177 protein-coding genes, 3 pseudogenes and 1 riboswitch (2 of these 181 cut by a window edge) are annotated in these 230,686 nt (G+C 73.5%); of the genes and pseudogenes, 111 read left to right on the forward strand and 69 right to left on the reverse strand.

Translation table 11 applies throughout. The features are described 5' to 3' along the window. The 5 genes from C9F11_RS35675 to C9F11_RS35695 form a co-directional block, all read left to right on the forward strand. Positions 1 to 3,211 carry the 3' portion of an amino acid adenylation domain-containing protein gene (locus tag C9F11_RS35675; protein ID WP_249402021.1) on the forward strand. Its footprint begins 1,004 nt before the window's first position, so the window shows 3,211 of its 4,215 coding nt (coding positions 1,005-4,215); its start codon lies beyond the left edge, outside the window; it ends in the stop codon at positions 3,209 to 3,211. An 83-nt stretch (positions 3,212 to 3,294) separates the two neighbouring features. After that, complete coding sequence (locus C9F11_RS35680; RefSeq protein ID WP_138963514.1) at positions 3,295 to 4,551, forward strand: aminotransferase class III-fold pyridoxal phosphate-dependent enzyme; 1,257 nt, start codon at positions 3,295 to 3,297, stop codon at positions 4,549 to 4,551. 57 nt (positions 4,552 to 4,608) lie between these two features. After that, on the forward strand, positions 4,609 to 5,448 hold the full coding sequence (locus C9F11_RS35685; protein WP_138963516.1) for a TauD/TfdA family dioxygenase: 840 nt from the start codon (positions 4,609 to 4,611) through the stop codon (positions 5,446 to 5,448). Next, the gene (locus C9F11_RS35690; protein ID WP_138963518.1) at positions 5,445 to 6,200 is read left to right on the forward strand and encodes an SDR family oxidoreductase; all 756 of its coding nucleotides are present in this window, start codon (positions 5,445 to 5,447) and stop codon (positions 6,198 to 6,200) included. Before C9F11_RS35685 ends, C9F11_RS35690 begins: the two co-directional genes overlap by 4 nt. Positions 6,201 to 6,204: 4 nt before the next feature. Next, positions 6,205 to 6,975 carry a methyltransferase domain-containing protein gene (locus tag C9F11_RS35695; protein ID WP_138963520.1) on the forward strand — a complete coding sequence of 257 codons (771 nt, stop codon included), beginning with the start codon at positions 6,205 to 6,207 and terminating at the stop codon, positions 6,973 to 6,975. Between the two features lie 120 nt (positions 6,976 to 7,095). On the opposite strand, the gene C9F11_RS35700 is transcribed toward C9F11_RS35695, so the two are convergent. Next, a complete protein-coding gene (locus C9F11_RS35700) occupies positions 7,096 to 7,692 on the reverse strand; it encodes a hypothetical protein (protein ID WP_138963522.1) in 597 nt (198 codons plus the stop codon). A gap of 555 nt (positions 7,693 to 8,247) precedes the next feature. Here C9F11_RS35700 and C9F11_RS35705 point away from each other — a divergent pair. Next, a pseudogene (locus tag C9F11_RS35705) lies at positions 8,248 to 9,078 on the forward strand (chitinase); the annotation flags it as partial. Positions 9,079 to 9,143: 65 nt separating this feature from the next. Here C9F11_RS35705 and C9F11_RS35710 read toward each other — a convergent pair. Further along, positions 9,144 to 12,035, reverse strand: coding sequence for a LuxR family transcriptional regulator (locus C9F11_RS35710; protein WP_138963524.1), 2,892 nt, complete (start codon positions 12,033 to 12,035; stop codon positions 9,144 to 9,146). A gap of 490 nt (positions 12,036 to 12,525) precedes the next feature. On the opposite strand from C9F11_RS35710, the gene C9F11_RS35715 reads away from it, so the two are divergent. Beyond that, on the forward strand, positions 12,526 to 13,848 hold the full coding sequence (locus C9F11_RS35715; protein WP_138963526.1) for an MFS transporter: 1,323 nt from the start codon (positions 12,526 to 12,528) through the stop codon (positions 13,846 to 13,848). A 130-nt stretch (positions 13,849 to 13,978) separates the two neighbouring features. Here C9F11_RS35715 and C9F11_RS35720 read toward each other — a convergent pair whose 3' ends face one another. Then, the gene (locus tag C9F11_RS35720; RefSeq protein ID WP_138963528.1) at positions 13,979 to 14,410 is read right to left on the reverse strand and encodes a PPOX class F420-dependent oxidoreductase; all 432 of its coding nucleotides are present in this window, start codon (positions 14,408 to 14,410) and stop codon (positions 13,979 to 13,981) included. 198 nt (positions 14,411 to 14,608) lie between these two features. On the opposite strand from C9F11_RS35720, the gene C9F11_RS35725 reads away from it, so the two are divergent. Then, positions 14,609 to 15,988, forward strand: a complete 1,380-nt coding sequence (locus C9F11_RS35725; protein WP_138963530.1) for an FAD-dependent monooxygenase — start codon at positions 14,609 to 14,611, stop codon at positions 15,986 to 15,988. Here C9F11_RS35725 and C9F11_RS47655 read toward each other — a convergent pair. From C9F11_RS47655 to C9F11_RS35770, 10 genes are all read right to left on the reverse strand, one after another. Beyond that, positions 15,985 to 16,152, reverse strand: a complete 168-nt coding sequence (locus tag C9F11_RS47655; protein WP_171075942.1) for a hypothetical protein — start codon at positions 16,150 to 16,152, stop codon at positions 15,985 to 15,987. The two genes, C9F11_RS35725 and C9F11_RS47655, sit on opposite strands and share 4 nt — an antisense overlap. Further along, positions 16,152 to 17,261: a hypothetical protein gene (locus C9F11_RS47660; RefSeq protein WP_171075943.1), complete on the reverse strand. Its 1,110-nt coding sequence runs from the start codon at positions 17,259 to 17,261 to the stop codon at positions 16,152 to 16,154. The genes C9F11_RS47655 and C9F11_RS47660 overlap by 1 nt, the downstream gene beginning before the upstream one ends. Positions 17,262 to 17,266: 5 nt before the next feature. Then, a complete protein-coding gene (locus tag C9F11_RS35735) occupies positions 17,267 to 18,301 on the reverse strand; it encodes a hypothetical protein (protein ID WP_138963532.1) in 1,035 nt (344 codons plus the stop codon). A gap of 49 nt (positions 18,302 to 18,350) precedes the next feature. Continuing rightward, positions 18,351 to 19,325, reverse strand: coding sequence for a phage tail domain-containing protein (locus tag C9F11_RS35740; RefSeq protein WP_138963534.1), 975 nt, complete (start codon positions 19,323 to 19,325; stop codon positions 18,351 to 18,353). A 9-nt stretch (positions 19,326 to 19,334) separates the two neighbouring features. Further along, positions 19,335 to 20,510: a hypothetical protein gene (locus tag C9F11_RS35745; protein ID WP_138963536.1), complete on the reverse strand. Its 1,176-nt coding sequence runs from the start codon at positions 20,508 to 20,510 to the stop codon at positions 19,335 to 19,337. 33 nt (positions 20,511 to 20,543) lie between these two features. Then, positions 20,544 to 21,035 (reverse strand): hypothetical protein, encoded by a 492-nt coding sequence (locus C9F11_RS35750; protein ID WP_138963538.1) that lies wholly within the window; start codon positions 21,033 to 21,035, stop codon positions 20,544 to 20,546. A 30-nt stretch (positions 21,036 to 21,065) separates the two neighbouring features. Then, positions 21,066 to 21,392, reverse strand: a complete 327-nt coding sequence (locus C9F11_RS35755) for a hypothetical protein (RefSeq protein WP_138967422.1) — start codon at positions 21,390 to 21,392, stop codon at positions 21,066 to 21,068. 65 nt (positions 21,393 to 21,457) lie between these two features. Beyond that, positions 21,458 to 21,745 carry a hypothetical protein gene (locus C9F11_RS35760; RefSeq protein WP_138963540.1) on the reverse strand — a complete coding sequence of 96 codons (288 nt, stop codon included), beginning with the start codon at positions 21,743 to 21,745 and terminating at the stop codon, positions 21,458 to 21,460. A 45-nt stretch (positions 21,746 to 21,790) separates the two neighbouring features. Then, positions 21,791 to 22,363 (reverse strand): phage tail protein, encoded by a 573-nt coding sequence (locus tag C9F11_RS35765; RefSeq protein WP_138963542.1) that lies wholly within the window; start codon positions 22,361 to 22,363, stop codon positions 21,791 to 21,793. 51 nt (positions 22,364 to 22,414) lie between these two features. Continuing rightward, complete coding sequence (locus C9F11_RS35770; protein WP_138963544.1) at positions 22,415 to 22,822, reverse strand: hypothetical protein; 408 nt, start codon at positions 22,820 to 22,822, stop codon at positions 22,415 to 22,417. Between the two features lie 327 nt (positions 22,823 to 23,149). Between C9F11_RS35770 and C9F11_RS35775 the strand changes: the two genes are divergently transcribed. Beyond that, the gene (locus C9F11_RS35775) at positions 23,150 to 26,458 is read left to right on the forward strand and encodes a CHAT domain-containing protein (RefSeq protein WP_249402022.1); all 3,309 of its coding nucleotides are present in this window, start codon (positions 23,150 to 23,152) and stop codon (positions 26,456 to 26,458) included. Between the two features lie 157 nt (positions 26,459 to 26,615). On the opposite strand, the gene katG is transcribed toward C9F11_RS35775, so the two are convergent. Then, positions 26,616 to 28,838, reverse strand: coding sequence for a catalase/peroxidase HPI (gene katG, locus C9F11_RS35780; protein ID WP_138963548.1), 2,223 nt, complete (start codon positions 28,836 to 28,838; stop codon positions 26,616 to 26,618). 294 nt (positions 28,839 to 29,132) lie between these two features. Here katG and C9F11_RS35785 point away from each other — a divergent pair, with 294 nt between their 5' ends. Then, on the forward strand, positions 29,133 to 29,546 hold the full coding sequence (locus C9F11_RS35785) for a transcriptional repressor (RefSeq protein ID WP_138963550.1): 414 nt from the start codon (positions 29,133 to 29,135) through the stop codon (positions 29,544 to 29,546). On the opposite strand, the gene C9F11_RS35790 is transcribed toward C9F11_RS35785, so the two are convergent. Both C9F11_RS35790 and C9F11_RS35795 read right to left on the reverse strand, forming a co-directional pair. Further along, complete coding sequence (locus tag C9F11_RS35790) at positions 29,547 to 30,518, reverse strand: NADP-dependent oxidoreductase (protein ID WP_138963552.1); 972 nt, start codon at positions 30,516 to 30,518, stop codon at positions 29,547 to 29,549. It lies immediately after the preceding gene. Between the two features lie 172 nt (positions 30,519 to 30,690). After that, on the reverse strand, positions 30,691 to 31,590 hold the full coding sequence (locus tag C9F11_RS35795) for a LysR substrate-binding domain-containing protein (protein ID WP_138963554.1): 900 nt from the start codon (positions 31,588 to 31,590) through the stop codon (positions 30,691 to 30,693). A 102-nt stretch (positions 31,591 to 31,692) separates the two neighbouring features. On the opposite strand from C9F11_RS35795, the gene C9F11_RS35800 reads away from it, so the two are divergent. Next, the gene (locus tag C9F11_RS35800) at positions 31,693 to 32,682 is read left to right on the forward strand and encodes an EamA family transporter (RefSeq protein ID WP_138963556.1); all 990 of its coding nucleotides are present in this window, start codon (positions 31,693 to 31,695) and stop codon (positions 32,680 to 32,682) included. A 98-nt stretch (positions 32,683 to 32,780) separates the two neighbouring features. Further along, the gene (locus tag C9F11_RS35805) at positions 32,781 to 33,176 is read left to right on the forward strand and encodes a VOC family protein (protein WP_138963558.1); all 396 of its coding nucleotides are present in this window, start codon (positions 32,781 to 32,783) and stop codon (positions 33,174 to 33,176) included. Between the two features lie 54 nt (positions 33,177 to 33,230). Here C9F11_RS35805 and C9F11_RS35810 read toward each other — a convergent pair whose 3' ends face one another. Further along, positions 33,231 to 35,111 (reverse strand): reprolysin-like metallopeptidase, encoded by a 1,881-nt coding sequence (locus tag C9F11_RS35810; RefSeq protein WP_138963560.1) that lies wholly within the window; start codon positions 35,109 to 35,111, stop codon positions 33,231 to 33,233. 304 nt (positions 35,112 to 35,415) lie between these two features. Here C9F11_RS35810 and C9F11_RS35815 point away from each other — a divergent pair, with 304 nt between their 5' ends. The 6 genes from C9F11_RS35815 (at position 35,416) to C9F11_RS35840 (ending at position 42,732) form a co-directional block, all read left to right on the forward strand. After that, positions 35,416 to 36,123, forward strand: a complete 708-nt coding sequence (locus C9F11_RS35815) for a Crp/Fnr family transcriptional regulator (protein ID WP_138963562.1) — start codon at positions 35,416 to 35,418, stop codon at positions 36,121 to 36,123. Positions 36,124 to 36,191: 68 nt separating this feature from the next. Continuing rightward, positions 36,192 to 36,995, forward strand: a complete 804-nt coding sequence (locus tag C9F11_RS35820) for a hypothetical protein (RefSeq protein ID WP_138963564.1) — start codon at positions 36,192 to 36,194, stop codon at positions 36,993 to 36,995. Beyond that, positions 36,992 to 39,394, forward strand: coding sequence for a hypothetical protein (locus tag C9F11_RS35825; protein ID WP_138963566.1), 2,403 nt, complete (start codon positions 36,992 to 36,994; stop codon positions 39,392 to 39,394). Before C9F11_RS35820 ends, C9F11_RS35825 begins: the two co-directional genes overlap by 4 nt. Before the next feature lies 1 nt (position 39,395). After that, complete coding sequence (locus C9F11_RS35830; protein WP_138963568.1) at positions 39,396 to 40,544, forward strand: hypothetical protein; 1,149 nt, start codon at positions 39,396 to 39,398, stop codon at positions 40,542 to 40,544. Next, positions 40,541 to 41,119: a Pycsar system effector family protein gene (locus C9F11_RS35835; protein WP_249402023.1), complete on the forward strand. Its 579-nt coding sequence runs from the start codon at positions 40,541 to 40,543 to the stop codon at positions 41,117 to 41,119. Before C9F11_RS35830 ends, C9F11_RS35835 begins: the two co-directional genes overlap by 4 nt. Before the next feature lie 167 nt (positions 41,120 to 41,286). Beyond that, the gene (locus C9F11_RS35840; protein WP_138963570.1) at positions 41,287 to 42,732 is read left to right on the forward strand and encodes a glyceraldehyde-3-phosphate dehydrogenase; all 1,446 of its coding nucleotides are present in this window, start codon (positions 41,287 to 41,289) and stop codon (positions 42,730 to 42,732) included. Positions 42,733 to 42,858: 126 nt separating this feature from the next. Here the strand turns inward: C9F11_RS35840 and C9F11_RS35845 are convergent, their stop codons facing one another. Further along, a complete protein-coding gene (locus C9F11_RS35845; RefSeq protein ID WP_138963572.1) occupies positions 42,859 to 43,449 on the reverse strand; it encodes an NUDIX domain-containing protein in 591 nt (196 codons plus the stop codon). A gap of 255 nt (positions 43,450 to 43,704) precedes the next feature. Here C9F11_RS35845 and C9F11_RS35850 point away from each other — a divergent pair, with 255 nt between their 5' ends. Then, positions 43,705 to 44,247, forward strand: coding sequence for a flagellar hook-length control protein (locus C9F11_RS35850; protein WP_138963574.1), 543 nt, complete (start codon positions 43,705 to 43,707; stop codon positions 44,245 to 44,247). Positions 44,248 to 44,321: 74 nt separating this feature from the next. On the opposite strand, the gene C9F11_RS35855 is transcribed toward C9F11_RS35850, so the two are convergent. From C9F11_RS35855 to C9F11_RS35890, 8 genes are all read right to left on the reverse strand, one after another. Continuing rightward, positions 44,322 to 47,099 carry a hypothetical protein gene (locus C9F11_RS35855; RefSeq protein ID WP_249402024.1) on the reverse strand — a complete coding sequence of 926 codons (2,778 nt, stop codon included), beginning with the start codon at positions 47,097 to 47,099 and terminating at the stop codon, positions 44,322 to 44,324. 194 nt (positions 47,100 to 47,293) lie between these two features. Beyond that, positions 47,294 to 48,487: an MFS transporter gene (locus C9F11_RS35860; RefSeq protein ID WP_138963578.1), complete on the reverse strand. Its 1,194-nt coding sequence runs from the start codon at positions 48,485 to 48,487 to the stop codon at positions 47,294 to 47,296. 5 nt (positions 48,488 to 48,492) lie between these two features. Beyond that, on the reverse strand, positions 48,493 to 49,059 hold the full coding sequence (locus tag C9F11_RS35865; protein ID WP_138963580.1) for a GNAT family N-acetyltransferase: 567 nt from the start codon (positions 49,057 to 49,059) through the stop codon (positions 48,493 to 48,495). Then, positions 49,060 to 50,277: a type III PLP-dependent enzyme gene (locus tag C9F11_RS35870; RefSeq protein WP_249402025.1), complete on the reverse strand. Its 1,218-nt coding sequence runs from the start codon at positions 50,275 to 50,277 to the stop codon at positions 49,060 to 49,062. It lies immediately after the preceding gene. A gap of 19 nt (positions 50,278 to 50,296) precedes the next feature. Then, a complete protein-coding gene (locus tag C9F11_RS35875) occupies positions 50,297 to 51,628 on the reverse strand; it encodes a DUF6271 family protein (RefSeq protein ID WP_138963582.1) in 1,332 nt (443 codons plus the stop codon). Between the two features lie 14 nt (positions 51,629 to 51,642). Then, the gene (locus tag C9F11_RS35880) at positions 51,643 to 52,674 is read right to left on the reverse strand and encodes a phytanoyl-CoA dioxygenase family protein (protein WP_138963584.1); all 1,032 of its coding nucleotides are present in this window, start codon (positions 52,672 to 52,674) and stop codon (positions 51,643 to 51,645) included. 500 nt (positions 52,675 to 53,174) lie between these two features. Next, on the reverse strand, positions 53,175 to 54,683 hold the full coding sequence (locus C9F11_RS35885; RefSeq protein WP_138963586.1) for a glycoside hydrolase family 3 protein: 1,509 nt from the start codon (positions 54,681 to 54,683) through the stop codon (positions 53,175 to 53,177). Between the two features lie 261 nt (positions 54,684 to 54,944). Continuing rightward, complete coding sequence (locus tag C9F11_RS35890; RefSeq protein ID WP_138963588.1) at positions 54,945 to 55,961, reverse strand: peptidyl-alpha-hydroxyglycine alpha-amidating lyase family protein; 1,017 nt, start codon at positions 55,959 to 55,961, stop codon at positions 54,945 to 54,947. Between the two features lie 123 nt (positions 55,962 to 56,084). Here C9F11_RS35890 and C9F11_RS35895 point away from each other — a divergent pair, with 123 nt between their 5' ends. The 4 genes and pseudogenes from C9F11_RS35895 to C9F11_RS48995 all read left to right on the forward strand — a co-directional run. Beyond that, complete coding sequence (locus tag C9F11_RS35895) at positions 56,085 to 56,762, forward strand: ABC transporter permease (RefSeq protein WP_138963590.1); 678 nt, start codon at positions 56,085 to 56,087, stop codon at positions 56,760 to 56,762. Then, positions 56,759 to 57,445 carry an ABC transporter permease gene (locus tag C9F11_RS35900; RefSeq protein ID WP_138963592.1) on the forward strand — a complete coding sequence of 229 codons (687 nt, stop codon included), beginning with the start codon at positions 56,759 to 56,761 and terminating at the stop codon, positions 57,443 to 57,445. Before C9F11_RS35895 ends, C9F11_RS35900 begins: the two co-directional genes overlap by 4 nt. A gap of 80 nt (positions 57,446 to 57,525) precedes the next feature. Continuing rightward, positions 57,526 to 58,446, forward strand: a complete 921-nt coding sequence (locus C9F11_RS35905) for an ABC transporter substrate-binding protein (RefSeq protein WP_138967428.1) — start codon at positions 57,526 to 57,528, stop codon at positions 58,444 to 58,446. A 33-nt stretch (positions 58,447 to 58,479) separates the two neighbouring features. Continuing rightward, positions 58,480 to 58,656 (forward strand): annotated as a pseudogene (locus C9F11_RS48995) (class I SAM-dependent methyltransferase); the annotation flags it as partial. A 278-nt stretch (positions 58,657 to 58,934) separates the two neighbouring features. On the opposite strand, the gene C9F11_RS35915 reads toward C9F11_RS48995, so the two are convergent. The 4 genes from C9F11_RS35915 to C9F11_RS35930 are packed head-to-tail and all read right to left on the reverse strand — an operon-like array spanning position 58,935 to position 63,004. Further along, positions 58,935 to 60,098: a betaine/proline/choline family ABC transporter ATP-binding protein gene (locus C9F11_RS35915; RefSeq protein ID WP_138963593.1), complete on the reverse strand. Its 1,164-nt coding sequence runs from the start codon at positions 60,096 to 60,098 to the stop codon at positions 58,935 to 58,937. 22 nt (positions 60,099 to 60,120) lie between these two features. Further along, positions 60,121 to 60,780: an LUD domain-containing protein gene (locus tag C9F11_RS35920; RefSeq protein WP_138963595.1), complete on the reverse strand. Its 660-nt coding sequence runs from the start codon at positions 60,778 to 60,780 to the stop codon at positions 60,121 to 60,123. After that, positions 60,777 to 62,252 carry a lactate utilization protein B gene (locus C9F11_RS35925; protein WP_138963597.1) on the reverse strand — a complete coding sequence of 492 codons (1,476 nt, stop codon included), beginning with the start codon at positions 62,250 to 62,252 and terminating at the stop codon, positions 60,777 to 60,779. Before C9F11_RS35925 ends, C9F11_RS35920 begins: the two co-directional genes overlap by 4 nt. After that, on the reverse strand, positions 62,249 to 63,004 hold the full coding sequence (locus tag C9F11_RS35930; RefSeq protein WP_138963599.1) for a (Fe-S)-binding protein: 756 nt from the start codon (positions 63,002 to 63,004) through the stop codon (positions 62,249 to 62,251). The genes C9F11_RS35925 and C9F11_RS35930 overlap by 4 nt, the downstream gene beginning before the upstream one ends. Positions 63,005 to 63,131: 127 nt before the next feature. On the opposite strand from C9F11_RS35930, the gene C9F11_RS35935 reads away from it, so the two are divergent. The 11 genes from C9F11_RS35935 (at position 63,132) to C9F11_RS35985 (ending at position 74,578) form a co-directional block, all read left to right on the forward strand. Next, positions 63,132 to 64,433, forward strand: a complete 1,302-nt coding sequence (locus tag C9F11_RS35935; RefSeq protein WP_138963601.1) for an alpha/beta fold hydrolase — start codon at positions 63,132 to 63,134, stop codon at positions 64,431 to 64,433. Between the two features lie 63 nt (positions 64,434 to 64,496). Then, positions 64,497 to 65,258: a PIG-L deacetylase family protein gene (locus C9F11_RS35940; protein WP_138963603.1), complete on the forward strand. Its 762-nt coding sequence runs from the start codon at positions 64,497 to 64,499 to the stop codon at positions 65,256 to 65,258. Positions 65,259 to 65,334: 76 nt separating this feature from the next. After that, positions 65,335 to 65,961, forward strand: a complete 627-nt coding sequence (locus tag C9F11_RS35945) for an XRE family transcriptional regulator (RefSeq protein ID WP_138963605.1) — start codon at positions 65,335 to 65,337, stop codon at positions 65,959 to 65,961. A gap of 75 nt (positions 65,962 to 66,036) precedes the next feature. After that, positions 66,037 to 67,014: an NADPH:quinone oxidoreductase family protein gene (locus C9F11_RS35950; protein WP_138963607.1), complete on the forward strand. Its 978-nt coding sequence runs from the start codon at positions 66,037 to 66,039 to the stop codon at positions 67,012 to 67,014. Positions 67,015 to 67,028: 14 nt separating this feature from the next. Then, on the forward strand, positions 67,029 to 68,210 hold the full coding sequence (locus C9F11_RS35955; RefSeq protein ID WP_138967430.1) for an acyl-CoA dehydrogenase family protein: 1,182 nt from the start codon (positions 67,029 to 67,031) through the stop codon (positions 68,208 to 68,210). Beyond that, positions 68,207 to 69,304 (forward strand): acyl-CoA dehydrogenase family protein, encoded by a 1,098-nt coding sequence (locus C9F11_RS35960; RefSeq protein ID WP_138963609.1) that lies wholly within the window; start codon positions 68,207 to 68,209, stop codon positions 69,302 to 69,304. Before C9F11_RS35955 ends, C9F11_RS35960 begins: the two co-directional genes overlap by 4 nt. A gap of 111 nt (positions 69,305 to 69,415) precedes the next feature. After that, positions 69,416 to 71,011: an ABC transporter substrate-binding protein gene (locus C9F11_RS35965; RefSeq protein WP_138963611.1), complete on the forward strand. Its 1,596-nt coding sequence runs from the start codon at positions 69,416 to 69,418 to the stop codon at positions 71,009 to 71,011. Positions 71,012 to 71,073: 62 nt separating this feature from the next. Beyond that, complete coding sequence (locus C9F11_RS35970) at positions 71,074 to 72,039, forward strand: ABC transporter permease (protein WP_138963613.1); 966 nt, start codon at positions 71,074 to 71,076, stop codon at positions 72,037 to 72,039. Next, positions 72,032 to 72,913, forward strand: coding sequence for an ABC transporter permease (locus C9F11_RS35975; protein WP_138963615.1), 882 nt, complete (start codon positions 72,032 to 72,034; stop codon positions 72,911 to 72,913). Before C9F11_RS35970 ends, C9F11_RS35975 begins: the two co-directional genes overlap by 8 nt. Positions 72,914 to 73,002: 89 nt before the next feature. Further along, positions 73,003 to 73,914, forward strand: a complete 912-nt coding sequence (locus C9F11_RS35980) for an ABC transporter ATP-binding protein (RefSeq protein ID WP_138967432.1) — start codon at positions 73,003 to 73,005, stop codon at positions 73,912 to 73,914. Next, the gene (locus C9F11_RS35985; protein ID WP_138963617.1) at positions 73,907 to 74,578 is read left to right on the forward strand and encodes an ATP-binding cassette domain-containing protein; all 672 of its coding nucleotides are present in this window, start codon (positions 73,907 to 73,909) and stop codon (positions 74,576 to 74,578) included. The genes C9F11_RS35980 and C9F11_RS35985 overlap by 8 nt, the downstream gene beginning before the upstream one ends. A 46-nt stretch (positions 74,579 to 74,624) precedes the next feature. Here the strand turns inward: C9F11_RS35985 and C9F11_RS35990 are convergent, their stop codons facing one another. The 3 genes from C9F11_RS35990 to C9F11_RS36000 form a co-directional block, all read right to left on the reverse strand. Then, on the reverse strand, positions 74,625 to 76,571 hold the full coding sequence (locus tag C9F11_RS35990; protein WP_138963619.1) for an ABC transporter permease: 1,947 nt from the start codon (positions 76,569 to 76,571) through the stop codon (positions 74,625 to 74,627). A 28-nt stretch (positions 76,572 to 76,599) separates the two neighbouring features. Beyond that, positions 76,600 to 77,400, reverse strand: coding sequence for a molybdate ABC transporter substrate-binding protein (modA, locus tag C9F11_RS35995; RefSeq protein WP_138963621.1), 801 nt, complete (start codon positions 77,398 to 77,400; stop codon positions 76,600 to 76,602). Between the two features lie 97 nt (positions 77,401 to 77,497). Further along, on the reverse strand, positions 77,498 to 77,740 hold the full coding sequence (locus C9F11_RS36000) for a helix-turn-helix domain-containing protein (RefSeq protein ID WP_138963623.1): 243 nt from the start codon (positions 77,738 to 77,740) through the stop codon (positions 77,498 to 77,500). 296 nt (positions 77,741 to 78,036) lie between these two features. Here C9F11_RS36000 and C9F11_RS36005 point away from each other — a divergent pair, with 296 nt between their 5' ends. From C9F11_RS36005 to C9F11_RS36015, 3 genes are all read left to right on the forward strand, one after another. Next, positions 78,037 to 78,927: a phosphatidylinositol-specific phospholipase C/glycerophosphodiester phosphodiesterase family protein gene (locus tag C9F11_RS36005; RefSeq protein ID WP_138963625.1), complete on the forward strand. Its 891-nt coding sequence runs from the start codon at positions 78,037 to 78,039 to the stop codon at positions 78,925 to 78,927. 128 nt (positions 78,928 to 79,055) lie between these two features. Then, positions 79,056 to 79,250 carry a hypothetical protein gene (locus tag C9F11_RS36010; protein WP_138963627.1) on the forward strand — a complete coding sequence of 65 codons (195 nt, stop codon included), beginning with the start codon at positions 79,056 to 79,058 and terminating at the stop codon, positions 79,248 to 79,250. 97 nt (positions 79,251 to 79,347) lie between these two features. Further along, positions 79,348 to 80,943 (forward strand): hypothetical protein, encoded by a 1,596-nt coding sequence (locus C9F11_RS36015; RefSeq protein ID WP_138963629.1) that lies wholly within the window; start codon positions 79,348 to 79,350, stop codon positions 80,941 to 80,943. Positions 80,944 to 80,967: 24 nt separating this feature from the next. Here the strand turns inward: C9F11_RS36015 and C9F11_RS36020 are convergent, their stop codons facing one another. The 4 genes from C9F11_RS36020 to C9F11_RS36035 form a co-directional block, all read right to left on the reverse strand. Further along, on the reverse strand, positions 80,968 to 82,227 hold the full coding sequence (locus C9F11_RS36020) for a phosphodiester glycosidase family protein (protein WP_138963631.1): 1,260 nt from the start codon (positions 82,225 to 82,227) through the stop codon (positions 80,968 to 80,970). Between the two features lie 81 nt (positions 82,228 to 82,308). After that, the gene (locus C9F11_RS36025) at positions 82,309 to 82,665 is read right to left on the reverse strand and encodes a DUF779 domain-containing protein (RefSeq protein ID WP_138963633.1); all 357 of its coding nucleotides are present in this window, start codon (positions 82,663 to 82,665) and stop codon (positions 82,309 to 82,311) included. Between the two features lie 153 nt (positions 82,666 to 82,818). Then, entirely contained in the window at positions 82,819 to 83,214 is a 396-nt protein-coding gene (locus C9F11_RS36030; RefSeq protein WP_171075945.1) for a DUF6479 family protein, read from the reverse strand. 42 nt (positions 83,215 to 83,256) lie between these two features. Further along, positions 83,257 to 83,631 carry a VOC family protein gene (locus C9F11_RS36035; protein WP_138963635.1) on the reverse strand — a complete coding sequence of 125 codons (375 nt, stop codon included), beginning with the start codon at positions 83,629 to 83,631 and terminating at the stop codon, positions 83,257 to 83,259. Positions 83,632 to 84,031: 400 nt separating this feature from the next. Between C9F11_RS36035 and C9F11_RS36040 the strand changes: the two genes are divergently transcribed. From C9F11_RS36040 to crcB, 3 genes are all read left to right on the forward strand, one after another. After that, complete coding sequence (locus tag C9F11_RS36040) at positions 84,032 to 84,295, forward strand: GlsB/YeaQ/YmgE family stress response membrane protein (protein WP_138963637.1); 264 nt, start codon at positions 84,032 to 84,034, stop codon at positions 84,293 to 84,295. A gap of 212 nt (positions 84,296 to 84,507) precedes the next feature. Further along, positions 84,508 to 84,996 (forward strand): CrcB family protein, encoded by a 489-nt coding sequence (locus tag C9F11_RS36045; RefSeq protein WP_138963639.1) that lies wholly within the window; start codon positions 84,508 to 84,510, stop codon positions 84,994 to 84,996. Then, positions 84,993 to 85,367 (forward strand): fluoride efflux transporter CrcB, encoded by a 375-nt coding sequence (gene crcB / locus C9F11_RS36050; RefSeq protein WP_138963641.1) that lies wholly within the window; start codon positions 84,993 to 84,995, stop codon positions 85,365 to 85,367. Before C9F11_RS36045 ends, crcB begins: the two co-directional genes overlap by 4 nt. 55 nt (positions 85,368 to 85,422) lie before the next feature. Here the strand turns inward: crcB and C9F11_RS36055 are convergent, their stop codons facing one another. Then, the gene (locus C9F11_RS36055; protein WP_138963643.1) at positions 85,423 to 85,713 is read right to left on the reverse strand and encodes a DUF6355 family natural product biosynthesis protein; all 291 of its coding nucleotides are present in this window, start codon (positions 85,711 to 85,713) and stop codon (positions 85,423 to 85,425) included. Positions 85,714 to 86,011: 298 nt separating this feature from the next. Then, positions 86,012 to 86,156: riboswitch (cobalamin riboswitch) on the forward strand. Between the two features lie 161 nt (positions 86,157 to 86,317). Between C9F11_RS36055 and C9F11_RS36060 the strand changes: the two genes are divergently transcribed. The 6 genes from C9F11_RS36060 to C9F11_RS36085 are packed head-to-tail and all read left to right on the forward strand — an operon-like array spanning position 86,318 to position 93,099. After that, positions 86,318 to 87,388, forward strand: a complete 1,071-nt coding sequence (locus C9F11_RS36060; RefSeq protein ID WP_212767859.1) for a hypothetical protein — start codon at positions 86,318 to 86,320, stop codon at positions 87,386 to 87,388. Continuing rightward, entirely contained in the window at positions 87,385 to 88,497 is a 1,113-nt protein-coding gene (locus tag C9F11_RS36065) for a CbiQ family ECF transporter T component (protein WP_138963645.1), read from the forward strand. Before C9F11_RS36060 ends, C9F11_RS36065 begins: the two co-directional genes overlap by 4 nt. Then, positions 88,494 to 90,098 (forward strand): ABC transporter ATP-binding protein, encoded by a 1,605-nt coding sequence (locus tag C9F11_RS36070; protein ID WP_138963647.1) that lies wholly within the window; start codon positions 88,494 to 88,496, stop codon positions 90,096 to 90,098. Before C9F11_RS36065 ends, C9F11_RS36070 begins: the two co-directional genes overlap by 4 nt. Before the next feature lie 32 nt (positions 90,099 to 90,130). After that, positions 90,131 to 91,135, forward strand: a complete 1,005-nt coding sequence (locus tag C9F11_RS36075) for an ECF transporter S component (RefSeq protein ID WP_212767927.1) — start codon at positions 90,131 to 90,133, stop codon at positions 91,133 to 91,135. Beyond that, positions 91,047 to 92,531 (forward strand): prenyltransferase/squalene oxidase repeat-containing protein, encoded by a 1,485-nt coding sequence (locus tag C9F11_RS49730; protein WP_138963649.1) that lies wholly within the window; start codon positions 91,047 to 91,049, stop codon positions 92,529 to 92,531. The genes C9F11_RS36075 and C9F11_RS49730 overlap by 89 nt, the downstream gene beginning before the upstream one ends. 55 nt (positions 92,532 to 92,586) lie before the next feature. Further along, positions 92,587 to 93,099, forward strand: a complete 513-nt coding sequence (locus C9F11_RS36085) for a DUF4430 domain-containing protein (RefSeq protein WP_138963651.1) — start codon at positions 92,587 to 92,589, stop codon at positions 93,097 to 93,099. A gap of 101 nt (positions 93,100 to 93,200) precedes the next feature. On the opposite strand, the gene rfbA is transcribed toward C9F11_RS36085, so the two are convergent. Continuing rightward, on the reverse strand, positions 93,201 to 94,076 hold the full coding sequence (gene rfbA, locus C9F11_RS36090; protein WP_138963653.1) for a glucose-1-phosphate thymidylyltransferase RfbA: 876 nt from the start codon (positions 94,074 to 94,076) through the stop codon (positions 93,201 to 93,203). A gap of 99 nt (positions 94,077 to 94,175) precedes the next feature. On the opposite strand from rfbA, the gene rfbB reads away from it, so the two are divergent. Continuing rightward, on the forward strand, positions 94,176 to 95,168 hold the full coding sequence (gene rfbB, locus C9F11_RS36095; RefSeq protein WP_138963655.1) for a dTDP-glucose 4,6-dehydratase: 993 nt from the start codon (positions 94,176 to 94,178) through the stop codon (positions 95,166 to 95,168). A gap of 29 nt (positions 95,169 to 95,197) precedes the next feature. Here the strand turns inward: rfbB and C9F11_RS36100 are convergent, their stop codons facing one another. Then, positions 95,198 to 96,127 carry an NAD-dependent epimerase/dehydratase family protein gene (locus tag C9F11_RS36100; RefSeq protein WP_171075946.1) on the reverse strand — a complete coding sequence of 310 codons (930 nt, stop codon included), beginning with the start codon at positions 96,125 to 96,127 and terminating at the stop codon, positions 95,198 to 95,200. Positions 96,128 to 96,348: 221 nt separating this feature from the next. On the opposite strand from C9F11_RS36100, the gene C9F11_RS36105 reads away from it, so the two are divergent. Next, a complete protein-coding gene (locus C9F11_RS36105; RefSeq protein ID WP_138963659.1) occupies positions 96,349 to 97,389 on the forward strand; it encodes a Gfo/Idh/MocA family oxidoreductase in 1,041 nt (346 codons plus the stop codon). 63 nt (positions 97,390 to 97,452) lie between these two features. Here the strand turns inward: C9F11_RS36105 and C9F11_RS36110 are convergent, their stop codons facing one another. The 8 genes from C9F11_RS36110 to C9F11_RS36145 all read right to left on the reverse strand — a co-directional run bounded on the left by C9F11_RS36110 (position 97,453) and on the right by C9F11_RS36145 (position 106,068). After that, positions 97,453 to 98,256 (reverse strand): site-specific DNA-methyltransferase, encoded by an 804-nt coding sequence (locus C9F11_RS36110; RefSeq protein WP_171075947.1) that lies wholly within the window; start codon positions 98,254 to 98,256, stop codon positions 97,453 to 97,455. A gap of 56 nt (positions 98,257 to 98,312) precedes the next feature. Continuing rightward, a complete protein-coding gene (locus C9F11_RS36115) occupies positions 98,313 to 99,152 on the reverse strand; it encodes a glycosyltransferase family 2 protein (RefSeq protein WP_171075948.1) in 840 nt (279 codons plus the stop codon). 1 nt (position 99,153) lies between these two features. Next, positions 99,154 to 100,062: a radical SAM protein gene (locus C9F11_RS36120; RefSeq protein ID WP_138963665.1), complete on the reverse strand. Its 909-nt coding sequence runs from the start codon at positions 100,060 to 100,062 to the stop codon at positions 99,154 to 99,156. Then, positions 100,059 to 101,378: a DegT/DnrJ/EryC1/StrS family aminotransferase gene (locus tag C9F11_RS36125; protein ID WP_138963667.1), complete on the reverse strand. Its 1,320-nt coding sequence runs from the start codon at positions 101,376 to 101,378 to the stop codon at positions 100,059 to 100,061. Before C9F11_RS36125 ends, C9F11_RS36120 begins: the two co-directional genes overlap by 4 nt. Before the next feature lie 67 nt (positions 101,379 to 101,445). After that, positions 101,446 to 102,636, reverse strand: a complete 1,191-nt coding sequence (locus C9F11_RS36130; protein WP_138963669.1) for an extracellular solute-binding protein — start codon at positions 102,634 to 102,636, stop codon at positions 101,446 to 101,448. Positions 102,637 to 102,645: 9 nt separating this feature from the next. After that, on the reverse strand, positions 102,646 to 103,440 hold the full coding sequence (locus C9F11_RS36135; RefSeq protein WP_138963671.1) for a TIM barrel protein: 795 nt from the start codon (positions 103,438 to 103,440) through the stop codon (positions 102,646 to 102,648). A gap of 66 nt (positions 103,441 to 103,506) precedes the next feature. After that, entirely contained in the window at positions 103,507 to 104,838 is a 1,332-nt protein-coding gene (locus tag C9F11_RS36140) for an aspartate aminotransferase family protein (RefSeq protein WP_171075949.1), read from the reverse strand. A gap of 105 nt (positions 104,839 to 104,943) precedes the next feature. Then, the gene (locus tag C9F11_RS36145; protein ID WP_138963675.1) at positions 104,944 to 106,068 is read right to left on the reverse strand and encodes a Gfo/Idh/MocA family oxidoreductase; all 1,125 of its coding nucleotides are present in this window, start codon (positions 106,066 to 106,068) and stop codon (positions 104,944 to 104,946) included. A gap of 375 nt (positions 106,069 to 106,443) precedes the next feature. On the opposite strand from C9F11_RS36145, the gene C9F11_RS36150 reads away from it, so the two are divergent. The 4 genes from C9F11_RS36150 (at position 106,444) to C9F11_RS36165 (ending at position 110,499) form a co-directional block, all read left to right on the forward strand. Further along, positions 106,444 to 107,241: an inositol monophosphatase family protein gene (locus C9F11_RS36150; RefSeq protein WP_138963677.1), complete on the forward strand. Its 798-nt coding sequence runs from the start codon at positions 106,444 to 106,446 to the stop codon at positions 107,239 to 107,241. After that, entirely contained in the window at positions 107,234 to 108,532 is a 1,299-nt protein-coding gene (locus C9F11_RS36155) for an MFS transporter (RefSeq protein WP_138963679.1), read from the forward strand. The genes C9F11_RS36150 and C9F11_RS36155 overlap by 8 nt, the downstream gene beginning before the upstream one ends. Positions 108,533 to 108,661: 129 nt before the next feature. Further along, on the forward strand, positions 108,662 to 109,534 hold the full coding sequence (locus C9F11_RS36160; RefSeq protein ID WP_249402026.1) for a phosphotransferase: 873 nt from the start codon (positions 108,662 to 108,664) through the stop codon (positions 109,532 to 109,534). A gap of 128 nt (positions 109,535 to 109,662) precedes the next feature. Then, positions 109,663 to 110,499: a SpcZ gene (locus tag C9F11_RS36165; protein ID WP_138963683.1), complete on the forward strand. Its 837-nt coding sequence runs from the start codon at positions 109,663 to 109,665 to the stop codon at positions 110,497 to 110,499. A gap of 128 nt (positions 110,500 to 110,627) precedes the next feature. Here the strand turns inward: C9F11_RS36165 and C9F11_RS36170 are convergent, their stop codons facing one another. From C9F11_RS36170 to C9F11_RS36195, 6 genes are all read right to left on the reverse strand, one after another. Then, entirely contained in the window at positions 110,628 to 111,500 is an 873-nt protein-coding gene (locus C9F11_RS36170; protein WP_138963685.1) for a TauD/TfdA family dioxygenase, read from the reverse strand. A gap of 74 nt (positions 111,501 to 111,574) precedes the next feature. Beyond that, on the reverse strand, positions 111,575 to 112,279 hold the full coding sequence (locus C9F11_RS36175) for a hypothetical protein (RefSeq protein ID WP_171075950.1): 705 nt from the start codon (positions 112,277 to 112,279) through the stop codon (positions 111,575 to 111,577). Beyond that, the gene (locus tag C9F11_RS36180) at positions 112,245 to 113,303 is read right to left on the reverse strand and encodes a GSCFA domain-containing protein (RefSeq protein WP_138963687.1); all 1,059 of its coding nucleotides are present in this window, start codon (positions 113,301 to 113,303) and stop codon (positions 112,245 to 112,247) included. Before C9F11_RS36180 ends, C9F11_RS36175 begins: the two co-directional genes overlap by 35 nt. Before the next feature lie 30 nt (positions 113,304 to 113,333). Further along, the gene (locus C9F11_RS36185) at positions 113,334 to 122,495 is read right to left on the reverse strand and encodes a non-ribosomal peptide synthetase (RefSeq protein ID WP_138963689.1); all 9,162 of its coding nucleotides are present in this window, start codon (positions 122,493 to 122,495) and stop codon (positions 113,334 to 113,336) included. Continuing rightward, positions 122,492 to 126,451, reverse strand: a complete 3,960-nt coding sequence (locus C9F11_RS36190; RefSeq protein ID WP_346347415.1) for an amino acid adenylation domain-containing protein — start codon at positions 126,449 to 126,451, stop codon at positions 122,492 to 122,494. Before C9F11_RS36190 ends, C9F11_RS36185 begins: the two co-directional genes overlap by 4 nt. 476 nt (positions 126,452 to 126,927) lie before the next feature. Further along, entirely contained in the window at positions 126,928 to 127,863 is a 936-nt protein-coding gene (locus C9F11_RS36195) for a LysR family transcriptional regulator (RefSeq protein ID WP_138963691.1), read from the reverse strand. Between the two features lie 84 nt (positions 127,864 to 127,947). On the opposite strand from C9F11_RS36195, the gene C9F11_RS36200 reads away from it, so the two are divergent. After that, positions 127,948 to 128,715: a sulfite exporter TauE/SafE family protein gene (locus C9F11_RS36200; RefSeq protein ID WP_138963693.1), complete on the forward strand. Its 768-nt coding sequence runs from the start codon at positions 127,948 to 127,950 to the stop codon at positions 128,713 to 128,715. Positions 128,716 to 128,720: 5 nt separating this feature from the next. After that, positions 128,721 to 129,254, forward strand: coding sequence for a hypothetical protein (locus C9F11_RS36205; RefSeq protein WP_249402027.1), 534 nt, complete (start codon positions 128,721 to 128,723; stop codon positions 129,252 to 129,254). Here the strand turns inward: C9F11_RS36205 and C9F11_RS36210 are convergent. The 4 genes and pseudogenes from C9F11_RS36210 to C9F11_RS36225 all read right to left on the reverse strand — a co-directional run bounded on the left by C9F11_RS36210 (position 129,251) and on the right by C9F11_RS36225 (position 132,338). Further along, positions 129,251 to 129,703 (reverse strand): SRPBCC family protein, encoded by a 453-nt coding sequence (locus C9F11_RS36210; protein WP_138963695.1) that lies wholly within the window; start codon positions 129,701 to 129,703, stop codon positions 129,251 to 129,253. The two genes, C9F11_RS36205 and C9F11_RS36210, sit on opposite strands and share 4 nt — an antisense overlap. Then, positions 129,700 to 130,455 (reverse strand): ABC transporter permease, encoded by a 756-nt coding sequence (locus C9F11_RS36215; protein WP_249402028.1) that lies wholly within the window; start codon positions 130,453 to 130,455, stop codon positions 129,700 to 129,702. Before C9F11_RS36215 ends, C9F11_RS36210 begins: the two co-directional genes overlap by 4 nt. Before the next feature lie 97 nt (positions 130,456 to 130,552). Continuing rightward, a pseudogene (locus tag C9F11_RS36220) lies at positions 130,553 to 131,146 on the reverse strand (ABC transporter ATP-binding protein); the annotation flags it as partial. 124 nt (positions 131,147 to 131,270) lie between these two features. Beyond that, complete coding sequence (locus C9F11_RS36225; RefSeq protein ID WP_138963701.1) at positions 131,271 to 132,338, reverse strand: polyprenyl synthetase family protein; 1,068 nt, start codon at positions 132,336 to 132,338, stop codon at positions 131,271 to 131,273. A gap of 587 nt (positions 132,339 to 132,925) precedes the next feature. On the opposite strand from C9F11_RS36225, the gene C9F11_RS36230 reads away from it, so the two are divergent. The 5 genes from C9F11_RS36230 to C9F11_RS36250 all read left to right on the forward strand — a co-directional run bounded on the left by C9F11_RS36230 (position 132,926) and on the right by C9F11_RS36250 (position 138,479). Then, positions 132,926 to 133,159, forward strand: coding sequence for a hypothetical protein (locus tag C9F11_RS36230; protein ID WP_138963703.1), 234 nt, complete (start codon positions 132,926 to 132,928; stop codon positions 133,157 to 133,159). 64 nt (positions 133,160 to 133,223) lie between these two features. Beyond that, positions 133,224 to 135,467 (forward strand): hypothetical protein, encoded by a 2,244-nt coding sequence (locus tag C9F11_RS36235; RefSeq protein WP_138963705.1) that lies wholly within the window; start codon positions 133,224 to 133,226, stop codon positions 135,465 to 135,467. Next, positions 135,464 to 136,522, forward strand: a complete 1,059-nt coding sequence (locus tag C9F11_RS36240; protein WP_138963707.1) for a hypothetical protein — start codon at positions 135,464 to 135,466, stop codon at positions 136,520 to 136,522. The genes C9F11_RS36235 and C9F11_RS36240 overlap by 4 nt, the downstream gene beginning before the upstream one ends. Positions 136,523 to 136,554: 32 nt before the next feature. Next, complete coding sequence (locus C9F11_RS36245; RefSeq protein ID WP_138963709.1) at positions 136,555 to 137,688, forward strand: ferritin-like domain-containing protein; 1,134 nt, start codon at positions 136,555 to 136,557, stop codon at positions 137,686 to 137,688. Positions 137,689 to 137,948: 260 nt separating this feature from the next. Continuing rightward, on the forward strand, positions 137,949 to 138,479 hold the full coding sequence (locus tag C9F11_RS36250) for a hypothetical protein (protein WP_138963711.1): 531 nt from the start codon (positions 137,949 to 137,951) through the stop codon (positions 138,477 to 138,479). A 67-nt stretch (positions 138,480 to 138,546) separates the two neighbouring features. On the opposite strand, the gene C9F11_RS36255 is transcribed toward C9F11_RS36250, so the two are convergent. Continuing rightward, the gene (locus tag C9F11_RS36255; RefSeq protein ID WP_138963713.1) at positions 138,547 to 140,049 is read right to left on the reverse strand and encodes a carotenoid oxygenase family protein; all 1,503 of its coding nucleotides are present in this window, start codon (positions 140,047 to 140,049) and stop codon (positions 138,547 to 138,549) included. A gap of 294 nt (positions 140,050 to 140,343) precedes the next feature. Here C9F11_RS36255 and C9F11_RS36260 point away from each other — a divergent pair, with 294 nt between their 5' ends. The 27 genes from C9F11_RS36260 to C9F11_RS36390 all read left to right on the forward strand — a co-directional run bounded on the left by C9F11_RS36260 (position 140,344) and on the right by C9F11_RS36390 (position 171,208). Continuing rightward, entirely contained in the window at positions 140,344 to 140,961 is a 618-nt protein-coding gene (locus C9F11_RS36260; RefSeq protein WP_138963715.1) for a TOPRIM nucleotidyl transferase/hydrolase domain-containing protein, read from the forward strand. A 191-nt stretch (positions 140,962 to 141,152) separates the two neighbouring features. After that, entirely contained in the window at positions 141,153 to 142,454 is a 1,302-nt protein-coding gene (locus C9F11_RS36265) for a hypothetical protein (RefSeq protein ID WP_138963717.1), read from the forward strand. Positions 142,455 to 142,978: 524 nt separating this feature from the next. Next, a complete protein-coding gene (locus C9F11_RS36270; RefSeq protein ID WP_249402029.1) occupies positions 142,979 to 144,310 on the forward strand; it encodes a TrpB-like pyridoxal phosphate-dependent enzyme in 1,332 nt (443 codons plus the stop codon). A 78-nt stretch (positions 144,311 to 144,388) separates the two neighbouring features. Next, positions 144,389 to 145,426 carry a BtrH N-terminal domain-containing protein gene (locus tag C9F11_RS36275; RefSeq protein ID WP_138963721.1) on the forward strand — a complete coding sequence of 346 codons (1,038 nt, stop codon included), beginning with the start codon at positions 144,389 to 144,391 and terminating at the stop codon, positions 145,424 to 145,426. Beyond that, the gene (locus tag C9F11_RS36280) at positions 145,423 to 147,543 is read left to right on the forward strand and encodes a molybdopterin-dependent oxidoreductase (RefSeq protein WP_249402030.1); all 2,121 of its coding nucleotides are present in this window, start codon (positions 145,423 to 145,425) and stop codon (positions 147,541 to 147,543) included. The genes C9F11_RS36275 and C9F11_RS36280 overlap by 4 nt, the downstream gene beginning before the upstream one ends. Beyond that, positions 147,536 to 148,222: a class I SAM-dependent methyltransferase gene (locus C9F11_RS36285; RefSeq protein WP_138963723.1), complete on the forward strand. Its 687-nt coding sequence runs from the start codon at positions 147,536 to 147,538 to the stop codon at positions 148,220 to 148,222. Before C9F11_RS36280 ends, C9F11_RS36285 begins: the two co-directional genes overlap by 8 nt. Continuing rightward, complete coding sequence (locus tag C9F11_RS36290; RefSeq protein WP_138963725.1) at positions 148,222 to 148,899, forward strand: hypothetical protein; 678 nt, start codon at positions 148,222 to 148,224, stop codon at positions 148,897 to 148,899. The genes C9F11_RS36285 and C9F11_RS36290 overlap by 1 nt, the downstream gene beginning before the upstream one ends. After that, the gene (locus C9F11_RS36295) at positions 148,886 to 149,872 is read left to right on the forward strand and encodes a BtrH N-terminal domain-containing protein (protein WP_138963727.1); all 987 of its coding nucleotides are present in this window, start codon (positions 148,886 to 148,888) and stop codon (positions 149,870 to 149,872) included. Before C9F11_RS36290 ends, C9F11_RS36295 begins: the two co-directional genes overlap by 14 nt. Next, positions 149,869 to 151,236, forward strand: coding sequence for an AMP-binding protein (locus C9F11_RS36300; protein WP_138963729.1), 1,368 nt, complete (start codon positions 149,869 to 149,871; stop codon positions 151,234 to 151,236). The genes C9F11_RS36295 and C9F11_RS36300 overlap by 4 nt, the downstream gene beginning before the upstream one ends. 3 nt (positions 151,237 to 151,239) lie before the next feature. Continuing rightward, a complete protein-coding gene (locus tag C9F11_RS36305) occupies positions 151,240 to 151,488 on the forward strand; it encodes a ferredoxin (protein WP_138963731.1) in 249 nt (82 codons plus the stop codon). A 7-nt stretch (positions 151,489 to 151,495) separates the two neighbouring features. Continuing rightward, a complete protein-coding gene (locus tag C9F11_RS36310; RefSeq protein WP_138963733.1) occupies positions 151,496 to 152,977 on the forward strand; it encodes a hypothetical protein in 1,482 nt (493 codons plus the stop codon). A gap of 11 nt (positions 152,978 to 152,988) precedes the next feature. Next, positions 152,989 to 154,497, forward strand: coding sequence for a 4-hydroxyphenylacetate 3-hydroxylase N-terminal domain-containing protein (locus tag C9F11_RS36315; RefSeq protein ID WP_249402031.1), 1,509 nt, complete (start codon positions 152,989 to 152,991; stop codon positions 154,495 to 154,497). Then, positions 154,487 to 157,540 (forward strand): flavin reductase, encoded by a 3,054-nt coding sequence (locus C9F11_RS36320; protein WP_138963735.1) that lies wholly within the window; start codon positions 154,487 to 154,489, stop codon positions 157,538 to 157,540. Before C9F11_RS36315 ends, C9F11_RS36320 begins: the two co-directional genes overlap by 11 nt. A gap of 2 nt (positions 157,541 to 157,542) precedes the next feature. Beyond that, complete coding sequence (locus tag C9F11_RS36325) at positions 157,543 to 158,664, forward strand: hypothetical protein (RefSeq protein ID WP_249402032.1); 1,122 nt, start codon at positions 157,543 to 157,545, stop codon at positions 158,662 to 158,664. 70 nt (positions 158,665 to 158,734) lie between these two features. After that, positions 158,735 to 159,697 carry a carbon-nitrogen hydrolase family protein gene (locus tag C9F11_RS36330; RefSeq protein WP_138963739.1) on the forward strand — a complete coding sequence of 321 codons (963 nt, stop codon included), beginning with the start codon at positions 158,735 to 158,737 and terminating at the stop codon, positions 159,695 to 159,697. After that, entirely contained in the window at positions 159,694 to 160,515 is an 822-nt protein-coding gene (locus C9F11_RS36335) for a carbon-nitrogen hydrolase family protein (RefSeq protein ID WP_138963741.1), read from the forward strand. Before C9F11_RS36330 ends, C9F11_RS36335 begins: the two co-directional genes overlap by 4 nt. Before the next feature lies 1 nt (position 160,516). Further along, positions 160,517 to 161,698: a tyrosine decarboxylase MfnA gene (gene mfnA, locus C9F11_RS36340; protein WP_138963743.1), complete on the forward strand. Its 1,182-nt coding sequence runs from the start codon at positions 160,517 to 160,519 to the stop codon at positions 161,696 to 161,698. 43 nt (positions 161,699 to 161,741) lie between these two features. Next, positions 161,742 to 162,590, forward strand: a complete 849-nt coding sequence (locus C9F11_RS36345) for a carbon-nitrogen hydrolase family protein (protein ID WP_138963745.1) — start codon at positions 161,742 to 161,744, stop codon at positions 162,588 to 162,590. An 18-nt stretch (positions 162,591 to 162,608) separates the two neighbouring features. Beyond that, positions 162,609 to 163,391: an ABC transporter permease gene (locus C9F11_RS36350; protein ID WP_138963747.1), complete on the forward strand. Its 783-nt coding sequence runs from the start codon at positions 162,609 to 162,611 to the stop codon at positions 163,389 to 163,391. Next, entirely contained in the window at positions 163,384 to 164,361 is a 978-nt protein-coding gene (locus C9F11_RS36355; protein ID WP_138963749.1) for an ABC transporter ATP-binding protein, read from the forward strand. Before C9F11_RS36350 ends, C9F11_RS36355 begins: the two co-directional genes overlap by 8 nt. Next, positions 164,358 to 165,731, forward strand: coding sequence for a coproporphyrinogen-III oxidase family protein (locus tag C9F11_RS36360; protein WP_138963751.1), 1,374 nt, complete (start codon positions 164,358 to 164,360; stop codon positions 165,729 to 165,731). The genes C9F11_RS36355 and C9F11_RS36360 overlap by 4 nt, the downstream gene beginning before the upstream one ends. Then, complete coding sequence (locus tag C9F11_RS36365) at positions 165,721 to 166,425, forward strand: class I SAM-dependent methyltransferase (protein ID WP_138963753.1); 705 nt, start codon at positions 165,721 to 165,723, stop codon at positions 166,423 to 166,425. Before C9F11_RS36360 ends, C9F11_RS36365 begins: the two co-directional genes overlap by 11 nt. Further along, positions 166,425 to 167,297 (forward strand): carbon-nitrogen hydrolase family protein, encoded by an 873-nt coding sequence (locus C9F11_RS36370; RefSeq protein ID WP_138963755.1) that lies wholly within the window; start codon positions 166,425 to 166,427, stop codon positions 167,295 to 167,297. Before C9F11_RS36365 ends, C9F11_RS36370 begins: the two co-directional genes overlap by 1 nt. A 7-nt stretch (positions 167,298 to 167,304) precedes the next feature. Next, on the forward strand, positions 167,305 to 168,804 hold the full coding sequence (locus tag C9F11_RS36375; RefSeq protein WP_138963757.1) for a radical SAM protein: 1,500 nt from the start codon (positions 167,305 to 167,307) through the stop codon (positions 168,802 to 168,804). A gap of 13 nt (positions 168,805 to 168,817) precedes the next feature. Then, the gene (locus C9F11_RS36380) at positions 168,818 to 169,855 is read left to right on the forward strand and encodes a BtrH N-terminal domain-containing protein (RefSeq protein WP_138963759.1); all 1,038 of its coding nucleotides are present in this window, start codon (positions 168,818 to 168,820) and stop codon (positions 169,853 to 169,855) included. 15 nt (positions 169,856 to 169,870) lie between these two features. Further along, positions 169,871 to 170,266, forward strand: a complete 396-nt coding sequence (locus tag C9F11_RS36385) for a pentapeptide repeat-containing protein (protein ID WP_138963761.1) — start codon at positions 169,871 to 169,873, stop codon at positions 170,264 to 170,266. A gap of 48 nt (positions 170,267 to 170,314) precedes the next feature. Beyond that, positions 170,315 to 171,208, forward strand: coding sequence for an arylamine N-acetyltransferase (locus C9F11_RS36390; protein ID WP_138963763.1), 894 nt, complete (start codon positions 170,315 to 170,317; stop codon positions 171,206 to 171,208). Positions 171,209 to 171,222: 14 nt separating this feature from the next. On the opposite strand, the gene C9F11_RS36395 is transcribed toward C9F11_RS36390, so the two are convergent. The 6 genes from C9F11_RS36395 to abc-f form a co-directional block, all read right to left on the reverse strand. Continuing rightward, complete coding sequence (locus C9F11_RS36395; RefSeq protein WP_138963765.1) at positions 171,223 to 172,881, reverse strand: alpha/beta hydrolase; 1,659 nt, start codon at positions 172,879 to 172,881, stop codon at positions 171,223 to 171,225. A 51-nt stretch (positions 172,882 to 172,932) separates the two neighbouring features. Next, a complete protein-coding gene (locus C9F11_RS36400) occupies positions 172,933 to 173,532 on the reverse strand; it encodes a phosphatase PAP2 family protein (RefSeq protein ID WP_138963767.1) in 600 nt (199 codons plus the stop codon). Next, a complete protein-coding gene (locus C9F11_RS36405; RefSeq protein ID WP_138963769.1) occupies positions 173,525 to 174,868 on the reverse strand; it encodes a diacylglycerol kinase family protein in 1,344 nt (447 codons plus the stop codon). Before C9F11_RS36405 ends, C9F11_RS36400 begins: the two co-directional genes overlap by 8 nt. Positions 174,869 to 175,023: 155 nt before the next feature. After that, positions 175,024 to 175,584, reverse strand: a complete 561-nt coding sequence (locus C9F11_RS36410) for an ABATE domain-containing protein (RefSeq protein ID WP_138963771.1) — start codon at positions 175,582 to 175,584, stop codon at positions 175,024 to 175,026. An 84-nt stretch (positions 175,585 to 175,668) separates the two neighbouring features. Next, positions 175,669 to 177,285 (reverse strand): ABC-F family ATP-binding cassette domain-containing protein, encoded by a 1,617-nt coding sequence (locus tag C9F11_RS36415; RefSeq protein WP_249402267.1) that lies wholly within the window; start codon positions 177,283 to 177,285, stop codon positions 175,669 to 175,671. A gap of 160 nt (positions 177,286 to 177,445) precedes the next feature. Beyond that, a complete protein-coding gene (gene abc-f / locus C9F11_RS36420; protein ID WP_138963775.1) occupies positions 177,446 to 179,080 on the reverse strand; it encodes a ribosomal protection-like ABC-F family protein in 1,635 nt (544 codons plus the stop codon). Between the two features lie 411 nt (positions 179,081 to 179,491). On the opposite strand from abc-f, the gene C9F11_RS36425 reads away from it, so the two are divergent. Both C9F11_RS36425 and C9F11_RS36430 read left to right on the forward strand, forming a co-directional pair. Further along, on the forward strand, positions 179,492 to 181,102 hold the full coding sequence (locus tag C9F11_RS36425; RefSeq protein WP_138963777.1) for a tannase/feruloyl esterase family alpha/beta hydrolase: 1,611 nt from the start codon (positions 179,492 to 179,494) through the stop codon (positions 181,100 to 181,102). Between the two features lie 58 nt (positions 181,103 to 181,160). Then, complete coding sequence (locus C9F11_RS36430) at positions 181,161 to 181,622, forward strand: cupin domain-containing protein (RefSeq protein WP_138963779.1); 462 nt, start codon at positions 181,161 to 181,163, stop codon at positions 181,620 to 181,622. A gap of 49 nt (positions 181,623 to 181,671) precedes the next feature. Here C9F11_RS36430 and C9F11_RS36435 read toward each other — a convergent pair whose 3' ends face one another. Continuing rightward, positions 181,672 to 182,160, reverse strand: coding sequence for a TetR/AcrR family transcriptional regulator (locus C9F11_RS36435; RefSeq protein ID WP_138967448.1), 489 nt, complete (start codon positions 182,158 to 182,160; stop codon positions 181,672 to 181,674). 197 nt (positions 182,161 to 182,357) lie between these two features. Then, positions 182,358 to 183,422 carry an alpha/beta hydrolase gene (locus C9F11_RS36440; RefSeq protein ID WP_138963781.1) on the reverse strand — a complete coding sequence of 355 codons (1,065 nt, stop codon included), beginning with the start codon at positions 183,420 to 183,422 and terminating at the stop codon, positions 182,358 to 182,360. A 228-nt stretch (positions 183,423 to 183,650) separates the two neighbouring features. Here C9F11_RS36440 and C9F11_RS36445 point away from each other — a divergent pair, with 228 nt between their 5' ends. The 13 genes from C9F11_RS36445 to C9F11_RS36505 all read left to right on the forward strand — a co-directional run bounded on the left by C9F11_RS36445 (position 183,651) and on the right by C9F11_RS36505 (position 214,298). Further along, positions 183,651 to 185,093: an aldehyde dehydrogenase gene (locus C9F11_RS36445; protein ID WP_138963783.1), complete on the forward strand. Its 1,443-nt coding sequence runs from the start codon at positions 183,651 to 183,653 to the stop codon at positions 185,091 to 185,093. Positions 185,094 to 185,288: 195 nt separating this feature from the next. Continuing rightward, positions 185,289 to 186,260: an alpha/beta hydrolase gene (locus C9F11_RS36450; RefSeq protein WP_138963785.1), complete on the forward strand. Its 972-nt coding sequence runs from the start codon at positions 185,289 to 185,291 to the stop codon at positions 186,258 to 186,260. Between the two features lie 95 nt (positions 186,261 to 186,355). Next, on the forward strand, positions 186,356 to 187,414 hold the full coding sequence (locus C9F11_RS47665; RefSeq protein WP_249402033.1) for a hypothetical protein: 1,059 nt from the start codon (positions 186,356 to 186,358) through the stop codon (positions 187,412 to 187,414). A 393-nt stretch (positions 187,415 to 187,807) separates the two neighbouring features. Then, positions 187,808 to 190,828: a BTAD domain-containing putative transcriptional regulator gene (locus C9F11_RS36460; protein WP_138963787.1), complete on the forward strand. Its 3,021-nt coding sequence runs from the start codon at positions 187,808 to 187,810 to the stop codon at positions 190,826 to 190,828. 184 nt (positions 190,829 to 191,012) lie between these two features. Continuing rightward, the gene (locus C9F11_RS36465) at positions 191,013 to 193,970 is read left to right on the forward strand and encodes an AfsR/SARP family transcriptional regulator (RefSeq protein WP_171075952.1); all 2,958 of its coding nucleotides are present in this window, start codon (positions 191,013 to 191,015) and stop codon (positions 193,968 to 193,970) included. Between the two features lie 186 nt (positions 193,971 to 194,156). Beyond that, positions 194,157 to 195,359 carry a serine hydrolase domain-containing protein gene (locus tag C9F11_RS36470; RefSeq protein WP_138963791.1) on the forward strand — a complete coding sequence of 401 codons (1,203 nt, stop codon included), beginning with the start codon at positions 194,157 to 194,159 and terminating at the stop codon, positions 195,357 to 195,359. 295 nt (positions 195,360 to 195,654) lie between these two features. Next, positions 195,655 to 197,463: a non-ribosomal peptide synthetase gene (locus C9F11_RS36475; protein ID WP_138963793.1), complete on the forward strand. Its 1,809-nt coding sequence runs from the start codon at positions 195,655 to 195,657 to the stop codon at positions 197,461 to 197,463. Positions 197,464 to 197,540: 77 nt separating this feature from the next. Further along, the gene (locus tag C9F11_RS36480; protein WP_138963795.1) at positions 197,541 to 199,292 is read left to right on the forward strand and encodes an asparagine synthetase B; all 1,752 of its coding nucleotides are present in this window, start codon (positions 197,541 to 197,543) and stop codon (positions 199,290 to 199,292) included. 68 nt (positions 199,293 to 199,360) lie between these two features. Further along, positions 199,361 to 202,708, forward strand: coding sequence for an amino acid adenylation domain-containing protein (locus C9F11_RS36485; RefSeq protein WP_171075953.1), 3,348 nt, complete (start codon positions 199,361 to 199,363; stop codon positions 202,706 to 202,708). Next, on the forward strand, positions 202,705 to 209,364 hold the full coding sequence (locus C9F11_RS36490) for a non-ribosomal peptide synthetase (protein ID WP_138963800.1): 6,660 nt from the start codon (positions 202,705 to 202,707) through the stop codon (positions 209,362 to 209,364). The genes C9F11_RS36485 and C9F11_RS36490 overlap by 4 nt, the downstream gene beginning before the upstream one ends. Next, a complete protein-coding gene (locus tag C9F11_RS36495; protein WP_212767860.1) occupies positions 209,361 to 210,587 on the forward strand; it encodes an MFS transporter in 1,227 nt (408 codons plus the stop codon). The genes C9F11_RS36490 and C9F11_RS36495 overlap by 4 nt, the downstream gene beginning before the upstream one ends. Position 210,588: 1 nt before the next feature. Then, positions 210,589 to 213,534 carry a type I polyketide synthase gene (locus C9F11_RS36500; RefSeq protein WP_138963802.1) on the forward strand — a complete coding sequence of 982 codons (2,946 nt, stop codon included), beginning with the start codon at positions 210,589 to 210,591 and terminating at the stop codon, positions 213,532 to 213,534. Further along, positions 213,531 to 214,298, forward strand: a complete 768-nt coding sequence (locus C9F11_RS36505) for an alpha/beta fold hydrolase (protein ID WP_138963804.1) — start codon at positions 213,531 to 213,533, stop codon at positions 214,296 to 214,298. Before C9F11_RS36500 ends, C9F11_RS36505 begins: the two co-directional genes overlap by 4 nt. Positions 214,299 to 214,495: 197 nt before the next feature. Here C9F11_RS36505 and C9F11_RS36510 read toward each other — a convergent pair whose 3' ends face one another. Beyond that, positions 214,496 to 215,197 carry an SDR family NAD(P)-dependent oxidoreductase gene (locus C9F11_RS36510; protein ID WP_138963806.1) on the reverse strand — a complete coding sequence of 234 codons (702 nt, stop codon included), beginning with the start codon at positions 215,195 to 215,197 and terminating at the stop codon, positions 214,496 to 214,498. Between the two features lie 433 nt (positions 215,198 to 215,630). Between C9F11_RS36510 and C9F11_RS36515 the strand changes: the two genes are divergently transcribed. The 9 genes from C9F11_RS36515 to C9F11_RS36555 are packed head-to-tail and all read left to right on the forward strand — an operon-like array spanning position 215,631 to position 229,781. Continuing rightward, entirely contained in the window at positions 215,631 to 216,923 is a 1,293-nt protein-coding gene (locus tag C9F11_RS36515; protein WP_138963808.1) for an MFS transporter, read from the forward strand. Positions 216,924 to 216,970: 47 nt separating this feature from the next. Continuing rightward, positions 216,971 to 218,794: a non-ribosomal peptide synthetase gene (locus C9F11_RS36520; protein ID WP_138963810.1), complete on the forward strand. Its 1,824-nt coding sequence runs from the start codon at positions 216,971 to 216,973 to the stop codon at positions 218,792 to 218,794. Continuing rightward, complete coding sequence (locus C9F11_RS36525) at positions 218,787 to 219,548, forward strand: hypothetical protein (protein ID WP_138963812.1); 762 nt, start codon at positions 218,787 to 218,789, stop codon at positions 219,546 to 219,548. Before C9F11_RS36520 ends, C9F11_RS36525 begins: the two co-directional genes overlap by 8 nt. Beyond that, positions 219,545 to 221,368, forward strand: coding sequence for a non-ribosomal peptide synthetase (locus C9F11_RS36530; protein ID WP_138963814.1), 1,824 nt, complete (start codon positions 219,545 to 219,547; stop codon positions 221,366 to 221,368). The genes C9F11_RS36525 and C9F11_RS36530 overlap by 4 nt, the downstream gene beginning before the upstream one ends. Next, positions 221,365 to 222,657 (forward strand): cytochrome P450, encoded by a 1,293-nt coding sequence (locus C9F11_RS36535; RefSeq protein ID WP_138963816.1) that lies wholly within the window; start codon positions 221,365 to 221,367, stop codon positions 222,655 to 222,657. The genes C9F11_RS36530 and C9F11_RS36535 overlap by 4 nt, the downstream gene beginning before the upstream one ends. Beyond that, positions 222,654 to 223,463 (forward strand): thioesterase domain-containing protein, encoded by an 810-nt coding sequence (locus C9F11_RS36540; RefSeq protein ID WP_138963818.1) that lies wholly within the window; start codon positions 222,654 to 222,656, stop codon positions 223,461 to 223,463. The genes C9F11_RS36535 and C9F11_RS36540 overlap by 4 nt, the downstream gene beginning before the upstream one ends. A 29-nt stretch (positions 223,464 to 223,492) precedes the next feature. Continuing rightward, positions 223,493 to 224,707, forward strand: a complete 1,215-nt coding sequence (locus C9F11_RS36545; RefSeq protein WP_138963820.1) for a cytochrome P450 — start codon at positions 223,493 to 223,495, stop codon at positions 224,705 to 224,707. Positions 224,708 to 224,754: 47 nt separating this feature from the next. Continuing rightward, positions 224,755 to 226,563 (forward strand): non-ribosomal peptide synthetase, encoded by a 1,809-nt coding sequence (locus C9F11_RS36550; RefSeq protein WP_138963822.1) that lies wholly within the window; start codon positions 224,755 to 224,757, stop codon positions 226,561 to 226,563. Then, a complete protein-coding gene (locus C9F11_RS36555) occupies positions 226,560 to 229,781 on the forward strand; it encodes a non-ribosomal peptide synthetase (RefSeq protein ID WP_138963824.1) in 3,222 nt (1,073 codons plus the stop codon). Before C9F11_RS36550 ends, C9F11_RS36555 begins: the two co-directional genes overlap by 4 nt. 88 nt (positions 229,782 to 229,869) lie before the next feature. On the opposite strand, the gene C9F11_RS36560 is transcribed toward C9F11_RS36555, so the two are convergent. Then, positions 229,870 to 230,073, reverse strand: coding sequence for an MbtH family protein (locus tag C9F11_RS36560; protein WP_138963826.1), 204 nt, complete (start codon positions 230,071 to 230,073; stop codon positions 229,870 to 229,872). A 157-nt stretch (positions 230,074 to 230,230) separates the two neighbouring features. Between C9F11_RS36560 and C9F11_RS36565 the strand changes: the two genes are divergently transcribed. Further along, positions 230,231 to 230,686 carry the beginning of a condensation domain-containing protein gene (locus tag C9F11_RS36565; protein WP_171075955.1) on the forward strand. Its footprint extends 1,029 nt past the window's final position, so only the first 456 of its 1,485 coding nucleotides appear in the window; the start codon lies at positions 230,231 to 230,233; its stop codon lies beyond the right edge, outside the window.

Raw genomic sequence — 230,686 nt, forward strand, 5'->3', positions numbered from 1 at the left:
CGAACTGCGGCTCGTGCCCGACACCCGCGCGCCCGAGACGCCGGAGCCCACCGGAGCGGAGGGCGAGCTGTACATCGGGGGGCGCGGCGTGAGCGCCGGATACTTCGGACGCCCCTACGAGACGGCACGCCGCTTCATCGCCCACGAGGGCCTGCGCATGTACCGGACGGGCGACGTCTGCCGCCGCAGGCCGGACGGCAACCTCGTCTTCGTCGGCCGCTCGGACCGCCAGGTCAAGGTCCGCGGCTTCCGCGTCGACCCCGCCGAGATCGAGCGGGCCATGGAGGAGTTCCCCGGCGTCGGCCAGGGCGCGGTGATCGTGCGCGCCACCCCGGCGGGCAACCAACTCCTGGCCGCCGTACGCCTCACCGCCGGGCGCGACGAGGCCGAGACCCTCGCCGCGCTCCGCTCCCACCTGCACGACCGGCTGCCCGGCTACTCCGTGCCGCAGCCGATCCTCGCCCTCGCGGAGTTCCCCTTCGGCGCCAACGGCAAGCTCGACCGCGCCCGCCTCGGCGACACCGTGTCCGGCCTCATCGAGTCCCGGGCCCGGACCGCGCGGCCCGAGCCGACCGCCGCCGGGCGGCCCGCCGACCGCTCCGCCGCCTCGCTCGCGCACGCCCTGTGCGAGCTGTGGGCGGACGCGCTCGGCCTGCCCGTGGTCGACCCGCACGCGGACGTGCTCGGCCTGGGCGGCGACTCGATCCTCGCCATGCGCACCATCGCCTTCCTGCGCCGCCGCGGCCACCGCGTCGCGTTCGAGGACTTCTACGACCACCCGACGCCCACCCGGCTCGCGGCGGTCGCCGCCTCCTCCCGGCCGCGCCCCCAGCCGCGCGCCGAGAGTCTGGCCGCCGAGCCGCGCCAGCTGGCCCCCGCCCAGCGGTGGCTGTTCCGCCAGCCCGTCGACGAGCCCCGGCACTGGAACCAGTCCGTGCTGCTGCGCTGCCGGGAGCGCGTGGACCCCGCGGCCCTGGCGGGGGCCGTCGAGGCCGTGCTGCACCGGCACTCGGCGCTGCGCAGGCCGGTCGGCCCCGGCGGCCTCGGCCCGCTGCGCCCCGCGGGCGACCTGGACGCGGTGAGCCACTCACGGCTGCGGCCCGGGGACCCGCTGTCCGAGACGGTCGGCGCGCTCTGTACCGAGCTGCACCGCAGCCTCGACCCGGAGGCCGGACGCTTACTGAGGGTGCATCTGTTCTCCGGCGGCCAGGGCGTCGACGACCGGCTCGCGCTGATCGCGCACCACCTCGTCGTCGACGGGCTCTCCTGGCGCATCCTGCTCGACGACCTCGCCGCCGCCTACCGGGCCGCCCGGTCCGGGCAGCCGGCCGAGCTGTCGCCGACGGCCGACTTCTACGCCTGGGCCGCCACCACGCCCCGCACCGCGCCCGCGCACCCGGCGGTCGCGCCCCGGCTCCCGGTGGACGACGCCACGTCCAGCACCGAACCCGCGACCCTCGTGTGGAGCCTCGACGAGGAGGCGACCGGCCGGCTCCTGGAGCGCCACGGGGGCGCCCAGCGCCTGGAGGCGGTGCTGCTCGCGGCGTTCGCCGACGCCACGCTGGCGTGGAGCGGGCAGCGGAGCCTCGGTGTGGAGGTGGAGACCCACGGCCGGGGGACCGACGGCGACGACGGCCAGTACCTGGACACCGTGGGCTGGTTCACCGCCGTCAAGTGGCTGGCCGTCAAGGCCGCGGAGGGGGCGGAGGGGGCCGCGCGCACGGCAGAGGTCGAGGACCTCGTGCGCGGCGCGCCCCAGCTGCCGATGGACGTCGAAGGAGCGCGCCCCGAGGCCGCGTTCAACTTCCTCGGCACCTTCCGGCTGCCCGACGAGCCGTCCCTGGACTGGACGGTGGCGGAGGAGCAGGCCGGGGCGGCCCGCTGCGCCACCGGGGACTCCCTGTACCGGCTGCGGCTCACCGCCCGGATCGTCGAGGGACGCCTGGTGACCGACCTGGTCTACGCCTGGCCGCGGCTGTCGCACGAGAGCGCGGAGCGGATCGTCGCCTCGTTCTCGTCCGCGGTGGCCGCCGCCGCGGACGCCGCCCCGCCCGCGTACGTGAAGACAGCGGTCTCCACGTCCGGCCAGCTGGTGCACACCGCCCTCGCGCCCGCGCGCGGGCACTGGACGGTGGTGCGCGAGCCGGTGCCCGTGCTCCTCACCGGGGCGACCGGCTATCTCGGCGGGCACGTGCTCACCGAACTGGCCGCCCGCGGCGCCCGCGTGACCTGCCTGGTACGCGGCGACAACGATGCCGAGGCGGCCCGGCGGCTCGGCGGCGCGGACGCGATCGCCGGTGACATCACCGCGGACGGCCTCGGTCTGACCCCGGCCGGACTCGCCCGCGCCCGCGCGGCCCGGGTCGTCGTCCACGCGGCGGCGGACGTCCGTCTGGTCGCCTCGCCCGCCGACCTTGAGCGGACCAACCACACCGCGGTGCGGCGGCTGCTCCACTGGATCGACGCCCACACCCCCGGGGCCCGCTTCCACCACGTCTCCACGCTGGCCGTCTCGGGCGAGGTGGAGGGGCCCGCACGCCGCTTCAGCGAGGCCGACCTGCGCATCGGGCAGACCTTCCGCACCCCGTACGAGAAGGTGAAGTTCCACGCCGAGGAGACCGTGCGCGCCTGGGCGGCCACCGGCCGCCAGGCCTACGTCCACCGCAGCGGCCACATCGCGGCGCACAGCAGGACGGGGGCGTTCCAGCGCAACGTCGCGGACAACCGCATCTACCAGACCGTGCGCGGCTACGTCCTGGCCGGGGCGGCGCCGCGCAGGCCCTCGACGACGTTCGAGTTCTCCCACGTGGACACGGTGGCGGCGGGCATCGCGGCGCTCGCGGTCCATCCGCACGCGGCACCGGGCGTCTACCACGAGGAGTCGCCGCACACCGTCGCCCACGACACGCTCGTGGCGTGGATGGTCCGGCACGGCTATCCGATCCGGCTCACGGACGACGCCACGTTCGCCGCGGCGCTCGCCCGCGCCGAGCAGCACCATCCGACCATGGCCCGGCTCGCCTCGACCTGGTCCCAGCTGGGCGACCGCAACGTCGTCGTGGACAGCGCGTGGACCCAGTCCGTGCTCGACCGGCTCGGCGTGCGGTTCGCCGAGCCGACCGCGCAGTGGTGGTCGGCCGCGCTGTCCTGGGCGGCCGACGTCGGCTTCCTGCCGCACCGCTCGCCGGTCCCGGCCGACCCGGGCCGCTGACCCCCACCCCATGCGGCCCACCCGGCCGAGCTCCCCTGGTCCCGCCCGCCGGGCGGGCCACCGAACCCCTAGGAAGTGACGCGATGCCCCAGCTCTCCCCGGTGCTCCAGCAGGCCACGCCCGTGGTCGCCACCCGCGGCGAGGGGATGTACCTGTACGACGCCGACGACCGTCGCTACCTCGACTTCACCGCCGGCGTCGGCGTGACCAACACCGGCCACTGCCACCCCCGGGTGGTCGAGGCCGTGCGCGAGCAGGCGGGCCGGCTCATCCACGGCCAGTACACGACCGTGCTGCACGACCAGCTGCTCACCCTGACCGAGCGCCTGGGCGACGTCCTGCCCGAAGGCCTGGACGCGCTGTTCTACCTGAACTCCGGCAGCGAGGCCGTGGAGGCCGCGCTGCGGCTCGCCCGGCAGGCCACCGGGCGGCAGAACGTGATCGTGTTCGACGGCTCCTTCCACGGACGCACCATGGGCGCCGCGGCGATGAGCACCGCGGGCACCCGGTTCCGCGCCGCGAGCGGCCCGCTGATGCCCGGCGTCGCGGTGGCGCCCTTCCCGCACGCCTTCCGGCTCGGCCTGAGCGAGGAGGAGGCCGTCGCGCAGGCGCTGCGCGGCCTCGACCACGTCCTGGCCACCGTGAGCGCGCCCGAGGAGACCGCCGCGATCTTCGTCGAACCCGTCCTGGGCGAGGGCGGTTACGTGCCCGCGCCCGCGGCCTTCCTCGCGGGCCTGCGGGAACGCGCGGACCGGCACGGCATCCTGCTGGTCCTCGACGAGATCCAGACCGGCTTCGGCCGCACCGGGCGGTTCTGGGCCCACCAGCACGCCGCCGGTGTCGCACCGGACGTGCTGATCACCGCCAAGGGCCTGGCCAGCGGCTTCCCGCTGTCGGCCATCGCCGCGTCCGTGGAGCTGATGGGCAAGGCCCGGCCGGGCTCGCAGGGCGGCACCTACGGCGGCAACGCCGTGGCCTGCGCCGCCGCGCTCGCCACCCTCGACGTCATCCGCGACGAGGGCCTGGTCGCCAACGCCGCCGTGCAGGGCCGCCGCCTCGCGGACGGGCTGCGCAAGGTGGCCGCCCAGGTCCCCGCGATCGCCGACGTGCGCGGCACGGGCCTGATGCTGGCCAGTGAGTTCCAGGGCCCCGACGGATCCCCCGACACGGCCCTGGCCCGCCGTGTGCAGCAGGCCGCCGCCGAGCGGGGCCTGCTGCTGCTGACCTGCGGGGTGCACGGCAACGTCGTACGGATGATCCCGGCGCTCGTCGTCACCGCCGAGCAGATCGACGAGGCGCTGACGCTGTGGTCCGACGCCGTCGCCGCGGCCGTGCGGTGACCGCCCGCCGCCGCACCGGCACCCCGCCCGTACGCCTTCGAAAGGACTGATGACGCCATGACCGGAACCACCATCGACGACATCGGCTGGACCAGCGACTATCTGGAGTCGGCGCGCGACGTGTGGTCGCTGTCGGTCTCCGACGAGGACCGGCGGCTGCTGTGGCCGGACGCCCTCACCGGGCGCTGGGGCGCGGGCGAGGCCGCGTACACCGCCGTGCGCTCCTTCATCGGCAGCAGCCTGGACGCCGTCGGCTTCGTGAACGTGCGCAACGTGATGTCCCCGGACGCGTCCGACGCCGACCTCATCACCGGTCTGTCCCGCGTCCTCGACGAGATCGGCGGGGCCATTCCGCAGAACGCCCAGGGCGACCTGTGGACCATCCTGCGCGACCGCGACGGCGACGGCGCCACCGAGCTCGGCTTCCACTGCGACACCTGCGACCTGCTCGTGCTGCTCTGTCTGCAGCCCGCGGCGGACGGCGGCGGCACCACCAAACTGGCCAGCGCCCGCCACGTGTACGACATCATCGAGCGCGAACGCCCCGACGTGCTGGCCCTGTTGCAGCAGGAGTGGCGCTTCGACCGCAGCGGCCGCGCGGGCCAGCAGATCGTCGTCACGCCGATCCTGTTCACCCAGGACGACGGGACGATCGGCTGCTACTACCAGACCCGTACGGTCCGGGCGTCCGCGGAGCTCGACGCGCGGCGCCTGGAGGCCCTCGACTACCTGGACGAGGTGCTGTACCGCCCGGAGATCGCCTTCGGCCTCCAGCTCGGCGCGGGCGACCTGCTGATGATCCGCAACAGCCGGGTGCTGCACGGCCGTTCCCCGTACGTGGACGCCCCGGGCCCGCAGGCCCGCCGGATCCTGCGCGCCTGGATGAACGAGCGATGAGCGGACACGGCAGGATCGGTGTCGTCACCGGCGGCGGCAGCGGCCTCGGCCGCGCCGCCGCGCTCGCCCTGCTCGACCAGGGCTGGTCCCTCGCGCTCGCGGGGCGGCGCAAGGAGACCCTGGAGGAGACCGCGGCCCTGTCGGGCGCCGGTGCGGACCGGGTGCTCGCGGTGCCCGCCGACATCAGCGACCCGGGCCAGGTCACGGCGCTGTTCCGCACGGTCGTCGACCACTTCGGCCGCCTGGACCTGCTGTTCAACAACGCGGGCGCGGTGGTGCCGCGCAAGCCGGTCGGGGAGGTGACCGTCGACGACTGGAACACGATCATGGCCACCACGGTCACCGGCACCTTCCTCTGCTCCCAGGAGGCGTTCCGCGTGATGCGCGACCAGTCCCCGCAGGGCGGCCGCATCATCAACAACGGCGCGCCGTCCGCCTACGCGCCGCGCCCCCACGCCATCGCCTACACCACGGCCAAGCACGCGGTGCTCGGCATCACCCGGGGCCTGTCCCTGGACGGCCGTCCCTACCGCATCGCCTGCGGGCAGATCGACGTGGGCAACGTGACGCCGGTGGACGGCAGGCCCCAGCCGCCCTCCATGCAGGGCGACGGCACGATGGCCGTCGAGGCGACGATCCCGGTGGAGCGCTTCACCGAGGCCCTGGTGCTGATGGCGTCGATGCCGCTGGACACCAACGTGCAGTCCCTGACGGTGCTGCCCACGACGATGCCCTACATCGGCAGGGGGTGACGCGATGCTGGTCAGTGCCCGCTCCCTGGACGAGTACCGGGCGATGTTCGCGCTCACGGACGACGACCTCGGCCTGCGGATCCTCGACTGCCCCGGCGGCGCCGCGAGTTTCGTGGCCGAGGCCGGGGCCCGGGGCACCGACGCGGTCGCCGTCGATCCGCAGTACGGCCAGGGCCGCGATCTCCTCGGCACGCTCGCGCTGCGCGAGATCGAGCACAAGCACACGGACGTGGCCGCGCACGCGGAGCGTTACGTGTGGGACTGGTTCGGCGGCCCCGAGCGCTACACCCGCCTCAGGGCGGAGTCGGCGCGTGCCTTCGGCGCCGATCTGGCGGCCCGCCCGGACCGCTACGTCGCGGGCTCGCTGCCGCACCTGCCCTTCGAGGACCGCTCCTTCGACCTCGTGCTCAGCTCGCACCTGCTGTTCTCCTACGGGGCGCAGCTGAGCGAGGAGTTCCATCTGAGCGCGCTGATCGAGCTGGTGCGGGTGGCGCGCCGCGAAGTGCGGCTCTTCCCGGTGGTCCTGCACACCAGCGACCGCCGGTACGAGGCCCTGGAACGGCTGCGCGCCGCCCTGGACGCCCTGGGCGTGCCGTCCCGCCTCGACCGGGTCGACTACGCGTTCCAGCCGGGCGGCGACGAGGCCCTCGTGCTCGACGCCAGGTCCCACGGTCCGCTGCCCACCGACAGGCCCGGCGCGGACGACCACGACCCGGTGCGCTGGCGGCACTTGGGGACGGAGGACCCCGTCGTCCTGGGGTCGGTCCGGGCGTGAGCGGTCCGGGGGCCGCGCCCGCGCGTTGACGGGGCCGGTGGCGATGTGCCGCCACCGGCCCCGTCAAGGGGAAGGCACCACAGGGGCTCTCGTGCGCACGCCCTGGAGGGGAGGGCGTGCTCAGTCGGTGCGGACCGGGTTCTTCGTGCCGGGCCCGAAGCCGCACATCGAGGGTGCCATCACGTGCTGCGGGCTGGTCCAGCCCGCGCACTGGTATCCGGAGTGGTTGTACCAGTCGTGCCCGAACTCGTGCGCGGCCAGCAGCGTCTGGTCCCGGACGCCGCCCATGTAGAGGGCGATGCGCTGCCCGCGGCCCCAGTTGCAGCCGACGATCCTGCCGCCTCCTCCGCAGTCGGTGATGTAGCTGTTGCGGCACTCCACCGGGGTGTCGCGGTTCGTGGTCTCGTCCAGGTTCGCCCACGCGGCCGCGCCCTGCCGGATGGTCGCGGCGTACTGCTGGCAGGAGGGTGTGAGGCGGTAGCTGCGGTCGGAGGGGACCGGCCAGCCGCCCGGCGGGGGCTGGAGCGTTCCCGGGCCCGCCGTCGCCGGCGCCGTCAGCTCGTCGGCGGTGATGCCGTGGCCCTTCGCCGGGGTGTCCGTCGCCGCGGCGGGCCGCCCTTGGGGGGAGGGCGCGGCCTGGGCCCCGGAGCCCAGCAGGCCGATGGCCGCCGTGACCACGACCGCGACGACGGATCTCAGGAGCAGGGTCCTTCGCATGGTTCTCCTCCTGCTGTGGGGGGCGTGCGTTGTGGAGGGAGTTCCGTGGGGGGAGGCTTTCCGTGTGGGGGGAGGGTGTGGGGGGTGGCGCCTGGGGGGGCGGGGGTGTCTTGTCGGTGCGGGGGAGCGCCGACGAGGGTTCGCCGACCGGTACGCCGTTTGGTCTGGGCCAACGGCGGTGTGCAGTCCCAGAGTTGGCGGAAGTCCTGGTGAGAACAATCCGGGTATCGATAGGTAGGGGTACGCAGAAAACCGGGGCGCGTCGCGTGGTCCAGACCTCTTGACCGGATTGGTACATGCCAATAGCCTCCGAGCGAGCCACTGCGGTGCCGCGGCCAACGGGCTCATGAGCGACGGGCGGCAGTGTCCGGACGCGCCGTCCGAACCACCCATCCGGAACCGACACTCGAGGGAGACCCCTTGAGATCCCCCACACGCAGACGCTTTCCCCGACGGGTCACCACGGCGCTCGTCAGCCTGGTCGTCCCGTTCGCCGCCCTGGCCGCTCCGGCGCGGGCGGCCGACGCCCCCGCCGCGGACGCGGGGCGCGCGCCCTTCGTCCAGGCCGCGCCCTACCTCTACCTGGGCTGGGGCAACCCGCCCAGCGCCACCGACGTCATGCGGGCCACCGGCATCAAGTGGTACACCATGGCCTTCATCCTCGCCCGGGGCGGCTGCAACCCCGCCTGGGACAGTCAGCGCCCCCTCACCGGCGGCGTGGACGAGACCACCATCAAGTCGATCCGCGCGGCCGGCGGGGACGTCGTCCCCTCCATCGGCGGCTGGAGCGGCAACAAGCTCGGCCCCAACTGCTCCACCCCGCAGGCCCTGGCGGGCGCGTACCAGAAGGTCATCGACGCCTACCGGCTCAAGGCGGTCGACGTCGACATCGAGAACACCGACGAATTCGAGAGCCCGGCGGTCCAGGACCGGATCCTGGGCGCCCTGAAGATCGTCAAGCAGAACAACCCGGGCCTCAGGACGATCCTCACCTTCCCGACGCTCAACACCGGGCCCAACTCCTGGGGCAACCGCCTCATCGAGCGGTCCAAGGCCCTGCAGGCGGACATCGACAACTTCACGATCATGCCGTTCAACTTCGGCGGCCAGGCCGACATGTACGGCAACACCGTCAAGGCCACCGAAGGTCTCAAGACCAAGCTCAAGGCCGTGTACGGCTGGTCCGACGCGGAGGCCTACGCCCACATCGGCATCTCGGGCATGAACGGCAGCAGCGACACGGGCGAGGTCACCACGCCCCAGATCTGGACCCAGATCCGCGACTGGTCCAACGCCCACCACATCGGCCGGTTCGCCTTCTGGGCGGTCAACCGCGACCGACCCTCGTGGCAGTTCACCTCCATCACCGCGGGCTTCACCGGCTGACCACCGGCCCCGCCCCGACGGCGCGTCGGTTCTCCCGGACCGGTCCGGGAGAACCGACGCGCCCGTCAGGGCGCGAGCGCGCGCCCCTGCCGGTGGACCTCGGCCCGTGAGCTGACACCCAGCTTGCGCAGCACCTTCGCGACGTGCTGCTCGACGGTGCGCGGGGAGAGGAACAGCACGTCGGCGATCTCCCGGTTGGTGTGCCCGAGCGCGACGAGCCGGGCGACCTCCCGCTCCCGGGGCGAGAGCTCGTCGCCGTAGCCCCGGCGGCCGCGCCGGGACGGCAGCGGCACGTTGTGGCCGCGCAGCACCCGGCGGCAGCGGGCCGCGTCCCGGGTGGCACCGAGGCCGGTGAACCGCTCGGCCATCGCCGCCAGTTGGTCCGCGGCCTCCCGGTCGCCCGCGGCCAGACGGCAGCGCGCCGCCGCCTCGCCCGCGCGGGCCGCCGCATAGGGCAGGGGCAGGACGGCGTACGCGGTCCGGGCCCGGTCGAAGGCCGCCGCGGCCTCGTCGAGGCGGCCCCGGCCGAGAGCCAGGGTGCCGCGACAGGCAAGCAGCGCGGCGGCGGCCAGGGGCGCGTCCCGGTCCGCGATGCCGTCGGCCAGCTCGGCGGTGACCCGCTCCGCGTCCGCGAGGCGGCCGCCGCGCACCAGCGCCGCCACGGCCATCGGCGCCAGGTCGCCCGCCCAGGACCAGATGCCCTTGCGGCGGATCCTGGCGATCCCGCGCTCGGCCTCGATCCGCGCCTCCGCGCCGTCGCCACGGGCCTGGAGCAGCCGGGCCATCGCGCCGGACGCGGTGGCGAGGACCGGCCCCGGGGCGTTGTGCGGGGCGCCGAGCCCGGCGGCCCCCAGCTCCGCCGCGGCCTCGTCCCACTCGCCGCGCGCGGAGGCCAGCAGGCCGAGGACGAGGTGGGCGTCGGCCGCGATGCCCGACACGCCCGGCATCACGTCCAGGACGTGCCGGGCCCGTTCGGCGAGGCCCTGCCAGCGGCCCTCGTACCAGTCGAGGCGCAGCGCGGTGCCCTCCACGATGCCCGAAAGGAACGCGGCACCGCACTCGGCGGCCAGGCGCCGCCCCAGCCTGCGGAAGCGGTGGGCCGCGCGGAAGTGGCCCAGACAGGTCGCGGCGTCCGCGAAGTTGCCGCAGGCGCGGGCGACCTGGCGGCGGTCGCCCCCGGGCCCCGCCGCGTCGATGAGGCGCTCCGCGTGCTCCCAGACCGCCGGGTCGCCCACGTACATGGCGAGGGCGAGCCGGTTGGCCCGCACGGCGGTGGACGCCGCGGGGCCCGGCTCCCGGGCCGCGAGGTGCTCGGCCTGCTCGATCCAGCGCTCGTAGACGTGGTACGGGTGGTCGCCCCAGGCCGGCATGGCCAGGGCGGCCATGCCGCGCGCCGCGAGGGCGGGACGGCGGCGCAGCTCCCTGATCGCCCACTCGGTGTTGATCCGGCCCTCCTCGTGCCGCCCCGCCTGGTTGTAGAGCAACAGGCCCAGATGGAGCCGGATCTCGCCGCGCAGACTCTCGGGCAGGTGCTGGTCGCGCACGATGCGGCACAGCAGCGCCGTCGCCCTGCGGTGGGTGAGCCCGACCACCGCGTCCCGGCTGAGGTCCACCGCGATGCGGGCGCACGCCATCCGGCCCAGGCGGCCGTCGGACAGCAGCTCCTCCAGGAGCTCCACGGCCAGGGCCAGGTCGCCCATCTCGCGCGCCGAGGCCGCCGCGGCCTCGCCGTAGTGCTGCCAGTGCGCGAGCTCCCCGGCCCTGCGGGCGTGGTACGCGAGCTGGACCAGGGGCTGCGGGTCCTGCGCCGCCAGGGCGCGCACCGCCTGCCGGTGCAGCCGGTGCCGGTCGGGCCCCGGCAGGCTCGCGTAGACGGCCTGCTGGGCGAGGGCGTGCCGCAGCCCGTACTGGTCGTCGCCCCACTCGTGGAGCACCCCGGCGAGCAGCGCCTCCCGTACGCCCGCCGCGTCCTCGGCCGAGGCGGGCAGCCCGGCCGTGCCGCGCACGACGTTCGCGATCAGCGCCTCGCCCGCGGGGACGCGCAGCACACAGGCGGCGTGCACGGCGGCACTCGCCCCGGGGGAGAGCACGCTCATCCGGTCGGCGATGGCCTCTTGCAGCGGCGTGGGCACCGTCAGCCCGTCCAGCGCCTCACGCCCCGCGCGCGGCGCGTGCCGCACGGTCTCCGGCAGTGCGCGCACGACCTCCTCCACCACGAACGGGATGCCCGCGGTCCGCCGGTGCAGTTCGGCGGCCAGGGCCGCGGAGGCGTCCTCGGTGCCGGTGAGGGCCGCGCACATGGCGCGCACGGCGGCCACGTCCAGGGGCCGCAGCGGCACGACGACCGCCGTGGTGCCCGGCGGGTGGCGATAGGCGCGCCCCAACGGCAGCCGCGCGCCCGGCAGTTCCTCGCGGCGGTAGCTGAGGACCACCGACAGGGCGTCCGGCGGGTCGTCCACCAGGAACCGCAGCAGCTCCCGGGTGCCGTCGTCGGCCCAGTGCAGGTCCTCCACGACCAGGACGGCAGGGCCGAGCGCGGCCAGCAGCGCCCGCACGGCCCTGAAGAGCCGGTGCCGGTGGGCCCGCGGCTCGGGCAGCGGCTCGGGGGCGGGCGGCAGCCGCCCGGCGAGTTCCGGCAGGTACGGGCGGAGCGCGCCGCAGACCGGGTCGAGCGCGGCGGGCAGCCCGCCGTCGGCCAGCGGCCGCAGCAGGTCGAAGACCGGCCCGTACGGGAAGGGCTCGCGCAGCGGGCGGCAACTGCCCGTCAGGACGCGGCGCCCGCGCCCGTCGCGCCGGCGCAGGGCCTCGCGGATCAGCCGGGTCTTGCCGATCCCGGCCTCCCCCTCGACCAGGGCCACCGACGGCGCGCGCGCCATCGCACCCGTCAGCGCGCGCAGCTCCGCCGCCCGGCCGACCAGAACGGGCGCTTCCGGGGTGCGCAGGAGGGAGGCGGTCATGGGGCGGCTCCGGCCTGTGGGGACCGTGGCGCACACGAGGGCGACGGGCGCGACACCACGGTGACAGCGTGAAGTTATGCCGGGAGGCGTGCGCCTAGCAAGAGCGCGCTCACGAGCGGAGGCAGGTCCGTGACGTGTGGTGCCGGGGCGGCGTGGTGAGCCGGGTACCCCAGGAGGCGGCGCTGCGGCACGCGGCGGAGGCCATCGAGGGAGCGGCCCGGTGCGCCGAGGAACTGATCACTGCCCGCGCCCACCGGGCGATGGGCGAGGCCCTTGCGGTGAGCGGCTCCTTTCACCGGGCCCGCGCACCCCTCACTCTCGTGGCCACCGGCTACCGCCACCCGGGGCTGTGGCCGTTCGTCGCGCACAGGTCGGGCGGCGGGCCGTGTCCGGCGGCTCGCGACCGGCTCCGCGACGCGGTGCGACGTGAGGGGCCGGAGGTAGAGCCGGTACGGATTCGGGGTAGACCCGGCGCGTTCAGCCTGTGGGCATGACTGAGACCGCCTCGCGTCCCCTGCACCTGCCCGACACCGGTGGCACCGCCTCGCGTCCGGCACACCTGCCCGGCCCCGGTGACACCGCGGACGCGGAACGAGCCGACGACCGCGCGCAGCGGACCGTCATCACCGCCGCGATGACCGGCAACGCCGGGTACGGCCTGTTGTCCACCATCACCGTCCTGTACTTCAGTACGTTCCTCCACCTTTCGGCCTCCCGGATCGGACTTGCGCTCACCGTCGCCGGTGTGGGGGCGATGCTCATCGGGGCCCCGATCGGGCGCCTGGCCGACACCGTGATCCCGCCGCACATCGGAGCAGCGGTCTCCTACCTGCTGCTCGCGGCCACCGAGGCGGGCCTGCTCCTGGCCCGCTCGTTCGCCACCCTGCTTCCCGTCCTGCTCGTCGCCTCGGCCTTCCAGCTGTCGGCCGCCACCATGCGCCAGACGATCGTGGCGCGCATCGGAGGGCCCCGCCCCGCCACGTTCCGGGCCAAGGTCTCCGCCCGCTCCAATCTGGCCATGGTCCTGGGCATGGGAGCCAGCAGCCTGGTCATCGCCACCGAGTCCCGGCAGGTCTACTTCGCCGCGATCCTCGCGTGCTGTGTGCTCACCGCCGTCCAGGGCCTGTTGATGTTCACCATCCCGCTGCCCGGGCCGGTCCCCGCCACCGCCCCGGACCCCGGCGGCGCCCAGCAGGCGGCCGGGCCCGAGGGGACCCGCTGGGAGGCCCTGCGCGACCTGCCCTACCTCACCATCTGCGCCCTGTACGGAGTCCTGACCGTCTTCGAGGCCGTCGTCACCGTCGCTCTGCCGCTGTGGATCGGTCAGCACACCACCGCACCGCTCTGGCTGATCGCTGTCTTCGGCATCGCCAACGCCCTGTCGATCGCGTTCCTGCTCACCGGGGTCGGCGGCCGCGTCAACACCCCGCGCAAGGCCGGCCGGGCCCTGGTGTTCGGCGGGGCGTTCAGCGGGGTGTTCTGCGTCCTGGTCGTGCTGGCCTCCGGCCTGCCCACCGCCGTCGCCGTCACCGTCCTGACCGCGGGCGTCATCGCGTCCATCGCCGCCGAACTGCTCACGGCGGCCGCGGAGATGGAGCTGACGATGACCCTCGCGCCGGAGCACGCCAAGGGCCAGTACCTCGGCCTGTCGCAGAGCACCCTCACCGCGGGCCTCGCCGTCGGCCCTTCGGTGGCGACCCTCGCGTGCGTCACCTGGGGGCAGGCCGGCTGGCTGCTGCTCGCCGCCCTGTTCACCGCGGCCGGGGCAGCGGGCCCGGCCATCACGGGCTGGGCCCGACGCACCAGGTCGTGAACGCGAAGCGGCCCCGGGGAGAACCCCGGGGCCGCTGTGACCTCACCCGTCACGTCAGCGCGCCACGTGACGGGAGACGGCCCCGGCGCCCGCCATCACGGCCCCGGCACCCGCCGCCACGGCCGCCGCGTCAGCCGAGCTTCTCGCCGTACACGTGGCTGACCGGCATCGTCATCAGGACCCTGCGGTCGGCGACCATCACCGCGCGGTACTCGTCCCAGTCCGGGTGCTCGCCCGCCGCGGCCCGGTAGTAGCGGACCAGGGCCTCGACCTCGGGCCCGTACGGGTCGGTGCCGGGCCCGGTGAGGGTCACGGTGCCCTCGGCGGTGGCCCAGGACCGGCCGTCGGGGCTGGTGACCTCAAGGGCGGCGCGCGGATCCCGGCGCAGGTTGGCCGTCTTGGCCCGCCCCTCGGTCATCGACACGTGGACGACGTCGGCCTCCTGGTCGTAGTAGGGCATGACGGGGGAGAGCTGGGGGCGGCCGTCCGACTTGATCGTGGCGAGGACGCCGAGCCGGCTCTCCGCGAGCAGCGCGCGCGGGGCGAAGGGGGTGTCAGTCATGTCTGAAGCCAAGGCGCGGAGCGGGTTCCCTATTCCTGCCGGGTGAGGTCCTTGCGCCGGGCGGCGGGGCACCACGGTCCTCCGGAGCGCCACGCGCGTGACGCCGTGTGCTTCCGTGCGCTCCCCGCCCGGTCTTGATCGCCCCGGTCGCACGGGATGGAGTGTCAGCGCAGCCGCCCCGAGAGGAACGGACCCGCCATGGCCGAGAGCAAGAGCAGCCCGTCGTCCGACACCAGCTGGGGCCGGGCCGTCGTCGTCGGCGGCGGGCACGCGGGGCTCGTCGCCGCGCGGGTCCTGGCCGACCACTTCGACGAGGTGCTCGTCCTGGAGCGCGACGCGCTGCGGCCGGACAGCGGGGTGCACCCCGGCGTCCCGCAGGGCTACCACGCGCACGCGCTCCTCGCCCGGGGCGGCGACGTCCTGGAGGACCTCTTCCCCGGTCTGCGGGCGGAACTCGCCGGCCTGGGCGCGCCCGTCTTCGACTACGGCGAGCGGATCAGCTTCCTGCTGCCGACCGGCTACGCGCCGCCCGACCCGGTCGGCGTGTCCATCCAGACCTTCACCCGTGACGAGCTGGAGCGGCGGCTGCGCCAGCGCGTTGCGGGGCTCCCCGCCGTGCGGCTGCTCGCCGCGACGTCCTGCGAGACGGTGACGGGCAGCGCCCCGGACCGCCTCGACCGGGTCCGCTACCGCGCCCGCGGCGCCGACGCGTCCACCGAGGTCGCCGCCGACCTGGTCGTGGACGCCTCAGGCCGTTCCACGTCGGTCGACCGCTGGCTCACCGAGGCGGGCCTCCCGGTGTCCGGCAGGACCGTGGTCAAGGCGAAGATCACCTACACGTCCGCGTGCTACGCCCGCCCGCCGGGGGACGAGCAGGACTTCGACGTCGCGTACCAGATGGCCTTCGCGCCCGGCGTGCCGCGCGGCGGCGTGGTGCTCGCCGTGGAGCACGACCGCTGGATGTGCTCGCTGTTCGGCGTCGACGGGCACGTGCCGCCCACCGACGACGAGGGCTACCTCGACTTCGCCCGCTCGCTGGGCAATCCGCGCCTGGCCGAGCAGATCAAGCGCGGCACCAGGGAGGGCGAGATCCACCGCTACACCAACCCCGGCAACGAGTGGCGCCTGCACCACAAGAACCCCCGCTGGCCCGAGCGCCTCATCGCCGTCGGGGACGCGGTCTGCGTGTTCAACCCCGTGTACGGGCAGGGCCTCACGGTCGCCGCGCTCGAAGCGGATCTCCTCGGCCGTCTGCTGCGCCACCGCCGCGCGCACGCCTCCGGGCTCGACGGACTCAGCCGCGCCTACCAGCGCGCGGCGGCCCGGGTCATCCAGGTCCCCTGGACCATGGCCAGCAGCTCCGACCTCATGTGGGCCCCCGGCACACAGCCGCTGCCCGCGCGCTTCGCCCACTGGTACAACCAGCGCGTCTTCGCCCTCGCCGTCCACGACCGGGGCGTGTGGGCCCGGTTCGTGCGCGTGCTGAACATGACGGCGCCGCCCTCCCTGCTGTTCCACCCCGCGGTCCTGGCCAAGGTGGCACGCCACGCCCTCACCCGGCGGGGGCGCGCGGGCTAGCCCTCCGGCTCGGGCCCGGCCGGGCGTGCCTCGCCCTCCTCGGCCGCCGGGGCCGGGGCCCTCGCCGGGGCCGCCGCCCGCGTGTTGACGTAGGCGGTGAGCTGGCGCACCTGCCGTTCCAGGTTCTTGATGCGGTCCACGATGTCCTCGGGGAGATTCGGCATCAGTCGCCCTCCGTAGCTGTCGGACCGAGCGGGCTTTCCAGGAAGAGCTCCGCGGTCTCGGCGCGGCCCCGCTCGGGCGCGGTGACCTTGACGCCGATGACGCGGTAGGTCGCGTCGAGGCCCTCGTCGAACCACACGTCGCGGATCCGCAGCCGCACGGTCGTGCCGAGCGGCGCGGGCGTGGTGTCCGCGTCGAGGCGGACCCGGACGGCCGGGATCACCACCGGGCCGCCGAGCGCGCCGAGCTCGGCGCGCGCCAGGGCGTTCAGGGCGGCCTTGTCGGTGACGTTGCTGTGGTCGGAGGTGGTGTCGACGCGGGGGAACCCGGCGTCGATGAGGCCCTGCGCCACGTACTCGTCCGACAGGACCGGGCGCTGGGCGCCCTCGGGGGTGCCGCCGCGGGCGCGCGCGGTCGTGCCGCCCCGGGTGGCGTCCCGGGGAAAGGAGTACGTGAGCACGTCGCCGGGCAGATCGAGGACCGTGGTGCCCTCGCCGAGGTGGATGCGCGGGGAGCCGAAGAGCAGCCGCCGGGCGCGCCGCCCGGTCGCCGGATCGCGGTAGACGCTCACCAGGTACTCGAACCCTGGCTCCATGGCGGCGAGTTGGGAGATCGCGTCGTCCACCGGCGTCTCGTCGCCGTCCTGGTAGGCCACCGTGCGCCGGGTGCCGGGCGGCGCGGGCGCGTAGCCGACGCCGATGTCGCCGCCGGGCGCCGCCTGGATGTGCTCCCACAGGCGGCGCACGACGGTGAGGTCGTCGGTGTCGGTGAACGTCAGGTTCTGCCGGATGCGGCGGCGGGCCGCGTACGAGTCGAAGGTGGCGGCCTGGAGCGCGACGCTGACCTGGCCCTGCTCGTCCATGGCCGGGGTGAGCGTCCAGACGATGCCGCCCCAGCAGATCTGGTCGCCGCGTTCGAGGTAGACGGCGGTGCGCCCCTCCACGATCTGCTGGACCCGCCGCGCCACGCGGCGGTTGGGCACCGGCAGGGTGGCGCTCAGCGAGCCCGGCCTGCCGATGTAGTCGTCGAACTCCAGGCCCTGGAGCGGCAGTACGTCCAGGGGCGTGTCGGTGCGCAGATCGGCGAAGAACGCGAGGTAGGGGCTGTCCACGGCGGTCAGGCGACCGGGTCGACGCGGATGAAGCGGCTGTCGAAGTACGCCTTGGTGCTGCCCGTCCGGTACGCGGCCGTGGCCGTGTACTCCACGCCCGGGGTGAGGCGGCCGAGCGCGAAGCTGGTGTACACGGAGGCGGAGCCCGCGCCGGTGTAGACGGCGGCCCGGTCGTCGGACGCCGTGCTGAGGTCGGCACCGCCCGCCTTGGGCCGGACGTTCACCGAGAGGTACGCGCCGCCGCCGTTGTCGCTCGCGGCGCGGGCCCCGATCGCGATGTGCACCCAGGTCGACGACGGGGCGACGAACGTGGCGACGAGGGGAGCGGCACCGGCCAGCGCCTCGGTGTACGTCTGCGACGCGGTGTTCCCCAGGGTCGGGCTGCGGATGAGCATGGCGTCGGGGATGTACTTCTGCCACTGGCCGCCGTCCCAGCGCTCCAGGCGGCCGCCCGCGTCCCGGTACTGGCCGACGTGGGTGCCCTGGGCGCCGTAGCCGCCCCCGGCGGGCAGGATGCCGCCGAGCGCGGCGGCGTAGCGGCGCCGGTCGGCGACCGCCGCGGCCCAGGTGATGCCCCGCGCCGCCGAGGCGCCCGCGGGCACTGACACCTCGTACAGGAGCTCGGCGCTCTTGGGCAGGGCGGGCGGCACCGGGGCGCCCGCGGGGGTGCCCTGGACGATCTCCAGGACGACCTCGTAGCGGCCCGAGGCGTCGTAGTCCGCGTCGTACACGCGCACCACGAGCGCGTCGACACGCGGCAGCGTGGCGTGGCCGTCGGCGAAGGTGAGCAGCGTGTCGGCGTCCACGGTGACCGGGTAGCCGCCCTGGGCGGCGGCGGAGGTGCCGGGCACCCACAGGCGGCCGGGGGACAGGCGGGCCTGCATGCTGGCGGCCGCCGTGCCGGACAGCTGGAGCCCGCCGACGGCGCAGCCGCCGCGTGCGGTGAGCGGCCCGGACGAGGCCATGCCGAGACTCGCGGCGAGCCGCGTGTCCTCCCGGGTCTGCCCGGTGGGCAGATGCCATGCGGAACGTATCGTCATCGAGCACTCCAAGGGTGGCGGGCGGGGGGTCGGGCGCCGACGGCGGGCCTCACCATTCGGCCGAGCGCCAGGTGACGGTCGCCGACGCCAGGTCCGCGTCGCCCGACTCGGCCCGGAAGGACAGCCGGGTCGCGCCGGGGGCGAGGGTGAACAGCTCCTCGGGGGCGCTGCCCACGGTCGCGGTGTGGCGGCGGGACGCGGTGCCGTTGAGCAGCACCGTCCCGTCGGCCGTGTCGATCTCCAGGACGTCGCCGGGGGACAGGGTGAGCCCGTACTCCAGCCAGGTGCCGTCGTCGTGCTTGGCCAGGCGCGGGACGGCGCACGGACCGGCGACGGAGATCAGCGGATGGGCGGGGGCGCTGCCCGCGTTCTCCACCGTCACCTCGCCGACGGCGCCCGGGGTGCCCCAGTTCAGGGGCCAGGTCAGCGGCCAGGTCAGGCCCGGCTCGCGGCGCGGCAGGCCCACCGTGGCGCGGCGCGCGACGCTCGCGTAGCGCCGGGGGTCCATGGCCTTCCACTGGAGCGTCGCCCTGGCCAGGCGGGTGGCGAGGAACTGTCGGTCGGTGGGCACCACGCGCTGGACGACGCGCGCCCTGACGGCCAGCGTCTCGCCGTGGATCCGCACCGCGAGCCACTGCTCGTCGTCGCGCACGGCGGTGGCGCGGCGCAGCGCAAGGAGCGCGGCGAGGGCCGCTTCGGGGCCGCCGTCCGGGTCCGGCGCCAGCCACACCTGCGCGGTGACCGTGCGCGGCTGCGCCCACTGCGTGCCGGGCCAACCGCCGTGCCCCGCCGGGCGGTTGGCGTCGGACGACTCCAGGCCGGGCAGCTCCTCCCAGCCGGTGAGGCCCTCGGCGGCGATCCAGAAGTCGGTGCCGGGGCCGAGCAGGAGCCGCCCCCACTGCACCTGTCCGTCCGTGGTGATCAGCGCCCCGGGTTCGCCGTCGGCCACCTCTGTGCCGTCGGCCCTCTGTGTGCCGTCGGCGGCGCCCCGGCTGTACCGGCCGTACGTCGGTCGCGCACTCATCCGCTCACCTCACCCCCTGGCCTTCATCAGGAACATCAGCTCCTCGGCGGTCTGCCGGGCGCTGCCGCCGCGGGCCTCGTGGTAGTGCTCGATCACGACGGGGCCGCCGGCGCCCCGGGGCCGGGGTGCGAGCGCGCCCGGCGCCCCCGTGCCCGGCCGCAGGCCCCGGGCGAGCAGCGCGTCCAGCCTGCTCAGCGGCAGCACGGCCTCGGCCTGCCCCGCCTCGCCGAGCACGGCGAGCGTGCCGCCCGCGCGGGGCAGCACGATGCCGCCCCGCGCCAGCGTCGGGATCGTCGGCAGGTTGACGCCGAAGGTCCTGCCGCCGACGCCCGGCACCCAGCCCGGGATGGACACCTTGACCTGGTTGAGTGCCCGGATCGCGTTGTTGACCAGGCCGATCACCGCGTTGATGGGGCCCTTCACGGCCCCGAGCACGCTGGTGAAGACGCCTCTGGTGAACCCGGCGAGGCCGTTCCACGCCCGGTGCAGCCCGTCGCGCACCGCGCGGAACGCGGCCGGGACGCGCTCCCGGAGGAAGTCGAGGGCGGGCCTGATCACGGCGAGGACGGCCCGGATGACGGTCGTGATGATGGTCTTGTAGATCGTGAAGTACGTCTTCACGACGGTCCAGATCACCCTCAGGACCACCTGGAAGGCGACCTTGATGGCGTTCCACGTCGTCTGTACGACCTGTCGGGCCACGCGCATGGTCGTGCCGATGGCCTGGCCGATGACCCGGAACGCCGTCCGCACGATCCGCTGCACGGTCTTGGACTGCATCGCCATGTCGATGAGCTTGGTGATCAGCGGCATGAGGAGCGCCATGACCGCCCCGAAGACGTTCGCCTTCATGGCGGTGTTCAGGCCGCGCTGCGCGCCGGTGACGCCCTGGAGGCCGGACTTCATCCGCCCCATCAGGCCGCCGCCGCGCGTGGCCGACTTCCCCGCGCCGTCCATGGCCCGGTCGGCCCGGCCCGCGCTGCGGGCCGCGGCGTCCGCCTGCGCCTTGACCCCGCGGAAGGACCGGGCGGTGCGGTCGAGGCCGCCCTTGATCCTGCCGACGGCCCGGTCCGCCTGCTCGACGGTGGCCCGCAGCCTGCCGACGCCGGACTCGGCCTGCCCCGCGCCGGTGCGCAGACCGCGGAAGCCGGACGCGGACCGGTTGAGTGCTTGGACGAGGGACATGGGTGCCTGCCTCCTGAGGGGACGTCGGGCGCGTCAGCCGAGGGCGCGGACGAGGCTGTCGATGCGCGCCTCCAACCGGTTGATCTGGGCGGCCGCTTCGGTGAAGCTCCCGGTGTTGGCCAGGGTGGCCCGTTGGGACGGAGGGGTGCCGGTCGTGGCCCTGCGCCCCAGGGCGTCCAGGCGCCGGAGCGCCCTGCCGGCGTCACGGCCCGCCGCGTGAGCGGCGTCGAAGGCACGGCCGACGGCCTTCCGGGTGTCCGTGAGGGACGCCTTGAGGTCCTCGGGGCGCAGTCCGGCGGCGCGGTCCCGCTGCTCCTGGAGGTTCTTCTGGAGGTGCTCGAGGAGGTTGAAGTCGAAGCTGGCCAGCTTGACGCTGCCGGTCACGGCCGCGAACTCCTTCTTCATCGCGGTGACTTCGGTGACCGTGGCGACCGCGTCGACCTTCGCCAGGCCGCGCTCCAGCTTCCAGACGAACGACTGGTGTTCCTTCTCCAGCTTGTTCAGGCGGTCGTCGACGCTCGGCATGGGGTTCTCCGTGGTTCGGTCGGTGGTCTGTCACCCGAAGAAGCGGGCCAGGTCGGCGGGCCCGGGGGTGTCGGCCGCGGGTGCCCCGTCGGGTACGGCCTCGTCCACGCCCGGCCGCGGCACCGGCCGCGGCGGCTCCGGTGGGGCCTCGTCCTCGTCCCGGTTGACGGACGCGAACATCCAGTTCGCGACGGCCAGGTGGTCGACCACGGCGGCGAGCAGCTGGTCGCCCAGGGACCACCCGGCCGCCTCGCCCTCGTGCGCCAGGCGGAACGCGCTGTCCCGCGGCAGGTGCCGCACGAGCACCGCGAGCCGCCGCGACGACAGCTCGCCGCGGTACCAGCCGAGCAGATCCACGCCGTAGTGGCGCAGCAGATCCGCCTCCAGGGCCTCGGCGTGCTCCTCCACGAGCGCGCCGAGGCTCAGCCTTCCCCCACGCTCAGACCGGTCTCCTCCCCGTACGCGTTGAGGACGGCGGCCACGTCCTGCACGCTCAGGTCGTGGTCGGCGAGCCGCTTGTACTGCTCGTCGCCGAGCAGCAGCGCGAGCAGCCCGTCCAGGTCGTCGTCGGCGAGGGAGGCGAGGGCCTGGGCGGCCCGGCGCGGGATCTCCGTGGGCAGCGAGAACGTCTCGCCGTCCACCTCGAACTCCCACTTCAGGCCCAGTGATTCGAGCCGCTGGGCGCGGGCGGCGTTGACGTTGAAGGACATGCGGCTCCTCGGTCTGCTGGGGCGGTGGCGGGCCGGCCGCCGCGGCTACTTCGCGAAGGCGGGGTCGTTCATGACCCAGGTGGCGAGGGCGGCGGTGTTGTCGACGGCCAGGGCCGTGAAGGTGATGCCGAGCTTGACCGACGCGGTGCGGGTGAGCTGGAGCTCCTCGGTCTCGGTGACCTGGCCGCGGGCGATGGTGAAGCGGTACTTGATGACGTCGCCGTCGGAGAACTCCACGCCGAGCATCCGCTCGTCCTTCCTGGGCTCGGCGGCCACCTTGTACGTGTAGAGCTTGGAGCCCTCGGCGGTCTCGGTGACGCCGTCGCCGCCGAAGAAGAACGGCAGGGTGTCCTCGTTCAGCTGGAGCAGCGCGAACTTCACGGTGAGGTCGCGGTCGGAGTACACGAAGCGGGCCGGGCTGACGGACTGCCAGGTGTCCACCGGGTCGATCTTGTCCTTCTTGTTGAAGCGGATGCCGTCGGTGCTGGTGTAGCCCAGGTCCCGCCAGCCCGCCGCCCAGTTGGCGGTCACGTCGGCGGGGATCGCGGTGCCGAGCGGTGCGGTGAGGATGCGTCCCGTACCGGCGACACGGATCTCGTTCGGGTTCATTCCGGGCATGCTGACTCCTTCGGGCTCCTGTGAGCTCCTTCGGGCGGTGGCGCGGGAACGTCAGGCCGGGCGGATCGAGAGCCGGGCGGTGGACAGATAGCGGCTCGCGGCCTGCCGGTGGTAGTCGGGCAGCCAGCGCGGCCCGTCCGCCTCGACCGCGTCGGTGACGTGGGCGCTGCCGTACGTGGTGCCGCGCACGGTGAGCAGCGCCGTACGGGTCGCGGTGGCCACCGCGTGGGCCGTGGGCTTGTCGGGGCCGTAGACCTCCAGGTCGATCAGGGGCTGGTCGAGGTGGAGGTCGTCGACCCAGGCGCCGCCCGCCCGGGAGACGAGCACGGCCTTCTGGGTGCCGTCGAAACCAGGAGGGGTGCGGTTGTCGACGATGACTCCGGTCAGCTCGGGACGACTCTTGAGATGGTCGACGACAAGGCGCTCGACGTCCGGGAACACGATGGGCGGATCACTCACACGCACACTCCTTGCGTGGTCCGGAACGGTCATTGTGACGGGGGAGCGCAGTGGGTGCAATGTGCTGGCACGCGAAGGACGGTGACTGTGCATCGGAATGTGATGCTCCGTCAACTCATGTGTGATGAGAGGTAGTTCGCAAAAGAAGGGGAGAGGTGGGTGTCACTTCCGGGGTGCTCGGGCCGGCGTCCGGATACCAGGCTCCCTCCCCGCCCGCCGGGCTTTCGCGCGAACCCTCCCGGCCGGTCGGCGGCGCGCGCCAGAATGTCCGTACGGCGAGGCGGACAAGAGGTGGACAAGGGGTGGGGGCGGGGTGTGACGGTCTCGGTGAGAGCGCCCTACGCATGGCGCTGCGAGACGTGCGACCGGGAGTGCGACGCCCCCGTGTGGCGCGTGGTCGACGCCCGCGAGCGCGCCGACGTCCTTCAGGGGCCCGGTCCGGGCGTGGCCTGGGTGGACTGTCCGGGCTGCGGGGCGAGGGCGCCCGTCGACGCGCCGCTCCTCGTCCTGCGCCCCGGCGCGACGGCGCCGCTGCTGTACGCGACCTCCCTGACGGAGCTCGGGGGCGGGCCGCCGGAGTTCGCCCTTGTGCTCCTCGAGGAGGCCGCGCGGGCCGGGGCGTTCCGTGACGACGCCTTCGCCGCGCAGGCGCTCCCCGTGCCGCGCGGGCTGCTCCCCCTCGTCCTGACCCGCGACGTCGAGCGGGACCTGCGCGACCCCGAGGCGGCCTGCCGCGACCTGGAGCCGCAGGGCCCGCCGACGGTCGCCCACTACGAGGTCTTCCTGCGCCTGCTCGCCGAGGAACGGGACGAGGCCCGGGTGGCGGAGCTGCTGCGCGCGGTCCTGACGAGCCCGCCGGACGCCCTGGCCGAACTCCTGCGCGCCCACCCGGAGCTGACCGGGGACACGAGGGTGCGGGACGCCGCCCGCGAGGAGCTGCGCGCGGCGGCCGGAACGCCGCTGGAGTCGGTGCTCCAGCGGCGGCAGGACCTGCTCGACGGCCTGTGCGACGACCGCACGCCCACGCACGTGGCGGTCGAGCGCTACTTCGCGTCCCTGAGCCGCTTCGGCGGCGATCTGCGCACCCGGCTGCACGGCCTGTACGACGAGGCCCGCGACACCCCGGGCCCCGAGAGCATCCCCCTGGTCCGCGAGGCCCTGGCGCTCGCGACCGACCTCGGCGAACGCGAGACGGAGGCCGCGCTCGCCACCCTGCTCGGCGAACGCCTGATGGGCGCCGTCCACGCCGGACTCGACGCCGAGCTCTCCGAGGCGTACGAAGCCCTCGAACACGCCCTCGGCATGCTGCCCGAGGGCAGCCTCGCCTGGGTACGGGTCGCGAACAACCTCGCCAGCGCGCACTACGCGCGCGACGACGGCGACCGCCACGAGGTCTGGGAGACCGCCCGCGCCCTGCTGGAGCGCGCGAGCGCACTCGACCGCGCCGAGCACCCCGAGTTCTGGGCGCGGATCCGGACCAACTACGGTCTGCTGCTCGCGGAACGGCCGGGCGGCACCGCCGCCGACCTCACGCTCGGCATCGAGCACATCCGGGCCGGGCTCACCGAGCGGTCCCCCCGGCGCTCCGCGGTGAACTGGGCCTACTCCATGATCAACCTCGGTCTGCTGCTGTCCCGCCGCACCGAGCCGGACGACCTGCCCGAGGCGGAGCGCTGCTACCGCGACGCCCTGCGCCACCTGAGCCCCGACGACGACCCCGTGCTGTGGTCGCAGCTGCAGTGCAACCTCGCCCATCTGCTGCTGACCCGCGACCCCGCCGACGCCGCGGGCGCCCGGGCGGCGGCGACCGCGGCACGCGACCTCTCCGTGACGCGCCCCGGCCTGCTCAACACCAGCCGCATCGACTGGCTCCTCGCCCAGGCCGGGGACCTGCTCGACGGGCCCGGCAGCGCCGCGAACACCCGCCTTCGCCAGGAGGCCCTCGCGGCCGCGCCGCCCACGGTCGCGCCCTCCCTGCACCTCAACATCGCCAGGGAGCTCCTGACCACCCACGCCTCCGCCCAGCGCTGGACCGAGGCCGCCGACGTCGCCTCGGACATGCTGACCGCCGTGAGCGCGCTCTACGACGCCCAGGTCACGGTCGCCAGCCGCCGCGGCGTCCTCGTCCAAGTGGACCGGCTCGCCCGTTGGACGGCCTTCCTGCTGGCGCGGGCGGGCCGCCCCGAGCAGGCCGTGACAGCGCTCGAACGCGGCCTCGCCTGCGAGCTGTCCGTGGTGGCCGGACGCGGAGCCGCCGACCTGGAGGAACTGGAGCGCGTCGACCCCGTCCTGGCCCGCCGCTACCGGCGGGCCCGCGCCCGCTACCGGTCCACGGTCGCGGCGCCCTCACCGATGACCCCCGACGGGGCGGCGCCCGCGAGCCGGGAACAGGCCGCGGCCGAACGCGACCTGCGCGCGGTCGTCCGGGACGTCCAGGCGATCCCGGGCTTCGAGGACTTCCTGCGCACCACCGAACTGCGGGACGTCGTCCGGGCCGCGGGCGGCAGACCCCTGGCGTATCTGGTGAACTCGCCCTGGGGCAGCTACGTCCTCGCGGTCGTCGGCACGCGCCCGACCGTGCGCGCCGTACTCGTGCCGGAGGTCACCAGCATCACCCTGGCCCGTCTCCTGCTCCTGGACCTGGACGACCCGGACGCCGACACCGTGGGCCTGTGGCTGGTGCAGCAGTCCCCCACCTCGACGTACCGGCGGCTGCTCCCGGCGGCCCTGGACCGCCTGACCGCGCTCGAACCGCTCGTACGGCCCCTCGCCGCGCTCCTGACGGAGGACGCCCGGCACGAGGCGGTCCTGGTGCCGACGGGCCTGCTGGGCCTGGTGCCCCTGCACGCCCTGCCGGTGGCGCCGGGGGCGGACGACGTGCTCGACGACGTCGGCACCCTGATCCTGTCGCCGTCCGCCGCCGTCCACGAGGCCTCGCGCTCCCGGGCCGCCCGGCCGCCGCAGTCGCCGCCGCGCCTGGTGGCCATCGCCGACCCCGACGGTTCGCTGCCCGGCAGCCGCAGCGAACTCGCCGGGATCCTCGACCTGTTCGCGGGCCGGTGCGAAGCGGCCCACGCGGTGGGGTCCGAGGCCACCGTGGCCTGGGTGCTCGACCGGCTCGCCACGGCGTCGTATCTGCACCTCAGCTGTCACGGCAGCGCCGGGTTCGACAGCCGGGGCGGATCGCTGGCGCTCGCCGACGGCCACGTGGACATGGACGCCCTCGTGCACCACCAACTGCCCGTGTGCCGCTTGACCGTGGCCAGCGCCTGCCAGTCGGGGCACTACGGCATCATCGAGGCCCCCGACGAGTTCCTCGGCCTCCCGGCCGCCTTCCTCCAGGCGGGCGCGGCCTGCGCGGTCAGCAGCCTGTGGCTGGTGGACGACATGGCCACGGCCGTCCTCATGACGCGCTTCTACGAACTGCTCTCCCAGACCCACGACCCCGTACCGGCCCTGCGCCGCTCGCGCCGGTGGCTGCGCCGACTCACCTGGGACGAGCTCGCGCGGTACACGCAGACGCACCGCCACCTGGCCGCCCTCAGCGACGGGTACGCCACCCGCGCGCGGGCCAGGAGGAAGCGCCCCTTCGACTCTCCCGTCCACTGGGGCGCGTTCACGGCGTGGGGCGTGTGAGCAGGACCCCACCGGGCGCGAAGCAGCGGGTTGCCCCGCGGCGGAACCGTCGGGCGCCCGCCGTCGCTCGGTACGCGGTCACGGAGAAGTCCGGTCCGGGCCCGCGCGGGCCCGGACCGGACTTCGGGTCGCCGAACGACCGGGAGGCTACGGGGGACTAGACGAGGTCGAACCGGTCCAGGTCCGTGACCTTGGCCCACGCCGCGACGAAGTCCTTCACGAACTTCTCCTTGGCGTCGTCGCTCGCGTACACCTCAGCGACCGCGCGCAGCTCGGAGTTCGAGCCGAACACCAGGTCGGCGCGGGTGCCGGTCCACTTGAGGGCGCCGCTCGCGTCACGGGCCTCGAAGGTGTCCTGCGCCTCGGACGTCGACTTCCACGTCGTGTCCAGGTCGAGCAGGTTGACGAAGAAGTCGTTGGTGAGGGTGCCGGGGCGGTCGGTGAGGACGCCGTGCTTCGACCCGCCGTGGTTCGCGCCGAGGACGCGCAGACCGCCGACGAGGACCGTCAGCTCGGGCGCGCTGAGGGTCAGCAGGTTCGCCCTGTCGATGAGCAGGTACTCGGCGGGCAGACGGTTGCCCTTGCCCACGTAGTTGCGGAAGCCGTCGGCCGCGGGCTCGAGCGCCGCGAACGACTCGACGTCCGTCTGCTCCTGCGTCGCGTCCACCCGGCCGGGCGAGAAGGGCACCTCGATCTCGACGCCCGCGTCCTTGGCGGCCTGCTCGACCGCCGCGTTGCCCGCGAGGACGATCAGGTCGGCGAGGGAGACCTGCTTGCCGCCGGACTGGGCGGAGTTGAAGGACTCCTGGATGCCCTCGAGCGTGCGCAGCACCTGCGCCAGGCTGTCCGGGTTGTTGACCTCCCAGTTGCGCTGCGGCTCCAGGCGGACGCGGGCGCCGTTGGCACCGCCGCGCTTGTCGCTGCCGCGGAAGGAGGCCGCCGACGCCCACGCGGCGGAGACGAGCTGCGCGACGGTGAGGTCGGTGCCGAGGACCTGCGCCTTGAGGGCGGCGGCGTCCGCGGCGTCGATGCTCTCGCCGGTGCGCTCCGGCAGCGGGTCCTGCCACAGCAGCACCTCGGAGGGGACCTCCGGGCCGAGGTAGCGGACGACCGGGCCCATGTCACGGTGCGTCAGCTTGTACCAGGCGCGGGCGAAGGCGTCCGCGAACTGGTCCGGGTTCTCGTAGAAGCGGCGCGAGATCGGCTCGTAGACCGGGTCGAAGCGCAGCGACAGGTCGGTGGTGAGCATCGTCGGGCGGTGCTTCTTCGTGGCGTCGAAGGCGTCCGGGATGATCTCCGGGGCGTCCTTCGCCACCCATTGGTGGGCGCCGGCCGGGCTCTTCGAGAGCTCGTACTCGTACTCGAAGAGGTTCTTGAAGAACAGGTTGCTCCACCGCGTGGGCGTCTCGGTCCAGGTGACCTCGAGGCCCGAGGTGATGGCGTCCTTGCCCACGCCCGTGTTGTACGTGCTCTTCCAGCCGAGGCCCAGCTGCTCCATGGGGGCGGCCTCGGGGTCGTTGCCGACGTGGTCCGCGGGGCCCGCGCCGTGGGTCTTGCCGAAGGTGTGGCCACCGGCGATGAGGGCGACGGTCTCCTCGTCGTTCATCGCCATGCGGCGGAACGTCTCGCGGATGTCGCGGGCCGCGGCGACCGGGTCCGGGTTGCCGTTGGGGCCCTCGGGGTTGACGTAGATGAGGCCCATCTGGACCGCGCCGAGCGGGTTCTCCAGCTCGCGGTCGCCGGTGTAGCGCTCGTCGTCGAGCCAGGTGGTCTCGGGGCCCCAGTAGACGTCCTCCTCCGGCTCCCACACGTCCTCGCGGCCGCCCGCGAAGCCGAAGGTCTCGAAGCCCATCGTCTCCAGGGCCACGTTGCCGGTGAGGACCATCAGGTCGGCCCAGGAGATGTTCTTGCCGTACTTCTTCTTGACCGGCCACAGGAGGCGGCGGGCCTTGTCGAGGCTGGCGTTGTCCGGCCAGCTGTTGAGGGGGGCGAACCGCTGCTGGCCGGCGCCCGCGCCGCCGCGGCCGTCGCTGATGCGGTACGTGCCCGCGCTGTGCCAGGCCATGCGGATCATCAGCGGGCCGTAGTTGCCGAAGTCGGCGGGCCACCAGTCCTGCGAGGTGGTCAGGACCTCGGCGATGTCCCGCTTCACGGCGGGCAGGTCGAGGGAGCCGAACGCGGCGGCGTAGTCGAAGTCCTCGCCCATCGGGTTCGCCACGGCCGGGTTCTTGGCGAGGATCTTCAGGTTCAGCCGGTCGGGCCACCACTGGCGGTTCCCGCCGCCCTGCGTCGGGTGCGGGGCGCGCCCGTGCGCGACCGGGCAGCCGCCTGTCTCCTCCGTCTTCGGGTCGGTGACGATTGCGTCGGGGTTCTCAGCCATGGGAATCCTTCCGGATCGGTCTGGGCGAAACGTGGAGCTCGAAGAACAGCAGGCGGTGGAAGGGGCCGCACCGACCGCGTGATCGGCGTCAGGAACGACTCCGTACGACTTGTGGTGGTTGTCCCTGACGCGTCCCTGGGACAGGGGCGAGGCTGCCCTTGGCCATCGTCGGGAACCGATCCTACGATGGACGGGATCCAGGTCAAGAAGCTCACCTGATCCATATTCATTCGGAGCAAGTAGCGCTGCCGTAAACTCCGGGTACTCCACCGAACCGAGTAGGTGAACCGACATATGAGCGACCTGCTGGAGCGACTGCGCGGGCGTGGCTGGCGGGTGACCTCCCAGCGACGTGTCGTCGCCGAGGTCCTCGACGGCGACCACGTGCACCTCACGGCCGACGAGGTGCACGCGCGCGCGGCCGAGAGACTGCCAGAGATCTCCCGCGCGACCGTCTACAACACGCTGGGCGAGATGGTCTCCCTCGGTGAGGTCATGGAGGTCTCCACCGACGGCCGCGCCAAGCGTTACGACCCCAACGCGCACCACCCGCACCAGCACTTGGTCTGCTCCCGCTGCGGCACCATCCGCGACGTCCACCCGACGGGCGACCCGCTGTCCGCCCTGCCGCAGGAGGAGCGGTTCGGGTTCGCGGTCTCCGGCGCCGAGGTCACCTACCGGGGGCTGTGCCCGGCCTGCGCCGTCTGATCACGTCCCGGCGACGGAGAGCACGATCTTGCCGGTCGTCCGGCCCCGCTCGCCCAACGCGTGCGCCCGGGCGGCCTCTTCGAGCGGCAGGACCGCGTCGACGAGCACGCGCAGCAGGCCCTCCTCGACCAGCGAGGCGATCGCGCGCAGGCCGCCGTGGTCGGGCTCGACGAGCATGAACACCGCCCGTACCCCGGCCGCCTCGGCCTCCCGAGCGGGGAAGGCGTCGTCCGGCGGCAGGAGCGAGACCAGCGTGCCGCCGGGCCGCAGCGTGCGCAGGGACCGGGCCCAGTGCGGGCCGCCGATGCCGTCCACGACGACGTCGACGTCCCGGAGCAGCGCGGCGAAGTCCTGGGTGCGGTGGTCGATCAGCTCGTCGGCGCCGAGCGAGCGCAGCAGCGCGTGCTTGGCGGCACTGGCCGTGCCGATGACGTGCGCGCCGCGGGCCTTGGCGATCTGCACGGCCAGATGGCCGACTCCGCCCGCGGCGGCGTGGATCAGGACGCGCTGCCCCGGACGGACGCCCGCGGTGTCCACCAGCGCCTGCCACGCGGTCAGCGCGGCCAGCGGCAGGGCGCCCGCCTGGACGTGGGTCAGGCCCTCGGGACGCGGCGCGAAGTGCCGGGCCGGGGCGGTGACGTACTCGGCGTAGGCGCCCGCCGGGTGCGGGAAGCGCGGCATGCCGAACACCGCGTCGCCCGGCCGGAACAGCGCCACGCCGTCGCCGACCGCCTCCACCACGCCGGAGACGTCGAAGCCGAGGGTGAAGGGCGGCGCCGTACCGTCGGCGAACACGCCCCGCGCGCGGGTCTTCCAGTCGGCGGGGTTCACGCCCGCCGCGTGCACCCGGACCAGGATCTCGCCCCGGCCGGGATCCGGTCGCCGCACGGTGACGACCTTGAGGACGTCCGGCGCTCCGGCGGCGTCCTGGGAGACGGCGCGCATGGTGGTGGGGGTGGTGGTGCGGTGCATGGTGTCGTGCCCTCTTCGGCGGTCGTTCCTGCGGATGGTCCGGTGGCGCGCGCCGGGTGCTGCCCGGGGCGCGCCCTCAGCGTGCCGGGGCGAAGAGGGCTCCAGTAGGGGCCTGATGGCCAGGGAGCGACAGGATCGGGTCACGCGCTACGAGGGGCAGCGCGGACCCGGGTCACGTCGTCCCGGCTGCCTTGACTGCCCCTGCCGTCCCGGTCGCTCCGGTCGCGAGGATCTCGTGGACGAGCGTCACCAGGTCCGGGACGGCCGGGTGGCCGAGGCCCTCGCGCCAGGCGAGGACGAGCGGGACGGGCGGGGCGTCCGCGAGGGGGCGGTAGACCAGCGCGGGGTGCGCGTAGTTGCTCGGCGTGGCCGAGGTGGTGACGCCCACGGCACGGCCCGCGGCGATGGCGATGAGCCACTCGTCGGTGTTCGTCACCTCCAGGGTCGCGGCGGGCCGGGCGGCCGAGGGCCACAGCTCGGCCGTGGTGGTGCCCGAGACGGTGTTGAGCGCGATCGGATGGTCCGTCAGATCCGCCAGGGTGAGCCGGGGGAGGGCCGCCAGGGGGCTGTCCTCGGGCATGACCACCACCCGCTCCTCCATCCGCAGGAGTTCGGTGCGCAGTCCGGGCGCGGTGACCGCGCCGCGCAGCAGGGCCGCGTCGACCGTGCCCCGGGTGAGGCCCGCGGTGCGGTCGTCGACGCGCAGCAGCTCCAGGGGGACGCCGGGGCGCGTCTCGTCCCAGCGGCGCAGCAGCGCGACGGTGTGGTCCCCGAGCGCCGCCCAGGTGTGCCCCAGGCGCAGCGGCCGGCTCGTGAGCCCCGCCGGGTCGAGGGCGGTCTCGACGGCGGCGAGCGCGGCGGTGGCCTTGTCGCGGAACGTACGGCCCTCGGCGGTCAGCTCCAGGTGATGCGTGGAGCGGTCGGCGAGGCGGGCGCCGAGGTGGTCCTCCAGCTGGCGCAGGGTGCGGGAGAGCGCGGGCTGGCCCACGTGGAGGCGGGCGGCGGCGCGGGTGACGTTGCCCTCCTCGGCGATGACGAGGAAGGCGCGCAGATGCCGCAGCTCAATGGTCATGCTTCCAGAGCATAACCACAGGGGAACAGGCATTTCACACGGCGCGTACGGCTCCCTAGCGTGAAGCGCATGACACCTACGACAGCGACGACGCCTACGCCTATGCCAGCGACGACGCCTGCGCCAGCGACGACGCCCGCGCCTGTGCCCGCGACTGCGGCGACGACCGCGGCGCACACCTCGCCCCCGGCCGCGGCGACCGTGACGGCCCCGTCCGCCGGGACCGCCGCGCCCGCCGTCCTCCGGCGGGCCGCCGGGCGCGGCACCCTCGGCGGTGTCGGCCTGGTGCTCGCCGGGGCGGTGACGGTGCAGTTCGGGTCGGCCGTCGCGGCGCTCCTCTTCCCCCGCGCGGGGGCGCTCGGCACGGTCGCGCTGCGGGTGACGTTCGCCGCGGTGCTGCTGCTGGTCGTCACGCGGCCCCGGCTGCGCGGTCACACGCGTACCGACTGGGCGGTGGCGGGCGCCTACGGCCTCGCGCTCGGCGGCATGAACGTCCTCTTCTACCAGGCGATCGACCGGATCCCGCTGGGCGCGGCGGTCACCCTCGAAGTGCTCGGGCCGCTGCTGCTCTCGGTCGTCGCCGCGCGCCGCGCCGCCAGCCTGCTGTGGGCGGGGCTCGCGCTGACCGGGGTGTTCCTGCTGGGCCAGGGCGGGTTCGGCCGCCTCGACGCCGTGGGCGTGGCGTTCGCGCTGGGGGCCGGGGCGATGTGGGCGGCGTACATCGTCTTCAGCGCCCGCGCGGGGGCCCGCTTCCCGCGCCTGGACGCGCTGGCGCTCGCGATGACCGTCGCGATGCTGGTCAGCCTGCCGCTCGGCATCGGAGCCGCGGGCGCGACGCTGCTCGAACCGGGCGTGCTCGCGCTCGGCCTGGTGATCGCGGTGATGTCCTCGGGCATCCCGTACGCCCTGGAGCTGCTGGCCCTGCGCCGGCTGCCCGCGGCGACCTTCGCGGTCCTGACGAGCCTGTCACCCGCCCTGGCCGCGCTCGCCGGATACCTGGTCCTCGGCCAGGGCCTCTCGCCGCTCCAGTGCGCGGCGATCGCGCTGGTGGTGGCGGCGAGCGTGGGCGCGGTCCGCACGGGCGGGCGCTGAGTCCGGGCGGACTCTCGTCGACGCCCGGGCCGACCCCGCTCGAAGGTGGTCAGTTTTCGAGAAGCGACGCCCGCCGACGGGTGCCTACCGTGGTCGTCATGGACATCAAATTGCAGGTGAACGCCATCATGCTGGGCGTCGAGGACATCGCACGCGCCAAGAAGTTCTACGTCGAGGGGCTCGGCTGCGAGGTCGAGCAGGACCACCCCGGGTTCGTCAGGTGCGGCCTGGGGGAGGGCTCCTCGGCCCTCGTGCTCTACCCGCGGGAGGCGGCGGCGCGGGACGCCGGGGTCCCGGCCGAGGGGGCCGGGTTCCGCGGCTGCTCGTTCCACTTCGTCACCGGCTCGCGCGAGGAGGTGGACGAGGTGATGCGCGCCGCGGTGGCCGCGGGCGGCACCGCGGTCAAGGAGGCGACCGCGGCCGAGTGGGGCGGGTACGACGGCTACTTCAGCGACCCCGACGGCCATCTGTGGAAGGTCGCCACGGCGGCCTGACCACCTCACGGCGCGGAGGCCCGGGGATCCCCGGGCCTCCGCGCCGTCACGTGATCAGTCGGTGTACGTGAAGCCGATGGACGCGGTCAGGGAGTTGCCGCGGGCCGTGGCGAACTGGACGGCGCCCGCCTGGGGGTAGGCGGGCGCCGTGAAGGTGACCTTGGTGTCGTCGACGACGCGCACGTTCGTGGCCGCGACCCCGCGGAAGCCGCCCGCCGTCGGCGTGCCCGCGAGGACCTGGGTGGTGCCGGTGAGCCCGCCGCCGGTGAGGGTGACGGTGAAGCCGCCCTTGACGGATCCCGTGGCGGGGCTGACGGCGGTGAGCGCGGCCGGGATCGGGCTGAGCGGCGCGGTGGCCTTGACGAACTTCACGGTCACGAAGTGGTCGCTGTCCATGGTGACGCTCAGGGAGGCCGCGCGGGTCGGCTGGACCTTCCCGTCGACGGTCCAGCGGTCGACCTTGTAGCCGGTGTCCGGGGCCGCGGTGACCGTGACCTGGTCACCGGTGGCGAACAGGCCCGTGGAGGGCGTGCTGACCGTGCCGCCCGTGCCGTCCTGGGGCACCGCGGTGAGGGCCTGGCGCTTCGCCTCCGTGCTGTCGGCGGGCGTGCGGTAGTTGGCGAGCACCGGGCCGGTGAGGTTCATGACGCGGGTGGAGTCGGCGGGTTCCTTCGACCCGAGCGCCACGCCGCGCGGCGTGCCGTCGTACTCCTGACGGGGGTTGGAGAACCACATCTTGTTCTCGCACTTGTCCTCGTCGGCGCAGCTCATGTTGTAGCCCATGATGTCGACCCAGGTGCGGTCCTTGGGCAGGAAGCCGTGGTTGTCCGGGTAGTAGGGGTTGAAGTTCCCCGGCCGGTAGTTGTCCGCGTCCGGGTCGACGGGGTCGGTGACGTAGTCGTGGTTGAGGCCGAAGTTGTGGCCGATCTCGTGGGCGAGGTGGTGGGTGCCGAAGGTGTCGGCCTGCTGCGCGCCGAACCCGGTGTCGTCAGTGCTGTACTTGGCGTTGTCGCCCGGCATGAGGCGCGGCAGCGAGGGGGTCATCCCGGTCCCCGCCGTGTAGAGGCCCTCGGGGGGCGTGAACTTCGACAGGACGTGGACGAGGTCGGCGCCCTCGGCGTCCCGGGTGGCGCGGACGCCGGTGGCCCAGTCGTCGGAGTAGCGCGGGTCCTCCGGGTTGGCGAGGGCGTTCGTCATGCCGTCCATGTCGCTGGCCGCGCCGCTCCAGGCCGGGGTCTCGAAGGTGCCGAGCAGCCGGAGGCGCGTCTTGACCTGGCTGTCGGCGTACGCCTGGTTGGTGCCCTCGACGGCGGCCTTGGCCTGGAGCGCGAGCGCGTCCGCGCCGCCCTCGGTGTCCGTGGCCGTCTCCGGGGTGTAGCCGATCAGCACGTCGATGACCGGGTCCTTGGGCTCGGCGCGGCGGCTGGGTGGCGCGGCGGGCCGTGCGGGTCCGGTCAGGCGCAGCGCGTCGCGCACGAGCGGGGTCTGGCGCACGGTGTCGAACGAGCGGACGCGCGACATCCCGGGCCGTACGGCGTCCAGGGCGTGGCGCACCCGCCCCTCGTGGATCTCCCCGGCGACCCGGGGCCTGCCCTTGCCGCAGGCGCCGTCGACCGCGAGGGTCACCGGCCGGTCCGGGTGCCCGGCCAGGTGCCCGCTCCACAGCAGGGTGCCCTCGCGGTCGCGCGAGACCTTCAGCGCGTGGGCGGTGACGGACCTGCCCCCGGGCAGCGGCAGGACGCGCCGGTCGGGCGCCGTGACGGGCCCGCGCCGGCACAGGGCGCGGAAGGTGCCCCCGGGCCACTCGACCTCGCCCGTGCGCAGCAGGCCGGGGAGGCCGGGGGCGGGCGGCGCGGCGGCGGGGCTCGGGGCCGCGGGCAGGCCGGTGGCGAGGGCGGCGACGGCTCCGACGAGGGCGAACCTGACGGGGATCATGGGGCTCCTTCGGGTACGTGGACGAACGGTTCGGACACGAGAACGATCACTCGGGGCGTGGACGGGCGCGGCGGGAGCGCGGCCGAATGGCCGCCTCGGAGGGGTGAGCGCGGAGCGCGGCAGGCGCGAGGGGAGCGGCGCGCGGGGCCGCGGGCGGGGAAGGCGGACCGCGTCGATCTCATTGACGTGCGCTTGTCAGCTGCCTAGCGTGCTGTCGATTCCAGGGCGATCCGGGCCGGGCCCGGTCGATGAGGGGTCGATCGCAGGTCGATTCCGCGTAGGCGCCGGTCCAGGGGCGGTCAGCTTGAGTCTCATCGAACAGGAACAGCCCCTGCTCGACGCGTTGCGGCCGCGGGACCGGGCGGCCCTGCTCGCCCTGGGGACCCCGCGCGGCTACGCGTCCGGCGAGGTGCTCGTGCCCGAGCGCGCCACCACCTCGTACGTCGTCGCGATCCTCGGCGGCTGGGCGGTGGTCTCCGTGGCGACCGAGCGCGGTCAGCGGCTCATCCTCGCGCTGCGCGGCGCCGGGGAACTGGTCGGCGAACTCGCGGCCGTGGACCGGCGGCCGCGCAGCGCCACGGTGACGGCGCTCGGCCGCGTCGACGCCGTCGTGATCCCCGGGGACCGGTTCCGCGGCTTCCTCGGCTCCAGCCCCGCGGTCAGCGTCCTCGTGCTCCGCCAGCTCAGCTCCCGGCTGCGCAGCTCCGACGGCGAACGCCGCTCGCTGGCCTCGGAGAACGTGCTCCAGCGGCTCGCGGCGCGCCTGGTCGAGCTGGCCCACCGCGCCGGGCGCCACCACCCCGACGGCAGCGTCACCATCGACCTGCCGCTGCCGCAGCACGACCTCGCCGCCTCGGTGGGCTCCACCCGGGAGGCCGTCGCCAAGGCCCTGCGGCTGCTGCGCGAGCAGGGCGTCGTCCGCACCGGCACCAGGCGCCTGACCGTCACCGACGTCGAACTGCTGCGGCTGCTCGCGGGCGAGGGACCGTCAGGAGCGGGGCCGGTTGTGTAAACGGCTACATACACCGCGGCCGACCGCGCCCATCCTGGTGGGGCCGCACCGTCGTCGAGGGGGATGCAGTGAGCAGTCACGAGGCCGTCCACCGGCTGGTGGTGAGCGCGGACGTCAAGGGGGCCGGGCGCCTCGGCCACCAGGCCAAACTCCGGTCGCGCCGGGCGATGTACGAGGTCTTCGAAGCCGCCTTCGCCGCCGTGGGCGTGGGCGGTCAGGTCCATGTGGAGGACCGGGGCGACGGCGTGCTCGCCGCCCTCGCCCCGCAGGTCCCGCCCGCGGCCATGGTGGGGCTGTGGCTCGAAGAGGTCCACCAGGGGCTGCGCGAGCACAACCGAGGCGTGCGCGAACCGCTGCGGCTGCGGATCGCGATGCACGGCGGCCCCGTCAGCCACGACGGCCGGGGCCTGGTGGGCCGGGCGGTCGACCTCACGTGCCGGCTGTGCGACAGCGAACCGGCCAGGGCGATCCTGGCCGCGGACGACGGCGTCGACGTGGTCTTCGTCGTCTCCGACGTCCTCTACCGCTCGGTGGTCGCCGAGGGCGGCAGATTCGTGGAGCCCGAGCACTACCGCCCGCTGCCGGTACGGGCCAAGGAGACCGACGAGGTCGCGTGGTTCCACGTGCCCCGCAGGACCCGGCCGCCCCTGCCCGCGCCCGTGGCACCACCCGCCCCCGAGACCGGGCCGACGCAGGCCGACCGGGCCGGAGCCGACGAGGCGCGGTGGCCGACGAAGTACTGGATCAACGTCAACGGACACAACCAGATCGTGGACGGCGCGGAGGTCCACGGCGACATCGTCGGCGTGCGCGTCACGCCGCAGGACGACAGCACGGAAGATGACAGCACGGAAGGAGCCGGGCCGACGTGAGCGACGACGGGGGAGGCGCCGGGGGAGGCGCCGGGCCGCAAGGCGGCGGAGGCAAGGCGGGCGGCGGCGGACCGGCGCCCGGCGGCGGTGGGGACGAGGCGGGCGGCGGCGGGCCGGGGCGCGGGGCCGGTACCGGAGCGACGGGAGCCGACGAAGGGCGCAGGCACGGCGCGGCCCGCTCCGGTCTCCTCGGGGACCTGCCCGCGGCGGGCGCGGGCGACGCCGTGCGTCAGGCGCGCGCCAACTTCGTCGACGTCAACGGGCGCAGCGCGATCCTCGACGGCACCCAGGGCGATGTGCACCTGGGCGACCACCACCACTACCACGACGCCCGGGCCGGTGCGCCCCGCCTGGTGTCCGGCCCCGTGCCCCGCGACGAACTGCGGCGCCTGCGCCGCGTCTTCGAGGAGCCGCCCGGCTACGCGGACCTGGGCGGACTCCTGAAGCGGCAGCGGCTGATCGCCCTGTGCGGCGACCCGGGCAGCGGGCGCGGCTACACGGCCCTCTCCCTGCTCGACGAGGTCACGCACGGGCGCGTCGCGCGCCTCGACCCGCGTACGGAACTGGACCGGATCGGCGAGGCGGACCTGGAGGAGGGCTGCGGCTACGTCGTGGAGATCACCGGGGAGGAGGCGGTCACCACCCCGCGGCGCCCCGTCCGCGACGAGCGGGACGCACCCGAGCGGCGGCGCCGGCGGGAGCCCGAACTCCCCGCCGAACTGCACCTGGACCGGCTCAGCACCCTCCTCGACCGGCGCGGGGCGTACGCCGTCCTCGTCGTCGGGGCGGGCGGCTTCGCCGACGAGCTGCTGCGCGGCCGCTACGGGCGGCTGTTCCGGCCTCCGGCGGCCGACGGCATGCTGCGCAAGCACCTCGTGGCCCTTCTCGGCCACACCGAGAACGACCGCGTCGAGCAGGCACTCGCCCTCGCGCGCGAGCCCCGCGTGGTGCGGGCCGTGGGGCTCGACCCGCTGCGCCCCCACGAGGTGGAGTCCCTCGCCCGGCTCCTGGTCGGGCGGCTCAAGGAGGAGACCGACGAGGACGGACTCCTCGGCGAGCTGCGGGCCTTCGCCCACCGGCAGGCCGGGGCGTGGTTCGCCGCGACCGGCCGGGCCGCGCCGCGCCACCGGGGCGCGGTGTCGGCGGCGCTGCGGCAGGCGGCCTTCCGCACGGCGGTGGCCGTCTACAACGGCTCGCCCCACAGCGTGGCCGCCGAGGCGGCGGAGCAACTGGCCTGGGAGTGGGCGCAGTCCATGGACCCCGAGGGGGAGCCGGGCCGGGCCCTGTTCGGCGACCACCGCCCGGCCCGGCTCGCGGCCGCGCGGGCCGAACTCTTCACCGGCGACGTCACGTACGACGGCCGGAGCCTGGAGACCCGCAGGGTGCGGCTCCAGGGCAGCGCGCTCGCGAGGGCGGTCCTGGCCCACGTGTGGGAGGACCACCACAACGCGCGCAGGCCGCTGTGCCTGTGGCTGCGCACCCAGTGCGACGACGCCAGACCGGCCGTGTGGGTACCCGCGGCCATCACCGCGGGGGCGCTGTGCGCGCTGGAGTACTTCTACGCGCTGGAGGAGATCGTCTTCCCGATGGCCTCCAGCGACTCCGTCCAGCAGCGCCTCGCGGCCGCCACCGCGCTCGCCCAGGCCGCGGCCCTCAGCGAGGCGGTGCGCCCGGTCGTACGGGACACCGTGCGCGGGTGGGCGCGCGCCGACGACGCGGCGCGGCTCAGCACGGCGGCCCTGGTGCACGGCTTCGGCACCGTGGAGCGGTCCGTCCCGGCCGCCCTGGACGAACTGGGCCGCCTGGCGAGCCGGGAGGACTGGGACCTGCTGGTGCACGCCTCCTTCAGCGTGGGCCGGCTGCTCGCCGGGGCGGAACCGGAGACGGTCCTTCGGCGGCTGGGCGCCTGGATGGGCGACCGGCGCACCAACCGCAGGGACCTGGCGCTGCTCACCGTGGACCGCCTCATCTGGCAGCGCGCCGCGCACCTGTGGGGCCTGGAGGAGACGCCGGTGCTCAGGGAGCACACGAACTGGCCGCTCGCCGCGGCCCTCCTGACCGCCCACCCCCGCTACGCCGGGATGCTGGCGGACCTGGTCTGGTCGGGCCTTGACACCGCCCGCTGGCGGCCCGACGTGCAGTGGTCCCTGTGCGAGTGGATACGGCGCGGCGAGGAGGACCCCCCGCTCCTCGACGTCCTGTGCGACTTCCTGCCCGCCCTCGTGAGCGGCGAGGCCGACGCCGAGCGGCTGCGGAACCTGGTCCGGGGCCTGGAGCGGGACCCCGACGAATCCGTGGCAGCCACCACCGTACGCAGGCTGCGCGCCGCCATCGACGGACAGCCGCACGTGGTCGTGCAGATGGCCGCGCCCAGCCCGCAAGCCGAGGAGACGGAGTGAGATGAACACCCAGAACCCGCCGCACGCCCTTCCGCCCGCCCCCCTGGCGCGGCCCCTCGCGCCGCCGCGCGTCGGTGGCGCCCCGCCACCGGTGACGGCGACGCCCCTGCCGCGGTCCCCGGACCCGGGCACGTGGCGCTCGCCCGTCGAACGCCCGGCGGCCACCCAGGAGTTGGCCGGTCCCTTCCTGCGCGAGTACCGCCCGGACTGGCCCTACCGGCACCGCAGCGCACAGGTCGCGGTCGTGCTCTACTACCGCGGGCGGCCGCCCCGGGCGGTGGGGCCCGAGGGCGAGGAGGGGTTCCTGCTGCGCTGGTTCGCCCGCCCCTACACCGCGTTCGAGCTGCAACTGGGCTGGCACACGGTCTCGTTCAAGGTCGAGCTGCCCGCGGCGGAGCACGGCAGGTCCTTCCCCGCCGAGGTGCGCGTGCGCTGGCGGGTGGGCGACCCCTGCCTCGTGGCCAGGAGCCAGGTCACCGACGTCGCCGCGCTGCTGGTCCCGGAGCTGGAGCAGCGGCTGCGCGACGTGTCCCGCGGCCACTCCATCAACCGGGCGGAGGAGGTCCGCGACGCGGTGCACGAGGCGCTGGCCGGGCAGCGCCTCGGCGGCCAGTTCGGCCTGGAGACGGACGTCTTCGTGACCATCTCCTGGGACACGCTCATCCAGGACCACGGCAGGAGCCTGGGCCGGGTGCTGCACCAGACCGACCTGGAGCGGCTCAACCAGGAGCTGCGCCAGCTCAGGGACGACAACAAGCGGGAACTCATCCGGCAGTGGGCCGCCGACTTCCAGCGCGCCATCGAGCGCGGCGACCACGCCGTGATGGCGCAGATGATGGCGCGCAACCCCCAGGACCTGAGTGAGATCCGGCAGCTGTTCCGCAAGGAACAGCGCGAGGAGCGCCAGGACGGCATGGAGCTGATGTCCCGCCTGATCGAGGGCGGCCTCCTGGAGCGCTGGGAACTCGGCGACCAGGCCATGGTGGTCGTGGAGTTCCTGCGGTCGAGCGCGCGCCACGTCCTGACCGACCAGGCGGCGGGCGCCGGCGAGGCCCGGCGCACCCCCTTCTGGAAGCGGACGGACGACACCCGGGACGACGACTCCGCGGACGCGCGCGGCGACGCCTCCGACGGGCGGACACCCCGGTGACCGAGGGAGCGCGCACGCCGCCGGGCACCGGCACCCGCCCCGGCACCACGCCCCGGCGCGCCGCCGCCGTGCGCGGCACCCCGGTGTCGCCGTTGTCCGAGCCGGGCTGCCGGTACGTCGCGGAGCGGCTGCTCACCACCGTGCGCGAGGAGGTCACGCGGGCCGACACCAAGGCCTCGATCCTGCTCTCGGGCGCGGTGGCCCTGCCCGCGCTCGCCGTGTCGGCCGACCGCGGCGGGCTCGGCCCGGACCCGCTGGGCCGGGCGGGCGCCGTGCTGTGGCTGGCCGGGATCGTGATGCTGACCCTGGTGATCCTGCCGCGGACCGGGCCGGACGGCAGGTCCGCGGCGGCCGCCGCGGGGCGGGGCCCTTCGGTGGTCTCGCTCCGCCGGGGGGTCGACCCGGGCGAGGTGGCGGCGGAGGTGCTCACCGCGGGCCGCGACCCCGGCCACTGGCTCCTGGAGCAGTCGTGCGCGCTGGGGGCCATCCTGACGGTCAAGTACCGGTGGCTGCGGTGGGCCGTGGGCTGTCTGGTGGCGGGGGGAGCGGCCGTGGCGGCGGCCGCGCTCGGCTGAGCGGCCGCCCCCGCCCGAGTTCTCGCCAACCTTTCCGGCCGCCCTGGCGTAAGACCAGGTCAGAGGCAGTTCAGTGAATCCGGGGCGTGGTGTGGGCAACACCCCCTGGAGGCTCGAATGAACGTGGGGTTAGCATATGAGCGCCGCCTAGCTCGAAAGATACTCCTGTGACTGTCAATGACGACTCGTTCACCAACTGGAAGCACCGCGAGGAAACCGCGGAGTCGATGATCCCGCTCATCGGGAAGCTGCACCGCGAGCAGGACGTCACGGTCCTGCTGCACAGCCGCTCCCTGGTGAACAAGTCGGTGGTCAGCATCCTCAAGACCCACCGATTCGCCCGCCAGATAGCCGGTGACGAGCTCTCGGTCACCGAGACGCTGCCGTTCCTGCGGGCCCTCACCACGCTCGACCTCGGCCCCTCCCAGATCGACATCGGCATGCTCGCCGCGACGTACAAGACCGACGAGCGCGGTCTGTCGGTGGAGGAGTTCACCGCCGAGGCCGTCGCCGGTGCCACGGGCGCCAACAAGATCGAGTGCCGCCAGGGGCGCGACGTCGTCCTGTACGGCTTCGGCCGCATCGGCCGCCTCGTGGCCCGGCTCCTCATCGAGAAGGCGGGGTCCGGCAACGGCCTGCGGCTGCGCGCCATCGTCGTCCGCCGCGGCGGCGAGCAGGACATCGTCAAGCGCGCCTCGCTGCTGCGGCGCGACTCCATCCACGGCCAGTTCCAGGGCACGATCACCGTCGACGAGGCGAACAGCACGATCATCGCCAACGGCAACGAGATCAAGGTGATCTACGCGGGCGACCCGTCGGAGGTCGACTACACGGCGTACGGCATCAAGGACGCCATCCTCATCGACAACACCGGCAAGTGGCGCGACCGCGAGGGCCTGTCGCAGCACCTGCGTCCGGGCATCGACAAGGTCGTCCTGACGGCGCCCGGCAAGGGCGACGTGCCGAACATCGTGCACGGCGTCAACCACGACACGATCAAGCCGGACGAGCGGGTCCTGTCCTGCGCCTCCTGCACCACCAACGCGATCGTGCCGCCGCTGAAGGCGATGGCCGACGAGTACGGCGTGCTGCGCGGCCACGTGGAGACCGTCCACTCGTTCACCAACGACCAGAACCTCCTGGACAACTACCACAAGGCCGACCGCCGCGGCCGCTCCGCGCCGCTCAACATGGTCATCACCGAGACCGGTGCCGCCTCGGCCGTCGCCAAGGCGCTGCCCGACCTCAAGGCGCCCATCACCGGCAGCTCGATCCGCGTCCCGGTGCCGGACGTCTCGATCGCGATCCTCAGCCTGCGGCTCGGCCGCGAGACCACCCGCGAGGAGGTCCTCGACCACCTCCGCGAGGTGTCGCTGACCTCGCCGCTGCGCCGCCAGATCGACTTCACGAGCGCCCCCGACGCGGTCTCCAACGACTTCATCGGCTCCCGGCACGCCTCGATCGTCGACGCCGGCGCCACCAAGGTCGACGGCGACAACGCGATCCTCTACCTCTGGTACGACAACGAGTTCGGCTACTCCTGCCAGGTCATCCGCGTCGTCCAGCACGTCTCCGGGGTGGAGTACCCGACCTACCCGGCTCCGGCGGTCTGACCCGGCGGAGCGCGAGAAGGCCCCGCCGCGACGGGGGAGCGCGGCGGGGCCCACACGTCTGGTACCCGGTGATGACGGGGCCATGCAAACGGATGTCGCTCTTCCTGGAACGGGTTCCACTCCGCCTCATCCGGAGTGTTCTGCTCTGCCCGCCGCCGCGCGGGATCCGGCCGCCCCCGGCCCGCCCGGGTGCCGTGCCACGGCATGCCGGTGCACCGGGGGCAGGCCGGGCAGGAGGCCCGGCCACACCGTGTCCAGGACGTGCGCGCTCGGGGTGAACAGGGCCGCGCCGAGCCTCGGCAGCGCGGTCACCTCGTGCCACTCCCAGCGGTGCATGAGCTGGGGCTCGGTCACGGTGGGCACGCCGGTGGCGCGGGTGACGTGGACGGCCGCCGTCAGGCGCGGCATGCCGTGGGCGGCGTCCATGAGGACCGCGAGCACCCGCGCGTCGGACGGTTCCGCCCTCAGGCCCGTCTCCTCCAGGAGTTCGCGGACCGCGGCCTCCTCGAACGACTCTCCCGCGTCGGGCTTGCCGCCGGGCAGTTCCCAGGCGCCGCGGCGCGAGTGGCCGAGCAGCACCCGGCCCCGGTCGTCGGTGACGGCGACGCCCGCGCCGATGAGCGCGTGCGGGGTGGGGCGGCGGTTGTCGGCGAAGGTGAGCGGCGGATGCCCGGGGGCCTGCTCCTCGCCCGGCTCGTGCGGCTGTGTGTGTCCCACCCGTGTTCCTTCCGGTTTCCCTGTGCTCGGCCGGTCGCTCGAGCCGGTTCCGTGAGCGCGTTCCGTGTGCCGGTTCCTGAGCCGGTTCCCTTGAGTCGATCATCCCGGCCGGGGCCGCCGTGACCAAGGGGCCGTGGATGTCCGGTTATGGCTCTAGGAGAAGCTGTGAAGGAAGTGAAGAATCCTCGATCGACCGGCATCTCAAGGGTCCTGCTCCCCAGGAGCCGTGCTCCACACCAGCCATGAGGAGAAGCCTTGCGTTCGATCAAGACGTCCGTACGCTCCCTCTGCCTCGCCGCGGCCGCCGTCGCGATCGCGGCGGGCACCGTGACCCCGGCGGCCGCCGCGCCGTCCGACACCCGCAACACCAAGGCCATGACCTGGACCTTCCTCGGCGACGGGCCTGACGGCACCGTGCGCGTGGGCGGCGGTCCGCTGAGCAACCCGTACCAGGGCGACACCGCCACCGGCACGGCGCTGCCCGTGCTCTGTATCAAGGTCGACGGCAGCTCCGTGCCCGCGGGGATCACCCCCGACTTCTACGCGGGCTGGGCCAAGGGCACCGTCGCGGCCAGCAACCCCATCCGCGGCACCCGGCTGACCAGCCTCGCGGTGGCCGACGGCCTGTGCGCCAACACCTTCGGCGCGGGCTGGCGCATGGCCGAGTTCCACGACGGCAAGTACGGCCCGAACCTCGACAGTTCGGGCGGCTGGAGCTTCTGGGCGTACGGCGACGTCCCCATCGGCACCCGCTTCTGGACGTACATCAACGACCAGCCCGCCAACCCCTGGAGCTGAGCGGTCCCGCGCACGACGGAGCGGGCGGCCCCCCACCGGGGAGCCGCCCGCCCTGACCGTCGCGGTGCGTGTGCCTAGCCCGCGTTGCGCACCCGGCCGGTGAACACCGGACCCCGGTGCTCGTTCCAGTTCTCGTCGTACGTGTAGAGCCGCAGCCGCACCGACTCCTGGCCCTCGCGGACCCGGTCCTTCACGGTGGGGATGCTCAGATCGGCGCTGCGCTTGCCCGCCTTGACCGAGACCGAGAGATACGGGTCCCGCGTCACCTTGGACAGGGCGCGGGCCGGGTTCGGCTTGGCGTCGAACTCCCGCTTCAGCCACGCCTTGCCGACGTCCTTGGTGGACAGCTCCTTGCCGCCGCTGACGCGCTCGATGCGGAACGAGACGTAGGTGTCGACCCCGGCGGCCGCGGACAGCGAGACGCGCCACTTGAGCGGCTTGCCCTCGGTGACCTTGGCCGCGACCGGCTTCACGCTGACCTTGGGCATCGGGTCGTCCTCACGGACGAAGACCCCGCCGTGGAACGAGCCGACGACCGCGCCGCTGATCGCCTTGGCGAACACGTCCTGGGAGGTCGGACCGCCGTAGACCTTGTCGCCCTTGACCTTGAACGGCACGCCGATGGACGTGTCGCCGGGGTGCACCGTGACCGTCTTGGTGACGAACTTGTCCGTGTTCGGGCCCGGCACGAACAGCCGCACCTTGCCGGTGCCGTCACCGGTCACGCGGACCGGGGCGCGGTACGTACGGACGCCGGAGTCGCCCTCGTCGACCTGGAGCCGTCCGACGTCGACGCGCGCGAGCTTCGACGGGCGCACCTCGGCGGTGCCGGGGCGCCAGCCCCAGGCGTCCATCAGCCACGCCTGCCCGGAGGCGGTGCGCGAGGTCAGCTCCAGGGACTGGATCTTCTTCAGGTCGAGTCCGGCGCGCCCGGCGGCCGCGAGCGGAACCCGCAGCTCCTGGCCCCAGTACGAGGCCATGTACGCGCTGCCCGGCAGCCCGTCGGCACGGACCTGGCCGAGCTTCGCCCGGTGGCCCGAGGCGTCCACGGCCGTCACGTCCAGCTTGGTGCCCTTGGTGTTCGGCGGCACGATCACCCGCAGGGCGAGCGACTCGGAGCCCTCCAGGGAGACCGGGCGGGCGTTCTTGACGGACATCGTGGAGCCCGTGCGGGACCAGCCCATCGCGAGGGCGTACCGGCCGGGGTCGGGGGACACCTCGAAGCTCGCGAAGTGCGGGGACTGGCCCTTGGTGCCGCGCTTGAAGCAGGCCTTCGCCCCGCTGGACGCGGTCTGGTCGCACAGCTTGCCGCCGGTCACCGCGAGCGAGCGGCCCGGGACGACGGCGGGCGTGCGCTGTCCGCCGACGGCGTGGGTGAGCACGCGGGCCGGGTTCGCCGAGGGCGCGCCCTTGCCGGAGCCGTCGAGGAGCGGACGCACCTCGTCGTCACCGTCGACGAAGAGCCGGGCGGCGGCCGCGATGTAGGTGGAGCCCGCCTTCTGCTGCTGCTTGGCCTTCAGCCGGGGGCCGTGGCCCGGCGAGCACACCGGGTCGGGGCGCGGCCCGGAGGAGAAGTCGTCGTCGGCGGGCGCCTGCGCCTGGCCCGGCGTCCACTCCGTGTTGAAGAAGTTGTGGTTGGCGCCGACCATGTACACCGAGCTGTGCAGCGCGGAACCGTTGCCCACGCCCCGGGTGTTGTCCAGGTAGAGCTGGCCCTGGAGGTCGGAGACGTCGCCGTCGCAGCCCGGCAGGATCGTCATCGAGGGCACGTCCGGGTCCGGGTTGTGCCCGAAGATCGTGGGGCCGATGAGGACGGTGCCGCGGATCTGCCAGCGCGCCTTCTGGGGAGAGCCGTCCTCGTCGGCGGGCGGCTGGTAACGGCTGTCGAAGGCCGCGCGGTTGACGCCCTCGCCGCCGCGCGAGTGCCCCACGAGCATGACGCGGGACAGGTCGACCGGCGCGGTCCCGCGGACGGCGTCGGGCGCCTTCGTCGGGTCGGCGGCCCAGTCGGCGAAGCGGCCCAGGTGCTGGCGCACCAGCGACGAGCGGGCCTGCGCGCCGCCGTCGGGGGCGCGGTCGTCCTGGCCGTTGATGCCGTTGGCGGAGATCGAGACCGTCACATAGCCCTGGGAGGCCAGGAGCTTCTGGTCGTGCAGATAGCCCTGGTAGCTCGGGATCGGCTTCCAGCCGGCCTTGCAGGGCCAGCTGCCGTCGGACTCCCGGCCCTTGTAGCAGGTGCCGTGGCGGCCGTGCAGGAACAGGGCCAGGGGCCGCTTGCCCGGCGCGTCGACGGGGCCCACCACCGTGGCCCGCATCTCCACCTTCTCGGGGAAGTCGGGCAGCTTGACCGACTTCAGGTCGTACTCGCCCTTGACGGTGCGGTACTTGCCCGGCTTGCCGGGGTCGACCTCGCCCGCGGGCAGCTGGGCCGGGGCGGGCGCCGGGGCGCCGTGCGGCGCGGCCGGCTCGGGCTTGTCGAGACGACGGCCGCCCGCGAGCGCCTGGAGGTCGCCCAGGGCGTCCTTCGCGCCGACGCCGTTGTCGTCGAGCTTCAGCCGGAACGTCCGCTGGTCGTCGGTGGCCGTGGGGCGGCCGAGCAGCCGGTCGCCCGCGTAGAACTCGACGCGGGCGTTCCCCATGGGCACCGGCTTCGGCGCGCGCCACACCAGATGCTGGTCGGCGCCGTCGCCGGTGAGCTCCCAGCCCGGCGGGAGCCGGTCCCCGGACCGGTCCGCCTGGCCGGGCGATATGAGGTCGTCGGAGCGCTGCGCACGCGGCTGGTCCGGCGACGCGTGCGCGAGCTCCGGCAAGCCCACCGCCAGCGCGAGTGCCGTGACTGCGGCAGTCGCCAAGCGCGGGACACGGATCAAGACAGTCCTCCTCGTCACTTACTCCCCCGAGAGCCCTCACGTCACAGGGCTCCTCCGGACCTGGAGAGTGCTGCGGAGGCCGTCGGGTTGCTTCGTCCGTGCCGCGATTCGCTTGGAATTCCCTCAACGCGGAGTGGATTGCGGGTGGATATCGGTCAGAGGGGGGACAAAGATGGTCAAGTTGTGGAACCAGTCGGCTCGTCCACCAGCCGCGGCTCCTCCGTCGGAGTCCAGTCGATCCGCAGCGCGCAGCCCGACACCAGCAGGGCCGAGGCCGCGACGGCCGCCATGCCCCAGACCAGGCTGCTGCCGCTGGCGACGAAGCCGATGAGCGGGGGACCGGCGAGCAGCCCCGTCGTGCCCATCGCGGCGACCAGGGCGAGGGCCCGCGCACCCTGCCGGGCGGCGGCGACGTACACGCACGGGGTGACGGCAGCGAGCCCGAGTCCCATGCAGGCGAAGCCGATCAGGGCCGGGACGACGCCGCCCAGGAGCAGGGCGGCGGCGAGTCCGGCGGCGGCGAGGACGCTGCCCCCGCGCACGACGCGGCCGTCGCCCCAGCGGGTGCGCCAGCCGTCGGCGAAGAGGCGGGCCAGCACCATCATCACGGACACCACGGCGATGCCGAGCGGCGCCACCCGGGACGAGGCGTCGGCGACGTCCTTGAGATAGAGCGCCGACCAGTCGTTCATCGCGCCTTCCGCCACGGTGCCGAAGACCATGGCGAACCCCAGCCAGAGCGTGAGGGCGGCGGGCAGGGCGAAGCCGCGGCGGAGCTTCTCCGCGGGCGCGGCGGCGGGCTGATCGTCCGTCAGGAGCGCCGGGTCGGCGTACATCGCGAGCAGGATGACGAGGAGCGCGGCCACCCCGAAGTGCGCGGCCACGGACGACGTCAGCGCGCTCATGCCGGACGCGAGCAGGGCCGCGCCGAGGGAACCGGCGCTGAACGCGGCGTGCAGCTTGGCCATGGCGGTGCGCCGGTAGCGGGATTCGAGCGCGGCGCCCTGCGCGTTCATGGCGACGTTGAGACAGCCGACGCCCACGCCGTCGGCGCACATGATCAGCAGGGCCACCGGATAGTTCGGCGCCACGGCGAGCGCGAGCAGGAGCAGGCCGAGGAAGACGGCGGAGACGAACGCCAGGCGCCGCGACCCCCACCGCCGGGTGAGTGCGGCGACCAGCGGGAAGGACGCCGCGGCGCCGACCCCGCAGGCCATCAGGAGCAGGCCGAGCTCCGCCTCGCTCAGATCCAGGCGGGACCTGAGCGCGGGCAGCCGCGCGGCCCACGTGGCGTACTGGAAGCCGAGGGCGCAGAACAGCGCCGCGATGGCGATCTGTGTCCGGCGAAAACCATCGCGAACACGCAACATGTGCATCAGCCTCTTCGTCTTTCCGATGGAGCCTGTGGAGCGGTGACCGGCAGGGCCGTCGACATGTAGAGGGCGCCGTCGCCGTAGCCGTCCGGGAGCGGGACCTCCGGGTGGGCGGCGAAGCCCCGCGCCGACCAGAAGGTGTCACTGCCGCCGACGGCGACCAGGGAGATCCGCTCGTACGTCAGCGACCGCGCGGTCGCCGAGAGGTGGCGCAGCAGCCGTCGCGCGAGCCCCCGGCCGCGGAACGCCTCGGCGACGACCAGGTCGTGCAGGTGCAGATTGCCGGAGGGGAACGCGGTGTCCTCCCCGTGGGAGAGGTCGGGACACTGGAACAGCGGGTAGGGCAGGGCCAGCACGTAGCCCACCGCGACCCGCCCCCCGTCCAGGACGAAGCAGGTGTCGGGCGAGGCCCGCGCCCGCGACTCCAGGGCGGCCCGGCCCTCGCTGAGGCCGAGGCGGGTGTACGCCTCGGCCTCCAGGGCCGCGACGGCGTCCCAGTCGCCCCGGACGAGGGGGCGGATCCGGATGCCGGGGGGTGCCCCGGCCGCCACAGCGGTGACGTCGGTCATCTAGCGCGTCCCTCCCGGAGCGGCGCCCGCGAGGGCGTCGCGCTCGCCGCGGATCCAGGTGTGCGGCAGCGGCCGGAACCCGTTGAAGCCCTGCGTCGTGTAACTGGTGGCGTACGCGCCGGTGGAGAGCACCCAGACGGGGTCGCCCGACGCGGCCCCGCGCGGCACCTGGACCAGGCCCCGCTCGTGGCCGTATGCGTCGTCGCTGTCGCAGGTGGGCCCCGCGATCACGGCGGGCACGCGGTCCGCGCCCCGGTGCGTGGGGAAGACGAGGGCGTACTGGAGCGCGTCCATCTCGTACAGGCCGTTGAACTTGCCGCAGCTCAGATACAGCCAGTGCCGGCGTTCGCCCGTGGCCTGCTGCCGGGTGGAGAGCCGGGACACGTGGGCCCGTACCGCGCCGTGGTCGGCGACCAGATGGCGGCCCGGCTCGATGACGAAGTCCAGGGGCGCGGGCGACACGGCCCGCAGCCGCCGCATGCCCTCCCGGATCACGGCGAAGATCGTGTCGAGGGGCGGTCGGAGGGGCGTGCCGTGCCGGTCGCGGTAGCCGAGCGCGGGCAGGCCGCCGCCCAGGTTGACGTGGTCCAGATGGATGCCCCGCGGCCGCAGGGCCGCGATCACGCCGGCCATCCGCTCCAGGGCGTCGCGCCAGGCCCCGGCCGTCATCTGCTGGGAGCCGACGTGCACGGACAGGCCCGCCGGGGTCAGGCCCGCGTCCCGTGCCGTCTCCAGGACGCGCAGCGCGTCGGCGGGCGAGCAGCCGAACTTGTGGCTCAGGCCCCACAGCGCGCCCCCGCCGTCGGTGGCCAGGCGGCAGAAGACGCGGGCGCCGGGGGCGAGCGCCGCGATCGCGAGGACGTCCTCGACGCTGTCGGTGGCGAAGTCCCTGATGCCCAGGCGGTGGGCCTCGGCGATGTTCCGGTCGGACTTGACGGTGTTGCCGTAGTGGACCCGGTCGGCGGGCACGCCGGTCGCGAGGGCCTGCGCGATCTCGTGCGGGCTGGCCGCGTCGAAGCCCGCGCCCCGCCGGGCCAGGCCGGTGAGGACCTCGTCCAGCGGGCAGGCCTTCATCGCGAACCGGACGGCCACGCCCGGGAGTTCGCGCAGCAGCGCGTCGTAGCGCTCCTCGATGCCCGGCAGGTCGAAGACGAGCCGGTCCTCGGTCGCGGCCTCCAGGGCGGCGCGCAGCCGTGGGGTGACGTACATGGCGTTCATGTGGATGCTCAGTCCCTCGCTAGCGGTCCAGCTCGGGGGCGTGCCCGTCGAGGCGGGGGACGCCCGTCGACGCGCTCGCCCGCACCAGGGCGGCCCAGTTCTCGATGAGCAGCGCGAAGTCCTCCATGTCCTGGCGCGCCTCGTCGATCAGACGCGCGCGGCGCGGGGGCAGCGTGGCGGCGAACGCGGCGTACCGGCCGCCGAGCCCGCGGTACGCGCGCTCGATGACGTCGAGGCGGGCCTCGTTCTCCGCCGGGTCCAGGAGGGTGCTGGCCCGCACGAGTTCGGCGACGCGCCGGGCCCGGACGCCGTGGCGGCGGTCGAGGAGCGCGGCCCCTTCCCGGGCAAGCCCCGCGTAGACGTGGTGGAGGTGGAGCATGGACAGGAAGAACTTCGTGAACCGCGTCTGGTACGCGGCGAAGCCGCTGTCGGTGCGCCGCTCGCCGGTGTGGAAGTTCACGATGTTGCGGTTGTGCAGGACGCCGGGCAGCGTGCCGTTGTACACGACGTGTAGGAGGAAGTAGTCGCTGCCGATGGTGTTGGTGGCGGGCGGCAGCGGCACGCGCTCGTGCACCTGGTGGAAGCTGACGTTGCACATGTCGACGCGCATGGGGTCGACGAGGGCGAGGACCGCGTGGTCCTCGGTGAACGGCGCGGTGCCCGCGCCCGTGAAGGACTCCTCGACGAGAGCGCGCTTGTCGTCCTGGGACCAGTCGGCGGGGGCCCAGAGACTGACGACGTCGTGGTAGACGCCGGGGTCGAGGTCGCGGATCTCACTGATGTCGACGGACAGTTCGCCGATGAAGGAGCTGCCCACGAGGACCACCGGCTTGTCCGCGTGCGCCGGGTCGAGGGTCGTCTCCGTGACGCTGGACGCGGCGTCCCCCGCGCGCTTGCCGAGCGAGGTGAGTTCCTGGTGGACGGGGAACACGGTCGTGCCGTCGCGCACTTGGTAGCGGCTGTCGGAGTCCCTGCGGTGCACGGACGTGCAGCCGAGGGCGCTCGCGATCAGGAAGGCCCGGTTGGTGCAGGCCCCGTAGGACGGCTCGGCGGGCAGCATGAGGTCGAGCAGCAGCTCGGGCTTCGGCAGGCCGGAGCGCTGGATCACCTGCCGCAGGAACACGCGCTGGGCGGCCTCGCCGAGGTGGTGGACGACGACGCGGGGCGTGCCGATGGCGGCGCGCGCGGCCCGGGCGTGCTCCGCGAAGGCGGTCGGTTCGGCGGAGTCGAGGATCAACAGGTGCACCTCGACGTCGAAGTGCGCGGCGGCGTGGGCGGCTTCTCGGCCGAGCGCCGTCACCATGGGCACGCAGGCCCGGTCGGTGGGCAGGGCGAGGCAGATCTTGCGCATGTCGGCTCCCCGCCTCACCGGTGGGCGGCGGCGGAGTGCCAGGGCGTGAGCCCCAGGAGCCTCTCGCCCAGGCCGGTGAGGGTCGCGGTGCCGTAGCGCTCGGACTCGGGCAGCCGGGCGTCGCCGAGCAGCGTCGCGTTCCAGTCCGGGGTGCTCAGGTGCCGCCAGGACGCGACCCGGGACGTGCGCAGGGCGTGGTGCTTCTCCAGGGCGGGCATCATCGACAGGTACTGCACCGCCCGGACCCCGTCGGCGGAGGTGTTGGGCGCCACGCCGTGGGCCAGCATGCCGTTCCAGATCAGCAGGTCGCCCGCCTTGAGCTCGGGCCGGACCACGGGGAAGCGGGCGCGGTCGGCGTTCGGCCGGACCGGGTCGCGGTCCGCGGGCTGGTCGAGCCGCCAGCGGTCGAAGTGGCGGAACAGCTCGGGCGAGCACTGGAAGCCGCCGAGCCCGGCCTCGGTGTCGTGGAGCGCGATGATGCCCTGGACGCGCTGCGGCAGCACGCTCAGCGTGGAGTCGACGTCCCAGTGCAGCTCGATGTCGAAGCCCTCGTCCGTGGGCGCGATCAGCGAGCGGGAGCGGTTCTTGACGTTGGGCGGATTGAGGTTCAGCCGGTCGAGGGTCACCCAGAGCTCCTCGCAGTCCCACACGTCGACGAACGCGTCGTAGACGCGCCGGGTCTGGCGGCTGTCCCAGAGCAGCTGGTGGTGGTAGGCCTCGACGAAGCCGTAGACGTACAGGTCCCGGTCGAGGTCGGTGCGGAACTCCCGCTCCTCGTACCAGGTGTCGGGCCGGTCCGGGTCGAGGCCCTGGAACTCCCAGGTGAAGTCGAGGAGCCGGCGCGCCGCCCGTGCGGGTATCGCCTCCTCGACCACGACGTAGCCGTACGTCTGCCAGAAGGTGTACTCCTCCTCGGTCAGGACGCGCAGCGGGCGGGTCTTGCGGATGTCCTTCAGGGGCGTCTGCGCGAGGTAGGTCTCGCCGTCGGCGCTGAAGTACGGGGTCGGGGACGCGGCTCGGTGCAGAGGGGCGGCGGGTGCGGGCATGCACGTACTCCTGGCGTGGTGAGGGGTGTCGAGCGGGCAGGAGCGACCGCGGCTTCGTGGTTCCGGGCGTGGGGGAGCCTCGGGCGAGGCGGACGGAAGCGGTGGAAGCGCTGTCGCCGACGCGGCCGGGGGGAACAGCGGTGTTCCCCCCGGCCGGGAGATGAGGGGCCGGACGCGGCGCGCCCCGGCGGGTCGGTTCGAGCGACGGTGGTGGCGGGTGCGGGACGGTGGCCCGACGGGGCCGCAAAGGACTAGACCAGCTCTTGGGTGCTCCAAAGATGGACTAGGCCATCGGCGGAGTCAACCCCCGTCCTGACGAGCTGTATTGGTGTGTCCGGCTCCTCACCTGACGCCCCCATTGGCTGCGTCTGTACTGGTCAGCGGCGTGCGGGAGAGGCCCCGCACGCCGCTGTCGAGCTCCGCGGGCGCCGCTGCGCGGACGCCGTTGAGTGGGTCGTATCGCCAGGGGTGAGTACGCCGCCGGAGCGGCGGAACTACGCTCACGCGGCTCCGGCGAGCACCTCCGCGACGGCGATCCCGGACACGCGCGTGGCGCCGTACGTGGTCAGGTGGACGGCGCCGACCCGGTCGCCCGCGGGCACGCCCATCTCGACGACGAGGGCGTCGGGGCGGCTGTTCACCAGGCCCGTGAGCGCCTTCGACATCCAGGGGTGGCGGGCCGCGTCCCGGACCACCACGACCAGCTCGCGGCCGCTGGCGGGGGCGAGGGCGACGCGGTCGAGGAGGTCGGCGTCGCGGGTGAGTTCGGCCTCGCCGACGCGCACGGACGTGGTGCCGGGGCGCAGCGCGCGCAGCGGCTCGGCGACGCCCCAGGGGGTCGCGCCGTCGACGGCGAGGCTCATCGTCGGGGACAGCTCGACGACGTGCGGATCGGCGGTCAGCGGGAGCTTGGCGCCGGATTCACCGTGCACGCGGACCGCGCGCCGCGCGGCGACCAGGCCGATGTCGGAGGCGTCCGCCGCCGGGGCGGCCTGGCGGCCCAGGCCGGCCGACCAGGCGGCGAACTCCCCGACCCGGCCCGCCGCCTCGGTCAGGCGCTCCTCGGGCAGCGTGCCGTCGAGCACCGCCCGCACCAGGGCGTCGCGCAGCTCGTCCGCGGTGGACTGCTCGGCGCTCTCGCCGCCGACGCACACCGCGTCCACGCCCGCGGCGACCGCGCGGACGGTGGCACCGGCGATGCCGTACGGCCCGGACACGGCGCTCATCTCGATGCCGTCGGTGACGACGAGGCCGGTGAAGCCCAACTGGCCGCGGAGCACGTCACCGAGGATCGCGGGGCTGAGCGTCGCGGGCAGCTCGGCGTCGTACGCGGGCACGAGCATGTGCGCGGTCATGACGGCGCGTACGCCCGACTCCATCGCCGCGGTGAACGGCGGCAGCGCCGTGCGGGCGATCTCCTCGGCGTCGGCGGTGAACCGCGGCAGGCCGTGGTGGGAGTCGACGGCGGTGTCGCCGTGGCCGGGGAAGTGCTTGGCGCAGGCGGCGACCCCGGCGGACTGCAGGCCCCGGATCCAGGCGGCGGTGTGCCGTGAGACGACGTCGGTGCGGGCGCCGAAGGAACGCACGCCGATGACGGGGTTCATCGGGTTGGAGTTGACGTCGGCGCTCGGCGCGAAGTCGAGGGACACGCCGATCTCGCGGAGCTGGCGGCCGATGTCCCGTGCGACGCGCTCGGTGAGGTCGGGGTCGTCGATGGCGCCGAGGGCGAGGTTGCCGGGCCAGGAGGCGCCGGTGCGCGCGGCGATGCGGGTGACGTCGCCCGCCTCCTCGTCGATGGCCACGATCAGGTCGGGGTTCTCGGCGCGCAGCTCGGCGGTGAGCGCGGCGACCTGCTCCGGGCTCTCGATGTTGCGCCCGAACAGCACCACGGACGCGAGCCCGTCGGCGATCCTGCGCCGCACCCAGTCCGGCGCGGTCGTGCCCACGAACCCCGGCTGGAGGACGGAGTTGGCAAGGCGGGTGAGGTGCGGGTGGCTGGTGCTTGCCATGGGAGACCTCCACAGGGGCGCGCGACGGGCAGTGCGGTCGGAATCGGTTGACCGCGGCGAAGCGGGCGACCGAGCCGGATGTTGGCCTATACCAATCCGGGGTGTCAAGGAGTCCCGTTGCGGCGGTACAGCCTTAAATGTCCTGGGTGCAGGGCGAGTTCGTGCCACCTGGCGCGGTTCTCCCCGTCGGGTGGGGATTCGCAAAGGCGTACGCGGGGGACCGGGCACGGGCCACGGCGGCCCGCGCCGCCCCGCGCGCCCTCACCCCCGTGCGCGCCGCCACTTGCGCAGGCTCACCAGCTCGCGCGGCGGCGTGAGCCCGCTGCCGACCTCGACGTAGGACACCTCCGCCACGTACACGCTGCCCTCGGAGTCCACGGCCACGCTGTGCGGCCAGTTGAACTGCTCCGGCGCCTCCCCGGGCAGGTCGGCGCCGAACGAGGTGACGCGGCGGCCGTCCCGGTCGTACACCCGCACCTTGTGCCCGAGCCCGGGCACGCCGTACTGGACCGGCGGCGGCCCCTGCTCGGCGACGTACACATGGGTGTCCGCGCCTTTGCCCGCGCAGACGGCGACCGCCTTGTGGGCGTGCCAGGAGGCGCGGAAACCGCCGTCCAGGGAGAACACCTGCACGCGGTGGTTCTCGCGGTCGCACACGATCACCGCGTCGTCGCCGAGGAGGGCGATGTTGTGCGGCAGGCTGAACTGCCCGTCGTCGCTTCCGGGCGCGCCCCAGGACAGCAGATGGCGGCCGCGCGCGTCGAAGCGGTGCACGCGGGAGTTGCCGTACCCGTCCGTCACGAAGACGTCGCCCGTCAGCGGGGATATCGCCACGTCGGTCGGGCGGTTGAAGGGCTCGCCGCTCTGGAAGCCGCTCGGGCTTCCGGTGCCGAGCACGAGCAGGGTGTTTCCCGCGCGGTCCGTCTTGGTGATCTTGTTCCCGATGTCGTCGACGAGCCAGAGGTGGTCCTCGTGGTCGACGGTGACGGCGTGCGGATGCAGGAAGCGGCAGCCCTTCCAGCGCGGGGTCAGCGCGCCGTACGGGTTCTCGATCAGCTCCGTGCCGGTGAACGGCGTGTCGTTGCCCCACATGTCGACGACGTCGCCCTCCCGGTCGAGGACCAGGACCGGCATGTTGCCGCGGTTGAAGACGTAGACCCGGTCGTCCGAGTCGACGGCGACGGACGTGGCCTCCTGGAGCCAGATCCCGTGCGGGATCCTGGCCCAATAGGGCACCGGTTCGTAGACGGTCTCGCTGGTCGCGGGTCCGACAGTCAACAGTCCTCCCTGGACGCACCGGCCCGGAAGCATAGGGCCCACGGCCGCCCCGCCGACAGGGGGCGGCCCCCGTACGGTCCAGCAAGACGCGCCGCGGCGCGTCGCCGCCGGTGGAATGGACGGGTGACGCCCCCGGACGACTGCCTGGCCCGCAACGAGTGGATCTGCGGCGAGTATCTGAGCACCCGCCGCCGGATCCTCCTCGACGCCGTCCTCCAGCACCTGGAGCTGACCGCGGTCTCCGTCCTCATCGGGCTCGCCGTCGCGCTGCCCCTGGCCGTGCTCGCCCGCCGCTGGGCCCTCGCGGCGGGACCCGTCCTCGCCGTCACCACCGTGCTGTACACGATCCCGTCGCTCGCGATGTTCTCGCTGCTGCTGCCCCTGTACGGCCTGTCCGCGTCGCTCGTCGTGGCCGGGCTCGTCCTGTACTCGCTGACGCTCCTTGTCCGGAACATCCTCGCCGGGCTGCGCGCCGTGCCCGAGGACACCCGGCAGGCCGCCCGCGGCATGGGCTACGGGCCGATCCGGCTGCTGCTGACCGTGGAGCTGCCGCTCGCGCTGCCCGCCGCCATGGCGGGCCTGCGCATCGCCACCGTCTCCGCCGTCTCGCTCGTCACCGTCGGCGCGATCGTCGGCTTCGGGGGCCTCGGCAACCTGATCTACGCGGGCATGAACACCTACTTCAAGGCACAGGTCCTCACCGCCTCGGTCCTGTGCGTGGTCATCGCCGTCGCCGCCGACGTGGCCCTGCTCGGCGTCCAGCGCCTGCTCACCCCCTGGACGAGGGCGGGGCGCGCGTGAAGACCCTCGGCGACGCCTGGGACTGGCTCAGCACCTCCGCGCACTGGACGGGCGACGGCGGCATCTGGCACCGCCTCGTCCAGCACCTGGTCCTGACGGTGGTGTGCCTGCTGATCAGCTGTCTCGTCGCGCTGCCCGTCGCGCTCGTGCTCGGCCACCTCGGCCGGGGCGGGGCGCTGGCGGTGAACATCTCCAACGTCGGCCGGGCCGTGCCGACCTTCGCGGTCCTCGTCCTGCTGCTGCTCACCCCGATCGGCGACTGGGGCGAGGGGCCGACCGTCGTCGCCCTGGTCCTGTTCGCCGTGCCGCCGCTGCTCACCAACGCGTACGTCGGGATGCGCGAGGTCGACCGGGGCGTCGTCCAGGCCGCGCGCGGCATGGGCATGACGGGGTGGCAGATGCTGTGGCGGGTCGAGGCACCGCTCGCGCTGCCGCTGATCATGAGCGGGGTGCGCATCGCCGCCGTGCAGCTCGTCGCCACGGCCACCATCGCGGCGCTCGCGGGCGGCGGCGGGCTCGGCCGGATCATCACCGCGGGCTTCAACCTCGCCAGCACCCCGCAGGTCGTGGCGGGCGCGGTGCTCGTGGCCGTCTTCGCCCTGGCCGTCGAGGCGTGCTTCGAGGCGGCGGAGCGGCTCGCGCCCGGCCGGTCCCGCACGGCGCGCGGAAGGAGAACCCCATGACATGGCACGTCCGCCGCGCCCGAGGCCCCCGGCGCGGACGGCCCGCCGCGACCGCCTGGCGCACCCGCCTGCTGGGCGGCGTGCTCCTCGCGGCCGCCGTGCTTGCCTCCGGCTGCGACTCGGGCCCCGCCCTGGAGGACCGGGGCGAGGCCAGTCTGCCGCCGGGCGACAGCAAGCACCTGGTCGTCGGCTCCGCGGGCTTCACCGAGAGCGATCTGCTCGCGCACATGTACGCACAGCTCCTGAAGAAGGCCGGCTACGGCACCGAGTTCCTGTCCGTCGCCAACCGCGAGCTGTACGAACCCGCCCTGGAGTCCGGCCAGATCGACGTCGTGCCCGAGTACGCGGCGACCTTCGCGGACTGGCTGAACGCCAAGGTCAACGGCGCGGACGCCGAGCCGGTCGGCTCACCCGACCTCGACACCACCATGAAGGCCCTGCGCGCCCTCGCGGCCCCGCGCGGCCTGACCGTCCTCGACCCCGGCAGGGCCGTCGACCAGAACGCCTTCGCGGTCGCGGCCTCCTACGCCCGCGAGCACCGCCTGAAGACCCTCACCGACCTGGGGAGATCGGGCCTCAAGGTGCGGCTCGCCGCGGGCGACGAGTGCGTTCGGCGCCCGTACTGCGAACCCGGCCTGAAGAAGGTGTACGGCATCGACGTCACCGCCGTCGACCCCAAGGGCGTCGGCACCACCCAGGCCAAGAAGGCGGTGCAGAGCGGCCAGGACCAGATGGTGCTCACGACCTCCACCGACGCCACCCTCGACGAGTTCGGCCTCGTGCTGCTCGCCGACGACAAGCACCTCCAGAACGCCGACTACGTCGTCCCCGTCGTCAACCGCTCCCGCGCGGGCAGCGAGGGCGTCGCCCGTGCCCTGGGCCGCCTCAACACCGTCCTGACCACGGACGACCTGGCCGACATGAACCGCCAGGTGGACAGCTGGCGCAGACTGCCCGAGGACGTCGCGAAGAAGTACCTCAAGGACAAGGGCCTGCTGTAGGGCCGCGCCACCGCACCTGCCATGCTGGCCCGCATGGCCGATCACGGGGACCGCGGGGCAGTCCGGCGCAGCTACGACACGGTCGCCGAGGCCCGCCGGCGCCACCCCGGCGTGGAGTTCCGCGAGGGCGACCTGCTGTCACTGCCCGCCGGGGACGGCGAGTTCGGCTCGGCCGCCGCCCTCTACACGGTCATCCACCTGACCCCGGACGAACTCCTGCCCGCCTTCGTGGAGGCCCGCCGGGTGCTGCGCCCCTCCGGCCTCCTCCTGGTGTCCTTCCACATCGGCACGGAGGTCCGCCACCTGGACGAGTGGTGGGGCCACGCGCCCCGGCCCCCGACGAAGCACAGACCCACAGGGCATACGTCCCGGCCCGCCGCGCCTGAGTGCCCTGAAGGGGCGCGGGGAACTGCGCGAGCAACCCAGGGCGGCCCGCAGCCGAAGAGCGACCGGCACCCACGGAAGCCCCGCCCAAGCACAGCGCAGCGTCACGCGTCGGCGACCGAGTCGAACTCCACCTCGTCCCTGCCCACCCCCTGGGTATCCGCGTCCACCGACCGCCGCAGCGCCTCGTGCAGCTTCGCCGGGGTGAGGACCCCCACGAAGCGGGCGCCGTCCACCACGGCGACCCACCCGGCGTCGTGCTGGAGCATCACGCCGAAGGCCTGCTTCAGGGAGGCCCCCACGGGCAGCCAGGCGTTCATGCGGTGGGCCAGGTCGCCGACCGCGGCGCCGTCCCCGGCGAGCGCGACCTCGTCGACGCCGACCCAGCCGTGCAGGTCGCCACCGGCGTTCAGGACCATCGCCCAGCGCGCGCCGTCGGCCCGCAGCCGGGCCGCGGCCTGCGCCGCCGGCTCCTCCAGGCGCGCGACCGGCGGCTGCTCCAGGTCGTCCGCCTCGATCACGGTCACCGAGAGCCGCTTGAGGCCCCGGTCGGCGCCCACGAACTCGGCGACGTACGGGGTGGCGGGCGTGCCGAGCACCGCGCCCGGCGTGTCGAACTGCTCGATGCGGCCCTGCCCGTACACGGCGACCCGGTCGCCGAGCCGCACCGCCTCCTCGATGTCGTGCGTGACCATCAGGACGGTCTTGCGCACGGTGCGCTGGAGGCTCAGGAACTCGTTCTGCAGGCGTTCGCGCACCACCGGGTCCACGGCGCCGAACGGCTCGTCCATCAGGAGCACCGGCGGGTCGGCGGCCAGGGCGCGGGCCACGCCCACGCGCTGGCGCTGCCCGCCCGAGAGCTGCTCCGGGTAGCGCGATCCGTACGTCTTCGGGTCGAGTCCCACCAGGTCGAGGAGTTCGGCGGCGCGGGCCCGCGCCCTGGCCCGCTTCCAGCCGACGAGCGCGGGCACGGTCGCCGTGTTGTCGAGGACCGTGCGGTGCGGGAAGAGGCCGACCTGCTGGATGACGTAGCCGATGCGGCGGCGCAGGCGCACGGGGTCGACGCCCGCGATGTCCGCGCCGTCCACGAAGATGCGTCCCGACGTCGGCTCGATCAGCCGGTTCACCATCATCATCGTGGTCGTCTTGCCGCAGCCGGACGGGCCGACGAGCGTGACCAGCTCGCCCTCGGAGACCTCGAAGGAGAGGTCGTCCACGGCCGTCGTGCCGTCCGGGTAGCGCTTGGTCACCTGCTCGAACCGGATCATCCCCTCACGCTAGCCGCGCCGGTCACACCCCGCTCACCAGCACCACCTCAAGGGTGCGAGGACCGTGCACGCCCTCGACCCGGTCCAGCTCGATGTCGCTGGTCGCGGAGGGGCCGGAGATCCAGGTGAGCGGGCGCAGCGGATCGAGCCGTTCGAGGGCGAGCGGCACCGACGCGACGACCCGCTCGGGAACGCGGACGACACAGACGTGGTGGTCGGGGACCAGCGTGATCCGGCGGCGGCCCTGGTCGGGGGAGCCGTCGAGGACGATCGTGCCGGTCTCGGCGACGGCGACCGCGCAGCCCGTGACGACGCTGTCGACGCGGTCCAGCTCCCGCGGTGTGCTCGCCGCCCGGTCGAGGACGCGGACGGCGTCGGCGGCGGTCAGCCACCCCGGCGGCAGGCCGGGCGGGACGAGCACCGTCCGCGCGCCCCGCGCGGCGAGCAGCCGCGCGAGGAGCTCCGCGAGACCGTCCGCGTGCACGCGGTGCACGACCGCCCGGTAGTCGGCGAGGTTCTCGGCGAGCAGGTCGACGGTCGCGGCCTCGGTGCGCGTCCCGTGCTCGCGCAGATAGTCACGCGGCACGGCCGCCCCGTAGGCGGCGTAGGGGTCGTGGGCGTCGTCCGGCGCCGGGCCGAGCGCGCGCCTGATCCGGCCGAGGACCACGTCCCTGCCGCTCATGCCCCGCTCCCTTCGCCGCGCGTACGCCGCCACCAGTCGCGGAACGGCTCGGCGGGCACCGGCGGCAGGTCCCGCGTGGCGCTCCACGCCCGGCCGGGCCCCGGCAGCGTCCGGGGGTGCGCGGCCCGGGTGCGCGAGGCCAGGCGCTGGCCCGCGCGCAGGGCGCCGGGGTGCCGGAAGACCCACCGCGCGGCCCGCATCGCCGCCCGCTCCGCCGCGTGCCCCTTGGCGGGCCGCAGCCGCACCCGCACCCCGCGGCGGGTCACCTCGCCGCCCTCGACGACCCGCTCCCGCAGGTGCACCAGGACCTCGGGGATGTCGATGGCCACCGGGCACACCTCGTAGCAGGCGCCGCACAGCGTCGACGCGTACGGCAGCGACGCGTCGACCTCGCTCGCCGTGCCCCGCAGCTGCGGGCTGAGGATCGCGCCGATCGGCCCCGGGTACACCGAGCCGTAGGCGTGCCCGCCCGCACGCTCGTACACCGGGCACACGTTGAGGCAGGCCGAACAGCGGATGCAGCGCAGCGCCTGGCGGCCGACCTCGTCGGCGAGGGCGTCGGTGCGGCCGTTGTCGAGAAGGACCAGGTGGAAGGCCCGGGGGCCGTCGGAGTCCGCGGTGCCCGTCCACGTCGACGTGTACGGGTTCATGCGCTCGGCCGTCGAGGAGCGCGGCAGGGTCTGCAGGAACACCTCAAGGTCGCGCCACGTCGGCACGACCTTCTCGATGCCGACGACGGAGATCAGGGTCTCCGGGAGCGTCAGGCACATGCGGCCGTTGCCCTCGGACTCGACGACGACCAGCGTGCCGGTCTCGGCGACCATGAAGTTGGCGCCGGAGATCCCGACCTTGGCGCGCAGGAACTTCTCCCGCAGGTGCAGCCGCGCCGCCTCGGCGAGCTCGGCGGGCGCGTCGCCGAGCCCGTCCGGGGCGGGGCGGCCCCAACGCCCCATCTCCGCGCGGAAGACGTCGCGGATCTCGCCGCGGTTGCGGTGGATGGCGGGCACCAGGATGTGCGAGGGGCGGTCCCGGCCGAGCTGCACGATCAGCTCGGCGAGGTCGGTCTCGTAGGCGCGGACGCCCGCCGCCTCCAGGGCTTCGTTGAGGCCGATCTCCTGGGTGGCCATCGACTTGACCTTGACGACCTCGGACTCGCCGGTCTCCACGACGAGCCGGGTCACGACGCGGTTGGCCTCGGCCGCGTCGGCGGCCCAGTGCACGGTGCCGCCCGCCGCCGTCACCGCCTCCTCCAGGCGCAGCAGATAGCGGTCGAGGTGGCGCAGCGTGTGGTCCTTGATGCGCTTGCCCGCCTCGCGCAGGTGCGCCCAGTCGTCGAGTTCGGCGACGGCGCGGGCCCGCTTGTCGCGGATGGTGCGGGTGGCGTGCCGCAGATTGGCGCGCAGCGTGGCGTCGCCGACGGCGGCGCGCGCCGCCTCGGGGAACGCGGGCATGCCCACGAAGGTGCCGCTCATGCCAGGGGCTCCTCTTCCGTGCTCGCCAGGATCTCGGCGATGTGGACGCGCCGCATGCCGGTCCGCAGCCGGGACATCGTGCCGCCGATGTGCGTCAGACAGGAGTTGTCCGCCGCGCACAGCACCCCGGCCCCGGTCGACTCCGCGTTGCGCACCTTGTCGGCGCCCATCGCGGCCGACACGTCGGGGTTCTTCACGGCGAAGGTGCCGCCGAAGCCGCAGCACTCCTCGGCGCCCGGCAGCTCCACGAGGTCCAGCCCCCGCACCGCGCCGAGCAGCCTCGCCGGCCGGTCGCCGAGCCCGAGCGAGCGCAGGCCGTGACACGTGGGGTGGTACGTCACCGTGTGCGGGTAGTACGCGCCGACGTCCGTGACGCCCAGGACGTCCACCAGGAACTCGGTGAGCTCGAACGTCCGGGGCACCACCGGCGCCACGGCCGCCGCGAGCTGTCCGCCGCGGCCCTCGGCCCTGGCCCGCTCGCCGAGGCGCGGATACAGCTCGCGCACCATCGCCCCGCACGAGCCGGACGGCGTCACGATCGCCTCGTACCCCGCGAAGACATCGGAGAAGTGCCGGGCGAGCGGCTCCGCCTGACGGCGGTAGCCGGTGTTGTAGTGCGCCTGGCCGCAGCAGGTCTGGGCCTCCGGGAAGTCCACCTCGACGCCCAGCCTGGTCAGGAGTTTCACGGTGGCGCGGCCGGTGTGCGGATAGAGCGTGTCGTTGACACACGTCAGGAAGAGTGCGACACGCATGGTGCGTTCCTCCTCGTCGATCATCGGATGGCCCGAGCGTACTGGCGCGGACGTCGGCGCACGAGCCCCGGTGGGCGGTGTGCTCCACTAGGACGGTTCCGCTTCCGCGCACTGCTGAGGAGATGCCTTGAGCCCCACCTACCGTCAGCCCGGAGTCGTGCTCACCGACCGCCGGTTCAGCGTCCCGCTCGACCACGCGGACCCGGCGGGGGAGCGGATAGAGCTGTTCGCGCGGGAGTGCGTGGCGGCGGCGCGGCAGGACGCGGAGCTGCCCTGGCTGGTGTACCTCCAGGGCGGCCCCGGCTTCGGGTCCGACCGCTTCGCCGGCCGGCAGGCCTGGCTCGGCCGTGCCCTGCGCGAGCACCGTGTGCTGCTGCTCGACCAGCGCGGCACCGCCGCGTCGACGCCCGCCAACCGCCAGACCCTGCCGCTGCGCGGCGGACCCCGCGAACAGGCCGACTACCTCGGCCACTTCCGCGCCGACGCGATCGTGCGCGACTGCGAGGCGATCCGGCCCGAGGTCACCGGCGGCGCCCCCTGGACGGTCCTCGGCCAGAGCTTCGGCGGCTTCTGCGCCACGCACTACCTGTCCGCCGCCCCCGAGGGCCTGGCGGCCGCGCTGATCACCGGTGGGCTCCCGACGCTCGACGGGCACGCGGACGACGTGTACCGCGCCGCCTATCCGCGGATGGAGCGCAAGTCCCTGGCCCACTACGCGCGTTACCCGCAGGACGCCGAGCGGGCCCGGCGCGTCGCCGAGTACGCCGCCGAGCACGAGCCGGTGCTGAACGGTGGCTACCGCTTCACCGTCGAGGCCTTCCAGGCCCTGGGCATCCTCCTCGGCACCGGCGACGGCAGCCACCGCCTGCACTACCTCCTGGAGGACGCCTTCGTGCGCACCCCCGGCGGGCACGAGCTGTCGGACGCCTTCCAGGAGAAGGCCCAGGCGCTCCTGTCGTACGCGGGACACCCGCTGTACGCCCTGCTGCACGAGGCCTGTTACGCCCAGGGCGGGCGGCCCACCGCGTGGTCGGCCGAGCGGGTGCGCGGCGAGTTCCCCGCGTTCGACGCGGGCAAGAGCCTCGCGGGCGGCGAACCGGTCCTGTTCACCGGGGAGGCCGTGCAGCGCTGGATGTTCGACTGCGACCCGGCGCTGCGCCCGCTGCGCGAGACCGCGGACCTGCTCGCCGAACGCGCCGACTGGGCCCCGCTGTACGACGCCGAGCGCCTGGCCGCCAACGAGGTGCCGGTGGCCGCGGCCGTCTACCACGACGACCTGTACGTCGACACCGCCGACGCGCTGCGCACCGCCCGCACGATCGGGGGCCTGCGCACCTGGGTCACCGACGAGTACGAGCACGACGGCCTGCGCGCGAGCGGCGACCGGGTCCTGGGCCGCCTCCTCGACCTGGTGCGGGGCGAGGTCTGAGCGGGCGCCGGGCAACGTCCGGCCTGGTGGGCCACGGGATGTGACGCTGGATAGGCTGCGCGCATGACCGAGCCGCAGAACACCAGCACGACAGCGCCCGCGCAACTGGCCCCCCTGCCCGAGGACTGGCAGCGGGCCCTCGCCGTGGTCGCCCACCCGGACGACCTGGAGTACGGCTGCGCGGGCGCCGTGGCGTCCTGGACGGACGCGGGCCGCGAGGTGGCGTACCTCCTCGCGACCCGCGGCGAGGCGGGCATCGACACCCTGGCGCCCGCGGAGGCGGGTCCGGTGCGCGAGCGGGAGCAGCGCGCGAGCGCGGCCGTCGTCGGCGTGGACACCGTCGAGTTCCTCGACCACGAGGACGGCGTGATCGAGTACGGCACGGCGCTGCGCCGCGACATCGCCGCCGCGATCCGCAGGCACCGGCCCGAGTTGGTCGTCACGCTCAACTACCAGGACACGTGGGGCGGCGTCGCCTGGAACACCCCGGACCACGTCGCCGTCGGCCGCGCCACCCTGGACGCGGTGGCCGACGCGGGCAACCGCTGGATCTTCCCGGAGCTGACCGAGCAGGGCCTGGAGCCGTGGAACGGGGTGCGCTGGGTCGCCGTGGCCGGGACGGACCGGCCCACGCACGCGGTCGACGCGCGGCCGGGCCTGGAGCGCTCCGTCCGCTCCCTGCTCGAACACCGCGCCTATCTGGAGGCCCTCACCGACGAGGACCCGGAGAAGTACTGCCGTTCGTTCCTCGGCGGCATCGCCGAGCAGCTCGCGCCGCGCTTCGGCGGGGTCCCCGCGGTGGCGTTCCAGGTCTTCGGCCGCTGACGCCTTCGGGCGGGGGCCGATGACGCGGGGATGATGCGGGTTTGACAGCACGCGTTGCCGATTCTGCAATGGGCGCATGGCACGCGAAGAGAGTCACACCCCCGAGGGGGACGACGGCGCGACCGACCAGGTCCTCACCGCCGTCGGCCCCCGTCTCCGCAAGATCCGCAAGGAGCGCGGCGCCACGCTCGCCGGGCTCTCCGCCGCCACCGGCATCTCCGTCAGCACCCTCTCCCGGCTTGAGTCGGGCGGGCGCAAGCCGAGCCTGGAACTGCTCCTGCCCATCGCCCGCGCCCATCAGGTGCCCCTGGACGAGCTGGTCGGCGCCCCGCCCGTCGGCGACCCCCGGGTGCGCGCCAAGCCGATCGTCCGCCACGGCCGCACGATGGTGCCGCTGACCCGCCAGCCCGGCGGACTCCAGGCGTACAAGGTCATCGAGCCCCAGCGCGCGGCCGAGCCCGAGCCGCGGACGCACGAGGGCTACGAGTGGCTGTACGTCCTGTCCGGGCGGCTGCGCCTGGTCCTCGGCGACCACGACGTGGTGCTGACCGCGGGGGAGGCCGCCGAGTTCGACACCCGGGTGCCGCACTGGTTCGGCTCCACCGGTGAGGGCCCCGCCGAGTTCCTGAGCCTGTTCGGGCCGCAGGGCGAGCGCATGCACGTGCGGGCCCAGCCCAGGAAGCGGTCCGCGGCGGAGGGCTGACCCTGTTCCCTTGGGGCAAGCGACCGCTTAGTATGCGCGGGAGCACGGTCCACCGACGCCCCGTGGAGGCCTCGCATGCACGCATGGCACGTACCCCGCAACGGCGAGCCGGGCGAGGTGATGCGGCTCGAAGAGACGGCGACGCCGGTGCCCGGCGACGGCCAGGTGCTGATCGAGGTCCGCGCCGCGAACGTCAACTTCCCGGACGCGCTGCTCTGCCGGGGCGAGTACCAGATCACCCCGCCGCTGCCGTTCACGCCCGGCGTGGAGGTCTGCGGCACGACGGCGGACGGGCGGCGCGTCATCGCCAACCCCGTGCTGCCGTACGGCGGCTTCGCCGAGTACGCCGTCGCGGACGCCGCGGCGCTGCTGCCCGCCCCGGACGCCCTCGACGACGCCGAGGCCGCGGCCCTGCACATCGGCTACCAGACCGGCTGGTTCGGCCTGCACCGGCGGGCCCGGCTCCAGGCGGGCGAGACGCTCCTGGTGCACGCGGCCGCGGGCGGCGTCGGCAGCGCGGCCGTACAGCTCGGCAAGGCCGCGGGCGCGCGCGTCATCGGTGTCGTCGGCGGCGCCGAGAAGGCCCGGGTCGCCCGTGAGCTCGGCTGCGACGCGGTCGTGGACCGGCACGCGGACGACGTCGTCGCGGCCGTGAAGGACGCCACCGGCGGGCGCGGCGCCGACGTGGTCTACGACCCCGTGGGCGGCGCCGCGTACACCCAGTCCGCCAAGTGCGTGGCCTTCGAGGGCCGCCTCCTGGTCGTCGGCTTCGCGAGCGGCACCATCCCGGCGCCCGCCCTGAACCACGCCCTGGTGAAGAACTACTCGATCGTCGGCCTGCACTGGGGCCTGTACGCCACGAAGGACCCGCGGGCCGTCCTCGACTGCCACGAACAGCTCACCGCGCTCGCCGCCAAGGGCGCGGTCAAACCGCTGGTGAGCGCGCGGGTGCCGCTGGCCGGCGCGGCGGCGGCCGTGCAGCGCGTCGCCGACGGGGCCACCACCGGGCGCGTCGTCGTGCTGCCCGGCCTCGCGGACGGAGCGGCCGCGTGACCGACGCCACGGACGTGACCGACGCCGCCGAACTGCGGCGCCGCACGAGGGAGTTCCTCGCCGCCCACCCGCCGGGCACGACGGAGCGCGGCGCGTTCCTGAAGGCCCGCTTCGACGCCGGGCTCGCCTGGGTGCACTACCCCGAGGGCCTCGGTGGCCTCGGCGCGCCCCGCCCGCTGCAGGGCGTCGTGGACGCCGAGCTGGAGGCCGCGGGCGCCCCCGACAACGACCCGCGCCGCATCGGCATCGGCCTCGGCATGGCGGCGCCGACGATCCTCGGCTTCGGCACCGAGGAGCAGAAGCGCCGCTTCCTCAGGCCCCTGTGGGTCGGCGACGAGGTGTGGTGCCAGCTGTTCAGCGAGCCCGGCGCGGGCTCCGACCTGGCGGCGCTCGGCACCCGCGCGGTGCGCGAGGGCGACACCTGGGTGGTGAACGGACAGAAGGTGTGGACCTCCAGCGCGCACCTCGCCCGCTGGGCCATCCTCATCGCCCGCACCGACCCGGAGCTGCCCAAGCACCGCGGCATCACGTACTTCGTGTGCGACATGACCGACCCCGGTGTCGAGGTGCGGCCGCTGCGGCAGATCACCGGCGAGGCCGAGTTCAACGAGGTCTTCCTCACCGACGTCCGCATCCCCGACGCCCACCGGCTCGGCGCGGTCGGCGACGGCTGGCGGGTCGCGCAGACCACGCTCATGAACGAGCGCGTGTCCATCGGCGGTACGCGCCTGCCGCGCGAGGGCGGCATGATCGAGCCCCTCGCCCGGACCTGGCGCGAGCGCCCCGAACTGCGCACCCACGACCTGCACCAGCGCCTGCTCACCCTCTGGGTGGAGGCCGAGGTCGCCCGGCTCACCGGCGAACGCCTGCGCCAGCAGCTCGCCGCGGGCCAGCCGGGCCCCGAGGGCTCCGCCGCCAAGCTCGGCTTCGCCCGCCTCAACCAGGCCATCAGCGGTCTGGAGGTGGAACTCCTCGGCCAGGAAGGGCTGTTGTACGACGACTGGACGATGCGGCGGCCCGAGGGGGTCGACTTCTTCGGGCGCGGGGCGGGCTACCGCTATCTGCGCGCCAAGGGCAACAGCATCGAGGGCGGCACGAGCGAGGTCCTGCTGAACATCGTCGCCGAGCGCGTCCTCGGCCTGCCGCCGGAACCGCGCACCGACAAGGACGTCGCCTGGAAGGACCTGACCCGATGACCCCGCCGAGCCATCTGCTCCACACGGAGGAAGAGGAGGCGGTCCGCGCCGCCGTGCGCGCCCTCCTCGCCGACCGCTGCGACCCGGCCACCGTCCTCGCCCGCACCGACGCGGACGCCCCGTACGACCGCGAGCTGTGGAAGGCCCTCACCGAGGGCATGGGCCTGGCCGGGCTCCTGGTGCCCGAGGACCGGGGCGGCCAGGGCGCCACGCACCGCGAGGCGGCCGTGGTCCTGGAGGAGCTCGGCCGCGCGGTGGCCCCCGTGCCGTATCTGACGAGCGCCGTCATCGCCACCGAGGCGCTGCTCGCCTGCGGCGGGGCGGCCGCCGACCTGCTCGCCGCGCTCGCCTCGGGCCGTGCGGTCGGCGTGCTCGCCGTGCCGTTCGCCACCGCCCCCGGGGCCGCGTACCCGCTCGCGCGCCACGCGGACGGCGTCCTGCGCGGCGAGGTGACCGGCGTCGCGGACGCGGGCGCCGCCGACGTGCTGCTCGTCCCGTCCGACGGCGGGTTGTGCGCCGTCGACACCGACCGGGGCGGCGTCACCGTCACCCCGCTGACCTCGCTGGACCGCACCCGCCCGCTCGCCACGGTCACCTTCGACGCGGCCCCGGCGCGCCCGCTCGCCCCCGACGCGGCGGCGCCGGTGGCCCTGGCCCTGCGCGCCGGGGCGGGGCTGCTCGCCTCGGAGCAGCTGGGCCTCGCCGAGTGGTGCCTGGCGGAGACCGTGCGGCACACGAAGGAGCGCCATCAGTTCAACCGCCCCGTCGGCTCCTTCCAGGCCCTCAAGCACCGCCTCGCCCAGGTCTGGCTCGACGTGGTGCACCTGCGTGCCGCCGCCCGCAACGCCGCCGACGCCCTGGCCACCGGCAGCGACGAGCCGGACCTCGCGACGGCCCTCGCGCAGGCCTACGCGTCGCCCGTCGCCGTGCGCGCCGCCGAGGAGGCCCTCCAGCTGCACGGCGGCATCGGCATGACCTGGGAACACCCCGTCCACCTCGCCCTCAAGCGCGCCAAGGCCGACTCCCTCGCCCTCGGCACGGCGGGGCGGCACAAGGAGGCCTTGGCCGGGCTTGTCGCCCTGCCAGCGCCCTGACCTGCACGTAGTCCGAAAGCCGTAGGGGACCCGTGCCTTACACACCCATTACTTGAGGCATAATTGCGAGCTGTTCGCAAGAAGGATTGATCTTCAGTAGGGGTGTGGAGCATGAGGGCCCGATCCATACGGACCACGGGCGCGGTCGCGGCGACCGCCGCACTGGCGGTCGCCGCCTCGGCCTGTTCGTCGCCGGACGACGGCAAAGGTGCGGACGGCGCGAAGGACTCCGCGGTCGTCGGCATCGCCTACGAACCCGAGACGCTCAGCCCGCTCCTCGGCTACGGCAAGGACGGCAACTCCAAGATCTTCGACGGTCTGCTCACGCACGACGCCGACATGAAGCTGCGGCCCGCGCTCGCCGCGAAGCTCCCGAAGGTCAGCGACGACGGCAAGACCTACACCTTCGCGCTGCGCAAGGGCGTCAAGTTCAGCGACGGCAAGCCCTTCTCGGCCAAGGACGTCGTCTTCACGTACGAGACGATCCTCGACAAGAAGACGAACAACGCCTCCAAGACCGAGCTCGACGCCCTCAAGAGCGTCGAGGCCAAGGGCGACGACGCCGTCGTCTTCCACCTCAAGTACCCCTACGCGCCGTTCGCCGAGCGCACCGTCCTGCCCATCGCCCCCGAGCACATCGCGGGCAAGCAGGACGTGAACAAGGGCGACTTCTCCACCGAGCCCGTCGGCACCGGCCCCTACGAGCTGGTGAAGTGGTCCAAGGGCGAGAAGATCGTCTTCAAGGCCAACCCCGGCTACTGGGGCGGCGCCCCGAAGATCAAGAACTTCACGATGGCGATCATCAAGGACGACGACGTGCGCGCCACCCGGCTGCGCACCGGCGACCTCGACGGCGCCATCCTGCCGCCGAACCTCGCCGAGACCTTCGCGTCCGACGGCGCCAAGAAGACGTACGCCGCCAAGACCTTCGACTACCGCGTCGTGACCCTGCCGACCGGCAACGAGGTCGCGGGCGACACGGCCGTGCGGCGCGCCCTCGACATCGGCGTGGACCGCAAGGCCATGGTCGACTCCATCCTCGAAGGCGCGGGCAAGGAGGCCTACGGCCCCGTCCCGACGGACAGCCCCTGGTTCACCAAGGGCACCGAGCGGAAGTTCGACGCCGCCAAGGCCAAGAAGATCCTCGACGAGGCGGGCTGGAAGCCCGGCAAGGGCGGCATCCGCGAGAAGGACGGCGTCCAGGCGTCGTTCCCGCTCTGGTACCTCACCGGCGACAAGCTCCGCCAGGACCACGCGCTCGCCTACGCCTCCGACGCCAAGAAGCTCGGCATCAAGGTCGAGGTGCAGTCCGGCACCTGGGAGGTCATCGAGCCGCGCATGGCCAAGGACGCGGTCCTCGCGGGCGGCGGCTCCCCGGCCGACCCGGACTTCGACCAGTACGCGCTCCTGAAGTCCTCCCTCGCCGGTGACGGCTTCAACAACATGGCGCACTACGACAACGCCACGGTCGACAAGGCCCTGGAGGACGCCCGCAAGAGCGGCGACCGCGCCGAGCGCGCGGCCGCGTACGACACGATCCAGCGCGAGCTGGTGAAGGACCCCGGCTACACCTTCCTCACGCACATCGACCACCTGTACGTGGTGGACAAGTCCTTCGGCGACCTGTCCACGCAGGTCGAGCCGCACGACCACGGCCTGGCCTCGGGCCCGTGGTGGAACGTCGAGGACTGGCAGCCGAAGAAGTGACCTCCGCGCCCGACAAGCGGCGCGACCGGGGGACCCGGACCCGCCGGGTCCCCTGGGGGCCCATGGCACGGCTCGCCGCCCGGCGAGCCGTGTTCGCCGTCCCGGTCCTGTTCGTCGTGACCTTCGGCGTCTTCGCCGTCGCCGAGGCCTCGCCCTTCGACCCCGTCAAGGCGTACGCGGGCACGGCCGGGCTCACCGCGTCCCAGGAGAACCTCGACCAGCTGCGCGCCAACCTCGGCGTCGACAAGCCGCTGGTGAGCCGCTGGTGGGACTGGCTCACCTCGGCCCTCAGCGGCGACCTCGGCGACTCCAGCACGCTGCGCCAGCCCGTCGCCGACGCCATCGGCGAGCGCATCGGCTGGTCGGTGCTGCTCGCCGCCACCGCCTTCCTCCTCGCGATCCTGCTCGGCTCGGCCCTCGGCGTCCTCGCCGCGCGCCGCCCCGGCGGCTGGCTCGACCGGGGCATCACCTCGCTCGCCTACACCCTGGAGGCCGCACCGCCGTTCTGGCTCGGCCTCCTCGTGATGTGGCTGTTCGCCCTGAAGCTGGACGTGCTCCCCGCGGGCGGGCTCACCGACACCGCCCGTACGACGGTGACGTTCGACCAGGTCACCAGCCATCTGATCCTGCCCGCCGCCGTCCTCGCGATCTCCCAGCTGCCGTGGTTCGTCCTGTACGTGCGCCAGAGCGTCGGCGACGCGCTCGGCGACGACCCCGTGCGCGGCGCCCGCGCCCGCGGCCTCGCCGAACGCACCGTGCTGCTGAAGCACGCCTTCCGCTCCGGCATGCTGCCGGTGCTCACCCTCGTCGGCTCCCGCGTGCCCGAACTCATCACCGGCGCCCTGCTCGTGGAGACCGTCTTCAGCTGGCCCGGCATCGCCGCGGCCACCGTGGGCGCCGCCACCTCCGTGGACTTCCCGCTGCTCGCCGCGCTCACCGCGCTCGCGACGGCCGCCGTCCTGCTCGGCAACCTCCTCGCGGACCTGCTGTACGGGCTCGCCGACCCCAGGGTGGGATTCGATGGCTGAGACCACCTGGCGCCCGGCCTCCGCGCGCGCCGCGCGCACCTCGGCCACGGCCACCCGCGCGTGGCGGGTGTGGGGCTCCGCCGCGATCGTCGCGGCCGTCGTGCTCGCCGTCCTGATCGTGCCGCCGGTCGTCGACCTCGACGAGCAGGCCGTGCACCTCGCGGACAAGCTCCTGCCGCCCTCCCTCGCCCACCCCTTCGGCACCGACGACGTGGGCCGCGACCTGCTGGTGCGCTGTGTGTACGGGCTGCGCGTGTCGCTGCTCGTCGGCGTCGTCGCCGCCGTGGTGGCCACCGTCGTCGGCACCGCGGTGGGCGCCCTCGCCGCCGCCTGCGGCGGCTGGGTGGACCGGATCGTGATGCGCGTCGTCGACGTCTTCGCGTCGGTCCCGCACCTGCTGCTCGGCATCTTCGTCGTCGCGATGTTCCGGCCCGGCGTCTGGCCCGTGGTGATCTCCGTGGGGCTCACGCACTGGCTGTCCACCGCCCGCATCGTGCGCGCCGAGGTCCTGTCGCTGCGCTCCCGCCCCTACGTCGACGCGGCGATCTCCGGCGGCGCCTCACGCCGGCGCGTGACCGTGCGCCACCTGCTGCCCGGGGTCCTGCCGCAGGCCGGGCTCGCCGCCGTCCTGATGGTGCCGCACGCCATCTGGCACGAGTCCGCGCTCTCCTTCCTCGGCCTCGGCCTGCCCACGCACCAGGCGAGCCTCGGCACGCTCGTGCAGGGCGCCCGCAGCTCGCTGCTCGCGGGCGACTGGTGGCCCACGCTCTTCCCCGGCCTGTTCATCATCGTGCCCACCCTGGCGATCGCGGGCCTCGCGGGCGCCTGGCGCGAGCGGATCAACCCGCGCCGCCGATCGGAGCTGATGCTGTGACCGCGCCCGGCCCCGCCCAGGGTCCCGTCCTGACCGGCCCCGCCCAGGACCCCGTCCTGTCCGTCCGCGGTCTGTCCGTGCGCTTCCGCATGCGCGGCGGCGGCCACGTGGCCGCCGTCACCGACGCCCGCTTCGACCTCGCGCCCGGCGAATGCCTCGCCCTGGTCGGCGAGAGCGGCTGCGGCAAGTCCGTCCTCGCCTCCGCCCTGCTCGGCCTCCTGCCGGGCAACGCCGAGACCGCGGGGTCCGCGCTGCTCGGCGGCCTCGACCTGCTCACCGCCTCCGAGCGCACCCTGGCCCGCACCGTGCGCGGTCGGCGCGTGGGCCTCGTCCCGCAGAGCCCCGCCGCGCACCTGACCCCCGTACGCACCGTGCGCTCCCAGCTGGAGGAGACCCTGCGGGAGCTCACGGGGGTGCGCCGCCCCGCGCTGCGCGCGGCCGCGGAGGCGGCGGCCGAGCGCGCCTCCTTCCCCGTCGGGCACCTCGACCGCTACCCGCACCAGCTGTCCGGCGGCCTCGCCCAGCGCGCCGCCACCGCGCTCGCCCTGATCGGCGACGCGCCGCTGCTCCTGGCCGACGAGCCCACCACGGGCCTGGACCGCGACCTCGTCGACCGCACCGTCGACGAACTGCGCCGCCACGTCGGTGACGACCGCGCGCTGCTCCTGATCACCCACGACCTGGCCGCCGCCCGGCGCGTCGCCGACCGCGTCGCCGTCATGTACGCGAGCCGCGTCGTCGAGATCGCCGACGCCGAGGCGTTCTTCGGCGAGCCCGGACCGCGCCACCCGTACGCGCGCGGCCTCCTGGACGCCCTGCCCGAGCGGGACTTCACCCCGATCCCCGGCATGCCGCCCGAGCTGTCCGCGCTCCCGGAGGGCTGCGCCTTCGCGGCCCGCTGCGCACGGGCCGACGAGAGCTGCGCGACCCGGCCCGCGCTCACGGCGGGCGTCGCCTGCCACCACCCGGTCACCGCCGCGCTGGAGGCGCCCCGTGCTTGAACTGCGCTCCCTGACCGCCGGATACGACCGCCGCGACCCCGTCGTACGGGACGTCAGCCTCACCCTCGCGCCCGGCGAGTCCGTGGGTCTGCTCGGCCCCAGCGGCTGCGGCAAGTCGACGCTCGCCCGGGTCGCGGCCCTGCTGCACCGGCCGGACGCGGGCCAGGTCGTCATCGACGGCGAGGCCGCGCGCGGCTGGCGCCACCGGGCCCCGCGCGCCCAGCGCACCGCGTTCGGCGTGGTCTTCCAGCAGCCCCGGCTCTCCGCCGACCCGCGCCTGACCCTCACCCAGCTGATCGCGGAGCCCCTGCGGGCCACCGGCCGCGGCGCCGGGGCCGCCGACCGCGTTGCGGAGCTCGCCCGCACCGTCGGCCTGGGCGCCGACCTGCTCGGCCGCCGCCCGCACGAGGTCAGCGACGGCCAGCTCCAGCGGGCCTGTCTGGCCCGCGCCCTCGTCCTGCGGCCGCGCTGGCTGATCTGCGACGAGATGACGGCGATGCTCGACGCGTCCACGACGGCCGCCCTGGTCGCCGCCGTGGAGGAGTACCGGGCCGGCGCCGGGGCCGGGCTGCTCGCCGTGGGGCACGACAAGGTGCTCCTGGAACGGTGGTGCGACCGGACGGTGCACTGGGACGAGCTGACCGGCGGGCCGGTGCCCGCCTAGGGCCTGCGGGCCCGCGCGTCGGACCGTGAGCGGCCGGGCCCGCGCGTCAGACCGCGACCAGCGTGACCTCGGTCGCTTTCACGCTCGTGTAGACCGGGGTGCCGTCGGCGAGGCCCAGTTCGGCCGCCGCCTGCGGGGTGATCTCCGCGACGAGGTCCGGCGCCTTCTCGGCGGTGACCAGGACCCGCAGCCTGCTGCCGACCGCGGTGATCTCCCGGACCGTGCCGTGCCAGACGTTGCGCGGGCTGCCCTCGGGGTGCTCCAGGTGCAACGACACCGCCTCGGGCGGGATGACCGCGAGGGCCCGCGTGCCCTCGCCGAGCGGATCGGCGGCCACCAGGTGTCCGCCGTCGGCGAGCAGCAGCGTGCCGTCCCCGGTGCCCGTCCCGGCCAGGGCGTTGCTCCCCAGCATGCGGGCCACCCAGGGGGAGCGGGGGCGCCGGGTGACCTCGGCGGGCGAGGCGTCCTGCAGGGCCCGCCCGTCCTCCAGGACCAGGACCCGGTCGGCCAGGGAGACGGCCTCGACCGGATCGTGGGTGACGAGCAGACAGACCCCGCCGAAGCCCGCCAGATGGGTGCGCAAGGTGTGGCGGACGTGCGCCCGCGTCGTCTGGTCCAGCGCGGCCAGCGGCTCGTCGAGCAGCAGCAGCCGCGGGTGCGGCGCCAGGGCCCTGGCGAGGGCGACGCGCTGGGCCTGGCCGCCGGAGAGCTGCGCGGGCCTGCGGTGCGCGAGGTGCCCGACGCCGAGCCGGTCGAGCCAGAGCCGTGCCCTGCGGCGCGCCTCCGCGCGCGGCACCCCTTGGGCACGCAGGCCGTAGGCGGTGTTGGACAGGGCGCTCAGGTGCGGGAAGAGCGCGCCGTCCTGGGGCACCCAGGCGACGCCGCGCCGGTGCGGCGCCAGCGCGGTGACGTCCGTCGCGCCGAGGCGCAGCCGGGCGTGGGCGCGGGGGGTGAGCCCGAGCAGGGCGCGCAGGAGCGTGGTCTTGCCCGCCCCGTTCGGCCCGACGACCGCGATGGTGGTGCCGGGCTCGGCCGTCAGCGTGAGCTCGGTGAAACCGGTGACGTCCGCGTGCAGGGGCCAACGCTCCCGTGCCGGCTCGGCCCCGACGGGCCCGGACCCGGTCGCTTCCGGCCCGCCCGTGGGTTCGTCGGCCAGGGGCGCGGAGCCGCCGCGGGGGCGCGCCGCGCGGTCGGTCGTCCCGCCCGTCCAGCGCCCGCGCAGCGCGACGAGGACGGCCATGGCGATCACGAGCAGCAGCAGCGACACGGAGGTCGCGGCCTCGGGCTGGTCCTGGAGCAGCAGATACACCTGGAGCGGCAGGGTCTGCGTGGTGCCCGGCAGGTTCCCCGCGAAGGTGATGGTCGCGCCGAACTCGCCGAGCGCCCGCGCCCAGGTGAGCGCGGCCCCGGCGGCGAGCCCGGGCGCGACCATCGGCAGGGTGACGGTGAAGAACACCCGTACCGGCGAGGCACCGAGGGAGGCCGCGGTCTCCTCGAACGACAGGCGCATGCCCGCGAGGGAGCCTTCGAGGCTGATGATCAGGAACGGCATGGCCACGAAGGTGGCGGCCACGACGGCGCCCGACGTGTGGAACGGCAGGACGATCCCGAAGGTGTCCTCCAGCCACGGCCCGAGCAGCCCGCGCCGCCCGAAGCCGAGGAGCAGCGCGACCCCGCCGACGGTGGGCGGAAGCACCATGGGCAGCAGCACGAGCGAGCGCACCAGCGCCTTGCCGGGGAACGGCACGCGGGCGAGCAGCCAGGCCAGCGGCACCCCGAGGACCAGGGACAGGCCGAGCGCCCAGAAGGACACGTACAGCGAGAGCTTGAGCGCCTCGGTCACTCCGGGGCTCGTCAGATGCGTCCCGAGGTCGCCCCAGGCGGTCCTGCTGAGGATCCCGACGAGCGGGAGCAGCAGGAACGCGACGGCGAGGAGCGCGGGCACGGCCAGGGTGAGCGGCGGGCGCGCACCGGCTCCGCGGCGTGGTCTCATCGGGGATTCCCAGGTCGGTGCGCGGGGGCTACGGCTTCTGGAAGCCCGCGTCCCGCAGGATCTTCTGTGCCTCGGCGGAGTTCAGCCACTTCACGAACGCGGCCGCGGCGCCGGTGTGCTCGGACGTCTTGAGGGTAGCGGCCGGGTACTCGGCGATCGCGTTCTGGCCGTCGGGGATGTCGACGCCCTCCGCCTTGCCGTCCGCGGCCTGGACGTCCGTCTTGTAGACGAGACCGGCGTCGGCCTCGCCGAGCTCGACCTTGGACAGGACGGCACGGACGTTGGGCTCCTGGGAGACCGGCTTCACGTCGACCTTCTGCCGCTCCAGGATCTGCTCGCTGTAGCGGCCGACCGGCACCTCGGGCGCGGCGAGGACCACCTTCAGATCCTTGTCGGCGAGGTCCTTGAGCTGCTCGACCTTCTTCGGGTTGCCCTTGCCGGTGGCGATGACCAGGCGGTTCTTGGCGATCACGGTCGGCTTGCCGGTGTCGGAGCCGAGCGCGTCCATGGTCTTGGTGTCGGCGGTGACCAGCGCGTCGGCCGGAGCGCCCTGGCGGACCTTGGCGGCCAGCTCCTGCGAGCCCTCGAAGGAGAAGGTGATCTTCGTGCCCGGGTGTGCGTCCTCGTAGGCGGCGCCCGCGGTCTTGAACACGTCGGTGAGGGAGGCGGCGGCGAGGACGGTGAGGTCGGCCTGCTGCCGCGTGCCGCCGTCCTTCTTGCCGCCCTCGTCCTTCTTGTCGTCGTCGCTGCCGCACGCCGTCAGCGGCAGGAGCAGGGCGGCGGTGACGAGCGCGGCGGCGGCCCGCCGCTTGGTGATCACGGTGTTCATGCGGTGGGACTCCTCTTGCTGCGGACGGCGCGGGGCCGCCCGGGAGAACGGAACGACGCGGTGACCGGGGACGGGCGGTGCCGCTGGGGACGGATGTTCAGGCGCGGTCGATGTGCACGCTGGTCGACTTCACACGGGCGGTGGCCCGCATGCCGGCCCCCTCACCGATGCCGCCCCGGGCGACCTCGGTGGAGAAGGCGGCCAGGTCCCGGCCCTCGATGAGGCGGCGCCCGCTCCGGTCGCGGTGGGTCGCGACCCGCCCGGCGTCCGCCCAGCGGCGCGCGGTGTCGGGGCCGACGCCGGGCAGACGCGCGGCCTGACCGGTGGTGTAGGGCTGCATGTGCGACAAGATAGCCGCCTTCATCTTGCATTTACAGACATTGGGGCGATTTCACATGGCAGATGCCAGGTGACTGGAGGAAGACCCAAAGCTGCCGCCCACCCGGCCGCTGCGCGAGGGGCGCGGGGCGAGGCAGGGCCGCGCACGCGGTGAACTGAAGGCGTCGATCACGCCAACTCCCAGGCCAGAAGGGTTCTTCGGAGCAGCGGGAGGCCATACTCACTGCGGCCGGAGGCCCTGCTCGCTGCGGCTCCGGCCGATTCCCGTCCCCACTCCGCCCTTTCGGGAGGTACCCCATGGCCCTCGTCACCCGTCGCAGAGCCCTGACCACCCTCGGCGCGGCCGTCGCGACGGCCGTCGCCGCACCCGGAATCGCCCACGCGGCCGACCCCGCGCCGGGCACCCGCCCGCTCGGGCGCGGCCACCACCCCCGCACGCGCCCCCTCGCGCAGGCCCACGCGCACAACGACTACGAGCACGCCCGGCCCCTCCTGGACGCCCTCGACCACCGCTTCACCAGCGTCGAGGCCGACATCTTCCTCGTCGGCGGCCAACTCCTCGTGGCCCACGACCCGGCGGACCTCGACCCGAGCCGCACCCTGGAGTCGCTGTACCTGGAGCCCCTCGCCGCCCGCGTCCGCGCCCAGCACGGCTCCGTGTACCGCCACTGGCACGGCCAGTTCCAGCTCCTGATCGACATCAAGACCGAGGGCGCGTCGACGTACCGGGAGCTGGACCGCCATATGCGGCCCTACCGGCGCCTGTTCACCACGTACGCGCACGGCAAGGTCCGCCGCTCCGCGATCACCGCCGTGGTCTCCGGCGACCGCGCGGCCCGCCCGGTGATGGAGGCGCAGCCGGTGCGCCGCGCCTTCTACGACGGCCGTCTCGCCGACCTCGGCGGCCCGGCGCCCGCCTCCTTCGCGCCGCTCATCAGCGACAACTGGTCCCTGAACTTCACCTGGAACGGCGTCGGCCCGATCCCGCCCGCCGAGCGCGCCAAGCTGCGGGGCATCGTCTCCACCGCCCACAAGCGCGGGCAGCGCGTCCGCTTCTGGGCCACGCCCGACCTGCCGGGCCCGGCCCGCGACGCGGTCTGGACCGAACTCCTCGACGCCGGTGTCGACCACCTCAACACCGACGACCTCGCGGGCCTCCAGACGTTCCTCGACGCCCGCCGCGGCTGACGGCCCGCACGGCGACGTCCCCCGCACACCACTCGTCCGGCGGACACGCCGCTCACCCGGACAAACCCTCCGCTACGCCACACTTGCCGCCGAAAGCCACGGTGTCGGCGTGGCGGAGGAGGTCCGTGATGTTCCTTTCGATCTCGGTGGGGCTGCTGCTCCTGATCATCGCGGTGGTGCTGCTGCGCAGCGGGGGCATGAAGGTCTCGCACGCCGTGGTCTGCGGTCTGCTCGGCTTCTACCTCGCGGGCACGAGCGTGGCGCCGACCATCCACGACGGCCTGACGGCCACGGCTGACATCGTCAGCGGCATCCGGCCGTGACCGCGCCGGAGCCCGGGGCCGAGTGATCGTTTGCGGCCCCGTGAACAACTCCCGCACGAGCATGGACACTTCACGGGGCCGGTCCTAGCGTCGGCGCATGCCTCGTCCAACCCGTACGCGCCGACCCCGTACGCTCGTGGGCCGTGTCCTCGCCCTGGCCCTCGGGGCCACGGCCCTGACCCTGCCCGCCGCGCACGCGGACGAGATCCCCAAGGCCCCGGGGCACCGGCTCGTCGCCCCGTACGCGGGCGCGCCCGCCACCGCCGCGCCCGTCCCCGGCGACCCGCCGCCCCAGCACCCCCACCTCGCCCCGAACGGGCGCAGCGGCATGCACGCCGACGCGGCGGGCAGCGGAACGTACCCCTGGAACGGCCCGCTCGGCCGCGCGCCCGAGGTCGACAGCGAGAAGATGGCCGCGCTCGGCGGCGAGTGCGCCACCGTCACCTTCGACCGCGACGGCCGGATCGTCACCGTGTGCGGCACCTTCTCCGGCTTCCTGGTCAAGCTGCTCGACCCGCGCACGCTGCGGACGCTCGCCGAGTACAAGCTGCCGCAGCGCCCCTCCACCGTCGAGGCGATCACGCGCCTCGACTTCTCCCGGATCTTCAAGGACACGTCCGGCGGCGCGTACTCCTACCTCGACGACGAGGACCGCCTCGTGCTCGCCGACTCGCGCCAGCACGTCGTACGGCTCGCGCACGAACGCACCGCCGACGGCGGGTGGCGCTTCGTCGTCGACAGGGACTGGGACCTCACGGCGCACGTCCCGCACGACTGCGTGAGCTGGACGAACCTCCACCCCAGCGGCGAGTGCGACCCGGTCACCTCCGTGCTGCCCGACTGGGACGGGCGCATCTGGTGGGTGACCCGGCAGGGCCGCGTCGGCACCGTCGATCCGAAGACCGGCGCCATCCGGTCGATGAGACTGCGCGGCGAAGAGATCCAGAACTCGTTCTCGGTCGCCGAGGACGGCGTGTCGATCGTCTCCGACCACGCCCTGTACGGCTTCGAGGCCACCGCCGACGGCACGCCGAAGGTCACCTGGCGCCGGACCTACGACCGGGGCACAGGCACCAAGCCCGGCTCCGTGAACCAGGGTTCGGGCACCACCCCCGACCTGTTCGGCACGGCGGAGAAGTACGTCGCCATCACCGACAACGCCGACGACCGCATGCACGTCCTCGTCTACCGGCGCGGCGCCGACGTCCCCGAGGACCGCCGCCTGGTCTGCGCGGTCCCCGTCTTCGGCTCCGGCGCGTCCACCACCGACAACTCGCTGATCAGCTACGGCAACAGCCTCGTCGTCGAGAACAACTACGGCTACGAGAACATCACCTCGCTCACCCTCGGCCGCAGCGTCGTCGGCGGTGTCACCCGCGTCGACGTCCGTGCCGACGGCAGCGGCTGCGACACGGTGTGGCAGAGCCAGGAGCGCTCCCCGTCCACCGTGCCGAAGCTGTCCACCACCAACGGACTGCTCTACCTCTACACCAAGGACCCCCACCCCCTGGGCATCGACGCCTGGTACCTGACGGCCGTCGACTTCCGCACCGGCCAGACCCGTTGGAAGCGGCTCGCCGGGACCGGCGTCGCGTACGACAACAACTGGGCGCCCGTGACGCTCGGCCCCGACGGCACCGCGTACGTGGGTGTCTTCAACGGCCTGGTGGCCGTGCGGGACGCCGGGGAGTGAGGCGGCTCCCTGGAGGGCGGCCCGCTAGGGGCGGGAGAAGACCCCGATGCCGTTGGGCACCGGGCGCTCCGCGCCGCCGCTCGGATGGTTGCGCACCGAGACGGCGGGCGCGCCCGGCTCCCGGGCGGCCAGCGTGCTGGAGCCGCCGCCGTCGAGACTGAAGCCGTCCTCGGCGCCCAACTCCCGCAGGGACGAGGCCACGTCGGCGATCGTCAGGCCGCCACGGAACTCGGGCGCGCCGTCGAGCGCGAGCAGGACCAGACGGCGGCCCCCCTCGTCGATCCCGGCGGCCGTGCGCACGGCGGACGTCCGGTCGTCGAGGCCCGGCAGCGGCGCCCCGTCACGCAGCAGCGGATAGCCGCCGATGACGAAGCGGTACGGGGTGTCCGTCGCCGACGGCACGAGCCGGTGGCGCACCTGCGCCGGGTCGCCGATCGCCAGCTTGCGCAGCTGCTGCGCGCCCGCCTCCCGGCCCACGAGCACCGTCGTCCCCGGGGCGATGGCGCCCCGGCCGGGCGTGTCGGCCACGGCGGCGACGCGCCCGCCGCGCACCGTCACCTCGTAGGTGTCCGTGCTGCACGGCGCGCCCCGGTCGGTGTCGGTGCCGCAGGTCGCCCGCACGCGCGAGGTGACGCCCCAGTCGCTGGTGAACGCGCCCACCGAACCCACCGGCAGCGCGTACTGGTTGAGCCCGCCGAGCGGAAGCCGCGCCTCGCGGGTGCGCACGCTGCCGTCGAGGGTCAGACGGTCCAGGCGGGCCCTGCGGTCGACGCCCACGCCGATGACGTCCTCGGTGGTGGTGCCGGGCGGCAGGGCCGGGCCGAAGCGCTGGCCGTTCGGGACGGCGGCCTTGAGGGTGCGTCCGGCGGCGACGGCGGGTCCGACGGGCGCGCCGGTCGCCTCGACGCCGGGGTGCTGGGTCTCGGTGATGTTGAAGAAGTCGCCGTTGACGCCGGCGACCGCTCCCGCCTGGTCGGCCAGCGTGGACACGGGCTGCCGGGCGCCGACCGCGCCCGGGTACAGCAGCCCGACGCGAACGCCCGGGTGGCGCAGGTCGACGTCGAGGACGTGCGCGTGTGCGGTGCCGCGCGGCGTCGGGATGTCGTAGTCCCGGTACTCCACGCCCGGCGCGATCTCGGTGGCCGCGGGCGCGGCCCCCGGAACACCACTGGCCGGTGCCGCCCCGAGGAGGGCGGCACCGGCCAGGGTGCCGAGGGCCGTCAGCGCGGCGAACGCGCCGCGCACCGCTCTGAAGCGTCTGCTGCCTTGCCCGCGTCGTGTCACGGATCCCCCTCGGGTCGGCTGGGCCGTCCAACTGTCCCAGCAGTGAAGGGAGTTCACCAGACGGCGAGGACGGAGCACGTGCTAGGCGCCCACGAGCCGCGAACGGATGAGGAAACGGACGCCCTCGGGGGCCTCCAGCGAGAAGCCGCTGCCGCGCCCCTCGACGACGTCGACGATGAGACGGGTGTGACTCCACACCTCGTACTGGCTCTTGGACATCCAGAACCGTACCGGCTCCGCCACGCCGTCCACGGTCAGCGACGCGAGCAGCACGTCGGAGTCACCCGTGCGGAACTCCCCCTCCGGGTAGCACATGGGCGCACTGCCGTCGCAGCAGCCGCCGGACTGATGGAACATCAGCGGGCCGTGGGCCGACCGCAGCCGCCGCAGCAGATCGGCGGCTGCGGGGGTCAGCTCCACGCGCGGGGTGTCGGCCATGGCCGGTCGGCCTCCTCCGGGTCGCGGGTCACCGGGCCGCGGTGGCCCGGCCGGGCCAGTCAACACCGCCGGAGGTTGCGAGGAGGTTGCAGCCGGGCGCCGCTCCGCGCCGCGCCCCGCTCGGCGGCCCCACGGCGCCCCGGGCCGCCGCCCCTATGTCCGGCCGGGGCCGCCGCTGCCGAAGGCGCCGCTCGAACCGGGGGTCCAGCGCCCGGGCTCCTGGTCGTCGCTCGGTTTGCTGCCGACCGTGCCCCCGCCGCTGAGCTGGTGGGGCGTCAGACGGCCGCCGTCCTGCGGGACCTCATCGGGCTCGCGCCGCTCCCGGACCTCGCGGACCGGACCGTCGTCCGGCAACCGGGGCTGCTCCTCGGGACGCGGCCGGTCCGGCTCCCTCCTGCGCACCCGGATGCCGAGCCAGACCGCCCACGTCAGCGCCACGACGATGAGCAGGCCGAGCCCGAAGGCCAGGAAGGCGCTCGCGGACGGCGAGGCCGCGAGCGGGGAGCCGCCCGGAGCGGCCAGTGCGATCGGTGCGGTGTGCGTCGTCATGCGCGCCGGGTACCCGGGAACGCGCCGCGTACCCGGAGCGCGTCAGCGGGTGCGCAGCGCGAACGTGTGCCCGGCCGGGTCGGAGTAGAGCCGCACCTCGCGCACGCCGTCGCGCTGGGTGTCCACCGGCCGGGCACCGCCCGTGATGGCCGCGCGCTCCGCCGCGTCCATCTCGCCCTCGGCGACGAGCAGTTCCAGATGGGTCTGGTGGGCGTCGTCGGGCCGCGGCCAGCTGGGCGGCGCGAAGCCGGTGTCGCGCCGGAAGCCCAGGCGCGTACCGGACGCCCCGGTGGTCTCGAACCGGTCGGCCTGGGGGTTGTACGTCACGTCCTCGCCCAGGAGACCGGCGTAGAACTCGGCCAGTTGCTCCGGCTCGCCGCTGTCGAGCACAAGGATCGCCGTTTCCACTGTGGCCATGGTGCCCCTCGTTTCGCGGTGGATGGTCGGTGGGCGGTGGACCGGCGGATCCGGGTTTGCCGGTGGCCCGCCGGGGGACTCGCAGCCCCGGCTGGGAAGCCACGGGGAGTGAGGAACCTTGGGCGCGGGGTACGGGCCCCCGCCCAAGGCCCCGACAAGGCCCGCGGCCCCGACAAGACCCCGCGGCCCCCACGGGCTTCCGTCAGGAGGCCGTCCGCCGTACGGCCCGCGCCCCTGCCCCACTCCGCGACCAGCCGGACCCGCATGTTCGCGGGTGCCCTGACAACGGGAGCGGAAACGTCCACCGCGGAGCCCGGCCCCGAACGCCGCCACGACTGCCGGGCGCGTTCCAGGGAACCCGGGGACACGAAACGGACTTCAGCCGAGGGAAAGCGGAGCTATGGAGATCTCAGGGCTCATCAGTGCGATCGTGATCGGCGCCGTCATCGGGATCCTGGGGCGGCTCGTCGTCCCCGGGCGGCAGCGCATCGGCGTCCTGTGGACCATCGTCGTCGGCATCGTCGCGGCGCTCATCGGCACCGCCATCGCCTCGGGCCTGGACGTCGCCGACACCAAGGGCGTCGACTGGACCGAGTGGCTCATCCAGATCGGCCTCGCCGCGCTCGGCGTGGCGGCGCTCTCGCGGGTCAAGCTGCGGCGCTGACCGGCCCGGCACGCCCACGGCCCCCTTCCGGCCGGTCCGCCCGGTGCCGACTATCCTGGGCGGCACGGCCGCCGCGTACGCGGGGAACGGCCGTACGGCGGTGGGGCCCGCCGTACCCCAACCGCGGTGACGACGCCGCCGACGGCCCCTGCTTGTGAGGACACGCGCCCGCACACTCCCGGGCGGCGCACGAGTGGGAGACGTACGACCGGATGACAGCACCGCGCGACCGGACCGCCGAGCCCGAACCCATCGACCCGGACATCGACGTCCCGGCGCCCGCCGGGCCCGCGGGACCGGCACCCGGCCAGGCACCCGTGCTCGCCGCGGTGGCGGCGGGCGGCGCGGCGGGCGCGGCGGCCCGCTACGGCGCGGGACTGCTGTGGCCCACCGCGGCGGCCGCCTTCCCCTGGACCACGCTGGTGGTGAACGCGCTCGGCTGCGCGGTGATCGGCGTGTTCCTGGTCCTGGTCACGGAGGCGTGGAGCGCCCACCGCCTGGTGCGGCCCTTCTTCGGCACGGGCGTCCTCGGCGGCTTCACCACGTTCTCCACGTACGCCGTCGACGTCCAGCGGCTGCTCGGGGACGGCCACGCCCGGATCGCGCTCGCCTATCTGGCCGCCACCCCGGCGGTGGCGCTCGTGGCGGTGTGGACGGCCGCGACGACGACCCGCCGCGTGCTCTCCGGGAGGCCACGATGAACTGGGTGCTCGTGCTCACCGGGGCCGCCGTCGGCGCGCCCCTGCGCTATCTGACGGACCGGGCCGTCCAGGGCCGCCACGACTCCGTCTTCCCCTGGGGCACCTTCACGGTCAACGTCGTGGGCTGTCTGGTCCTGGGCGTCCTCACCGGCGCCGTCACCTACGGCGCCGCCCCGAACTCCGCCCACCTGCTCGTCGGCACCGGCCTGTGCGGGGCGCTGACCACGTACTCCACCTTCTCGTACGAGACGCTGCGCCTGGCCGAGACCGGCGCGCGCTTCCTGGCCGCGGCCAACGCGGCGGCCAGTGTGGCGGCGGGGCTCGGCGCCGCGGTCACCGGCGCGGCGGTGGCCCGGGCGTTCTGGGGCTGACGCCCGCGGGGCCGGGCGGGGCGCCCCCCTGTGAGCGCCCCGCCGGTGACCGGTGTCAGCAGGTACGGCCCACGTAGTGAGCGCCCTGGATCTTGTCGGCGGAGCCCAGCCAGGTCCTGCCGGGCGCGACGCACCGCTCGTAGTCCGGGGCCAGGGCGACCCTCACCTTGATCACCACACGGGAGCCGTCCGACGTGCAGTGCTGGTAGTAGGCGTCGGAACTCGTCTCGTAGAAGCCGCACGGATCGGCGGCCGCCGGGCTCGCGGAGACGGTCACCACCCCGAACGACGTCAGCGCGAGAGCGGCCGAACCGAGGGCGCCGATCACCTTGCGACGGATACGCACCAGAGGACTCCTCAAGAGGAAAGGGCCGGAAAGGGCCGGAAGAAGGGGGCCGGACCGGCCGCGCGAGCGGCCGCCGGACCCCGGTCGTCGGCCCCGAGGATCGCCGCCGCGCCCCGCGCCGGAGGCCCGAACGCGGGGGGTCTCACCTGGCGGATCGTTTCCGCATGGGCCGTTCGAGTGATCGATGAGGGAATGTCATCGTCCGTAAGGATCAGGCCATTCGGTGGCGGGCGTCACAACTCACCGCCCTGGCGCGGCCGGTGGCGGCGGGCCTACGATGCCTGTGCTCCGGCTGTGGCGGAAACGTGCGGCTGCGGGCACACGGACAACTGAATGCGTACGCGACTGGGGAAAGCCGGTGAGACTCCGGCACTGACCTGCAACCGTGTGCGGCACGCCTCGGCGTGACCGCGAGTCGGGCTGCCCAGCGTGGCACGTGCACTGCTTCTCACTGTCATGGTCTGCAGCGTGGAGCCCAGAGCCCGTCACCGGTTCTACGGCCCCCTGCCGCTTCCTTCCTGGAACGCGCGTAGGGGTTTTTCGTGCGGCACCGGCGGCCGTGGCGCGGGGTCCTCGTGCGACCCCAACCGAAGGGCCCCTCGACATGGCCGGTGCGATCCGCATGGCCGGTGCGATCCGCGCGTCCGCCGCCGCGCTCGGGCTGTTGCTCGCGTCGGCCGTACTCGGCGTCGGCCCCGGCCCGGCGACGCCCGCCGCCGCCGTGGACACCGGGCGCGGCCACGGAGGCTTCTGCAAGGCGGGCGAAGGCGTCACCGTCGTCGTGGACTTCCGGGAACTCGGCGGGACCACCCTCGTGCGGTGCGCCGTCGGCTCCCAGCGGACCGGCCTCGCCGCGCTCAAGGACGCGGGCATCCGGGTCACCGGCACCAACCGCTGGGGCGAGTCCTTCGTCTGCCGCCTGGAGGGCAAGCCGGGCGCCGACCGCGAGCCCTGCGTCGACACCCCGCCCGCCAAGGCCTACTGGTCGTACTGGCACGCCTCCAACGGCGGCCGCTGGACCTACAGCCAGTACGGAGCCACCTACCGCACCCCGCCGAAGGGCAGCTTCGAAGGCTGGTCGTTCTCCTTCGGCCGGGACCAGGGCGAGGCCCCCGCGCCGCGCGTGGCACCCCGGCGCCCCGCCGCCCCCGGCGGCGGTGGCGGCGGGGGAGCGGGCAGCGACGGGCACACCGGAGGTGGGCACACAGGCGGCGGGCGGGGCCCCGCAGCGCCCGACCGCGGCACCACACCCGACCTCCCGGACCAGGTGCAGCCGCCCGCCGGAGGAGGCCCCGGCCCCGGTGGTGGCAACGGAGCCCGGCCGCCCGCCGACGGCGGCGGCCTGGCGAAGCCGCCCGGGCACAAGAACGAGAAGGACGGCGCGCGGGACGCCAAGGGCAAGAAGGGCGAGGACGCCCGGAAGGGCAAGGACTCCGGCGAGAAGAAGCGCACCGAGCCGTCCCCGCCCGCCGGCTCCGGCTCCGGCCCCGCGCCGGAGCCGAGCGAGGCCGCCGACTGGACCGGCGGCGAGGACACCCGGACCGTGTCGGCGAGCAAGGACGAGGGGGTGCCCACCGGCACGGTCGTCGCCGCGGCCGCCGCCGTGGCGCTCGCCGTCGCCGGGGGAGTGACGGCCCGGCGCCGTCGCGGACGCGCCTCGGGCGGTGCGCCGTGACCCGTCTCGCCCGGTCGGTCCACCCGGGTGCCTGGTGGCTGTGGGCGCTCGGCATGGCCGCCGCGGCGAGCCGCACCGCCAACCCGGTGCTGCTCGTCCTGATCCTGGCCGCGGTCGGCTTCGTGGTCGCCCAGCGGCGCGACGACGCGCCGTGGGCGCTCGCGTTCCGGATGTACCTGAGCCTCGGCGCGTTCATCGTCGTGATGCGCGTCGGCTTCCGGATCGTCTTCGGCGGCGGCCAGGGCGACACCGTCCTCGTCACGCTGCCGGAGGTGCCGCTGCCCCAATGGGCCGCCGGAATCCGCCTGTTCGGACCCGTGGCCGCCGAGCAGCTGCTCGGCGGCCTGTACGACGGGCTGCGGCTCGCCACCATGGTGGTGTGCGTCGGCGCGGCCAACGCCCTCGCCAACCCGAAGCGGATGCTCAAGGCGCTGCCCGGCGCGCTCCACGAGATCGGCACCTCCGTCGTCGTCACGCTCACCGTGGCGCCGCAGCTGGTCGAGAGCGTGCAGCGGGTGCGCAGGGCCCGGCTGCTGCGCGGCTCCACGGTCAAGAAGGGCTACCGCGGCATCGGCGCGCTGCGCGGCATCGTCGTCCCCGTCCTGGAGGACGCCATGAACCGCTCCCTGGCCCTCGCCGCGGCGATGGCCTCGCACGGCTACGGCCGCACCGGGCGCGCCGACCCGCGCACCCGGCTGCTCACCGGCGCGCTGGTCATCGCCGGGCTGCTCGGCGTGTGCGGCGGCCTGTACGGCGCGCTGGGCGCGAGCACGCCGCCCTACCTCGGCACGCCGCTGCTGCTCGCCGGACTCGCCCTGGCCGTGGCCGGGTTCGTGCTCGGCGGGCGCCGCGTCACGCGCAGCACGTACCGGCCCGACCCGTGGCACGGCGCCGAGTGGACCGTGGCCGCGTCCGGGCTCGCCGCGGGCGTGCTGATGTACGTCGTCTCCCGCACGGACGCGGCCTCCCTCTACCCCTCGCTCTCGCCGCTCGCCTGGCCCGAGGTGACCGCGCTTCCCGCGCTCGCCGCCCTGGCCGGAGTGCTGCCCGCCCGGCTCGCGCCCGCACCGCCGCGCGCCGCGCCCCGACCGGGGGAGGCCGCCGCGTGATCCGCTTCGAGCACGTCACCCTCACCTACGCGGGTGCTCCCGAGCCTGCCCTGCGCGACGTCGACCTGACCATCGGCGAGGGCGAGCTGTGCCTGGTCACCGGGCGGACCGGAGTCGGCAAGTCGACCCTGCTCGGTGCCGTCAACGGGCTCGTGCCGCACTTCACCGGCGGCCACCTCCAGGGCCGCGTCAGCGTCGGCGGCCGCTCCACGGCCGAGGCGCCGCCGCAGGAGTTCGCGCACGTCGTGGGCGTGGTCGGACAGGACCCGCTCGCCTCCTTCGTGACCGACACCGTCGAGGAGGAACTGGCGTACGGCATGGAGCAGCTGGCCGTCCCCGCCGCCGTCATGCGCAAGCGCGTCGAGGAGACCCTCGACCTGCTCGGCATCGCCGAGCTGCGCCGGCGCGCGCTGCGCACCCTCTCCGGCGGGCAGCAGCAGCGCGTCGCCATCGGCTCCGTCCTCACCGCGCACCCCAAGGTCCTGGTCCTGGACGAACCGACGTCCGCGCTCGACCCCACCGCCGCCGAGGACGTGCTCGCCGCCGTCACCCGGCTCGTCCACGACCTCGGCACCACCGTCCTGGTCGCGGAGCACCGCGTGGAACGCGTGCTCCAGTACGCCGACCGGCTCGTGCACCTGACCCGCGACGGCCGGGTCCGCGAGGGCGACCCGGCGGAGCTGATGCGCGACAGCGACGTCGCGCCGCCCGTCGTGCGCCTGGGGCGGCTCGCCGGGTGGGAGCCGCTGCCGCTGTCGGTGCGCGACGCGCGCCGCAGGGCCGCCGCGCTGCGCACCCGGCTCACCGGGCACACCCCGGCCACCGCCCCCGCGACCCGGGGCGAACCCGCCCTGGCCGCACGGCGGGTCACCGTCGCGTACGCCGACACCGTCGCCGTCCGCGAGCTGGACCTGGACCTGGCGGGCGGCGAGGTCACCGCCCTCATGGGCCGCAACGGCTCCGGCAAGTCCTCGCTCCTGTGGGCGCTCCAGGGCTCGGGGCCCCGCCGCTCGGGGACGGTCGACGTGGCCGGCGCCGACCCGGGGAAGGTCGCGGCCCGCAAGGCCCGCGCACTCGTCGGGCTCGTCCCGCAGACCGCGAGCGACCTGCTCTATCTGCACACCGTGGACGCCGAGTGCGCCCAGGCCGACCGGGAGTCGGACGCCGCCGACGGCACCTGCCGGGCGCTGCTCGACGCGCTCGCGCCCGGCATCCCGGGCGACCGGCACCCGCGCGACCTGTCCGAGGGACAGCAACTCGCCCTCGTCCTCGCCGTCCAGCTCGCCGCCGCCCCCGGCGTCGTCCTCCTCGACGAGCCGACGCGCGGCCTCGACTACCACGCCAAGGAGGCCTTCACCGGCGTCATCCGGCGCCTCGCCGCCGAGGGGCGCGCGGTCGTGGTCGCCACGCACGACGTGGAGTTCACCGCGCGCGCCGCCGACCGCGTCGTCGTCATGGCCGAGGGCGAGATCGTCGCCGACGGCCCGACGGCCGACGTGGTCGTCTCCTCACCCGCGTTCGCACCGCAGGTCGCCAAGGTGCTGAGCCCGCAGGAGTGGCTGACGGTGGAGCAGGTACGGACCGCTCTGGAGGCCGTATGAGCGCCGGGAGACCGTCCCTGACGGGCCGTCATATGCGCGGCGCCCGGCGCCTCCGCGTGCCCGTGCTGCCCCTCGGCGCGCGCACCGCCACCGTGCTCACCCTCGCGAGCCTCGCGGGGCTCGCCATGTTCTTCTGGCCGCTGTTCGCCGCGCCCCGGCCCGAGGGAGTCGCGCACACCGCCGACGCGCCCCTCGTCTTCCTCCTGACGATGCCGGTGCTCCTCGCCGTCGTCCTCGCCGAGATGTCGTCCGGCGGCATCGACACCAAGGCCCTGGCCATGCTCGGCGTGCTCTCCGCGGTCAACGCCGGGCTGCGGCCGCTCGGCGCGGGCACGGCGGGCATCGAGACCGTGTTCTTCCTGCTGGTCCTCGCGGGCCGGGTGTTCGGGCCCGGCTTCGGGTTCGTGCTCGGCTGCACCTCGCTGTTCGCCTCGGCGCTGCTCACCGCGGGTGTCGGGCCCTGGCTGCCGTTCCAGATGATCGCCTCCGGGTGGATCGGCCTCGGCGCGGGGCTGCTGCCCAGGCGGGTGACCGGGCGGGCGGAGATCGCGATGCTCGCCGCCTACGGCGTCGTCGTCGCGTACCTCTTCGGCTTCCTCCTGAACATGTGGTTCTGGCCGTTCACGGCGGGCCCCGACACCGACCTGTCCTTCGTGCCCGGCGCGCCGGTCGGCGAGAACCTGCACCGCTTCGCCGTCTTCACACTCGTCACCTCCACCTTCGGCTGGGACACCGGCCGCGCGCTCACCAACCTCGTCGCCGTCGTCACGCTCGGCCCCGCGGTGCTCGCCGTCCTGCGCCGGGCCGCGCGCCGGGCCGCCTTCGGGGCGCCGGTGACGCTTTCGGCGCCCGCCGCCGACGCCGCCGCGCCGCTTCCGGGCACCGGAGCCGCACCCTCCGGCCGGTTCTCCTCCCCGCCCTTCCTCCGCAAGCACAAGGAGCTTCACCATGCCTCTGTCCGTACGGTCGAGAACGGCGGTGGGGATACCGGTGGCCGCGCTGGCCACGGTGCTCCTTCCGGTCACCGCCCACGCTGAACCCGCGCCACCGGCGGCGGGGGCGGCGCCCGTCCCCAAGGCACCGGCGAGCGCCGCCGCCACCTGGATGGCCTCGAAGCTGACCGACGACGCCCACGCCAAGGGCGACCAGGGGCTGACCGCCGACGTGATCATGGGCCTGGCGTCGGCCGACACCGGCGGCGCCGTGCAGAAGAAGGCCACGGACTGGCTGGAGGCCAACGCCGGGGCCTACATCGAGAGCAAGGGCGGGCCCGGCACCGTCTTCGCGGGCGGCCTCGCCAAGCTCACCCTCGTCGCCGCCGTCGAGCACCGCGACCCGAAGGACTTCGGCGGCCGCGACCTGGTGAAGACCCTCACCGCACGCATGCAGGAGAACGGCCGGTTCACCGACAAGAACCCCACCGGGGACGGCTCCCAGCAGTTCACCCAGTCCCTGGCGGTCCTGGCGCTCCAGCGCACCGGCGGGGCACCGGCGAAGGCCGTCGACTTCATCGCCGAATCCCACTGCCCGGACGGCGGCTTCCCGCTGGGCCTCGGCGCCACCCCCGCCACGTGCAAGTCCCATGTGGACAGCACCGGCCTCGCCGTGCAGGCCCTGCTCGGGTCGGGCCGCACGGCCGCCGTGCGGCCCGCGCTCGACTGGCTGGTGAAGAGACAGCTGCCCGACGGCGGCTTCCCCGACAACTCCATGGGCTCCGGCGCGAAGGCGAACTCCAACAGCACCGCCCTCGCCGTCCAGGCCCTCGCGGCCGGCGGGCGCACCGAGGCCGCCGCCAAGGGCGTGGCCTGGCTCAGGTCCCGCCAGGTGAACTGCTCGGCCCCGGCCAAGGACCGGGGCGCGGTCGGCTTCCTGGAGCCGAAGGCCGACGGCATGGCCCTGCGTGCCACCGCCCAGGTCGTGCCCGCCCTCGCGGGCAGGTCCCTGGCCCAGGTGGACGCCGCCGACTCCGCCCCGGACCTCGAAAAGATCACCTGCGTACCGGGTGGCGGCACTCCGGGCGGCGACGACGGCGGCACCTCCGGCGGCAACGGTGACGACGGCGGCACGGACGGCGGCGGAAACGGCGGCGACGACGGCGGCACCGGTGGCACCGGCGGTGGAAACAACGGCGGTGGCGACACCGGCGGCACCGGCTCCGGCGGCGGAGGCGGCGACACCACGACCGGCGGCTCGGACGACGACACGACGGGCGGCGGCACGACGGACGGTGGCAACGCGCCCGCCCCGCAGACCGGCGGCACCCCCGGCGGCGGCGATGTCGGCGGCTCCGGAACCCAGCCCGTGGGCGACCCCGGCGGCAGCCTCGCCTCCACCGGCACCTCCTCCCTGCCGATGACGGCCACCGCGGGCGCCCTGCTCGCCGTCGGCGCGACGGCCGTCCTGGTGGCCCGGCGCCGCCGCGCCACCCCCTGAACCTCACTCCCCAGCACCAGCAACTCCGCACCTACGCACCTACGCAAGGAGAACCATGAACCACACCTCGACGCTGTCGCCCGCCCGAAGAGCCGCCCTCGTCGCCGGCGCCCTGGGCCTGGCCCTCGCCGTCACCCCGGTCGCCGAGGCGGCGCCCGCGAAGGCGACCGCCAACACGGCGGTCAAGGTGACCGTCACCGTGAAGGGGCCCACCAGCACCCTCTTCAACGGCAGCGTCACCACCAAGGGGCACTCCGTGACCACGGCCACGGGCGGCACCCACAAGTGCGACGGCACCAACAACGAGGCCAACACCTCCGCCGGGCCCACCCCGACGGCCGCCCTCGACGACGCCGCCAAGAAGCAGGGCTTCACCTGGGACGGCACCTGGTACCCGTCCTTCGACGACTACTTCGTCACCACCATCGGCGGCCACAACGGCGGCAACGCGTACTACTGGAACATCGCCGTCAACGGCGAGGCCACTCAGGTCGGCGGCTGCCAGCTGCACATCAAGGCGGGCGACAAGGTCGCCTTCACCTGGACCAAGGTCAACCCGGCCCGCTGACCGGCCCGCTGACCGGACGGCGGCGGGCGGCGGCCCCGCAGGCCGCCGCCCGCACGGCGCGGGCCCGGCGCATCGCACCGCGCCGGGCCCGCGCCCGCCCCTCACAACAGCGCCTCCTCGTCGAGCAGGCTCAGCAGATAGCGCCCGTACCCGCTCTTGAGCAGCGGACCGCTCAGCGCCCGCAGGCACGCGTCGTCGATGTAGCCGCAGCGCCACGCGACCTCCTCCACGCAGCCGATCTTCAGGCCCTGGCGCTCCTCGATGACGCGCACGTACTCCGACGCCTGGACCATCGCCGTGAACGTGCCGGTGTCCAGCCAGGCGGTGCCCCGGTCCAGGACCGTCACGGACAGCGCGCCGCGGCGCAGGTACGCCTCGTTGACGCCGGTGATCTCCAGCTCGCCGCGCTCGCTCGGGCGCAGGCCCGCGGCGATGTCGACGACGCGGTTGTCGTAGAAGTACAGACCGACGGCGGCGTAGCGGGACTTGGGCTTGGCGGGCTTCTCCTCGATGGACAGGGCCGTGCCGTGCTCGTCGATCTCGACGACGCCGTAGGCCGTGGGGTCGGCCACGGGGTAGGCGAAGATGCGGCCGCCCTCGGGGGCGGTGTGCTCGCGCAGCTGCACGCCGAAGCTGCGGCCGTGGAAGATGTTGTCCCCGAGGATCAGGGCCACGGGCTCGCCGCCGATGAAGTCGGCGCCGATGAGGAAGGCCTCCGCGATGCCCCCGGGGCGGTCCTGCGTCCGGTAGGTGAGGCTCAGGCCGAGGTGCGAGCCGTCGCCGAGCAGCCGCCGGAAGTCGTCCTCGTCCTCGCGCGTGGTGATGACGAGGATCTCGCGGATTCCGGCCAGCATCAGCGTGGACAGCGGGTAATAGACCATGGGTTTGTCGAAGACCGGCATGAGCTGTTTGGAAACGGCCTGCGTGACCGGCCACAGACGGGATCCTGTGCCACCTGCAAGTATGATTCCGCGCATTGCTGACGGCGGGCCGGACGTTCTTACGGACCGGCCCTTTCCTCCCTTCCTGTTCGGGGTCCCTACCGCGGTACCCCCGTCCGTGTGTATCTTTTCTCCATGCGGATTATTGTGACGGGCGGTGCCGGTTTCATCGGGTCCGAATTTGTCCGGTCCATGTTGTTGGCGCCGGGCGCGGCGCGCGACATCCGTATCACGGTCCTGGACAAGCTGACGTATGCCGGAGTGCGGGAAAACCTGGACCCGGTCGCGGGCCATCCCCGCCACACCTTCGTGCACGGGGACATATGCGACGGCGCGTTCCTGGACGAGGTGGTGCCGGGGCACGACGTGGTGGTGCACTTCGCCGCCGAGACCCATGTGGACCGGTCCATCACGGGCTCCGCCCCGTTCGTGACGACGAACGTCCTCGGGACGCAGCTGCTGCTCGACGCCGCGCGCCGGCACGGCGTCGGCCGGTTCCTGCACGTGTCGACCGACGAGGTGTACGGCTCGATCCCGGTCGGCTCCTGGTCCGAGGAGAGCCCGCTCGCTCCCAACTCGCCGTACGCGGCCACCAAGGCGGGCTCCGAGCTGCTCGCGCTCGCCTGCCACCGCACGCACGGCATGGACGTGGTGGTGACCCGCTGCTCGAACAACTACGGGCCGTACCAGTTCCCCGAGAAGGTCATCCCGCTGTTCATCACCCGCCTGATGGACGGCGGCAAGGTGCCGCTGTACGGCGACGGACAGCACGTCCGCGACTGGCTGCACGTGTCGGACCACTGCCGGGGCATCGAGCTGGCGCTGCGCCACGGCAGGGCCGGGGAGGTCTACCACATCGGCGGCGGCACGGAGCTGACGAACGAGCGGCTGACCGGGCACCTGCTCGCCGCGACCGGCTGCGGCTGGGAGCGGGTCGAGCGCGTCCCCGACCGCAAGGGGCACGACGCGCGGTACTCCCTGGACTGCACCAAGGCCGCCACCGAGCTGGGGTACGCGCCGCTCGTCGGCTTCGAGCGCGGCCTCGCCGAGACCGTCGCCTGGTACGCGGACCACCGTTCCTGGTGGGAGCCGCTGAAGCGGCGCGCGGCCCTGCGCACTCCGGCGTAACCACCGCGAGGACGCCCCCGCCCGCCCGCTCACGACGGCATCCGGGCGGGCGCCCCCGCGGCGGCCAGCGTGCCCGTGAGCCCGTCCGCGAGGCCGATCCGGGCCCGCCAGCCGATCTCCCGCCGGGCGGCCGTCACGTCCAGCCACACGTCCGACCGGTCGAAGCTCCGGGCGGGTTCGCGCCGTACGTCGAGGGCGCGGCCCGCCGCCCGCTCGAAGTGCCGGTGCAGCTCGTCGAGCGAGGTCGGCACGCCGGAGCCGACGTTCAGGGTCGTCGGCCCGGGCGCGGCCCGCAGCCGGTCGGCCCGCCGGTGCACCGCGAGCAGGGCGGCGCACACGTCGGCGACGTGCACGTAGTCCCGCCGGGCCCGGCCGATCAGCGTCAGCGCCCGGCCCGCCCGCACGGCCGCGGCCCAGTGCGGGACCACCCCGAACCCCGCGCCCGCCGGCTGCCCGGGGCCGTAGACGTTGGCGAGCCGGAGGATCACCGGCGCCGCCCACTCGGCGCTGACCAGGGCCCGCTCCTGGGCGAGCTTCATCGTGCCGTACGCCGTGACGGGCCGGGTCGGGGCGTCCTCCCGGTACGGCGCCCCGGCGTCGGGGTCGTACACGGTCCCGCCCGAGCTCGCCAGGACCACCAGCGGCCGGTGGGCGGTGCCGCGCAGCCCCCACAGGAGCAGTTGCAGGTTCCAGTAGTCCTGCGCGGCGAGCCGGGGCTCCCGCTCCGCCCGCGCCGGTGTCACGCCGCCCGCCACGTAGAAGACCGTGTGCGACCGCAGCAGGGCGCGGTGCACCCGGTCGCCCTGCATGAAGGGGCGCTGCCGGGTGAAGGAGCACGTCCGCACGCCCGCCGCGTCGAGCGCCGCGCGGAGGTTCCTGCCGATGAAGCCGGAACCGCCGACCACGGCGACCCGCGCGGCCGCGGGCGATCCGGCCGCACCGCCTCGGCTCGATGTCATGACGTGGCCCCCACATTCCTCGAAAACCGCTTCCTGATATGTATTCGCGGGCATGCCTGATAAACGGCTCCGGGTAATTCTCGGGAGCCGAAAAGGGCTGCTCTTTAATTCTGGCCGCAGGTTGACAGTGCGTCGTACGGCGCTTAAAAATTGTGCACGCATCCCCCTTTCTCGCGTGCTTTCCACGCGTCCGGCAGCCGTATTGACGAAGGAGGTCCGCCATGCGCGGAGCCATCATTGGATTCGGCACCATCGCCATGGGGCACATGGTCGGCTATTCGCGGGTGCAGGATTTATCCATCGCCGCGGTCGTCGATGTGTCGAAGGAACGGCGGAGCCATGCGGAGGAGTCGTTCGGACTCCCCGCCTACAGCGACTTCGCCAAGCTGGTCGCGAACGAGACCCTGGACTTCATCGACATCTGCACACCGCCGAGCAGCCACGCCGAGTACTCGGCGCTCGGCCTCGCCCACGGGCTGCACGTCCTGTGCGAGAAACCGGTCTTCCTGCCCGACGAGGACGGCTACGCGGGCCAGTTGGGCCGGATCCGCGCCAGCGACCGCGTCTACTACCCGTGCCACGTCTACAAGTACGCGCCCGTGCTCGCGGCGATGAAGGAGCGCATCGCCGCACCCGGCTTCGGCAAGGTCGTCGGCGCCCACTTCCGCACCCTGCGCGCCGGACACGCCAAGGGCGTGCCCGACTGGCGGCCGCACTGGCGGCGCGAGCCCGGCACGTCGCACGGCGGCATCCTGCGCGACCACGGCCCGCACAGCGTGTACCTCGCCATGAACCTGACAGGCCTGACCCCGATGTCGGTGTCCTGCCTCACGGGGCGCCTGCGGGAGGGCGCCGCGTACGCCGACACCGAGGACACCGCCCTGATGCGGCTGCGGTGCGAGGGCGGCGTCGAGATCGCGCTGCACCTGTCGTGGGCCGCCGGTCATCGCAGCACCGGATACTCGATCATGGGGACCTCCGGTTCCGTGGTCGTCGACGGTGACGACCTCACCTACGCGGCGGACGGCGACGTGGTCCGCACGTCCATCGAGTCCGGCTTCGACGACCCGTCCCACCAGGAGTGGTTCGAGCGGATGCTGCTCGACTTCACGGCGGTGGTCGCCGCGCCCGAGCGGGGCCGTGACCTCATCCGCGAGGCGCTGACCACCTCGTTCGTGATCGACGGCGCCTACGCTTCGGCGGCCGACGGCGGCCGGTGGGTCGACTGCCGCGTGCCCGAGGCGCTTCTGAACCCGGCCTGACGGAGCGTCAAGGCCACGGTCGGGGAAGTGCGGTGGTCCCGTGCCGGAGCACGGGACCACCCGCTAGCCCGCGCGACGGGCGGCGAACATCGCCCGCACGTGCTGTTCGAGCCCCCGGTCCAGCTCGAAGCCGAGCCACCGCCGGCGCAGCCGCTCGGCGGCGAAGCAGGTCGCCCCGCTGCCCGCGAACGGATCGAGGACCAGGTCGCCCGGCTCGGTCAGGAGCTCCACGAACAACTCCGGGACCACCGTGGGCCAACGGTCCACATAGGGGTGCAGAGACGTTTCAGCCAGGACCTTCTCGTACGCCTGGTCGTAGACGCCCGACGTGTCGAACTCCAGCAGATTGCCCCGGACGAAGGGCTGTCGCGCCGGGTGCCGCAGCGCCGCGACGTCGTAGTGCACGTCGTGCGTGCGCGCCATGACCCAGATGGGCGTGATGGAGTCCGGGGCCCGTGCCGCGCCGTCCGGCTCCGGGTTGAGCAACTGCGGGTTGTAGTAGTAGAAGTCCTGCACCAGGCGCCAGCCCGCCGCGGCCAGGGCGTGCACGGCACCGGCGTGCTGCACCGCCTTGCCCGGCGCGTCGGAGAGCCAGATGCCGCCCAGCTCGAACGCGACACAGCCGTCCGGGCGCAGCACCCGGTCGAACTGCTGGAAGAACGGCAGGATCCAGTCGAGGAACTCCGCCCCCGTGCGGTCCTCGTCGGCGATGAGCCGCGGGCCCTCGAAGGGCGGCGAACAGACCACCGCGCGCACGCTGCCGTCGGGCACCCCCTCCAGCAGCGCGAGGCTGTCCCCCCAGTAGTAGGAGCCGTGTTCGGCCCCCAGAGCGCAGCGGTCCCCCGCCACAGTCGTCGTCTCGGTCACCACGGGACCCTCTCCCTTCCCTGTCGTCGTTGCGTACCGCGGCTGGTCCGGGCGGCTCACTCCGAGGCCCAGGCGATCGCGCCCCGCTCCTCGGGGGCGACGGTCTCGCCGCTGTTGGAGTAGCCGCCCAGGTAGTAGCGGAGCGTCGCGCGCCCCGTGCACACCATCGGCTCCGCGCGCTGCACGAGGCGGTAGTAGAGCTTGTCGTCCTCGCTGACCAGGCCGTCCGCGTCGGCCGCCGAGAACTCCTCCTCGAAGGGCACGTCGAGCAGCAGCTCCCGGGCGAGCAGCCAGGCGCTGGTGTCCACGGGCACCTCGAACGTCCCCGGCCGGTCCTTGATGACGTTGGAGCCCGGTACGCAGATGCCCTTGGCCACGTAGTCCGCGTACATCCGCTCCGCCTCGGCGACGCTGTTCGCCCACGGCCAGCGCGGTTCGAGGTACGGGGCGCCGTCCTTGTCGTGGAGGCCGACCTCGCTGTACACGGCACGCGCCGCGTGCGCGCGGGCCTGGTCGAGCAGGGACTGGAGGTGGTCGGGCGTCCACTCGTTGTCGTCGTCGAGGAAGGCGATCCAGGAGGAGCCGGAGAGCCGCACCCCCAGGTTGCGCAGGCGCGAGGACCGGCCGGGGCCCGACTTCTCGTGCGGCTCGCGCGGCACGTAGCGGATCTCGCAGCGCGGGAACGCGTCCGTCACCTCGCGCAGCGCGGTGAGCGTCTCCTCGCTGTCGTCGATGAGGACGAGGTGGCGCACCGGCACGTCGGTCACCTGGGCGCGGACGCTGCGCATGGCCCGCTGCACGAGCACCGGCCGGTAGCGGGTGAGGGTGACGACGGTGATGCTCTCGCCGCCCTCCTCCGGTGCCGCCCCGCCGGGCGCATTCTCGTTCGCCGTCATGTCAGGCACCTCCCACCGGCGCCGACAGGGACCGCTCCACGCAGCCGTCATCGGCGGTGATGTCGTCCTTGCAGACCTCGAGGAACGGGTAGTCGACCAGCTCCTCCAGCTGCTCGGTCACCTGCCATCCCGCGCGCGGGCGCTCCTGGTGCGGATGCAGCTTGCCGACGCTGCCCAGGCAGTTCCGGCAGGCCCGCAGCGGATCGGCGCCGGTGAGGAAGCGGTGCAGGCGCTTCAGGAAGTCCGGTCCTTCCTCGATCCGCAGGCCGTCGACGTGCGGGTCCCAGCCGCCGTCGCGCAGCTGCGGGGGCATGAACACGCTCTGCGGGCAGCGGTAGAGCCAGCCGTCGTAGACCGTGTGAGAGTTCCAGAAGTGGGCGAGCTTGCAGGTGTCGAAGACGTCCCGCACCAGGCCCGGCGCGTCCGTGCCCGACTCCGAGTACACCGCGCGGAAGTGCCCGTAGTAGTTGACGAGCAGGGAGACCCCGTGGTCCCGGGCCAGCGCGCGGTACCGCTCGACCTCCTCGGGCGGGAGCGTCCGGCTCGGGTAGACGGAGATCTCCAGGGAGTCCACGGCCTCCCAGAAGCGCTCCGGTGCGCGGTGCAGGAGCGTGCCGTTGGTGGCCACGAGGATCGTGTCGGAGATCCCGGTGGCCCGCACCGCCTCGATGAGGCCGACGACGTCCGGGTGCAGCAGCGGCTCCCCGCCCATGATCTTCGCGTACGAGGCGTGGTAGCTCCTGGAGAGGACACTGAGGGTGTCGTGGATCTCCGCGGGGTCGGCGTTCTCGCGGCGGTACAGCGGTGAGAGGTGGGCGCAGGACTGGCAGCGCATGTTGCACTGGAGGCTGGCGTTGACCTCGATGCCCTCCGGGTTGACCACCTTGCCGTCGGCCAGGCGCACGCTCATGCCCGGCCCCTCTCCGCCCCGTCCCCGAGCTGGTCGAGGTGGGTGACGACCTTCTCGACGGCGGTCGCGATCGCCTCCACGTCCCGCTCGGTGCCGAGCAGCGCCTGGTGGAGGAAGGCGAAGCAGGTGCGGTACGCGGCCGTCGCCGCGGGCAGGTCGAACCGGGCGGGGTCCAGGCCCCGCCGCGCCTCGCCCGAGCCGGGGGTGCGCGGGGACTTGAGCGGCACGTACAGCGGATTGGCGTTCAGCGGTGTGTCGAGGGTCTCGAAGAACATGTTCAGCTCGGCGGACATGGCGTCCACGACGCGGTCGACGGGCACCGGGCCGAGCAACTCCGCGTCCAGGCGGATGACGAAGTCGTAGTAGGTGCGCCGGGTCAGACCGGGCGGCGCGGGCAGCGTGGACACGCCCGGGATCTGCGCGAGCAGGTCGGTGAGGGCGGCGGCGTTGCGCTCCCGGCGCACGCTCTGCTCCTCCAGGAACTCCAGCTGGCTGAGCGCGACCGCCGCGTGGAACTCGGACATGGAGTGGTTGTGGCCCTCGACCGCGCCGACGTCCTCCAGTTCGAGCTGGCCCGCGACCGGCCGGGCGGTGTAGCGCCGCCCGTTGGCGCGGTACTGCTGGAGGCGGTCGTGCAGGTCGGCCGACGTGGTGAGGACGACGCCGCCCTCGCCGCAGGTGAGCACCTTGGTCTGCTGGAGGCTGAACACCCCGATCGTGCCGAAGGTGCCCACCTTGCGCCCGCGCCACTCCGCCGCGTGCGCCTGTGAGCAGTCCTCGATGACGGGGATGCCGGTGCTCTGCGAGAGCTCCTGGAACGCGTCGACGTCGGCGGCCGAGCAGTAGGCGTGCACGACGAGGATCGCCCGGGTCCGGTCGGTGACCGCGGCCTTCGCCGCGTCGGCCGAGATGCTCAGGGTGTGCGGGTCCACGTCCACCAGGACCGGCGTGGCGCCGAGCGCGTGCGCGGCCGACGCGCACGCCACCCAGGTCAGGCCCGGCACGATGACCTCCGTGCCGGGGCCGACGCCGAGTGCCTCCATGGCGATGGTGAGCGCGGCCGAGCCGTTCGTGGTGGGCACCGCGTAGGGCGTCACACCGGGGGCCGCGTGGTAGGCGGCGAACGCTTCGGAGAAGCGCCGCTCGAAGCTCGGGGTGCCGGTGTAGACGCCGCTGACCGCCCAACGCCCGGACGTGGCGGCCGCGTTGAGCAGGGTCAGGGTGGACTCGGGCGCCTGCGGCCAGGCGGGCCAGGCACCGTCGTGGACCGGGGTGCCGCCGAGCAGGGCGAGGGGTGAACTGCGTACCGCTGACATGTGTGTCCCCTTGGTCGTCAGGAACGGGGGTGCGAGAACGGGACGTACGGGAAGAGCGGTTGAGCGGTCAGGCCCGTGCCGCGGACGGGGCCGCGAGGAGCTCCCTGCGGGCCGCCTCCACCTCCTGAAGGAGCTCCTTCGCGCGCGACGGCTCCCGCAGGAAGGACACGAACGCCGCCATGCCGGTGTCCGAGAGCTCCCAGGTGGTGTCGAGGTCGTAGAACTGCCCCAGGTGGTCGGCGCCCCGGACGATCTCCATGCCCTTGGTGACGTGCCGCCCGCCCCGGGCCACGTCGACGTCGGTGCGGGTGGGCAGCGTGGTGAGCCGCTCGATCGTCAGCTGCTGCACCTCGCGCGACCCGAGGTGGGCGAGGAACGCGGTGGCCTCGACGGGCGCCTCGCTGGTCCCGGTCACGAAGTACCCGTCGACCGGGGTGTCCTCGCCGACGGGCAGGCCAGGATCGATCAGGGGGAAGCGGAAGAAGTCGATGTCCGGCTCGCCGGGCGGGGTGTACTCGTCGGTCGCGTAGGCGCCCACGAGCGTCATGCCCGCCTCACCGCGCAGCACCGCGGCGACGGCCTCCTCCTCGTCGTACGCCGCCGGGTCGCCGAGGAACCAGCCGCTCTCGACGAGGCGCTGCCAGAAGGCGAACACCTTGGTCACGCGCGCGTCGGTGTACGGCACGCGCAGCGCCATCAGGTCCTGGTGGAACGCGGGCCCGTTCAGCCGCATGTCGAGGTAGTCGAACCAGGCGGCGGCCGGGCAGCGGTGCCGGGCCCCGAGGGAGAACGGGGTGAGGCCGGCGCGGCGCAGCACGGCGCAGGCGTCCGTGAGGTCCTGCCACGTCTCGACCGGCGTGCGGATGCCGAGCTCGGCGAAGACCGAGGGGCGGTAGTACACCGCCCACCAGTAGTGCGAGGTCGGCAGGAAGCACGACGGGCCCATGCCGCCCGTCATGGAGTTGAACCTCGGCAGGTACACATCGGCGAAGCCCTCCGCCCGCCACATCGCGGAGATGTCGAGCATCAGCCCCTGGTCCACCAGGGCGCGCATGCGGTTGCCCGCGAACCAGGTCATGACGTCCGGCGGGCGCTCGCCGGTGAGCCCGGCGTGCAGCAGGGCGCGCAGCTCCTCGTGGTCCTGGACGGCCAGGTCCACCGGGCAATCGGGCCGCCGCTCGTTCCAGCGGGCGACGACCTCGTCCGCGAAGCCGCGCATGAGGGGGGAGGTGTGGTCGGTGAGGAAGCTCAGGGGCATACGGACTCCTCAGGCCGGGGACGGACCGGACGCGGCGGCGAGGACGCGGCGGAAGACGTCGACCGCGGCGGCCGCCTCGCGCCCGAAGTCGCCGAACTCGTCCTCGATGGTGAGTCCGCCCCGGTGCCCCGCGGCGAGCAGGGCCGTCACGAACTCCTTCTGCGCGCCTTCGTGGAAGTCACCGCTGCCGCGCGGCACGGACGAGGTGTGCGCGTGCCCGATGGCCGGACCCGCGGCGGCCACCTCCTCGGCGATGGGCAGCTGCTCGCTCAGGATGTGGAAGCAGTCGGTGGTGATCCGCACGTCCGCCCCGGTGAGGCCGTCGACGACCTCCCGCGCCTCGGCGCAGGAGTTCACGAAGTTGGTCTCCGTACGGTTCAGGGGTTCGAGGGCGAGCGTCATGCCGCGCCGGTCGCACTCCTGGTGCGCCCGGGCCAGGAACTCCCTGAACTGCCGCAGGCCCCGGTCGGCGGAGAAGCCGGGCGGGATGCCGCGCGCCTGCCCGCTGCCGAGCACGACCGTGCGCACGCCGAGCGCCGCGCCCCGGCCGCACAGGTCGCCGAACACCTCCAGGGCCGCCGTGTGATCGGCCTCCGGGCCCACGACCCGGCATCCGTAGCGGCGCGGCAGTGGGGACGTCATGGCCTTGAAGGGCAGGCCCACCGCGTCCAGGCGGGCGCACAGGGCGGTGAACTCATCGCCTTCGACACACAGCATGTCTCCTTTGATCTCCAGGTAGTCCAGCGGCAGCCGGGCGGCCTGCTCGGCCTCCGGGGCACCGCGCACCACGCACCCGAGTTCCATGGCGCTCCTCACTTCTGCGTCCGTTGATGCGTCCGTTGCTGCATGCGCTGCTGCGTCATTGCTGTGTCACTGCTGCGTCGACCGGAGTGACCGCATCGACCGGAAGACCGACTCGAAGGCCGCGAGCCCCTCGTCGAGGTGGTCCTCCGGGATGCTCAGCGGGGGATAGATCCGGATCCGGCTGTCGTACGCCATGGCCAGGACGCCCTCGGCGAGGAGGTCCTGGAAGATCCGGCGGGTGACGTCCTTGGGCAGCGGCCGCCGGGTGCCGGGCTCGACGAGCTCCACGCCGACCATGAGGCCCACGTTCGCCGCGTTGCCCACGAACGGGAACTCCTCGGTCCAGGAGGCGAGGCGGCGCGCCACCTTCTCCCCGAGCGCGCGGGCCCGTCCGGGCAGGCCCTCGTCGAGCAGGATCCCCAGGGTGGCCAGGGCGGCGGCGCTGGCCAGCGGGTTGCCGCCGAAGGTGGACGCGGCCGCGCTCGGCTGGCCGAAGGAGGTGCCCTCGACCAGCTCCGAGCGGCTGACGACGGCGCTGGCGGGGACGCCCGACGCCATCGCCTTGCCGAGCACGACGACGTCCGGACGGACCTCGGGGTCGTGCTCGAAGGCGAACAGCGCACCCGTCCTGCCGAAGCCGGTGATGACCTCGTCCAGGATCAGCAGGGCCCCGTGCCGGTCCGCGAGGCGGCGCACGGCCCGCAGATATCCGGCGGGCGGGATGATGTTGCCGTTCGTGCCCTGCACCGGCTCCACGATGATCGCGGCGATGTCCCCGACGGAGCCGTTCTCGATGGACTGCTCGGCGAGGTCCACGCACGCCTGGCCGCAGGTGCTGTGCTCCAGCTGGAGCGGGCAGCGGTAGCAGTAGGCGTACGGCACCTGGTGGGAGCCCGGCGGGAACGGCCCGGAGCGGTGTTTGCGGGGCCCGCCGTGCAGGCTCAGGGCCCCCTGGGTCTTGCCGTGGAAGCCGCCCCAGAAGCTGACGACCTCGTGCTTGCCGGTGGCGGCGCGGGCGAGCTTCACGGCGGCCTCGACCGCCTCGCTGCCCGTCGAGAACATGTGTATCTTGCCGAGCCGCTCCGGGAGTTGGGCGGCGAGCAGCTCGTAGTAGCGGGAGCGCGCGTCGGTGTAGAACGTGCCGACGGCGCACGCGCTCAGCTGCTCCCCGACCTCGGCCAGGAACCTGGGGTGGGCGTGGCCGATGTTGCACACGCCGACGCCGGTGAAGAAGTCGATGTACCGCTTGCCGTCCTTGTCCCACACCTCGGCGTTGCGCGCGCGGTCCACGACGAGACCGGACAGGTCCGTCATGGACTGTCCGCCCGGCAGCCGGTGGCTCCGCTCGAGTGCGATGGTGTGGTGGGTCGACGACGCGGGCATGGCGGTGGGACTCATGCTTCCTTGGGCCTTTCTGCCACGTTTGCGTCCGCTGCGCATTGCCTCTCGCGCTATCTCTTTACATTCCCTTGAAGTTCAGCGCGACTGGTTTCGGGCCGCGCCTCAGCGGCTCTTGCCCGCTTCGCCGCCGAGCCCTTCGGGCGCACACCGGGCGAAGACGCGCTGGAGGACGGCGATGTCCTCCCGGGCGTCCCGCACATCGGTGAGCGGCGGTGTGCCGTCCACGACACAGGAATGGAAGGCCCGCAGTTCCTCGCGGAACGCCTCGTCGTACGAGACCTGGATCCGTCTTTCCACGAGTGCGCCGTCCTCCATGTGCTGGGCGACGACGGGAGTCGGCCAGTGCTTGAGGAAAGGCGAGGGGAACTGAATGCGCACCCGCTGGGCCGGGGAAAGCACCGCGATCTCTTCGAAGTAGTCGCGGACGTCGTCCAGATAGGTCCAGGTGTAGCTGGTGCGCAGGCCGTTCGGATGGGACAGCACCGTCGTCACGGACGGATAGCGGGAGTCCCGCGGCCAGATGTCCGTGAACAGCACGCCGTCCGGCTCTCCCACCAGGGCCCGCAGCGCGTTGACGTCGTGCACCATGCTGCCCAGGAACACGTCGTGGTAGACGAAGCGCAGGGCGTCGGAGACCGGGCCGACCGCCTCGTCGAGCAGCTCCTCCTGGGCCCGGTGAGCCCGCTCGGCGACCGGGCGCGGCACGTCGTCGAAGCGGCGCACGCCGTGCATGGAGATGTACTGGTCCTCGCTGGGGTGCAGGGTGTTGATCTGCGCGTACCGCGGCTCTTCAATGGCGCTGACCAGCTGTTTCCCATACAGGAAGCCGGGGTCGTAGCGCTTCATGTAGGCGACCATGAGACGCACTCCGGCCCGGTCGGCGGCCGCCTCGATCTCGTCGGCCTCGCGGAGCGTGAAGCACAGCGGCTTCTCCACCAGGACGTGCTTGCCCGCCTCGACGGCGGCGAGGACCTGCGGCGCGTGGCTGCCGCCGCTGAGCACGAGGACGGCGTCCACGTCGGTGTCCAGGAGTGCGCGGTGATCCGTGAAGCGGCGCTCGGGCGGCACCCCGTACCGCTCGCCGAGGGCGTCGAGGAGGCCGGGGGAGAGGTCGCTGAGCGCGGTGATCTCGAACTGGTCGGAGAGGCTCCGCAGATAGGGCAGATGCATGATCTGGGCGACGGTTCCGCAACCGATGACGCCCACGCGGACACGTTCTTTCTGCACGGCACCAACTTCTCTCGACAGGAGTGGAGGGGAGCGGTGGAGCAGGGAAACAGGGCAGCACGAAAGGGCCGCACCTGCTGTCCCGGAAAGGGGTGAACCCAACGGCGCACGGCGCCCGGAGGGAAAGAGGTGATGACGTCTGCTTGCTTACGTCACCGATGCTGCTGGGCGGAATTCCACAAAGGTCTCCTCTGTGCCCGGACATCGTTCGGCTAAACGAAACTGACTCAAATCCCCCGTGCTTGGGACGGCACCAAGGCACGTACACGGCAGGCGAGTTCCTGCGTGCCGAGAAGTACCCGGCACGGCTCACACCCTTGGAACGACTTGGTGTTACCTTTACATAGTCGCGTGTACACCACAAGGGGGTTACCCATGTCTTTGGCACATGCCGAGGGCGGTGCCGCTTTACTCGAACTCGCCGTCAGGGCCGCGCGGACGGCCGGTGACCTGCTGTTGGAGGGGGCCGCGTCGGGACCGCCCGAAGTGCGGACCAAGTCGTCCGCCACGGACCTGGTGACCGCCTTCGACCGCGCGAGCGAGGAGCGCGTCGTCGAGGTCCTCACCGCGGCCCGTCCTGACGACGGCATCCTGGGGGAGGAGGGCGGCGAACGCCCGGGCCGCTCCGGGGTGCGCTGGGTGATCGACCCCCTGGACGGCACCGCGAACTTCGTCAGCGGATATCCGGCGTTCGTCGTGTCCGTCGCCGCCGAGCGCGACGGCCGCACCGAGGTGGGCGTCGTGCACGACCCGTCCCGCCGCGAGACGTTCACCGCGGTCCGCGGCCGGGGCGCCGCCCGCGACGGCAGGGCGCTGACCGTGTCCGGCCCCGACCGGCTCGAACAGGCCCTGGTCTCCACGGGGTTCAGCAGCGACCCGGCGGCGCGGGCCCGGCAGGCGGCCCTCGCCGCCCAGGTGGTGCGCCACGTCCGGGACATCCGCAGCAGCGGCTCCGCCGCCCTCGACCTGTGCTGGGTGGCGGCGGGCCGCCTGGGCGCGTACTACGAATCCGGTACGCGCCTGTGGGACCGCGCGGCCGGAGTGCTGATCGCCGAGGAGGCCGGGGCCTGGGTCGGCGGCGGCGCGGCCGGGGAGCCGCCCGGCGACGCGATGACGATCGCGTCCGCCCCGAAGGTGGCGCACGCGCTGCGCGCCCTGGTGGGCCATGCCTGACCCGGTGGAGTCCCCGGCCTCCGGCGTGCTGACGGCACCGGACCCGGGTGCCGAGCGGGCCGTGCGGCACGGGTTCCGGCTGCTCGTCGGCTCCCACGTGCTCAACGAGACCGGGGCGGCGGCGACGCTCGTCGTCCTGCCGCTGACCGCGGTCCTGGCCCTGGACGCCTCGGCCTGGCAGACGGCCCTGATCGAAACCGCCTACTTCTCCGCCTACTTGGTGCTCGGGCTGCCCGCGGGCGCCCTGGTCGAGCGGGCGCGCCCGCGCCGCGTCATGATCGGCGCCGACCTGGTCCGCTGTCTGGCCCTCGCGTCGCTGCCGCTCGCCTGGGCGGCCGACGCGCTGTCCCTGCCGATGGTCTACGCGGTGGCGCTGCTGCTCGGCTGCGCGCAGCTGTTCGGCGACATCGCCGACCACAGCTATCTGCCGCGCCTGGTGCGTGACGAGCAGCTCGTCCAGGGCAACAGCACGCTCCAACTGGTGCGTTCGGGCGCGGAGTTGGGCGGCCCCGGGCTCGGCGGGCTCTCCGTGCAGTGGCTCGGCGCGTACTGGGCGCTCGCGGCGAACGCCATCGGCTCGGCCGTCTCGGCGGTGCTGCTGTGGCGCATCAAGGTGCCCGAGCCCGAGCCGCCCGCGCTCGCGCACGGCCTGGCCCGCCAGACCTGGGAGGGCCTGCGCTTCGTGCGCCGCCAGCCGGTCCTGCGCATGATCGCGCTCTCCGCGGGCCTCAACAACCTCGTCTTCTCCGCCGCCTTCGCGCTGGACGTGGTGTTCCTCAGCAAGGTCGTCGGCATCTCGCCGGGGCTCGTGGGCGTGCTGCTCGCCTCGGGCGCGGTGGGCGCGCTCGCCGGGGCCTGGCTGACGCCGCGCCTCGCCCGGCGCTTCGGCGACGCCCGCACCGTGGTCCTCGCGGTGCCCGTGGCCGCCCCCTTCCTGCTGCTCGCGCCGCTGGCCCAGGACGACTGGCGGGTGCTGCTCTTCGCCCTCGCCCACATCGCCATCAGCGTCGGCGTCACCGTCTTCAACATCCTCCAAGTCACCTACCGGCAGCGGGTGTGCCCGCCGGGCATGCTCAGCCGGGTGTCGGCGATCTTCCGCTGCGCGGTGTGGGGTGCCGCGCCCCTGGGAGCCCTCGCGGGCGGCGCCCTCGCCACGCACCTCGGCGTCCGCCCCGCGCTGTGGACCCTCGCGGCCGCGCTGCTCGCCGTGGCGCCGCTGCTGCTCTGCTCCCCGCTGCGCCGGACCCGGGACTTCGACGTCAACTTCCCCACCGCGCCCTCCAGTTGCTAGCGTGGAGCAATGCAGAATCTTCCTGAAAAGTTTGATGAAACACGTCTATGGGAAGCTTTGCGGGGGTTCGGGGTGTCTCCGTCGCGGGTCACCTATGCCCCGGTGGGATTCGGGGACTACCACTGGACGGTGACCGACGACGACGGCCGGCCGTGGTTCGCCACCGTCTCCGACCTGGAGCACAAGGAGCACTGCGGGCAGGGCGCGGTGGCCGCGCTCAAGGGCCTCCGCCAGGCCATGGACACGGCACTCACCCTCCGGGAGCGCGACGGACTGCGCTTCGTCGTGGCGCCGGTGGCCGCCGCCGACGGCGGTCCGGTCCTGCCCCTGGACGCCCGGTACGCCCTCACGGTGTTCCCGCACGTCCCGGGCCGCGCGGGGGAGTTCGGGCAGCGCCTGTCCGAGGCCGAGCGGGACCAGGTGCTCGACCTGCTCGCGGAGCTGCACGGCCGGACGCCGCCGGACACCACGCCGCCCGCCGCGGTGGAGCCCCCCGGCCTCGACGGCGTCCTCGCGGCCCTCGACGCGTCGGAAGGGCCCTGGTCGGGCGGGCCGTTCGCCGAGCCCGCGCGAAAGCTCCTTCGCGCGCACGAGGCGACGCTCCGCGAGCGCCTGGCCGCCTTCGAGACGCTCGTCGCGCGGGTGCGGGGCCGGGGCGCGCCGCTGGTCGTCACCCACGGCGAGCCGCATCCGGGCAACCTCATCCGCGGCGAGGAGGGCTATCTCCTGGTCGACTGGGACACGGTGGGCCTCGCCCTGCCCGAGCGCGACCTCTCCCTGCTCTCGGACGACCCCGCGGCCCTCGCCCGCTACACCGAGCTGACCGGGCGCACCCCGGACCCGGACGCCCTCGCGCTCTACCGGCTGCGGTGGAGCCTCCTGGACGTGGCCGAGTTCGTGGAGTGGTTCCGCGGCGAACACCAGCGTACGGAGGACACCGAGTCCGCGTGGAAGGGCTTCACGGACACCCTGGAGCACCTGGCGGCGGCGACGAGCGGCTGACCCCACGGCCGCACCCTCCCCGCGCCCGCCCCGACTTCACCGGCCGCGCCGCTGGTCAGACCCCATGAGAGGGTGTACGGACGGCCGGTGACCGAGCCGTGGGGACGGACGAGACAGGAGACAGGCAGATGAGTCGCACACCGGGCGCCCCGGAACCGGCGGAGGCGGCGGAGACGACGGAGGCGTTCGAGCGGTTCGTGGCCCGGCTCGCGGCCGGCCCCACCGGCCCGGAGCACTCGGCGGCCCCGGACGGCTCCGGAGCCGAGCCGCCGTCGTGGCCGGCCCAGCTGGCCGCCGCCCTGTTCCACGGCCAGGACGACCGGACGGCGCGGCACTGGGCGCGGAGCGTGCACACCGCCCTCGGCCGCCTCGAAGGACCGGTGCCCTTCGCCGTCGTCCACGACTGGCACGCCCGCGCCGTGGCGCCGCTCCTGGCCGAGGTGAGCGCCCGGCGCGGCGGCGACGGAGCGGCCCTGGAGTCCGTACGCCGCCTGCACGAGCGGGCCCTGGCCGGGGAGCGGCCGACGCGGCAGGAGTGGACCGAGGCGCTCGGCCCCGCCCTCACCCAGGTCTACGGCTACGCCTACGCGTACGCCGACGCCTACGCCACGGCCTCCGTCAACGCCCGCGAGTACGCGATGGACAACGACTACGGCGAGGAGAAGGCCGCCGAGTTCGCCGCCATGTACGCGAAGCTCAACACCGACGCCAACGCCCGCTCCTACGCCGACGCCAACGCCCTGGCGAACACCCGGGCGCTGGCCGCCGCCTTCGCCGGGGCCGACGGGCAGGCGTTCGCCCGGGCGTATCCGTTCGCGTACGTCCACGCCTACGCGCTCGCCGACGCGGAGCGCGCGGAGCGGACCGGACGCGAGGAGCGGTACCGGGCGGCGTGCGCGCGGCTCGCGGACGGGCTCGGCGCCGCCCTGGACCGCGCCGCGGGCCGAGCCCGCGAGGACGCGTGACGAAGTAGGGACGTGTAAGCGCACATAAGGACGCGCAAGCACATAGACGCGTACGGGCCCGTACGTGCCCGTGAGGAACCGGCGAGGGGGCGCAGGCCGCGGTGGCCTCCGCCCCCTCCCTTCGGGTGTCAGGCCGTGGGCCGGTGACCCGCGATGGCGACGCGCTGGGCGTAGCGCGAGTACGGGAAGTAGTCCCAGATCGCGTGGTGCTGCACACAGCGGTTGTCCCAGAACACCAGCGTGTTCGGGGTCCAGCGGACGCGGCAGCTCAGCAGCGCGGTGTTGGTGATCTGCTTGACGATCATGTCGATGATCGCCCGGCTCTCGCCCTTGGAGAGCTGCTCGATGTGCGAGACGTAGATTTGGTTGACGAAGAGCAGCTTGCGGCCGGTGTCGGGGTGGCGGGCCACCACGGGGTGCGTGTTCACCGGCACGTCGTACTCGGGCGGCGGGGTGGCGCCCTCCCAGGCGAGCAGGCCGTTGTGCACGGCGGTCATCGGGTCCAGGAGCGCCTTCATCGCGGGCGACAGCATCTCGTAGGCGAGGTGCATGTTGGCGAACATGGTGTCGCCGCCGCTGCCGACCTCCGGGGTGCGCGTGACGTACAGCATCGAGCCGAGCGACGGCCGCAGGTCGGCGGTGCCGTCGGCGTGCCAGCCGTGCCCGGCGACGTTCCGCGACTCCGCGTCGGCGCTGATCTCCAGGATGTGCGGGTCGGAGCCCTCGGGGGCGAGCGCCACCGGGTGCAGCTCGCCGAAGTGCTGGGCGAAGCGCTTGTGCTGCTCGCCGTCGATCTCCTGGTCGCGGAAGACGAGGACGTGGTGGCGCAGGAACGCCCGCTTGACCTCGGCGGCCTGCTCCTCGGTGAGCTCCTTGGACAGGTCGAGTCCGGACACCTCGGCGCCGATCACCGGGGTCAGCGCGTCGACCGTGATGTGGTCGTAGACCTCGGGCGGCCGGGTGGTGATGGCTTCGATGGCGTCGAGCGCGAACTGTTCCATGGTGGTGTTCCTCCTGCGGATCGGATGGGTGGGCGGGGCCGGTGCCGGCCCGCGCGGTGCGGCCGTGCGGCGGCTCAGAGGCCGAGGTCGAGCAGCTCCGCCAGGATCAGGCGGCCGAAGGCGAGGCTGCCGTGGATCGCGTCGGTGGCCTCGCTGAACTCCGGGCGCTGGACGCCCGCCCCGTCGGTGACGCGGGCGCGCAGGTCCACGACCTCGACGCCGAGTTCCAGGAGCGCGCGGCGCACGACGTCCTGGGCCGCCATGAAGACCACCGGGTCGGACATGCCGGGCACCCGCTGCGGCGGCATCACGGAGACGACGCGGAGCCCCAGGTCACGGGCGTGGCCGTAGAACGCGAGGGCGTCGCGGACCGTGGCGCGGACGAGGTCGTCGAAGAGGCCGCTCTCCAGGAAGCCCGGGACGAACGCGCCGCCGACGCGGTAGACGTCCCAGTTCGCCGTCGTCGCGACGAAGTGCGCGCTGAAGCCGAACGTGCACACCAGCGGCACGGTGAGCTCGTCGAGCCCGTCGACGCCGATCTCCTTCAGGAAGCCCCGGTAGAGCGCGTCGGTCTCGGGCTTGCGGAAGGCGACGTCGTTCCCGCGGCGGTCGAAGAACTCCGCGTTGAACTCGCGCCCCGCGCCCACGGGACCGCCGCTGAAGGCGATGCCCGCGGCCTTGGCCGCACGGCCGATCACCCCCGCGTGCGAGTCGCCGAGCAGCAGGAAGCGGGCCGTGGCCGTGTCAGTGGGAGTTGTAGTAGTCGAGTACGGCGTCATCGCACCAGAAGTCCTCTCCGGCGTTCGGGGTGGTGGGGCGGTCGGCGGGTCGCCGCTGCCCGGCCGGTTCTTCGACGGCCCCGGTGAGGCCGTCGAAGAACCGGCCCATGACGAAGGCGACGCCCTCCGGCGTCACCGTGCGCAGGTTCGGCTCGAAGAACCCGGCACGGAACGGCGCGCCGGTCACGATCTCGTACGAGGGGAAGTAGTCGACGTGGTCGAGCTCCTGCGCGAGCTGCCCGGCCACCGCGCGCAGGACGGACTTGGAGTACGTGGTGGCGGTGAGTGCGTGACCGCCCGTCGCGGTCGCCGTCAGCGGGACCGGGGACACGGTCAGGAGCACCCGCAGCCCCGGGTTGGCGGACCGGGCGAGCTCGACGGCCGCGGACAGGTCCCGGTACACCTCGGCGAAGGTGAAGTTGTGGAAGGCGTGCCGCTCCGCGTCGTAGGTGCCGCGCACGGTGCCCGGGCAGACCGGGTGGACCGTGCCGTCGACGCGGTCCAGCCACGCCTCCGTCAGGCCGAGCGTGAAGACGAGGCAGCTCGCCTCGGCGACCGCGCCCCGGATCGCCGCCAGGGTGTGCTCGCGCGCCCGCGCCACCTCCTCGGGCGAGGCGTGGCCCGCGGGCTCCACGGACGGGCGGAAGGGGTCGAAGAAGCGGCCCTCGTCCTGCCACACCTCCGCGGGCGGCGCGCTCTCGCCGAACGCCCACGACAGCCACTGCCGCAGCGTGGCGGCGGTGTAGATGTTGCCCGTGCGGAACGAGAACGCGCCGTACTGGCGGGCCTCGCGCTCGGCCGCGGTCAGGCCCGGCGGGGCCGGTTCGGCGTCGCGCCAGTTCATGCCGCGCTCCAGCAGGGCGCGGCCGATGTGCCGGGCGAAGCACGACCCGGCGGTGAGGATCACGTCGTCCTGCCCGACCGTGAACTTGGGCGTCCACAGCTCCGCGATGTCACGCGGGTCAGGCTCGGCCACGGCGGTGCGCCAGAAGGAGCGCGGCGGCAGCGATTGATAGGGGTTCATGAGGGTCCTTCGATGGTGCGTCGGGCGGTGTCAGCAGGCCCCGGGGACCGGTGCCGACGTGGCGTTGACGGTGTCGGCCACGGCCCGTACCCGAGGTGCCCGGACGATGTCGTAGTGCGTGGTGTCGAGCGGGTGGCACTCCCGCAGGGCGGGCAACCGCTCCTGCCACAGCCGCTGTTGACGCTCGGGCGCGCCGAGCGCGGGCAGCCCCGCCACCGGCCGCGTCGCGAGCCACAGCCAGGCGGGTGTCGCCGCGAGCACGGGCGGCTCGTGGTCCGCCATGCCCGCGATGTTGGCCCGGCAGCAGCGCGCGAGGCGCTCCGCGTAGGCCGTCGCCCCGGCGCTCGCCCGCCCGGCGCCGCCGCCCTGGTTCAGCTCGTGCGCGAAGACCGCCTCCAGGCGCGTGTCGTCGTACGCCCGGAAGTGCGGCCCGGCGTCCGGCGGCGGCGGGTCGAGCAGATAGAGCCCGGCGGCCGGGCGCCCGGCCGCCTCCGCCTCGGCGGCCATGGCCTGGGCCACCCAGGCGCCGAAGGACCAGCCCGCGAGCCGCCACCGCCACGTGCCGTGCGGGAAGCGCGCCTGGAGCGCCGCGTGGTACTGGCGGGCCCGCTCGGCGAGGGACCAGGAGGGCGGGTCGCCGGCACGGAGCGCCGGGTCGGCGATCAGACAGACCGTGAGGCGGGGGTCGAGGGCCGACACCAGCGCGCGGTACGCCTGGATGTCGCCGCCGACCGGGTGCACCAGGCACACCACCTCGCGGCCCGTGCCCTCCTGCCAGACTTCCAGGGCGACCGGCTCCGCGGGGGCGGGCGCGACCTCGCCGAGGTGGGTGAGCACCTCGTTGAGGCTCACCCGGTGGCTGAGCCGGGACAGCTCGATGTCGACGCCGAACCGCTCGTCCACCTCGGCGATCAGGTCGATGAGCGTGAGCGAGTCCGCGCCGTGGTCGTACAGCGAGGCGTCCGGGTCGAGCTCGTCGAGGCCGAGCGCGTCCCGGAGCCACCCGGCGAGTTCACCGGCGTCGCCTCCTGCGCCCGCCGCCGCGTCCCGCTCCGCCAGGGGCGGCGCGTCCCGGCGTACGGCCAGGGGCGCGTCGTCCGGCGGCGCGTAGAAGTCCCGCACCCGCTCGATGTCCGTCGTGGAGACGAGGAGCTGCGGCAGCTGGAGGTGCAGCGCCCGCTCGAAGAGCCGCTGGCCCTCCTTGACCGCGAGGCCGAACGCGAGGTGGGCCTGGTGCCGGGCGTCCGAGCGCAGCGCGTCGCGCGCCATGCCGACCTCGCTCCAGATGTCCCAGTCGATGCCGATGCGCAGCGTGGCCTCGTCCGCGCCGGACCGGAACCGGGCGAAGCCGTCGAGGAGGCCCGCGGACGCGGCGTAGTCGAACTGGCCGATGCCGCCGAACAGGGCCGCCATGGACGAGCAGTACACGGCGAAGTCCGGCCGGTGCCGCTCGATCAGGCGCTCCACGAGCAGCGCGCCGCCCAGCTTGGCCGCCGTCACCCACCGCGTCGCGGCGCCGTCGCGGCGGGCGATCAGACCGCCGCCCGCCGCACCGGCGGCGTGCACCACGCCGTCGACCCGGCCGGTGTGCCGCTCGATCCGGGCCAGGACGTCGTCGGCCGTGTCCTCGGCCAGGTCCGCCGCGACCAGGTCCACCCGGTCCGCCCACTGCGCCAGGTCGGCGGGCAGGCGTCCGCTCCGCGACAGCAGCACCACGCGGCAGTCGGCGTGGGTGAGCAGCGTGGCCGCGAGGGCACAGCCGATGCCGCCCGTGCCACCGAGGACCACATAGGTGCCGCCCGGCGTCACGGACAGGGCGGAGGGCGCCGCGAGCGCGGGCGCGGGCACCGGGAGCAGCGCCTGGCGCCACCAGTAGCCCTGCCGCAGCGCGAGCCGCCGCGGCAGGTCGGCCGTGGCGTCCGCGCCGGTCAGCAGGCCCGCGACGGCGCGCGCCCAGTCGGCGGGCGCGGCGCCGGGCAGGTCGAGCCAGCGGCCGTCGACGCCGGACTCCTGCGGCACGACCTCACCGGCGCCCGCGAGGAGCCCCAGCTCGGGCCGGTCCACGTCACCCACGACGGGCTGGGCGCCGTACGACAGCCACCAGGGCCGCAGCCGGAGCGGACCGGCCGCCTGGACGAGCGCGGCCGGAGTGTCCAGACAGGCCCACCGGGCGCGCTCCAGGCTCGCCCCGCCGACCGGTCCCTCGACGGCGAGCGGCAGCGCGTGCAGCCAGTCGACCCCGGCGTCGGTCGCGTCGCCCAGGGCGGCGAACAGCTCCCGCAGCGAGTTCGCGTCGGCGGGGTCCACCTCGTACACGTCCTCGGCGACACGGGCGAAGGCGGCGGCCGCGTCGACCCGCACGACCCGCTCGTACGCCGCCTCGAAGACGCGCAGCGCCTCGGCGGGCAGCGGCCCGGTCGTCATGACCACGAGGAGGCCGGACGCGGCGGGGCCGCTGGTGCGGGCGGCGCGGGCGAGGCGCACCCAGTGCGGCTGGTGCAGCCAGTCGGCCTCGGGCAGCCGCTGCGGCTCCGCGACCGACTCGCGGGGCGCGGCGGCGCGCTCGAAGGCGTACGGGGTGAGGCGGAAGACCGGCGGCGGGAAGTCCCACGGCGCCGGGGCGGGGCCCTCGGGCCAGCGCACGGCCCGCCCTGCCAGCCAGGCCTCGGCGAGCTCGGCGGCCGTGCGGCCCTCGGCGCGGTACGGCTCGTCGTCCGCGGTGGCCTCGGCGCTCACCTCGGCCTCGGACACCGTGCGCAGCCAGGCGACCGCCGCGGCGGCGTCGGCGCACACGGCCGCGGCCCGCCGGCGGCGCGGCACGCGGCCCGCCTGGAGGTGGCGCAGCACCTGCGCGTACGCCTCGGGCCGCGCCTCCAGATAGGAGGCGACGAGGGCGGCGTCGGCGCGCAGGCCCTCCGCGCTGCTGCTGGAGAGCACCAGGCAGGGGACGGCGGGGTGGGCGTCGGCGGCCTCGTGCGCGTCGGCGGCCTCGAGGACCAGGTGCGCGTTCGTGCCGCCGATGCCGAAGCTGCTCACCGCCGCGACCCGGGGTCTGTCCTCGGGCCAGGGCAGCTCCCGCGTCGGCACGTAGAAGGGCGCGATGTCGGGGCCGAGCTTCGGGTTGAGCTGGTGGAAGTCGACGTTGGGCGGGATCACCCCGTGGTGCACCGCGAGCGCGGCCCGCACCAGGCCGACCACGCCCGCGGCGGCGCCCAGATGGCCGATCTGGCTCTTCACCGACGTCAGGGCGCACCGGTCGGACCCGTCCAGGGCGAAGGCCTGGCGCAGCGCGCCGACCTCGACCGGGTCGCCGAGCTGGGTGCCGGTGCCGTGCGCCTCGACATAGCCGAGGTCGGCGCTGGTGCGGCCGCTGCGGCGCAGCGCCGAGCGGATCACCTCGCGCTGGCCCGGCAGCGAGGGCGCGCTGTAACTCAGCTTGCCCGAGCCGTCGTTGTTGAGCGCCGAACCGGTGATCACCGCGTACACGGTGTCCCCGTCGCGCCGTGCGAGCCGCAGCGGCTTGAGCACGACCACGCCGACGCCGCTGGCGCCGATGGTGCCGCTGGCGTCGTCGCTGAACGGCCGGCAGTGGCCGTCCTTGGAGAAGATGTGCTGCGGGCGGTAGCGGTAGCCGTCGGTGAGGAGCGTGTCGACGAGCACGCCGCCCGCCAGCATCACGTCGGCGTCGCCCTGGCGCAGCAGCCCGGCCGCCACGTGCACGGCCACCAGCGAACTGGCGCACGCCGCCTGCACGGTGAAGGCCGGCCCCGTCAGGTCGAGGTGGTAGGCGACCTTGGTGGTGAGGAAGTCCTTCTCCTGGTGGAGGGCCATCTGGAAGCTGTCGGGCAGCCGCTCGGGGTCGGCCTCGCGCATCAGGGACTGGTGGTACGTGTTCTCGCCGCACCCGGCGACGATGCCGACGCGCCGCCCCGCAGGGTCCGCGATCCCGGCGTGGGCCAGGGCCTGGACGGAGCTCATCAGGAGATGGCGCTGCTGCGGGTCCATCAGCCGCGCCTCCTGGCGGCTGAGGCCGAAGTGCTCCGGGTCGAAGCCCAGGAGACCGGACATCTGGCTGCGGGCGCCGACCAGGCCTTCGGCGGCCTCGAAGTGCTCCATGCCGCGGCCCCCGGACCGCACCAGGTCCCAGAACGCCGCCAGGTCGTCGGCGCCGGGCAGCCGCACGGCCATGCCGATCACGGCGATCGGCTCGTCGGCCAGGCCCTCCGGCCCGGACACGCCGCGCGCGGGCGCGGTGCTCGCGTCCGCCTCGGCCGCTCCCTGGTCCAGGAAGCGGGCCAGGCTCCGGATCGTCACGTGCTCGAACAGGTCGGGGATGGTGAAGTCGAGGCCCGGCTCGGCGCCGCAGCGCAGATGGAAGCGCATCAGGTCGAGGCTGGTGGCCCCGGCGTCGAAGAAGCGCTGCTCGGGCCCGACGGGACGGCCGAGCACCGCCTCGAACAGCTCGGTGAGCCGGGCCTCGCGCGCCGAGAGGACCGGAGCGGCCCCGCCCCGCGGCCGCAGCTCCTCACCGGGCGCGGTCAGCACCCCGCGGCGGTCCAGCTTGCCGCTCGGCGCGAGCGGAAGGCGTGCGAGCCGCCGGAAGCGGTCGATGCGGACGTACGCCGGGAGCAGCGGCGCCAGATGGCGCGCCAGGTCCTCCGGCGACGGGACGTTCCCGGGGCACTCCAGGCACGCCACGAGCCGGGCGTCCTCGTCCCGGGCCACGACCGCGTTGGCGACGTCGGGGTGGCGCAGGAGCGCCGCCTCGACCTGCCCCAGTTCGAGCCGGTGGCCGCTCAGCTTGATCTGCTGGTCGTCGCGGCCCAGATAGTGCAGCAGGCCGTCGTGGTCGAAGCGGGCCACGTCGCCGCTGCGGTAGAAAGTGCCGAGCCCGGGCAGCTCGACGAAGCGCTCCGCGTTCAGGGCCGGGGAGTCGAGGTAGCAGGGGGTCACCATCGGTCCGCCGATGAGCAGCCGGCCGGGGCAGCCCGGCGGCACCGGCTCGCCGGCCTCGTCGACCACCCGCAGCCAGGAGCCTGCCACGGGCACGCCGATCGCCGGGCGCTCCGGCCAGTCGGCCGGGTCGCCCTCCAGGCACAGGGCGCTCACCACGTGCGTCTCGCTCGGCCCGTAGTGGTTGAACAGGCGCGCGCCCGGCAGTCCGGCGAACCAGGCGCGGATCGCGTCGGTGCACAGCAACTGCTCGCCCGCCGTGATCACTTCGCGGAGGCGCGCGGGGAAGCGGCCGAGCCGCACCGCGTGCTCGGCGAGGACCTGGAGCGCCACGTACGGCAGGAAGAGCCGCTCGATTCCCGCGGATTCGAGCTGGTCCAGGAGCGCGGGCGCGTCCTGGCGCCAGGCGGGCCGCACCAGGTGCAGGGTGCCGCCGCCGCACAGCGTGCTGTAGATCTCCTGGAAGGAGACGTCGAACGACAGCATGGAGAACTGCTGGGTGGCGGCGGGCGCCGTGAGGCCGCCGGACGTGCGCTGCCACTGGAGCAGGTTGGCCAGCGTCCGGTCGGGCACCTGGACGCCCTTGGGGGTGCCGGTGGAGCCGGAGGTGAACAGGGTGTAGAGCGGGCGCGCGCCGTCGTGCGGCGGCGACTGCACCGCCGCGCCCGCGGCCGCCGGGCCCAGGGTGACCTCGTGGCGCGGCAGTCCGTCCGGGGCGAGCGCGGCGAGCGCCGCCTCGTCGCCGGGGGAGAGCAGCACGCACAGCGGCTCCACCTGCTCCAGGATCTGCCGCAGCAGCCCCGGCGGGTACGTCGGGTCGAGCGGCACCGCGGTCAGGTTGAGCCGGGCGAGCGCCAGGAGCGCCACCACGTGCTCGACCGACGGCTGGAAGTACAGCGCGACCTGGCACCGGTCCCGCGGCGGCACCGGGTGCCGCTCGCTCAGCTCGGCCGCGAGCGCGGCGGCGTGCGCGTCGAGTTCGGCGTACGTCACCGTGCGCCCCTCGGTGGCGAGCGCCGGGGCGTCGGGCGTGCGCCGCGCCTGCTGGGCGAAGCCCTCGGCGACGGTGGTGAAGGGCAGGTCGGGGGCGACGGAGCGGCCCGGCTCGGGCAGGGCGCGGCGGTAGGGCGCGACCAGCTCGGCCAGGGTGGTGTCGGCGCCGTCGGCGAGCCGGTCCAGGGCGCGCCGGAACAGCTCGTCGAGGGCCGCGACCTGGGCGGCGTCGAAATGGCCCGCGTCGTACTCCCACAGGCAGTCGAAGCCGGTGCCGCGTTCGATGACCGACAGGGTCAGCGGGCACTTCGCCCGGTCCGGGACCGGCCATTCGGGGCGGGTCGCGCAGCCGGGCAGCGCGAACGCGTCGAAGTCCGTGTTCTCCAGGACGAAGAGGAAGTCGAACGGCGCGTCGCCCGCGCCCGCGCCCCGGTCCGCCAGGGCGTCGGCCAGGGTCACGTCCTGCCGGTCGAGGACCGCGCGCGCCGCGGCGCCGTGCTGGAGCAGCTGGGTGCGGAGCAGCTCGCCGGGGGACAGGTCCAGGGGCAGGAGCACGGTGTTGGCGAACATGCCGACGCTCGCCTCGAAGTCCTGCACCGGCCGGTTGGCCACGGGCCCCGCGATCCGGGGCCGGGCGCGGCCCGTCACCCCGTACAGGCTCCAGGCGTACACCCCGAGCAGGAGCTGGAAGCGGGTGAGGCCGAGCTCGGCGCAGCACCGGTCGAGCGCGGCGCGGCGGTCCGCGTCGAGCGTGGTGTGCAGCAGCCCCGCGCGCTCGCCCGCGCGGACCGGCTCCAGCGGCGCGCTGTCCGGCGCGGCGTCGGCCGACTCGGCGTGGTGCGCGCGCAGTTCGGCGCGCAGCGCCCGGTAGGCGTCGCGGGAGAACCACTCGCTCTGCCAGGCGGCGTAGTCCAGCGGCGTCGGCGCGGGCGGCGGCTGTGGGGCCGGGCCCGCGCCGTCGTGCGCGTAGTCGGCCGAGAGCTCCCGGAAGAGCACGTTGAGGGACCAGCCGTCGACCGCGATGTGGTGCAGGAGCAGCAGCAGTTCGCCGCCGCCGGGCCGGGGCAGCCAGCAGGCTCGGAACAGCCGGGGCAGCGCCAGGTCGAAGGGGGCGGCGAGGAACCGCTCGGTGAAGGCGCGGCGGCCGTCCTCGTCGCGCGGCGCCCGCGCGTCGGGCTCGGCCCACGGGTCGTAGGGCTCGCCCACCACCTGCCGCACCCCCTCGGGCGTGGCCTCGAAGGCGGTGCGCAGCGCCGGATGGCGCTCGACGAGACGCCGCAGCGCGCGCCGCAGCGCCTCGGTGTCGACGTCGCCGTCCACGCGGAAGACCATCGGGACGTGGTACGCCCGCGACGCGGGGTCGCGCTGGTGGAGCAGCCACAGCCGCTGCTGCTCGGAGGTCGCGGGGGCGGAGCGCGCACCGGCCGGGGCGGGTGCCGCCGGGTAGGGCGAGCCGCCGGTGCCGTCCGAGCTCCCCGCCTCGACGGCGGCGGCCAGCTCGGCGAAGTCCCCGTGCAGGACCAGGGCCTGGGGCAGTTCGCAGCCCCAGCGGCGGCGCGCCTCGAAGCGCAGCCGCAGCGCCTTCAGGGAGTCGCCGCCGCAGGCGATCCAGCGGTCGGCCGGGCGCAGGCCCGTGAGGCCGAGGACCTCGCCCGCCAGGTCGAGCACCTCGCGCTCCAGGGCGGTGACGGCCTCGGCCGCACCGGGCTCGTCGGCCCGCCGCCAGGGCGCGTCGGCGCGCCGCAGCAGCGCCGCCTTGTCGACCTTGCCGTTCGCGTTGAGCGGCAGCGAGTCCACCAGGTAGGCGCGGTGCGGGCGCATGTACGCGGGCAGGCTCGCCGCCAGGTGCGCGTCGAAGTCGTCGTACGCGAGGTCGGCGCCGAGGACCAGATAGGCGAGGAGTTCGTTGACGCCGTTCGCGTCGCGGCGGGTGCACACGTAGGCCTGGCGCACCGCCGGGTGCGCCACGATCTGCCGCTCCAGCTCGCCCGGTTCGACGCGGAAGCCGCGGACCTTGACCTGGCGGTCGGCGCGCTCCACGTACGCGATGTGGCCGTCGGCGTCCAGGCGCACCAGGTCGCCGGTGCGGTAGTGGCGCGTGGATCCGTCCTCGTGCCAGGGCAGCGTGACGAAGCGGCGCCCGGTCTCCTCGGGCAGGTTGCGGTAGCCCGCGGCGAGCGCCTCGCCCGAGAGATACAGCTCGGCCACCTCGCCGGGGGCGGCGGCCCGGCTGCCGTCGGCCGCCACGAGCAGGGTTCCGGTGCCCGGCAGGGCGCGCCCGATCGGCACCACGTCGCCGTCGAAGTCACGCGGGATGGGGTGGCACAGTGCGAACGTGGTGGCCTCGGTCGGGCCGTACACGTTGTGCAGGCGGGTGCCGCTGTCGGCGTTGTCGCGGTACCAGCGGCGGATCAGCCGGGCGTTGAGCTGCTCGCCGCCGGTCAGGAGCTGGCCGACGGAGGAGAAGCAGTGCGGCACCTTGTCCACGACGGCGTTGAACAGCGCCACCGTGATGAACACGATGTCGACGCGCAGCCGTTCCAGGGCGGACGCGAGGACCTCGGGGTCCTGGACCGTGGCGTCACCGAGGATCACGCAGCGGCCGCCGGTGAGCAGCGGCACCCACACCTCGAAGCTGATCGCGTCGAAGGCGGGGTTGGACATGCAGGCGAAGCCGGCGCCCTCGTGGGTCTCGACATAGCCGGGCCCGGCCAGGCGCAGGACGCCCGCGTCGCGGACCTCGACGCCCTTGGGCTGCCCGGTGGTGCCGGAGGTGTAGAAGACGAACGACACCGGCGCGGCGGGCGCGAGCGCGTCCGGCGCGTCCTGGCCGCCGTCGAGCAGCGCGGCCACCGGCAGCGGCCGCACGCCGTCGGGCAGCGCGTCGGGTGCCGCGCCGCCGTGGACCACCGCCACGCATCCCGAGTCGGTCAGGATGTGGCGGCGCCGCTCGGGCGGGCTCTGGGCGTCGAGCGGTACGACCACCGCGCCCGCGCGCAGCGCGCCGAGCATGGCGCAGACCAGCTCCCAGGAGCGCGGCAGACAGACCGCGACCGCCTGGCCCGGGTGTACGCCGTGGTGGCGCAGCGCGGCGGCGACGGCGGCACTCGCCGTGTCGAGCTCGCCGTAGGTGTGGGACCGCTCCCCTTCGACGACCGCGACGGCGTCGGGGTGGCGGCGGGCCCGGTCGAGCACCGACCGGGCGAGCGCGGGGGCCGGGGACGGCACCGGTGCGGCGATGGTCATTCCGCCTCCCGCGCCGGAGCGGACTCGGCGAGCCGCGGCTGACCGGACCCGGCGAAGCGGGCCAGTTCCGACTCGATCCGCGCGGCGACCCGGAGGATCTCGGCGGACTCCAGCATGCCCCAGTGGTCGCAGGCGATCGACTCCACCTCGAAGTCGCCGTCGGCGCGCTCCCGCCAGAAGTCGCGCACGTCCGCGAGGAAGTCGTCCGTCGCGCCCTCGACCGCCTGGAGGAAGACGGTGCGGGCCGCGGTCGGCCGCGGGGCGTAGGCGACCGCGGTGGTGCGGTTGTGGTTGTAGATGTGGAAGTACTGCTCGATCTGCCGGTCGTCGATGCCCGGGTACATGCCGTTGAACTTCACCAGCTTGTCGCGGAACTCGGCCATGTCGACGGTGGCGATGTCGGCGCTCCGCTCCGCGTTGCCCGCGCCCTGGGCGTCGAGCAGCACCACGCTGACGTCCTCGTGGCCCGCGGCGGCGAGGAGGCGGCCCATCTCGTGGGCCACGAGACCGCCGTAGGACAGACCGGTGAGGATCAGCGGCCCGCCCGACAGCGGCTCGATGAGCTTCAGATAGGCCTCGGCCATGGCCTCGACCGTGGGCAGGAAGGACTCCCCGGGGTTCACACCGGGGGACTGGACGCCGTGGACGCCGATGTGCTCCGGCAGGGCCTTGGCCAGCGAGAGGTAGCAGAAGGCGGTGCCGCCCGCCGGGTGGACGCAGACGACGTGCGCGGCGCCGTCGCCCGCGCGGAACCGCAGGAGGTTGCTCGGCGGCGCCCCCGAGGCGCCCCGGCGCAGCCGTCCGCCCATCTCCTCGATGGTCGGGTGCAGCATGACGTCGCGGACCGACAGGGTCTCGCCGAAGGCCTCGCGGACGGCGTGCACGAGCTTGATGGCGGAGACGGAGGTGCCGCCGATGTCGAAGAAGCTGTCGCGGATGCCGATGTCCGGCTGCAGCAGCAGGCGCCGCCATATCTGATACAGCGTCAGTTCTATGTGGTCGCGCGGGCTCGCCAGATTGACCTGGGCGGGCCGGTCGGCGCGGGCCCGCTCCAGGAGCGCCGCGCGGTCGAGCTTGCCGTTCTGGGTCTGCGGAAGCCGCGGCACCTCGACGAAGACGCCCGGGATCATATGGGCCGGAAGCCGTCGTGCCAGGGCCGCGCGCCACTCGGCGGCCGGGCGCGGCGCGGTCTCGCCCACGCCGACGGCGGCCACCAGCTGCGGCTCGCCCGCGCCGTCGCGGTCGGCGATGACCGCCGCCTCGGACACGCCGGGCTGGTCGAGCAGCGTCGCCTCGATCTCGCCCAGCTCGATGCGGAAGCCGCGCAGCTTGACCTGGTGGTCGCGGCGGCCCGCGTACAGGAGGTCGCCGTCGGGCAGCCAGCGGGCCAGGTCGCCGCTGCGGTACATGCGCGCGCCGGGCACGAACGGGTCGGCCACGAACCGCTCGGAGGTCAGGCCGGGGCGGCCCAGATAGCCGCGCGCCATGCCCGCCCCCGCGATGTACAGCTCGCCCACCACGCCGACCGGCACCGGCCTGAGCCGCTCGTCGAGCACGTACGTACGGGTGTTGGCCACGGGCGGGCCGATCGGGGCCTGGCGCTCCAGGTCCCGGGACGTGAGGTACGCGGTGCAGTACAGGGCGGTCTCGGTCGGGCCGTAGCCGTTGAGGACGTGCAGGCCCGGCAGGGCCTCGGTCATGCGGTGCAGGCTGTCCTCGGGCAGGGGTTCGAGGCCGGTGCGGATGCAGCGCAGGGACAGGCCCCCGAGACGCTCCTCGGGCGCCTCGCAGATCCACTTGACGTAGGCGGGCGGAAGGAGCACGTCCATGATGCGGTGCTCACGCATCCAGGCGATGAGCGCCTCGGGGTCGTCGCGCACCTCCTTCGGCACCAGCTGGAGGACGCCGCCCGAGGTGAGCGGGAGCAGCAGCTCCTGCACCGAGGCGTCGAAGGCGAAGCTCGGCCACATCGCCGAGGCCTCGCCCGGCGTCGCGTCGAACTGCCCCAGCCAGTAGTCCAGGAGGTTGAGGATGCCCCGGTGCGTCGCGGCCACGCCCTTGGGGCGGCCGGTGGAGCCGGAGGTGTAGATGACGTACGCCAGGTCGTCCGGGCGGAAGCCGCGGCCGGGCGCGTCGTCCCGCGCCCCCTCGGCCTCGACGGCGGTGAGCGGCAGCCAGGCGTCGTCCGGCGGCGCGGCGTCGTTGCTCAGGACGAGCAGGGCACCGGCGTCCGCCACCATGCCCGTGAGCCGCTCGGCGGGCAGCGCCGGGTCGAGCGGCAGATACGCGCCGCCCGCCTTCAGTACGCCCAGGATGCCCACGAGCAGGTCCACCGACAGATGCGTGTGCAGACCGACGACGCGGTCGGTGCCGATGCCGCGCGCGATCAGGGCGTGGGCGAGCCGGTTGGCACGCCGCTCCAGGGTGGCGTAGTCGAGCGCGTCGCCCCCGTGGACCACGGCCGTCTGGCCGGGCCGCTCCCGCACCTGGGCCTCGAAGCGCTCCACCAGACCGGCGGGCGAGCCCGCGGCGGCGGTGTCGTTGAAGTCCACGAGCACCTGGCGGCGGGCGTCCTCGTCGAGCACGGTCAGCTCGGCGACCGGCGTGCCGGGCCCGGCGGCCAGCTGCTGGAGGACGTGCCGCAGCTGACGGACGTACCGCTCGGCCGTCTCGGCGTCGAACAGGGCGGTGGCGTAGTCCAGCGTGCCCGTGAGCCCGCCGTCCTCCTCCGCCAGGGTCAGGGTGAGGTCGAACCCGGCGACCGGGAGCGGCGTCGCGAGCGGCGTCGCGTCGAGGTCCGGCAGCGCCCACCTGCCCTCCTCGGCGCCGTCCCGCCAGGCGAAGAGGACCTGGAACAGCGGGGTGTGCGCGAGGCTGCGCGCGGGCTTGACGGCCTCGACGACCTGCTCGAAGGGCAGATCCTGGTGGCGCTGTGCTGACAACGTTGCCGCGCCGACGCGCTCGATGAGCCCGCCCACCGTCAGGTCGTCGGACACCGCGATCCGCAGCGCCAGGGCGTGGGCGAAGGGGCCGATGAGCCCTTCGAGTTCGGGGCGGCTCCGGTGGGCGGCGGGCACGCCGATCACCACGTCGGACTGGCCCGCGGCGCGCGCGAGCACCAGGGACCACGCGGCCAGGACCGTCGTGGACAGCGTCGCGTCGCCGCCGGCCTCCTTGAGCGCGGCCGTCAGCTCCGCGTCGACGTCGAGCCGCACCTGTCCGCCGCGGTAGTCCTGCTCGGCCGGGCGCGGCCGGTCGGTGGGCAGCTCCAGGAGCGCCGGGGCGTCCGCGAGGGCCTGGCGCCAGTAGGCGCTCTGCCGGGCCGCGGCCCCGTCGGGCGCCGGGTCGGCCAGCCACTGCCGCTGCCAGGCGGCGTAGTCGGCGTACTGCACCGGCAGCGGCGGCAGCGGGTCGGGCGCGCCCTCGCGGAAGGCCGCGTACAGGGCGCCGGCCTCCCGGGTCAGGACGCCGAGGGACCAGCCGTCGGCCACGATGTGGTGCACCGTGAGCATCAGGACGTGCCGGTCGGCGCCGAGCGTCACCAGGCGGCCGCGGAGCAGGGGGCCGTGCGCCAGGTCGAACGGGGCCGCGGCCTCCTCCCGCCGCAGGCGCGCGAGTTCGGCCTCGGCGTCGGCCCTGCCGGTCAGGTCGTCGGCCGTCAGGGGCAGGCCCCCGCCGGGCGGGTCGATCTGCTGCACCGCCGCGCCCCCGACGGCCACGAAGCGCGTGCGCAGCACCTCGTGGCGGGCGACGAGCGCGTCCAGGGCCCGGCTCAGCGCCGCCCGGTCCAGGGCGCCCCGCAGCTCCACCGCCGTGGGAGTGTGGTGCGCCTCGCTCGCGCCCGGCATTTGCGACAGGAACCACAGCCGTTGCTGCGCGGAGGACGCCGCCAAGGGGGCGGCGCGGTCCGCGGTCGGGAGGGTCACGGAAAGGGGGACGTCGCTGATCGCGGACAAAGCTAACTCTTCCACTCTGCGGGTGGCTTATTCACGGTGGTGAGGGGAGTGGTGACGGAAAGGTGCGGAGCTATTACTCAGCGAGGTCGTCCGAGTATCCCGGCAGTTCCGAATTTGCAATCGGATCCATAATGCGTCGGGCTTTTGGGCCCAAGGGGCGCTGGTCGTAAGCGAATTCGTTGCCGTGCGGTCCGACGTACCGTCTGACCTGCTGTGCGGCCTGGATACCTCCGGACACGTGGGGAGCCGTCAACGGGATGATCGATCAGTCCTTGAGGGTCTGTCAATATGGCTGCGCCTGTCCTGCCCCGCCGCAAACGAGCGGTATGGGAAAGGTCATAGACTTGGGCTCGGGTATTGCCTGGAGGGGCCGGTTCCGGGCAGATTGGGCCAACCGCTGTGTGCGGGGGCCACCGTGCCCCGGACCCGCGAGGGCCAACCCCGCCGACGGGCCCCGCTCTTCGCCGCCCGGCCGCTCAGCCGTCGCCGGGCCCCGCCCCCGGTGCGCCGGGCGGCGGCGCCTCGGTCGACGCCGCGCGCCGCAGATGCTCGGCGAGGGCCACCGCCGCGGGCGCCGCGGCCCGGCCCCCGACGCCCCACGCCAGCAGCAGCCGCCGCCGCGACCAGCCGTCCTGGAGCGCGCACACGTCGAGCGGACGGTGCGGGTCCAGGGCGCGGCGCGGCACGACGGCGAGCCCGACCCCGGCGGCCACGAGCGAGACGAGGGTGCTCAGATCGGCGACGCTCGTGCGGTAGCGCACCACCGGAGCGTGCGGGCCGAGGTGCTGCTCGATCCAGCGGCGCAGCGAGGAATCGGCGTCGAGCCCCACGAGCGGGTGCTCCGCGACCTCGCTGTACGTCAGGGCGGTGCGCCCGGCGAGGATGCCGCCCGCCTGGCCGATCACCACGAGGGAGTCGTCGCCGAGGGGCTCCAGGACGAGCCCGCTGTCGTGGGCCTCGTCGTCGACGACGACCCCGAGGTCGGCCTCGCCGTCGGCGAGCATCCGCACGGTCCGCGGGGTCCGGCTCTCGGACACCGTCACGTCGGTGTCCGGGTGCGCGCGCAGGAACGACACCAGCGCCCGCGGCACGAGCCCGTGCATCGCCGACCCGCCGCTCAACAGGGTCAGGGGCGCGGCGGGGGAGCGGGTGTAGCTGGCCACGGCGCTCTCCAGGCGGGCCGTGTGCGTGAGCACGTCCCGGGCGTGCCGGGCGAGGGCGGTGCCCGCCGGTGTCGGCCGCACCCCGCGCCGCCCCCGGATCAGCAGGGCCACCCCGGCGTGCCGCTCCAGGGAGCGCACCCGGGCGCTGGCCGACGGCAGGCTCAGATGCATCCGCCGCGCACCCGCCGTGATCGACCCCTCCGCCACGATGTGCAGAAAGAGCCGGAGGTCGTCCAAGTCGTAACGCACCCCCGTGAGCCTATGGCACAGGCTGAGGCACAGTGTGTCGATTACGCATTGTGGGCCCGCCCCCGACCGCGTGATGCTCGGCGGGTGTCCGAGATCCTGTTGGCCCTCATCGCCGGCGTCGCCGCCGGCACGCTGAACGCCCTCGGCGGCGGAGGTACGTTCGTGGCGCTGCCCGCGCTCGTCGCGGTCGGCGTGCCGCCCGTGACGGCGAACGCCTCGTCGACCGTCGCCCTCCTGCCCGGCACCATGGCCAGCGCCTGGGTGTACCGGCGCGACGTCACCCCGGTGGGCGAGACGTCCACGACCGCGCTGACCTCGGTCAGCGCCGTCGGCGGCGGCCTCGGCGCGGGGCTGCTCCTGACCCTGCCCGCAGCCTCCTTCGACGCGGCCGTGCCGTGGCTGCTCGCCTTCGCCACCGTGGTCCTGGCCTTCGGCCGCCGGCTGGCGCGGGTGCTCAGCGGCGCCACGGGGCGCCCGTTCGGCATCGGCTCCACGGCCGTGCTCGGCGGGCAGTTCCTGCTCGCCCTGTACGGCGGATACTTCGGCGGAGCCGTAGGCATCATGATGATGGCCCTGTGGAGCGTGGGCCTCGGCCTCGACACCGCGGTCAGCAACCCCATGCGGACCGTCCAGATCGCGGCCATCTATGTCACCGCGGCCGTCCTCTTCCTCGTCTGCTCCGACGCCCTGGACACCCCCTGGCTCCTCGCCGCCATGCTCACCGGCGCGGTGACCGGCGGCTTCACGGGCGCCCACGTCGCCCGCCGCCTGTCCGCGCGCGTGCTGCGGGGCGTCATCCTCACCACCGCCGTCACCATGACCGTCCTGTACTTCGTCCGCAGCTGGGGCTGACCGAGGTGGCCGACACGACCGGAGGCGCCGGGGACGAGGGCGAGGGCGAAGGCACCCCCGCAGCCGCCACGCCGTACCCGGACCGCTACCCGCAGGCGGCGCGCGCCCGGCTGCTCCTCGCGTACGAGGCGTACGCACTCTGCGAACTCGCCCGCACCGCCGTGCCGGTCGGCCCCCACGAGCTGCGCCGCGACGGCACGCCCCGGGCGCCGGGCGCCGCGCTGGCCGACGCCGCCCACCTGCTCGCGGCCGCACGGCGGCTGCTCGAAGCGGCCGTCGTGTACGAACGCCTCGGCGGCGCCGCCTGGCAGCTCGTCGGTGACGTGCTCGACGTACCGGCACACACCGCGAGCGAGCGGTACGCACCCGCCGAGGCGCGCTTTCGCGCGGGCGCCCCCGAGGCCCCGGACCGCTGGTGGCGCGCCCACGTGCGGCGGGCCCCTGCCGAGGCCGCCCGCGACCTCGACGACTGGGTCCTGCGCCACGCCGACGGCGACGCGGACCCGGGCCCCGCACCGGTCTCCGGCGGCCTGCCCTAACGCTCCTGGCGGGCCCCGGCCGTCAGCCCCCGCCGGCCGCCGCGCAGCGCCAGCGCGTGGTTGACGCGGAAGACCGGCCGGGCCATCGGCATCCAGCGCCGCAGCGCGGCCTTGCGGACCGTGACGTGCTGGGTGAGCTTGGCGACGCAGCCATGGGGCCCGTCGGGGGCCACGGTCCAGCGGACGCCGCCCGAGACGTCCCCGTCGAGCGCCGCTTCGAGGACGCGCGCGGCCGGGTCCTCCGCCACGGCCGTCAGCGTGGCGCGCAGCGCGTACGGGAGCGCCGACCTGATGACGACCTCGCACGCCCGCTCGCCGGTCCGCCGCACGGAGCGGAAGGCGGGCCACCACGTGGGGTAGGACTCCACGTCGGCGAGGAGCGCGTACACGGTGTCCGGCGCGAGCGGGGCGCGCCAGGTGCCCGAGAGGCGGATGTCGTAGCGGTTCACGCGGTTCTCCCGGTCGGCAGCGGCGCGGAGGGCGGGGGCAGGTGGTCGCGGGTCCTGGCGAAGAACGCGCCCGTGCCGAGCAGCCACATGGCGAGGAACCAGGCGGGGCCGAGCAGCAGATGACCGTACGGAGTGACGCCGGGCGTGAAGGCCCCGGCGACCGCGACCTGGGTGGGGCCGTATCCGGGCAGGAGCTGGAGCCCGTCCTTGTCGGCTCCCGCGTTGCTCATGGGGTTCTGGAGCATGGTGTCGAGCAGGCTGGCCATGATGATGACGAAGAGCCCGGCCAGTTCGTTGCGCAGGAAGGCGCCGAGCAGGATGCCGATGCCGCCGTAGCTCACGGCGGCCGCGAACAGGCCGAGCGCGAGCAGGGCGGGCCGGACCGGATCCCAGTACCAGCAGACCACGGCGGTGGCGTACACCGCGATGAGCGCGGAGGCGACCGCCATCGCGACGACCTTGCCGAGCAGCAGACAGGAGCGGGGGTAGCCCGCGAGCGCGAGCCTGCGGTCGAAGGCGAGCGCCTTGAAGGTCGTCATGAACATCATGAAGCCCACGATGAGCGTCACCGTGTTGACGGCCCCCGACACCATCGTCAGGTGGTTGCCGTCGACGGTCACGCTCCGCCCGGCGGCACGCAGCAGGAAGCGCAGCCGGTCGGGCGTGACGAACCAGTGCTCAAGGGTCAGCCAGAGCGGGATGTACACGACCACGAGCACCAGGGCGAGCCGGTTGCGGGCGTGTTCGAGCAACGCGAAGGCGGCACCCGTGCGGAAGGCCTCCCCCGTCCGGCTCACCGCGCCGCCCCCGGGACACCGGCCGGCCCTCCGCGCTCCACGGCGTCGCCACGCCGTCGCGCAGCCGGTGCACGACGTCGAGGCGCCCGGCGTCCCAGGCCAGGTGCGACACGACCAGGACGCAGCGGCCCCGGTCGCGCAGCCGGGTCGCCACGTCCCAGAACCGCAGATACGTCTCCCAGTCGAAGCCCTGGTACGGCTCGTCCAGGAGCAGCACCCGCGGGTCGTGCAGGAGCGCGAGGGCCAGGTTCAGCTTCTGCCGGGTGCCGCCGCTGAGGAGGCCCACGCGGGTGTGCCGGTACTCGGCGAAGTGCAGCTCGTCGAGGAGTTCCTCCGCGCGCCCCGGCCCGTCGACGCGGTACGCCGTGCGGAACCAGCGCAGGTGCTGGTCGACGGTGAGCGCCTCGTTGAGCACCGCCTCCTGCGGGCAGTACCCCAGCGAGCCGCGGCGCTCCACCCGCCCCGCGTCGGCGGCGACCTGCCCGCACAGGACGCGAAGCAGCGTGCTCTTGCCCGAGCCGTTCTCGCCCACGACGCCCGCCAGGGTGCCCGGTTCCAGGCTGAACGACACCCCTCTCAGGACGCGGCGCGAGCGATAGGCCTTGTGGACGTCGCGTACGCGCAGGGCGTACGGGGCGGTCGGCACGGCGATCTCCTCCTGCGGGGGTGGGCGGGCCGGGGCTGCGGCGGTGCGGTGCGGCCGACCCCAGCGCCTGCGGCGGTGCGGCGTGGTCGGACTCAGCGTCAGCCGCGGTGCGGTGCGGTCGGCCTCAGCGTCTGCGGCGGGACAGACAGGCGACGAGGGACCGCCACTCCTGCCGCACCTCTCCGGGCAGCCGCGCCGCGTCGAGCGCGGCGAGGGCCGCCGCCACATGACGGGCCGCCGCCTCCTCCGCGCGCTCCCGGCCGCCCACGGCCTCCAGGAGGCGCATGACCTCGGGGACGCGGTCCTGCGGCAGCGGCACGAGGTCGAGCAGCTCCGCCACCCGGCGGCCCTCGGGCGAGTCCACCGTCGCGGCGAGCACCAGCGGCAGCGTCTTCTTGCCGCGCACCAGATCCGCGCCGACGGGCTTTCCGGTGAGCGCGCCGTCGCCCCACAGGCCCAGCACGTCGTCCAGGATCTGGAACGCCACGCCGAGGTCGCCGCCCGCCGCGCGCAGCGCGCGCACCACCGGCGGCGGCGCGTCCGCGAGCACGGCGCCGAGGGCCGCCGCGCAGCCGAACAGCGCCCCGGTCTTGCCGCGCGCCATGCGCGCGTACCGGCTCGTCGACACCTCGCGCAGCGCGCGCCCCTCCAGGGCGAGGTCCTCCGCCTGGCCCTCCACCATCTGCTCCACCGCGACGATGAGGTCCTCCATGGCGGCCCGGGCGCCCGGTGCCTCGGCCCGGAAGACGGTGGCGACGGCCTGGACCACGAGCGCGTCACCGGCGAGCACCGCGGCGCCGGTGCCGAACCGGGCCCACGCGGCGGGCCTGCCGCGCCGCTCGGCGTCGCCGTCCATGACGTCGTCGTGCAACAGGGAGAGCTGGTGCACGAGTTCCACGGCCGTACCGGCGACGGCGGCGAAGCGCTCCGGGGCCCCGACGGAGCGCACCGAGAGCAGCGCGAGGGCCGCGCGCACGCGCTTGGCCACGTGCCGCACCGGCGTCGGGGCCCGGTCGGTGTCCCACCCCAGGTGGTAGCGGCAGACGGCGGCCGTGGCCGGGTGCAGCCCGGCCACGGCCGCCCGCAGCGGGGGATCGACGAGCGCCGACCCGCGCCGCAGGAGCTCCTCGCCGTCCGCCCCGGGCGCGGCCACGGGCGGCGGGCCGGTGTCGTACAGCGACGTGTCTGTCATGGATCCTCGCCCGCCCGTCGTCCCTGCGCCGGTTCCCGGCCCCTCCGGTCGCCTAACGACGACGGCGAGCACCGGTTGTGACCGTTCGCGCTACGGAGTGACGGCCCGGCGGGTGCGGGCCCGACGGCGGGCGCGCGGGGCGACGGTTGACGTAGGCGGAGCGTAGACGCACGGGCCGGGCGGAGCGCTCCGCGCGCCAAAGGGCGGGCCGCTCCCCACTGTCGCGACGGCGGAATCGGATTCGAACTGGGGCCCGGCTCCGCGGTGGGTCTCGGCCGGGGGCTCGCGGCCTGCGGGACGCGCTTCGCGGCACGGCACACGCGCCGGGCGCGCGGGCACCGCTGGGCACACGGCCGGACGGGTGCGCGTCCGGCGGGAGCGGGTGGCCCGAAGTGTGCGCCGCGACAGCCGGAATCGCTCGAATGCTCCCGTCCCGTGCGGCTCCGGAGCGTCTGGTTTTTCCCAACATCCTGTCGGCTCGTTCGCGCCGCGCGGGGGTTTCCGCGGTCCCCGCGGGCCCCGAGACTGTGCGCCCGGCGCTTGCCATCGGCAGGCGCAGCGGCGTCGGAAGGACGGCGGACGAGGCCATGGTCGGAGATCTGAGGTCCCTCGCGGGCGAGCCCGGCGCGGTCCCCGCCCGGCTCGCGCCGGACGGCGAGCCGGAGCGGAAGCGGATCCTCATCGAGCTCACCGGCGAGCAACGGGAAGCCCTGCGCGCCCAGTTGGAGCTGTACGGCGGCGAGGTGAGCGAACTCGTCCTGCTCGCGGGCGGGCTCGAACTCGGCACGTTCGACGTGCGGGCCAAGCCCCGCCCGTACTGACGCGGAACCCGCAGCCCAGCACCACACCCCCGTACATCGCCTGCGCGTCCCCTCGGGAGGAACCGTGAGTGTGCTGTCCGTGCCGCGCCTCTTCTTCAAGGGGAGGGCGTCGTGGAACCCGGCCACCGGGAACAACAACGACCAGTGGCCGCTCTACGACTTCACCCGCGCCGAGCTGAACTGGGCGTTCCTGAACGACCCGGCGCAGGAGCCGCCCATCGGGATCACGCCGGACAACGTCCGCGAGGCGTTCCCCGCCTGGGCCCGCGCCCTGCGGTGGTACCAGCCGGTGGACGACCAGGGGAAGCCGCTGCCGGGCTGGTGGCAGAACCCCGGCGAGTGGGGCTACTTCGGCGGCATGGAGTGGTGTCTGCACGACACCGCCCGGCCCGACGACCCCGGGCCCGGCGCGCCCACGGACACCCGGTTCACCGGCGGCCAGCTGGAGCCGGGCGGCCCCGTGATCACCTCCGACCCGCTGGTCCACCACCCCGGGGAACCGGACAGCGGCGGGATCATCGACATCGTCGGGGACACCTTCCCGCACAGCACCTTCAACACCCCTGGCCGCATGGTCGACAACAACCCGGACGCCTGGTGGGGCAGCTCCTTCTACCTCAAGCGCTTCCAGATCGGCTCGCGCATCGCACCGCAGTGCCACCTCAGCGGGGACGTCGCACCGGGCTCGTCGATGAACTCCCGGTGGCTGAGCCTGGCCCGCAACCTCAACGCCGACGGGCAGCTCCAGATCGCGGGCGTGGGCGGCGCGGTGCTCCAGGCCTGCATCCCGGGCGACCCGAAGACGCTGCGGATCGCGTCCGGCACCTCGGCCCTCCTCGACGCGCTCCGGGCGGCCCTCACCCAGCGCGGCGTCCAGGGCCTCATGGTGCGCCTCACCGCGTACCGGACGCTGTACTTCACGGCCGCCGAGTTCGAGCACTGCGACGGCATCAGCGACCCCCGGGAACGGACGACGGCCCAGTACCGGCGGCTCACCGAGCTGTGGGACCGCGAGCTCAAGGAAGGGCGGACGCCGTCCCAGAACCCGTGCGTGTCCACGGTGCTGGGGACCGTCGGCCTCTGGCACGACGGCGAGAAGCCGACCAGCGCGCCCGGCGGCCGGTGCCTGCTGCCGTCACGGATGTTCCAGTGCGCGTACGAGGGCCGGCAGGGGAAGCGCGGGACGACTCCCCGAGCGACGGCCCTCCAAGGGTGGTGCGCCCCGGCGGTGGCGGAGACCCGGCACACGCACGACGCGGTGTACGTGAGCCTCGACCTCGGCAACACCCTTCCGGAGATCGACTCCCGGGGGGAGAAGGCGGACCTCGGCGATCTGCGGCTCGTCGTGCGCGACAAAAACGGCGTCGTGCACGCCGTCGGTGACCTCCCCTTCGACGCCTACCGCACCGCGGCGTACGAGACGACCGCGGGCATCGTCGACGTCGAGGCGGCCGCGGAGGCCGTGCCGCTCCTCGACACGGGCACCCTGGAACTCCACTACGTCCCGGACGGCGACCCGGTGGCGCTGCTCACGGAGAGCACCGTCACCGCCGAGACCGACCAGCGCAGCGTCTACCTGGACCAGGGCGAGCCCGGAACGATCACCGTGCAGATACGGGAGCGCGGTGCCATACCCCGGCGGGACGTGGAACTCGTGGTCCAGCAGTACGTCCCCGACCCGCCGCAGCCCTGCGCGGAGGGCGGTGCCTGGCGCAAGCCGGACGGCGGCGCGTACCCGCAGGTGCTCGACCTCACGACGGAGACCGTCACGGTGTCGGCGGGGACCGGCGAGGCCACCGTCTCCTTCCGGCCCGTGCGCTCCGGCTGCGCCACCGTCGCGTTCTTCCCCGTCGAGCGCTACGGCCCCGGGACGCCGCCCGCCGCCATCGGCCCCGCGCCCGGCACGGACGACGGCTCGGGGGTGCCCTACGGCATCTCGTGGGCCTCGTACGCCTGTGTGCGCGTGCTGCCCTTCCACGACGACCTGCCCCGGCAGTTCGCCGACTGCTGGAACGCGGGGTTCTCACCGCAGGACGCCTGGGACTTCCTCTACCGGAAGGTCCTGTACGTACACGACGTGGTGTACCCGGTGATGAAGCACTACGCCCACCTCGACCTGGGCGACAAGGAGTCCGTGGACCGCAACATCGACCAGATCGTGGCCCTCGCCGAGCGGGAGCTGTTGCACTCCACCCTCTACATGCCCGTGACGCGCGAGCTCTCCGAGGGGCAGCGGCGCGTCCTGAAGACGTATCAGGGTCTGGTCGGCAAGGGCTGGCCGGCGGAGAGGCTGGGGGAGTGGCGATGACGGCAACGAGCGCGGGCACCAGGGTGGGCGAGGTCGCGGCGTCGGAGGTCGTCGCCGCCTCGGTGGAGCGCGGCCGCACGCTGCTGCGGCGGCGGGACGCCTTCGTGCGCCAGCTGAGCCCCTTCGACCGCCAGGCGCGGCTGTGTCTGCGCGCCGACGTGCTCGACGTGACGGTCGAGGGCTACCTCGACTACGTGGGCAACCAGGCCCTCGGCTGGACGGACGACGAGCTGGCCGCCCTCACCCGCATCGTCGAGGAGATCGACGGGCTCTTCGAGCCCTGGTCCTTCCAACTGCCCCCGACCGTCCTGTTGGTGAAGACCTCCGGCCAGGAGGAGGGGCGCGCGGCCTACACCCGCGGCGAGGACACCATCGTGGTCCCCGCGGGCAAGGTGGAGACGCTGCACCTGCCGTCCCCCGACAGCGACCCGCTGTTCGCCGCGCAGAACACCAAGAGCCTGCGGGACCTCCTCGTGCACGAGTTCTTCCACCTGGTGAGCAAGAACAACCGGGAGCTGCGCGCACGGCTGTACGACCTCGTCGGATACACCCTCATGGCCGCGCCGGTCCAACTGCCGTCCGTGCCCTGGCCGGAGGCGGCCTCGCCCACCACCATGCCGGAACTGAAGATCACCAACCCGGACACCCCGCTCCTCGACGTCCGGATCCGGCTGAACGTGCCCAAGGGGCCCTACGACGGTCCGGCCCAGGACCTGGTCCCGCGCGACCTGGTGCCGGTCCTGATGGCCGACGGACCGTACGCGGGCGGCAGCTTCTTCGGCTATCTGCGGTGGTACTTCCTGGCGGTCGAGGACCAAGGAGGGGGGCGGTGGGCGCCCGTCACTGGGGACGACGGGCGCCCCCTGACGTACCTCATGCCGGACCGGCCCGACGACAACAGGACCCTGTGGGACCAGTACCTGGAGAAGGTGGGGCGCAACACCTCCTCGGAGCTCTTCCACCCCGACGAGGTCATCGCCCAGAACGTCGTCTTCGCCGCGCTGCTGCCGACCCCCGGCCTGCTCGCCGGGGTCGGCGACGTGCTCAGCAGCTAGCCGCCGCACCTCGCCGGGAGGGAGACCCCGACATGGCCCAGACCGATCCGCCGCCGATCCACACCATCGAGGCGCTGCGCGCGGAGCTCCAGGACGCCCTGGCCCTGGAGTTCACCACCATTCCCGCCTACCTCTACGGGTTGCTCTCCATCAAGGACCGGCGGTCGAGGTTCCCCGACGTCACCCGGATCGTCCAGAGCATCGTGATCTCCGAGATGCGGCACATGGCCATCGCCGCGAACGTGCTCACCGCCGTGGGCGGCCGGCCGGAGATCACGAAGGCGGCACCCGTGTACCCCTGCCAGATCCCGGACTTCACCCGGGCGGGTCTGGTGCGGCTGTTCCCCTGCGGCGGCGACCTCTGGCAGCTCGGCCTCTTCATCGAACAGCCCGACCCCCTGCCGACGGACACCCGGGAGCGGATCCGCGGCGCGATCGACCTGGAGTCGCCGCGGCTGCGCACCGGCGGCGGACTCGACCTGATCAAGGCCCTGCCGAGCCCCGTCCCGCTGCGCTTCGAGTCCATCGGGGACTTCTACAACGCCCTCATCGACGGCATCACCTACCTGGTGGAGCAGGGGAAGGAGGAGGACGTCGTCCACCCGGAGACCATCCCGCGGCAGTACACGCACTTCGGAGGCCAGGACAACATCGGCGTACGCACCTCTCAGGAAGCCGTCGCCCTGCTGACCGACGTCATCCACGAGGGCGAGGGCGACCCGCACCGCATGTGGGACGACAACGGCGAGCTGTCCCACTACTACAAGTTCGACGAGCTGGCGCAGGGCCGCCACTACCTGCCGCAGGACAAGCCCTGCCACCCCACGGGCCCGCGCATCACCCTGCCCGTGGACACCGACATCGTGCACGTCCTGCCCGATCCGCAGATGTGCAAGTACCGCAAGGGCTCCCCGGAGTGGCGGGCGGCGGACGACTTCAACCGCTTCTACGAGCGGCTCGTGGCGAACCTGGAGACCGGCCTCACCGGTCATCCGCAGCAGGTCGACAGCGCCGTCGGGCAGATGCACCAGCTGGAGGTCCTCGCCGACGCGGTCCTCGCGTGCCGGATCGCCGAGGGCGAGTACGCGGGGTACTACGCCGCGCCCACCTTCGAGTGCAGGCCCTACACCGACCGGCCCGTCCGGCTCCCCGCACTGGAGGAGTGACGACGCCGCACCGGCGGCCGACCGGATCCGCCCCCGCGCGGTTCCCGCCATTCACCCCGCCGTGCCGCGCGGCGACTACCGGACACCGGGGGTGTGCCCGGACCCGGTGTCCCGTGCCCGGCGTCGACAGACGCGGGACACAAGGGTGGGAAGCACGCTACTTGAAGGGAGCGGGGAGAACACGTGGATGAGACAGGGGCCCTCCTTCACCTCTGAGGGAGGGCAGACGGCCCGTGGGCACGCTCGTACTCTCCACCCCCATGCGAATCACACACCTGCGGCGTTTCGGCCTCGCCGCGTTCCTCGCCTTCTGTCTCGCGCTGCTGGGCCTCGGGCAGACCGCCCGGGCCAGTGGCGCGGCCGCCGCCGACGTCACGTTCAGCGCCGACCAGGCCACGGTCACCCCGGGGTCGACGGTCAACCTCACGATGACCTTCACGAACAACCAGACGACCGACATCTGGTTCGTCTACCAGACGATGCAGCCCACCTGGGCCACCACCCAGCGCCCCGACCTGAAGTACGCCTTCGGCGCCTGCGCCGGCACCGGCGTCACCTGCAGCGCCACCGGCACCAACCAGCTGGGCTTCAGCTACTCCGTCCCCGTGCCGCCCGGCCAGGCCCGCACCGTCACGCTGCCGGTCCAGATCGCCGCGGACTCGGGCTGCAACGGCAACATCGCCTTCGACTCGTACGTCTACTACGAGTACGACGAAGGCCGGGGCAAGAAGGACGGCATCTTCACCACGCCCACCACCCGCGTGCAGTGCGCCACCCCGCCCGGCGCCTGATCCCGAGCGAAGGCGCCTGACGGGGCACGACCCGGTCAGGCGCCTCTTCCCCGCGAGCGGGCCCCGGCTACCGGTCCGCCACCCAGCTGCCGTGGAAGCCGAGCGGCACCCGGCCGGGCAGCCGGACACGGGCCAGGGGGCGGCCGGTGAAGTCCTGGGCCGCGAGGACCACCAGGTCGGTCGCGCCCCGGTCGGGGTCGTTCACATAGGTGAGGACGTAGCCGTCGTCCTCGTCCCGCGCGCCCCGGCGCGGCACGAACACCGGCTCGCTCGCCGCCGCGCCCTTCGGGAGGCGGTGCGTCTGCTTCGTGCCGCGCAGCATGTCGTGCTTGACCAGGTGGTCGGTCAACTTCCCCGCCGGGGGCACACCGTCGACCGTCAGGTACGCGCGCCACATCTCCGCCGCGCTCACCGTGTATCCGAAGCGGTGCCTGCGCGAGACCAGGGACTCGTTGACGCGGGGGAACTCCTGCGGCAGGTCGTCGACGCGGGTGCCGTGGACCCGGCCGCCGCGCAGGTCGATCCGCCAGCGGTCGAGCGTCGGCGTCCCGGTCGCGCCGGGGCCGCCGCTGCCCCGCCCCGCCGCGTGGAAGGGGGCGGGCATGGAGGTGAAGTCCACCACCACCTCGTCGCCCTGGTCGTAGGCGTTGAGGGTGTGCGAGTAGTAGACCGGGTCGACCTCGAACCAGCGCGTGGCGCCTCCCGCGCGCGGCATGACGCCCACGCGCGGAGGGTGGCGCTCGTTCCAGACGTACGGCACCAGCGCCCCCGCCTCGGCGGCCGCCGGGTCGAACGTGATCGGCACGTCCATGAGCACCACGTAGTTCCGGGTGAGGGCGAAGTCGTGCATCATCGGCGCGTCCGCCACCGGGATCCTGGTGGTCCGCGCCACCCGCCCGGTGCTGTCGATCACCAGGTGCCGCACGTGGTCCCAGGTCGGGTAGTAGGTGACCGCGTGCAGCTCGTCGGCGGCCGCGTCGTACTTCGTGTGCGCGGTGAACGAGCCCTTCAGGGTGTGGCGGAAGTCGTACGGACCCGCCGTGCCGAGCTCCCCGTCCAGCTCGTACGGCAGCGGCCCGCCCTCCTGGAGCGCCAGGATCCGCCCCTTGTACGGGATCACGTGGGTGTTGCACGCGAAGTCGTCCGGCGGCACCGGGCCCGGGTACGGCTCGCCCAGCTTCTTCGCGACCCCCGAGGAGCGCACCCAGCGGTTGCGGTACCACTCGGCGCGCCCGTCGCGCAGCCGCACCCCGTGCACCATGCCGTCGCCCAGCATCCAGTGGTGCGCCCGCGGGTCCTCCAGGCCGAGCGCGTTCGGGCCGGTGCGCAGATAGCGGCCGTCCAGGTCGCGCGGCAAGCGGCCGGTCACCTCCAGGTCGAACGCCGTCAGCTCCTCCGTGACCGGCGCCAAGGCGCCCTCCAGGAAGGGGAGATGCCCGCCCTCGGCCGCGTGGCCCGTCGTCGCCTGTGCCGCCGCCGCGTAGTGGCCGCCCCCATAGCCGCCGACCACGCTGCCCGCCGCCGCGAGTGCCGCCCCCTGAAGGACCCTCCGCCGTGTGTGACTGGCCATCATGTCTCCCTGTCGCTCGTCGAACCGCTCACCTGTGACAGGGACAAGCCTCCGCCGATGGAGGCGCCGGGTCAGTCGGCCCAGGGCCCGGGACGGGGGTGGTGTTGAGACCACCTCGTCCGGGGGCGGGACCGCGGAGGCCGCCCCGGTGCGGGAGCGCGTCCCGTTCCCCACACCACTGCGCGGCGTGGGCGGTGCCGGGCCGTGCGGCGCGGTGCGACGCGGATCGGCGTTGAGCGGTGCGGCGGCGGAAATTCGCTACCCCGCTGGCCGGAAACAGCGGAGACTCGCCTCATGTCTGACATGGGGGCGTTCCGTGAAGCGGTCATCGCGTGGGCGGCGGGAGGGCCCGGCGACCTCGCGCGCGAGCTGGCCGAGCGCCTGCCGGTACGGTCGGTCGTCCTGCTCGAAGGGCCGAGCGACGTCGCCGCGGTCGACGCGCTCGCCGCGAGCCGCGGCCGCGACCTGGCGGCCGAGGGCGTCTGCGTCCTGGCCATCGGCGGCGCGATGAGCGTGGGGCGCTTCGCCCAGCTCCTCGGCCCCCGCGGACTCGGCCTCCGGCTCACCGGGCTGTGCGACGAGGCGGAGCGGCGCTACTACGCCCGCGGCTGGGAGCGGGCCAGCGCGGCACCGCGGGACTTCTTCGTCTGCGCGGCGGACCTGGAGGACGAGCTGATCCGCGCCCTGGGCGTGCCGCGCGTCGAGGAGCTGGTCCGGGCGGAGGGCGACCTGCGCGCCCTGGAGACCTTCCTGCGCCAGCCCGCGCAGCGGGACCGCACCGCGCACCAGCAGCTGCGGCGCTTCCTCGGCACGAAGAAGGGCCGCAAGATCCGCTACGGCCGGGTCCTCGTCGAGGGACTCGCGCCCGACCGCGTGCCCGCCCCGCTCGACGCGCTGCTCACCAGCCTCTGACCGTCGACGCGCCGCTCACCGGCCTCTGACCGGCCGGAGGCGGACACACCGGGAACGCCCGGCATACCGGAGGTGGCCGGAAACCGGCCCGCCGTGCGGCAGGAGTGTCGAAGTTGTGGACGGGGTAGCGCTTCCTTCGACAGAATCACCGACCATACTGGTCATGCCCTGATCACCCACAGAACGAGTCCATGGCCGAGAACAGCACCTCCGCGACCACCGCCCCCGACACCGCGTGGCTGGGGCGCGGGCGCCACCTCGGGCCCGAACCCGAGCAGGACGTCCGGCGCAACCTGATCGCCCTCAAGGCGGCCGGGGTGCTCGACGACTTCCTGGACCTCGACCCCGCCGACGCCACCCGCTCCAGCGTCCTGCACCCGCGGGACGAGGCCGCCGACCCCGGCCCCTCGGCCCGCCGCCTCTTCGAGGCCCGCTGGCGCGTGGCCGACGACGTCACGGTGCGCGCGCAGCTGACCACGTACGACCCCGAAGGCCGCCGCAAGGACGGCGAGGGCGTCGTGTGGGTCCTCGCCGCCGAGGCGGACCGGGTGTGGGACGCGCACTGGCCCTCGCCCGCCACCATGTTCTGGCCCGACAGCGACCGCGTCGCCTGGGACCACGACACGGTGGGGGAGCTGCGCCTGCGGACGACCAACCACCTGCCGAAGGACGACGACGAGCTCCGCCGCAGGCTGCGGGAGAGCATCCGGCAGAGCTGGTTCATCCACGTCGTCGTGCACGAGGCGATGACGCCCGACGCGACGGGGCAGCAGCCCGTCTCGGCGTTCCTGCCGCCGGGCCTGCGGCACCGCGTGGTCGAGCACCGGGGCACGCCGGAGCAGGCACAGATCGCCGACTTCGCGATGAAGCGCGAGCTGGGCGTCCGCATGCCGCGCGGCGGCGCCGTCATCCTGCCCGTGGAGCCGCGGAGCCCGGACTACGACGCGGAGCGCTTCACCGTGCGCAGCGTCTTCCTCGACGGCTCGGAGCCCACGGAACTCCTCGACAGGATCGCGGAGTTCGCCGCGCTGCCGCGGCCGCTGCCGGACGAGGCCGAGCGGGCCCTGACCCGGCTGCGCCAGGGCTGGCACCTGCTCACCCCGGACGAGGAGCTGGCCCACGCCCAGCACATGGTCACCAAGTACGCCGAGGCGCTCGACGCCATGACGAAGTCGCGCGACCTGTACCGGGAGGCGGCCGAGGCGGCTCGGGCCGCGCTGGCCGACGCGTCCGGCGGCGGCGCGCCCCTGCTGTCCGGATCGGGCCCCGCCAAGGCGGAGGGCTCGCCGCTGAGCGCCCTCACGCGGGCGTTCGGCCGCTTCCGCAGGGACCCCGACAAGGACCGGGGCAAGAACCGGGACAAGGACCCCGACAAGGACCGGGACAAAGACGGGCCCGAGGACCGGCCCGAGGGCCAGCACGAGGGGCCGGGCACGAAGCCGGCCGGGGAGCGGGTCACGGACCCGGCCCCCGACGGGGACCCCGGCAAGTAGAGCCGCGCCGACGGCACCTTCGCGTCCGCGCGCCCGGCGCCCCCGGCCCGCCCACGAGCGAACCGGGCGGGGCGGGGCCGGGCCCCACGCGGGGGCTCGGCCTCACGCGGGGGCTCGGCCTCGCGCGGGGCCCGGGCCCCGCCCGCTGCCGGACCCCTGCGACAGTCGCCCGCCGACACATATGCTCAGTTTCGATCGCACCCGATCACACCTGACCAACAAGCGGGCGGCCCGCTCGCCCCGATGGAATGCGATCATTTGGCTAATGGCGATCAATTCGCTATCCGTCGCATCTGAGATCAATAGCAAATTGCGCCCGGACGGTATTTACTGTTGCGCCACCGTCGAACGTCCGAGTAGGCTGACGCACCATCGCGGGATTTGAACGGCTCTTGGACGCGACGCCCCAGCAATCGCCAGCCGATTCAAGATCGTCTGAATGATCGACTGGCGTGGTCAGAAGATCGCGTGCAATGAGATTCAGGCGGGGGAATGAATTGACATCTCATCCTGCACATGATGCTGTGCGCATCCCATCGGTATTGCACGAGGCCCCGACCCCAAGTGATCGGTCAGGGTCATTCGTACCCGAGTACTGGTACAACTTCTTGGGTGACTTACCTGCCCCTTTACCTCGAATACGGGACTCCGGTAGCCCCTCGGCGGCAGAAGTGGCCGCACAGGTCCGACCGCGAGCACTCGTGGCACAGAACAATCCGTCCGACCGCTGGGTGCCCGTACCCGAGCAGGTCGGCGAGCGGCTCCGGCAGTGCGGGCGCCCGACCCCACTGCACCGCGCCCACCAGCTGGAGAAGCACCTCGGCACGGCCGCGCGCATCTATCTGAAGCGTGAGGACGTACTGCCCACGGGCAGCTTCAAGCTGAACACCGCGATAGCGCAGGCGTTCTATGCGGCACAGGAGGGGCGCACCACTCTCGTTACCGAGACGGGCGCCGGACAATGGGGCATGAGCGTCGCCCTCGCGGCAAAGATGTTCGGCCTCGAAGCCGAGATCTACATGGTCAGGTGCTCACTGGAGCAAAAGCCCTACCGGCGCCACTACATGGAGCTTCTCGGGGCCCGAGTGCGCCCATCCCCATCTCCTCGCACCGAGATGGGCCGCCGGATCCTGGAACGCTTCCCGGATCACCCGGGGAGCCTCGGAACCGCGATCAGCGACGCGATTCAACACGCACTCGACAAGCCTTCCGCAGCCTATCTCTCCGGAAGCGGAATGACGCACGTCTATCTCCATCAAACGCTCCTCGGACTCGAAGTCGAGGCGCAACTCGGAGAAATACACGGAGAGGCTCTCGGAGTCGCCGGACGCGGTGACCACCTCATCGCGTGCTCCGGCGGCGGCAGCAATCTCTGCGGTCTGATCGGCCCCCATCTGCGCGCCCGCGCCGACGGCGCCGACCTCCGTCTCCTCGCCGCGGAATCCACCGCCGCTCCCCGTCTCACCGCGGGCACCTACACCTACGGCCGCGCCGACCTCGGCGGCTTCACACCGGAAGTCCTCGGCTACTCGATGGGGGAGGACTTCGTCCCGCCCCCCGTCCACGTCGGCGGCCTGCGCAACCACCACAGCTCCGCCATCGTCAGCCTGCTGCGCCGCGAAGGCGTCCTGGACGCCGTCGCGTTCGAGCAGAGAACAGCGCTCGAAGCGGGCAGGCTGCTCCTGGAGACCGAGGGCCTGCTGCTCGCCCCCGAGGCGAGCCACGCGGTCGCCGCCGCCCTCGAAGTCGTCGCCAAGGCCGACGCGCAGAACCTGGAACCGGTCGTCGTGGTGCTCGCCAGCGGCTCCGGGCACCTCGATCTGCAGGGCTATCACGAAGTCCTGCGCGACGCGTGAACCGACCACCGACCACCGCACGACGCGTGAACCGACCACCCCCTACCGCACCCTGACACCTCGCGCCCAGGAGGTTCCATGCGCTTGGAGGCCTTTCAGCCGCAGGTCGGCGTGCACTGTGAAACCACGACGCTGCGCAACATGCTCCACCACGCCGGTGCGCGCCTTTCGGAACCCCTTCTCTTCGGACTCGGCCAGGGAATCGACTTCCAGTACTGGGACGCGCCGGTTCCCGGGCGCGGCGCGCCGATGCTCACCGGCCGCGTCGGCCCCGGCGAGATAGCGCGGCGGGCCTGCGCGGCACTCGGCGCGGAACTGTGCCGAGAGCGGCCGCCCGACCCCGATGCCGCGCGCACGCGAACCGCCGAACTGCTCGCCGCGGGCCACGTGGTGGGCGTGACCGTCGACATCTACCACCTCGACTACTTCTCGTCGCGGAGCCACTTCGCCGCGCACTGCATCGCGCTGTACGGACTCGACGACGACCTCGCGCACGTCGTCGACACCGCACAGCAAGGCGGGGCGCAGACGCTCCCGGGCGAGTCGCTGCGCAGGGCGCGGGACTCCCGCGAGGGCTTCCTGCCGTCGCCGAACCTCCAGATGCACATCGGCGGCCTGCCGAAACGACTCACCACCGACAGCGCGGCCGTACCGCGCGAGCAGATCTGGCACGCCGTCCGCGCCACCGCGGAGCGGATGCTCACCGACCGCGGCCCCCGGCGCGGCCCCAGCGGGCTGCGGAGGGCCGCGGCGGAGGTCTCCGGGTGGCACGACACCCTGACGCCCAGCGAGGAGCTGGTGCCCGCCACAGGGCGCTTCTGGCGGTACGCGGGCACCGGCGGAGCGAACTTCCGCGCGCTGTACCGCGACTTCCTCCGCGAAGCGCGCCACCGGACCGGCGAGGCCGCTCTGGACCGCGCGGCCGACGCCTTCGAGGGCGTGCGGCAGCAGTGGGACGAGGCGATCGACCTCCTGCTCGGCTACGGCGAAGCGGCCGACCCCGGCGGGCGGCTCAAAGCCGTCGAAGCCCTCCTGCACGCGACAGCGGACGCCGAACAGTCGGCCTTCGAGCACCTGCACCGCCTCGCCGGGGAACGCACGGGTGAGTCGCCGTGACCACACCTGACACCGACCGGCCCCGCACGACCCGGGTGAGGACCATCTGCCGCATGTGCCACGGCGGCTGCGGCGCGATCGTCGATCTGGTGGAAGGCGTTCCGACCGCCATCCACGGTGACCCCGACAACCCCACGAGCGAGGGGTACTTCTGCGTCAAGGGCAAGGCGGCACTCGACCTCGTGCACAGCCCCGACCGCCTCACCACCCCGCTGATGCGCACAGGACCGCGTGGCTCCGGGACGTTCCACCAGGTCAGCTGGGAGGCCGCCCTGGAGCGCATCGCCGGCGAACTCACCGCCAACACCGCACGGTACGGACCCGAATCGATCGTCCTGGGCCAGGGAACCGACCGCAACTACCAGGAGTGGGTGTTCCGGCTCGCGAACGCGATCGGCACACCCAACGTGGTCGGCCCGGCCCACGTGTGCTTCTACCCCCGCGTCATGGCCTCCGTGCTGACGTACGGCGGGTTCACCTTCTGCGACTACGACGGCGACCCCCACGTCATCCTGCTCTGGGGGAGCAACAAGCCGAACACCCACTCCGACGGCGTCATCGGCATCAAACTCCTGCGCGCCGTCGAGCGCGGCAGCCGCGTCATCACCATCGACCCGCGACGGACGCAGACGGCGGCCCGGTCGAGCCTCCACCTCGCCGTCCGTCCCGGCACCGACGGCGCCCTCGCGCTCGGCATGATCAAAATCGTCATCGACGAGGGCTGGTACGACCACGACTTCGTGGCCGCGCACACCACGGGCTTCGACGAACTCGCCGACCACGTCCGCGCCTACGACCTCGACACGGTGGCCCGCGTCACCGGCCTCGCCCCGGAACTGATCCTGGAGGCGACGCGCGCCTACGCCCGCGCGCCACGGGCGTGCGTCGAAGCGGGAACCGGCGTCTCGCAGAACGAGAACTGCTTCGACACCTACCGGTCCATCGCCATCCTCTCCGCGCTCTGCGGAAACCTCGACGCCCCCGGCGGCGACCTCATCTGGGACCCGATGCCGATCGAGGGCCGCCGCGCCTTCCCGCGCACCGACCTCCTCGGCGACGACCAGGCGAGGAAGCGCATCGGCGGGGACAAGCACAAGGTCCTGTCGATGTCCGGCTGGGTCGCCCCCGGAGACCTGCACGAGGCCGTCCTCAGCGGGTCCCCGTACCGCATCAGCTCGCTGGTGCTCTTCGGCAGCAACGTCCTGGCCTCGTACGAGAACACCGAGGCGGTCCTCAAGGCCCTGGCGAAGCTCGATCTGATCGTCGTCTGCGACCTGTTCATGACGCCGACGGCCAGGTACGCCGACGTCGTCCTGCCCGCGTCGAGCTGGCTGGAGCGGGACCAGATCGTCGAGTTCAACTCCTACCTCGCGGCCAGGAGGAAGGTGACGCACGTCGACGGCTGCCGGTCGGACGAGGACATCATCCTGGAACTCGCCGCCCGGCTCGGCCTCGGCCGGCACTTCTTCCCCTCCGTGGAAGCGGCGCTCGACGCCAAGCTGGCCGGTATCGGACTCACCTGGGAGCAGTTCAAGGACGTCGGCTACATCCGGAACGAAAAGCGCTACTTCAAATACCGGGCCGACGGTTTCCGTACCAGGTCGAAGCGGGTCGACCTCGTCAACAACGCGTTGCGCGGCATGGGTTACCGGGAACTGCCGGTATTCAGGACTCCACCGGCCCCGAGCCCCGAACTCCCGTACCTCATGACGAGCGCCCACGCGCGCCAGTTCTACAACAGCGAGTACCACCAGCTGCCGACCACGGCCCGCGGCCGGGCCGCGCCGCGGCTGACCGTGCACCCGCGGGCGGCGGAGCGAGAAGGCCTCAAGGACGGCGACGAGGCCGAACTGTTCGCCCGGCCCGGAGGACGCGGGGTGCGCATGGCGGTCAAGGTCTCCGAGGACGTCGAACCGCACGTCGTAGTGGCGGACGCCTGCTGGTGGTATCCCGAAGAATCCTCGGTCACCGCCGCCCTGACGTCCTCCGTGAATCTGGTGACAAACAACGATCGGACCGATGAGCACATGGGGAGCGCGACGATGAGAGGCGTACCCGTAGGAATTCGGCGAGTCGGCGCACCGTCCGGCCGGGCGACACGAGCCGACCATGAATAGCGCGCGCGGCGGTGTCGCCGGCCGGATACCGGAGACCGACGAAGGCCTGCAAGGCGACGAACTGGCGCTCAAGTACGACGAGATGCAGCGCCACATCCGCGACCAGGGCTGGCTGCAGGAGAAGGTCGACGACATCCTGGCGGCGGACATCACCTCCGGGAGCGTCCTGGAGGTGGGCTGCGGGCCGGGCTACCTCGGCCTGGAGTGGATCAAGCAGGTCACCGGGGCCGTCGGCCTCACCGGCGTCGACATCTCCGAGGCCATGGTCCGCCGCGCGCGCGGAAACGCGGACGCGTACGGCGTGGCCGGGCAGTGCACCTACGAGTGCGGTGACGTCCTGGCGCTGCCGTACGAGGACGGCAGGTTCGCGCACGCGTTCAGCGCCAGTTCCCTGCACGAATGGGCCGACCCGGTGCGGGCCCTCTCCGAGATCCACCGCGTCCTGCGGCCCGGGGGCCGGTACTGCGTCATGGATCTGCGCAGAGACATCGACCGGACGACCTTTCAATTCATGAAGGCGAACATCGCGGCCGATATGCGGCCGGGTTTTCGCTCCTCGATCCGCTCCTCCTACATCAGGAGCGAGGTCGAAGCGGTACTGCGCGACGCGGCGCTCACGACGGCCGCCGTGACGGAAGTCCAGATGGGCATCGTCATCGCCGGAAGGAAGGAAGCGTGATGGGCTCGATCACGGAGGGCTGGCCGACCATCTCCGCCAGCCGCGACGGACGCTTCCCCAAGCGCCCGAGCTTCGACACGGCCTGGGAACAGATCCTCGAAACCTCCGACACCTGGCGGAACGCGGACTGCGCGGAATACATCCGCGGCTGGTGCGGGCACGCCCCTGACCACATCGTCGACCACGTCGCGGGCGTCAACCACGTCGGCATCTACATGGGCGACTACGAACGCGACGAGGAAGTCCTCTCCTGGCACGCCTATCTGCGGGACCTGCAGAGGTCCGCGCACATCGCGACCGTCGAGATAGGACCTTCGTACATCTCGCCCCGGCAGTACGGCACTCCGGGCTGGTGGAACGCGCTCGTCCTCCCGGACGGCCGGGCCATCGAAACGTTCGCCTGCATGGAATTCGGCCCGTGGGCGGACCGCGCCGCGGACGAGCGCCGCCGCCTCATGTCCCACGTCGCCGTCGACACCCGGACCGAGGACGGCGTCCGCTTCGTCCTGGACGCCCTCGAACGGGACGTCGACAGCCTCGAAGTCATCGCGTTCACCGAAGCGGACGAACTCGGCCACACCTACGGCCACGTGCGGAACAACGCCGACATGTCCGTGCTCGAAATCGTGTACCAGGCACCGCGGGACGAGAGTGAACAGCCCCATGGGAGTCATTGACCTCACGCCGTTCTCCGGCGACCACTGCGAATCCACCGCTCTGGTGAACATGCTGCGCAACCGCGGCATCGACCTCGGCGAGCCCATGGTCTTCGGCCTGGGACAGGGCCTGTCCTTCCTCTACTGGCACGCGAAGCAGATGCCCGCCCCGTTCCTCGCCGGGCGCGTCAAGCCGGACCAGCTCATGCGCAACGCGGCCCGGGCCCTCGGCCTCGACCTGCGGGAGCAGCGGACCACGTCCCGGACGAAGGCCGAGTCGAGCCTCGTCGAGGCCCTCGACGACGGCGACGTGGTGGGCCTGAAACTGGACCGCTACCACCTCGACTACGCCCAGGAGGACCACCACTTCGCCGCGCACTACGTCGCCTGCGTCGGCTACGAGGACGACCGGTTCGTCGTCGTGGAGACCTCCTCGCTGGGCATCCAGTCGACGTCCCGGCAGAGCATGGCCGAGGCCCGCGCCGCCAAGGGACCCATGAGCTCGCGCAACCTCTCCTTCGTGATCAGGTCCGGCGGATACGACCCGACGACGCTGGCCGAGGCCTGCCGGGCCTCGATCCGGGCCACCGCCCGGGAGTTCCTGCGCCCGCCCATCGCGAACCTCGGCTTCAAGGGCATCGCGAAGACCAGCGCGGTGATGCGCAAGGGCTGGGGCCGCCTGGAGGACCCCGGCCGCGTCCTCGGGCTCGTCGGCACCAGCATGGAGGAGGGCGGCACCGGCGGCGGGCTCTTCCGGACGCTGTGGGCCCGCTTCCTCGAAGAGGCCCACGGCCTCACCGGCATCGCGGCGTACGAGCGCGGCGCGACCGAGTACCACCGCGTATCCGAGCGGTGGACGGCGGTGGCGAACCTCCTGCGCGAAGCCGACGACTCCACCGCGCACGCGGCCCTCGACGAGGCCGCGGCGATCGTCGGCGAGCTCGCGACCGAGGAGCAGAAGGCGATGGCCGAGCTGGAGGAGGCATCCCGATGACCACGCCGGCCAGGGCCGCGGGGCACGACGCGCGCGACCGGCTCCGCGACGTGCTGCTCGCCCGCGTCGACGTCGCCCGCCACGTGGCGGAGGTGACCTCCTTCGACCGGCGGGCCCTCGACTCCTGGGTGCGCCGGGCGCTCGCGGCGACGGTGGCACACGCCTGCGACAACTCCCCGTTCTACGCCGGCTTCGTCCCGGCCCACCTGGTGCGGGCCGTCGCGGACGGCGGCCCCGGGGCGTTCGGCGCGCTGCCCTTCACGACGCGCGAGCACCTCTCCGCCGCCTACCCCCTCGGCATGCTGGCCGTCCCGCGCAGGGACGTCATCCGGTTCGACGAGAGCTCGGGCACGGGCAACGGACGGCCCGTCGCGGCGTTCTTCACGCGGAGGGACTGGCTGGAGAACAACCTGACGGTCGCCACCCTGCTCTCCCGCGTGCTGGACGAGCGGGACGTCGCGGCCATCGCCGTCCCCTACGAACTCGCCGGTGTGGGGCAGGACCTCGACCGCGCCATCGAGGTCCTGGGGTGCACCGTCGTCCCGCTGGGCGCCGCCTCGCCCTCCTGCACGCCCGAGCGCATGGTCGACGCCCTGCACCGCTCGGGCGCCACCACGCTCGTGTGCTCGGGGACGCGCGCGCTGTACCTCGGCGAGATCGCCCGGCGCCGCGGCCTCGACCCGCGCACCGACCTCACGGTCTCCAAGATCCTCATGGCCGGTGAAGGAGCGTCACCGGCCAAGAAGCGGCGCCTCGCCGACCAGTGGGGCGCCACCGCGTACTCGATGTTCGGGATGACCGAGACCAACACGCTCGCCATGTTCTGCGCGCACCGGGAACTGCACCTCGTGGAGACGCGCACGTACTTCGAGATCGTGGACCCGGCGTCGGGCGAGCCCCTGCCCGACGGCAGCGTCGGCGAGCTCGCCCTGACGACGCTCGCGAGCCGGGCGATGCCCCTGCTGCGCTACCGGACCGGGGACGTCTGCCAGATCGAGGCCGCGCCCTGCGCGTGCGGCTCGCCGCTGCGCAGGCTGCGCCACCGCGGCCGCATCGGCGACCGGATCCGGATCGGCGAGCGGGGGACGTCGCAGCTGGAGATCGAGGACATCGTCCTGGGGGCCATGACCCGGCCGCCGTACTACTTCGCCTTCCACGTCGACGGCGGCGTGCTGGAGATCGCCCTGCCGCCACAGAGCGCCGACGACGACGCGACCAGGACGGCGGTCGCCGACGGCGTCCGCGACCGCCTCGGTGCGCCGGCCCGGCTGCGCCGACTCGACGTCGCCCGGTTCGAAACCGCGCTGCGCACCTCGGCCAAGCCGACCATGCGCACCTTCAGCGCGCACCAGGAAGGGGGCTGAGGCGTGCCGACCGAACTGCCGCTTCCCACCCGCCTCCCGCTCGCGGGGCGGTTCGCGATCGATCAGACCTGCATCGACTGCCGCCTCTGCCAGGACCTCGCACCACAGAACTTCGAGTGCGACGTCGACAACGACGTGCACTACGTCTGCAAACAGCCCGCAACGATGGATGAGCTCGAATGTGTCATCGACGCGCTGGAATCCTGCCCGACCGAATCGATCCGGTATCTGGCCGCGTCCACGGAGGAGTGATGGCGGAATGTCAAGCCTGGAACACCCGGGGCGAGCCGAAGCGGGTGCTGAACGCGCCGCCGACGGGCGGCGGACGACCGGCCTCGGACCGGTGGCCGAGAGCTACGACCAACTGCACCGCATCGACCTCCTCGCCCTGGCGCGGGAGTCGCGGGGAGTGCCCCCGGCGTCCTACGACTCGCTGGTGTGCGCCGTCTTCCAGGCCGCGGAAGTGTGCCTGCTCAACCTGGTGCGGATGGCGGCCCGGACGCAGGCGTGCGTCGAGGCGGAGGACATCGCGGGCGCGTCCCGCTCCATCCAGTGGAGCAACGGATTCCATCGGCTGCTGCGCAGGCTCGGCTCGGTGATGTTCGACTTCCGCAGCCTCTTCGGGGCCAGCAGCACCGCCGGATCCACGAGCATCAGCATCGCCGACTCCGCGGGGTACGCGGCGTACGCCGACGCACTGCGCGGCCTCGAAGGGACCGTGAAGGAGTCGCTGCTGCTCGGCGCGCCGGACGTGGCCCGCGCGACGATCGCGTCGAAGAGCATCGACGACTCCCTGTACCGCGTGCTGCACGGCATCAGGATCGGCTGTCACGACGCGACGAAGTGGGAGGGCGACCTCACCGGGGTCCCCGTGGAGACCCACAGCGGTGTGGACGAACTCCTCTCCACCGAGATCCTCGCGCGGGCGGTCGCCGCCACCGAGCTCAACGCGACGACGCTGCACGGCGAGTTCGTCGCCCTGCACCAGATCCCGGAGATCCTGTGCGCCGAGGCCAACGACCACCTCGAAGTCGCCATCCGGCACCTCCGCTCGTCGTCCCTGAGCGAGGCGTCGCAGCACCTCGCGGCCTGCCGCACGATGCTGGAGCCGATCGTCGAGGCGCAGCGCGTCATGGCCGAGCACCTGGCGACCGGTGAGTACCACGCCTTCCGTACGAATCTCGGCCCGGCGAGCGGTACGCACTCGCTGGCGATCAAACAGCACATGTTCAAGGACCTGTTCAAGCACCTGTGGAACGACATGGAGGCGTGGCTGGGCTCGCTGGGGGAGCCGTCCCTCGACGAAGCCGTGCGGCACATCGACGAGCGCCGCCACCAGGACCCGGCGGCATGGCTGCGGCACAGCGTGGTCGACCAGGCCTTCCAGCTGCACTTCGCCCACCAGGAGTGGCGGCACGAGCATCTGCACATGCCGCGCAACTGCCTGGGCAGCGGCGGGACGAAGTCGATGATCGGCATCCCCGACGGGCCCCAGGCGGTCTACAAGATGCGTGAGGCGGCGAACTGCCAGAGCGCGCTCGCCGCGGTGCACCGGGCCCGGCGCGTGAGCCTCGCGAACTCCGCGCCGGACTCACCGCTCGCCAAGCTCATCGCGGACCCGGCGTCGGTGGACTCCGAGCTGATGCGCGTGGTCGGCGAGGCGACGCGCGAGTACTTCCCGCAGGTGCAGGAGCAGAGCTACCAGCCGTTCCGCTCGGGTGCGGCCGAGCGAAACCCCTAGGAGTGCTGACGGTGACGACAGCAGAACCGAGGGCCTCCGACACCGCGGGGCCGAGCGACGACATCGAGATCCTGCCGGGCTCCTCCGGAGGCGCGTGGCGCGGGCAGGAGTACACGGCCAGTCTCCGCGACAAGCGGGAGGTCTGGTCCGAAGGGCGCCGGATCGACGTGACCGGCGAGCCGAGGTTCCAGCCGATGCTGACCACCCTGGCCGGTCTCTACGACGACCAGCACGCACCGGACCGCGCGGACGAGATGCTCTACCGGTCACCCACCACGGGCAGGCTCGTCAGCCGCTCCTACCTCGCCCCGTCGAGCAGGGAGGAACTCGGCCTGAAGTGGCGGAACTCCCGCCGCTGGGCGCAGAGTTCGGGCGGCCAGCTCTCCCGGGTGCCCGACTTCATGGCGAACGTCGTCGTCGGGCTCTACGACTACCGCTTCGAGCTGGCGAAGGTGGATCCGGAGTTCGGCCGCAACGCGGAGAACTACTACCACCACTGCCGCGAGAACGACCTCTCGCTCACGCACGGCCTGGGCGACCCCCAGATCGACCGGTCGTCGAGCCCCGTCGAGCGCCCCGAACTCGGGCTGCGCGTGGTGCGCCGCGGCGCGGACGGCATCGTCGTACGGGGCGCCAAACAGATCGCGACCCTGGCCCCCTACGCCCATGACGTGCTCATCTACCTCTCCCCGGCGAACTACCTCCGCGAGGACCCGGCCTTCGTCTGCTGGTTCGGCATCCCCATCGCCACCCCGGGCCTTCGCGTGCTGTGCCGGAAGTCGTACGTCGACGCGTCCGGCGGCCTGGCCTCGCGGTTCGACGAGCAGGACGCCATGCTCGTGTTCGACGACGTGTTCGTGCCGATGTCGCGGGTGTTCCTGCTCGACGACTCCGGCGTGGCCGCCCGGGGGTTCCACGAGCTCAACAAGTGGTCGCTCTACACCGGCCAGCTCCGCTTCTACTACCGGCTGCGGACCATGCTCGGTGTGGCCTCGCTCCTCGCCCAGTCGATCGGCGTCGACAAGTTCCGCGAAGTCAGTGCCATGCTCGGCGAGTTGACGTCGTACGTGGAGATCGTGCGCCTCGGGCTCGCCGCGGTGGACGCCGAGGCCGTGCCGACCGCGTCCGGCCTGCTCGCCCCGGGCTCCACGGCCGCCCTCGACGCCGTCGCCGGGGGCTTCTCGGCCCGGGCGTCGGCCATCATCCGGCAGATCGGCGCCTCGGGCCTGATCATGCAGCCCACGCACGGCGACCTGGGCGCGGCCGAGCTGCGCGACGTCCTGGACACCTATATGTGCGGGCGGGACATCGGCGTGGACGAGAAGGCCCGGATCTTCGGTCTCGCCGCGGACCTCGTCGTCGACCGCTTCGGGATGCGCCAGGAGCTGTACGAGTCCTGGAACCGCGGTGACCCGGCCCGGGTCCGCTCGATGCTGTACGCCACGTATCCGGACCTGGAACGGTGCGAGAGCCAGGTCCGCGAGCTGCTCGCAGGACGGAACGGCAGCCATGGGTCCTGACAGCATCGTTCTCGAAGGAGTGGCCACCCACAATTTGAAGTCCGTCGACGTCTCGTTTCCCAAGGGAAAGCTGGTCGTCGCCGTCGGGGTCTCGGGTTCGGGCAAGTCGTCCCTCGTCATCGACACCCTGTTCGAGCATTCCAAGTCGCTGTATCTGGGTGCCCTGTCGAGCAAGTCCCTCGACATGGGGGACGGCGACTACCAATTCGACCGCATCGCGGGCACCCAGCCGCCCGTGGCGCTGCGCCAGCGCGACGGCGGCCTGTCGAATCCGCGCTCGACCGTCGGCACGCTCACCGGTCTCGACGGGCTCTACCGGCTGCTGTTCGGGGCGGGCTCCAGGCCCGTCTGCCCGGCCTGCCTGGGGCCGACGAAGCCGGACCTGTTCTGCGACGACTGCGGCTGTTTCGCCGAACCGCACACGGCCCGGCACTTCAGTCCCAACAGGAAGGAGGGCAAGTGTCTGCACTGCGACGGCGTCGGCGAGATCGTCGATTTCTCGCTGGAGAAAATCATTCCCGACCCGTCGAAGACGCTGCGGGAAATCTGGGACAACGCCGATCCGGGCACGTTCGCGATTCCCAATGTGCGCAAGGTCTTCGAAGCGATGGCCGCGGACACGGGCCTGGACCTCGACACCCCCTATGAATCGTTGAGTCCGGAACAATGTGAGCGGGTGCTCCACGGCACGGACACGGTGTACACGATCAAGGTCCGTAAGGTCACCAACGACTTCCGCTTCGAAGGAATTCTGGGATTCCTCCAGCGCTCGTACAAGAACACCTCGTCCGCGTCGCGGCGCAACGCGTTCACGAACTACCTGGGAAAGGAGCCGTGTTCCGCGTGCGCGGGCGGACGGCTCAGGCCCGAGTCGCTCAAGGCGACGGTCGCCGGGCACACCTTCCACGACTTCCAGAGCGACGAGCTGTCGCACTCGATCGCCCGGCTGCGGGAGAGCCTGTCGTCGGGCGGTCTGCCGCCGCAGGTCCGCGAGCTCGCGACGGCCATCGTCAAACAGAGTGCAAACATCGTGGAGGTCGGTCTGGGCCATCTGCACCTGCAACGACCCGTGGCGACGCTGTCCGGCGGCGAGCTCCAGCGGCTCCTCCTCGCGCAGCACCTCGCGAGCGATCTGACCGGCGTCATGTACGTCCTGGACGAGCCCACCGCGGGACTCCACGAGAGCGACACGGGCAGGCTCCTCACCTCGCTGCGCCGGCTCAGGGACCTCGGGAACACCGTCATCGTCATCGAGCACGACGAGACCGTCATCAGGGCCGCCGACTGGATCGTGGAGCTGGGCCCGGGCGCGGGGTCGCGCGGCGGCGAGGTCGTCTTCGAGGGCCGCTTCGCCGACCTCCTGCGCGTCGGCCGGTCGCCGACGGCGGCCGCCCTGCTGTCCCGCGCGCCGTCCCGCACCAAGTCCGACCTGAGTGACGGGGCGTGGCTCGAGGTGCGCGACATCTCCCGCAACAACGTCGTACGGGAGGCCGCGAGGTTCCCGGTCGGCGGGCTCACCTGCGTCTCCGGCGTGTCGGGGGCGGGCAAGAGCTCGCTGGTGGCGGGCGTCCACGACGCCGTGTCGCGGGCCATCGCCCGGCGCGTGGCGGGCGTGGCGGACGACAGCGCCGACGTCACGGGCGCGGCCGCCCTGGACGAGGTCATCCACGTCGAGCAGCGCGCCATCGGCCGGTCGAGCCGCAGCACGCTCGTCACCTACATCGGCATCGGCGACCACATCCGGGACGCCTTCGCGGCCAGTGCCGACGCGGCCGAACGAGGCCTGAGCCGAGCGCAGTTCAGTCCGAACGTGCCCGGCGGCCGCTGCGAGGCGTGCAAGGGGCTCGGCCTCTCCGAGATCGAGATGACGCTCTTCAAGAGCGAGTTCATCGTGTGCCCGGAGTGCGAGGGACGCAAGTTCCAGGACCACGTGCTCGACGTGCGCCTGCGCGGCAGCAACATCCACGACGTCCTGTCGATGACCGTCGAGGACGCCCTCGGCTGGTTCGAGCCGGACAGCCACCCGAAGGTCGCCCAGGCCCTCACCGTCCTGAACGAGTTCGGCCTGGGGTATCTGCAACTGGGGTGCGCGACGACCACCCTCTCCGGCGGCGAGGCACAGCGGCTCAACCTCGCGAGCGAGCTGCTCACCCAGCGCCGCAGCCGCACGCTGTTCATCTTCGACGAGCCGACGCGCGGCCTGCACGCCGCCGACATCCGCCACCTCCTGACGCTGTTCGAGCGGCTGCTGTCCACGGGAAACACCATCATCGTCATCGAGCACCACACGAAGGTCATCTCGATCGCGGACTGGGTGGTCGACCTCGGCCCCGGCGCGGGCGGCGACGGCGGCCGCGTCATCCACTGCGGCACCCCCGAGGACCTCGCCGACAACCCGCACAGCAGCACGGGACAGTACGTGCGCGAACTCCGGGACGGTGTCGGCCCGCCGGTCCACCAGCCGCAGGCGGCCGACGCCTCCGGGGCCGTGGAACACGCGCGGCCGGGCGCGGCGCCCGATCTGCGGGGCCTCGCAAAGCTGCTGCCGCTGGCCATCACGGTGGTCGCCGGGACGAAGCGGCACGCGGAACAGAACGGGTCGACGCCCTACGGGCTCGTGATCGGCTCCCTCACCGTCGTCTCCGAGGAACTGGCGCTGATCGGCTTCCTGGTGCGGTCGCGCAGCACGAGCTGGTCGGCCATCGCGGGCGAGGGCCGGCTCTGCGTCAACGTCCTCGACGAACAGCAGACGGACGTGGCCGCCGCGCTCTCGCAGGGCAGGCCGGACAGCCGCTTCGAGGACCTGTCCTGGACCCCGTCGGCGAACGGCTGCCCCCGGCTCTCCGGCGCCTTCGGGACCATCGACTGCAGCCTGGAGTCGGCGTACCAGCTCGGCGATCACGAATTCGTCCTGGCGAAGGCCGTGAGCGTCGACATGAATCCCCAGCAGGACCGGCGGCCGCTGCTGCGCACCGGCCCGCCCGACAGCGCCCTGGACGCCTACGGATGGCGCCGCTACGACGAAGAGGCGGGGGTGAGGTGACGATGTCCGAGCCCGTATCGGGGCTGTACGAGCGCTTCCTGGAGCTCCTTTCGCCGGGGCCCGGCCCCGCCGGGCCGCCCCCGCTGAGCGAGGGCCGCGCACCGGCCCGTGCGCGCTACGGCGAGCGGATCGACGGCACGGGCCGCTCACACCCCGTCCTCATCACGCGGGACGAGTGGATCCTCGACCAGATCGACCTGGCCCGGTCCTTCGACCAGCTCCTGACGGCGGACGGCGTCGTCGTGGTGGCGGCCCCGTACGAACTGTCCTTCACCGGTGCCGGAGTCGACCGCGCCATCGAGCTGATCGGCGCGTCCGTGATCTCCGTCGGCACCAGCAACACCATCTGCCCGATGCCCCGGCTGCTCGCGCTGATCAAGGAGTACGAGGTGACGGCCCTGGTCTGCTCGCCGGGCCTGGCCACGGAACTGGCCGGACTCGCGCTCGCGTCGGAGCAGCCGCTCGACCACTCGACCGTCCGCTCCGTGATCTGCGTCGGGGAGGCCTGCTCGCGCAAGCGCCTGGACCGGATCGGCGCCGCGTGGGGGGCGCGGGCCTGCGCGCTCTACGGGACCGCGTCGACGCCCACCGTGGCCGTTCCGTGCGCGTACGGCGCGCTGCACGTGTGCGACCACCGGCTGCGGGCGTCCGTCCGGGACGTGCCGAGCGGCGGGACCGCCCCCGACGGGGCCCGTGTGCGGGGCGCCGTCACCCGCGGCGAACTGCTGCTCGCCGCCGCGGACACCGGCTCGCCGGACGGCGAGAGCCGTGCGACCGGTGAGCTGGTCGAACTGGGGCCCGCGGACCGCGCGTGCGCCTGCGGTGCGAGGAGCGCCGTCCTGACTCCGCTCGGCCGTGTGAGCGAGGCGGTCGCCGCCCGCCGCGGGCCGGTCTCCGCGGTCGACGTGGAGCGCGTCGTCTTCGACTGCGCCGAGCTGGCGCCGCACTTCGCCTGCGCCGTCCGGGAGGGCGGATTCGACGTGACGTGCGCGGTCACGGACGGCGGGACGGTCCGCGACGGAGAGGCGAAACGGTCACTGGAGAAGCGGATCCGCGCGGAGCTGGACGTCGACGCCGACGTCCGGATCGTCGCCGTGCACGACTGGAACACCGCCGTGTCCTGACCTTCTCCCGGCCGTGGCGAAGCCCTCGCCGCGGCCGAACCACCGGTGGCATCTCGAGGAGACGAGACGTATGAGGGTAGCGGTAGTACAGACCCGCTGGGCCGACGATCACCACGAAGGCCTGCAGAGCGCGTACAAGGCGATCGAGGAAGTCTGCGGCGGCGGCGACATCGACATGGTCTGCTTCCCCGAGTTCCTGCTCGGCCCGCCGTGGTACATGCCGGGCCAGGACGGGTTGCGGGGGCACACCGACACCCCCGTCCCCGGGCCCGTCGTCGACGGCTTCCAGTCCCTGGCCCGCAAGGTCGACACGAACATCCTCCTGGGCTCGATCGTGGAGGACCTCCAGGACGGGATGTACCGGAACACCTCGCTCGTCATCGGCCGCCAGGGAGCCATCACCGACCGCGCCGTCAAGGCGCACGCGTTCGGCAACGAGATGGTCGTGTGCCGCCAGGCCGAGTCGCTCGGCGTCATGCGGACCGAGTTCGGCCTGATCGGCGTGGCCGTGTGCTCGGACTTCTGGATCCCGGAAGTCATCCGGCTGCTCGCCCTCGCCGGGGCGCGCACCGTCTTCGTGCCGGGCGGGACGCTCCGCCAGAACCAGGCGCTGATGGTGAACGCGCTGCGCACCGCGGCGTACCTGAACGACGTCACCATCGTCTACGCCAGCTCGGTCGGCGTCGTCAGGGGCGTGCGCGGGGACCGCCTCGTCGAGATCCACTTCGCCGGTACGAGCCTGGTCACCACGCCGGGCGGCATCGTCGCCCAGGCGGGCAGCGACGAGCCGGAGGTGCTGGTCGTCGACCTCCCGGCCCCGGCCGACGGCGACGGGTCCCCGGGCGGCGACGGCCGGCGCTGGCAGGAGCTGCGCAGGCCCGGCGCGTACGGGGCGCTCCTGAACGGCTACGTCGGAGCGCACCGCGACCTCGCCGCCGAACTGCGGTCGAGCATGGCCGGGGCGAGCGGCGGCGCGGCGGAGCGAGGTCGCCCGGTCGGGTCGACCCCAAGGAGTGAGGGGACGGGTTCGTGACCATCTTCGTAGCGCAGCACGCGCGGCGTCCGAGCGCCGAGGCGACGGTCGAAGTCGTCCTGGACGACCTCGACAGCTGGGTGAGCGCCGAGGCCAAGTTCGTCGTCCTGCCGGAGAACGTGTTCGCCGGCGGCGACGGCTCCGTGGTCCTGCCGCTCCACCTGCGGGAGCGGTGCCTGGAGCGCCTGACGAGGCTGGCGCGCAGGCGCGGCACCTACGTCCTCACCGGCTCGTGGGCCGAGGAGCGCTCCGGCGGCGACCCGGTGCAGGTGACCCGGCTGCTCGACCCGAGCGGTGCGGTCCGCGCGCAGGTGGAGCGGCCGCTCCTGCCCGACGGGACGACGGGCACCGGGGACGACTTCCCGGTCGTCGAGACCGAGTTCGGCCACGTCGGCGTCTTGCTCGGCCCCGACTTCTGGCTGGTCGAGCCGCCGCGCATCGAGTGCCTCGGCGGCGCGGAGCTGCTCCTCGTGGCGGGCTCGCTCGACGGCAGGGAGCAGGCCGCGCAGCGGGCCGCCGTCTGGGGCATCGCGACCCTCAACACCGTCGCGGTGGCCTTCGCGAGCTCCCTCAGCGACCGCTCCGGCGGGGGCAGCGCCGTGGCGATGCCCGAGGGGTTCGCCGCCGAGGGGGACACGCACGAGACCGTCCTCGAAGCGCCCTGGGACCTCGAACGCGTCCGCTACCTCAGGGAGCCCGACCTGCGCTTCCAACAGACGCTGTGGTTCGGCCTGTGGGCACGCCGGCCCGACCTGTACGCGGCGCTCGTGGACGGCCACGGGGCGGCCGGGCACCCGAGCAGGGCGCGGGTGAGCTGAGATGCGAAGCGACGGCATTCCCGCGTCCGTCGTCCGGCGCCGGATCGCGGCCGAGATGGACGACGACGTTCCGTGGAACCGCGTGCTCAACTCCATCTGCACCGAACCGCACCCCCTGGGCGTGGAGACGGCCGCGGCCGCGGCGCACACCAACCTGGGCGACGTCCGCATCTTCCGCGGGTCCAAGCGGATCGAGCGCAAGGCGGTCCAACTGCTCCTCTCCCTGCTCGGCAACCCCGAGGGCTCCGGGAACCTGGTGTCCGGCGGGACCGAGGCCAACCTCATCGCGATGCTGGTGGCCCGCGAGTCGGCCCGCGCCCGGGGCCGGCTCACGGACCGCCCCGAGGTCGTCGTCAGCAGCACCGTGCACTTCTCGTTCACCAAGGTCTTCGGGCTGCTCGGCCTGACACCGGTCGTCGTCCCCGTCGACGCGGCGCTGCGCCTGCCCGCCGACGAGGTGGCCCGGCACCTCAACGAGCACACCATCGCGGTCGTCGCCACCGCGGGCAGCAGCGAGTTCGGCGTGGTCGACGCGGTGGACGCGATCGCCCGCGCCGTGTCCCCGCACGAGGTCCATCTGCACGTCGACGCGGCCACGGGCGGCTTCATCATCCCCTTCGCCCGCGAACTGGGCCACGATCTGCCGCAGTTCGACTTCTCGGTCGACGGCGTCGACTCGATCACCATCGACCCGCACAAATACGGGCTCGTCAGCGTGCCCGCCGGCGCGATCCTGTTCCGGGGTGCCGAGGACGCCGGGAAATTCGCCTTCGACTCGTTCTTCATCGACACACCGACCCACCACACGTTCCTCGGCACGCGCCCCGGGGGCGCCGCCGTCGCGACCTACGCCGTCCTCGAACACCTGGGACATTCGGGATTCCTGTCGATCACGCGCACCAACTACGAGGTGACCGCTCATCTTGTGGCCGGGCTTCGAGCGGCCGGGTACACCTTGTTCATCGAGCCGGAGCTGAACATCGTCGTCGTCAGAATGCCGAACGCCTCGAAGATTTCGGAGCGGCTCGAATCGTGGGGCTGGATCGTCTCGACGTCGAAGCGGTTCGTCGAGACCCTGCGCCTCGTCGTCGCCCGGCACGTCACACGGGAAATGGTCGACGAATTCATTCCCGTGCTCGACCGGGCCCGCAAGGAAACAGAGGCCGAGGTGGCGGCGGAGTGATGTCAGCGAGCCATGCGGCAGCCGAACGGACGGGAGCCGCGCGATGAGCCTGTTCCGCGGCCCCGCCACGCGAATCGCCGCGATCCAGATGTGGATCGAACCCGGAATGCGGGAGGAGAACCAGGCGCGCGCGGCAAAGATGCTCGCGGTCGCGGCCGAGCGGAAGGCGGATCTGGTGTGCCTGCCGGGCGCGTTCGCGACCGGGGTCAATTTCCCCACGCTGCGCGCGGACGCGACCGCGAGCGACGGCCCCGTGGTGGAATTCCTCGCGGACCAGGCCCGCGGTCTGGGAATCCACATCGCCGCGGGCGTCCTCGTGGCCGACGGCCGTGACGTCTACGACGCGGCCGTGCTCGTCGGGCCCTCGGGGGACGCCCTCGGCTGGTACCACCGGGCGTGCGTCTGGGCGGGGGAGGCGGAGTACGTGACCGCCGGGGTGCCGGGCACCGCCATCGACACGCCCGTCGGGCGGATCGGGCTCCTCGTCGGCTACGACATCCGCTTCCCGGAGGCCGCCAGGCCGTACCTGCTCCAGGGCGCCGACGTCGTCCTCTGCGCGGCGAACCTGTTCGCGCCCTACTCGCACCCGGTGCGGTCGATCTGCCGCGCCCGGGCCGCGGACAACGAGTGCGCGCTCGTCCTGGCCAGCGCCGTCGGGGAGAACCGGTTCGCGATGATGCCCTATCTCGGCCGCAGCCTGATCGTCGACGGTCTCGTGCAGGACGCCCGCGAGGACCCCGAGGCGGACGTCCTCGCCGAGGCGGGCGCGGGCACGCGCGACACCGTGATCGACGCGGCCGTGCACCTGCGGCAGCGGCGCAAGCTGCGCGCGGGGCTGCCGTTCCACGACGACGCCCGCTCGACCTGGGCCACCGCCCACAAGGGGGCGTGAGCGATGAGGACAGGCCGTATGCGGGCGGACCGCGCCCGGTCGGAGCGCTCCGGCTGGCTCGCGGACGTGAGCGGGCTCGTCGCCATGGACCTCCGGCAGTTCCTCGACCACCGCCTGTTCGCGGTGTCGACCCTCCTGACGTCCGTGTCGATGGTGCTCGCGTTCGGCGCGGCGACCGACCAGATGGTGAGCCCTTCGGACTCGGCCACCAACTACTTCGGATTCGTCTTCCCGGGCATCGTCGCCTCGGGCATCATGTTCAGCTGCACCTACACCGTCGGCTACACGATGATCATCGATCGGAATCGAAGAACGATCGAGGATCTCATCCTGTCGCCCCTCTCGTACTCGGGATTCCTGCTCGCCAGGCTCATCGGCGTCGTGTTGAAGTGCCTCTTCCAGTTCGTCCTCGTCCTCATTCTCGGAGTCTGGGTCTTCGACGCCCGGATCGAGTCGATGCCGCTCTTCGTCCTCGGCTTCCTGACGACCTGTATGGCCTTCGCGGGACTCGGAATCCTGGTCGCGACGTACACGAACGAGATCTCGTTCCCGGGGGTCGTGAACATCATCGTGATCCCCCTCATGTATTTCGCGGGCATCTTCTTTCCCCTGCGGAACCTCGGAACTCTGGGGTCCGTCTTCGAAAGGCTGCCGCTCGCCGTACACGTCGAGATCTTCCGGGCGGCCACCGGGGAAGGGCCTTCGGTATCGGCCTTGTCGCTGCTTCTCGCCGTCGCCTATGCTCTGCTGGCGGTCGGTATCGCCTCGTTCGCATTCCGCTGGAGGATCGGCCATGGCTGATACGGCAAGGGGCGCCGCGGCGCCCGTGCTTTCGGTAGCGAAGCTCGAATACCGCGTCAGTCCGAACTTCGCGCTCCGCCACATAGAATTCTCCGTCACCGCCGGTGAGGGCGTCGCCGTCATCGGCACGAACGGCTCCGGAAAAACCACGCTGATCCGGCTCATCGCGGGCCTGCTGCGCCCGGGCGACGGCACGGTGGAGATCTGCGGAACGCCGCCGCGCCGCTGGGGCCAGGTCAGCCGGCACATCGGCTACGTCCAGCAGACGAAGGAACTGCCCGACGGCGTCTCGGTCGAGACGTACGTCAAGCACCAACTCAAGCTCCGGCGGGCCGACGCGGGCCGCTACGAGGAACTCATCGCCCTGGCCGACCTCGAACGCCACCACGACCAGTACGTCCGCACCCTCTCCGGGGGAAGCCAGCGCAAGCTGCACGTCATCTGCGCGGTCGCGCACCGCCCCGATCTCCTGATCCTCGACGAGCCGACGACGGGGCTCGACCCGACCGCGCGCGAGACCCTCCTTGAGCTGCTGCGGAGCCTGAAGCGGGACGGCGTCGGCGTCCTCTTCGCCAGCCATCACCGGGACGAACTCGTCGCGCTCGCCGACTCCGTCGTGGTGCTCCACGAGGGGCGCCAGATCAAGGACGCCTCACTGGCGGCCGTCACGCGGTCGGGCGAGCGGTCGAGCCTGGTCCTGGAGGCGTTCGCCGAACCGCACCTCGCGCAGCTGCGGTCCTGGGCGGCGCGTCAGGTGATGACGAGCGGTCTGATCCGGTCCGCCCACGACGTCGAGAACGGAGTGAGGATCGCACTGAGTGCGGGCGACCACCGGAACTCTCTGGCGGAGGTGGTGGCCCGTGCGCATGCCGAGGGCATCGCGCTCCGCTCCGTTTCCTACTTCGCGCCCACTCTGGCGGACGTCGTCCGAGCCATCGTCGAGCAAGCCGAATTGGAGCAACTGGTATGAGCATCACCACGACCAGCATGCCGTTCTGGAAAGAGTATCCCGAGCGCGACAACGAGTGGGTGCGCCAGTACCCGACGAAGCACGTGCCGGTCGCCGAGGAAGAGGTCTTCGCCCGCAAGCCCATGGGGGCGTACGTCCACATCCCGTTCTGCAACCGCCTGTGCTTCAGCTGCCCCTACATCAAGCACCAGACCGACCGCGACCTGACCCGGACCTATCTGGACGCCCTGAAGGCCGAGATCACCAACTACGCCGGTCGCCCCTACGTCCAGGACCACGAGATCACCCTGGGCTACATCGGCGGGGGAACGCCGACCGCGCTCACCGCACCCCAGCTCGACGACCTGCTCGGGCACCTCTTCGGCAGCCTGCACATGGCCGAGGACGCGGACTTCTCCATCGAGACGACGCCCGTCGACATCACCGAGCGCAAGGCCCGGGTCCTGCTGGAGCGGGGCGTACGGCGCGTCAGCCTCGGCGTGCAGACCTTCGTGGCGGAGGAGCTGAAGAACCTGGGCAGGCCCAACGACCCGGAGATGCTGAAGAACAGCATCCGCCTGCTCCGCGCGTGCGGTTTCGAGAACATCAACATCGACCTGATGCACGGCATCAACGGGCAGACGATGGAGAGCTGGGAGCACAGCCTCGACGTCGCCATCGAGCTCGGTGTGACCTGTGTGTCCTTCTACACCTACATGGAGTTCGCGCAGGTCTCCACGAAGCGGCGCAAGCTCCCGCCCGTGCCCGACCGGGCCGTCGTCGACGACATGTTCCTCTTCGCCGCCGACAAACTCACCCGCCACGGCTTCCTTGGCTACTACGGCGACTGCTTCGCCAAGCCCGGGTACCAGCCGAAGTACGGCGAGACGTCGTGGAGCGAGGACGTGCCGATCATCCCGCTCGGCCCCACCGCGACCGGCCACCTGCGCGACTACTGGTACTTCAACGAGCCCGACATCGGCCGCTACATCGAGACCGTGCGGGACGGCCGCCTGCCCATCGCCATGGGCAAGCACATCACCAAGTCCGAGGCGATCCGGCGCTCCATGGTCCTCGGGGTCAAGGCCGGACGCGTCGACCGGGAGACCTTCCGCAGGCTGCACGGCGTCGACTTCGTCGAGACGTTCCGCGCCGAGATCGACGACCTCGTCGACAAGGGACTGGTCACCGTCGACGAGAAGGGCATCGAGGTCACCGGGCCCAAGGGCTGGTACTACCTCGACAACATCTCGAAGGCGTTCTACTCGCAGGAGTACCGGCGCTACCCCCAGCACCTGGGCGCCGACATCTCGAACTTCATCTCGTCGCGTTCGCTGCCCCTGGAGATCATCACCAGGCCGTCGGCCGAGGAGGCCTGCCATGACCACTGACACACGGCTCCTCGACCTGGACGCCCGGGTGCCGCAGACGGCCCCGTACGCCGACATCGAGGGCGTGCGCGCCTACGACCTCGGCATGCGCCGCTCCGCGCTGATGGCGTACAAGCGGCCCACCGACCGCATCATGGCCCACGTCCGGGACGGGATGACCGACCTCGTCGAAGTGGGCTTCAACACCGGCCTGTTGTCCCTGCACGTCGCCGGGAAGCTGCCGCACCTGGCGGTGTCCGGGGTGGAGGAGAACCAGAACCTGGTCGACGTCGCCGAGGACAACCTGACGCTCGCCGTGTGGGCGAACACCGAGGGCGACGTCGAGTTCGAACTCGCCAAGCTGAGCCGGCTGCCGTTCCCCGACGACTCGGCGGACATCGTGTTCTCGTTCTCCTCCCTGCACCGCTGGCGCAGGCCCGTCGAGACCCTGAAGGAGTGCGCCCGGATCTGCAAGCCCGACGGCCTCGTGATCATCGAGGACATCAACCGGCACGCGGAGGAGGGGCACATCACCTTCATCCTCCAGTTCGTGAAGGAGGGCGGCGACGAGTTCATGAGGTCGCTGCAGTCGGCGTACTGCCGCGAGGAAGCGGTCGATCTGCTCGGCCAGGCCGGTCTTGCGGACTGGCACGTGGTCGAGGAGGACCTCGGCCTCGTCATCTCCTCGCGCCCCATCGAGCCCGTGAGCATGTGATGTCGGCCGTCACGATCGCAGTCGTCCAGATGGAGTCGAAGCTCGGACGGCACACGGCGAACATGCGGCGCGCCGAGCGGTACGTCGCGGAGGCGGTGGGGCGCGGAGCGACCCTCGTCTGTCTGCCCGAGGCCTTTCTGACGTCGGGCAACATCCTTGAGGTCGCGGACGTGGCGGTCCCGATCCCGGGCCCGGAGACCGACCGCCTGGGCGAGCTGGCCCGGGACGCGAACATCCACCTCGTCGCCGGTCTCCTGGAGCGCGGCGACGACGGCGCGTACTACAGCACCTCGGTCCTGTTCGGCCCGGACGGGACCCTCGTCGGCCGCTACCGGCGCGTGCACTGCCACGAACTGGAGAGCCGGTATCTGTCCAGCGGCTCGGACTACCCCGTCTTCGACGTCGAGTTCGGACGCGTCGGCCTCCTCCAGGGCTACGACATCAACTTCCCCGAGGCCGCGCGGGAGTACTACCGCCGGGGCGTCGACATGCTGGTGTGCTCGGCCCTGGTCCCCGAGATGTTCGGGTACGTGGCGAACCTCCGGCTCCTCGCGCGGGCCGTGGACACCGAGTGCGTCATCGCGTTCGCGTCCGGCATCGGTACGAACCTGTACGCGGGCTTCGGCTACATGGGGTGCAGCCAGGTCGTGGCGGACCCCCTGTTCCTGGAGGCGGAGCAGTTCGACTTCGTCGACGGCGACGAACGCATGGTCTTCCTGGAGAGCGGCGAAGGCGTGGGCGTCGTCGAGGTCGACATGGAGCGCATGCGCCGCTACCGGAAGTCGGCCACCTTGCGCGCGGACCTCCAGCCTGCGACGTACTGGCGGTCCCTCGAGGTCGCGGGCGCTCCTGACGCGGGCGAACGGAAGTGATGGCCCCATGCGAGTTCTCCTCATCTCCACCAACAAGATCCGGGTGCCGCGGCCCGCGCTGCCGATCGGCATGGCCTACATCAGCGCCGCGGCGAAGCGGGCCGGACACGAGGTCGACGTCCTGGACCTGCTGTGGGAGTCCAGGGAGCTGAAGGCGGTCAGGGAGCGCCTCACCGCCAAGACGTACGACGTCGTCGGCATCGCGGTGCGCAACCTGGACAACCTGACGTTCATCGACCCCATCTTCTTCGGCCCGATGACCGAGAAGATCGTCCGGTGCGTGCGCAAGTACACCTCGGCCAAGGTCGTCCTCGGCGGGTCGGGCTTCTCCGTCGAGCCGTTCTCGTTCTTCGAGTACGCGCAGCCGGACTTCGGGATCGCGGGCGAGGGCGAGGCGGGAATCGTCCAGCTCCTGCAGTACCTGGAGGTCGGCGGCTCCCTGAACGACGTCTCGGGCCTGTGCTACCTCGACGAGAACGGCCGGTTCCGCCAGAACCCGTCGAACTCCGCCTTCGACCTGGGCGCCCTGGTCCCCGACCGGTCCGTCTACGACCCGCGGTACTTCGAGGAGGGCGTCTCGGCGGCCTCCGACCTCACCCGGGACACCCAGCCCGCGATCGAGACGCTGCAGACGAAGCGCGGCTGCAAGCTGTACTGCTCGTACTGCATCATCCGCAAGACCGAGGGCAAGGGGAACCGGTTCAAGGAACCGGCCGAGGTCGTCGCGGAGATCCAGCGGGCCATGCGGGAGAACCCCGCCGTCCGGGAGTTCGAGATCGTGGACGCGACCTTCAACTATCCGCTGGAGTACGCGGTCGAGGTGTGCGAGGAGATGGTCCGCGCCAAGCTGGACGTGCCCTGGTACTGCCAGCTCACCCCGAACGCGGTCACGCCGGAGTTCGTGGAACTGCTGACCGCGGCCGGCTGCATCCGGGTCGACCTGGGCACCGACGCGCTCACCGACGAGGCGCTCCAGGACCTCATGAAGGGCTTCGACATGGCCCGGGTCCTGGAGATCGACCGCCTCTTCACGGCCAGCCCGATCGAGCACACGCACTGCGTCTTCCTGGGCGGTCCCGGGGAGACGCCCGCGGCCCTGAAGGAGTCGATCCGGTTCACCGAGCGGCATCTGAACCCGGCCCAGATCTACGCCAACCTCGGCATCCGCGTCCTGAGCGCCACCAAGCTGGAGAAGCAGGCCGTCAAGGCCGGGATCATGAAGGAAGGGCAGGGGACGTTCGTCCCCGCTTTCTACGTCGAGCCGGACATCCTCGCCAGCCGGGAGACCCTCGACTTCGTCCGCGACTCCTATCTCAGCCACAAGAACTGGTACCTGTGGTGGGGCCTCGGCGGCCAGAACCTCACGGACCGGTCGACCGACGCGATGCGGGCCGTGGCCGAGATGCAGCGGGAGTACGAGTACGTGATGCGGGACAAGCCGCGGCTGCGGCGCGCCCCGAAGCCGACCGGCCCGCAGCCGGTCTCCCTCACCCTCGGCTCGGCGTGAGGGAGGGAGACCGGTGAACTCGGCAGGCCGCTATGTCCATCGGCGAGGGATCCACTGCGAGTCGGCCTGCCAGTGCGGCATCCTCGCCGCGGGCGGCTTCGACGTGGACGAGGAGGTGGTGTTCGGCCTGGACGGCGGCTTCGGCTTCTCGTTCTTCCCCGCGAACGGCAACGCGCCGGACATCGTGGTCGGCAAGCAGGAGATCATGCCGCTGCGCGCCGCCCGGCTGATGGGCGTCGAGGTGGGCCTGCACACGCCCAGGTCCAGCGCCGCGCTCGCGAAGCTGCTCGCCTCGACGCCCGCCGTCATGACCCGGGTGGACCTCGGACTCCTGCCGCACTGGGGGCTCGGGGGCCGCTCGTCCTTCGGCGGGTACTTCGTCAACGTGACGCGCGGCGTCGGCGGCGAGGCGTTCGAGGTGTCGGACCCGGCCTTCGACACGCCCGTCGTCGTCGGCGCGGCGGATCTCGACGCGGCCCGCGCCAGCAGGAGCTCGCCGCCGGTGAACCCGGACCGCAAGGTGTACGTCTTCGGACCGCGGCGCACCACCCCGCGGCTGCGCCTGGTCGGCCCCGTGGCCGTCCGCACCCTCTGCCGCGACGTGCTCGGACCGGGGAGCAGGAGCCTGGGCATCCCCGGCATGAAGCGCCTGATCACGGCGGCGGCGGCGTGGCCGCGGTCGAAGCGGGGCGAGGTCGAGGACGTGGACCTGGAAGGCCGGGTGATCCGCACCGACGCGCTGGCCCGGCAACTGCTGCACGTCGGCAGACAGATCGAGTCGTTCGGCACGGGGGGCGGGCTCTTCCGCCCGCTGATGGGCCGCTTCCTGACGCGGGTGGCGGCGGCCACGGACGACCCCCGCTACGCCGAGTCGGCCGAGCTGTTCTTCGAGAGCGGCCGCCTCTGGCAGACCCTGGGAGCCACGCTCCTGGCGCGAGGCGCGACGGACTCGCGGGCGGACCTCACGTCGCTCGTGGACGGCGTGACGGACACGGTCCGGTCCGCGATGGACGTCGAGAAGCGTGCGCTCGGCGCGCTGACCGCTCTGTAGGCGCGAGGTGGAGAGATGCCGACGGTGGACGAATCCGTACTGATGCAGGGTCCCGACCGGTGGAACGAACACGCGCGGCGCCGCCGGGCCGAGGGCCCGTTCCGCCCCGACCTGCGGGCCGCCCGGCTGCACGGCGCCGACCTGCGCGGGGTCGACCTCGTGGACGCGGACCTCACGGGGGCCGTGCTGAGCGAGTCGTACCTGATGACGGCCGACCTGCGCGGCGCCACCCTCGACGGCGCGGACCTGTGCGAGGCGTATCTGATCCAGGCGGACCTGATGAACTGCCGCCTCGTGGGAGCGAATCTGGAAGGCGCGGACCTCAGCGGCGCGGACCTCACCGGCGCCGTCCTCGATCCGGACTTCCGGCGGTCGGCGGTGATCTCGGACTACCTCACGATCTGGGCATAGAGGAGCAGGTCCCACAGGGCCTGGCGGGTTCGTCGGAAGGAGGCCCCGGTGACGACCACTGCGCTTGCTGACGAATGGGGCGTGAAACAGCTCGACCTCGACACCTACTTGAAGCGGATCGGCAGGCCCGGTCTGAGCCGTGCGCGACCGTGCGGGCAGACGCTGCGGCTGCTGCACCGCGCCCACGTGGAGACGATCCCCTTCGAGAACATCGACATCGTGCTGGAGCGCGGCGTCCCCACATCGATCGCGGACCTCCAGCAGAAGCTCGTGGCATCCGGGCGCGGCGGCTACTGCCACGAGCACAGCCTGCTGTTCGGCGCGGTCCTCGACCAGCTCGGCTACCGGGTGGACCGGCTGCTCGCCCGGCCCAGGGAGCGTCCCGGACGGCCCTGGCCCCGGACGCATCTGACCCTGCGCGTCCGCGGATCGGACGGCGAGTGGCTGGCCGACGTCGGGTTCGGCTCCGGTCTGCTCGAACCCCTGCCGCTCGCCGAGGGCGCGTGGTGCGCCCAAGGGGGCTGGTCGTTCCGCCTCGCGCGGCACGACGAGGGGTGGCAGCTCCTGGAGCGGGCCGGGACGGGGAAGAACCCCCTGTACGCGTTCGGGGGCCGCGGCCAGCGCGCCGCCGACGTCGACGCGGCGAACTACTACACGTCCACCCACCCCGAATCGCCCTTCACCGGACAGCTGGTGGTGATGCAGCGGCTCGGCGGCGAACTGCGGCGCCTGCTCAACCGGGAGTTCTCCCGCGTGCTGCCCGACGGAACCTGCGAGAAGACGTCACACCTCGACGACGAAGACCTGGCGAAGGTCCTCACGCGGGAGTTCCGGCTGACCCTGAACGCGCACGAGACGCGCGAACTGCTGGCGCGCGTCGCCGACGTCCGGTCGAGCCTCGCGCCGCCGCCCGTCACCACGCCCGCGGCCGGGGGCGGGTGACGCGCCGACCGCCGTCAGGTGTGACCCGCCACGATGTCCCGGAGGCGGGCGAGGTCCCGCTCGGTGATGCCGGTCGGCCGCAGGACGGCGTTCCACCCGTCGACGTACGCGGCCCGGTACCGGTGGCCGTGGCCGTCGGGCACCCCGGTGGCGAACGGCAGGTCGGCGGTGACCTGCCAGAACGTCACGAACGGTACCCAGAACATGCTCGGGAGCACATCGTCCCCGGGGGCCTCGCCGATCCAGTCCGGCTGGTCGAGCATCAGGTGGGGCCCCCACCAGACGATCGGGTCGGAGGCGTGCAGGAGGTACAGCACACGGGTGCCCTCCCACGGCGCGTCCGGCGGCGGGACGTCCGCCGCGGCGTCGTCGGCGAAGCGCACGGTGCGCCCGTCCTTGTAGACGGGCTGGACCTCCGGGCTGCCCGCGTCGCGGTCGTCGGTGAACCGCCGGAACAGGGTGTTGAAGTTCGGCGGCCCCGCGAACAGCGTGCCCGCCGTGCGGTTGCGGAGGTCGTACTCCCCGCTGAACGCGGTCTCGCCGCCGAACGACCCCAGGCTCTCGCCCGCGACGTACAGGCGGGGCCGGTCGTCGGCGGGAAGTTTCGACCAGACGTCGTAGACCGCGTCGAAGAGCTCACGGCCCGCCTCGCGGGCCTTCGACTGGTCGACGAGGTACGACATCCACGACGGCAGGTACGAGTACTGCAGGGCCACGCTCGCGCTGTCGCCGCCGGTCAGATACTCGAAGCTGTCCACCGCGGCGGGGTCGACCCAGCCGCTGCCGGTGGTCGTCACCACCAGGAGGCTCCGGCGCCGGAAGCCCCCGGCGCGCTCCAGGTCGGCGACCGCGCGGGCGGCCCGGGACTCGGTGTCGTCCGCGGTGTCGAGCCCCGCGTACGCGCGGACGGGCGTCGGCGCCCGGCGGCCGGTGAACCGCGCGATGGCGTCGGCCGAGGGGCCGCCGGACACGAAGGTGCGCCCGTTCCTGCCGAGCGAGTCCCAGGGGATGGCGGACCCCGGGCCGCCCGAGCGCAGAGCGGTGGCGGGGCGCCGCACCCCTTCCTCGGTCCGCGTGTCGCGCAGCGAGAAGGCCTGGTTCGCCGCGGCGACCAGGCCGTCGACCAGCACACCGCTGAGGAGCAGGACGGACGCGGTGGCCACGAGGATCCCGCCGGCCGCCTGCGCCGCCCGCGCGCCGATCCAGCGCCGCAGCAGCGCGGCCACCCGGCGGTAGGCCCCGCGGACCCCGCGGGCCGCCAGCAGGAGGAGGCAGAAGAGCAGGAACGCGATCGGCAGCGAGGCGATCGTCTGGAGGAGGCTGTACTCCGGCACGTCCAGGAGCCGGCGGATCTGGTGCTGCCAGTACTGGCCGAGCCCGAACGCGGTGCCGAGCAAGGCGGTCCCGGCCACGAGGAAGGCCCGCCAGGACGCCCGCCGCGCGGGCCGCGGCCCGCGGTCGGCGAAGGCCCGCCAGATCCACGCGGCGACCGTCCCGAGCCCGTACCCGATCGCGGCGAGGATCCCGGAGATCACCCCTTGGAGGAGGCCGCCGCGGGGGAGGAGCGAGGGGGTGAAGGAGAGGCAGACGAGCAGCAGCGCTCCCCAGGCGCCGGGGAGCGTCGCGTACCGCGCGCAGCGCGTGCCCGGCGCCGCCGGTGGCCTCGGGCTCATGGGTCCTCCCGCCTCACCTGCACTGCCATCCGGACCGGGGAGGAGTGCATCTCAGCCGCTGTGGCGGTCCGGCGGGAGGCGCACGACCGCGAGGGACACCGCCGCGGCGGCTAGGCCGAGGACCGCGCCGGCCGCGACGTCGCCGGGGTAGTGCACGCCCGTGTGGACGCGGGAGTAGCCGACGGCGACCGCGAGCGCCCCGAGCGGCACCGCCGCCGCGGGCAGGACGACGCCCACGGCGGTGGCGAAGGCGGCCGCCGACGCCGTGTGGCCGGAGGGGAAGGACGCCGACTGCGGCATCGGCACGTGCCGGTCCACGACGACGCGGGCCTGCTCCCGGTCGGGCCGCCGCCGGCGGACCATGCGCTTGCCGAACAGGTTCGCCGCCACCGAGGCGAGCGCCACCGCTCCGGTCCCGGCCAGCGCCGCGCGCCGGGGACGCCCAGGCACCAGCGCCAGGCCCGCCGCGACGGCGAACGAGATCTTCGAGTGGTCGGCCGCGTGCGAGAGGCGCCGCAGCGCTCGGTCGAGCGTGGGCGTGGGGGTGGCGGCCACGGCGGCGTACAGCGCCCCGTCGATCGCGCGCAGGTCCCCGAGCACGGCCGCCGCCGTCGACCGGGGCCGGTCCGTGGCGGTGTCTTCGTCAGCCATGGCTCTCCCGTCCCGCGGTCCGCCCCGGCCCGCCGAGGGCGAGGTCGATGAGGCGTCGCCAGTTCACCGGCGGCGCGGGCGCCACGACGCCCGGGCGGTCGCGCGGCACCAGGACCCGCAGCGCGCCGGGGCGCAGCGTGCACACCACCGGCGTGGGCATGCGCAGCGCCTCGCCGTCCACCGCCACGGGGATCTCGTCGGCGTCGGAGGTCACCTCGACCCGCCGCGCGGTCATGACCGTGAGGCCCGTGGACTGCGATCCGCGCACGGCCAGGTCCGCGGCCTGGGCCGCGCCCTCGACGCGCAGGGCGAGGACGCCCAGCTCGCCGCTGTCGAGCCGTGGCCGTCGGCCACTGGCACCGAGGTCGTCGGGCGAGCCGTACGGGTTGTTGCTGACGAGCAGCGCCTGCTGGGACGAGAGCGCGCTGGTGTCCGTCCGGGCGTCGAGCCGTCGCACCCCTTCGCCGGCCAGCAGGTCCGGCATGAGGCTCAGGGCCGTGCCCGCCTTGTCGTCGCGGTACTCGGGCCGCTGTACGACGTCCGCGTACACGCCGAAGGAGACCGTGTTGACGAAGGCGCGGCCCGCGACGTCACCGAGGTCGACCCGGAGTTCCTCGCCGTCGGTCAGGGCGTCCAGGCACCGCGTCGGGTCGGCCCGGTCCAGGCCGAGGTCCATGGCGAAGTGGTTGCGGGTGCCGGCACAGACCACGAGGAACGGCAGGCCGTGCTCGGCGGCGACCGCCGCGACCAGCGCCTGGGTGCCGTCGCCGCCCGCGACGCCGAGCAGGTCCGCGCCGTCGGCCACCGCCCGGCGGGCCAGTTCGGCGACGTCGGCCGGGGCGGACGGGTCCAGCAGGACCACGCGCGCGCCGAGCTCCTCCGCCCGCTCCGCGAGGCCGAAGCGGCCGACCTTCCCGCCGCCGGACTTGGGGTTCATGATGAGCACCGGCCGCCGGGGCCTGCGCGCGGCGACCGTCCGCGGCGGCCGCGCCGCGGCCGCCGCGCGCAGCGCCGCCCGGGCGCAGAGCAGCGTCGCGCCCCAGCACAGGATCAGGACGAGCGCGGCCAGCCACAGGCCGTCGTACGCGAAGTACACGAGGACCGCGACGGGCGCGGCGACCGCGACGAGCGCCCCGCACAGACGCACCGCGCCGCGGTGCGCGAGGAACCACCACAGCCCGGCGGCGCACACGACGAGACCCAGCAGCCCGGCTCCGAGGATCAGCAGACCGCCCTCCCGCAACGCCAGAACGAGGACCGCCGAGGTGCCGAGCGCGGCGACCACGGCCAGGCGGGCGAGGAACCGCGCGGCGCCGCCGCTGCCGGAGCCCGTCACCCGTGTCCTGCCCGTGGCCGCCCTCGCATGCCGTGCCCCGCTCTCCGCCGCCTGGTCCGGGGCACCATCCTGCGTACGTCGCGGGCGGGGAGCATCCCGGCCGGGCCGTGCGGGTGAGCCGGGTCCGGGCGCAGCCCGGGGCGTACCCGGCCGGGTCAGGCGGTCGTGGCGGGCGCGGTCTTCTTCCGCGCGCGGTAGGCCGCGGCCTTGATCTTGTTGCCGCAGGACTCCATGCCGCACCACTGGCGGCGCATGCCGCGGGAGCGGTCGACGTAGACGCGGGTGCACTCCGGGTTGCCGCACTCCTTGAGGAGCGGGACGTCGGGGCCGCTGAGCAGTTCGACGGCCTGGCGGGCGACGGTGGCCAGGGCCTGGGCGGGGGTCGCCTCGTTGTGCCGTCCGGTCAGGGAGAGCTGGGGCGTGACCGGGGTGGCGCGGGCCGCGCCGTTGAGCACGGCGAGGGCCTCGCGGTCGAACTCCTCGCCGAGGCGGCGGTTGGTGATGAGCCGGTAGACGGCCTCGCGGAGGGTGATCGCCGCCCGGACGTCCTCCTCGTGGCCGGGTGTGATCGTGTCCACGAGTCCGGACTCCAGGTACCAGGCGTTGAGCCGCTCCGGCGTCACGAACATCTCGAACCGCGCCGAGCGCCGTGCACGGAGCGTGGCCGCGAAGTCGAGGGCCGGCTGTCCGCAGACGAAAACGTGGTCCAGATTCACATCACCATCCTGGCAGGTGACTGTCGGGGGGCGCAAGAATCGCCACCGCGCCGGGCCGCCCGCTCGCCGCGCCGGGCCGTCCGCTCACCGCCCGTGGTCGCGCTCCAGGTGGATCGTGCGGCCCGGCCACCGTCGGCGCAGCCAGCGGTCGTGGCTCGCGAGGACGACGGCGCCCGGGCCGCTGCCGAGGGCCTCCTCCAGTTCGTCGCACAGCCGCGGGGAGAGGTGGTTGGTGGGTTCGTCCAGGAGCAGCAGTGCGGGCGGGCGGGCCACCAGCAGGGCGAGCGCGAGCCGCCGCCGCTGCCCGACGGACAGCTGCCCCACGGGTTTGTCCAGGTCGCCCGGGTGCAGCAGGCCGAGCGAGCCGAGGGGCACCTGCTCGGCCCGCGCCGGGCCCAGCGACAGCGCGTAGGTGTCACGCGCCGTGCGCTCGGGCCGGTCGAACACGGTGTCCTGGTCGAGCAGTCCCACCGACAACCCATGCCGTGCGCGGACGACGCCCTCGGCGGGGAGCCGTCCGGCGAGCACGGCGAGCAGCGTCGACTTGCCCGCTCCGTTGGCGCCGGTGACCAGCAGCCGGTCGGTCGGTGACACCTCCAGAGCGGTCGGCGCGAGGCGGCCCGGCACGTGGGCGTTCCGCAGGGCGACCAGGGGCCGCGGCTCGTCCTCGGCCGCCGCGGCCGGCGCCCCGGCCGCGAACCGCAGGGGAGCAGGCGGCTCGGCGACCCGGTCGCGCTCCAACTCCGCGAGGCGCCGGGCGGCGTTGCGCACGCGGCGGGAGATCTGGTGCTGCACGCGCCCGGCGCGGTGGCCGTAGCCCATCTTCTCGTTGTCGCGCGGCCCCCGGTCCGGCGCGACGCGGTGCGCGGTCACCTGCGCGGAGCGGCGCAGTTCCGTCAACTCCTCCTGTTCCTCGGCGTACCGCCGCTCCCAGCGCCGCCGCTCGGCGCGCTTCTCGCTCAGGTACGCGGTGTAGTTCCCGCCGTAGCGCACGGGCCCCGCCACCGCCGGGTCGAGGTCGACCAGGTCGGTGCAGACGGCGTCGAGGAACGCCCGGTCGTGGCTGGCGAACACCACGGCTCCGGGCAGCGCGCGCAGCTGCTCCTCAAGGAAGGCGGCGGCGCCGTCGTCGAGGTGGTTGGTCGGCTCGTCGAGGAGCAGCGCCGACGGCCGCCGGACGAGCAGCGCGGCCAGGGCGAGCCTGCCGCGCTGCCCGCCGGACAGCGACCCGAGCGTGCGCTCGTGCCCGAGCGAGCCCAGGCCGAGGCCGTCGAGGACCAGGGCCGCGCGGCGGTCGGCGTCCCAGGACTCGCGGTCCTGGGCCTGTTCGAGGCGCCTGCCGTAGGCGTCGAGGAGCTCCTGGTGGCCGGGGGCGTCCTCGGGGACGCGGGCGAGTTCGTCGCCGAGCCGGGCGAGCTCGGCGAGGTCGGCACGGGCCTCGCGGAGCGCGTCGGCGAGGACCGCGGCGACGGTCGCGTCCGTGGCGAAGGGCATCTCCTGATGCAGGAAGCCCAGGTCGTCGGGGCGCGAGACGGTTCCGGCGTCGGGCCGGTCCGTGCCCGCGAGGAGCCGCAGCAGGGTGGACTTGCCGACGCCGTTCTCCCCGATGAGGCCGATGCGGTGGCCGGGCGACGCGGTGAGGCCGACGCCGTCCAGGACGCGCCGGCCGCCGAGGACGCGGACGAGGTCGTGGGCGAGCAGGGCGTGCCGGGTGTGCCGGGTGGCCCGGGTGTGTTGGGCGTGCTGGGTGTGTTGGGTGTGCTGGGTGTGCTGGGGCACGGGGATCCGCTCCATGGGGACGGTGGCGGTGGTCGGCCCGCGGGGCGCACGGCCTCGGCGCGGGCCACTGCACGCGCCGGGCTCACATCTCGGGCGCCCCGGTCTCCTTGAGGCGTCCGTCGGCGAGCCGCAGCCAGCGGTCCACGCCGATCTCGGTGAGGAACCGCTCGTCGTGGCTGATCACCATGAAGGCGCCCTGGTAGGAGTTGAGGGCGCTCTCCAGCTGGCCCGCGCTGACGAGGTCGAGGTTGTTGGTCGGCTCGTCGAGCAGCAGGAGCTGGGGGGCCGGTTCGGCGCACAGGACGCAGGCCAGCGTGGCGCGCAGCCGCTCGCCGCCGGAGAGGACCCCGACGGGCAGGTGTGCGCGCGGCCCGCGGAAGAGGAAGCGGGCGAGCAGGTTCATCCGCTCAGCCTCGGGCCGTTCGGGGGCGAACGCGGCGAAGTTCTCCGCCACGGTGCGGTCCACGTCCAGCAGGTCGAGGCGCTGCGAGAGGTAGGCGATCCGCCCGTCGTTCCGCTTGGTCTCACCGCTGTCCGGGGCGAGTTCACCGGTGATCAGACGCAACAGGGTGGTCTTCCCTGCGCCGTTGGGCCCGGTCAGCGCGATGCGCTCGGGGCCGCGCACGGTGAGGTCGACGCCGCCGTCGGCGAACACGGCCGTGCCGCCGTGGTGGACCTGCATCCCCTCGCCGAGGAACAGGTTGCGCCCCGCGGGCACGTGGGTGTCGGGCAGTTCGAGGGTGATGCGCTGTTCGTCGCGCAGCGCGCGCCCGGCCTCGTCGAGCCGGGACTTGGCCTCGCTGACCCGGGCGGCGTGCATCTGCCCGGCGCGGCCCGCGGACTCCTGGGCGCCGCGCTTCATGTTGCCCGCGAAGATGCGGGGGAGGCCCGCGTTCTTGAGGTTGCGGGCGGCGTTGCTCTGGCGGCGTTCGGCGCGTTCGCGGGCCTGCTGCAGCTCGCGCTTCTCGCGCTTGAGCTCCTGCTCCGCGTTGCGGATGTTCTTCTCGGCGACCTCCTGCTCGGCCCGTACGGCCTCCTCGTACGCGGTGAAGTTGCCTCCGTAGAGGCGCAGTTCGTCGCTGCCGAGCTCCGCGACGCGTTCCATGCGGTCGAGCAGCGCGCGGTCGTGGCTGACCAGGAGCAGGCAGCCGGTGAAGTCCGACAGGACGTCGTAGAGCTTGTGCCGGGCCTCCAGGTCGAGGTTGTTGGTCGGCTCGTCGAGCAGCAGGACGTCGGGGCGCCTGAGCAGTTGGGCGGCGAGGCCGAGGGAGACGACCTGCCCGCCGCTGAGCGTGCTCAGGGTGCGGTCCAGGGCGAGACCGGCCAGGCCGAGACGGTCGAGCTGGGCGCGGGTGCGCTCCTCGATGTCCCAGTCGTCGCCGATGGTGGTGAAGTGCTCCTCGCTCACGTCACCGGACTCGACGGCGTCGAGGGCGCGGATCACCGCGGCGACGCCGAGCACCTCGGCGACCGTGAGGTCACCGGTCAGGGGGAGGCTCTGCGGGAGGTAGCCGAGCGTGCCGCCGACCGACAACGAGCCGGTGGCGGGAGTGAGTTCACCGGCGATCAACTTGAGCAGGGTGCTCTTGCCGGAGCCGTTGGGGGCGACCAGGCCGGTGCGGCCGGTGGCGACGGTGAAGGACAGGTCGTGGAAGACGGGGGTGTCGTCGGGCCAGGCGAAGGAGACGTTCGAGCAGACGACAGCGGCGTCGGACATGGAGGTGACCTCGGGGGATCGAGGGCAGACAGAGCTCTGCCCTGGACAGTTGTGGGAAGAGGGGTACGACGAAGAGGCCTCGGTACGGGCGCTCGTGCAGCGCCGTCCGACGGCCGGTCACATCCGGGTCTCACCCGGAGATGTCGTCGTCACCTGCCACGACTGCCACTCCTCGATCGATGGGTCCACGTCGCGCACACAGTAGCAGGCGTGTTCGCCGCCGTGCGTCGAGCGGCGGCCGCGGTCGCCCCTCGTCGTCGGCCTGTGCCCGCCAGTCTGCGCCCGCCGGTCTGGCGCGAAGCCGCCCCCTCGCCCTTGCCGTCACCGGTCTAACCGGTGATAGCGTCGGTGGCGTCCGGACCCACATGTCGGCGCGCTCGCGCGCACCCCTTTCCCTGGACGGGACGATCCATGAGACGACTTCTGACCGTGTTGGCCGCCGGTGCCCCGCTGGCCGCGTCCGTGTACCTGCCGACCGCGACGGCGGCCCCCCACGAGAGCTCCGGCCCCGCGAAGGCCGCCTGCGTCGCGCCGCCCCTGAAGGCCCCGGCCGGTGCCGAGGCGGAGTCCGTGTCGGCGGTCCGCCGACCGGGCGGCACCGTCCACGGAAGCGGAATCCTGGGCGGCACGGTCACCGGCGTCCCCGCCTACTGCGAGGTGACGATCACCCTCACCCACCCGGGGGCCGGTGACCGCGCCACGGTGCGGACCTGGCTGCCGGAGGACGGCTGGAACGGCCGCTTCCAGGGGCTCGGCGGCAGCGCGTACGCGGCCGGGGACAACGGCGTCGGCCTGGCCACCGCGGTCAAGAACGGCTACGCGGCGACCACCACCGACGCGGGCGTCGGCGACGTCCTCGACGTCGACTGGGGGCTGCGCGGCGACGGGCGGGTCAACACCGCGCTGCTGACGAACTTCGCCTCCCGCTCCCAGCACGAGGCCGCGGTCCTCGGCAAGCAGGCCGTCGCCGGGGTCTACGGCAGGCGTGCCTCCTTCGCCTACTTCAACGGCTGCTCCACCGGCGGGCGCCAGGGCTACATGGAGGCCCAGCGCCACCCCGACGACTACGACGGCATCCTCGCGAACGCGCCCGCCGTCAGCTGGGACGAGTTCGAGGTCGCCACCCTGTGGCCGCAGGTGGTCATGAACAACGAGCGGACCTACCCGTCCTCCTGCGCGTTCAAGGCCTTCACCGACGCCGCCGTCAAGGCCTGCGACCCGCTCGACGGCCTCAGGGACGGCCTGGTCAACGACGCGGCCCGGTGCGACTTCGACCCGCGCCGCCTGATCGGCACCGAAGTGCCGTGCGACGACGGGAAGCACACCATCACCGCGGCCGACGCGGCGGTGGTCCGCAGGATCTGGGACGGCCCGCGCACCCCGTCGGGCCAGAAGCTGTGGTCCGGCGTCCCGGTCGGCGCCGACCTGACGGGCCTGGCTCGCGTCACCGAGCCCGACGCGCACGGCGACGTCAAGGGCGAGCCGTTCCCCGTGCCGCGTGCCTGGGTCGCGACCTGGCTGGAGAAGCAGCCGTCGTTCGACGTCGCGACGATCACCTACGAGCGGTTCGCCCGGCTGTTCCGCCAGTCGCGGGCCGAGTACGGCAAGGTCATCGGCACGGACGACCCGGACCTCTCGGCCTTCCGCAAGTCCGGTGGGAAGCTGCTGAGTTGGCACGGCGAGGCCGACGAGTACATCCCCCCGCAGGGCACGGTCGAGTACCGCCGACAGGTCGAGCGGGCCATGGGCGGCGCCCGGCGCGTCGACAACTTCTACCGGCTCTTCCTCGCCCCCGGCACGCCGCACTGCGGCCTCAACAGGGGCAAGGGCGCCACCGACGACCTCGGCGCGCTGCGGGCCTGGGTCGAGCGCGGCGAGGCCCCGACGGTCCTGCCCGCCACCCTCGTCGACGCCCAGGGGCGGAGCGTCACCCGCGACCTGTGCGGCTACCCGCGCGTGTCCCGCTACCGGGGCCACGGCGACCCGGCCGACGCCACCGGCTTCCGCTGCGAGCGGCACTGACCGCCCCGCCCTCCGCCATGACCTCCATGGCACGGCAGTACACGAATGGAGAACCACGATGATCGATCGACGCCGTCTCTTACGGACGAGCGGTGCCGCCGCGGTCGGCGCCCTCGGCGCCGCCGCTCCGTCGGCCGCCGCCTCGGCCGCGGAGCCCGCCCGCGGCCCGTCCCCGCGTCCCGGCGGGGACCCCGATCCGACCGGGGGCGTCACCCGTACGCTCCTCCAGGAGCACCCCTCGCCCGCGAAGGGGTGGGAGACCGTACAGACACTCGTGCAGATTCCGCGGCACAAGGAGTCGGGGCGGCACAGTCACCCCGGTGTCGAGGTCGGCTACATCGTCCGCGGTGACGTACTGATGGAGTTCGACGACAGGCCGCCGCTCCGCCTGCGCACGGGTGACCCGTTCTTCATCCCGGAAGGGGCCGTCCACAACGCCCGCAACGTGGGCAAGGTGACGACGATGATGCTCTCCACGTACGTCGTCGACGAGACGAAGCCCCTGGTGACCACCTACTAGAGCCCGGCCGGGCGCGTCCGTGCACCGGACGCGCCCGGTGGCGTCGCCGTCAGGACGTGCCGATGCCGTGGAGCAGGGTGTCGACGACGACGTCCGCCGCCTGACCCGGGCTCAGGTCGGGCAGGTGCCGTGACACCAGGTGCATGAGCTGGGGCAGGAGGACGCTCGCCCAGCCCTCGGGCCTGTCGCGGCGCAGGAGGCCGTCGTCGGTGGCCCGCCGGAGGAAGGCGTCGACCTCGTGCACGGACGCGTCCCTGCGCCGGCGGACGGCGTCGTCGGTGAGCATGCGGGCCAGGTCGACGGGCCAGGTGCGGTTGACGGTGATGACGTTCTCGACGTAGCGGTGCAGGGCGACGGCGACGGGCGCCTCGCGCAGCCGGGCGTCCTCGATGGCCCGCTCGACGGCGGTGAGGCGGGCGTCGTAGATGGCGGCCAGGAGGTCCTCGCGGGAGGCGAAGCGCCGGTAGACGGTACGCCGGTCCACACCCGCCTCGGCGGCGATGCTCGCGATGCTGGCACCGGGGTCGGTGGCGAGCATGCGGGCCCCCGTGGTCAGGACGGCTTCCAGATTGCGTGCTGCGTCGGCTCTCACCGCACGGAGTCTAGCCGTGAGGTGGGGCACCTGGGCTACCTAACGCCACAGCAGTGTGCATCTTGGCGGTGGAGCTGCCGCACCGGTGGAGCCGCCGCGTCGGAAGAGCTGCCGCACCGGCAGGGCCGCCGCGTCGACGGGGCTCAGAGGTGGTCCGCGTCAACGACCGCCTGGGCGAAGGCGGTGGGCGCTTCCTGCGGCAGGTTGTGCCCGACGTCCGCGATCGTGCGGTGCTCGTACGGCCCCGTGAAGTGATGGCGGTAGGCCGAACCGTCGCCGGGCGGGGTGAAGGGGTCGAGAGCCGCGTCGAGGGTGACGGTGGGCACGTGGAGCGGGGGCCGGGTGGCGAGCAGCTGCTCGTAGCGGTCGTAGCGGGGCTCGCCCTCGATGAGGCCGATGCGCCACCGGTAGTTGTACAGGACGACGGCGGCGTAGTCCGGGTTGCGGAAGGCGTGGGCCGTGCGGGCGAAAGTGGCGTCGTCGAAGCGCCAGTTGGGGGAGACGAGGGTCCACACGTAGCGGCAGAGGGCGACGCGGTCGTCCACGTCCTCCATGGTCCTCTTGCCGCGCTCGGTGGCGAAGTACCACTGGTACCACCAGGTGTGCTCCACGGCCGGGGCGGCGGGCTCCCGCTGTGCCTCGACGTCGGTGATGAGGTAACCGCCCGTGGAGACGAGGGCCTTGACGCGTTCGGGCCACAGGGCGGCGATGATGTCGGCGGTGCGTGATCCCCAGTCGAAGCCCGCGAGGACCGCTCGGGGAATCTTGAGCGCGTCCATCAGGGCGACGACGTCGAGGGCGACGGCGGACTGCTCGGCGGTGCGGGGCGTGCGCCTGGAGAGGAAGCGGGTGCTGCCGTGCCCGCGCAGATACGGAACGATCACGCGGTAGCCCATCCCGGCGAGCAGCGGTGCCACGTCGACGAAGCTGTGGATGTCGTAGGGCCACCCGTGCAGACACAGGACGACCGGCCCGTGAGCCGGTCCCGCCTCGGCGTAACCGACGTCGAGGACACCCGCCTTGACGTGCTTCAGCGTGGCGAACGCGGTGTGGGTGTCGGGGGCGATGACGGGCACGGCGGGCGCGGGGCCGCGGTGCGGCCGGGGTGAGGCGGACTCGGCGGCCTGGGCTCGCGGGCCGGACAGCGAGACGGCCGCGCCACCGGCACCCAGGGCCGCGGCCTTGCTGAAGGTACGCCTGTTGATCATCTGAAGCCCTTCGTCGTGCGTGTGGGGGACGGGGCGACACTCGCAGATGGTGCGTCACCGGTCAAGGGGGTGATTCGTGGCGCCGCGTTGACCGGATGAAGGGCGCCCCTCGCCGCTCCGCGAGGGCAACGCAGCCGAGGCGCTTGGTATTTATAACTGCTACATTGATGTGACAGTTATTAAGTGCTCGGCAGGAACGAGCCGAGATCACGGGAAGAGGGAAAGCGCATGATCACCTACGGTCGGCTCTTCATCGGAGGCTCCTGGGTCGAGCCGAGCGATCCGCGGCTGCTCGACATCGCCTCGCCGCACGACCGGACGGTGATCGGCCGCGCCGCGCAGGCGCGACCGGCCGACGTCGACCGGGCGGTGTCCGCGGCGCGGGCGTCCTTCGGGGCGGGCGCGTGGCGCCTGACCCCTCCGGCCGAACGGATCGCGCGCCTGCGGCGGTTCAACGCGCTGCGCGAGGAGAGCGCGGAGGAGATCGCCCGCCTGATCTCCCTGGAAACCGGTTCGGCGGGATGGTTCACCCGCGCCGGGCAGGCGGGCCTGACCCGGCAGGCGAACGCCTATCTGAAGGCGGCCGAGGACTTCGCCTGGGAGGAGACCGTTGTCCCGTCCGACCCGGCGTCCCCCCTGCGCAGCGTGGTGCGGCGGGAGCCGGTCGGCGTCGTGGCCGCGGTCATCCCGTGGAACTCGCCCTTCTCCTCCGCCACTTCGAAGGTCGTCCCCGCTCTGCTCGCCGGAAACTCCGTGGTCCTCAAGGTGTCCCCGGAGAACTCGCTGAGCATGGGCTTCCTGGCCGAACTCCTGGAGCGGGCGGGCCTGCCCTATGGGGTGATCAGCGTTCTGCCCGCGGACCGGGAGGTCAGTGAGTACTTGGTGTCGCACGCGGAGGTGGACAAGATCGCCTTCACCGGTTCGACGCGGGCCGGTCGCCGCATCGCCTCCCTCGCGGGCGAGCGGCTCAAGCGGGTCAGCCTGGAGCTGGGCGGCAAGTCCGCCGCGATCATCCTCCCCGACGCCGACATCGAGAAGGCCGTGGCGGGCGTCAAGTTCGGTTCCCTGCTCAACAACGGCGAGTCGTGCATCGCCCAGACCAGGATCCTGGCCCCGCGCGAGCGGTACGAGGAGGTCGTGGCCGGGCTCAAGGAGCTGGTGGAGTCGCTGAAGGTCGGCGACCCGAGCGACCCCGACACGTTCATCGGCCCGATGATCCGCCCCGACCAGCAGCAGCGCGTCCGCGACTACATCCGGCTCGGCATCGAGGAGGGCGCCCGCCTGGTCACCGGCGGCCCGCAGGTCCCCGCGGGCCTGGAGCGGGGCAACTACGTCACCCCCACCGTCCTCGCCGACGTCGACAACTCCCAGCGCATCGCCCAGGAGGAGATCTTCGGCCCGGTCCTCGTCGTCATCGCCTACGACGACGAGAACGACGCCGTACGCATCGCCAACGACTCGGAGTACGGCCTGTCCGGCGGCATCTGGTCCTCCGACGAGGAGCACGCCCTGGCCGTGGCCCGCCGCGTCCGCACCGGCACCGTCACGGTCAACGGTGCCTCTGTCGGCTTCGACGGCCCGTTCGGCGGCTTCAAGGCAAGTGGCATCGGACGTGAGTTCGGCGCGGTCGGGCTCGGTACGTACACCGAGTACAAGACCATCACCCTGTGACCGGCGGTGCCGCACGGGCGCGGTCGCGGGTGTCGACTGGGGACGCCGGAGGCCGGTTCGGCGTGACGCTCTGTCGCGCCCTGACCGGAAGGCTGACACCGGAATGAGTCACCGGTTAGAGTGGTGATGCATGTGAGTGGTGCGTACGCGGCTCCCGTGCGCCCCGGCACCCCGGACCGAACGTGAGGAAGCGACATGACCAGGAGACGAGGACCGGCCCGGGCCATGACGGCTGCGGCGCCCGCGGCCGGGCGGGCCGCGGACGGCCTGGGGCCGGTGCGCCACACCCGTACCGACGTACTGGACGTCGCCTATCACGACGTCGGCCCGGCCCGGGGCGAGCCGGTGGTCCTCCTGCACGGCTGGCCGTTCAGCCCCGTCGGCTCCTACGCCGAGGTGGCGCCCGCGCTGGCCCGGCGCGGCTACCGCTGCTACGTCCCCTATCTGCGCGGCCACGGACGGACCCGCTTCCTGCGCGAGGACACCGTCCGCTCCGGCCAGCAGGCGGCGCTCGGCGCGGACCTGGTCGCCTTCATGGACTCCCTGGGCGTGCCCCGGGCCCTGTTCGCGGGCTACGACTGGGGCGGGCGGGCCGGTGATGTCGCCGCGGCGCTGTGGCCCGAGCGCTGCACCGGCCTCGTCTCCGTGAACGGCTACCTCATCCAGAACCTCGCCGTCGCCCAACAGCCCCTGGCCCCCGCGCGGGAGGAGGCCTCCTGGTACTTCTTCTACTTCCTCACCGAGCGCGGGCGGAAGGGGCTCCAGGGCGACCGCGAGGGCCTGGCCCGCGTCGTCTGGCGCCGCAACTCGCCCCAATGGCGTTTCACCGAGGCGGAGTTCACCGAGGCGGCGGAGCTGTGGACCAACCCCGACTACGTCGACGTGGTGATCCACAGCTACCGCCACCGCCTGGCGGCCGCACCCGGAGACCGCCGGTACGCCGCGCTGGAGCGGAGGCTGCTGGACCAGCCGAAGATCACCGTCCCCACGGTCACGCTCGACGGTCAGGCCGACGGCGCCATCCCGCCGACCGACGGCAGCGGGTACGCCGCCCACTTCTCCGGCCCCTGGAACCACCACGTCGTGCCCGCCGCGGGCCACAACCTCCCCCAGGAACGGCCCGGGGCCTTCACCGACGCCGTCCTCGAAGCCGCCACCCTGAGCTGACCAGGGGACTCGGTGTCACCCGCCGTCGTGAGGTGTGTGAAGGTGAGTCCGTTGAGCCAGCCGTATGGGCGAGGTATGGGGGAGCTGTGGGCCAGATGCTCTATGGCGAGCGTTCGTGGAATCCGCTGGCGCGAACGGTGGAGCTGTCCGAGGACGGGCTGCGGCGAGGGATCAGGACCACGCCCCTGAGCGAGCTGAACCTCGGGGCGATGGCCGAGGCGTTCCTGCGGGGACGCTGGCTCGGCGGCGGCGGGGCGGAACGGCCGCTGGAGAGCCTTGCGGAGGGACCCGGCGTCGTCCCGGTGACCCGCGTGACCGGCACGGCCACACCGCTGAAGGTGCGGCAGGCCTTCGAGTTCGCCTGCAAACTGGGGGAGTTGGCCGTGCGCCAGTGCGGCGGCCCCGACCAGGTCGCCGCCCTCGCGGCCCGGGCCCGCGCCGAGGACGTACCGCTGTGGATGGCGCGGCGGTCCGCGCCGGGGCCCCTCGGGCCGATCACCGTGGCCGTGGACCGGCGCCTGGTACGCGTGGACGTGTGGGGGCCGCAGGCTCCCGTCGTACGGATCCGGGCCCCGCGCGGCTTCGTGCGGAACGCCCCCGAACCGTCCCAGGGCCTGCGGCTGACGGTCGGCGACGTGACCGCCGAGCTCACCCTGAAGAAGAAGCTGCGCAAGTCCAAGAGCCGGGTGGAGGTGAGGCTGCCCGGTCAGGTGTGGACGCTGCGGCGGGAGAACGCGACGAGTTCGTGGCTGCTGCGCGACGAACGCCGGGTCGCCCTGCTGGCACGGCCCCCGCGCCGGCCCGTCCTGGAGCCGGGCACGGTGCTGCTGCCGCTGGCTCCGGTGCGGTACGAGAGCGCCGACCCGCTGGACGCCGTCATGGCGCACGCCTTCGCCACGGCCTTCGGGCTCGGCGACACCACGGGCTGGGCACGGTTCCGGGCGGAGCGACGCCCGTCGGACGGGGGCGAACCGATCGCCGTCGACGAGGGCTGGGACCGCCCCTGGTTCAGCAACCTGGGCCGGGGCAGCGACGACAACGAGTCCGGCGGCGGCGACGGCTGGGGCTCGGACGGCGGCGACGGCGGAGACAGCGGCGGCGGTGACGGCGGGGGCGGAGACGGCGGCGGCGGGGACGGCGGCGGAGGTGACTGACATCCGATCCCGGATCCGCGGGGTGCCGACGCCCCTGACCGCCGGGCAGAGGCGCGCCGATGTCTGGCCGAAATGTGCGTGGACAATGCACGGTTCCTGATCGCCGAAGAGCGCGTAGGCGGAGGGCCGAACCCGGTACGGGCGCGTGCGCCGTGGTGGCCGCCGAACAGCGTGACCGCACGGCGCCCGGCCGCACGGCGGTCAGGCCCCGAGAGCGGTCCGGCGACGGGCTGACGGGCGCCACCCAGGTACGATTCAGGCCAGCGCACGCCGTGGGGACGACGACGGGGACGACCCGCGGGGACGACGACGGGAACGGCGACGTGCCGAGCACCCGGCGGGACGACGGGGCCGGCCCGTCATGCGGCATGCGCGTCTGAAGGTGTCAATGGGGTGGGGCGGAAGATGGTCACGGGGGAGACCGGGCTGCGCTTCGAGCTGCTCGGCCGATTGCGGGCATGGCGCGGCGACAGGGAGCTGGAGCTCGGCTCCCCGCAGCAGCAGGCGTTCCTCGCGGTGCTGCTGCTGCGCCAGGAGCGGGCCGCCTCGGTGGGCGACGTGGTGGAGGCCCTGTGGGGCGGGAATCCGCCGCCCCGCGCCGTGGGGGCCCTGCGGACGTACGCCTCGCGGCTGCGCAAGCTCCTCGAACCGGAGCGGGCCGCGGGCGCGTCCCCCCGGGTCCTGGTGTCCGTCCCCGACGGCTACGCGCTGCACGTGCCGCGCGAGGCCGTGGACCTCGCCCGGTTCGAGGACCACGTCACCGCGGCGGGCCGGGCCCGCGCGGCCGGGCAGCTCGCGGAGGCCCGCGCCCGGCTGCACCTCGCCCTCGAACCCTGGCGGGACGCCCCCCTGACGGGCGTCCCCGGCGCGGCCATGGACGCGCACCGCGCCCGGCTCGCCGACCAGCGCCTGACGGCCCTCGAAGCCCGTCTGGAACTCGACCTGGAACTCGACGGCCCGCAGCCGGTACTCGCGGAACTCGCCCGCCTGGCGGCGCGCCACCCCTTCCGGGAACGGCTGCGCGCCCTCCAGATGCAGGCCCTTCACCGCGACGGCCGGTCCGCCGAAGCGCTCGCCGTCTACGACGAGACCCGCCTGCTGCTGAGCGAGGAACTCGGGCTCGAACCCGGCCACGACCTCGCCCAGGCACGCGAGCTGCTCACGGCACCGGAGGCCGCCGGCGGCACCGGTCTCCCGGACCAGGGCGCCCCGCCGCTGCCCGCCCAGCTCCCGGGCGACCTCGCCGACTTCACCGGGCGCGCCACGCTCGTGGCGGACCTGTGCGCGTTGCTGACGTCCGACCGCCCCGGGGCCGCCCCCATGGTGGCCGTATCCGGCGCGGGCGGGGTGGGCAAGAGCGCCCTCGCCGTGCACGTCGCGCACCTGGTGCGGAAGTCCTTCCCCCACGGGCAGCTCTACATGGACCTCCAGGGCGTCGGCGGCCACCCGGCCGACCCGTCCGCCGTACTGGGCTCGTTCCTGCGGTCCCTCGGTGTGGACGACGCCGCGATACCCCACGGCCTCGCGGAACGCTCCGCCCTCTTCCGCGCCCGCCTCGACGGCCGCCGTGTCCTCGTCCTCCTCGACAACGCCCACGGCCCCGAGCAGGTGCGGCCGTTCCTGCCCGTGCTGCCCCGGTGCGCCGTCCTGGTCACCAGCCGCGCCAAGCTCGCGGGACCCGCGTCCGCGCGCCTCGTCGACCTCGACGTCATGACCCCGGACGAGGCGCTCGACCTCCTTGCCAAGGCCCTGGGCCGGGCCCGCGTCGCCGCCGAGGCGGACGACGCCGCGCGGCTGGTGTCGGCCTGCGGCCACCTTCCCCTGGCGGTACGGATCGTGGCGGCCCGCCTCGCCACGCGCCCCGCGTGGCCGCTCGGCGCGCTGCACGCCCGGCTCGCCGACGAGCGGCACCGCCTGGCCGAACTGCGCGTCGCCGACCTGACCGTCGAGGCCGCCTTCGCCCTCGGCCACGCCCAGCTCCGGCCGGACCAGCAGCGTGCCTTCCGGCTGCTCGCCCTGCCCGAAGGACCGCACATCTCGTCCGCCGCCGCGGCCGCCGTCCTCGGCCTGCCGGAGCCGGAGGCCGAGGCGCTGTGCGAATCCCTGGTCGACGTCAGCCTGCTGGAGTCACCCACACCAGGCCGCTACCGCTACCACGACCTGCTCCGCCTCTACGCGCGTGGACGCGCGAGCGCGGAGGAGCCCCCGGAGGGGCAGGCCGCCGGTCTGCGCCGCCTGCTGGACTTCCTGGTGTCCACCGTGCGGGCCTCGCACCCCGACGCCCTCCGCAGGGCCGAACGCCTGGGGGTGACCGCGACGGTCCCCGGCCTGACGTTCGCCACGGCCGGGGACGCCGGTGCCTGGCTCGCCGAGGAGGCACCGTGCCTGTTCGCGGCCGTGCGCCAAGCGGCCGAAGGCCCCGCCCGCGCCGTCGCCCCGGCGGCCGACCTGCTGCTCATGATGGAGGAGCTCCTCGAACGCGGTGGCCCCGGCCCGGAGTTCGAGCAGGCCGCTCACGCGGTGATCTCCGCGGCGCTGCGCCAGGGCGACCGGCGCAGCGCGGGGCGCGCCCACCTGGCCCTCGGCCACGGCTACTACTACGCGGCCCGCCTCCCCGATCTGGTCGAGGTCTGCCGCCGGGCGGTGGCGGCGAGCCGCGCGGCCGACGACGCGCTCGTCATGGCCGACGCCATGGTGCTGCTCGCCCGCTGCTCGTACCACCTGCGCCGCTACGACGAGACCCGCGCCCTGCTCACCGAGGCGTCGGAGGTCTTCCGGGCGCACGCCGACCGGTTCGGCGAGGCGAACGTCCTCGGGGTGCGCTGCCGGGTGCGCCAGTCGGCGGGCGAGACGGACCTGGCGGTCGCGGACGCCGAGCGGGCCCTGGCGGTCCATCAGGGTCTGAGCGACGGCCACCGGGTGGGATTCGCCCTGTACGAACTGGGCGTCGTCCTCGACACCGCCGGGCGGACCGCCGAGGCCGCCGCGCGCCTCACCGAAGCACTGGCCCTCTTCGGCGACCGCCGCAACCGGCTGTGGGAGGGGCTCGCCCTCTTCCGCTTCGCGGAGAACCGGCTCGCCACCGGCCGTGCCGAGGAGGCCGCGCGGCTGGCCCGCACCGCTGCCACGACGCTGGAGGAGGTCAGGAACGACTGGGGCCGCGCCCACGCGCTGGCCGTGCTCGGCTCCGCCCTCGTCCGGCTCGGGGACCACGACGGCGCCCGGGCGCACCGGCGCGCCGCGTACGAGGTCTGCGCCCGCCTGAGCATGCCGGAGGCCGACGACCTCCTCGCCCTGCTCGACGACCGCCCCGGCAGCGGGGACGGGTGCGAACCGGCACGGGCCACCTTGACGGGCCCGGCCGACTCACCTCGCGTGCCGGACCCGTCACGGCGGAACCGGCGCCACGGGTGATCCCCCCGCCGTGACCTCACGCCCCCCGAGCCCCTCTCGTCACATGGCCCTTCACGTCGAAGGCCGTCACACCACTCGGTCCTGATGCCACGTGTACCTGATGCCACCTGGGCCTGATGCCACGTGGCCCGCACGCCACTTGGTCCTGACGCCACCCGGTCCTGACGTCATTTGGAGACATCCCATGCCCCCCACCGCCCCGCCAGGTCACTCCTCCGACGACGCGTCCGGGCGTGCCGCCGCCCACCGCTTCACCGTGCTCGGCCCCCTGCGCGTCCACGACGGGTCGGCCGAGGTGCCCGTCGGCGCGCCCCAACTGCAGGCGGTGCTCGCGGTCCTGCTGCTCCGGGCGCGTACCCCCGTGTCGGCCTGGGAACTGATCGCCGGGGCCTGGGGCGACGAGGCCCCGCCCGGTGTCCTCGCGTCGTTGCGCACGCACGTCTTCACCCTGCGCCGACTCCTCGAGCCCGACCGGGCACCCCGGGCCGCCGCGCGCACGCTGCGGACGACGGGCGACGGCTACACCCTGCACGTCGCCCCGGAGGACGTCGACCTGACGGTCTTCGAACTCCGTACGGCCGAGGCGCGGCGGGCCCGGGCCGCCGGCCGGCTGGACCAGGCGCGGTCCCTGTTCGTCTCCGCCCTCGACCTGTGGCGGGGCAGGCCGCTCGCCGGTGTGCCCGGCCCCTTCGCCGAGGCCCAGCGCACCCGCCTCGAAGAGCTGCGCCTGGCGGCCGTCGAGGCCCGCTGGGAGGCCGAGATCGCGTGCGGCGGGACCGACCACGCCATCGGTCCGCTGCGCGCGCTGGCCGCCGAACACCCCTGGCGCGAGAGCGTCCACGAGCTGCTGATGACGGCGTTGCACCACGCCGGACGGCAGGCGGACGCACTCGCCGTGCACGCGCGGATCCGCCGTGCGCTCGCCGAGGAGCTGGGCATCCGCCCGGGCCCCGGCCTCGACCGGCTCCAGCAGAGGATCCTCACCGACGGACCCGGGGAGCGGACGGGCGCCACGGCCGGGCTCCGGGGCCCGGACCGGACCCACGGGCCGGCACAACTGCCCCAGGACGTCGCCGACTTCACGGGCCGGAGCGACGAGGCCGACCGGCTGTGCACCGCACTGGAGAAGGACGGGATCGTCTCCCTCAGCTCCATCAGCGGCATGGGCGGCATCGGCAAGACCGCCCTGGCCGTCCACGTGGCCCGGCGGATGCGCCACCGCTTCCCGGACGGGCAGCTCTACGCGGACCTGCGCGGAACCGACCCCCGGCCCGCGGAGCCCATGGAGGTCCTCGGCCGCTTCCTGTGCGTCCTCGGCGTCCGCGCGGGCCACCTCCCGATGCTGCCCGGGGAGCGGGCCGCCCTGTACCGCTCCATGCTCGCCACCCGGCAGGTGCTCGTCGTCCTCGACAACGCCCGCGACCCGGCCCAGGTCCGCGACCTGCTGCCCGGCACGCCCGGCAGCGCGGTGCTGCTCACCAGCCGCTCCCGGCTCGTCGGTCTGACCGGGGCCACTCTGGTGGACCTGCGGCCCATGGGCCGGGCGGAGGCCCTGGAGCTGCTGACCCGGATCGTCGGCGAGCAGAGCGTGTCCGCGGAGCCGCAGGCCGCCGCCGAGGTGCTCGACGCCTGCGGCCATCTGCCGCTCGCCATCCGCATCGTGGCCTCCCGTCTGGTGGCCCGGCCGGACCACACGCTTTCGGAGACCGCCGCGCACCTCGCGGACGAGCGGCGCCGCCTCGGCGCCCTGAGGGCCGAGGACACCGCCGTGGAGACGACCTTCCGGCTCGGCATGGAACTCCTCGACGCCGAACACCTCCGCGCCTTCCGGCTCCTCGCCCTGCCCGAGGTGCCCGAACTGGGCGTGCCCGCCGCCGCGGCGCTGCTCGCCCGACCGGAGCGGGAGACGGAGGAGCTGTGCGAGGCGCTGGTCGATCTGAGCCTCCTTGAGTCGGTCGCCCCCGGCCGCTACCGCTACCACGACCTGCTCCGGCTCTTCGCCCGCCAGACCGCGTGCGCCGCGGTGCCTGACCACGAGCGGACCGCCGCGCTCACCCGCCTGCTCGAGTTCTGCCTGGCCACCGCCCTCGGCGCCCACCGGGCCTCGCTGCCCGACGACGTGTTCCCCGGGCACGCGGCCGCACTGCGCTACGAGGGCCCGGCCTTCGGCAGCCCGCAGGAGGCCGCCGCCTGGCTGCTCGACGAGCAGACGTCGCTCCTGGGACTCATCGAGCAGGCCGCGGGCGACGCCTCCCTGTCGCTGACCGTCTGCGCGGACCTGCTCCTGGCCGCGGACCCGCTCGGCCGCCTCGGCGCGCAGCCCTACGGCATCGAACGCGCCGCCCGGACCCTGGCCGAGGCCGCGCGCGCCGCCGGCCACCGCACCGCGGAGGCGCGCGCCCTGTACATGCTGGGCAGCTCCGTGCAGCACCGCTTCGCCATGCGGCTGGGGGCTCCCACGCTCGACCGGGCCATCGAGCTGTGCCGGGCCGCCGGGGACCGGACGCTGCTCGCCCACGTCCTGATCACCCGGGGCGGGGGCGCCCTCGCCCTGCGCGACTTCACCACCGCGCACGCGCTGCTGACCGAGGCCCTGGCCCAGGGCAGGGCCGTGGCCAGCCGAGGCATCGAGGCGTACGCGCTCGGCTTCCTCGGCCTGGCCCTGCTGGCCACCGGCCGGGCCGACGAGGGCCTGGCGCACTGCCGCGAGGCCGTCGCCGTCACCTCGGCGACCGGGGACATCGCGGGCCGGGCCAACGCGCTGCACAACCTCGCCCAGGTCTGCCTGCGCACCGGGCGCACGGCCGAGGCCTTCGACAGCCTGCACGAGAGCCTGCGCCTGTGGCGCGAGACGGGCTCCCGCTTCCGCGAGGGCCTCCTGCTCGGCGCGATCGCCCAGGCCCACAACCTCTCGGGGCGTCCCGCGGAAGCCGCCGAACACGCCGCGCGGGCCCGGGACATCGCCGAGGCGCGCGGCGACGCGGGCATCGTCGCCCGCGCCCTCGCCCAACTCGGCCACGCCCACCGGGCCCAGGGCGACGCCGACCGCGCCCAGGAGAACTACCGCCGCGCGCACACCGTCTTCCGCGAACTCGGCCTGCCCGACGCGGACGACATCGAGCGACACCTCGGGGAGCTCTGAGACTCCACGCCGGCCCGCCGCGGCCGAGGCCGGGGTTTCACGGGCTCGGGTAGGCCCCTGGTGCCGTTCGTGTCGTACCGCGGTGCCGTCCTCGCCCCGACGGTCAACCGTGCGGCCCGGGGCCGACGTCACACGCACCACAGGGGGCACACCGGCCCCCAGGGACGACGACCTGGAGCACCACACATGAAGCAGCGGGCTACACGTACCACCTCACTCGTGATGGCGGCCGTCGCACTGCTGGGGGCGGCGGCTGTCGCTCCCTCGGCGCACGCGGCGGAGCGGACGGATCGCGGACACGCAGCGACCCGGGCCGCGCTGCGCGCGCTCGTCGAGAAGGGGGAGCTGCCCGGAGCCGCCGCCCGGGCCCGGGACGGCAAGGGGGACTGGTCCGCCTCGGCCGGGTACGCCGACACCGCCACGGGGCGCGAGCGATCGACCGCTGATCATTTCCGCGGGGCCAGCATCACCAAGACCTTCATCGCGACCGTCCTGCTCCAGCTGGAGGCGGAGGGGCGGCTGAGCCTGGACGACACCGTCGAGGACTGGCTGCCGGGCCTGGTCCAGGGCAACGGGTACGACGGCGGCGAGATCCCGCTGCGGCGGCTGCTCAACCACACGAGCGGCATCGCCAGTCACACCGACGACCCCACCATCGCCCACCACTCCTCCGGCCCCGGCTTCCCGGCGCACCGGTACGACACCTACACCCCCGAAGAGCTCGTGGCGGTCGCGCTCAAGCAGCCGCCGCACCCCGCTCCGGAGAAGTCGCCGCTGTACTCGAACACCAACTACGTGATCGCCGGGATGGTCATCGAGAAGGCGACGGGCCACGGGTACGCGCAGGAGGCCACCCGGCGGATCATCGACCGGCTGAAGCTGCGCGGGACGTCGTTCCCCGGCACGGCGCCCCAGCTGCCCGACCCGCACCCCGTCGGGTACTCCCGGCTCCACCAGCAGGCCCCCGACGCCGCAGTGGTCGACGCCACCGAGCAGAACATGACCTGGCTGGGCGCGGCAGGTGACGTCATCTCCACCACCGGTGACCTCAACCGCTTCCAACGAGCGCTCCTGCGCGGCGAATTGCTGCCGCGGGCCCAGATGAAGGAGATGCTCCACGCGGTGCCGGCCGGGGACGTCCTCGGATACGGGCTCGGCGTCGAGTTCGCGAAGCTGTCCTGCGGCGTGCGGGTGGTGGGCAAGAGCGGCCGCACCAACGGCTCGCTCTCGGCGATGGTCGGCACGGTGGACGGCAAGCACCAGCTGACGTTCCACATCAACGGCGACTGGCTGCGGGACAGCTCGATGTACACCGACGTGATCGAGGCCGAGTTCTGCGGCAAGACCCCGGCGCACACCGGGCATGAGCGGCGTCGAAGCCTCCTGTGACCTCGCCTCGCCCGGCAAGGCGGCCGTGCGCGAATCCAGCTCCGCCGTCCTGGCCGGGCGCAGGCCGAGCGCGCCTGTGCCGCTGACGGCCGGTCAGGGGGCCGTGATCAGCCACAGAATGGGCGCCGCGGCCGGTTATCGACTGCCTCTGAGCAGCTGTTGAGCGGTTGTTGATCTCTCTGAGTCACGTTGTGGTCGCAGGTCGTGGGGCAACGCTGCGCCGCGGAGTCCTCATCCCCGGATGTCCCGATCCTGCGCATGACCGCGATCAACCCACGAAGAAGGGGATGGATCCTTGCCGTCCACCCTGCTCGAAGCAATCAGCCGCCGTACGGCCCGGCAGCCACATGCCACGGCCCTGGATCTGAACGGTCGAACACTGACCTATGCCGAACTGGGAGACCTCTCCGGCGCGTTAGCCACGGAGTTACTGGCCGCCGGAGCAGGCTCTGGGGACGTGGTGGGGTTACTGACCCACGCCGACCTGGACCTCGTTCCGGCGCTGCTCGGCATCCTGCGCTCGGGAGCCGCCTACCTCCCTCTCGACCCTCGTCACTCTCCTGCCCAGATCGCGCGGCTGATGGCCGCGGCGGGCAGCCGGTTCGTGGTCGCCGCCGACTCGCTGCGGCACCGGCTGGACGTGGCCCCGGACGTCACCGTCGTGCCGCCCCCGCAGCCATCGGACCGCCACGATGCCGCCCGTCCTCCGGTACGCCCGGCCGACCCGGCGTACACCGTCTTCACCTCGGGGACGACGGGTGAGCCCAAGGGCGTGGTCGTCCCCCACCGCGCGCTGGCCCATCACGCCGGGGAGATGGCGCGGGCCTATGGACTGACCTCCGACGACCGGGTCCTGCAGTTCGCCGCGATCGGGTTCGACGTGGCGGCCGAGGAGATCTTCCCCACCCTGGTGGCCGGCGGCTGCGTCGTCCTGTGCCCCGACCCTCCCGCCGCCCGCGACCTGACCCGCGTACTGGCCGACGGCCGGATCACCGTCGCCAACCTGCCGTCCGGCTACTGGCAGCAGTGGAGCGCCAGCCGGGGCAGCGGCCCGCTGCCCTCGCAGCTGCGGCTCGTCGTCATCGGCAGCGAAGGGGTGGACGCGTCGGCTGCGGTCGCCTGGTGCGGGTCGACCGATGTCCCGTTGGTGAACGCGTACGGACTGACCGAGACCACCATCACCTCGCTGGTGCACCGGGTTGACGCGGACGCCGACACAGAGGTCGTCGCAGTGGGCCGCCCGATCGCCGGTGTGACGGCATATGTTCTCGATGCGGACCTGCGGCCGGTGTCCGGCGGCGGGGAGGGAGAGCTGTACATCGGCGGTGCCGGGGTGGCGTCGGGCTACCTCGGCAGGCCCGGGGAGACCGCCCGGCGGTTCCTCCCCGATCCGTACTCCACGGTGACCGGAGCGCTGATGCACCGTACGGGCGACAGGGCCCGCCGCAGGCCGGACGGCGCCGTGGAAGTCCTGGGCCGCATGGACGACCAGGTCAAGGTCAACGGCCACCGGATCGAACCGGCGCAGGTGGAGGCGGCCCTGTCGGCGCACCCCCTGGTCGCGCTCGCGGCGGTCGCGGTGCGCCCGGACCCCGCCGGCGGCCGCAGGCTGGTCGGCTATGTGGTCCTGCACGACGGCGGGACGCAGGTGCCTGCGGACCTGCGCGCCCATCTGTCGGAGCGGCTGACGGCACACGTCCTGCCCGCCGCGCTGGTGGCGGTCCCCGAACTGCCGGTGACCAGGAACGGGAAGCTGGACCGGGACGCTCTGCCCGACCCCGGGCGCCACGTGCGGCGCGAGCCGCCCACCGACCCCCGCACCGCGTTGGAGTCCCGGCTGCTGGACATCTGGCGGGAGGTCCTCGGGACCGATGACATCGGGGTCCGCGACAGCTTCTTCGACGTCGGCGGGACGTCGGGCTCCCTGGCGGCCGTGCTCTCCCGGATCAACGCGTTCCGGTCCGACCGAGTCGTCTTGCTGACGCTGTTCGAGCATCCGACGATCGCCCAACTCGCCACCCATCTGGCCGGGTCGGCGGTGGCCCCAGCGGCAGCGGAGCGGCGGGTGCGTCCGGCGGTCCGGCGCCGTCGTGCGGCCGGCTGAGGCCCCGGCCCACTCACCGGCCGGGCACCGGCCGGTCAGAACTGACGGCACAGCCGAGGACAAGGAAAGGGGCACTCATGTCCGCAATCTTCGGATGGTGGACCCACCGGGGAGGTCTGGAGCAGACCGGCCCGGCCGCGGTCGCGGCGATGGCGGAGAGCAGCCGACGCGGCGGCCCGCACCGATCGTGGGCGTCCGGACACGCGGTCCTGGCGGCCGCAGGCGAACCGGCGCGGGAGAACGGTCCACTGGAGTCGCGGGGGACAGGAAACCCTGTCGTGGTGGTCGTGGACGGCTACCTGCACGGAAGCCGGGACCCCGCCCGGACACTGCTCGACGGCTACCTGGCCGAGAACGAGGTGGCGGCCGAACGGTGGCGGGGCGCCTTCGCGTTCGCCGTCTGGGACGGCCGCACGGGAGAACTCCTCCTGGGGCGCGACCGGTTGGGCATCAAGCCGCTCTCCTACGTACGGCAGGACGACGGTGTGGTGTTCGCGTCCGAGGCCGGGGCGTTGGCGGCGCACCCGGGCGTCCCGCGGGAACTCGACGCCACCGGGCTCAGCGCGCTGCTGACCCAGCTGCGCCGCCCGGGACACGGCACTCTGCGCGGGATGCGGGAGGTACCGCCCGGCGCCACGGTGCGCTTCTCGGCCACCGGTGAGCGGCGACGCCGCTACTGGTCCCTGGAGGCGTACCCGCACACGGAGTCCCGAGACGAAACGATTCGTCAGGTGCGGACGTTGCTCGACGAGGTAGTTCACGACGACCTCGAGGGCGCCGATCCCGCCGTGCTCCTGTCGGGCGGTCTCGACTCCAGCGTGCTGACCGGGCTCGTCGCCGAGTCCGTCGGCCGACCGCCCCGGACGTTCACCGTCTCCTTCGGCGGGACGGCGTCGGCCGTACCGGACCTGCCGTACGCCGAGGAGGTGGTGCGGTTCTGGCACTGCGACCACGAGCGCGTCACCATCGAGCCGGACCTGCTGTCGCGGCCCGCCACACTCACCGACTCGCTCCTGGCCAAGGACTGGCCGACGCCCTTCGGGGACAAGAACATCACCCCGTACCTCTTCAGCCGGCACGTGGGCCGCCGGACACCGATCGCCCTGAGCGGCGAGGGCGCGGACGCGATGTTCGGCGGCCTGGGACCGGAGGCCGACGAGAAGCGGGTGCTCACCACGTTCCCGTGGATCGCGCGGGCGCGCGCCATGGGCATGCCGCATGGGCTCGGCACCGGCCTGCTGCGAGCCGATGTGCTGCGGGACATCGACATCGCGGGGTACGTCGACGACTGCTTCGCCGAGGCGCTGGAGGAGGTTCCCTCGGTGCCGGGGGAAGACCCGGTCGACCGTCTGGGGCGGCAGACGGACTACCTGACGGCCACGCGGCTGCTGGAGCAGACCGTGCTCCACTCCGAACGGATGGGCTCCGCCGCGGGTCTCCAACTGCGCTTCCCCTTCGCCGACCACCGGCTGTTCACCCTCCTCTACAACGTTCCGGCCCGGTGGAAGTCCTTCGACGGCCGCGAGAAGAGTCTGCTGCGGGCCCTCGGCGCGCCCCTCGTCCCGCCCTCGGTGCTGAGCCGCCGGAAAGTGCCCTACCCGATCACCTACGACCGCGGCTACAAGCAGGCCCTCGTGGAGAGGCTGCGGACGCTCCTCGACGACCCCTCCGCTCCCACGTACGCGCTGCTGGACCGGGAACACGCGCAGCGGTACGTCACGACGCCCCGCCTCCTGGACCGGGGCGGCTGGCTGGGACGCGCGGACGTGGAGATGGTGCTGCAACTCGACGCGTGGTTGCGGTACCTGCGCGTCCGCCTCGTGCTGTGACCCCGCCGCGCTCCCACCCCCCTCACGCCGCGCTCCCGCGCCCCCCTCACGACGATTGGTACACCCCCTTGAACGAGTTGTACGCGTTATTCATCCGGCAGGCACGTCTGAACGCCGAACGGACAGCGGTCCGCGACGAACACGGATCGCTCACCTACGGGCAGCTGCTGCGCCGCAGCACCGCGCTGGCCGCCGCGCTGCGCCACCACTGCCCGGCACCGGGACAGCGGATCGGGCTGCACCTGCGGCGCACGGCCGACGTGCTGACCGGCGTCCTGGCCGTCACCGCGGCCGGTCACACGTACGTCCCGCTGGACCCGGCCTATCCCGCGCAACGCCTCGGCTTCGTGGCGGAGGACAGCGCGCTGTCCCTGATCATTTCGGATCAGGACCTGCCCGAGGCCCTCGCCGGTGTGCCGGAGCTGCGCCTCGACCGGACGGCGGCGCCGCCCTCCGCCGGGGACGCCGCCGAACCCGCCGCGGACGTCCCGGCGGACCCCGGGGCCATCGCCTACGTGATCTACACCTCCGGAACGACCGGTCGCCCCAAGGGGGTCGAGGTGCCGTGCGCGAACGTCGCCGCCATGGTGACGTCGTTCTGCGCGCGCCACACCGTCACCCCCGACGACGTGTGGACCCTGTTCCACTCGTACAGCTTCGACTTCTCCGTGTGGGAGATGTGGGGGGCGCTGGCCACCGGCGGATGCCTGGTGGTCGTGCCGGCGCACGTCGCCTCGTCCCCCCGCGCCACGGTGGACCTGCTGGTGCGGGAGCAGGCGACCGTGGTGAGCATCGTGCCGTCGGTCTTCCGGCACCTCGTCACCGCCGCGGGCAAGGAGGAACCGCGCCCCGAGGGCGTGCGGCGGATCATCTTCGGCGGGGAGTCGGTCGACGCCGGTGACATCCGGCGGTGGCGGCAGACGGTCAGCCGTGACTGCGAGTTCGTCAACACCTACGGCATCACCGAGACGACGGTGTTCGTCAGCTCCCGCGTCCTGACGCCCGAGGAGGTCGACGCACCCGCGTCCACCGGCTTCGACCGCGACCTCGGCAGACCGCTGGACGGCTGGGAGATCGCGGTACTCGACGAGCAGGCCCGCCCGGTCCGGCCCGGTGAGACGGGCGAGATCTGGGTGGCCGGGGCCGGAGTCGCGGCCGGATACCTCGGCCTTCCCGAACTGACCGCGGAGCGCTTCAGGACGCTGACGCTCCCGCCCGGCGGCCCCCGCCGCCACTACCGCAGCGGCGACCTCGCCACCCGGACCGCCGACGACGTCTTCTGCTTCGCGGGCCGCGCCGACGACCAGGTGAAGATCAACGGCTTCCGTATCGAACTGGGGGAGATCGAGACGGCCCTGCGCCGCCTGCGGGACGTACGGGACGCCGCCGTCGTGTGCGGGAGCAGCCGGGTCGGCGGGCAGATGCTGACCGCCTACTACGTCGCGGACGAGGACGTGACCGCCGCGAGCCTCACCGGACACCTCGCCGGGGCGCTGCCCAGACACATGGTGCCCAGCCGGTTCGTACGGCTCGCGGAGCTGCCGCTCAACCCCTCCGGCAAGACCGACCGACGCGCGCTCGCCGAGCGCGGGCCGCAGGGCAGGGAAGCCCCCGTGCCGCCGCCCACGCGCAACGCGATCAGCGACCCCGAACGGGCCGGATTCCTGGAGGAGTTGTACCAAGGCCGGTTCCGCTGGGACCTGATCCGGGACTTCCCGGCACAGACGGCGGCCGACCGGGCACACGGAGACGCGTTCGTCGAGGAGCTGTCGGCCCTGCTGCACGACCGGATCGACCCCGACCTGGCGGACCGGGAGGGGCGGCTGCCGGAGGACTTCCTGCCGGAGCTCGCCAAGCGCGGGTACTTCCGGCTCCAGGCCGACGCCGGTGCCGACGGCCACGCGCTGTCGCACTTCAACCTCTTCCGGGTGGTCGAGGCGGCGGCGCGCGGGTGCATGCCCGTGGCCATGTCGCTCGCCCTGGAGAACACCCTGGGCGCGGGTGCCTTCGCCACGCTGCCGCTCCCGGCGGCGCTGCGCGACCTGGTGCGGGAGCACGCCGCGGCCGGCCGGTTCAGCGCCAGCGCGGACACCGAGCCGGAAGGCGCCGGCAACCAGGCACGCAGCACGACGGCGACCCCCGTCGACGGTGGTGCCGCCTATCTGCTCAACGGCGTCAAGCTGTTCGCAGGCCACGCGCCCGTCGCGGAGCTCGTCGGCGTCTCGGCCACGGTCCGCGAGAACGGCCGGGACGTGGTGCGCGAGTTCTTCGTGCCCGCCGACGCCCCCGGTGTGAGCGCCGGGGTCTGGCACGAGTACATGGGCATCCGGGGCTTTCCCAACGGATGGTTCCGTTTCGACGACGTCCGGGTGCCCCGGGAACACATGCTGGTCGAGCCGGACACCGCACACCAGGTGCGGATGACGCAGACGACGAGCCGCCTCGTCACCCGGGGACGCCTGCACATGCAGGGCGCGCCCTCGCTCGCGGCGGCCAGGCTCTGCACCGCCTGGAGCCGTGAGTTCGTGAACCGGCGCACGATCGACGGGCGCCCGCTGGGCGAGCACCGCGAGATCCAGGCACGGGTCGCGCAGACCCTCGCCGACACCTTCGCGATCGAGACGGTGTGCCAGTGGTGCCTGCTGCCGGAGGACCAGGGCACGGCGCTCAACGTGCGCTTCGAGCAGAACATGGCCAAGAACGTGGTCTCGCTGCTGAGCTGGCAGGTCGTCGACCGCACCATGGCGTTGCTGGCCGCCGAGGGATACGAGACCGCGGCGAGCAAGGCGCGGCGCGGAGTGCCCGCCTGGCCGCTGGAGCGGCTCATGCGGGACATCCGCAGCGTCCGCGTGTCCGGAGGCGTGGACTTCCAGATCGACAACTGGATAGCGCGCATGTCGATCCTGTCCTACTACTACCCCGAGCCCGCGCAGGCCGACGAGCTGATGTCACCGACCGCCCCGGGCGACCTGGCGGATCCACGGCTCACCGGACGCAACGCCGGACATCTGCGATGGGTGGCCGATCAGGTGCACGCGTTCGGGCGGCGCTGTCTGACGCTCGCGCGGACGCACCAGGACAAGGACGCCCTGCTGGAGGACGAGCCCACGCTCATCCGGCTCACGGGCGTCGCCCGGGAACTCATGGTCTGCGCCCTGGTCCTGGCCCGCGCGGCCACCTCGGCGGAGGCGGGTGACTCCGCGGCCCTTCCCGTCGCCGACGTTCACTGCACCGAGGCACGGCACCGCGTGGCGGACCTGCTGCACCGGCTGGACACCCCCGACGCCGCCCCTTGTGCCCAGGCCGCCGCGGCGTGGCCGGCGGGACCAGCAGCTGTTCACCCCGGTGCCGAGGAAGCCATCGGGTCACCGGACGACCGGGACCAGAGCGACAGGAACAGGGAGCGCACGACGTGACCACCCCTCAGCAAGTGCCCCTGTCGGTCGGGCAGGAGGCCATGTGGCTGGCCTGGCGGCTCGATCCGCAGCAGTGGATCCACATCATTCCGACGCCGTACGCGGTCAGCGGCGACCTCGATACGACGCGCCTGCGGTCCGCGGTCGAGGCGGTCGGGCACGCCTATCCGCAACTGCGCGGCCGCATCGTGAAGACCGACGACGGCCCGGTGCTCGACTGGGCGGACGCCCCGCCGATCCCGGTGTGCGAGCACGAGACGACGCTGGACCGCGACGAGGCCGTGCGAAGCGTGTGGCAGCGGCCGTTCGACCTGTGGCAGGGGCCGCTGGCACGCGTCGACGTGATCCGCGGCCAGGGCTGGACCGTGCTGCTCGTCGCGGTGCACCACATCGTCCACGACGGGGCGTCGGCGCTGGTGACCATCGACGCGCTGGCGCGTGCGTACGCCGGGGACCGGCTGACGCCCGGCAGCGACGTCGCCGCCCAGCGGGCCTTCGCCGAACGGTCCCGTCGGCTCGCGGACTCCCCCGAGGGGGACGCGCACCGCGACTACTGGCGTACGGCGCTGCGGCCCACGGCCCGGCCGTTCGCCCTGCCCGCCACCGTCGACGAGCCGCAGTACGTCGCTCTCGACGGGCAGGTGCCGCCCGACCTCGCCGGTCTGCTGCGCGATCAGGCCCGCGCCCTCGGCGTGAGCTACACCAGTGTCCTCCTCGCGGCCTACTGCGCCCTGCTGCGCCGGCACAGCGGAGCCGACGAGGTCCTGGTGTTCGTGCCCTTCCACGGCAGGACCCTGGAGGCGGTGCAGGACACGGTCGGCTATTTCGTCAACACGTTGCCCGTCCGGATCGACGTGGCCGCGTGCGACACCTACGCCGAGCTCGCCCTGCGGGTGCGCAAGCGGGTCAAGGAGGCGATGGCCCACGGCGACCTGCCGCTGCCGGCCATTCTCCGCGCCACCGGGGCGACCGGTCCCCGGGCGCAGGCCGACACGCTCCAGACGGTGTTCCAGTTCTGGCACGCCGGGCTGCGTGACGGCGTCGATGTGCAGCACGTGGAACTGCGCACCGAGCGTTCCCGCGCCCGGCTCGGCCTGCTGGGCATGGAGAGCAGCGCGGGGTTCCCGCTCGCCCTCATGGTGCGCGAGGACAGCGCAGGCACCCACCTGCTGTGGAAGGACCCCACCGGTGCCGTGGGACCGACCCGGGTGAGCGCCATGGCGGCCGACTACCTGGAGATGCTGCGCGACATCGCCGCGGATCCGGGACGGCCCGTGAGCGCGGTGGCCGTCGGCGCGGTCGTGCCGCCCGCCACCGCGGCGCCGGTGTCTGCCACCGCGGCGCCGGTGTCTGCCACCACGCTGCCGGTGCCCGCCGCTGCGGCCCAGCAACCCGCCGAGAACGGCCGTCTGGACGACATGGTCGCCGTCTGGCGCGATGTGCTCGGTGTCGACGACATCACGCCCGCCGACTCCTTCTTCGAGCTCGGTGGTCACTCGCTCCTGGCCGAATCACTCGTCCTGGCCGTCTCCAAGAGCTTCGGCACCGACGTCTCGATCCGTGCCCTCTTCGACCACCCCTACCTCGACGAGTTCACCGACCACGTCTTCCCTCCGTCCGCGGCGTCCGTGCCGCCCGTGCCGCCCGCGCGGCCTCCGGGCCGGGAGGCCCCGGCCTCCGGTGCCCAGTACGGCATGTGGCTGGCCGGACTGATGGCACCGGACGAAGTGCTCTACAACGTGCCGATGGCCTGGCGGATCAGGGGCGGCGGCCTCGACGCCGACGTCCTGCGGCACGCGCTCGCCGGCGTGGTGGCCCGCCACGAGATCCTGCGCACCGCCTTCCGGCAGCGCGGGGACGAGTTGTGGCAAGTGGTGGAGGAGCCGTGGGAGCCGGAGCTGACCCGCGTCGACCTGGGCGCGGCCACGGCGGAGGAGCTCGACGACTGGCTGTACGCCGAGTCCCACCGCGAGTTCCTGCCGGAGTCCGGACGCCTGCTGCGCGCCGCGCTCCTCGACGTGGGAGGCGACCAGGTCCTCTTCCTCTGTCTGCACCACCTGGTGTGGGACGCGGCCTCCCTGGACGTCTTCCTGCGTGACCTCGACGCGGCCTACACCGCTCGCCGGGCGCACGCCGAACCGGTCGCGCCGCCGGAGGCCCTGGAGCTGCCGGTGCGGCGGCCCGAGCTGCCCGGGACGGGCCACGGCGAGATCACCTTCACCGTGGCCGACACCCCCGCCCTGGCGGCCGCCGCGCGGGACGCGGGCAGCACCGTCCGCGACGTGCTCCTCGCCTCCTGGGCCGCGCTGCTCGGCTGGTACACCGGTCGGCAGGACCTGCCCGTGGCCGCCGACGGCCGCGTCCTTCGGCTGCGGCCCGCTGCGGCGAAGCCCTTCGCCGACCTGCTGCGTGACGTCCGCACCCGTACGGTGGACCCGGCCCCGGCGGCCGCCGCGGCGTTCTCGTACGCCGACGCACCGGCCGTGCCCGGCCCTCCCTCCGTCCATCTGGTGCTCCGCCCCGCCGACGGCGGCCACACCGGCCGACTCGTGTTCGACACGCGCCGGTTCGACCACGACCAGATGGCCGCCGCCGCGGAGCACTACGTCCGGATGGTCACTGCCCTCACCGAGGCCCCCGAACAACCCCTGGCGGCCGCCGAACCGTTGACCGACGTCGAACGGCACACACAGACCGCCGTGTGGAACGACACCGCCGCCCGGTACCCCGACACCCCGGTCACCGACCTGGTCCGGCAGCGCGCGGCGGCCCGCCCCGACGCGGTCGCCCTCACCGCCCACGGACACGACGTCACCTACGGCGACCTGCTCGACCGTGCCGAACAGCGGGCCCGCGGACTCGTGGCGGCCGGAGTCCGCCCGGGAGACCTGGTCGCGCTGCTGCTGCCGCGCGGAGCCGAGCAGGTCGTCTCCGTGCTGTCCGTACTGCTGGCCGGGGCGGCCTACCTCCCCCTCGACCCCGCGTATCCGGCCGGGCGCGTCCGGCTGGTCCTCGCGGATTCCGAGGTCCGGTGGGTCCTGGTCCCCGAGGACACCGACCGCCACGAAGGGCTGTGCGACTTCACCGGTGTGGTCCTCGACACCGCTGTGACCGCGGAGGCGGACACGTGCGGCCTGCCGGTGGTGTCCCTGGACACCCCCGCCTACTGCATCTACACCTCGGGCACCACCGGCGTGCCCAAGGGAGTCGTGATCAGCCACCGCAACCTCGTGCGGCTGCTGCGCAACGACCGGTTCCCGTTCTCCTTCTCGGGACTGGACGTGTGGACCATGTTCCACGCCTACACCTTCGACGTGTCGGTGTGGGAGATGTTCGCCTGCCTCTCCCACGGCGGACGTCTGGTCGTCGCGACCGACGAGGAGGTGGACGACCCCTGGCTGTTCTGGGAGCTGCTGCGGCGCGAGGGCGTCACCGTGGCGTGCCAGACGCCCAGCGCCTTCTCCCGTCTGCTGACGTTCGACGCGCCCTCCGGCGCCTTGAGCCGTCTGCGGCACGTCATCCTCGCCGGTGAGGCGCTGCGCCCCGCCACCCTCCGGGAGTGGGCGCGCCGATTCCCCCACGTGCGCCTGGTCAACATGTACGGCCCGACCGAGACCACCGTGTACGCCAGCGTGCACACCGTCGACGCGACGGACATCGAGACCGGCGCCAGCGTCATCGGCACCCCCTTGCCGACGACGACGCTGCTGGTGCTCGACCGGCACACCGGCTCCCGGCTGCTGCCGGTCGGAGCGGTGGGCGAGCTGTACATCGGCGGAGCGGGCCTGGCCGACGGCTATCTCAACCGGCCGGAGCTGACCGCGGAACGCTTCGTGAAGTCCCCGGTCGACGGCCGGACCCTGTACCGGACCGGCGACCTCGTGCGCTACCGGCCCGACGGCGCCCTGGAGTACCTCGGCCGCGCGGACGACCAGGTGAAGGTGCGCGGCTTCCGCATCGAGCCGGGCGAGGTCGAGGCGAACCTGCGCAGCCACCCCGCGGTCGCCGAGGCGGTGGTGCTCGCCGACGGGGACCGGCTGGTCGCCACGGTGCGGCTGTCCGCCGAGGTGTCCGCCGCCGAACTGCGCCGCCACACCGCCGAGCGGTTGCCCGCCCACCTGGTCCCGTCCGTCTTCCGGCGGGTCGACCACATCCCCCTGACCTCTCACGGAAAGCTCGACGTACCGACGCTGAGGGAGACGGCCGCCACGCTCGCCGAGACCGCCGCGGCGCCGGACCCCGCCCCCAACGGACCAGGCACGAGACCCGCGAGCCGTACCGAGAGGATCCTGGCGTCGCTCTGGTCCGAGCTGCTCGATGTCGACGACGTGGCCCCCGACGACTCCTTCTTCGCCCTCGGCGGCCACTCACTGCTCGCCTTCCGCCTGCTGGGACGGCTGGAGCGCGTCTTCGGGACACGGCCCGGCATGCGGGAGCTGTTCGACCGTCCGCGCCTGAGCGATCTGGCCGCGTACCTCGACGCCCACGGCGCCGCCGCGGGCCCCGACACGCCCGCGCCCGCGCCGGCCGCCGGCCCCGGGCAGCCCCTCCTCGCGTTCCAGGAGCGCCTGCTGCTCGCGGAGCTGTCCGAGGAACGACGTGCCCACAACGTCTTCCTGGCCTGGACGACGACCGGCCGGATCGACCCTGCCGTACTGGAACAGAGCCTGGCCGACCTGGTGGCCGGGCACGAGATCCTGCGCACGGCCTTCGTCGCCGACCCGGAGGGGATGTACCAGAGGACCGTCGCGCCCTGGCGGCCGGAGCTGCGGCGGCTCGACCTGAGCACGGCGCCCGACGCCGACACGGCGCTCACCGCGTGGCTCGACCAGGCGGCCGGACAGCGCTTCGACCTCACACGAGGCGAACCGCTGCGGGCCGCCCTCGCCGACCTCGGCGCCCGCGGCCACGCCCTGCTGCTGTGTCTGCACCACCTCGTCATCGACGACGGATCGATTCCCGTACTGCTGTCGGAACTTCAGCGCTACTACCTCGCCGCCAGGGACGGCCGTACGGCCCCGCCGCCACCCCGGCAGTACCGTGAGGCCGCCTCCCACGAGCCGCGGCGGACCACCGGCGGCGCGGCGGGCCTCGCCCACTGGCGCTCCCGCCTCTCGGACGCCCCCGCCCATCTCGACCTCCCGCCCCAGCCGCACCGGGAGCCGGACGGCGTGGTCCGCGTGGACCTGCCGGAGGCCGTGACGCAGCGGCTCAAGCGGATCCGGGAGACCCACGGGGCGAGTTGGTTCATGCTCTACGGCGCCGCCCTGGGCACCGCACTGCACCGGTGGACGGGACAGGCCACGCTCACCCTCGCCGTGCCGGTCACCGACCGAGCCCGCACGGGCGCCCAGGACGTGCTCGGTCCCCTCCTCAACACGGTGGTGCTGCGCTCGGACCTCGCCCCCGGCACGACTCCCGCCGAGTACCTCGCCCGGTTCCGTGCCGAACTGCTCGACGCCATGGAGCACATGGACGTCCCCTTCGAGGAGGTGGTGCGCGACCTGGCCCCCTCGCGCCTGCCCGGACGGACGCCGTACGCCGACGTCCTGCTGAACCTGAACCTGCGTGACGACCGCACGGCACCGCTGGGCGACGCCACGCTGAAGCCCTTCATCGCCGAGTCCGTGTGGGCCGGCGGCACCGCCTTCCCGTTGACGCTGACCGTGGCCGAGCAGGACGGCGGTGTCACCGCCCTCCTCGCCCACCAGGGGACGCACGTGGCGGGGGAGGGCGCCGCCGAGCTCGGGCAGGGCATCGTACGGGCCCTGACCGAGCTGGCCGACGCGCCTGACGCCGTGCCGCACGCTGCCGCCGGCCGGGGACTGCCGCAGTACGCCGACGTCGCCACGGCCGCGGCGCGGGTCCGCTGCGGCCCCGACCACCAGGACTCTCTGGACTACTGGGAGCGTCAACTGGCCGGCGCGCCCCACCGGCTGGAGCTTCCCGGGCCCGACGAGCCCGAACCCAACGGAGCGGTCGACGTTCCGCTGCCCGCCGGTCTGAGCGCGGCGCTGCGGCCGCTGCGGGCCGAGTACGGCCTGTCGTCGTACATGATCGCGTCCGCCGCCACCCTGCTCGCGCTGCACCTGTGGACCGGCCGGTCGGACCTGGTGCTGACCAGCGAGACGAGTACCCGTGGGGCCGAGTACACCGATGTGATCGGCCCACTGCTCAACACGGTGGTGTTCCGCCACCGTCAGGGCGGCGACGACACGGTGCTCGACGTCGTGCTCGCGGTGCGCTCGACCGTGGTCGACGCCCTGGCGCACTCCGGAGTGTCGTTCGCCGACGTCGTCGCCCGGCTGGCGCCGCCACGCCGGCCGGGCCACACCCCCTGGGGCGACGTCGCGCTGGCCTTCGAGGTGCGTCCGGAGCGGGAACGGACCCTGGGCGGATGCCCCTTGGCCCCCGTCGACATGTCGCGTGAGGACGTCGACTACATCGGCAAGACGGCTCTGACCATCTCGTTCGTACAGTGCGGCGACCGCCTGTCCGCCCGTGTGGCCCACCGCGGCGACCAAGTGGCCCGGGCGCGCACGGAGCAGTTCGCCGCCCTGCTGGGCCGCCTGCTGACGGGCCTGCCGACCCTCCTGGACCGTCCCGTCCCGGCCTTGCCGCGCGCGGGGGCCGAGCCCGACGGGCGTACCGCGTGAGCGTCGAGGCGGCGGTGCCGCAGCTTCGCGGGCAGCCCGCGCTGCGGGGTCTCGTGGCCGCCGAACTGACCTCCATGACCGGCACCCAGCTCAGCGCGGTGGCCATCCCCTGGTTCGTGCTGGAGGCCACTGGTTCGGCCGGTGACATGGGCCTGGTCATGGGTGCCCAGTGGGTCGGCATCGCGGTGCTCGGTGTGGTCGGCTCCAACTGGGCCGGACGGTTCGGGCCGCGCCGCACCATGCTGGCCGCTGACCTGCTCTGCGCGTCGCTGCTGGCCCTGGTGCCCCTGCTCCACCGGTACGACTGTCTCCCGTTGCCCCTGGTGATGGCGGTCATGTTCGTCGTGGGCGGGTGCACCGCGCCCTACCTCACCAGCCAGCAGCTGATCCTGGATTCCTTCGGCCGGGACGAAGCACTGCTGAGCCGCGCCAACGCGGCCCTCCAGGCGGCCACGCGGCTCGCCATGCTCGTCGGTCCCGCCGCCGCCGGGGTGCTCGTGTCGGCCGTGCGGGCGCCCGGCGTGCTGCTGCTGGACTCCGCCAGCTTCGCCTTGTCGGCCGTCATCGTGTGGCGGTGCCTGCCGGCGGACGCTGCCGAGCGGCCCGGCCGGCGTCGTCCCGCGCTGGCCGAAGGCGTGCGCGCGCTGTTCCGGGACCGTCTGCTGGGGGCCTGGTCACTGGGGCTCGCGCTGGCCGAGACGGCGTGGCAGGCCCTGTTCGCGCTGCTGCCGCTCCTGGCACTGGCCCGCCACCACGACGCTCCGTCCGTGGCCGGAGTCCTGCTCGCCGCGTTCGGCGGCGGTGCGATCCTCGGGACCCTCCTGCTCCATCCCGCGCTGCGGGTCACGTCGGCCCAGCGCCTCGCGGTGGCCGGACGCGTCGCGCTGGGGCTGGCCTTCGCCGTGCTCCTGGCGCCGTTGACCCTGGGGCAGCTGATCGGCTGTCTGGCCGTGGTCGGGCTGCTCAACGGCCTGTCGGCGGCACCGATCGTCTCCGTGCGCCTCACCCGCGTCCCGGCGGCGACCCGGTCGGAGACCCTGACCGTGGCCACCGCGGCCGCACTGTCCGGTGGAGCACTCGGATGGGTCCTGGCCGGAGCGACCGCGCAGGCCGCGGGGGTAACCACGGCCCTGGCCGCGACGGTGGCGGTACAGACCGCCGCGACGCTCCTCTTCGTCTTCGGCGCGTACCCCGCCCGCGCCGTCACCGCATCGGAAGGCTGAGATGTCCAGTACAGCAGCAGAAGACGGATTCGTCGCGGTCATCGGCATGGCCGGGCGGTTCCCCGGCGCGGCGGATGTCGACGCCTTGTGGGCGAGCCTGTGCGCCGCACGGGAGCTGCTCACCCCGCTGCCCGAGCTGGCCCCGCCCGACCAGCCCGACTACGTCCCCGCGTACGGGATCGTCGAGCGGGCCGCCGACTTCGACGCACCGTTCTTCGACTACCCGCCCCGGTCCGCGCTGATCATCGACCCGCAGCAGCGGGTGCTTCTGGAAGTGGCGCACGAGGCGCTCGACCGGGCCGGATACGGCAACGCGGACCGGCCGCTGACCGGCGTGTTCGTCGGCGGGGCCAGCACCCGCTACGGCGAGCGTCTGCGCGCCCTCGGCGACGGTCTGCCGTTCGTGGACGACTGGCAGATCAGCCACGGCAACGACATCGACTTCCTCAGCGGCCGACTCGCCTACAAGCTGGGCCTGAACGGCCCCGCCGTGTCCGTGCAGACGGCGTGCTCCACCTCGCTGGTGGCCGTGCACGTCGCCGTCCAGGCGCTGCTCGTGGGTGACTGCGACATCGCGCTGGCCGGCGGCACCGCCGTGCTCGCCACCCCGCCCCGCACCCGCCACACGCCCGGCGGGGTCCTCTCGCCGGACGGGCACTGCCGTGCCTTCGACGCGTCGGCGGCGGGCACGGTCAACGCCAGCGGCGCCGGCATCGTGGTGCTCCGTCCGCTCGCCGACGCACTGGCCGCCGGCGACCACATCCACGCGGTCGTCCGGGGATCGGCCGTCAACAACGACGGGCGGGACAAGATCGGCTTCACCGCGCCCAGCGTGACGGGACAGACGGCCGCCGTCCTGGCGGCACACTCCGTCGCCGATGTCGGGGCCGACGAGATCGGCTATGTGGAGGCACACGGCACGGGCACCGCTCTGGGCGACCCGATCGAGATCGCGGCCCTGACCCAGGCCTTCCGCCAGACCACGGACCGGCGCGGCTACTGCCGTATCGGTTCGGTCAAGACCAACCTCGGTCACAGCGACGCGGCGGCCGGAGTCACCGGTCTGATCAAGGCCGCTCTCGCCGTGGAGCACGGTGTCCTGCCGGCCAGCCTGCACTTCCAGGAGCCCAACCCGGCGATCGACTTCGCCGACTCCCCGTTCCAGGTCAACGCCACGACCGTGCCCTGGCCGGAGAACGGCGGGCGTCCCCGGATCGCGGCCGTCAACTCGCTCGGCGTCGGCGGCACCAACGCCCACGCGGTGGTGGCCGAGCCGCCGCGGCGCGAGCCGACGGCCTCCTCCCGAAGCCATGTGCTGCTGCCCGTCTCCGCCAAGACCGCCGCCGCGGCCGATGCCGCGGTCGAGCGCCTTGCGGGCTTCCTCACCGAGCATCCCGCCGTGGCCCCGGCGGACGTGAGCTGGACGCTCCGGGCCGGCCGGACCCACCACGCCCACCGCAGGGTCGTGGTGGTGCGGCAGACCGGCGAAGCGGCGGCCACGCCGAGCGCGGGGCCGGTGCGCACGGGGACCGCCCACCGCGACGACCGCCCGGTGGTCTTCCTCTACGCAGGCCAGGGCGGCCAGCACGTCGGCATGGCGGGCGAACTGTACGCGCAGGAACCCGTCTTCCGCCGTCATCTCGACGAGGTCGCGGAGCTGGCCGCCGCCCCGCTGGGGGCCGATCTGCGGCAGACCCTGTTCGCCGAGGGCGAGGACGTGGCCGCGGCGTCCGTCCGGCTCGCCGACATCGCGGTGGGACAACCCGCGGTGTTCGCCGTGCAGTACGCGCTGACCGGCCTGCTCGGCTCCTGGGGGCTGACGCCCGACGCGGTGACCGGCCACAGCCTCGGCGCGTACGCGGCGGCCTGCGCGGCCGGGATCCTCACCCTGCCGGACGCCGTGCGCCTGGTGGCTGAGCGGGGACGGCTCCTTGCCAGTGTGCCCGCCGGTGCCATGGCCGCCGTACGGCTGCCGTACGCCGATGTGGTCGGGCTGCTGCCGCCCGGGCTGAGCGTCGGCGCCGTCAACGGCCCCGGGCAGTGCACGGTGTCCGGTCCTGCGGAAGGGGTGCGGAGGTTCGTCGAGGAGCAGAGCGGGCGCGGAGTGGAGACGCGGCTGCTGCGGATCTCGACCGCCGGGCACTCCCCGCTGACCGAACCGATCCTGCCCGCCTTCGCGGAGTTCCTGCGCGAACTGCCGCTGCACAAACCGGAGGTCCCTTTCCTCTCCGACACGACGGGAGACTGGACCGGGCCGTCGGACGTCACGTCGGTGTCCTACTGGACCGAGCACCTGCGGCGGCCGGTGCGCTTCGACGCCGTGCTGTCCAGGCTGTTCGGCGCACCGGAGAGCGTGCTGGTGGATCTGGGTCCGGGGCGTGCGCTGTCCTCACTCGCCCGGCAGCATCCCGGCCGGGACGCGGACCAGCCGATCGTGGTGCTCACGCCGCACCCCAAGGAGGAGGCGGCGGACGTGGCCACGTTGCTGACCGGGGTAGGACAGATCTGGGCGGCCGGAGGGCAGGTCGACATCCGAGCCCTCCACGACGACGAGCGGCACCGGCGGGTCCCCCTGCCCACCTACCCCTTCGAGCGCACGCGCCTGCTGGCGGGCGAGGACGACGGCACCGGCGCACCGACGGCGCCCACGCCCGCGCCGCCCCGGCGTACGGAGGACGCCCACGCGCCCCGTCCCACCGTGCTCGAAGCGGTGCTTGACGCCTTCGGCGGGGCTCTTGGACTACCGGACGTGGAGCCCGAGGACAACTTCTTCGACCTGGGCGGTGATTCGCTGATCGCGACCAAGGTCGCCGCCTGGGCCCGGGCGCAGTTCCCGGCCGCCGTCACTGTCGCGGACATCATCAGGAGCGGCGACGCGGGCCGGCTGGCCCGCCTCATCGAGGAGCGCATCGCCGCCGGCACCCAGCAAGAGGAGGCACGGCCATGACCGGCCGACTGGCACCCGTACGCAGCCCGTGGACGGTCGGGAGACCGCTCAAACAGCCACCGCTGGTACGTCTGTACTGCTTTCCGCACTCCGGGGGACTGCCCAGCGAGTACGTGCGGTGGGACCGTGAGCTGCCCGGAGTGCAGGTGTACGGCATCTGCCCACCGGGCCGCGGCCCCCGGGTGAGCGAACCTTCAGTCACCCGGCTGCCCGATCTGGTCACCGCGCTGCTGGACGAGACGGAGTTCGAGCCGCCCTTCGTGTTCTTCGGGCACAGCCTGGGAGCACTGGTGGCCTTCGAGACGGCGCGGGCCCTGCGCGCCCGCGGCCGCGCACTGCCCCGACGGCTCATCGTCTCCGCCCACGCGGAACCCGGCACGCACCTGAGGCGGGCCCCGTGGCACACCCTGCCGGACGACGAACTGATACGCGTACTGAACGAGTCGTACGACAGCATTCCCGAGCACGTGTCCGCCGATCCGCACCTCATGGCCATGTCGTTGACGGCGATACGCTCGGACTTCGCCTTGCTGGACGCCCACCGGCCCCGCGCCGAGGACCCCTTGGCGGTGCCGATAGACGCCTTCTACGGCGAGGCCGACACCGTATCCCTGTCGGCCGTCGAACAGTGGCGGCACCACACCACCCGTGGCTTCCGTACGCACCGATTCCCCGGCGGCCACTTCTACTTTCGGCACGCGGACATCTTCGACGTACTCGGCCCGCTGATCCACGAAGCAGCCGCCGAGGACTGCCCGTCCTAGCCACCTCGTCATCGCCTCGGGCAGGAACCGGGGAACCGGCTCTGGGACACGACCCTCCACCGCGCCCTCCCCGAGGGCGACCGAGGTGACCGAGGTGACCGCAAGGAAGGCGCCTGACCGGAAGAAGCCCCGGTCAGGCGCCTTCCTCATGCCTCGGGGAGAACAACGATGATCGCCGCAGTGCGGGCGTACCACGCTCAGAAGTTGGGCAACACCTTGATCAACTCAACGTTGACGCCCGCCGGTTTGGCCACCGCCCAACTCACACAGTCGGCGACGTCATCGGCGCTCAACGGTTGGATCTCCCCGTACGCCTCTTCGGCCTTCTTCTCGTCGCCGCCGAACCGCACGAGGTTGAACTCGGTGCGCACCAGGCCGGGGGCGATCTCGATCACCTGGACGGGCGTTCCCTGCATCTCCTTGCGCAGGGTGTCGGCGACCGCCACCTGACCGTACTTCGCCGACGCGTAGCCCGCGGCACCGGGATAGGTCTGGTACCCGGTCAGCGAGGTGATCACCACGATCCTCGCGTCGCCGCTCGCCCGGAGCGCGGGCAGCAGCTGCTGCGTGACGCGGATCGTGCCCAGGACATTGATCTCGTACATGCGCAGACAGGCCTCCGGATCGAGGTCCGCGATCCGGTCCACTCCCAGGGAGCATCCCGCGTTGTTCACGAGGACCTTGCACTCCGACACCGACTCGGCCAGCTCCGCGACCGACTGGGCGTCGGTGACGTCCAGCCGGATCGCTCGCCCTCCGATCTCCTTCGCCAGGGTTTCGAGCCTGTCGAGGCGACGCGCCGCGACGACGACGTCGAATCCGTCGGAGGCCAGACGGCGGGCGGAAGCAAGCCCGATCCCGCTACTGGCACCGGTCACCACAGCTATGGGGTTCGCCATGCCCGCAGATCTTGCCTCACGCATCCGGTGGTGACCACCCTCCCGATCACCGGATTCGTCGCCGGTGGAGCGTGAGTTGACCCGGGGCGGGCCGAACGGCTGCCGACCCGGCCGCCGATCCGCGCCCGTGGTGTGGAAGTGGCCGCCAGGTGTGCGCAGTCCGCGTGCCCCGCTGTGTGCTCTTCGGCCATCGCTATCGCCGTGCGGCGCACCGCACAGGCGGCAACCCTGTGTCCCACCGCTGCTACGAACAGGGATGTTTTTGGTTGACGTCGGTCGACGACGATACGTAGGCTCCGGTCGTTCAAGCCAAAAGTTGTCCGCCACACAGCCGTTCGGGCCACAAGTTGTCCGCCACACGAAAGGCTTTCGTGTCAGTGCGAGCAGTCACCCCGCAGGGTTCCTTTCCCCTATCGGCCGGGACCGGCCATTGATGGGGTCTCGAGAACGGTTCGCGGTATTTCGGGACCGTGATTTCTCCGTCTTCTTCGTCGGCTACGTCACGTCCAACCTCGGTACGTCGATGGCATCCGTGGCGCTGGCGTTCGCGGTCCTGCACAACGACGGATCACCCACCGACCTGAGTCTGGTCCTCGCCGCGCGCATCGTGCCGATGGTGCTGCTGCTCCTCGGCGGCGGGGTGCTCGGCGACCGGCTGCCGCGGCGCCTGGTGATGCTGGTGGCCGACTCCGTGCGCGCCCTCAGCCAGGGCGCCCTGGCCGTGCTGTTGCTGATCGGGCCCGTGCCCCTGTGGGTGGTGCTCACCCTCGCCGCCTGCGGTGGGGTCGGTGAGGCCTTGTTCCGTCCCTCGTTCGACGGTCTGGTGCCGCAACTCGCCCCGAAGGACCGGCTGCCGGAGGCCAACTCCCTGCTGGGGATGGCCCAGTCGGCCGCGAGCGTGGGCGGTCCGGCGCTCGCGGGCGTCCTGGTCGCGGTCACCTCGGCGGCCACGGTTCTGCTGGTGGACGCGCTGAGCTATGTGGTGAGCGTCGGCGCCCTGCTCATGCTGCGGGCCGGCAACCGGGCGCCCGACTCCGGCGGCAGCTCCATGGTGGCCGAACTGCGGGCCGGATGGCGGGCCTTCTCGGCCCACACGTGGTTGTGGACCGTCACCCTCCAGTTCACTCTGTTCAACCTGCTGGTGTGGGCGCCCTACTTGGTCCTCGGCCCCGTCTCGGCGGGCCGCAGCTACGGCGGGTCCGAGGCCTGGGGGCTGATCGTCGGCACCTTCGGCGGCGGCTCGCTGCTCGGCGGTCTGCTGCTGCTAGGCCGACGGCCCTCGCGCCCGCTGGTCGTGACCACACTGATCACGTTCCTGTGGGCGGCTCCCTCGGCGGCCCTCGCCGTCCGCGCCCCGCTGTGGACGGTGTGCGCCGCGGCCCTCGCGGCCGGCGTGTCGAGCGCGGTGTTCAACAGCCTCTGGATGACGACGATCCAGCAGCACGTGCCCGCGGACAGCCTGTCCCGGGTGATGTCGTACGTGACCTTCGGGGCCTATTCGGTCGGTCCTGTCGGGCTCGCCCTCGCCGGTCCGCTGGCGGAACAGACCAGCATCGGCCTGATCCTGGCCATCGGCGTCGGCTGGCAGATCCTCGCTAATTCCGTGGTGCTCATGCTGCCGGCCGTACGCAATCTGCACGCGCCGAATGCGGATCGGAACGAGAGCGCCGCGGAGAACTCCGCGGAATCCGCCGAGTCCAGTACATCGGACGTACCGGCGACCTGACCCACCTCTTCTTCTCCTTTCCGCCACAGTTCCCGAAACGGGGGTTCATGGTGACTGTGCAGCGTTCGCATGCCCTTGCCCAAAAAGAGCCGACAGTATGGGACCTGATATCTGAGACACGGGTGCGCCGTCCCGACGCGGTGGCCCTCACCGACGGAATGCGCCATTTCACTTATGCGGAATTGGTGGCGATCGCTGCCCGGGTCGCGCACGTCCTGCGCGGCAAGGGGATCGGGCCGGGAGACACCGTGGCCCTGTGCTCCGGGCGGTCCACGGAGCAGGTCCTCGCTCTGGTCGGCACCCTCGCCTCCGGAGCCGCCGTGGCGCCCTTCGACGTGCGCCAGGCCGCCACGGCCGTACGCGAGAACGTGACGCGGCTCGCGCCCGCCGTCGTCCTCGTCGACGCCGACGGGGCGGAGCTCTTCCCCGACGCGCTGCGCCTGGACGGCCTGCTGGCCGTGGACGGGGCCCCGGATGTGGCGCCGCCGCCCGGTCCGGACCTCCCGGACCTCGCGTATGTGCTGCACACCTCGGGCTCCTCGGGGCGGCCCAAGCCGGTGCAGGTGCCGCACAGCGCCGTGCAGAACCGTTTCCTGTGGGGGCAGACCCGCTACCCCATCGGCCCCGACGACACCGTCGTCCACTGGGGATCCCTGGTCTTCGACTGCTCGTTCTGGGTGGTGCTCGCGCCCCTGTGCTTCGGTGCCACCCTGCTCGTGGCCCCCGACGGCCTTGAGGCCGAACCCGAGGAGCTCGCGGCGCTGTTCGACCGCCACCGGGTCACCGTGATGCACTCCGTGCCCTCCCTGCTGCGCGAGTTCACCTCCGAGGGCGGAGCCGCGGCCCTGGCCTCGCTGCGCTATCTGCTGATCGCGGGCGAGCGGCTGCCCGGCGATCTGATCCGGCAGGTCCTGGACCTGACGGGTGCCCGGATCTTCAACCAGTACGGCCCCACCGAGACGTGCATCGACGTCCTCACCCACGAGATCGCCCCCGGGGACGAGGCGCTGGACGCCATGCCCATCGGCCGCCCCCTCGACGGGGTGCACGCCGTGGTCGCCGACGAGGCCGGTGCCCCGGTCCCGGCCGGGACCGCCGGTGAGCTGCTGATCGGCGGTGCCAGCGTGGCCTGGGGGTATGCGGGGGCCGCCGCCGCGACCGCCGAGCGCTTCGTGCCCGACCCGTACGGCGCCCCCGGCGGCCGGCTCTACCGGACCGGCGACCTCGTGCGCGAACGGCCCGACGGAGCACTGGAGTTCCTCGGCCGCGTGGATCACCAGGTCAAGATCCGCGGGGTCCGCGTGGAGCCCTCCGACGTCGAACACGCCCTGCTGCTGCACCCCGACGTCAGCCAGGCGGCCGTGGTCGCGGTGGAGGACCCCGAACACGAGGGCGTCCGCCTCGCCGCACACCTGGTGACGGGCGAGAAGGCGCCCGACGACGCCGACCTGCGCGACTTCCTCGCCCAGCGCCTGGTCTCCGCCGCCCTCCCCGAAAGCTACCGGCGGCACCCGACCCTGCCCCGGCTGACCAGCGGAAAGATCGACCGCCTCGCACTGGCCCGGCAGGCCGCGCACCACCCGCGAGGCGCATCCGAGGAGCCGCCGTACGAGGCCCCGCGCACCGAGACCGAGCAGACCATCGCCCAGATGTGGCAGGACCTGCTCCGGGTCGAACGCGTGGGACGCGACTCCGACTTCCTCACCCTCGGCGGACAGTCGCTCCTGGCCATGCGGCTGATCGCCCGCGTCCGGGCCGGATTCCGCGTGCGGCTGCCCGCCCGCGCGGTCTTCCGCGCCTCGACCCTGGCGCGCTTCGCCGCCGTCGTGGACGAGGCCGTCGCCCAACGGGAAGGCGCCGGCGTTGGCTGAGCGACACGAACTCCGGATCCCGGCCCGCTACAACGGACCGCCCGACTCCGGGCACGGCGGATACGTCTCCGGCCGGTTCGCCGCCCTTGCGGCCCCCCACCAGGGCGCCACCGTCACCGTGACCCTGACCGAGCCCACCCCGCTGGACGAGCCGCTGACCTTCACCTCCGGCCCGCGACGGTCCACGGTCACCCACGGCACCCGGCTGATCGCCACGGTGGCGCCCGGCCGCGCCCCCGTCGATCCACCGCCCTCCGTGGACCCGGCCACCGCGCGAGCTGCCGCGGACCGCTTCGCGGGGCACGCGGGCCACCCGTTCCCCACCTGCTTCGCGTGCGGGCACGGCCGTCCCGCCCGGGACGGCCTCGCCCTGGCCCCGGGGCCGGTGGACGGCGTGCCGGACACCGTGGCCACCCCCTGGACTCCCGCCGCCGAGGGGATCGCCGACGGCTTCCCCGTCCCGGACGAGCTCGTGTGGAGCGCGCTCGACTGCCCCGGCGGCTGGGCCGACGACCCGCTGGCCCGCCCCCGTCTCCTGAGCCGGATGACCGCCGTCGTGCGGCGCGCGCCGCGAGCCGGTGAGCCGTGCGTGGTGGTGGCCAGGCGCGGTGCCCTCAGCGGGCGGCTGCTGCGGGTCGACAGCGCCCTGTACGACGCCACGGAGCAGCTCCTGGCGAGCGCGACCGCCACCTGGACCGCGCTCGCCGACTCCGGCACCCACGTCTCGAACTCGCCAGGAAAGGACACGGCATGAACCAGCACCAGGGCTCCGTGATCCGGGACGACAGCCGGGCCACCGTGCACGGCCGGTTCACGGCTCAGGCCCGTGCGACCCCGCAGGCCCCGGCCCTCAGTTGCGACGGCACCGTCCTGACGTACGCGCAGGTGGACGCCGCGGCCGACGCGGTGGCTGCCCAGCTGCGCGATCTCGGCGCCGGGCCGGGCCGTCCGGTGGGCGTCCGCATCGAACGCTCACCGCACCTGGTCATCGCCCTGCTCGCGGTGCTGAAGACCGGCGGATTCCACGTGGCGCTGAACCCGGGCGAGCCCGCCGTACGGTCGGCGTCGCTGCTGCGCGACTGCGGCGCCGGACTGCTGGTCACCCGTACGGAAGCGCCCGCCGAACTGCTCGCCGAGGCCAAGCCGGTGTACCTGGACTCTCTCGACCTCGCCGAGATGCCGGCCGGCACCGCCCCCGCGGCCGTCCCGCCGGGGGGCGACCAGGACGCGGCCTACCTCGCCTACACCTCCGGCACCACCGGCGAGCCCAAAGGCGTGCTGGTGCCGCACGGTGCGGTACTGCGCCTGGTCCAGGACAGTGACGTGCTGCCGGTCGGGCCCGGGGACGTGGTGCTCCACCTGGCACCGGCCGCGTTCGACGCCTCGACGCTGGAGCTGTGGGCGCCCCTGCTGAACGGTGCGCGCCTCGCGGTGTTCCCGGCCGGTGAGGTGACCCCGGAACGGCTCGCCGAGGTCGTCGAGGCGGAGGGGGTCACCGCGATGTGGCTCACCGCGGGCCTGTTCCACCTGGTCGCGGAGCGGCCCGACCCGCGCCTCGCGGGAGTGCGCAGGCTGCTCGCGGGCGGCGACGTCCTCTCGCCCCGGCACGTCGACGCGATGCTCGCGGCCTTCCCCGGGCTGACGCTGGTGAACGGCTACGGCCCGACGGAGAACACCACGTTCACGTGCTGCCACGCCATGGCGGCACCGGTCTCCGCCCAGCAGGTGCCCATCGGGCGCCCGATCCCCGGCACCCAGGCACATCTGCTCGACGAGCGGCTGCGCCCCGTGGCCGACGGAACCGTGGGGGAGCTGTACGCGGGCGGCAGGGGTGTCGCCCACGGCTACTGGGGCCTTCCGGCGGCCACCGCAGAGCGGTTCGTCCCCGACCCGTTCTCGGGTATGCCGGGCGCCCGCCTGTACCGCACCGGCGACCTGGCCCTGCGGCGGCCGGACGGGGTCCTGGAATTCCACGGGCGCGTGGACGACCAGGTGAAGATCCGCGGATTCAGGGTGGAACCCGGCGAGGTGGAGGCGGCGCTGCGCGAGCTGCCCGGCGTCGGGGACAGTGCGGTCGTCGCCCGTACCGGACCCACCGGAGAGCGCGCTCTGGTCGCGTACGTGACGGGCAAGCAGGAGCAGCCGCTACAGCTACCCGGGATACGGCGCGCCCTGGCCGAGAAACTGCCCGCCCATCTGGTGCCCGGCTCCTTCGTCCAGTTGGACAGCCTGCCGCTGGGCAGCACCGGCAAGGTCGACCGGCGCGCCCTCGCGGCACGCGGGGAACGCGCCCGGCCCGAGACCGACGTGCCGCTGCGCCTGCCCGAGAACGAACTGGAGCAGTGGCTCGCGCAGCTCTGGTGCGACCTGCTTGGGATCGACCAGGTCGGTGTGGACGACGACTTCTTCGAAGTGGGCGGACACTCGCTCGTCGCCGCCGCGATCACCGGGGAGATCGGCCAGGTCCAGGGGGTGTTCGTCACCGCCCGGTCCTTCTACGAGAACCCCACGGTCGCCGAACTCGCCGAGCTGATCGCCGAGTTGAGCGCCGAGTTGAGGGAGAGCGCCCGATGAGGATCGGCAGCCCCGCGGCGACCGCGGACATCGCGCTCGACACCATCGACCTCGCGGACCCCGAGCTGTACGCCTCGGGCGACCCGCACACCCTGTGGCACGCGCTGCGCGAGCGGGAGCCGGTCCACCGCCAGACCCTGCCCGACGGCCGCTCGTTCTGGTCGGTGACCTCCTATCGCGACGTCAACGACGTGCTGCGCGACCACACCCGGTACACCTCGCAGCGCGGCACGCTGCTGTCCATCCTGGGCTCCTCCGACCCGGCCGGCGGCCTGATGATGGCGGCCAGCGACCCGCCCGTGCACACCGCGCTGCGCGAGCCGATGGGCAAGGCGCTGTCGGCCCGCGCCCTCGCGCACTGGGAGCCACGCATCCGCGAGGTGGTGCTGCGGCTGCTCGCGCCGCTCGCCACAGGGCCGCTGGACCTGGCGCAGGCCGCCACGGCCTTCCCGATGGCCTTCACCGGGGCGCTGATGGGCCTGCCCGAGGAGGACTGGGCCCGGCTCGCCCACCTGACCACGATGGCCGTCGCCCCCGAGGACCCGGCGTTCGAGGCGGGCGGGGGACACACGACGCTGCTCTCCGCCCACCACGAGCTGTTCGAGTACTTCGCGCAGCGGGTGCGCACGGTCTCCGCCGCGCCCGGCGACGACCTCACCGGATTCCTGCTCCGGATGAAGCCCGACGGCCGCCCGCTGCGCCAGGACGAGCTGGTGTACAACTGCTACAGCCTGCTCCTGGGCGCGAACGTCACCACCCCGCACGCCCTGGCGGCGACCGTCCTCGCCCTCATGGAGCACCCTGATCAGTACCGTCGCCTCCTGGCCGAACCGGCCCTGGTGACCAGCGCCGTGGAGGAGGGGCTGCGCTGGTCCTCGCCGGCCAACCACTTCATGCGGTACGCCGTCGCGGACACCGAGCAGAACGGTGTGCGGATCGCTCGCGGCGACGCCGTGGTCGCCTGGCTGGGCTCGGCGAACCGGGACGCCTCCGTCTTCCCCGACCCGTACCGCTTCGCCGTCGACCGCAGTCCGAACCGGCACGTGGCCTTCGGCTTCGGACCGCACTACTGCATCGGCGCGCCGCTGGCCCGCATCGCGCTGCGCGTCATGTTCCAGGAGATCGTCCGGCTCGTGGCCGAGTTCCGGCCCGCGGGGCCGGTCCGCCATCTGAAGTCCAACTTCGTGGCGGGCATCAGCTCCCTTCCCGTGACCGCCGTCCTGCGCGACGGCGCGGCCGAAGTCCTGGCCGCCCACGCGCCCTTGCCGCGCCCGGAGGCCGTCGCATGACCGCACAGACACCACAGACACCACAGAAGCCGCAGACACCGCAGAGACCGCCGAAGAAGAAGCGCTGGCTGCTGCGCACCCCGGCGGCGGACGCCCCCGCCCGGCTGTTCTGCTTCCCGTACTCGGGGACCGGCGCGTCGATGTACAACAAGTGGCCGGACCGGGTGGGACCGGCCGAAGTGTGCCGCATCCAGCTGCCGGGCCGTGAGAACCGGGTGCGGGAGGAGCACTTCGGCACCTATGAGGCGCTTGCCGCCGACCTGGCGCCGGCCCTGCTGCCCCACCTCGACCGGCCGTTCGGCTTCTTCGGCCACTGCGGCGGAGCCCTCGCGGCCTTCGCGACGGCGCACCGCCTCGCCGAGCTCGGCATGCCCGTCCCCGACGTGCTCTTCATGTCCTCCCAGGTGGCCCCGCACCAGGGCCCCTACGGCCGCTACCTCACCATGGACGAGACGGGGCTGCGCGGCGAACTGGAGCGCCTCACCAGGGTGATGGGCTCGGAGCCGGTGCCGGACCTGATCGACCTGGGCCTGGGCGTCATGAACGCGGACCTCGCGGCGAACCGCGCCTACCGCACCCCCGAGCCGGTCGTGCTGCCCACGCGCATCCGCCCCCTCGGCTGGCGCGACGACCAGGAGGTCGCACCGGAGCGCATGACCGGCTGGGAGGACTGTGCCCCCGCGGGGCGGTGCGCGCGCACGGTGCTGCCGGGAGACCACCACGCCTTCCTGCGCGCCCCCGGCCCGCTGGTCGAGGTGCTCGCCGCGGACCTGGCCGACGCGGTCGCCGCGAGAGCGGCCCAGTGAACACCGAGCCGACCGGAAGAGAGGAACCCATGGCATCCGACCCCTATGTGTCCGGCTCGCTCAAGGAGACCGGCGACCCCGACCCTTACGCCAACTACGCCTGGCTGCGTGAGCACGCGCCGGTCAGCGAGGTCTACACCCCCCACCGCCAGGGCACCACCTGGCTGGTCACCTCCTACGACCTGGCCCGCGCCTGCCTGACCGACCCGCGCCTGAGCAACGACGACCGCAACTCGGCGGGCGCGCCGGGTGCCTTCGGCAGCGGTGAGTGGGATCCCGCACGCGGGCTGCTCGACCTGGACCGGCCCGAACACGCCCGGCTGCGGCGCCTGGTGGCGGGTGCGTTCAGCGCGGGCGCCGTCGAGCGGATGCGGGACATGATGGTCCGCATCACCGATGAGGCCCTCGACACCATGGCGGGCCTGGAGAGCTGCGACCTCGTCGAGCACTTCTCGCTGCCGGTGCCGGTGGCGATCATCCACGAGGTGCTCGGGATCCCGCCGGAGCAGCGCGAGTCCCCGGCGCACTGCCTCGACCTCTTCTACCACACGGGCCTGACCGACCCGCTGGACGTGGACAAGCTGGGCGAACTCCTCGAGTACACGGCCAGGCTGGCCGCGTACAAGCGCACCCATCCCGGGCCCGATGTCGGCACCCACCTGGTCCGGGGCCTGGAGACGGGCGAGCTGCGCGACGACAACGAACTCGCGGCGATGATCCTGTCGGTGCTCGGCGCCGGACACGTGACGACCGTTCAGTTCCTGGGCACGGCGGTCTACCGGCTGCTGCAGCACCCGGACCAGCTGGCGGCGGTCCGTGAGGGAAGCATCACCTGGCAGTCGGCCGTGAACGAACTGCTGCGCTACGACGCCCCGGTCCAGTCCACGGTGTACCGCTACGCCAAGGAGGACCTGGACCTCGGCGCGGTGCGCATCGGCAAGGGGGACGCGCTCCTCGTGTCGCTCGCCGCGGCCAACCGTGATCCGGCCCGGTTCCCCGACCCGGACACCTTCCGTGCCGACCGCGGCGGCTCGGGCCACCTCGGCTTCGGCCACGGCGCCCACCTGTGCCTGGGCGCCCACCTCGCCCGTCTGGAGGGCGAGATCGCCCTCGACATCCTCTTCCGCCGCCTGGACGGGATCGAGCTGGCCGTGCCCTTCGACGAGGTGGTGTGGACGTACGGGCCCATGCTCCGTGGACCGCGTGCGCTGCCGGTGCTGCTGCCCGCCCCCGCGGCTCGCTGAGCCCGCGACGCCCCCGACAACAACGACACGAAGATCTGGAGTGCGCCATGGCACAAGAGCAGCAGGCGGCCCCGAGCCGGTCGGCCCGCACGGTCCTGGAGGGCTTCGACGTCTGGGCCGCCAAGGCCCCCGACGAGCCCGCCGTGATCTCGGACGGCACCGCGCTGAGCTACCGGCAACTGGACGAGGAGGCCGAGGCCCTCGCCCGTGACCTGCGGGCGCTGGGGTGCGGGCCCGAGACCGTGGTCGGGCTGTGCGTCACACGCGGCACCGGCCTGGCCGTCGCGGTCCTGGGCGTGGTCAAGGCGGGCGCGGCGTACCTGCCGCTGGACCCCGCCCACCCCGCGGCGAGGTCCCGGACGGTCCTTGCCGACGCCGGGGCGCGCCTCGTGGTGACGGACCGGTCGGTGTCGGCCGGTCTGGATGCCGAAGGCTGGGGCGGGACGCCGGTGTACGAGCTGGACGGTGAGCGTCCGGCGCCGACCGTCACGGACCCGGGCGCCGGCCCCGCCGGTGAGGCCGACCAGTTGCTGTACGTCATCTACACCTCGGGCTCCACCGGGCGGCCCAAGGGCATCGCCATGCAGGGCGGGCCGCAGATCACGCTGCTCGACTGGTGCCGGGAGCACTACGCCGAGCGCCCGGTCGCCCTGCAGTACTTCCCCGTGACCGCCGACGTGGCCTTCCTCGAGCTCATGTCCACGTGGTGGCTCGGCGGTTGTGCGGTGATCGCCACCGAGCCGGAGCGCTACGACGTCGAGGCCCTGGCCGGCCTGATCGCCCGGCACGCCGTGAGCAAGGTCCTGCTGCCGGTGGTCGCGCTCGACGAGCTCGCCCGGCACAGCAGGAGCGCACCCGACCAGGTGGCCACCCTCCGTGAGCTGATCACCACCGGTGACCGGCAGGTGATCACTCCGGCCATCCGTGACCTGTGCGACCAGCACCCCGAGACGTTCCTGGACAACCACTACGGTTCCACCGAGGTGAACGTGGTCACCGCGCCGCGCCTGACGGCACCGGCCGCCGAGTGGCCCGACCACCCGCTGACGGGACGGCCCATGTCCGGCGCGCGGATCTACGTGCTCGACGCGAACCTCTCGCCCGTACCGCCGAACGTCCAGGGCGAGATCTACGTGGGCGGCGGACCGCCCGCCCGCGGCTACGCGGGGCGCCCGGGCCTGACGGCCGCCGCGTTCCTGCCCGACCCCTACACGCCGGAGCCCGGCGCGCGCATGTACCGCACCGGTGACCTGGGCCGGTGGCGCCCCGGGGGAGTCCTGGAGTACCTGGGCCGGGTCGACTTCCAGCTCAAGCTGCACGGCTACCGCGTCGAACCGGGTGAGATCGAGTCGTTGCTGCGCGAGCGCACGGACGTGGAGCGGGCCGCCGTGCTGCGGATCGGCGAGGGCCAGGACGCCTACCTGGCGGCGTATCTGATCGCCGACGGCGAACCGCCGGCCCCGAGCGAGCTGCGCGAGTACCTCGGCCTCAGGCTGCCCGCGCCCATGGTGCCGAGCACCTACGTCTTCCTGCCGGAGTTCCCGCTCACCGACACCGGGAAGGTGGACCGCAAGGCGCTGCCGCTGCCGGACGGCGGCGGGGCGCAGTGGGTCGCGCCGCGCGACGAGACCGAGCGGGCGGCCGCGGAGGTCCTCGCCCAGGTCCTCGGCCGGGACCGGATCGGCGTCACCGACGACTTCTTCCGCCTGGGCGGGCACTCGCTGTTGGTCACCCAGGTGGTGCACCGGCTGCGCGCCGCGCTCGGGGTGCAGCTCCCGATGCGGGCGGTCTTCGAAGGGCCGACCGCCGCGGCACTGGCCAAGGAAGCCCGCCGGCTGCGCGAGGAGCGCGGATGACCGTGGGGACGGCGGCGGGAGAGCCGACCGTCCGGCCCGAGCTGTCCTTCGCCCAGGAGCGGCTGTGGTTCCTCGACCAGCTCTCGCCGGGGGAGTCCGGCTATCTCACGCCGTTCAGCCGCCGCCTCGACGGCCCGGTGGACGCGGACCTGTTGGAGCGCGCGCTGCGGGCGGTCGCGGAGCGCCATCCGGTGCTGCGGTCACGGATCGACGCCGGGTCGGGGACCCCCGTTCCCGTGGTCGAGCCGGCCGCGACGGTCCGCCTGGAGCGCGTCGACCTGAGCGGCGCGCCGGACCCGGAGCGCGCCGCCGAGGCCGCCGTGGCGACGATGCTGAACACGCCCATGGACCTGACGGCGGCGCCGTGGCTGCGGGCCGCCCTGTTCACACTGGGCGAGGGCAGCGCCCTCTTCCACGTCCAGGTGCACCACATCGCCTTCGACGGGATCTCCCGGGGCCTGTTCGAGCGGGACCTTTCGGCGCAGTACCGGGCCCTGGCGGGGGGCCGCCCGGCACTGGAGCTCCCGCCCGGGCGGGACTACGCCGCCCACGCGGCCCGGCAGCGGGCGGCGCTCGGACCCGCCGAGCGCGAGGAGTTGCTGGCCCAGTGGCGCACCGCCCTGGACGGCGCGCCGCACGTGCTCGAGCTGCCCTCGGACCGCCCGCGCCCGGCCAGGCCGGGCCCGCGGGCGGGGCGGGTGGACTTCGTGATCCCCGAAGAGGTCACCGCCGCCCTGTACCGCGTCGCGCAAGCGCACCGGACCACCCTGTTCTGCGTCGGTCTGGCCGCCTACCAGCATCTGCTTGGCCGGTACGCGGATGCCCGGGACGTGCTGGTGGGGGTGCCGTTCGCGGGCCGCGAGGACCCGGAGACGGAGCAGGTCATCGGGTTCTTCACGCACTCCGTGCCGCTGCGCGGGGAGTTGGCCGGATCACCCTCGCTCGACGCACTGACCCGGCAGGCGCGGGACCGGGTGCTTGAGGCGATGGACCTCCAGGAACTGCCGCTGGAGCAGCTCGTGGACGGGCTCGGCGTGACCCGCGAGGCCCACCGCAATCCGCTGTTCCAGCACTGGTTCGACCTGGCGGACCCGCAGTGGGACCGGCCTGCGCTGATCCTGCCCGGCGTTCGGGTCCGGCCGGTCCCGGTCACCGAGACCACCACCCGCTTCGACACCGAACTGCATCTGCGTCCCGCGGGGGCGGGCCTGGCGGGACGGCTCCTGTACGCGGCGGAGCTGTTCGACGAGGAGACGGCCGCGGGGCTTGCCGGACACTATGCCGCGCTGCTCGCCGCGGCGGCCGCGGAGCCGGGGCGGCCCCTCGACTCGATCCCGCTCACCGGGGCGGACGAGCGCGCGCGACTGCTCGACCTGGGCACCGGGCCCGCCGTGCGGCGCGGCCCGGCGACGGTGGACGCGTACGTGGAGCGCACGGTGGCCCGCGTCCCGGACGAGGTGGCCGTCCGCTCCGGCGAACGGCGGCTGACCTACCGTCAGCTCGACGAGCGGTCACGGCGGATCGCCCGGGCGCTGCGGGAGCACGGCGCCGGGCCCGAGCGGGTGGTCGCGGTCTGTCTGCCGCGCGGGCCCGAGCTGGTCTGCGCCCTGCTGGGCGTCGTGCGGTCGGGGGCGGCCTACGTGCCGGTGGAGCCGGAGCTTCCGGCCGAGCGGATCGCGTACCTGCTGCGCGACTCGGGAGCGATGGCGGTGCTCGGGGACGCCGGGGCCGAGAGCCTCACCGAGGTGACCGGGCACCCCCTGGTGCGCGTCGACCACTTCGCGGACGGCGACGGCCCGCACGGCGGGGCGGCGCTGTCGGCGACCGGGCACGGGGCACAGGACCTGCCGGCGGCGCTGGATCCCGACCGTCTGCTGTACGTCGTCTACACCTCCGGCTCGACCGGGCTGCCCAAGGGTGTCGGTGTCACCCACCGCTCCTTCACCCGGCTCCTCGACTGGCATCTCGACCGCTACCCCGTGGCGTCGGGAGCGGCCACGGCGCAGACGGCCGGAGTCTCCTTCGACGCCGCGGCCTGGGAGATCTGGCCGGCCCTGGCGGGCGGTTCGTGCCTGGAGGTGTGTTCGGCGGACCAGGTGCGCACCCCGTCGCGCCTGCTCGCGCGCCTGGAGGAGGCGGGCGTGGGATCGGCTTTCGTGCCCACCGCGTTGGCGGAACTGCTGATCCGCGAGCCGCTCGGGCAGCGGACCGCGCTGCGGCGGCTGCTGACCGGTGGGGATGTGTTCCGGCCGCGTGCCGAGGACGCGCCGGGGGTCGAGGTGGTCAACCACTACGGCCCGACGGAGAACACCGTCGTCGCCACCGCCACCGACGCGCTCACCCGTCCCTGGCCGGGCCGCTCCATCGGCCGGCCGATCGCCGGGGTGCGGGCCTATGTGCTCGATGCCCGGCTGCACCTGGTGCCCCGTGGAGTGCGCGGCGAGCTGTGGCTCGGCGGGGCCCTGGTGTCGCGCGGCTATCTGGGGCGGCCCGGCCTCACCGCCGAGCGGTTCGTCCCGGATCCGTTCGCCGCGGAGCCGGGGGCGCGCATGTACCGCACCGGGGACCTGGCGCGGTGGTCGGCCGACGGCTCGCTGGAGTTCCGGGGCCGGGCGGACGGGCAGTTGAAGATCAGCGGCTACCGGGTGGAACCGGCCGAGGTCGAGGTGGTGCTGCTGCGCTGCCCGGGGGTGCGGGAGGCGGTCGTGACCGCGGCCACGGGCCCCGACGGAGCCCCGGTGCTCGCGGCCCACCTGGTGTGCGACGCTCCCGGCCCGAGCGACGCGGAGCTGCGCTCCCAGCTGCGCCGCCAGGTGCCCTCGTACCTGGTGCCGTCGGTCTTCGTCCGGCTCGACGCGCTGCCGCTGACCGTCACGGGCAAGGTCGACCGCCGTGCGCTGCCCGCGCCTCCGGAGGGGGTCCGCGCGGCGGTGGCCCCGCGGACCCCGGCCGAGTCGGCGGTGCACGCCCTGTGGCTGGAGGTGCTGCCCGGGCGCGCGCCCGGGGTCGAGGACGACTTCTTCGCCGCGGGCGGCACCTCGCTGTCGGCGGCCCGGCTTTCGGTACGAGTCCGGGAGGTCTTCGCGATCGACTTCCCGGTACGTGCGGTATTCGATTTCCGTACCGTCACCGAGCAGTGTGCCGCCATCGAAGAACTCGTACTCGAATCCATTTCCACCATGTCCGAGAGTGAAATAGCCGAAGCGCTGAATCACTGAGGCGCCCACCGAAAGATACCGCCGCGACCGGATGGTCGCGGCGGTATCGAGAATGCTCGGGAAGACGTCCCAGGAATTCTGAACGCCCTCAGGCCGATGCCTCGGCGTACTTCTTCCGTACGCTCAGCGGGGTGATGTCGGTCCAGGTTCGCTCGATGTGGGCCAGGCATTCCGCCCTGCTGCCAGAGACTCCGACAGGGCTCCAGCCTGTGGGTATGTCCATCTTGGAGTCCCAGATCGAGTACTGCTCCTCGTGATTGACAACAATCTGATAGATGCGGTCTTCGGTCATTCGGGAGCCTCCAGAACGAGTTGTGCAGAGCTCTTACCGGCGGTGCAGTCTACTTATCCCGGAGATCAATTGTCGAGGGTTTGAAATCCCTTGTGCTCTGTGTTCCGGCCGAGTACCGTCCCGTTTGCCGGACCATCGATCAAGACTGGAGTCGAATGTGACGGGCAACCTTTCGGACGCCGCCCGCAGGCTTATGGAGCGGCGACTCGCCGGCCTTTCGGCGCCGGTGAGCAAGGAGCGGGACCCGCGCCCCGAGCGTCCGCCGCTCGCACCGGCCCAGCGCCGACTGTGGTTCATCCACCAGCTCACCCAGGGCAGCCTGGCCTACAACGTGCCGACCGCCTACCGGCTGCGCGGCCCGCTGGACACCGGGGCGCTGGAGCGCGCCGTCCACCTGGTGGTGCGGCGGCACGAGGTGCTGCGCACCTGCTATCCGGCCGACGAGCAGGGCGAGCCGTTCCAGCGCGTCCTGGACGCCGACGCCGGCCCGCGGACGCCGGTGGCACGGCACGACCTCACCTCGGCCGCCGACCCGGTCGCCGAGGCCCTGCGGATCGCCGGCAGTGAGGCCGACCACCGGTTCCGCCTCGACGCGGAAGGTCCGCTGCGGCTG

Source organism: Streptomyces sp. YIM 121038, from assembly GCF_006088715.1.
Classification (GTDB): Bacteria; Actinomycetota; Actinomycetes; order Streptomycetales; family Streptomycetaceae; genus Streptomyces.

Coding starts and splice junctions, on each gene's coding strand:
- C9F11_RS35680 (WP_138963514.1), top strand. CDS start 3,295: ATGCCCCAGCTCTCCCCGGTGCTCCAGCAGGCCACGCCCGTGGTCGCC.
- C9F11_RS35685 (WP_138963516.1), top strand. CDS start 4,609: ATGACCGGAACCACCATCGACGACATCGGCTGGACCAGCGACTATCTG.
- C9F11_RS35690 (WP_138963518.1), top strand. CDS start 5,445: ATGAGCGGACACGGCAGGATCGGTGTCGTCACCGGCGGCGGCAGCGGC.
- C9F11_RS35695 (WP_138963520.1), top strand. CDS start 6,205: ATGCTGGTCAGTGCCCGCTCCCTGGACGAGTACCGGGCGATGTTCGCG.
- C9F11_RS35700 (WP_138963522.1), bottom strand. CDS start 7,692: ATGCGAAGGACCCTGCTCCTGAGATCCGTCGTCGCGGTCGTGGTCACG.
- C9F11_RS35710 (WP_138963524.1), bottom strand. CDS start 12,035: ATGACCGCCTCCCTCCTGCGCACCCCGGAAGCGCCCGTTCTGGTCGGC.
- C9F11_RS35715 (WP_138963526.1), top strand. CDS start 12,526: ATGACTGAGACCGCCTCGCGTCCCCTGCACCTGCCCGACACCGGTGGC.
- C9F11_RS35720 (WP_138963528.1), bottom strand. CDS start 14,410: ATGACTGACACCCCCTTCGCCCCGCGCGCGCTGCTCGCGGAGAGCCGG.
- C9F11_RS35725 (WP_138963530.1), top strand. CDS start 14,609: ATGGCCGAGAGCAAGAGCAGCCCGTCGTCCGACACCAGCTGGGGCCGG.
- C9F11_RS47655 (WP_171075942.1), bottom strand. CDS start 16,152: ATGCCGAATCTCCCCGAGGACATCGTGGACCGCATCAAGAACCTGGAA.
- C9F11_RS35735 (WP_138963532.1), bottom strand. CDS start 18,301: ATGACGATACGTTCCGCATGGCATCTGCCCACCGGGCAGACCCGGGAG.
- C9F11_RS35740 (WP_138963534.1), bottom strand. CDS start 19,325: ATGAGTGCGCGACCGACGTACGGCCGGTACAGCCGGGGCGCCGCCGAC.
- C9F11_RS35745 (WP_138963536.1), bottom strand. CDS start 20,510: ATGTCCCTCGTCCAAGCACTCAACCGGTCCGCGTCCGGCTTCCGCGGT.
- C9F11_RS35750 (WP_138963538.1), bottom strand. CDS start 21,035: ATGCCGAGCGTCGACGACCGCCTGAACAAGCTGGAGAAGGAACACCAG.
- C9F11_RS35760 (WP_138963540.1), bottom strand. CDS start 21,745: ATGTCCTTCAACGTCAACGCCGCCCGCGCCCAGCGGCTCGAATCACTG.
- C9F11_RS35765 (WP_138963542.1), bottom strand. CDS start 22,363: ATGCCCGGAATGAACCCGAACGAGATCCGTGTCGCCGGTACGGGACGC.
- katG (WP_138963548.1), bottom strand. CDS start 28,838: ATGGCTGAGAACCCCGACGCAATCGTCACCGACCCGAAGACGGAGGAG.
- C9F11_RS35785 (WP_138963550.1), top strand. CDS start 29,133: ATGAGCGACCTGCTGGAGCGACTGCGCGGGCGTGGCTGGCGGGTGACC.
- C9F11_RS35790 (WP_138963552.1), bottom strand. CDS start 30,518: ATGCACCGCACCACCACCCCCACCACCATGCGCGCCGTCTCCCAGGAC.
- C9F11_RS35795 (WP_138963554.1), bottom strand. CDS start 31,590: ATGACCATTGAGCTGCGGCATCTGCGCGCCTTCCTCGTCATCGCCGAG.
- C9F11_RS35800 (WP_138963556.1), top strand. CDS start 31,693: ATGCCAGCGACGACGCCTGCGCCAGCGACGACGCCCGCGCCTGTGCCC.
- C9F11_RS35805 (WP_138963558.1), top strand. CDS start 32,781: ATGGACATCAAATTGCAGGTGAACGCCATCATGCTGGGCGTCGAGGAC.
- C9F11_RS35810 (WP_138963560.1), bottom strand. CDS start 35,111: ATGATCCCCGTCAGGTTCGCCCTCGTCGGAGCCGTCGCCGCCCTCGCC.
- C9F11_RS35830 (WP_138963568.1), top strand. CDS start 39,396: ATGAACACCCAGAACCCGCCGCACGCCCTTCCGCCCGCCCCCCTGGCG.
- C9F11_RS35860 (WP_138963578.1), bottom strand. CDS start 48,487: ATGTTGCGTGTTCGCGATGGTTTTCGCCGGACACAGATCGCCATCGCG.
- C9F11_RS35865 (WP_138963580.1), bottom strand. CDS start 49,059: ATGACCGACGTCACCGCTGTGGCGGCCGGGGCACCCCCCGGCATCCGG.
- C9F11_RS35870 (WP_249402025.1), bottom strand. CDS start 50,277: ATGAACGCCATGTACGTCACCCCACGGCTGCGCGCCGCCCTGGAGGCC.
- C9F11_RS35875 (WP_138963582.1), bottom strand. CDS start 51,628: ATGCGCAAGATCTGCCTCGCCCTGCCCACCGACCGGGCCTGCGTGCCC.
- C9F11_RS35880 (WP_138963584.1), bottom strand. CDS start 52,674: ATGCCCGCACCCGCCGCCCCTCTGCACCGAGCCGCGTCCCCGACCCCG.
- C9F11_RS35885 (WP_138963586.1), bottom strand. CDS start 54,683: ATGGCAAGCACCAGCCACCCGCACCTCACCCGCCTTGCCAACTCCGTC.
- C9F11_RS35915 (WP_138963593.1), bottom strand. CDS start 60,098: ATGATCCGGTTCGAGCAGGTGACCAAGCGCTACCCGGACGGCACGACG.
- C9F11_RS35920 (WP_138963595.1), bottom strand. CDS start 60,780: ATGAGCGGCAGGGACGTGGTCCTCGGCCGGATCAGGCGCGCGCTCGGC.
- C9F11_RS35925 (WP_138963597.1), bottom strand. CDS start 62,252: ATGAGCGGCACCTTCGTGGGCATGCCCGCGTTCCCCGAGGCGGCGCGC.
- C9F11_RS35930 (WP_138963599.1), bottom strand. CDS start 63,004: ATGCGTGTCGCACTCTTCCTGACGTGTGTCAACGACACGCTCTATCCG.
- C9F11_RS35940 (WP_138963603.1), top strand. CDS start 64,497: ATGACCGAGCCGCAGAACACCAGCACGACAGCGCCCGCGCAACTGGCC.
- C9F11_RS35945 (WP_138963605.1), top strand. CDS start 65,335: ATGGCACGCGAAGAGAGTCACACCCCCGAGGGGGACGACGGCGCGACC.
- C9F11_RS35950 (WP_138963607.1), top strand. CDS start 66,037: ATGCACGCATGGCACGTACCCCGCAACGGCGAGCCGGGCGAGGTGATG.
- C9F11_RS35960 (WP_138963609.1), top strand. CDS start 68,207: ATGACCCCGCCGAGCCATCTGCTCCACACGGAGGAAGAGGAGGCGGTC.
- C9F11_RS35965 (WP_138963611.1), top strand. CDS start 69,416: ATGAGGGCCCGATCCATACGGACCACGGGCGCGGTCGCGGCGACCGCC.
- C9F11_RS35970 (WP_138963613.1), top strand. CDS start 71,074: ATGGCACGGCTCGCCGCCCGGCGAGCCGTGTTCGCCGTCCCGGTCCTG.
- C9F11_RS35975 (WP_138963615.1), top strand. CDS start 72,032: ATGGCTGAGACCACCTGGCGCCCGGCCTCCGCGCGCGCCGCGCGCACC.
- C9F11_RS35980 (WP_138967432.1), top strand. CDS start 73,003: ATGCGCGGCGGCGGCCACGTGGCCGCCGTCACCGACGCCCGCTTCGAC.
- C9F11_RS35990 (WP_138963619.1), bottom strand. CDS start 76,571: ATGAGACCACGCCGCGGAGCCGGTGCGCGCCCGCCGCTCACCCTGGCC.
- modA (WP_138963621.1), bottom strand. CDS start 77,400: ATGAACACCGTGATCACCAAGCGGCGGGCCGCCGCCGCGCTCGTCACC.
- C9F11_RS36000 (WP_138963623.1), bottom strand. CDS start 77,740: ATGCAGCCCTACACCACCGGTCAGGCCGCGCGTCTGCCCGGCGTCGGC.
- C9F11_RS36005 (WP_138963625.1), top strand. CDS start 78,037: ATGGCCCTCGTCACCCGTCGCAGAGCCCTGACCACCCTCGGCGCGGCC.
- C9F11_RS36010 (WP_138963627.1), top strand. CDS start 79,056: ATGTTCCTTTCGATCTCGGTGGGGCTGCTGCTCCTGATCATCGCGGTG.
- C9F11_RS36015 (WP_138963629.1), top strand. CDS start 79,348: ATGCCTCGTCCAACCCGTACGCGCCGACCCCGTACGCTCGTGGGCCGT.
- C9F11_RS36025 (WP_138963633.1), bottom strand. CDS start 82,665: ATGGCCGACACCCCGCGCGTGGAGCTGACCCCCGCAGCCGCCGATCTG.
- C9F11_RS36030 (WP_171075945.1), bottom strand. CDS start 83,214: ATGACGACGCACACCGCACCGATCGCACTGGCCGCTCCGGGCGGCTCC.
- C9F11_RS36035 (WP_138963635.1), bottom strand. CDS start 83,631: ATGGCCACAGTGGAAACGGCGATCCTTGTGCTCGACAGCGGCGAGCCG.
- C9F11_RS36040 (WP_138963637.1), top strand. CDS start 84,032: ATGGAGATCTCAGGGCTCATCAGTGCGATCGTGATCGGCGCCGTCATC.
- C9F11_RS36045 (WP_138963639.1), top strand. CDS start 84,508: ATGACAGCACCGCGCGACCGGACCGCCGAGCCCGAACCCATCGACCCG.
- crcB (WP_138963641.1), top strand. CDS start 84,993: ATGAACTGGGTGCTCGTGCTCACCGGGGCCGCCGTCGGCGCGCCCCTG.
- C9F11_RS36060 (WP_212767859.1), top strand. CDS start 86,318: ATGGCCGGTGCGATCCGCATGGCCGGTGCGATCCGCGCGTCCGCCGCC.
- C9F11_RS36075 (WP_212767927.1), top strand. CDS start 90,131: ATGCGCGGCGCCCGGCGCCTCCGCGTGCCCGTGCTGCCCCTCGGCGCG.
- C9F11_RS49730 (WP_138963649.1), top strand. CDS start 91,047: ATGCCTCTGTCCGTACGGTCGAGAACGGCGGTGGGGATACCGGTGGCC.
- C9F11_RS36085 (WP_138963651.1), top strand. CDS start 92,587: ATGAACCACACCTCGACGCTGTCGCCCGCCCGAAGAGCCGCCCTCGTC.
- rfbA (WP_138963653.1), bottom strand. CDS start 94,076: ATGCGCGGAATCATACTTGCAGGTGGCACAGGATCCCGTCTGTGGCCG.
- rfbB (WP_138963655.1), top strand. CDS start 94,176: ATGCGGATTATTGTGACGGGCGGTGCCGGTTTCATCGGGTCCGAATTT.
- C9F11_RS36100 (WP_171075946.1), bottom strand. CDS start 96,127: ATGACATCGAGCCGAGGCGGTGCGGCCGGATCGCCCGCGGCCGCGCGG.
- C9F11_RS36105 (WP_138963659.1), top strand. CDS start 96,349: ATGCGCGGAGCCATCATTGGATTCGGCACCATCGCCATGGGGCACATG.
- C9F11_RS36115 (WP_171075948.1), bottom strand. CDS start 99,152: ATGACGGCGAACGAGAATGCGCCCGGCGGGGCGGCACCGGAGGAGGGC.
- C9F11_RS36120 (WP_138963665.1), bottom strand. CDS start 100,062: ATGAGCGTGCGCCTGGCCGACGGCAAGGTGGTCAACCCGGAGGGCATC.
- C9F11_RS36125 (WP_138963667.1), bottom strand. CDS start 101,378: ATGTCAGCGGTACGCAGTTCACCCCTCGCCCTGCTCGGCGGCACCCCG.
- C9F11_RS36130 (WP_138963669.1), bottom strand. CDS start 102,636: ATGCCCCTGAGCTTCCTCACCGACCACACCTCCCCCCTCATGCGCGGC.
- C9F11_RS36135 (WP_138963671.1), bottom strand. CDS start 103,440: ATGGAACTCGGGTGCGTGGTGCGCGGTGCCCCGGAGGCCGAGCAGGCC.
- C9F11_RS36140 (WP_171075949.1), bottom strand. CDS start 104,838: ATGAGTCCCACCGCCATGCCCGCGTCGTCGACCCACCACACCATCGCA.
- C9F11_RS36150 (WP_138963677.1), top strand. CDS start 106,444: ATGTCTTTGGCACATGCCGAGGGCGGTGCCGCTTTACTCGAACTCGCC.
- C9F11_RS36155 (WP_138963679.1), top strand. CDS start 107,234: ATGCCTGACCCGGTGGAGTCCCCGGCCTCCGGCGTGCTGACGGCACCG.
- C9F11_RS36165 (WP_138963683.1), top strand. CDS start 109,663: ATGAGTCGCACACCGGGCGCCCCGGAACCGGCGGAGGCGGCGGAGACG.
- C9F11_RS36170 (WP_138963685.1), bottom strand. CDS start 111,500: ATGGAACAGTTCGCGCTCGACGCCATCGAAGCCATCACCACCCGGCCG.
- C9F11_RS36175 (WP_171075950.1), bottom strand. CDS start 112,279: ATGACGCCGTACTCGACTACTACAACTCCCACTGACACGGCCACGGCC.
- C9F11_RS36180 (WP_138963687.1), bottom strand. CDS start 113,303: ATGAACCCCTATCAATCGCTGCCGCCGCGCTCCTTCTGGCGCACCGCC.
- C9F11_RS36185 (WP_138963689.1), bottom strand. CDS start 122,495: ATGACCATCGCCGCACCGGTGCCGTCCCCGGCCCCCGCGCTCGCCCGG.
- C9F11_RS36225 (WP_138963701.1), bottom strand. CDS start 132,338: ATGACAGACACGTCGCTGTACGACACCGGCCCGCCGCCCGTGGCCGCG.
- C9F11_RS36230 (WP_138963703.1), top strand. CDS start 132,926: ATGGTCGGAGATCTGAGGTCCCTCGCGGGCGAGCCCGGCGCGGTCCCC.
- C9F11_RS36240 (WP_138963707.1), top strand. CDS start 135,464: ATGACGGCAACGAGCGCGGGCACCAGGGTGGGCGAGGTCGCGGCGTCG.
- C9F11_RS36245 (WP_138963709.1), top strand. CDS start 136,555: ATGGCCCAGACCGATCCGCCGCCGATCCACACCATCGAGGCGCTGCGC.
- C9F11_RS36250 (WP_138963711.1), top strand. CDS start 137,949: ATGCGAATCACACACCTGCGGCGTTTCGGCCTCGCCGCGTTCCTCGCC.
- C9F11_RS36255 (WP_138963713.1), bottom strand. CDS start 140,049: ATGGCCAGTCACACACGGCGGAGGGTCCTTCAGGGGGCGGCACTCGCG.
- C9F11_RS36260 (WP_138963715.1), top strand. CDS start 140,344: ATGTCTGACATGGGGGCGTTCCGTGAAGCGGTCATCGCGTGGGCGGCG.
- C9F11_RS36265 (WP_138963717.1), top strand. CDS start 141,153: ATGGCCGAGAACAGCACCTCCGCGACCACCGCCCCCGACACCGCGTGG.
- C9F11_RS36275 (WP_138963721.1), top strand. CDS start 144,389: ATGCGCTTGGAGGCCTTTCAGCCGCAGGTCGGCGTGCACTGTGAAACC.
- C9F11_RS36285 (WP_138963723.1), top strand. CDS start 147,536: ATGAATAGCGCGCGCGGCGGTGTCGCCGGCCGGATACCGGAGACCGAC.
- C9F11_RS36290 (WP_138963725.1), top strand. CDS start 148,222: ATGGGCTCGATCACGGAGGGCTGGCCGACCATCTCCGCCAGCCGCGAC.
- C9F11_RS36295 (WP_138963727.1), top strand. CDS start 148,886: ATGGGAGTCATTGACCTCACGCCGTTCTCCGGCGACCACTGCGAATCC.
- C9F11_RS36300 (WP_138963729.1), top strand. CDS start 149,869: ATGACCACGCCGGCCAGGGCCGCGGGGCACGACGCGCGCGACCGGCTC.
- C9F11_RS36310 (WP_138963733.1), top strand. CDS start 151,496: ATGTCAAGCCTGGAACACCCGGGGCGAGCCGAAGCGGGTGCTGAACGC.
- C9F11_RS36320 (WP_138963735.1), top strand. CDS start 154,487: ATGGGTCCTGACAGCATCGTTCTCGAAGGAGTGGCCACCCACAATTTG.
- C9F11_RS36325 (WP_249402032.1), top strand. CDS start 157,543: ATGTCCGAGCCCGTATCGGGGCTGTACGAGCGCTTCCTGGAGCTCCTT.
- C9F11_RS36330 (WP_138963739.1), top strand. CDS start 158,735: ATGAGGGTAGCGGTAGTACAGACCCGCTGGGCCGACGATCACCACGAA.
- mfnA (WP_138963743.1), top strand. CDS start 160,517: ATGCGAAGCGACGGCATTCCCGCGTCCGTCGTCCGGCGCCGGATCGCG.
- C9F11_RS36345 (WP_138963745.1), top strand. CDS start 161,742: ATGAGCCTGTTCCGCGGCCCCGCCACGCGAATCGCCGCGATCCAGATG.
- C9F11_RS36350 (WP_138963747.1), top strand. CDS start 162,609: ATGCGGGCGGACCGCGCCCGGTCGGAGCGCTCCGGCTGGCTCGCGGAC.
- C9F11_RS36355 (WP_138963749.1), top strand. CDS start 163,384: ATGGCTGATACGGCAAGGGGCGCCGCGGCGCCCGTGCTTTCGGTAGCG.
- C9F11_RS36360 (WP_138963751.1), top strand. CDS start 164,358: ATGAGCATCACCACGACCAGCATGCCGTTCTGGAAAGAGTATCCCGAG.
- C9F11_RS36365 (WP_138963753.1), top strand. CDS start 165,721: ATGACCACTGACACACGGCTCCTCGACCTGGACGCCCGGGTGCCGCAG.
- C9F11_RS36370 (WP_138963755.1), top strand. CDS start 166,425: ATGTCGGCCGTCACGATCGCAGTCGTCCAGATGGAGTCGAAGCTCGGA.
- C9F11_RS36375 (WP_138963757.1), top strand. CDS start 167,305: ATGCGAGTTCTCCTCATCTCCACCAACAAGATCCGGGTGCCGCGGCCC.
- C9F11_RS36385 (WP_138963761.1), top strand. CDS start 169,871: ATGCCGACGGTGGACGAATCCGTACTGATGCAGGGTCCCGACCGGTGG.
- C9F11_RS36395 (WP_138963765.1), bottom strand. CDS start 172,881: ATGAGCCCGAGGCCACCGGCGGCGCCGGGCACGCGCTGCGCGCGGTAC.
- C9F11_RS36400 (WP_138963767.1), bottom strand. CDS start 173,532: ATGGCTGACGAAGACACCGCCACGGACCGGCCCCGGTCGACGGCGGCG.
- abc-f (WP_138963775.1), bottom strand. CDS start 179,080: ATGTCCGACGCCGCTGTCGTCTGCTCGAACGTCTCCTTCGCCTGGCCC.
- C9F11_RS36425 (WP_138963777.1), top strand. CDS start 179,492: ATGAGACGACTTCTGACCGTGTTGGCCGCCGGTGCCCCGCTGGCCGCG.
- C9F11_RS36430 (WP_138963779.1), top strand. CDS start 181,161: ATGATCGATCGACGCCGTCTCTTACGGACGAGCGGTGCCGCCGCGGTC.
- C9F11_RS36435 (WP_138967448.1), bottom strand. CDS start 182,160: ATGCTCGCCACCGACCCCGGTGCCAGCATCGCGAGCATCGCCGCCGAG.
- C9F11_RS36440 (WP_138963781.1), bottom strand. CDS start 183,422: ATGATCAACAGGCGTACCTTCAGCAAGGCCGCGGCCCTGGGTGCCGGT.
- C9F11_RS36445 (WP_138963783.1), top strand. CDS start 183,651: ATGATCACCTACGGTCGGCTCTTCATCGGAGGCTCCTGGGTCGAGCCG.
- C9F11_RS36450 (WP_138963785.1), top strand. CDS start 185,289: ATGACCAGGAGACGAGGACCGGCCCGGGCCATGACGGCTGCGGCGCCC.
- C9F11_RS47665 (WP_249402033.1), top strand. CDS start 186,356: ATGCTCTATGGCGAGCGTTCGTGGAATCCGCTGGCGCGAACGGTGGAG.
- C9F11_RS36465 (WP_171075952.1), top strand. CDS start 191,013: ATGCCCCCCACCGCCCCGCCAGGTCACTCCTCCGACGACGCGTCCGGG.
- C9F11_RS36470 (WP_138963791.1), top strand. CDS start 194,157: ATGAAGCAGCGGGCTACACGTACCACCTCACTCGTGATGGCGGCCGTC.
- C9F11_RS36480 (WP_138963795.1), top strand. CDS start 197,541: ATGTCCGCAATCTTCGGATGGTGGACCCACCGGGGAGGTCTGGAGCAG.
- C9F11_RS36500 (WP_138963802.1), top strand. CDS start 210,589: ATGTCCAGTACAGCAGCAGAAGACGGATTCGTCGCGGTCATCGGCATG.
- C9F11_RS36505 (WP_138963804.1), top strand. CDS start 213,531: ATGACCGGCCGACTGGCACCCGTACGCAGCCCGTGGACGGTCGGGAGA.
- C9F11_RS36510 (WP_138963806.1), bottom strand. CDS start 215,197: ATGGCGAACCCCATAGCTGTGGTGACCGGTGCCAGTAGCGGGATCGGG.
- C9F11_RS36515 (WP_138963808.1), top strand. CDS start 215,631: ATGGGGTCTCGAGAACGGTTCGCGGTATTTCGGGACCGTGATTTCTCC.
- C9F11_RS36520 (WP_138963810.1), top strand. CDS start 216,971: ATGGTGACTGTGCAGCGTTCGCATGCCCTTGCCCAAAAAGAGCCGACA.
- C9F11_RS36530 (WP_138963814.1), top strand. CDS start 219,545: ATGAACCAGCACCAGGGCTCCGTGATCCGGGACGACAGCCGGGCCACC.
- C9F11_RS36535 (WP_138963816.1), top strand. CDS start 221,365: ATGAGGATCGGCAGCCCCGCGGCGACCGCGGACATCGCGCTCGACACC.
- C9F11_RS36540 (WP_138963818.1), top strand. CDS start 222,654: ATGACCGCACAGACACCACAGACACCACAGAAGCCGCAGACACCGCAG.
- C9F11_RS36545 (WP_138963820.1), top strand. CDS start 223,493: ATGGCATCCGACCCCTATGTGTCCGGCTCGCTCAAGGAGACCGGCGAC.
- C9F11_RS36550 (WP_138963822.1), top strand. CDS start 224,755: ATGGCACAAGAGCAGCAGGCGGCCCCGAGCCGGTCGGCCCGCACGGTC.
- C9F11_RS36555 (WP_138963824.1), top strand. CDS start 226,560: ATGACCGTGGGGACGGCGGCGGGAGAGCCGACCGTCCGGCCCGAGCTG.
- C9F11_RS36560 (WP_138963826.1), bottom strand. CDS start 230,073: ATGACCGAAGACCGCATCTATCAGATTGTTGTCAATCACGAGGAGCAG.